This is a genomic window from Microbacterium sp. GXS0129 (genome assembly GCF_044769785.1).
Lineage (GTDB): Bacteria > Actinomycetota > Actinomycetes > Actinomycetales > Microbacteriaceae > Microbacterium > Microbacterium nymphoidis.
The window spans coordinates 1-229,264 of record NZ_JBIZVZ010000001.1 but is presented as its reverse complement, the minus strand read 5'-3'; the positions used below and the strand labels follow the sequence as shown (position 1 = coordinate 229,264).

The window sequence follows — 229,264 nt, the reverse complement described above, 5'->3', positions numbered from 1 at the left end:
GGCGAGCCCCAGTCCGAATCCGGCGACGCGAAGATCGCCTGCGGATCGATGACGACGAGCCAGGCGTCGTCGGGCGTGCTCATGCGAGCTCCTGTCGGCTCACGGCGCCCTTCGAGAGGACGAGGGTGGCGATGAAGCCGATCACCAGCGCGAACAGCACGCCGAGGTTCGCGTAGCCCCAGTCATCCAGCCAACCGAACATCGTCAGGAAGTAGCCCTGCCAGGTGAAGAGGGAACTCACCACGAAGCCCCAGCCGACGGCGATGGCCACGACGAAGATGACGATCGCCGTCCAGTTCACCGAACCGTATCGGCCGCGGCCGTCGAACAGCGCCTCGGTGTCGTAGTCCTTGCGTCGCAGCAGGATGTCGGCGATGAGGATGCCCGCCCACGCCGCCAGCGGAACGCCGAGCGTGGTGAGGAAGGTCTGGAACGGGCCGATGAAGTCCTGTGCGAAGAAGACCACCGCGATGGTTCCAACCGTGAGGATCACCCCGTCGATCGCTGCGGCGGTCGGGCGCGGGATCTTGATGCCGAGGCTCAGCAGCGTGAGGCCGGACGAGTAGATGCCCAGGACCGCGCCGGAGACCTGCGTGAGGATCGCGACGATGAGGAACGGGAACAACAGCCAGACGGGCAGGATCGAGGCGAGCGCGCCGATGGGGTCGCTGTTGATGGCGTCGGCCAGACCCACCTCTTCACCAGCGATGGTGACCGTCTTGTTCGAGGCGACGAGCAGCAGGCCGAAGACGACGAGGATGATGGGCGCGACGGATCCGCCGAACGTGTTCCAGGCGACGATCTTGCTGCCGGGCGTCTCGCGCTTCTGATAGCGCGTCCAGTCGGCCGCGATGTTGATCCAGCCGAGCCCGAAGCCGGTCATCGTGAACACGAGCGCACCGATCATCTGGGCGAGGTTGCCGTCCGGGTGGCTGAACGCCGTTCCCCAGTCGATGTACCCGAACGTGAGCACGAGGAAGATCACCGTCATGATGCCGGTGATCCAGGTGAGGATCGACTGCAGCTTCATGATCGTGTGATACCCGAGCACCGCAGCACCGATGATGAGCGCGGCGACGACCACGGTGGCGACGATGTTGACCACCACGCCGCCCGTGCCATCGGTGGACCAGCCCAGCTGGCGAAAGACGGTGCCGGTGGCGAGAACCGCCGTGATGGCGAGGACCGTCTCCCAGCCAATCGACGTGATCCAGGAGATGATCCCCGGGAGCTTCTGCCCCTGCACGCCGAAAGCGGCGCGTGAGAGCACCATCGTGGGCACCGACCCACGCTTTCCTGCGATCGCGATCACGCCGCACAGGAAGAACGAGAACACGATTCCGACGATGGCGACGAGCGTCGCCTGCCAGAACGAGATGCCGAATCCGAGGATCCAGGCCCCGTAGCCCATGCCCAGCACGGACACGTTCGCGGCGAACCAGGGCCAGAACAGATCGCGGGGCTTCGCGGTGCGTTCCGCCTCTGGAACCAGGTCGATTCCGTTGCGTTCGATCAGGGTGGACTGCACTGCTTCTGTTGACACGACCTGCCTCCGAGGCTCGCCGAATAAAGGGGTGGTGTCACACATCCTGGCAGAATCCCCGGCCCCGATTGCGCAGTTTCCGGGGTCGTGACCCAATCGCGTCATAATGGCGCGATCGGGCCACGCTCAAGCGGGCGGGGCCTCCCGTCGCTCCCGCAGTTCCCGGCGCGTGCGGGGCGGCGTCTCGGACGCGATCGTCGCCGAGACCTCCAGTTCCGCGTCGGCACCCCCGGCGGCGGCCGCCGCATCGTCTGCGGCCTCCTGGAGGGCGGAGCGCTGGCGAAGCGGCGGCGGCCGGAAGAACAGCGACAGGATGAACGCGAGCGCCATCGCGGCGAGCCCCACCCAGTACACCGTGACCGCAGACCTCGTGAACCCGACGAGGAACGGCTTCGCCAGCACCGGATCGGCGCCCATCAGGAACGACGTGTCGCTCGTGGCGTCGCTGGACGCTCCCTGCGTGCCGTCGCCCGATTCGAGGCGGTCGATGATGGTGGGCACCGCCTTCTCCACCACGGCGGCTCGCTGATCCGCGTTGGCCCAGTCGACGCCGGGTGCGCTCGCACGGATCGGGTCGACGATCGGCGTCCAGATCTGCTCCATCACGCCGGCGTTGTTCGCCGCACCCGCCACCGCGGGATCGAGCGCCGCGTCGAGGCCGGCGGTGAGATCTGCCTTGTCGCCCATCGCCGTCGTGATGTTCGGTCCCATGGCGGTGAACAGCACGGACAGCAGCACGGCGGTGCCCAGGGTCCCGCCGATCTGCCGGAAGAACTGGGACGCGCTCGTGGCGACGCCCATGTCGCGTGCCTCCACCGCGCTCTGGGTCGCCAGGGTGAGCGACTGCATGAGCTGGCCGAATCCGAGACCGGTGACGAACATCCCGATGCACAGGTACCAGAACGGGGTGTCCCAGTGCAGGAAGGTGTAGATCACGTAGCCGAGTGCGACGATCAGTGTCCCGGTGACGGGGAAGATGCCGTACCTGCCGGTCTTCGCGATGATCTGGCCGGTGGCCACGGAGGAGATCATCAGACCGAGGACCATCGGCAGCATGGCGAGACCGGATTCGGTGGGCGTGAGCCCCGTGACGATCTGCAGATAGAGCGGGAGGGTGAGCATCGCGCCGAACATGCCGAAGCCGACGAGGAAGCCCAGCACGGTCGACATCGTGAACGCGCCGGAGCGGAACAGGCGCAGCGGAATGATCGCGTCCGAGCCCATCGCACGCTCGATCAGCAGGAACGCGACGAGTCCCGCGGCGCCGATCCCGTAGCAAGCCAGCGCGGCGACCGATCCCCAGCCCCACTCGCGCCCCTGTTCGGCCACCAGCAGCAGCGGGACCAGCGTGATGATCACGGCCGCCGCACCCCACCAGTCGATGCGGGGCTTGGCCTGGTCGTGGAGCTTCGGCAGATGCAGGAACGTCCACACCATCACGAGGGCGATGATGCCGATCGGGACGTTGATGAGGAACACCCACCGCCAGCCGGTCACCCAGAGGATCTCCGAGGCACCCGCGAAGACGCCGCCCACCAATGGGCCGATCACGGAGGACACCGCGAAGACGGCCAGGAAGTAGCCCTGGTACTTGGCGCGCTCGCGCGGGGCGAGGATATCCCCCATGATGGCCAGCGGCAGTGACATCAGCGCACCCGCACCGAGGCCCTGGAAGGCGCGGAACCCCGCGAGCATGATCATCGACGTCGAGAAGCTGGACAGCAGGGAGCCGACGATGAAGACGACGATGCCGAACAAGTACAGCGGGCGGCGTCCGAAGATGTCGGAGAGCTTGCCGTAGATGGGAACCGTGATGGTCGAGGTGATCAGGTACGCCGTGGTCACCCACGCCTGCTGATCGAGTCCGTGCAGGTCGTCGCCGATGGTGCGGATCGCCGTGCCGACGATCGTCTGATCCAGCGAACTGAGGAACATCCCCGCCATCAGTCCGTAGATCACCAGCAGGATCTGCCGATGACTCATCACGGGCGTCCCGGACCCGTTCCCCGTGTCGACCGCTGTCGCCGTCGTGCTCATACTTCTCCCCCGGGCCGCTTGTCGATGCGAAACCCAAAGGAGAATGGTGCTCCTCCCGGGCCGTGCAGCACAAGTTGACGGGGTCAACCACATGGCGAACCCATAGCTTTCCCCAGGGATGCCCCCTTCGCTGCCTGTTCTTTCGCCGCCCCTTGTTTCGCCGCCCCTTGTTTCGCCGCCCCTCATCTTCGCCGCCCCACGCCTCGGCTGGTCTCAATAACTGCGCCGGCACTGTCCCCCGGCGACACATTCTGAGCGGCGACGGCGGCGGCGAGCGACGACGGGACCCCAGGCCGAACCGGAGGCTGGGTTCAGGACGTGAAGAAAGTCCCCGCGACGCGGGAGAGGGCGTGCAGGTCGGCAACGCCGGCCAGCTCCCGTGCGGAGTGCATCGACAGGATCGGGATGCCGACGTCCACCGTGCGGATGCCGAGGCGGCCCGCGGTGATCGGACCGATGGTCGAGCCGCACGGGACGTCGTTGTTGGAGACGAACTCCTGCGACGTCACTCCCGCGGCCTCGCACCAGCCGGCCCAGGCGGCGGCGCCGACGGCGTCGGTGGCGTAGCGCTGGTTCGCGTTGATCTTGAGGATGGGGCCGGAGCCCAGCAGCGGCTGGACGACCGGGTCGTGACGTCCCGCGAAGTTGGGGTGCACGGAGTGGCCGACATCGCTGGAGAGGCACCACGACGATGCCATGGCGCGATGGGCGTCCTGCGCGTCGGCGCCGAGGCCGTCGCGCACCCGCGCGATCACGTCGGCGAGGATGGGACCCGCCGCACCGGAGCGGGTCTCGGAGCCGATCTCCTCGTGGTCGAAGGCTGCGAGCATCGCGATGTGCTCACCGTCGAACCCGTCCGCGGCCTCGATGAGGGCCACCACGGCGGCGTGGACCGAGGCGAGATCGTCCAGGCGCCCGCTGGCGAAGAAGGCGTCGTCCTTGCCGAACACGACGCCGCGCGCGCTGTCAGCGGTGATCAGATCGAAACCGCGGATGTCTGCCGCCTCGACACCGGCGGATGCCGCCATCACCGCGAGGATGTCCTCCTGGGCGGGGTCGCCGAGACCCCAGACCGGCTGGGTGCCGGTCTGCTTGTCGAGGGAGAGCCCGTCGTTCTGCTGACGATCCAGGTGAATGGCCAGCTGAGGCAGGCGCAGCAGCGGCCCGGAGTCCGCCAGCACGACGGAGCCGTCGGCCATCGCCAGACGTCCGGCCAGACGCAACTCCCGATCCAGCCAGGAGTTCAGCAGCGGACCGCCGTACACCTCCACGCCGATCTGCAGCCAGCCGCGCGACCCCGTGGTGGGCTTCGGCTTGAGCTTGAGGCCCGGGGAGTCGTTGTGCGCGCCCAGGACGTGCACGGCCGTGGTCGCCGTGGCCCCCGTGGGAACGATCCACGCGATCAGCGCGCCATCGCGCACGATGAAGAAGCGGCCACCGGGCTGCGTCGGCCAGGCATCGCCCTCCTCGAGGTGCGTGAAGCCCGCGCTCAACAGGCGTCCGGCCAGTTCCGCGGCGGCGTGGAAGCTCGACGGTGAGGCTGCGACGAAGTCGGCGAGGTCCTCGGCGTGACGGATGGCGGCGGGCGTGACGGTCATGCCTCCAGCCTATGCCGCGGCCCCGGCACCCCCGGGTGCTCGAGCGTCAGTGCATCGTCATGCCGCCCGTGACGTTGATACCCTGACCGGTCATGTAACCGGCCAGGTCGCTGGCGAGGAACAGGGCGACGCCGGCAACGTCCTTCACCGTTCCGGTGCGCCCGAGGGGTACCTGAGAGCGGTCTTCCGCGGCGATCTCCTCGGCCGTCATGCCGCGCAGCGCGCCACCCTCGATGCGCTCGCGATGCTTCATCGGCGTCTCGATGATGCCCGGACAGATGGCGTTCACGGTGATGCCGCGCGGCGCCAGCTCCACCGCCATGGACTTGGTGACCCCGAGCACCGCGTGCTTGGACGCGACGTACGCGGTCATGCCGCGGTAGCCGTTCTTGCCCGCCTGCGAGGAGATGAACACCACGCGGCCCGGCAGCCCGCGCTGCACCAGGATGCGCGCCACGGCCTGGGCCACGAGGAAGGAGCCCTTCGCGTTCACGTCGAGGTTGCGGTCCCAGTCGGCCTCTGCCGTGTCCACGGCGAAGTCCATGGTGGAGGTCCCCGCTGCCGTGACGACGGTGTCGATGACCCCGACGGTCTCGGTTGCCTCTGTCACCACGCGCGCCACAGCGTCGGCATCCGAAACGTCCAGCCGCACGCGCCATTCGCGATCCCGCGCCGTCGCGGCCAGGCCCTCGGGGAAGGACAGGTCCGCGCTGATCACCCGGGCACCCTGTTCGAGGAACGCCTCGACGATCCCGGCACCGATGCCCGACCCGCCGCCGGTCACCAGCACCGTGCGCTCGCGCAGTTCTTCGAACATCGTTCCTCGCTCTCGTGTGGGGATGTTTCCGAGGCTAGGCGGCACGGGCCGCAGCACCGCATCCGGTGACGCATCGTGACGCCTCTTGCGCGAGTATGACACTTTCCGTCATACTCACTCGGACGGAAGGGAGTCCGCTGTGTTCGCAACAACGCTGTCCGGCGATCAGGGCGTGCTCTGGGAGCTGAACGCACGCGCGCTGTTCGCGGAGATCGCTCGGCGCTCCCCTCTCGGCCGTCCCGAGCTGGTGGCGGCGACCGGCCTCTCCCGCACCACGGTGACGCAGACCCTCTCCCGCCTCGTGGCCGCGGGAGTGGTGCGAGACGCCGGCCTGGACCATGCCCGCCGCGGCCCGGCCGCGACGCTGTACGAGGTGGCCCCGGATGCTGCCGCCGGAGCGGTGGTGCACATCACGCGCCACCACGTCACCGCCGCCGTGCATGACTTCGCCGGCACCGAGCTGGGCCGCGCGCGAACCGAGGAGGCCGATGCCGGCCGCGTGGCGACAACGGCCGTGGCCACCGTCCGTGCGGCAGCGGAGGCTGCCGGCCGAGTCCCCGAGGCCGTCGTCGTCGCGACTCCCGCCGTGATCGCCGCCGATGGCCGTACCATCGCTGAACTCCCGGGCTACCTCCCGCCGGGCACCGACCTGCACGACCGCCTCGCCGAGGACCTGGGGTGTGCGGTGGTGCTGGACAACGACCTGACCCTTCTCGCTCGCGCGAAGCTGGCCCTTCGGTCCGGGACCTTCGCCGTACTGTCGCTGCGCGATGGGCTCGGAGCCGGGCTCGTGGTGGATGGTCGAGTCCACCGCGGCGGTCGCGGGCTCGCCGGCGAGGTCGCCTACGTTCCGCAACCGGGTGTGGAGATCGGCTCCCCCGCGCTGAGCGAGCAGGTGATCGCGCACCTCGCCCGGGCGGCCGATGCCCCCGAGCTCCTGCCCGACCTGCTCACTGCGGCGCAGGCAGGACACCGCGGCGCCGACCGGGTGCTGGACGAGATCGCCCGGCGACTGGCTTTCGCGGCCGGCTCCCTCACCCTGATGCTGGATCCCGATGCCGTTGTCCTGGCCGACTACGCCGCGATGGGCTCGCTGCCGGAGCGCGTGATCGCCGCCGTCCGCCGGGAAGCCGGGCCGCTCCGCATCCCGATCGAGACCTCGACGCTCGGTGAAGACGGCCCGCTGCAGGGAGCAGCAGCCCAGCTCGCCGAACTGCTGGTGGATCTCGTCTTCTCGCGTCTGCTCGATGACGGCCCCGCCCCGCGAAGGAGCGCCCCATGACCGCACCCCTCACGCAGCGCCTCGGACTGGGCGCAGACGCCCGCGCGATCATCATCAATGCCGACGACTTCGGCATGTGCCGCGCCGCGAACACGGCGATCGCTGACCTCCTCGATGCCGGCGCGCTCGATTCCACCACGCTCATGACCCCGTGCGCCTGGTCGCCACAGGCACTCGCCTTCGCCGCGGCTCGTCCGGCCTGGGACGTGGGAGTCCACCTGGTGCTCACCAGTGAATGGCGCAACTATCGCTGGCGCCCGCTCACCGGCATCGGCACCACCCTGGTGGATGCCTCCGGCCACTTCCCCATGGGCGTACGCGAGGTGGAGCTGCGCGCGGCCGACGCGGATGTCGAGGCCGAGTTGCGGGCGCAGCTGCGCACCGCTCTGGACGCGGGCGTCGACGTGACCCACCTCGACAACCACATGGGTTCGGTGTACGGCCTCACCACGGGACGCGACTTCCTCGCACCGGTGTTGCGCCTGGCCGCCGAGCACGGTCTGCCGTTCCGTCTGCCCCGCTTCATCGACGGCATGGGGCTGCCCGAGGCGGAGCAGGCACGGCTGGACGCCGCGGCGGCCGCCGCGGACGCACTCGGCGTGGTCATCCCGGATCGCTTGTGGTCGCATCCGTTCGAACTCGTGGGCGAAGGCACTGCCGACGAAGAGACGTACGAGAGCGTGCGCGACGGCTTCATCGAGCTGCTGCGGGCGGTGCCGGCCGGACTCACCGAGATCTACCTGCACCCGATGATCGATGACGACGAGCTGCACGCCACGGTGGACTACGCCGCCACCAAGCGCGGCTTCGAGCATCGTCTGCTCGCCGATCCCGCCGTCATCGCGGCGATCACCGACGAACGACTCGTGCGCGTGGGATGGCGGCGCCTGCGCAGCCTGCAACGGGCGGAGTCGGGCCGATGAGCCTGATCTCCCGCCTCCGTGACCGCCGGCTGACGGGCGCCATCAGCCGCGAACGCGCGGTGGCGTTCGGCGCCTCGGCCTTCCCCATCCAGCTGATGTCGCAGACCTTCGCCGCGTTCGTGGTGTTCTTCTACGTCGACCATCTGCGCGTGCCGGCCGCCTGGATCGGCGCTGCGATGGTCGCCCATGGCATCCTCAACGCCCTGCTGAACCCGCTGGTGGGCGCGGTTTCCGATCGCGCGCGAACCCGCTGGGGCCGCCGCGTGCCGTGGATCGGCCTCGGGGTCGTTCCGCTGCTGGTCTCGTTCGCCCTCATCTGGCTTCCGCCAGAGCTGCCCGCAGGCGCGCTGGTCGCCTGGTTCGTGGTCGTCGTCGCCCTCTACGACATCGCCTTCGTCGCCGTCGTGCTCAACGTCTCGGCGCTGTTCCCGGAGCTCTTCCGCACGACGGCGGAACGGGCACGGGGGAACACACCGCGCCAGCTCTTCGGGCTGCTCGGCATGATCCTGGGGACGGCTCTGGCTCCCCTGCTGTACGGCACCATCGGATGGGCCGGGATGGCGGGCGTGCTCATCGGGGTATGCGCCGCGTTCTTCGCGTGGTCGTTCCGTGGCATGATCGAGCGCCCCGCGACGCAGACCGCTCAGCCCGAAGCGGTGCCCCTCACATGGCGTCAGCAGCTGGGCTACACCTTCGGCAATCGCGCGTTCGTTCCGTATGTGCTCGGTTCGCTCCTCATGCAGTCTGCGCTGGCCGTCCTCATCGCTGCGCTGCCGTTCTACGTCCGCTACAGCCTGTCCGAGCCGGATACGTCCGGAACGCTGCTGCTGGCGTCCGTCTTCCTCGCAGCTCTCGTCACCCTGCCGCTGTGGTCCTGGTTCGTACGCCGCACGACGCCACGATCGGCTCTGCTCGCATCGGTCGCGGTGTTCACGGTGTCCGCCGCAGGGTACGCGCTGGTTCCCGGGCTGATCGGTGCGATGTGCGTCGGTGCCGTGGTGGGAGTCGGGGTGTCCGGCATCCTGCAGCTGCTGGAGATCGCGCTGTCCCAGGTGATCGACGAGGACGCCGAGCGCACCGGCCTGCGGCGCGAAGGCGTCTACTTCGGCGTGAACGGATTCGTGGTGCGCGGCTCGGTAATCGTGCAGGCCGTGGTGTTCGCGGTGGTGCTCGCCGTGTGCGGTTACGACGCCGCAGCCGGCGATGCGCAGGCGCCGGGTGTCGATGGGGGCATCCGCGCCCTCGTGGGCATCATCCCCGCGGCGCTGTCGGCGCTGGCGTGGCTCTGCTTCCTCTGGTTCCCGCTGCGCACCCGTGACGCAGTCGGGATCCTGACACCCCCCGAAGAGATGAGGACGCCCGTGGCGGACACCTCCGAATAGACCACCCGTGCCAGCCGAACCCGAACGGCTGGCCCGGGGGATGACCGGTCGGCCCTCTGCCCCCGCACCGGCCGGTCACGCAGCTGACGTCCGCGTCGATCCGTTCCCGCTGATCGACGCGGGCGTCAGCCCAACGCGGCCACCAGGCGTGCAGCGAGCTCATCACTCGGATCCAGCGGGAGCGCGGCAACCAGATATGCGCGGGCGTCAGCCCAACGCGGCAACCAGGCGTGCAGCGAGCTCATCACTCGGACCGAGCGGGAGCGCGGCAACCAGATGCGCGGGCGTCAGCCCATCGCGTAGACGTGCCCGGCCGTCAGCCCAACGCGGCAACCAGGCGTGCAGCGAGCTCATCACTCGGACCGAGCGGGAGCGCGGCAATCAGATGCGCGCGGGCGTCAGCCCATCACGCAGATATGCCCGGCCGTCAGCCCAGCGCGGCCACCAGGCGTGCAGCGAGTTCGTTACTCGGATCCAGCTGGAGCGCAGTGACCAGGTGCGTCCGGGCCTCCGCCCGCCCGCCGGGCGCGTCGACGAGCGCACGCGCCGCATGCACGTGCAGGTCGGCGCGCACCAGGGCATCGTCGGGCGCGAGGGCGAGAGCGGCGTCGATCTCCCGCAGCGCCTCCTCGGTCTGGCCGGCGGATCCGAGACGGAGCGCGAGCAGGATCCGCAGACCGGGCGCCGTGGGAAGGGCGTGCACCGCCGAACGGGACCACTCCAGGGACTCCCCCGCACGCTCAGGATCGAGCGCGATGATCTGCGCCAGCATGGCACGCGCCCACGGAGCGAAGCGGGGATCGTCCACCACCTCGGCCGCAGTGCGCTCGGCGGCGTCGGCGTCGCCCTGCATGACGAGCACCTGCGCCAGCTCGATCAGCGCCTGGCCGTCATGCGGATGCGCGCGAAGGTACCGGTCGAGCACGTGGTTCGCCGCCGATGCCTCTCCAGCGGCCAGCAGCAGCTGGGCCCGCGCGATGACGGCGGCGCTGTCATCCCCGATCTCGTTCGCGGCCCCACCGTGATCCGTCGCCATGCTCCGATCCTGCCAGCAGCCGGGAGCGTCAGGGCCGTTGCGAACGTCATGCCCCGGTCGGAGCGGAAAAACGCGGCACGGAACCCTGTCTGCGCTGCGTTTTCCCTCCCGTCAGGGGGCGTCGCGTCAGTGAACGACGTCGACGCGCTCGAAGGCGTCGCTGCTGATCCCGCGCTCGAGGATCAGGCGCGACCACTCACGCGCCGAGTGGAGGCTGTGGTCGCGGTAGTTGCCGCACTCCACGGCGGAGACGCCGGGCACCTGCTCCCAGGTGACGGTCTCCGCGATGGCGTGCAGGCTCTGCGCGATACCCGAGACGATGTCGGCGACCGCGGGCTCTCCCCACACGATCAGGTGGAAACCGGTGCGGCAGCCGAACGGCGAGATGTCGATGACACCGTCGACGTGGTCGCGCAGAAGCCCGGCGAGCACGTGCTCGATCGTGTGCAGACCGGCCGTCGGGATCTCGCCCTCGTTCGGCTGCACGAAGCGCACGTCGAAGTTCGAGATCGCATCCCCCTTCGGTCCCCGCTCCACGGCGATCAGCCGCACGTACGGCGCCTTGACGGCGGTGTGGTCCAGGGTGAAGCTCTCGATCTCGGCCATGTCTCTCCTTCTCGCGGGGGGCTGATTCGACGCTAGCCGAGCCACCGGCCCGACACCGCATCCGATTACGCGCCGTGGCACACACGCACACCCCGCGCCGTCCATGCAATCCAACGCTCGCCCAGCCACCGGCCGGACACCGCATCCGATTACGCGCCGTGGCACACACGCACACCCCGCGCCGTCCATGCAATCCAACGCTCGCCGAGCCACGAACCCGCCACGAGCAAACGAAAACGCCCCGCCGGCGATGCGGCGAGGCGTTTTCCGGCTATCGGGTCACGCGCCCTTGAGACGCTCCGAGAGGTATGCGTTGAGATCGGCGAGCGCGACGCGCTCCTGCGCCATGGTGTCGCGGTCGCGCACGGTGACCGCGTCGTCCTCGAGCGAGTCGAAGTCGATGGTCACACAGAACGGGGTGCCGATCTCGTCCTGGCGGCGGTAACGACGACCGATCGCACCGGCGTCGTCGAAGTCGATCACCCAGCGACCGCGCAGTTCGTCCGCCACCCGACGGGCGAGGGGCGAGAGCTTCTCGTTACGGCTGAGCGGGAGCACGGCAACCTTGACGGGGGCCAGGCGCGGGTCGAGCTTCAGCACCGTGCGGGTGTCGGTGCCGCCCTTGGCGTTGGGCACTTCCTCTTCCTCGTACGCGTCGACGAGGAAGGCCATCATCGAGCGGGTGAGACCGAACGAGGGCTCGATCACATACGGCGTGTACCGCTCGCCGGATGCCTGGTCGAAATAGGTCAGGCTCGTGCCCGAGGCCTCGGTGTGGCTGGAGAGATCGTAGTCGGTGCGGTTGGCCACTCCCATCAGCTCACCCCACTCCTTGCCGGGGAAGCCGAAGCGGTATTCGAAGTCGATCGTGCCCGCCGAGTAGTGCGCGCGGTCGTCTTCGGGGACGTCGAACTGGCGCATGTTCTCGGGGCTGAGGCCCAGGTCGATGAACCAGTTCCAGCACGCCTCCACCCAGTGCTGGAACCACTCGTCCGCCTCGGCCGGCGGCACGAAGAACTCGATCTCCATCTGCTCGAACTCGCGGGTGCGGAAAATGAAGTTCCCGGGCGTGATCTCGTTGCGGAACGCCTTGCCCACCTGACCGATGCCGAAAGGCGGCTTCTTACGCGCCGCGGTGACCACGTTCGCGAAGTTCACGAAGATGCCCTGAGCCGTCTCGGGGCGGAGGTAGTACAGGCCGGACTCGTCATCGACCACACCGAGATAGCTCTTCACCAGACCGGAAAACGCCCGAGGCTCGGTCCACTGACCGCGCGTACCGCAGTTCGGGCAGGCGATCTCCGCGAGGCCGCCCTGCGGGGTGCGGCCCTTGCGGGCTTCGAAGTCCTCGATCATGGTGTCCTCGCGGAACCGCTTGTGACAGCTCAGGCACTCCACGAGCGGGTCGGTGAAGGTGGCGACGTGACCGGACGCCTCCCAGACGCGCTTGGGAAGGATCACCGAGGAGTCCAGGCCCACCATGTCGCCGCGGCCGCGCACGAAGGTCTGCCACCACTGCCGGCGGATGTTCTCCTTCAGCTCGGTACCGAGGGGGCCGTAGTCCCAAGCCGAACGCGAACCGCCGTAGATCTCACCCGCTTGGAACACGAACCCGCGGTGGCGGGCGAGGGCGATGACTTTGTCGAGGCGGGACTGCTCGGCCACGGTGGCTCCAATGGTCGTCTTGTGGTGCGCGAACGCGGGAACGGTGCGAGAACGCGGGAGAGGCGCGGGAGGCCGCGCCTGTCTGAGTCTACCCGGGACGGCGGACCGGCAACCCGTTCCCCTCCCCCGCCCGACCCGCCGTCCATGTGTGTTCCACCCCCGGATCGATCGGCGCCTTCCGACACCTCAACTAAATCGCTATAGTCAAACCGTTCCCGCTCGCCGACCCGTGGATCCGGAGCCTCAGATGCCGCTCGACACCCCGTTGCGCTTCGGCGCGAACTACACTCCCGCCACGGAGTGGATGCACTCCTGGCTCGATCTGGATCTCGACGACGTGCGCCGCGACTTCGCCGGCCTCGCCGAGCTGGGGCTGGATCATGTGCGGGTCTTCCCGCTCTGGACGGTGCTCCAGCCCAACCGCACCCTGATCCGCGACAGCGCGGTCGCCGACGTCCGAGCCGTTGTCGACGTGGCTGCGGAGTTCGGCCTGGACGCGAGCGTCGATGTCATCCAGGGCCACCTCTCGAGCTTCGACTTCATCCCGTCGTGGCTGTTCACCTGGCACGACAAGAACATGTTCACCCACCCCGATGCACTCAGCGGACAGGTGGCGCTGGTCGAGCGGCTCGGCGCAGCGCTGGGCGACGCCAGGAACTTCCTCGGCTTCACGCTGGGCAACGAGACGAATCAGTTCTCGGCAGAGACGCACCCCCATCAGTGGCCGGTCACCCCCGCTGAGGCGAGCACCTGGATCACGACCTTGCTCGCTGCGGCCGACCGTGCCGCGCCCGGGCACCAGCACGTGCACAGCGAGTACGACGCGGCCTGGTACATGGACGGGCACGGATTCGTCCCCGCCCACGCCGCCCGCCTGGGAGCGATGACGACGATCCACTCGTGGATCTTCAACGGAACCGCGCAGCGCTACGGCGGCCGCTCGATCGCCTCCGACCGCCACGCCGAGTACATGATCGAGCTGTCCCGCGCGTTCGCCACCGACCCGCAGCGTCCGGTGTGGCTGCAGGAGGTGGGGGCACCGTCCAACTGCCTGGAACCCTCCGAGACGCCCGACTTCCTCGAGGCCACCGTGCGCTCGGCCGTGCGAACCGAGAACCTGTGGGGCATCACCTGGTGGTGCTCGCACGATGTCAGCCGCAGCCTCGCGGACTACCCGGAGCTGGAGTACTCGCTCGGGCTCATCGACAACGACGGCGCCGCCAAGCCGATCGGTCGCCGATTCGCCGAGATCATCCCGGAGCTTCGCGAGCGGCGCCCGGCGCCGCAGCGATCAGTCGGCATCGTGATCGAAGTGGATGAGGAGGAGATCCCGGTCAGCCGCGGTGCGATGAGCCCCGGGGGCGCGATCTTCCAGGCCTGGGTGGATGCCACCACCGCGGGCGCGGACCCGACCTTCGTCACCTCGGCCACCGCCGCGGATCCCGCCGCACTCGCCCGACGCCGCATCACCGAGCTGGTGCGCCCCGATCTCGCCACGGGCGTCGGCACCTATTCGTCGAACAACACCGTGGTTGGCTGAACGCGCAGCACCGGCACTCGGCTACGCCCCTCCGGTCCCCCACCATCGGGCCGGAGGCGTCGCGGGCGCGCATAGGGTGGATCAGTGGCACGAGACGAACGACGCAATCTGACCCGAACGCCCAATCCGGCCGCCGTGGTCGCCGTGCTCGCCGTGGCGGGACTGTCCTCGTCGTTCATGTTCACGCTCGTGGTGCCGATTCAGGCGGCCCTCCCGGAGCTGCTGGGCGCCAGCCGCGACGACACCGCCTGGGTGGTCACCTCGACGCTGCTTTCCGCCGCCGTGATCACCCCGATCGCGGGCCGGCTCGGCGACATGTACGGCAAGCGCCGGATCATCCTGGTGCTGCTCGGGATCCTCATCGCCGGATCGGTCATCGCAGCCCTGTCGCACGACCTCACCTGGATGGTGCTGGGACGGGTGCTCCAGGGCGCCGCCACCGGCGTGATCCCGCTCGGAATCTCGGTACTACGGGACGTGCTGCATGAGGACCGCATCGATTCGTCGATCGCGCTGATCTCCGCCACGCTCGGCGTGGGAGGCGCGATCGGGCTGCCGGTGAGCGCCTTCATCACCATGAACGTCGACTGGCACCTGCTGTTCTGGATCGCCGCCGCGCTCGGCGCCATCGTGTTCGTCCTGGTGACCTGGATCATCCCGGTCAGCGTGCTGCGCTCCGGCGGGCGTTTCGACGTGGTGGGCGCGGTGGGCCTCGCGGCCGGCCTGCTCGGCATCCTGCTGGCGATCTCCCGCGGCGCCTCGTGGGGCTGGCTGTCGCCTCCCACGCTGGCCTCCGGAATCGGCGGTGTGGTCGTGCTGCTGGCCTGGGGATGGTACGAGCTGCGCACGTCCGAGCCGCTGCTCGATCTTCGCGTAGCCGCGCGCCGCCCAGTGCTGCTGACCAATCTGGCCTCCATCGCACTCGGATTCGGCCTGTTCGCCTCGAACGTCGTCTATCCCCAGGTGCTGGAGCTGCCCGTCGAATCGGGGTCCGGGTTCGGCCTCTCCCTGCTGTCCGCCAGCCTCATCGTGATGCCCTCGGGCATCGTGATGATGATCCTGTCGCCGCTGTCGGGCCGCCTGTCACGAGCCGTCGGGCCGCAGCTCCTCCTCATTCTGGGATCCGCGTCGATCATCGCCGCCTACGTGTTCACCCTGCTGTGGAGCACCGAGATCTGGCAGATCCTGGTGGCCAACATCCTCATCGGATTCGGCATCGGCTTCGGCTACGCCGCCATGCCGATGCTCATCATGCGCTCCGTCCCCGCAAGCGAGACGGGAGCATCGAACGGACTGAACTCGCTGTTTCGCTCACTCGGCACGAGCATCGCCGCCGCCGTGGTGGCCGCCGTGCTCGCCGCGGACACCGTTCCGTTCGGCGATTCCGCCGTCCCGAGCCCGGAGGCATTCCGGATCTCCTTCGCCCTCGGCGCGGGAGCGGCGGTCATCGCCCTCGTGCTGGCGCTGTGCATTCCGCGTCGCGGCCACCGGGAAGCGCACCCCGCCCTGCCGGAGTGAAGCGCGGCGTCACCAAACGAGGAGATTCACGCGAAAACAGGATGCTGCGCTGCGTTCTGCCCTCTTTGCACGACAATCCCCTCTTTTCGCGACAGCCCCCCGTCCCGACCTGACGCCACGCGCACTGCGGATCAGCGGATGGCGCGACCCCGGGCGAGGTCGATGAGGTGCGGGAGCACGGCGGATCCGGTGCGGAGCCCGGAGTGCTCGTTCGCGCTGGTGACGTAGGTGTGCACACCCGGGATCAGATCCGCCGTCTCCAGTGAGAACTCCACGGGGACGTACACGTCGTTGACGTAGATGGATGCCGCCCCGGTCGCGTCGGACGCCGCGATGGCGGCTGCGTCGTACAGCTTCGGCCACTCGTGGGCGGCGAGGGTGTCCACGACATCGGCCCACGGCTGGAAGGCGGGAACAGTGCGGACCCAGTCGCGTCGCACGTGCTCACCCGTGAAGAGCGTGACGTCCTCGCGGTAGTCCTGCGGCTCCGTGCGCTCGGCCGACCAGTTCGTGGCGAATCCGTCGGCGTAGCTGGATTCGTGGAACACGTAGTACAGCGGGTTTCGCCCGCCGAACGGCATGAGGGCTGCGAGGTCGTAGCGGAACGCGTTGGTGCTCGGGTCGGCGTCCAGCACACCCCAGAGGCGCTGCCAGCCGTTGTCGTCGCCCAGCGCTGAGCCGATGGAGCGCAGCCGCGACACCGACACCACCTCGCCGCCCGGCAGGACGATGTCCCCCGCATCGGCGAGGTCGACCAGGCGGCGCATGGCGTCGCGGTGCTCGGGGAAGCGCCGGTAGTAGCGCTCGGTCATCACGCGCATCTTGTCGTAGCAGAGGGCGTACACGTCGTCCGGGTGACGGCCGACGGCGCTGAGCCCTCCGGTGATGTACACGTCGTCGAGGGAAGCCGCATCCGTGGTCAGATACGCGAGAGTGGTGAACCCGCCGAAGGACTGCCCGAGGGTGTTCCAGGTGCGGGCGCCGAGGTGCTCACGCATCGCCTCCGCGTCGCGGACGATGGCATCGGCTCGAAGGTGCGTGAGGTACTCGGCCACATCGATGCCGGACTCCAGGATCGCATCGCTCACCGGCGTGGACTTGCCGGTGCCGCGCTGGTCGAGCATCACCACGCGGTAGTCCTGGAGCGCGGCATCCAGCCATCCGGGGGCGAGCGGTGCATGGAACGGCGACGGCGCCTCGTTGCCCGGCCCGCCCTGGAGGAACGTCAGATACGGCAGGTTCTCCCCGCCCTCGCGCGTGATCACCGCGGCATGGACGTCGAGGGTGCGCGTGTCGGAGTCGTCACCCCACACCAGCGGGACAGTGATGACGTGGTCGTCGACGGTGAGATCCAGCATGCGGCGGGTGGTGGTGGTCACGGCTCCCATCGTAGGGCCGGGGTCAGCCGAAAAAAGTTGCTATTCACTGTTGCTAAGTACCCGTACTCAGTGTTACTTTCTACCGGTAGTCAATAACGCTGAGTAGAGGAGGCGATCGCGATGGCAAGTCAGATGACCGAGATGCTCAAGGGCACGCTCGAAGGCATCGTGCTGGCGATCCTGGCCGAGAGATCGGCCTACGGGTACGAGATCACCACCAGACTGCGCGACGGCGGCTTCACGGACATCGCCGAGGGCACCGTGTACGCACTCCTGGTGCGCATCGAGCAGCGCGGCCTGGTGGATGTGGAGAAGGTGCCCTCGGAAAAGGGACCGCCGCGCAAGGTCTTCTCCCTCAACGCACAGGGGCGGGATCAGCTCGCCGAGTTCTGGAGGACGTGGAGCTTCCTCGCAGAGCACATCGACCAGCTCCGCCACACCGACACCCGCAGCAACACGAACGAAGGAGCCTGACATGGCCGCCAAGTGGATCGAAGTGATCACCGGATCCCTCGAGCAGAAGAAGCAGTACCGCACCGACAAGGCCCGCATCGAGGCCCTCCCCCAGCCGTACGCCACCGCGGCGGAGGCGATGCACCGTTACCTCATGTACGCCAGCGGCATCACCGACGGCGACACCATGACCCGCATGTTCACCGACCTCGCCGACCTGTGGGAGACCGCATCGGTGGACGGCACCCCGGTGCGCGCGATCGTCGGAGACGACCCGGTCGACTTCGCCGAGACGTTCGCCCGCGCCTACGCCGGACGGGAATGGATCGACAAGGAGCGCGCGCGCTTCACCCGCGCCATCGACGAGGCCGCAGGAAAGGAAACCCGATCATGACCGGCCCAGCCATCAGCGTCCGGGGCATCACCAAGTCGTTCGGTGAGCTTCGCGTGCTCCGCGGCGTCGACTTCGAGGTGGAGCACGGCAGCATCTTCGCCCTGCTCGGCTCGAACGGCGCGGGAAAGACAACCCTGGTGCGCATCCTCTCGACGCTCCTCACGGCCGACGGCGGATCGGCCACCATCCAGGGCTTCGATGTGGCCACGGCCGCCGACCAGGTCCGCGAGTCGATCAGCCTCACCGGGCAGTTCGCCGCCGTGGACGAGGTGCTCACGGGTCGCGAGAACCTGGTTCTCGTGGCGAGGCTGCGCCACCTCCCCGACCCGGGGGCGATCGCCGACGACCTGCTCGCGCGCTTCTCCCTCACGGACGCCGGCTCCCGCCGCGCCGGCACGTACTCCGGCGGTATGCGTCGTCGGCTCGACATCGCGATGAGCCTCATCGGAAACCCTCCGGTGATCTTCCTCGACGAGCCGACCACCGGCCTGGACCCGCAGGCGCGGATCGAGGTGTGGCAGACGGTGAAGCAGCTCGCCGAGCGCGGCACCACCGTGATGCTGACCACGCAGTACCTCGATGAGGCGGAACAGCTGGCGGATCGGATCGCCATCCTGCACGAGGGAATCATCATCCAGAACGGCACGCTCGCCGAACTCACGGGCCTGATGCCGCCGGCCAAGGTCGAGTACGTCGAGAAGCAGCCCACCCTCGAGGAGGTCTTCCTCGCCCTCGTCGGCCCCAGCGCCGGCACCGGCACGACTCAGAAGGAGGCCGCGTGATGACCAGTCACGTCCTCGGCGACACAGCCGTTCTCACCGGTCGCTCCCTGCGGCACATCCTGCGCAGCCCCGACACCATCATCACCACCGCGGTGACGCCCATCGCCCTGATGCTGCTGTTCGTGTTCGTGCTCGGCGGCGCCATCAGCACGGGAGCCCCCGGCTCGTACATCGACTACATGCTTCCGGGCATTCTGCTCATCACGATCGCCTCGGGCATCGCGTACACCTCGTACCGGCTGTTCCTGGATCTGCAGGGCGGCATCGTCGAGCGGTTCCAGTCCATGCCGATCGCGCGCTCCAGCGTGCTGTGGGCGCACGTGCTCACCTCGCTGGTGGCCAACCTGGTGTCGGTCGCGATCGTGGTGGGCGTGGCGTTCGCGCTCGGCTTCCGCACCGGCGCTTCTGTGGGCGCATGGCTGGCGGTCGTCGGCATCCTCACGCTGTTCACGCTGTCGCTCACCTGGCTGGCCGTGATCGCCGGGCTCTCCGCGAAGACGGTGGACGGGGCCAGCGCCTTCAGCTACCCGCTGATCTTCCTGCCCTTCATCAGCTCCGCCTTCGTTCCCACCTCGACGATGCCCGGCCCCGTGGCCTGGTTCGCCGAGTACCAGCCGGTGACCTCGATCGTGAACACGATCCGCGCCCTGTTCGCCGGCGAACCGGTCGGCTCCGCGATCTGGGTGGCGCTCGCATGGCTGGTGGGGCTCCTGATCGTGGCCTACGGATTCGCGATCGCCGTCTACCGGAAGCGCATCCGGTGACTCCTGCTGCGCGAACCATCACGAACCGTCTCCGGCACCTGCGTGCCCCGGAGGCGGTTCGTGGCGGTTCGGGCACCGATCAGCGCGATGCGATCGCCTCGATCTCGAAGCGGAAGCCACCGGCCAGTCCCACGGCGAACGTCGATCGCGCCGGTCGATGCTCTCCGAACACCTCGGCGTAGATCGCATTGAACTCGGCGAAGTCCGCGGTGTCGGTGAGCAGGCACATCGTCCGCACCACATCGGTCAGCTCCAGCCCCTCGCTGCGCAGCACCGCACGCAGGTTCTCCAGGCTCTGACGCACCTCGCCGGCGAAGGTCGCGGCCTTCTGCCCCGTCACCGGGTCCAGCCCCACCTGACCGGCGGTGAAGATCACGTCGCCGACGGCGACCGCCTGCGAGTAATGTCCGCCCGGGGCGGGGGCGGTGTCGGTGCTGATCAGTCGCGGTGCGCTCATGACAGGGGTCCTTCCTTCTCGTCTGCGATGCCGCAGAAGTCCACGATGATGCGCGCGTAGATGCGCGCGGCCTCCAGCACACTGCGCACGCTCACGAACTCGTTCGGTCCGTGCGCGCTGGTGAGCATGCCCGGCCCGAACGACGGCAGCGCGGGGATGCCGGCCTGGCTGTACCAGGGGGCGTCGGTTCCGCCGGGGAAGACGCCGAACTCCGGTGCTTCTCCGAGCACGTCTGCGGCCGCGCGCGCCGTCGCAGCGGCGAGGGGATGGTCCAGATCCATCTCGCTGTACGGGATCCAGGCGAGCGTCTCGTCGAACTCGAACCTCACCTGTAGATCGGGATCCGCGGCACGCTCGGCGGCGAGCCAGGCGTCCAGATCCGCGGCCACGGACTGCTGGGTCATCCCGGGAACGGTGCGTACATCGCACGCGAACTCCGCGTGGCCCGGAACGACGCCGAAGTAGGTGCCGCCGCTGATCATGACCCCCACATTGAGGGTCGGGCCGACATCACCCAGCGGGTGGGGCCGGTGCGTGAGCCGCAGTGCGTCGCGCATGCGATGCATGAGCCCGGCAGCCTTCACCGACGCGTTCACGCTCCGCATCCGGTCCGACAGGCTCGAGTGCATCTGGGTGCCGGTGACGATGATGCGGAAGCAGCAGACGCCGCGCGAGACCAGATGGATGCGCTGCCAGTCGCGCTCCCAGCCACTCGGCTCGCCGATGAGGACCGCGTCGACGTCTTCGATCAGCGGGGCGATGTAGCGCGAGCCCTCATTGGCGCCGTCCTCTTCGTCGGCGACGAACCCCAGAACGAGGTCACCGCGCAGGCGCAGGCCCGCCGCCCGCACCGCGCGCGCCGCGAACAGCATCGCAGCCACCCCGGATTTCATGTCGTTGGCGCCGAGGCCGACGATGTCGTCCCCACGGCGGGTGGCCTGATGAGGATCGCTCCGCCACAGTGCACGCGCCTCACCCACCGGCTTGGTGTCGACGTGTCCGTTCAGCATCAGAGCCGGTCCTCCGCCAACGCCGCGATGACGCACGAGCATGCTCGGACGCTCGGGGGCAGGCCCCAGCACCGTGACCTCATCGGCGATGCCGAACGCTTCGCAGCGAGCGCGAAGATCCGCGATGATCGCCCGCTCATCCGCGAAGGGAGGGATCTGGGAGTCGATCGCGATCAGTTCGCACAGTGTGGCGATCAGCTCCCCCTCCCACTCTGCGAGCAGGGCATCGACACGGGAGACGGCATCGGTCATCAGACCTCCATCAGGCGTGAGTGCTCCATCAGGCGTGAGTGCTCCATCAGGCGTGAGTGCTCCGTCGGTCATGAGCGCTCCTTCACCACGGCCGCCAGTTCGTGGGCGAAGCGCTCGGCGTCGCCGAGGTCGTTGAGCGCGTGAAACGACGCGCGCACCCGTCCGTCGCCGCCCCAGGCCAGTACGCCCCGGCGCGCGAGCTCTGCGGCCACTCCTTCGCCGTCGGCCACCGCAACAGCCAGGTTCCCCGCACGGCGTGCGGGGTCGGCAGGCGTGATCACGTTCAGTCCCGCATCCCGCAGCCGCCGGTCCGCGTCGGCGACGATCGCGGCGACGTGCTCCTCGATCCGCTCGATGCCGATGTCGCCCAGCAGCGCGCTCGACGCACCCAGTCCTGCGATGTCGGAGAGGGCGGGAGCGCCCATCTGGAAGCGCGAGGCATCGGCGTTCCAGTTGAGCTCCTCGAAGCGACGATCGGTGAAGATGTCCTCCAGGGAACGCCAGCCCACGGCCCCCGGGCGGAAGTCCGCGAGCAGGTCGCGATTCCAGCCCACGATCCCCACGCCATACGGTCCCAGCGTCCACTTGTAGGAGGCGCTCACCACGAGCGCTGCGTGGGAGAGATCCATGGTGGACACCCCGAGCGAGTGCGACACGTCCACGAGGAACGGGATTCCTCGTTCGCGAGCCCCCTCGCCCAGCGCGCTCAGATCGTGCTTCAGCCCGGTCATGTAGCCCACGTGGCTGACGCACAAAGCGACCGTGCGCTCGTCGCAGGCATCGAGCACCGATTGCGACGACATCTCCCAGTCGTCACCGCGCGGCACGACGCGCACGTCGAGCCCGTGCTCACGCAGCCGGAGGAACGGCGCGAACACCGCGGGATGCTCGTACTCGTTGACGACCACGTTGTCGCCGGGGCGGAAGGCCCAGCCGTTGGCGATCGCACTCCAGGCCGTGGAGGCGTCGCCGAGGAAGGCGACGTCCTCCGCCCGCATCCCCGCCAGCCGCGCCACGTCGGCGCGGGCCTGAGCCTCGGCGCCGAACAGGATCGAGCGTCCGTCCTCGGCACGGCTCTTCGCCCGGTACGCGGTCACCATCGCGTCCTCAACCACGCGCAGGGCGGGGGCGTGGGCGCCGGTGTAGAGGTAGCTCACGTCGTCGGATAGACCGATGAAGTGATCCCGCGGGATCAGCGCTCGTGCGCCCGGAGAAGCGTGGGGGGTCATGCAGAGTCCTTTCCTGGCAGACGCCAGATCTCATCGGCGAACAGCAGCGAGCCGGTCTCATCGGTCGCCCGGCTCATCAGGCGGCGGATGGAGTCGCTCCACTCGCGGTTCGCGGGGTCACGTTCCAGCGCTGCGAAGACCTCCGGCACCGGGCGATCCGCGGATCCGACGGCGATCACCAGCCGGTCGCGGCGGAAGAGCCGGAAATCGTCGATTCCGGCCGCGTGCATCGCGTCGACCACGAGCGGGGAGAGCTCGGCGTGGCGACGGTCGTATTCGTCGTCGACGCCGGGCAGCAGCTCGAACACGTAGCAGAACGCGGTCATCCGGCCCCGCCCATCAGGCGATGGAGGTTGCCGCCGAGCACCGCGTCCCGTTCGCTCGTCCGCAGCTGCCCGGCAACCCAGTCCGGAAGGGTCATGGCCTCCTCGGCGCTGACCGCACCGAGGACCGGAGAGAAGTCGGACCCCCAGCACAGCCGTTCCAGGCCGAAGGCGTCCGCGATCAGTTCGAACGCCGCGCGGGCGCCCGCATGGGGAAAACGCGGGTCGATCGCATAGAGACCGGACAGCTTCACGAAGATCCGCGGGTTCACAGCGAGGTCCAGGATCGCGCGCAACCGGTCCTGAAGCGGGTCCCCGGCCGCTCCGGCGGCACCCGGCAGGCCCAGGTGGCTCACCAGGACTGCCGCGCGCTCGACGTGCACGGCATCGCGGATCAGATCCGCGCGATCCGCGGGAACGTTCACCGACACGACCGCGCCGAGCCCGTCGAGCTCATCCCAGAGCTCGGCCGCGACGCGACGGGTCGGATACAGGGAGACGCCGTCGGCTCTGCCCGCCCGGACGGCGTCGGGCAGGCGCCGGGCCGTCTCCGCCAGGTAGAGCACCGGATGGATCCAGGGGTGCTCGACGGCCAGGTCCACGATGTGATCGTTGTTGCCCGCGTACGCCGGCTCTCCCTCGTACCCCACCACGAGAGCGCGGTCGATCCCGTGCTCCCGTCGCAGCGCGAGGTAGTCGGCCAGCTCGGCACCGGCCGGACGATCACCGCTGTATCCGTGCTCGAAGAGGTGGATGTGCGAATCGAAGCGCCCGCTCACGTCACGGCTCCCGCGATGATGATCCGCTCGGCGACCTCGAGGCCGTGCAGTGCCTCGTCGAGCGTCACGGCGGTGGGCGCGTTGCCGGATCGGACGGCGCTGAGGAAGACCTGCTGCTCTGCGGCGAGCGCGCCATACGGATGAGCGGGGGTGAGGTGATCGTCGGCGGGTCCCGTGGGCCCAATGACGCGGGCGTCCTGGCGAAGGGCAAGAGTGCCGTCCTCTCCGATGACCTCCAGCGCATCGGGAAGGTGCTGCCCGGCGCCCAGCGACCACGACACCTCGAACGACAGTTCCGTTCCCGCGCTCGTGCGGGCTCGTGCCGAGACCGCCAGCGGCTGCGGATGAGCCGCGGTACGGATCTCCGTGCTGGACACGGTCTCGATGCGATCGCCGGTCAGCCAGAGCGCGAGATCGATGTCGTGGATCATCGTCATCAGCACCGGGTGCACCGCCGGGAACAGTGCCTGGTGATCGAGCCCGCGATGACGGCGGAACGACAGCGAGCGCACGCGGCCCACCACCCCCGAGCGCACCGCCTCGCGGACCTCGGCATGCGGCGCGGAGAAGCGCAGGATGTGCCCGGGCATGAGCCACGCGGAGGACTGCGCAGCGGCACGGCGCAGTCGCTCGCGCGCCGCCTGATCGATGGCGACGGGCTTCTCCACCAGGACCGGAACGCCCGCGGTGAGCGCCGTCACGGCGATCCCCGCCTGCACCGCCGCGGCGGCGCTGATCACCACGGCGTCGACGGCGCCGTCCAGGAGAGGCCGGAGATCGGCGAGCGACAGCGCGGCTCCCGTCTCGGTGGCGAGTGCGTCGCGGCGCTCGGCCGATGGCGCGACGATGGCCGCGAGTTCCACTGCGGGGGTGCGGGCGAGTTCGAGGGCGTGCGCGCGCCCGAAAGGACCCGCGCCCACGACGGCGACGCGCAGCGGAGTGGCGGAGGGATGGCGGAGGGTCATCGCGGGTCCTTTCGTGCGAGGGTCAGCAGGTGGGCTTGTAGATGTAGCGCTGAGCTTCCTCGGAGTCGACGTTGTCCTTCGTGATGATGAAGGCGTTCACGAACTCCTGGTACTCGAGGTCATCGGCGCTCGACTCACCGGAGACGATCTTCGCGATCCGCTCCACGGAGTCGTAACCGAGCCCATAGGGGTCCTGCGCCACCAGGGCCTCGTAGACACCGCTCTTGAGCTGTTCGATCTGGGAGGGATCGGCGTCGTATGCGACGAGCTTGACCTGGCCCACCTTGTCCGCACCCTCGATCGCTGCGGCCGCACCGGCGGACGCGGGGGCGAGGGTGGTGTAGATGCCCTTCAGATCGGGATCGGTGAGCGCCGCCGACGCCTTCTGCGATGCCTTGGCCTGATCGGCCTCGGAGTACTCGGTGGGAAGCACCGTCACGTCGGGGTAGGCCTCGGCCATGCGCGCCGTGAATCCGTCGACGCGCTCGGCGTTGGCGGCGACGCCCGGGAACGAGGCGATCACCATGACCGTGCCCTTCTCACCGATCGACTGCGCCAGCGCATCGGCGGCGAGCGCACCCGCCGAGACGTTGTCGGTGCGGATGTTCTGAAGCTCGACCTGCTGGTCCAGGGAGCCGTCGACGGTGATCACCGGCGTGCCTGCCGTGGCGATGTCCTCCACCGTGCCGACCAGCCCTGCCGGGTCGGTCGGGACGAGCACGAGACCCGCGGGCTTGAGCTGCATCGCCGCATTGATGAGCGGCGTCTGCGTCTGCAGGTCCCAGTTGGCGTCGCCCTGCCAGTCCAGGCGCACGTCGTACTTCTCGGCCGCCTCCTGCGCACCGCACTGCATCACCTGGAAGTAGGTGGCGGTCATCTGTGCGGCGACGAATGCGACGGTGGGCTGGGCGCCCGGCTCGGCGCCACCCGTTGCCGCAGGCGTTTCGTCGTCGGGCGACGTGCAGCCCGCGAGGGCGAGGGCCAGGCCCGCCCCGATCGCGATGAACGGGGCGATGCGGGAGCGTTTGTTGCGAATGAGCACTTCTCCTCCATTGGATGTCTCATGCCGGAATCGGCGGTTCGGGTACTGCGGGATGACTACTTCGTCTGCGCGCGGCGTCGCTGGTCGATGCCGACGGCGATCAGCAGAATGATTCCGGTGACCACCAGCTGGTAGAACGAGCCGACGCGCAGGATCACCAGTCCGTTGATGAGGACGGCGGGGATGATGGCGGCGACCATGGAACCCAGCACCGAGGCGCGACCGCCGAAGAGGCTGGTGCCGCCGATCACGACGGCGGCGATGGCTGCGAGGGCATCGCCCTGGTGGCCCTGGATGTTCGTGGTGAGGAATCGCGAGATCTCCACGAAGCCGACGAGACCGCAGATGCCGCCCATGACCATGAACAGCTTGATGCGGTGCGCCCGTACGTTGATGCCGGCGCGCTCGGCCGAGCGGATCGACGATCCGAGCGCAAGGGTGTGCACCCCGAATCGGAGTCGCGTCATCACGAACCAGGCGATGATGCCCACGGCCACCGCGATCAGGGCGGGGACCGGGATCACCCCGAACAGGTTCGCGGTGCCGAAGCCGCGCTGCATGTCGCGGGGCAGCGAACTGACGTTGACGCCGTTGGTCACGATGTACGCCAGGCCGAGGCCGGCGCTCATCATCGCGAGGGTGACGACGAAGGAGTTCACGCGCAGCAGGTTGATGAGGGTGGCGTTGACGAGACCGAACAGCAATCCGGTTGCCAGCGACGCCAGTAGGCCGAGCAGGATCGCGATGCCCGCGTTCTCGTACTGCCCCGCGAGGACCTGCTCGGGACTGCCGCCTACGGCGGTGATGACCTTCGCGCCGACGACAGAGGACAGGATGACGTTCGCGCCGATGGAGAGGTCGAGCTCTCCGGCGCCGAGCAGGAACGTCATGCCGATGGCGAGCAGAACCAGCTGCGCGGAGTCGAGCGCGAGGTTGCGGAAGTTCGTCGCGCCCAGGAACACCCAGTTGGGTGACAGTGCCCCGAAGAGGATGATCAGCGCGACCACGACGATCGCGATCAGGAAGGCCGTGGAGGTGAACAGCCGCCTGGTGAACGTGGGCTCGCTGCTGTCGAACGTGGCCGCCGCGGCGGGGAGATCGGTGGTGGTGGTCATGCCGCTTCCTCCTTCGCGGAGAGCATCGTGGTGAGGACATCCACGAGCTGGAGCCCTCCGGTCGTCATCTGCTCGACCACCCGGCCGTGGCGCATGATGGCGATCCGGTCGGCGAAGTCGATCATCTTGGGGATGTCGTGGGACACCAGCACCACGGCGAGTCCGCGCTCCGCGGCGGCACGGACGGCGTCGTACACCATGGCGGTCTGCCGCGCCCCGAGGGCGGCGGTCGGCTCGTCCATGAGGATCGCCGTCTTGGCCCACATCACCGCGCGCGCCACCGCGATGGCCTGGCGCTGCCCACCCGACAGTGCGCTGACCGGGGCCGTGAGCGATGGCACCTGGGCGCCGAGCAGCGACATGGCCTCCTTGGTGCGAGCACGCATCGTCTTCTCGTCCAGCTTGCCGAGCAACCCCAGAGGGCCCGGCTGCACGAGCTCACGCCCGAGGAAGAAGTTCTGCGTCACCGAGAGGTCGGGCGCCTGCGCAAGGTCCTGATACACGATCTCGATGCCGTGCGAACGAGCAGCCGCGACGCTGCCGAGAGTCATCGCATCGCCGCCCACGAGAACCTCGCCCTGGTCGGGGTCGAGCACGCCGGCGAGGACGTTGGACAGCGTCGACTTTCCCGCGCCGTTGTCGCCGATCAGGGCGAGGACCTCGCCCGGGTAGATGTCCAGGCTCGCCCCGCGGAGGGCGCGCACGTGCCCGAAGCTCTTCGCGACGTCACGGACGCGAACGATCGGCTGCGGGGCTGAGGACGCGACTTGCGTCGTCGCGTTGTCCATTCGGTCTCCTTCGACTCGTGTCGTTCTACAGAGAGGTCCATCGTTCGCTCTGTCGAACAGTCACATTGAAGCAGACCCTCGCGGCGGCGCGCAAGCCCCCGCGTGAGCGGAGTCGCTCAGATCGCCGGCGGATACTGCTGCACGACGAACAACCGCCCGCCATCTTCACGCGCGCGGTAGATGTGGGGCTGGTCGGCGCGGAAGGTCAGCATGTCCCCCGGAGTGAGCACGACGGGCTTGTCCGCCGGCCCCACCTCGATGATCCCGTCAGCACAGAGTGCGCGCTCGACGACACCGGGCGCGTTCCCGCGGGAGTTGCGCTCCGCATTGGGGGCGAGGGTCACCACGGACACCTCCACCTCACCGGCACCCTGCCAGCTCGCCATGAGCTGCGCGATGAAGTCATCGCCGGAGCGGGCGATGACCGGAGCATCGACCAGCCGTCGCAGTTCACTGTCACCGGCCCCGACCGCGACCGCGAACAGACCGCCGAGCGGGACATTGAGCGTACGGGCCAGCGACCAGAGGGTGTCGAGGGAGGGATTTCCGTTTCCCCGCTCCAGTTCGGAGACCGTGGACTTCGAGATCCCCGCTTCACGCGCCAGGGCGGACACGCTCAGTCCGCGCCGCTCCCGCCACTTGCGGATGTTGTCGGCGAGCGGCGATACGGGCTGGTCTTCATTCATGATGACGGTTATAGTACAGAACATTCCATCGTTCGCTCTGTCGATCGCTTCTGGTCACCGTTGACCCTCATCCAAGGAGACGATCGATGTCTGAGTCCGACTTCATCACGCTGAACGGCCGCGTCGCCGTGATCGGCGCCGACCGCCATCCTCACGCCGCGGGCCGTCTTGCCACCGCGGGTTCCGGACTGGAGTGGCTCACCGTGCCGCCGGGCGGCGAAGGACCCGAATCCATTCCGGTCATCTCACTGCGCGAGGACACCCGGCTTCCCGAGGGCTCCTTCCGCATCGACACACGGACGGGGGGCGCAGCACCTCGTATCGAGATCGTCGGCGGCCCGTTCTCCGGCGTGATCTACGCGGTCGAAGAGCTGCTGCGCGCTGTTCGTCCGGCCCCGGGCGCCGGTGTGTCGGTGCCGGTCACACACGTCGAACGCCGCCCCGCCCTCGCATATCGGACGTTCTGGACGTGGGACCACTCCACCAACTGGGAACTCAGCCAGGTGGGCCACCAGGAGATCGGCGTGTTCAACCCGTACGGGAAGCCGCCGTCGGGCTTCCTGGCGGACTACAAGCGGATGGTCGACTTCTGCAGCCAGAACCAGATCGCCGCCATCGTCATCTACGGCTTCTTCCGCGACAACCACGGCGGTGTCGACGACGCGAAGGAGCTCACCCGTTACGCCCGCGAGCGCGGGGTGCGCATCCTGCCGGGTGTCGCGATCGGCGCGTATGGCGGCGTGTACTGGGAGGGCGATCACCCGTACAACCTCTCCACCTACCTGGATGCGCACCCCGACCGCGCCGCCGACATGGAGCGCGGCGTGGGATTCCAGCTGGCCGATCTGTCGTTCCCGCTGAACTTCCCGCGCAGCGACTACACCCGCACCGCGTGCCCGTCGGATCCGAACACCATCGACTGGATGGCCGACGCTCTCTCCTGGCTCGTGGAGACGGTCGAACCCGGCGGGGTGAACATCGAAGGCGGCGACTACGGGGTCTGCGGCTGCGAGCGGTGCATGACGCGGCGCGGTGATCGCGAGGACCCCAACCGGCGCGACGACGACGCGGAGTTCTGGTCGCACGCGGACATGGCGGACAACTTCCCCCGCCTGTTCGAGGCCGCGCGCGGCGGCCGCGACGACCTCTGGATCTACTGTGAGCTGCAGTGGGACAACCTGCTGGACAGCGAGGCCCACGCCCCGCTGACGACGCTGCCGGACGGTGCGATCTACCAGCACACCTACAACCGCGGCTACTGGAACCGGGTGCGGGCCGAGCTGACACCGCAGACCGTCGCGGATCTTCCCACCCGGACCAACGTCGCCCGCGCGCAGTTCGCCTGCCAGTGGAACGGCGACGAGCGCACCGAACTCTACGCGTTCAACGCCCCGGTGTTCGCCGAGCTGTCACGGCACTGTTTCGACATGGGCATGCAGGGCCTCACCGTATGGGGAGAACCAAGTCCGTTCCACGTCTCCTCGGAGCTGAGCTATCTCGCGTTCGGACGCTTCGGCTTCGACGCGGACCTCAGCTGGGACGCATTCCTGGACCAGGACGTTGCTCCGCGGCTCGGCGGGCGGGGAGCAGCCGACGAGTTCATCTCGATCATGCAGGAACTGGACGACCACCAGCACCTGCCCGTCGAGCGACTGCGCACACTGCAGGGGCGCGCCTTCGACGGCGCCCGTCAGTTCACCGGCGAGCAGTTGCGCCGGTGGATCTGGCTCACCGACCGAGTGAACCGCCGCGCCTACATGGGCAGCTGATGATAGAGACAGCGGCGGGCGGGGCATGAGCCCTGCCCGCCCCTGTCTTACGCCCCAGCCGATCCCGCGTCGGTGGCGGACACGTCGGTGCGATGGAAGTTCTGGAACGAGCGCGAGGCGGTCGGGCCGCGCTGACCCTGATACCGGTTGCCGTATGGCCCCGACCCGTAGGGGTTGTCCGCGGGCGACGTGAGGCGGAAGTAGCAGACCTGGCCGATCTTCATCCCCGGCCACAGCTTGATCGGCAGGGTGGCGACGTTGGAGAGCTCCAGCGTCACGTGACCCGAGAATCCGGGATCGATGAACCCGGCGGTGGAGTGGGTGAGCAGTCCGAGTCGGCCGAGCGATGACTTGCCCTCCAACCGGGCCGCGATGTCGTCCGGCAGTGTGATCTGCTCGTAGGTCGAGCCGAGCACGAACTCGCCGGGGTGGAGGATGAACGGCTCATCCGGGTCGACCTCGATGAGCCGCGTGAGCTCCGGCTGGTCCTGCGACGGATCGATGAACGGGTACTTGTGGTTGTCGAAGAGACGGAAGTACCGGTCCAGGCGCACGTCCACGCTCGAGGGCTGAACCATCGCCGGGTCGAAGGGATCGAGGGCGATGCGCCCGTCAGCGAGTCCGGCCTTGATGTCGCGATCCGAAAGCAGCACGTCCACAGCCTACGGCCCTCTCCGCATTCGACGTGCGCAGATGTGACGCGAGTGCATGACGATGCGCTCAGTACATGAGGAATATGGCGAATCTGTCATGGATTCGACGCACGCTCATGGATTCACGACAAGCCCGCGGATCGGTGGGATCCGCGGGCTGCCGATGCGTGTCAGGCGCTGAGCACCTCGCGCTCGAGACGCTGGTACGACGCTTCCATGCCGTCGGCCATGCCGGTGGCGAGGATCATGTCGCGCGTCTCCTTGTCGGGGTACTCGATGAGCACGGTGATGAGGGTGGCGCCATCCTCCTCATAGAGGTTGAGGTCGTTAAGCGTCTCGGTGGGCATCCCCTGCATGCGCTCGGTGGTGACCGCACGGCGAGGCGGATCGAAGATCAGCACCTCGCCTTCGAACCCGAACGGCTCACCCTCGGTGTCTCCGACGGGTGCCCAGGAGTTGCGGAACGAGGCACCCGGCTCCGTGGCGATGACGCACTCGGTCATCTCCCACCCGTCGGGACCCAGCATCCACTGCTTCACCAGATCGGCCTCGTTGTAGGCGCGCCAGACCAGCTCGCGCGGCCCCTCCACGAGACGAGTGATGCGCACGTGCGTGTCGTCGAGCAGCTCGACGACCGTGCCCTTGCCCTGGGCGAACTCCCGGAGCCCCTGCAGCACGGCATCCAGCTGCGCCATCGCCATGCGCGTGCCCTCGACCGCACCCATCGCCACCACCTGCTCCAGCGCCTCCGCGGAATCGAAGTAGCTGGTGTTGACCATGCGGGTGCCGTCGTCGGTGGGCTCGAACGTGAAGGTCATGCGCATCGACGGGAACCCCTCGAGCGGCGTGCCATCCTCATCGGCGAACGCGTCGATCACCTCGAAGCTGTGCGGTGCGTCGATGGCCAGGAACTCCCACGCACCGGACGACTTCTCCCCGCGTGGACCGTTCATCGTGTACTGCGCGCGGCCGCCCACGACGGGGTTCCAGACGGTGAACGTCGCCGGCCATCCGGGAGGCCCCCAGAACCGGTTGAGCTGCTCGGGGTCCGTGTACGCGTTCCAGACACGCTCCACGGGCGCGGCGAGATCGGCGATCACGGTCATGGTCAGGTTGTCGGCATCGGTGACGACGTCGGTGACGGGCATGTCATTCTCCTTCGTGAGGTTCTGCAAGCAGGGCATCGAGCCGGGCGATGCGCGATCGCCAGAGCTCTTCGTACTGGGCGAGAAGCGCCCGCGCACGGGCGATCATCTCGGGATTGGCGCGGACCAGCCGCTCGCGTCCTTCGGCGCGCTTGATGATGAGCTCGGCCGCTTCGAGCACTGCCACGTGCTTCTGCACCGCCGCGAACGACATCTCATACCGGGACGCGAGGGCGGTGACGGACTGCTCGCCCTCGATGGTCCGGCGCAGGATGTCGCGCCGCGTCGACGTCGCCAGTGCGTGAAAGACACGGTCGACCTCCGCTTCGCTGAGTTCTCGTTGTGCAACCATTTGGTTGTACGTTACGGCGTGCGGGGGTGGGTGTCAAGGGGTGGGATCCGGAATCCCCGGCCCGGCGTCAGAGTCGCGCGGAGATCACACGCGCCGTCGCGGCCGGGTCGAGCCGGTGCATGATCGACTCGGGAACGACGATGAGCTCCGCACCCGGGATGTGCTCCGCGGCCCAGTCAGACGCGGCGATCAGGAACGGGAAGGTCTGCTCGCCGCGCAGCACGGTGACGGGACGATTCACATCAAGCAGCTCGGCGTCCGGTCGGCGCATCCGGTGCACCAATCGGGTGTCGTACACGGTGGACTGTGCGAGCGGCGTGAGGGCGGCGAGCATCCCGTTCGTACGGCCGGCCTCGACCATCGCGACAGGCAGGCCGACGGCCTCGAGCTGGAACGTCTCGATCGCGTCGCCGGGGCGTTCGTCGTCGACGAAGGACTGCAGGCGCTCGGCGAGTTCCGGCGTCTGCGCGCCGGAACCCTCGACGTCGATCGGCGGCTCGGAGAGGAAGAGCGCTCCGGTCGGAACGCCCTGAGACGCGGCATAGAGCGCGAGCACGGCGCCGGAAGAGTGACCGAGCACGGCGTCCGCCCCGCCTACCGCGGCGATCACCGCAGCCAGATCGGCCACCTCGTCGTCCGGAGTGGACCCCGGGCGGTCGCCGCTTCCGCCCCGAGCACGGCGATCCCAGGTGACGGCACGGAAGCCGGCATCGGCGAGGGCGTGCGCGAGAGATGCGGCGTCCTCTCCCCGCGACAGCGCGCCGTTCACGATCACGATGGTGCGACCGTCGCCGGTCGCCGAGAACTCGATGGCAGTGCCGTCTGCCGACGTTGCGATGCTCATGCCGTCATCCAAACACCGGCCTCCGACATTGGACGCGGCCCCACGCAGATCGAGTCCCCTCCACTGACAGCAGATCCGCCCGCAGCAGAGACTGCATCCCACCGTCCCTCACCGGAGCCACGATGTCCCCATGAGCGATTCACCCAAGCCACCTCTGTTCACCGATACCGTACGGCGGGAGTTCTACGAGCGCCGCGTGCTCGTCCTCGACGGGCCGCTCGACGACGACAACGGAACCCTCCTCGCCACGCAGCTGATCACGCTGGCGTCCGATGACCCGATCGCCGACATCTCGCTCTGGATCCACTCCCCCGGCGGATCCGTGCCCGCGATGCTCGCGATCCGCGACATCATGCGCACCATCCCGAACGACGTCTCGACGATGGTCCTCGGCATCGCCTACAGCGCGGGGCAGTTCCTCCTGTCGGCGGGAACGAAGGGCAAGCGCAAGGCGCTGCCGCACGCACGCGTACTGATGCACCAGGGTTCCTCGGGCATCGGCGGCGCCGCAGTCGACATCGCCCTCCAGGCCGACGACCTGCGCCACACGCGCGACACCGTGCTCGGCCTGATCGCGGAGGACACCGGCCAGCCGATGGAGCGGATCTTCGAGGACTCGCTGCACGATCACTGGTACTCGGCGCAGCAGGCTCTCGACTACGGCTTCGTGGATCGGATCGTGACGTCGTTCGACGACTACCGACCGCGTGAGCGCGTCTCCGCAGGCTTCTCCCACGCGACGGAAGGTGTACGTCGATGAGCAGCTACACCGTGCCGAACGTGATCGTCCAGCACCCGCGCGGCGAGCGCATCATGGATGTCTACTCCCACCTGCTCACCCAGCGGGTGGTGTATCTCGGGACCGCGATCGACGCCGGTGTCGCGAACACGCTGATCGCCCAGCTGCTGCATCTGGAGGCCGACAACCCCGATCAGGACATCCAGTTCTACATCAACTGCGAGGGCGGCGATCCGAGCGCCATGCTCGCGATCTACGACACGATGACCTTCATCAAGCCCCCGGTCGCCACGACCTGCGTGGGCCAGGCCGTGGCGGTCGGCGCCGTGCTGCTCGCCGCGGGTGCCGCCGGCAAACGGGCATCGCTCCCCCACGGTCGCGTCGTCCTGCATCAACCGGCGGCCCAGGGACGCGGAACGATCCCCGATCTCATCCTGCAGGCCGACGAGGTCATCCGGCTGCGCTCGGACATCGAGGAGGTTCTCGCGCATCACACCGGACAACCCATGGACCGACTGCGCGCCGACACCGATCACGACCGCGTCTTCACCGCCGCGGCCGCGCGCGACTACGGACTGCTCGATCACGTCCTCGCGACGCGCTGACGAACGGAACAGCGATACGGCCGAGTGGGTCCACCGAGTCGCCGTTCCGCTGCGGCGTCAGGCCGCGAGCGCGTAACTCGACCGGGTGGCGCAGAGCTGCGCCGGTGCGGGGGCGTCCACGGACAGGGAACGGGCGACGTCGAGGGTCAGATCCAGGAGAGACGCCCCCAGCGCTGCGCTGACCGCGGCGACGACCTCACTTGACGGTTCCTTGAGCCCGCGCTCGATCTCGGACAGGTATTGCGGCGAGACGCCCGCGCGATGGGCGACGTCGTCCAGAGTGTCGCCGAGCGCCTTGCGGCGGTCACGCAGCGATCCGCCGAGCAGGTGTCGCCACAGCGGGTCCCGCGGCTTCGGACCGGGTGCGGTGTCCTGGGCGGTGGTGTCGGTCATGCCTCATTCTAGGAATCGCGAGCCCACCGGGCGCCAGGAAATCCGCTCACAGCAGAGAGTCTGCAGCACCGGCGACGGGACAGACCCGCCGCCGGTGCCGGTCTCAGCGTGCCGAGATCACGCGCTCCACGAAGTCGATGATCTCGCCGGCGACCTCGTCACGGATCTCCGGCTCGTTGTGCACCTCGTGGCGGAAGCCCGGGTAGACGTGCGCCTGAACGTCGGGGTGCCCGGTCCGGATCAGCCGGTTGGCCACGTGGTAGGCCCCTTCGCCGTAGTTGGCGACCGGGTCCTGGTCGCCCGCGAGGATCAGGATCGGCAGGTCGGAGCGCACGCTCGTGTACCAGTCGTCGCCGTTCGCACGGTCGTAGAGGTCCACGAAACCACGCAGGAAGCGCACCGTCATCGGTGCCCCGAAGTTGTTGAGCGGGTCGGCGAGGTGGTCACGCACCACGTCGACATTGCGGGCGACCCACGCGGTCGGACCGGCATCGGGTCCGAAGCGCGAGACGAACCCGGAGAACACGTCGCCGATGTAGGCGTCAGCGAAGGCGGTCGCGTCGGGTTCGGCCGCGAGCGCGGCACGGTCGAGCTGCGATTCGAGGCCTTCCATCTGCGCGGCGATGCCTCCGAGAATCAGTCCGTCGATCTCCGTGGAGGACTCGCCCGCGAGTCCGCGGGCGATCATCGACCCCCAGGAGTGGCCGAAGACGACGTACGGCAGATTCGGGTACAGGTCGCGCACTCGCGCGCGCAGGGTCTGCTCGTCGGCCACCACCACGGCGCCGGCGTCGTCGCCCGCATCGGCCCAGATACCCGAAGTCATCGCCGTCTTCCCGTGGCCGGCGTGGTCATCCGCGGCAACCACGAATCCCTCGTCGAGCAGCTTCGCGATCAGCCGGATGTAACGCCGGGAGTGCTCCCCCAGTCCGTGCACCAGCTGCACCACGGCGCGGGCCGGCACGGTGGGCTCGTACACCCACGCGTGAATGGTGTCGCGGCCGTTGCGCGACGGGAACTCGATCTCCTTGAGAGCCATGGATCCTCCTCCAACGACGCTTCCGCGCGCCGCCGCTCGCAGGCTAACACCGCCGTTTCGACACGGCGGAACTCTGCACGAACGTGCGGCGCCGCCCTCTCTTCCCCCGGTTTGCGCATCGTGGTGTGATGGAGGCATGAACCGTGGACGACAGACGGCGGCGCTCGCCGCCCTCCTCGTCACGGTCGCACTGGCCGGCTGCACCTCCGGCACCCCTGCACGCCCCTCTCCTGCACCGTCGACCATCGCCCCGGCGATCGAGTCCACCACGCAACCCGCGCCGACCGCGACGAACGGTGTACTCACCGAGAACGCGGTCTCGGAGATCGCTCCGCTGTGGCAGGGCGGCCGGTTCCGCGGATTCGTCACCCCGCCGGACGGGTACGACTACGGCGGCGACTGTCACGACAGCGCCTGGACGGTCCTCGCGCTCACGGAGAAGGCGACGTCGGCGAGCGGTACCTTCCTCGCGACCTCGACGGAGCGCCCCGCACCCAGTCTGGTGATCGCCGTCCTCCCATTCACGACCCCGGAACTCACGAAGAACCTCGACGCGCTGGAGCACCAGCTCACCTCCTGCGTCGGGGCGGCTCCTACCGGCGAGACACTGCAGGAGCCCGCACCCGCGGTCGAGGGATGGTCCGGATTGCACAACGTGGGCGAGAACGAGGACCTCTACTGGGCCGAGTACGACGACGGCATCGTGATGGCACAGGTGAGCCCCGGGATGGCCACGCTCACGTCTGCGCTCTCGACTCAGGCGACAGCGATCTTCGACCGGCAGCTCGAGGTGCTGGCGGCAGGCTGACGCGGGTCGTTTGCCCGAACACCGCCCGCGGGCTAGGCTTGCAACACCCGTTCACCCGCGTGATCACGCGGGGCCGGTACGGGGCTGTAGTTCAATGGCAGAACTTCTGCTTCCCAAGCAGACAGCGCGGGTTCGATTCCCGTCAGCCCCTCCACTGTGAATTCTCAGGCTAGGTGAGACTTTCTCAACTCAGTTGAGACTGAATCACGTTCACCAGCAAGACGCGGCCCCTTTGGGCTTGACCGCTCAGGCGTGGGCCCCTGCACAATGAGTCGCACGACTCCCGTGGCTCTCCCGGAATCGTCGCACCGCGTTTCGGTGAGCTATGCGGCGTGCGGTAGTCATGCATCTCCGGGAGCAAGTGGGTCACGCCATACCTAGACACCTGACCCTCCCCAATCAGAGATCCGATCTATATGCGTGACGAGGTTCCTCTTGGCGAGCTTGAGAGGGATCATGGCGAAGAAGACGTGCTTAAACAACCGACCTTTCCCTTGACATTCGCGCCAAACATCGGGAAGCTTGCTCCCACTGTTATGGGCGGGATATCGATCGCTGTGGATCGGTGCCCCCTTGGAGATGGGAATATTCATGAGCGACACGGGGCGGTCGTGTTGCAGCGCCAGCGAGCGCACATAGCGATGAGCGACACGGCGCAGGGTATTCACACAGGTCTTGTGAATCGCGGAAGGCGATACGCAGACCTTTACGGCCGTTACACCTATCCGTTCTCTCAATCCGCCACACATCAAACGAACGACCGACCGACGAGACAAGGAGTACCCATGAACGAAACCCGCATCGGCACCGATCGCGCTCTGCTGCCTGCCGCCGTGCTTGACGCAGCAGACGAAGTGGCGGCGCTGGCAAACAACTATGAATCCGGACGCTTCGCGATGGGCCTGAGCGGCTCATGGAGCAAAGGCACTTCTGATTCGCTGAGCGACGTCGACTTCCGTTGCTATTCCGACGTACCCCGTCCGACTCCCGACGCAGCCTGGGAGGCCGACTGGAATCGACTCTTTCAACGTTGGGAGGCGCGCGGGCTAGTGCTGGACGGACTCGGCTGGACCACGGTCAGCGACGTGGACGCGATGCTCGACACCTGGCTCGCCGGTCGTGGTGTACCGGAACCGATCGTCTGGACGATCTGGGGATATCACCCACTGACCGACTATTCACGCCAGCTCGCTGTCATCGACCCTGATGGGCTCATCGTCGAATGGCGAGAACGAACGCTGAGCTATCCGGACGAGCTTCGCCGCTCGATCGTCCGCCGCTATCTTCCCGCACTCCAATACTGGCGTGGCGACTACCACTATGCGAACAAGGTCAGGCGGGCGGACGAAGTCTTCCTCGCTGGTCTGACCTCCCTCCTGGTTCACAATCTCCTACAGGTGTTGGCCGCATACAACCGTGTCCACTATCCCGGCGATGGCAACAACCTGCGCTTCGTGAACGCGCTCAAGTACACTCCCGCTGACCTCGTGGCACGGCTCACCGCTGTCCTCAGCCCAGGCGAGAGCGCCGACCGCCTGAGCGTGCAGCACGCTGAGCTCGTGTCGCTCATCGACGACGTGATCGTTCTTCTCTCCGCCGAGTCCGAGTTGCTGGAGGTAAATGAAGTCCACTGAGCGCGTTCGACCCCGAGCAACTCACCATGCTTGCCGAAGTCGTGCACATTGGTGCGCTGCTGGCCTCTCCCAGCGGACCTTGCGTGTCACGCCTTTGCGTTCTCGACCCATGCCAATCCGCAGCTTCATCGCGAGTGCTCTTCGAAACCGCGAGCACGGCGGGAGTCGACGTATGTCGTCCGGCGCATGGGCTGCTCCTCGAGATTTCGACGGCCGAACATCCGAGTGAACGCGCGACTCAGGGGAAATGTCAACGCGAGCAGCAGGAGCGGGTAGTAGCCCAGAACCGGGACGAAAAGGGTGATGGGCAGGGCGACAGCGAGAAGGATCTCCATCGCCAGGTCAGCGGCCAGGCCGCTGGTCAGTCCGGTAGCGCCGGCGTAGGTTGAGTTCCTGGCACGGAGGTAGAGGCGCGTGAACATCGATGCAAGGGATGCGACCATGAGGGTGGCGATATAGAGCAGCTTTGCGATCGCGTCATCTTCAGGCATGAAGCCCGCAACCGCAGTCGACACGGGAAGCCAGACGATGCACAGCATCCAGAAGGCTGTGAGGATCAGCAGCATACCGGTCATCTTCGATACATGTGCGAAGAGACGATGATGATTTGTCCAAAGCACGAAGATCAGGGCGAAGCTGAGGGAGAACTGGAAGATCTGCCCCGACTGAGCGATCAGCCAATCCGCTGTGTCTGCGCCGTCGCGAGCGAGGTCCGAAGTACTGTCCAGGAGCGGCAGGATGAGGATCGTCATCGCGATGGCGACAGTGGCATCCACGAACGCGCGCGTACGTTCCACGCTGAACATTGGCGGGATGCTTCTCTGATCGATATCGTTCACGTCGATGACCGGCCGCCCGGGTCAGCATCGTCACGGACGCTCCACTGAGCCTCAAAGTTCATAGCGTTGTCACGATAGATGACGATCGCTGCGGCGTTTCCCACGCTCATCCCTCATTTCACCCCCAAGGCGCAGCGGCCGGGGTCGACGTATCACGTCCCTGTCGCAGCCCATGAACTCTTCATCTAAGGCCGCAAACTGAACGGAATCAATGCGTAGGTCTACGTACACGAATCAGCAACCCGGCGCATGCTAGTCAACGCACCCGACAAATGTCTCCAGTAGGACCAGCGAGTGCGCCAGCGGTTCGTGGTTTGCGGGATAGAGAGGAGCACCGTGGGCCTTGGGGAGGACCCACGGTGCTCTCAGAGGACGGTGATCGGGCAGTGGTCATCAATAACTGCTTCCCGACATCCGACCACGCTCAAAACCACCCGTCCACGCTCTCGTAGCAGACACAAGAGCATATTCACTATGCCGAGTCCTGAATCGGCAAGAGATACGTAACTCTGCCTACTTCTGAGCCGCAGCATCCGCAACACACAGAAGAGTAGGCGGCAACCGGCGTCAGATCCGAATCGGCTTCACGACAGCTGACGTGCCCTGCCGAATCGATAGCCGGGAACGCATCCGCTGAAGCTCGGGGACAGGACCGATAGGGGCGCGGGCGTGAGGAAGGGGGCGCCGCGCTGATCCTGGTTGGAGAGGTGAGAATACCGGCGGCGCCCCTGTGTGTCAGATCCAGGTAGACCCCGGCGGCCCGAACAACCCCCCGGTAGTTCGAGATCCGCCCCGTGAATCTGACGCTCCCGCGCACTCCCCCGTGCGCGAGCGCCTTCTTACTATCCCGGCCCGCTCACTCGCGAGATATACGTACATATGCGTACTTTTGCGAGATGACGGAATGTTCGATTCGTTCGTAGACAAGGGATCTCGTTGACGCTATCGGGAGAGCAGGTGGCTGTGCCGTTCGGTGGGTACGAGTAAGGCGCGGTCCGTCGGCCCGGATGGGCTCTCGGACCGCGCCTTGTGTCACGGAATGCGGCCTTGGGGTCAGTTCACTCTTGCGCCGTGACGAGGCCACTCCTGGGTGCGGTCTTGGGGGTGCCGGCTGGCGCGCGCTGGCACCCCCAAGCTGTGCGGAGGCTAAACCTCCACTCGGTTACGGCGGCGGAGCACGATGAGCGCACCACCCGTGATCAGGAGCATCAGCGCCAGACCCGACACCGTCAACGTCATAGCGCTGTCACGACAGATGGCGATCGCAGCGGCGTTCCTCACCTTCATCCCTCATTTCACCCCAGGGCGCAGCAGGCGGGATCGTCGTATCACGTCGCTGTCGCCGTCGATGAACTCCTCATCTAACGCCGCGAACCGAACGGAATCAATGCGCAGGTGTACGTACACGGTTCCCGTGTGTGATGGTCGGTCATCAGTGTTTCGGGCACGGCTGAACCAAGGGCGGCGCCTGCGGAGATAAGGGCGACCGCTCCGCCACTCCGCCGTGGCGGTCAGCGCATCACGCGAAACTGCGGGGCTAACGCACGCCGCGGATGGGGATGACGGCGATGCCGCCGAGCACGCTGCACACAATCGCGAAGACATAGAGTCCGACATAGCCGCCGCTCAGGGCGATGCACGCGGTCACAGCGAGCGGCCCAAGTATCTGGGGGAGTTGGTAGGACAGGGCGACGATACCGAGGTCTTTGCCCGCATCGGCGGCGTAGGGCAGGACCTCAGTCATGAGCGCCACGTCGACGGCGATGTACGCGCCTTGCGCGATACCAGCGACAGTGATTCCGGCGATGAACCCGCCAAGATCTCCGGTCACCATCATGATGCCGATGCCGACAGCTGACAGCAGCCCGGAAAGCCAGATGATGGGTTTGCGGCGTCCGATGCAGTCACTAAGCCAGCCGAACACCGCGGCAGAGGCAATGTTTCCGACGAGGAACAGCCCGACGGCGCTGGCCTGCACGGCTCCGGCTTCTGCGGCGCTGTAGCCGAGCTCATCAACGATGAGGAAGAACACATACAGCGACACGGTGAGAACTGACATGGTCATGAAAAACCGGCTCGCCCAGGCCCACGCGAAATCTCGATGCCGGATAGGGCTCAGCCAGTATGTTCCCAGCACCTCACGCGGAGTGAGCGATGGAGGTGGTTCCATGCGCACGGCGTCTCGGTAGCCGAGGAGCAGCAACGCAGCGAGGACCACGCCAATTGCACCCGGGACAACGAACCAGCTCCAGCGTTGGTCGACCGGCAAGGCTGCGACGATCACAACGGAGGCGGCCGTTGCACACCCGCTGGCGATGCCGACGGCGCCGGACACGCGGGCGCGGATGCGGGCCGGGACCTGATCCGCGAGGAGCACGTACTGCGCCATCTGGACGGTGCCGAACCCCAGTTGCGTCACGGCCCACCCGACGGCGAGCCACGCTACGTCCGGTGCGAACGCGAGCACCGCAACACCTGCGATACCCACTGCGAGACCGCCCGCGATCCACGGCTTGCGCATTCCCCATCGGGACATGGTGCGGTCGCTGAGCCGTCCGGCCAGCGGAGTGGAGGTCATGATCACAACGCCGCCGACGGCGGCGATCACTGCCAGATTCTCGTCCTTCTCGTGCGGGGCGAGCAAGGTGAGAGACTTGGGGATCGCCGCCCCAAGCATCGCGGCGATGACGAGCGCAACTGCGAACCATGATCCAATCAGAATCGGAATGAACCACCAGCGCTGACGCTCGCCAACGACGTAATCGCCGGCGAGCGGGCCAGGTGCTGCAGCAGTCATGCGGCCATTGTGCCAGCAGTGTCCTCGGTGAGCATTCGAAGCACCGTAACCACGGTCCTGACCACGAGATAGAGAGGAGGAGCACCGTGGGCCATGGGGAAAACCCACGGTGCTCGCAGAGGACGGTGGGGTCGTTGATCATCAAAACTGCTTCCCGACATCCGACCACGCTCCGGCCACCCGTCCACTCTCTCGTCGCAGATACAAGAGCATGCTCACTATGCCGAATCTAGAAGAGGCAAGAAATACGTAACCTTGCTTACTTCTCGAATGCACCATCTCCGACATGCAGAGAAAGTAGGCGGGAGCCGGTGTCAGGTTCGATTCCTCTTCACGACTGCTGACCGCGGACCTCCTCCGGCAGGACCGACGGGGGGCGTCGTGCAGGTACGACGAAGGGGTGCCGCGCTGATCCTGGTTGGAGAGGTGAGAATGCTAGCGGCACCCCTGTGCGTCAGATCCAGGTAGACCCCGGCGGAACCCCCCGATAGTTCGAGATCCACCCAGTGAATCTGACGCCCCCACGCACTCCTCAGTGCGCGGGCGCTCTATCACTATCTCTCAATGCCCACCCCCAAGACATACGCACATGTGCGTACTTTCACGGAGTGACGGAATCTCCGATTCGTTCGCAGACAAGAGATCTCCTTGACGCTATGGGGAGAGCAGCAAGGCGCGGTCCGTCGGCCCGGATGGGGCTTTCGGACCGCGCCTCGTGTCGCAGTATCCGGCCTCTGGGTTAGTCACTCTTGCGCCGTGATGAGGCCATCAGTGGGTTCGGGTCTTGGGGGTGCCGGCTGGCGCGCGTCGGCACCCCCAAGCTGTGCGGAGGTCAGGCCTCCTGTCGGTTACGGCGGCGGAGCACGATGAGTGCGCCACCAGTGATGAGGAGCATCAGCGCCAGACCCGACACCGTCCCGGCGAGCGCCCCATTCACACCGGTCGTGGCCAGCGGCTTAGGCACGGTGTGCGTGGTGGCGCACTTCGCGTCCGGGCTGCACGCACCGCGCGGGTCAGCGGAGGTGAGGACGTTCGCGATCGTGCGATCGCCACCGGTCTTCACCGTCACCGAGTAGGTGATCGTGACCTTGTCACCGTGGTTCAGATCACCCATCCAGGTGAGCTGGCCATCAGAGACCATAGCCTTCCCACTCGACGCCTTCACATCACCGTTGTAGGTGGCGTCATCGATCACCTTAGACATGTCGTCGGTCACGGTCGCACCCTTGACTGCGCCGTCACCACGGTGCTCCACCGTGAGGGTGTACTCCACCTTGTCACCAGGCTTGACCGCACTGCCTACAGGAACGTTGCTCGACTTCGAGTACACGAACATACCCGGGCCCATCGTCTGCGTAGTGTCACACCCAACCGCAGCGTCACACGAACCACGCTCGTCATCGGTCATCACCGAGTTGCGGATCATCTCGTCACCGCCAGACTTCACCTTCACCGAATAGGTGACAGTGACCTCCTGACCCTTCTCGAGATCACCGTTCCAGGTGAGCATGCCGTTCTCCACCATGGCTGTACCCGCCGAAGCAGTCACATCACCCTGATAGTCAGCATCGTCGAGCACCATCGACAGGTCATCCGTGATGGTAGCGCCCTTGACTCCGGCCGCACCCTCACCCACGTGCTTGACCACGAGGGTGTAGGTGACAACATCGCCCACACTGACCTTCGAGCCTGATGCAGGGTTGCTGGACTTCGAGAACGTGAACGTGCCCGGCTCCACCGAGTGGTCGGTCTCACAACCGGCCTCAGCGTCACAAGAACCACGATCGTCACTCGACATGACGCTATTGAGCAGATGCGCATCGCCCACGAACGACTTCACGGTCACCGAGTAGGTGATGGTGACCTTGTCACCGTACGCGAGGTCACCGTTCCAGCTCAGCACACCATCTACCACCGTCGCTGCACCAGCCGAAGCCTGCACATCGCCGTTGTAGTCAGCATCATCGAGGACACCCGAGAGATCATCCATGATGGACGCACCCGTCACCATGCCATCACCGCGATGCTCCACGTTGATGGTATACGTGACCTTGTCGCCCACCTTCAGCTCAGCACCGTTGTCCACATCAGCGGACTTCGAGTACACGAACATACCCGGGCCCATCGTCTGCGTAGTGTCACACCCAACCGCAGCGTCACACGAACCACGCTCGTCATCGGTCATCACCGAGTTGCGGATCATCTCATCGCCACCGGCCTTCACCTTCACCGAATAGGTGATGGTGACTTCTACGCCATCGGCGAGATCACCCGTCCAGGTGAGCTTCGACCCGTCCACCGTGGCCGTGCCCGTCGAAGCGGTCACATCACCCTGATAGTCAGCATCGTCGAGCACCTTCGACAGATCATCCATGATCGTCGCTCCCTGAACGGGGGCGTAGATCGTTCCCGGGTGCTTCACAGTCACGGTGTACGTGACAACGTCGCCCACGGATACGGACTGGCCAGATGCAGGGTCGCTGGACTTCGAGAACGTGAAGTACCCGTCCAGAAGATCGATCGTGACCTGCAACACGCCACGGTCGGTGAGACCGCGCTCGTCAGTGACCTCGTACTCCAGCGGAGTTACGGGTCCGGTGTAGTCCTTCTCCGGAGTGAAGGTGAACTCACCCGTCGCCGGGTCCACCGTCCAGGTGCCCTCGCCGGGAACCACGACAGTGGTCTCGTCGGTAGGCATACCCGTCGCAGGGTCGATGATCTTCGTCGAAACGATCGGCGTGGAGCCCGGCTTGGTGTCCGGCTTCAACGTCGCAGTCTCATCCGGATGGATCGACTTCGTTTCGTCGCCGGCCATGGGACCCTCGTGCACCAGCACGTCGAGCTGCCCACGATCGGTCAGACCGTTCTCATCCGTCACCTCATACTCCAGCGGAGTCGCGTCCCCATGGAACCCGTCTTCCGGAGTGAAGGTGAACTCACCCGTCGCCGGGTCCACCGTCCAGACACCCTCACCAGGAACGGTGACAGTGGTCTCGTCAGTAGGCATACCCGTCGCAGGGTCGATGATCTTCGTCGAAACGATCGGCGTGGAGCCCGGCTTGGTGTCCGGCTTCAACGTCGCAGTCTCATCCGGATGGATCGACTTCGTTTCGTCGCCGGCCATGGGACCCTCGTGCACCAGCACGTCGAGCTGCCCACGATCGGTCAGACCGTTCTCATCCGTCACCTCATACTCCAGCGGAGTCGCGTCCCCATGGAACCCGTCTTCCGGAGTGAAGGTGAACTCACCCGTCGCAGGGTCCACCGTCCAGGCACCCTCACCAGGAACGGTGACAGTGGTCTCGTCAGTAGGCTCGCCCGTTACGGGGTCGATGATCTTGATCGTGTCGATCGGGGAGTTACCCGGGGTGATGGTCGGCGTCAACGTCGCCGTCTCACCCGGCAGTACCTCTCCACCCTTGTCACCCGCCTCGGGGCCCTCATTCACGAGCACGTCGAGCTGCCCACGATCGGTCAGACCGTTCTCATCCGTCACCTCATACTCCAGCGGAGTCGCGTCCCCATGGAACCCGTCTTCCGGAGTGAAGGTGAACTCACCCGTCGCCGGGTCCACCGTCCAGACACCCTCACCAGGAACGGTGACAGTGGTCTCGTCAGTAGGCATACCCGTCGCAGGGTCGATGATCTTGATCGTGTCGATCGGCGTGGAACCCTCGGAGATCACCGGGGTCAACGTTGCCGTCTCACCCGGGTTGATCGTCTCGGACTCGTCGCCCGCCTTCGGAGGATCGGCGATGTCGACCTTCAGCTCGCCACGATCGGTCAGACCGTTCGTGTCAGTGACCTCGTACTCGAGCGGTGTCACCGGACCGGTGTAGTCCTGCTCCGGGGTGAAGGTGAACTCACCCGTCGCAGGGTCCACCGTCCAGACACCCTCACCAGGGACGGTGACAGTGGTCTCGTCAGTCGGCTCGCCCGTTACGGGGTCGATGATCTTGATCGTATCGATCGCTCCCGAACCGGGAGTGATCGTCGGAGAGAGCGTGGCAGTTTCGTTCGGAAGGATTGACTTCTCGTCGTCGCCCGCCTTCGGCGGCGCGAGCTTAACGATGCCCGCATCGACGGTGAGGTCGTTCTGACCCGCCATCACGGCTACCGTCGTAGCACCCTGAGCATCCACGTTGGAATCAACCGCCCGGTCATCTCCAACGTTCTGCTGAGTGAACGCGTACGGCGTCATCGAGGCCGGGATTTCGAACATGACCTGGTATCCGCCGGCTCCAGCGGCGCGCAGCCCCGCGAAGGAGTACTCGCCGTTGGCGTCCGTCGTGGTCTCGAGAGCCACCGGGTTGCCCAGATCGTCCGTGCCCGACAGCTTCACGGTCGCGCCTGGTACTCCGGCTTCGCCGTCGTCCTGCACGCCGTTGCCGTTCGTGTCTTCCCAGAACCTGTCACCCACGGTTGCACCGATGACGTCAACCTGCGACGAGATCGGACCGAGGTAGCGGAAGGAGGAGAACGAACCATCGCTGTTGAGCATGGTCGCCTCTGCACGAGTCACGTTGACATACTCGTCACCCGCGACATTACCCTTCGGGGTGAACACCAGCTTCGAGGTGAAGTTGTCCGCCGCGGTGAACGGGCCGTCCTTCTTGAAGCGGATCGCGGTGACCGTCGACAGGTCAGACGGGCCGCTCGTGCCCCACTCCGCCCAGGTCGCCGTGTTCACCACGTGCGCGGTGCCGTCGTTCTGATCACCACCGGTCGAGTTGGACTCGTCTGCGGGTTCGATCGACAGTTCCGATGCCGGCTTCGTCGCGTAGTACACGGTGAAACCTGTCGGAACCTCGAGCGACTGCAGTTGGAGCGTGCCCGAGAACTCCGACGCACCGAGAGTGTCGTCAGGATCGGCGTCCACTCCGTTGGAGGGGAAGATGTCGATCATGTCGAAGTGGTTGACGTTGTCGACCGGGCCGATGTTGGCCCCGCCGAGCGTCCATTCGATGTTCTCGTTGTTCGCAGCACCGTCGGCGTTGATCTGCACCTGTGGTGAGGCCGGCGACTTCTCGATCTTCACGCCAGCTGGATTAACGATGCGAACCTGCTGTTCGTCAACACGCAGAGATTCCGTTGAGTTATCACCAATCGCCGAAATACGAGCGGTGTTCGTGTAATAGCCAGGGGCCGCGAGGTTACTGATGCGCACCTCGTACTCGATCGGGTCGATCATCTCCGCTGTGGTGCGTGCGCCAAGGTCCCACTTCACATACGTGTACTCAGATCCACACTCCAGGGCATCGCTGCCTGGCACCGTGGTATAGGGCAGATTCGAGTTCACGAGGATCTGGGATGCAGGGATACAGTCCTCTACCCAAACTTTGCTCGACTTTCCTTCGGTCGCACCTGCGTTCAACGAAGGAGTGATCCGATACGTACGCGTCTGACCTGCAGTGACCTCAGTAGACTCCGACGTCCAGGATCCGGAACTGTTCCTGATCTCCTTATTGATCGATGTGTTGATCGATGACACCTTCAGACGATCGCCGCGGGTTCCCGAGTTGTCATCTGGATTGTAGGTGTTCACTGACCACCCGGCGCGAGCCGCAAGGCCTTCTGGCGTCTCATCACCAGTGACAGCGTTCGTTCCATAGTAGGCGGACCAGTTCGGTGCGATAGTTCCGGCGACGGCATCCTCGCGTGCGGTGAGTCCGATGTTGATGAGCACGCGCCCGGTGTCAGCCGTCGCCGGCGCGACGATGTAGCCGCGTACTTGATTCACCGCCGTGTAGATGCCCTGGGCAGCGAGTGTCACGTCGTTGCCCGGTACCTCGGCGGGGTCGTCGTACCAGGTCCCAGAACCGCACTTGTCGCCGGGTGCCTTAGTCGAACCGCTCGAGTACTGCACCGTCAAGGTCGGGAAGCGATCATAGCTAGGCTGCTTCCAGCCTGCATCGACATTTGCACCTGAGATCCACACAGGATCGCCGTTCGAACCAAGGTACTCACCGACACCATCGTTTGCCGTCTGACCGTCACCGGCAGGCCAATCCTTAGCATTCAAATGGAGAACATCATTGTCCCAGTAGTCACAGAACCCACCAAGATACTGCGTAGTGTCAGGGGTGGCCGCGGGGTTTACGCTAAAGGCAAGCCCGCTAATCGTATCGCCACCGGGGAACACCTGGCCATCACCGCCACCACGCGAAGTCACGTTTACCGGGCCTGAATACATCGCATAACTTGGACGATATGCATTGGCCGGCATGTTTCCAGGGGTACCCGGCACTCCGAAGAAGTACTTCTCCATCGCGCCGCCCGCGGTGACAGTCGTCGTGATGTCCCGGTAGTCGTTGTCAGGGGAGTTCGCGCCATCGGCATTGCTCCGGCCGAGGACATCTGTGACTTCGAATTCCTTCAAGGTGTTATGAACGTTCAGTCGGCTCGTGCTTCCTGTTGTCGTCCCGTACTTCACGGTAGCGGCCCATGGAACGACGATCCGGATGGCGAACGAAACGACCGGGGCACGATTGGTCCCTAGCGAGGCACCAGTGGTCGACTTCGTCGGGAACGTCAGCGCTGTCGTATCAGGGTTAGTGATCGTGATCTTGATCGGCGTGCCCGGACCGCCAGGTTGCGTGCAGTTGATCGTCCCGCTGTCGCGGACCGCATTTGTTTCATCGCCGAGTGAGAGCTTTCCGAATGGCGCGGTCGTCAGACCGGTGTTCGTTGGATAGCAGGACGAGAGCCGCGCCCCATAGGCAGCAAGCTCAGCGGCCGGAATATCAACACCATAAAGACTCAGCGGAGAAACATCATCCGTCAGCGTGATTTCATTCGCCGGGGAAACTCCCTTGCCTCCTGCCGGAACCGAGACCTGGACGGGGAAGATTCCCGTTGAGCAGGTCTGGCTGGTGTCGAATCCACAAGCCCCGTTTGAAACGACGGCGCCGTTCGTGTTCGGCTCCTGCTTAAAGTCATTCTTGGTGACGTCATATCGAGGCTCCGACACAACCGTTGCCGTCAGGGTCTCCGTGACCGCAGGCACCTGGTCCGACGACGCCGAAACATCAACGTTCAGCACGGTCCCGTTAGGCACGTCGGGGCGAACCTTGAGCTCGAACGGGAACTGCAGGTCAGTGTTCGGTCCGACCTTGTCGTCGGGGATCTTGCACTCGAGCGTCTGCTGCGGAGCGGACTGCCACGAGGTCGCCGTCACCGGGATCGTCGGATCTGGCATCGTCGCCGGAGTCAACGAGCTGCCGGCAGGGTCGCAATACTCGGGAAGCGACACGAACTGGGTCCCAACAGGGGCGACGATCCTGATCTTGACGTTCGACTGCGCCTCGGTACCGCGCTGCCCAAGCTCCGCAGTCAACGTCCAGATGTCGTTGGTGCGGATCTTGTCGTTCGTGGTTGACCCATCGATCGGGTCATCGGCGGCGTCATCGGTGCCGGTCTTCTGACCGACGCTCAGCAGGAGGTCCTCGCCCGCGCGCGCCGCTGCTGCGGGCACGTGCTGAGTTTTCTCGGCGGTCTTCGTCGTCGCGCCGTTGTCCTGACCGGCAGACTCTGTCGAAGTCGGCTCCGGCGTCGCTGTCGAGGGGGCTTCCGTCGCCTCATTCGCTGGCGCTGCCGTCGCCTCATTCGCTGGCGCTTCAGTAGCCGTCACCTCCGGCGCATCGGTCGCCTTCGCCTCGGGCGATGAAGGCGAATCTGTGGGTGTCGGGCCGTTGTCGACCGCGTACGCCGGGAGCGTGCCGACGCTGAGCAGAGCGGCCAGAATCGCGGCGGTCGCCGCGGCACGGGCACGCCTGCGCGGCCGACCGCGTTTGCGTTGCTGAGTACTCACGAGTGGGTCCCCTCTTAGTTTGAATGCCGGTTTGAATATGCAGGACGGACACCTCGGGGGCGTCTAGCCTGAGCGCGGGCACAACTGCAGGTACTCGCATCGGCTAGTTCAGCAAGGTTGAAGAGCGCGCGATATACGTATACATACGTACGTGTCGCCGCACGCTGCCGTGCTGGAATCCTGAGGAGGAGGAGTCAATGTCTTCAGAAACGGTTCCCGCGGTTCCCGTTGCCGTCTGGGGCCCTCCGGTCTCAGGACCGGTGGTTACCGCGCTTCATCAGCGTTTGCATCGAGATGGAGCGCTCAGCATCATGGGTCCGAGGGGCTCAGGACGCACATTGCTCGCAGTGGAGCTGTTGACGCGTGCTCAGGATATCGAGGGACCGCCCGTGCTGACGGCTTCCGAGGGGAGCGCTCGTGAGCCGTTAGCGCTGCTTCGCCAGCTCAACCCCGATATCGCGGACGATGTGTCGACCGAGCAGATCGCACGAAGCATGATGCCTCCTACCCGCTTGGTGGTTCGCAACGCGCACCGTGCTGACGCGCAGAGCCTGCGCGTTCTGGCCTTTCTCGCGAAACGCGGCCTGACGAAGCTGGTGCTGACATTGGAGGAGTCTGGCGCGGCCCTACCCGACGAGCTGCGGACGCTGACGATACATCGGCTCGCCCCAATCACTTCCGAGCAGATTGGTGAGCTCGTGGGAGCCCGGTATGCAGCAACGGTGTTGCCCGCGGAGGCGCGGCGGATGCTCGCGGACGCCCAAGCTACGTATCGGACCGTGCGGTGGTTGGTCGACCGGGCCCAGGACGCGGGTTGCGTATCTCTGCTCTCAACAACCTTGTTGTTCGCCCGCGTCCCCCCTGAGGCTCCGGGCCCATGGCGGCTGGGTGAGGGCGGCGACACAAGTATCGAGCGAGCGGCCGCCATCGCGGGTGAGCTGCCGCTTGAGTGGGCGCGCGCCACCTACGGTGAGGCGGAGATCGTCGACCTGCAAGAAGGTAGGCGGCTGGTCGTGGCGGACGGTCAGATACGACCAGAGTCACCAGCTCATGGCGCCGAGATCACCGCACATATGCTGTCTGAGCGGCGACGGGTCGTGGTGCGGTCTCTTCTCGAGGACGACGCACTTGTGTCGAACTCAGATGCAGGGCTCACCGAATCCGCTGCGGCCCGCCTGTCCGACGCAGCGCGTGCCGCCGGCCTAGACTTTCCCAGCGCCCTCGTCAGCCGTGCGCGCCGTGGATATCTTGCTGAAGGCCGTGCACACGCCGCCGCTCTCCTGCCGTTGCCAGAAGAAGCCGGACCCGAGGACCTGCTGCTGCATGCGCTGGCACTCGCGCTTGCCGCGAATCATCTCCGCCTGACTGCGCTCTCCTCCGCCGGCTTTAGCGAAGATCAGTTGCTTGAATTCGCGGTGGTCCTCACGATCGCAGAGTTCCGTGGCGCGCCGCCCCAGATAGCGGATCGCATCGAAGTGATCGTCGCGGCTCTCCCTCAGCCGCATGCGGCGGTCGTGGAGGCGCTTCGGTCCATCACGCTGACTGAGCCGGAATTTGACTGGGATGATCTGGCGGCAGCCACCATGGATGCGAGGCAGAGCGTTGTGGCACGCTCGTTTGCGCTGCGGATACTTGCCCTACGAGCGCTGATGCTCGGTCAGCCACAGACAGCGGCGGATCGGCTTACGCAGGCACGCGCGCTCGCGACGCTTCCCGTCCAGTACGCCATGGATGAGATCATCGCCTCAGCAGTGCTGTTGTTTGCACCAGATGTACAGCTGGATGCGGAACGTGTCATTCTTCCGCCCGATCGAATCCCCACGCAAGATCTCTTTCTCGCTATGATTGCGCTCTACCGCGGTGACCTCGATACCGGGGCCGGGTACGTGCATTCGGCACTGCAGATGCCAGATGCCGACGCGCACTTCCTGACCCCCATTCTGCATGGATTCGCGTCCTTCGCCGCGTCGCTGCTGAAACGCCCTGAAGCAGCCGAACGTCATTTGGAGGCACTTCGATCTGCACCGTCTGCGTTGCCGTTGCTGATGATGGCGCGGCAGTTCACCGAGGCACTTGCGGTTGTGAACATTGAGTCGATCGACCCCGATGTTCGCACTCAGGCAGGGCATGATGTTCTCGAGCGGCTCGGCGATCAGGCAGAGCACGCTGGCTTCCGCGCATTGGCGATCCTTGCCCGGCTTGGCGGGGCATTCATCCTCGACCAGCGTCGCGACTCGCCATTGTTGCAAAAGGTTGTCGCTTCTGCTTTGGAAGATGCTCCCCTCGAAGGTATCTTTCGCACATATTCGCTCGCAGCACACGCATTCCTGTCGGACGACACGCTTACCCTGGCTTCGATCGCGGTGTCACTACACAACCAGGGGTTCCTCTTGGATGCTGTGGGCCTCTCAACACACTTGCCGCTGTCCTCCAGCGGCCTCAGCCGCACGGTTGAGCGCGCAATAACGAGACTCGCTAACTTCCGAGTCGACAGGGTCGCTGACCGTACCGGTCTGGATCGCATCCTCACTCCCCGCGAAACGGAGATCGCCCGGTTGGCAGCTGAGGGGCTCACCGATCGAGAGATTTCCGTGCGCCTTGGCATTGCACAACGCACCGTAAACACTCATGTCACTCGCATCCTGCGAAAACTCGGCGTCCCCTCCCGGAACCGGATCTCGGGCTCTCTCCCCTGACTAATCTCGCATTTCTGAAGCTGTGGCCGGCAGCGTGAAGACCGCCTCCCGGCATACGATGTTGGCACCATGAAGTTCGTCAGACTTACTGCAATAAGTACCGTACTGCTCATGCTCACGGGGTGCAGTTCAACGATCGCGATGACCAATTCTCGCGAGGTGCGCAATGCGGTCGAGCGGGTGCTCGGTAGCGACGGCACTGTGCATGTTGAGATGAAGAGCACTCCCTTCTCAGGATGGTCATGCACGTTCGAGATCCAGTTGACCACCAGGCTCAGCCCTGAGGAGTTCCGCGATGTCGCGCAGGCAGGCGCCGAGGCCGCGCGGGATACAACGCTCGATTCATGCTCGTCAATGACCATCCGTTCGTCCGGCACTAGGCATGACACAACGCGCTTCGTTGCCTCACCTCCGAGCGCGGCGTTGTCGGTTACTGACGACGTTCTGGAAGGAATTGCAGGGCTGGCGTACGACAATCGCGCAGATTGGGTAGGAGTCACCTCAGACTCGCCGGAGACGGTCGATCAAGAAGAAACTGACGTTCCCAGCGTTCACATCTCGCCCAAGGTCAGTCGAGATCTGGGATCGGCGGAGGCAATCGATACCGCACTTGAGGACAGTTTTCAATACGCAGGTGAACTCAGTGCCCAGCCATGGACATCCGCGAGGGGTGTAGACATCTGGTACTCATTGGCTCCGTACAACAACTTTGAGACTCAGCTTCCGATGCCTGCAGAAGCACGGTCAACACATGCAGCCCTCAAATCGCTCGGGGAGCACTTCGTTGGGCGAGGAGAGAGCATCTCTAGCGAAGTTAAGGTCGCACGGGACAGCGCTGCCGTGACAGTCACGGCTCAGACCGTCCTCACGGAGATGACACCTCAGCAGCTCGCTGCGATTCAAGAATTCATTGACACAATTGAATCGTTCCCGCTACCAGTGACGGGTTTCGTAAACACAAGCAACAACGGTGAGCAATCCGAGTACGCGCTTGTCGCTCACTCGTCTCCGTAGTACGGATCGACCACAAGTAGATGTCGCCACCGTGTTGGTCAGCGATGACCCCATCTCAAATGGAGGCTCACATATCGCTGCGCTCGTCACGGTGCCCCAGTCCGATGGCGAGTCGCTCGGGAGCCTCGGGCGACGCGGCGTGGCGTGGCGCCCCTCGGCGAAGTCAGATTCCGAGGAGCCGTTGAGCATTGATGTGAGTGAACTTATCGCGGTCTTCCTGGCTGAGCCCGAGCGAGGCGAAGTAGTCCTTGGTCCCCGTCAAGTTCAAGTACGGATAGTCAGAGGAGTACAGCATTCGATCGATCCCGATGAGTTCCCGAACGAAGTTGAAGTGCGGGCGGTACTCATCACCTAGTTGACCGCTCGGCGACACATAGATCTGGTCGCGAAAGGTCTGCGTGAGAGTTCGGTCCAAGCCGGTAACCGAGGGTGGGAGCGCATCGTCGAGTCGTTGGAGTGAATACGGAACAGTCTCGCCCCAGTGCCCGGTGATCAGCCGCAGATCCGCGTGACGATCCAATGCTCCAGACAGCATGATTCGGATCAGATGAATCGCGGCCTCGTTGTGCCATCCCCAGGCGTAAGAGGCCAGGAGCGCACTCACTTCGTTGTTACGAAGGTTCTCGAAGTAGGCGGCCCGGACGGCCGGGTTTGGAACATTGGGATGAAGGAAGAGTGGTTTCTTGACTCGCGCGAAAGCCGCCAGGACCGACTCGAACTGCGGCTGATCCAGGAACTGTCCGCCAACCGTGCCACAGATCATGGCTCCGACGAACCCGTGCTCCTCGACCGTTCGGTGCAACTCGGCCACTGTCTCATCGACATCGGTCCAGGGCAAACCGGCGAAGGCACGGAATCGGTCCGGGTGCTCCGCGACACTTGTGGCGAGGTCATCGTTCGCCTGCCTCGTGATCGCGACGATCTCGTCGCCTCCGATGTACTGGGTAGCGGCACTGTTCGAGAGGCTGAGAATCTGGACATCGATACCTTCGGCATCCATCGCGGCGATGCGCCCCTCCCCGGTGTCGTACACCAGATCGTTCGCCCGCTCTGTGCTCTCGATTTGTGGGCGAGTGAGCCGACGCGGGGGCTCACTGACGATGTTCGCGAGGAACCCACCCTCGACCGCAAATCTGCTGCTGGCCCCGCGAGACACTGCAGCATCCACGTAGTGTTCTTCCAAACCGATCAGCATGGTATTCCCCTCACTCGGTAGCCTTCTCTTCACGACGTCGACATTCAACGGCGGCACTCATGTACAACGTGGACTGGGACGCCAGATACTGACGCCCCAGTACTCCTCTTCTGGAGTGCAGCTGAGGTCTAGCTTTCGTTCTTGCCGCGGTGCAGCCTCGAAGCGAGCTTCTCGATCCGCTCGGAGTGCTTCTCCTTGCGCTCAACGCGCTTCTGCTCGCGGAGTTCTCGCCTCGCGGCCTTCTGCGCCGCTTCAGCGGCAGCATCCTCCGCCTCCAACTCACTCAGCACCTCGTCGAGAGGACGGCGCATAATCGTGCCGTCAAGTTCACCCACAGCTTGGTCGAGCGATGCGCGAGACGTCTCGTCAAGTTCAAGAATGAGAGCGTTGCCGCCGACCGGAATGAGCTTCGCGAAACTTTCGATCACTCCAAGACCCCTGCCATCCCGCTCGGCGTCAGCGATTGCGCCGCCGACGGCACCCGCAGTCAAACCAAGCAGTGCACCCACTGGGCCGCCCAACGCGCCTACCAAGAGCCCGATCAGGCCACCACCAAACGTGGCAGCCCCGCCACCGGCATCTCCGCCCTCAGGGATGCGGATGCTGCCCGAAGCATCTCGCTCAACGAGGGCCAGAGCCACGATCCCCAGGATCCCAGCGTTATCACCGAGCCGAGATTTCGCCTCAAAGGTTTTGGCGTTGTCCCGGAACACCACAATCGCCGCAACGTCTCCCATGTTTCTCCTCGCTTCGATCAGAACTGAGATCGTCGTGATCGTTCGAAGCACGCCACTGTCCCAGTCGGTGACGTCCATCAGACCTGGAAACACGAAGGGTCTCAATACGTACTCCTACCTACATGAACTGGTGCCGCAGCGCGTCCCGATCGAGGCGGCGCTACTTGGTCGGCCACTTGACCTCGTAGCAGCGCAAGGTACGTACATATGCGTATTCCGTGCAGTCCTGCGAGGCGGCATGCTCGAAGCATGCTCACAGTTCGGGACTGGTGAGCGCCGGTCGGCCCCGGAGGGAGACAGCGTAGCGGGGGCTACGTGAGGTCAGGACTCCGGTACCCCAAGCCGATCGAAATGTGGTCCAGGGTGCCCGCCCCAGTCGACTAGCCGCGACCTGGGCCCCTGGGCCACCCTCACGCCGAGCCTCATCGCAACGTGACCCTCAAGGTCAGGGGTTAGACTCCCACTCCAGAGGTCACGGCCGTGTCGCCGATACTGCAGCGCCCTTGCGCCACTCACGCTCAGCCCTCGACTTCGCGACCGCTACGAACACTGTTCGCGCAATAGCCCCCATCACGAGCGCTGTCGGCAACGCCACCCAAGCGATGAGAACTGGGACCCATGAGCCGTTCAGCACCGCAGCGATGCTCACCAGCGCCGCCACAGCCCAGGTCCCAGCCCCACCACCAGCCAAGCCACCCTCGTCAGCGACCACCGCCCACAGGGTAACCGCAGCGGCTCCGACCGCAATCACGGCACCGCTATATCCGATGACCGAACAGAACACACCGATGCCGCCCAGAGCCCCCATCGCTTCCCCAGTTCTCTTTTCTCGTGGTAGCGCCTTTCGCGCTCGGCTCGACGTCGCCGCTGGCAGTTTGATCGTCGACCGCACAACCTACTTAGTGCTCCAAACGCCCCGACGAGCGCACCTCACTAGGAGAGGCGGAGATCACTGGCCTCAAGTTTCCGTAATCCGACCCTCGCGCGATATGCGTACTCCTGCGTACTTCCTCGCGCGGCCCGGCGAAGCGAGCAATGATCCCCGACTCATCGACGCCCCCGTGCGTGGCCGGATCAGCATTCGCTGGTCTCTGCTGTTGACGGTCCTTCCAGAGAGGTCCGCATCTGTCTCACGCCGAGTTCGCGTCGGCGCCGCGCACCTTCGCAACCGCTTCTCGTACCGCGGGAATGATCTCGTTGCCAATGAGTTCGTAATTGGTCGAGTCGTCCCCAGCGAGGATGAAGGCGGAGAATCCGTGCTCGATCGCCAACCACGTCAGGTGCTCAACCCACTGCGTAGGTGGCCCCTGGAGCAGGTAGTCGGTCGGAGATCTCTGAAGTTGGCCCGTTAGGTTTGCGAGTCGACGAACATCCTTCGGATCCCGACCTGCGGCGACTGCCGCGGAGTCAATAGCGTCGTTCATGGTTGGAATCTCCGACAGCGGTGTCCGTCCGAGACTCGGCCACCAACCGTCAGCCTTGGAACCGATCAGTCGCAGCATCCGCGGTTTGTAGCCACCGACCCAAATCGAAACCGGGTGTGCCGGTGCCGGGCCTCGCCGCGCACCGACGAGGTGATAATGCTCACCTTCGATACGGACCCTCGACCGATCATTGACGTCCCACAGCGCTCGAATGATGTCGATACCCTCAGAGAGTGCTTTCAGGCTCTCGCCAGGGGTGAGCCGATCCCCACCGTATGCGACGATCGCGTCCCAGAAGCCGCCGGCGCCCAGACCGAGTTCGATGCGACCACCAGAGATGACATCGAGCGTCGCGATCGACTTCGCCAATACTGCGGGGGGACGAAGCGGGAGGTTGAGCACACCCCCCGCGAAACGGATCTTCTCGGTGCGTGCCACGAGCTGACCGATGAGCGTCAGTGTGTCAAAGAACTCGGTGTTGTAGGGGTGATCTTGGATTGACACCATGTCAAACCCGGCACGCTCAGCCGCCCGTGCAAGGCGAAGAACTTCCGGAAAGTCCGCATACGGCGTCGGGAAGGTGCCGAACAGGAGGTCGTGCTTGTAGTCCGTCATCTCACGCTGCTCCTCGCCGCACGAGGCGGATGACAGGGATCACCCGATCAGTCATCCGCTCATACTGGGCGAAGCCCGGGCTCAGCGCCGTGAACTTCGCCCAGAGGCGGTCGCGTTCATCGCCCTGCAAGACAGTCGCTCGCGCTCGAAGCGGGCCTTCTCCCGCCACCTCGATGACGACATCGGGGTTGGCGACCAGATTGTGGTACCAAGCGGGATTGTCCGATGCACCAGCTTTCGAGCCGGAGATGAGCCAGGCGTCTGGAGATTCGCGGATGCTCATCACAGGAGTGAGACGCTCTGCTCCGCTCTTTGCACCAATGTGGTGAAGAAGGATGAGGCTGTCCCCGAAGCGATCCACATGCCCGTTGTTCGCCCGGAACTGCGAGACGATCGCGTCGTTGAACTGCGCGTACTGATTGGTCATGCGTCTTCCCCGTTCGCTCAGCCTGCTCGTTCATAAGCCGACTGAAGAATACTAACGCCGTTCCAAGTTGCGTGTCATCTGCTGGGCTACGCGGGTAAAGATTGCGAGGTCATCCTCTGAGATGCCACGTCGTGTCTCCGCTTCAAGCGCATGGCACACGTCGGCAACGGGATCACAGATTGCCTTGCCCTGCTCCGTCAACTCCAGCATGACGACACGACGATCCTGTGTTGACCGAGTTCGGTGCAGAACCCCGGACTTCTCCATACGCGCCAAAGTGCGGGCCGCAGTCGCGGGCTCGACCCCCAGCAATCGGGTGATTTCGTTCTGTGGGATCGGTGACCGTGCAGCGAGGTGACGGATCACTTGCTCCTGTCCGGCACTGATACCTGTGGGGCGAAGCATCTCATCCCCCCGAGCTCGATGAACCCGCGCAAGTGTGGAGATCAGGGGATTCAACTCGGACGGGCATGCTTGTTCCAACTGCACGGCGCTCATGACATTGATTGTCCCACCGCGTCATCGCCGGTGAGGCTCGCGAACACGTAGGCAGGAGGGCAGGCGCCACGATCGATGATGTCGACGTCGACGCCGTACACTTCGCGGATGAGGTCGACAGTGAGTATCGTTCGCGCACGGCCAGCCGCAACCAGACGACCCTCCGCGAGGACGACGAGCCGATTCGCATGCGTAGCGGCCAGATTCAGATCGTGGAGTGCCACGATGACAGATACACCCTCATTGGCGATGCCATGCAGCAGAGTCAGGGTCTCCAGCTGAGCGCGAATGTCGAGGTGGTTGGTCGGCTCGTCGAGCAGAAGAAGCCGAGGTTGTTGGGCCAGTGCACGCGCGAGCAGAACACGCTGTCGCTCGCCGCCCGAGAGCGTCCCAAAGACACGGTCACGGAGAGTATCCGCGCCCGTACGCCGCAGCGCTGACCTCACGAGCGCTCGGTCCTCCTCGGTGACGCCACTGAGGAGCGACTGGTATGGCACCCTCCCCAGAAGCGCGATCTCAGACGCCGTTACATCCGCCGGCGTCTCGGGATTCTGCTCCACGAACGCGATACTGCGAGCACGGTCGCGGGGACGCATCGAACTCACGGAGCTGTTGCCCAGTTTCGCTTCGCCGGCAGATGGGACCTGCAGCCCCGCTATGAGCTTCAGGAACGTTGACTTCCCGGCCCCGTTGGGGCCGATGATGGCCGTGATCTCCCCGGCAGGTGCAGCGAGAGTCACCCCATCGAGGATCGCTCGGCCGTTATGGGCGAGCGATAGTGCCGCCGTTGACCAGTCTGCGTTCACGCGGGCTTCCTCACACGTATAAGGAGGATGGCGAACGCGGGTGCCCCGAGCAGAGCGGTGACGACGCCCACCGGTATCTCCCGAGGTGCGACCACGGTGCGCGCAAGAGTGTCCGCCCACACCACTAGGAGCGCACCGACCACCGCAGACATCGGTAGAACAATCCGGTGTGCGTGACCTACAACCAGGCGCACGGCATGCGGAACGACCAGCCCGACGAACCCGATGGACCCGCTCACCGAAACGAGCACTCCGGTCAGCAGCGCGCACGCCGCAAGCAGGATCCATCGCACCCGACCGACATGAACACCGAGCGAACGCGCTGTGAGGTCTCCATACGCGAAAACGTCCAGCGGACGCGCAGCCACCAGCAGCGGCACACCAATGATCACCACCGCGCATCCTGCTACGAGTACCGTTCCCCAATCGGCTCCCCCGAGCGATCCGAGAAGCCAACCCAGGATCTCGCGATATGTATCGCCAGTAGCACTCAAGAAGATCATCAAACTCGTTGCGGCGGAAAGCAGCGCGGAAACTGCAACACCTGCCAGCACTGTGCGCGTACCCGAAGCAATGCCTCCGCTCGCCGGGCCGGCAAGCGCGAGAGTTGCAGCAAGGGCAAGAACCGCGCCGGCGAATGCTGCGACGGGTAGGACGAAGTCCCATCCGAGCACGATTACCGCGGCCGCACCGACCGATGCGCCCGACGACAGACCGAGCAGGTACGGGTCGGCAAGCGGGTTCCGAGTCACAGCTTGCATGATCGATCCACACAACCCCAGCCCCGCTCCGACGAAGAGAGCCGTCAACACCCGCGGCAAACGCAGTTCCCATACAATCGCGTCGCTGGTAGCCGGGATTCCCGTTGAGTCCACGCCGAAATGAGAAGCGACGACGCGAAGTACATCGAATGGTGCAATCCCCGCCGCCCCAAACCCAACACCAACGATCACCGATGCGACAAGCAGAACCACCGCAACGCTGGCTACGGACGATGACTTCACGGCAACGAAGCCAGCTGTGCGACGAGGGTCTCCACCGCTTCCACCGAGCGAACGCCAGCCTCCCCCGTTGCGAACGGAACGATGAGATATCTGTGCTGCTTCACGGCGGTGAGGTTGGCGGTTGCCGGATGAGACTCGAGCTGTGTGATCTTCTTTGCTGTCGACCCCCATGCCGAGTCCACCAGCACGATGACATCTGGATCCGCCGCGACAATCGATTCCCACGACATGCTCGACCAGGGCTCGTCAACGTTCGCGGCGATGTTCCGCAAGCCCGCGGCATCCATCACGAGCTGCGGATTCCCGACACCAGCGCCCACATACGGAGTGGTGCTTCCCGAGCTGTACCACAGCGCGGTGAGCTCGCGGCGATCAGGTGTAACTGCTGCCAGGCGCCTCTTCTGATCAGACACCAGAACGGCCGCACGCTCCGGCACGTCGAAGATTCGGCCGGCCAGGTCGATCTCCGCCCAGATATCCGCCCACGCGAGAGGAGATGCTGCATAGGTGGGATCAGTGCACGCAGTCCGTGCAACATAGGTGGTAACACCAAGTCGCTGTAGCGTCTCACGCTCCCCGGCACCGTCTGCCGAGAAGTTCGACTCCCACCCGGCGTAAACAAGATCCGGATCAAGACCAATCACGCTCTCCTGGCTTGGCAGCTTATCGGCGAGAAGCGTCGGCGCTTTCGCTGGTGACCACTGCTCTGCGTAGGGACCATCGGGGAACGCAACGCCGACGAGCCGATCATCAACCCCGAGCGCCATCATCATCTCGATCGATGTTGACTTGATCGCGATGACTCTCTGAGGTGCTTTTGTGAACGTCACCCCCATACCGCAGTCATCGATCGTCAACGGATAACGATCCTGTTCTTGCGGGCTACTGGTCGCTGCAGTCTCGGTGTTCGACGACGTTCCAGGCGTCGTCGAACAGCCCGAGACGAGAGCAAGCGCGATCGCAACCGAGACAGCTGAGAGCACCTGACGCCTCACAGAGCACGCAACCGTGGAGCAAGGTCACGCGCAAACAAGTGCTGGAAGCGACGCTGATCGTTCCCCGGGGCATGAAAGACGAGGTGCGTGAACCCCATATCAACATACTCCCCGATCACACCAACCACCTGTTCGGCATCATCACCGACAATCCACCGCTTCGCGACCTGTTCGATCGGCAACGCGTCCGCGGCGCGCTCCATCGCGACGGGATCAGTGATGTCATGCTTCTGCTCCTTGCTCAACGACAGGGGCGACCAAAACCGCGTGTTCTCCATCGCGGCTTCCATCGTCTCCTCATAGGAAAGCTTGATCTCGATCATCCGATCCAGCGACTCAAACGACCGGCCGGCCGCCGCCGCACCCGCTTTGACAGCGGGAATCAGCTCATCCTCATAGAGCTCACGCCCCTTGCCAGATGTGCAGATGAACCCGTCGCCTGCCCGTCCTGCATAGCGGGCGACGAGCGGACCACCGGCGGCTACATACACCGGAATGGGAAGGTCAGGACGGTCGTAGATGGACGCGCTGTGAGTTGAGTAGTACTCGCCGTCAAAACTCACCCGATCACTTGACCACAGGTCGCGCATGAGGCGCACGGCCTCACGCAGTCGCGCAAAGCGCTCCTTGAAGTCTGGCCAGACCTGCTCACCTGCCCCCTGGAACCCGGTGGCTATCTCGTTAAGGGCCTCGCCTGTCCCCACTCCAAGCCAGATACGACCCGGATACAGCGATCCCATCGTTGCAAACGCCTGGGCGACGACAGCAGGATTGTACCGAAACGTTGGAGTCAGCACGCTCGTGCCGATCGTCACCCGGTCCGTGCGCTCACCAACCGCAGCCATCCACGCAAGCGAGAACGGGGCGTGCCCGCCCGTGTGCCGCCACGGCTGGAAATGGTCGCTTGTCGCCACCGAATCGAACCCGTTCTCCTCCGCTGACACTGCGAGCTCGACCAGCTCACGTGGGGCAAATTGCTCAGCCGACGCCTTGTACCCCAGTTTGAGATTCATGCTCCTGCTCCTTCGTCCAGTTCTTCTGCTGTCGCTGTGGCCTGGCACAGTCCTGTGGCGGATCTTCGCCGATGAACCACATCAGACGCCGATACGAACAGGTCGCATCCTGTCAAATGGCGCCGCTCGCACCGGGCGGATCAAGACCGAGACGAGGTTTCAACCCGCCACGATCTCACCGATGCATGACTCCGTTCCAATCATAAGTCGGCTCATGATACCGACCGCGAAACGGACCACCGTTGATCTGGCGAGCTTCGTTGCTTGATCGCCCGCCGAAGAGAAACAGCATCGGGGGCACGCAAGAGTCCGAACTCCGGCGATCCAAGCCGATCGGGGTGTGTTCCAGGGTGTCACCCTCAGCCATGTCCCCCGCAATCTGACCCCTGGTCACCATCCATCTCAGGGCACGCCTACGGCTTCAACAGCCCCCGTCGCAGGGCCTCGCGAACTGCGGCCTCTCTCGACTTTGCACCGAGCTTGCGGTAGACACTCGCGGCCTGAGACTTGACAGTGTTGAGCGAGACGAACTCCTCATCAGCGATATCCCGCAGACGGATGGGCGTCGCGAGGTGATGGAGCAGCACGGACTCTCGTTGTGTCAACGTGACTGCCGACAACGCGCTCTCCATCGGATTCGTCTGATTCACATTCTGTGGCAAGGCCAGGCCAGCGCCCTGAGCGATGGCTGCGAGGTCGCTCTTCGGGACGAGCGATTGAATTAGTCTGATCCCGTGGCCGTCAGCGATCGCGAGTGCAGACTTCAACGCGTCCGCGGCGTACACCTCGTTGCCGGCGCGATAGCGATATACCGAGAGCAGTAGGTAGGCCTGGGCTTGCAGGCGCGGCCAGAGATCGTCGTCCTCCAGTAGTCGCTCCAAGTCGGATGCAGCTGATCGGTCGCCGTGTGCTAGCCCGAGCCGTGCGGCAGTGAGGCGCTGCGCGATGCGGAGCTGACTACCCTCATTTAGCAGTTTCCTTGCTCGCACCACATCACCAGATGCGGCAGCCAGGTCTGCGAGCGCGGACCGCAAGAGGTCTTCCAGCTCCGGAGTCATCGGGCGGGTGCCGTGCTGAGCCATGAGGCGGCTGAGCTCGACGGCACCAAGGATTGGGTCGATCGCGAGATGTGATCGAGCGGTCACGATGAGCGCGTATGGCCAGTCGGGTGAGCGAGCGAGGTCTGGCTCGACACCTTGCAGAACGCGCAGTGCATCGTGCGCAGTGCCTGACTCAAGCAGAATCGCTGCCTGGGTGACCGCGAGGCGAACGTCCCATTCAGCCGCACCGGTGCGGTCAACACTTTCGGCGTCAAGCAGGTGTCGGGCTCGCGACACCTCACCACGCATGGCGAGGATGAAAGCGTGCTGGATGCGGCGTCGAGCGCGTCGGCGCGGGTCGTGGTCGGCCCCCTGAGCGAGCAAGAGCGCCTCCGCACCTGTCATGTCACATGTGAGCGTGGAGGCAACGCTCGAAGAGAGTAGGCCGGAATATGTAGCCGGCCAGACGCCGCTGGCCAAATGAGGGTCGAGTTCCCGGGCCGCGCGCAGAAGTACGTCTCGGCGGGCGGCGCACTCTCCGTAGCGCTTCGCGCTCCACAGAAGGGACAAGATTGCAAGCTCACGATACACCGCGGCTTCTCGATCTCGTTCGGGTGGAAGCATGAGCAGGTGGTCTACGCTCTGTCGCACGATGGCAAGCACTTCCACGGACGGCACGAGCTCGTCGACGGATTGCAGAATCGCCCGCATTGTCTTGGCTTTGTGGTCTGCGGGAAGCGTGTTGCTTGGCAACAGTTCTACGGCGGGAGCAATGTTGAGTTGCATCGCATCCCGAGGAGGATGCCCGGTGGCAGAGTACGGGACCTCTGGGTAGTACCAGCGGAACAGGTCTGAGGTGATGTGTTGGGAATGCGAGGGGTGTGTGAACAGCCATGCGAGCGACGTTCGACGCAATTCCTCTTGTTCTCGCGCTGATACTTCGCGGCTAGCGATACGACGGGCAGCGGTGAGTACGGTGGGATGGAATGCGAAAACTCCCTCTGGGTCGCTCTTTCCCATCCCCCATTGTTCGACCATGTCCAGTGCCTCGGTCGCTTCGATGCCTGGTGTGAGTCTTGTTGCCAGCGACTCATCCATCAGGGGTGCGAGACTCCACCGAAGCACGACACTTCTCACCGCGGCCGGAACGATGTGGGCTAGCCACTCTCCGACAATGTGCTCGGCTCTCACCCCTTGGTCGTTGAGGAGCATCCGCGTCAGCATCGGTTGCCCGCCGGTAGCTGTGTGTACCGTGTACGCCTGGTCATGCGAGCCCCCCGACTCGCACGCGAGCAGTTCAGCCACCTCTCCGAGGGAGAACGCAAGGTTCTCAGCGGAGATCACCTGCATGGAATCTCGCACCTTGTACAGCGCATGCAACGCAGGGTCGATTTGCTGAGTTACGAGAACGACACGACCGAAGCGTCCATCACGCGCCGCGTCGAGCATCCGATGCTGGTCGGCACTATCTGCGAGATGAAAGTCGTCCACGATGACGGTACGAGTGGCATCTCGTTCCATCATCGCTTGACAGGCTCGGAGTGACTTGTTGTGAAGGTCGGCAGGTGTGTCTGCGTTGCCGAGGGCAATCCAGAGAACCTCTTCCGGGGTCGGGCTTCGCCGCGCCCAGTCCGAGATGAAGCTCGTCTTTCCGCTCCCGTGGGGTGCATGAATCACCACAACTCGCACGTGTGGGTCTCGCTCGATCAGATTCTCGAGACGGGGCCGCCGTAAGAAGCCTGGAGCGGCCTCGGGGAGCTCGAAGTCGGATGGCGGTTGGTCAGTCATTAGTTGTCAGACCAGACATGGCGGACTTGGCGGACTTGGCATTGGGAATCGTGACCGCCGGGGGGACGCGGGTCATAGCGATAGTCTTCCATCGTTTGCAACCAAGTGGGCGCCAACCTTCACCGGCTAGTCGGGCATGAAATCGCGGGTGATTGTTCTGGATCGGCGGCTGACTTGGGGCTGCCGGAAGCTAGCTTGGGAGACGGCTCGCTTGGCCGGGGGGCCTTGCACGCGCGTTCGTTTCGGACCTGCGGAGCGTCCAGTCGGAAGACACGGAGCCGCGGGGCGTGTACACCAGTACTAGCGTGCGGGGGTGTACACGCCCCGAACATGGTCACCGCTGAAGGCAGTATCTCGGTCGCGCGGCCTGCCGGGCCACTCGTGCTCCGGTCGCGGGGCGCATGGGGAGGTTCGCCGTGTCCCCCGTCATTACCACACGACCGTCGCTGCGCTTTGCGGAGATCTGGGTCGGCTAGCTACTTCGTCAATTGCTGTGGCTTCCTTCGAGCCCTATCGGGCGGGGTTGAGGTTGTGCATCGGTCATCAGAATGACGAACTGCTGATCACCGCCGGTGTCGAGTCGACGCAGCTTCCCCTGGTCGTCAAGCCAAAGCCTGGTCATGCTGCTCGAAGATATGTCGTCGGATGGCACACGGAAGACCGACTGTTGCTCACCATCGACCTCTACTGTTCCCAGATATGTGGCACCTGACTGGCGGAGAAGCAATGCGTTCTCCGGTCGATCAGAGGCTAGTGCGAACACCACGGCCAATGCCCTAATCGCCCCGTTGTCGAAGGAGACAGACTGCCAGCGATCGCCTTCCCTTGTGGCAATCGTCTCAGGTGTGAACGCGACCTCTTCGGACACGGCGATGCTTTCGGGCCCCCGCATCATCACTCCCCAAGCAACCGCATCGTCGAAATCGACGGTAACCGAGAGATCAAGGTGATCAATGTCGTCGGCGGGCAGAACGCTGATGTCCATCACAACTGTGCCGCGGCTCGCGATCTGGAAGCGCGTCTGCGCGAGAAGCTCGGACTGTTCGATCGTTAACGGCTCTCCCACGTCCGACAATCCGGACTCACATCCGGTGAACAGCAACACGGACGCCATGAACATGGCGAGTGCTGCAATGACCCGCCTCATGTCGCGACGTCCTCTGGGATCTCGGTGGGGATCGCTAGGACTGCGCGCCCTGAGAAGAAGGCCACCGATGGCAGCGCGACGATCCGGGTGAGGACGATTCTCTTCATCTCATTTTCACCTATTGCTTCTCGTGCTGGTACGGCATGCCCGTCCCTCGAACATGCCGTACCCCTGCCACTTGGGGAGAGGCTGTTGAAGCTAGAACTGGGAAGGTTCGCGCCCGAGCGGCAGACTGAGCGGGAAGAGCCCGCGGTCGTCTGCTCAGGGGCTGCAGGGGGAGGACTGTGGTGCTTCTACTCCTCCCCCTGCAACCTTCAGCGTTCGGAGGTTGCTCTCCGGCGCTGAACCATGAAGGTCACGCCCATTGCGATCAGCAGGGCCGCCAGCCCCAATCCGGCAGACCACGCCACGGCGTCGAGACCAGTCTCAGGAAGAGGCGGCGGCGGAACGATGTGCTCTGTCGAGGCAGGTGCCGGGTTGAGTGGCGTGAGTCCGGGCGGAGTTGCCTGACTGGTCACCGTATTCATCAGCGTCACTCCTGTAACGCCCGCCTTGACCTTGACCTGGTACTCGAGGATCACCTTTTCACCGGGCTGGAGCGCACCGACCCAAGTGAGAGTCGTACCGTCGAGCAATGGTTGCTGTCCAGTCGAAGCACGCACTGTACCGACCAGCGTGGCGTTGTTCAGCACCTTTGACAGATCATCTGTGACGATCACCGGATCAAGTACCGTCGCTCCGATATTGCTCGCAGTGACTGTGTAGGTGATGATGTCGCCGCCCGTTACCTTGGACCCGGACTTCGGGTCGCTGGTTTTGGTGATGACGTAGCCGGGCACGGGGTGCGCAGTCTCCGCCGGCGGCGGGACGATCGGCGGGAGATCCGGCGGCGTTGCCTGACCAGAAGCGACGTTGTTTAGCACTACTCCCGCCGCGTCGCTCTCCACCAGGACGGTGTAGACGATCACGACCCTCTGGCCGGGCTGCAGCGTCCCGGTCCACGAGAGCTTCGCCTCGTCGATGGCCGCACGTCCAGTAGAAACCGTTGACCCGTCGGCATTTTGGATCGTGAATCGCGGCTGAGCAAGCAGCTCGGCGTGGTTCAACACGTCCGACAGGTTGTCTTCGATCTCGACTGGGTCGAGAACGGAGCCTCCTGTGTTGGTGCCAGTGACCGTGTAGGTAATGGTTCCGCCGGGATTCACGGGGGTTCCATTTGCGGGGTCAGCCGACTTCATCAGCTCGAAGCCTGGGGTTGGGTGCGCAATCTCCACGTCTTCAGGAACGATCGGATCCTTCCCTGGAGGGGTGGCCGATGAAGCGAGGTGGTTGTTGACCACGGTGCCAGGAGCAACATCCCGGTCGATCGTGACCGTATACACGATCTGCACGTATTGGCCGACTTCAAGCACACCGTTCCACGTCATCTTCGTGTCATCGACCAGCAGCGTGCCGGTCAACGCAACCGAACCGTCAGCGTTGTACACGCTGTACACAGGCTCGGAGGTGACGACTGCGTTATTCAGCACATCGGACATCTCGTCGGTGATCACGACGGGATCAAGGACTGTCGCGCCCGTGTTCCGCCCGGTCACGGTGTAGGTGATCTCGTCCCCGCCCACAACCGTGGTCCCGCCGACGGGATCGCTGGTCTTCGAGTGCTCGTATCCGGGTACCGGGTGCTCGGTGATGACGTCCTCAGGAACAATCGGCTCTTTACCGGGAGGCGTTGCGGAGGAGGACAGGTGGTTGTTCACCACGGTCCCTGCGGGAACGTCGGCGTCGATCGTGACCGTGTACACGATCTCGATGCGCTGCCCGACCTCGAGCACACCAGTCCACGTAATCATCGTGCCCGTTCTGGTCGCGCTGCCCTCAGCAGCGACAGTTCCGTCAGCATTGAACACTGTGTACATCGGCCCGGCGGTGAGCTCGGAGTGGTTCAGTACCGCGATCAGGTCATCTGTGATGACGACTGGATCAAGAACTGTCGCACCGGTGTTCGTGCCCGTCACCGTATAGGTGATGTCGTCACCACCTACCACGGTGGTTCCTGACACCGGGTTACTGACCTTGGAGTGCGTGTATCCGGGTACCGGATGCTCGGTGACCACGTCCGCGGGGACGATTGGCTCCTCGCCCGGTGGCGTCGCCGAGGACGACAGATGGTTGTTGACCACCGTGCCCGGTGCAACGTCCTCGTTGATCATGACCGTGTAGGCGACCGTGACATGCTGGCCGACCTCAAGTCGGCCTGTCCAGGTGAGGCTGGTGCCGTCGAGGGGAACGCTCCCTGTCGATGCAATCGATCCGTCGTCGTTGTAGACGGTGTAGGCCGGGGCCGCGGTCACGGCTGCGTTGTTGAGCACGCTCGACAGATCATCCACGATGACCACCGGGTCCAGCACAGTTGCTCCGCTGTTCGTGCCGGTCACCGTGTAGATGATGGCATCCCCACCGACGACTGTGGTGCCGGAAACAGGGTCGCTCACCTTGGAGTGCTCGTATCCGGGTACCGGGTGCTCGGTGATGACGTCCTCAGGAACAATCGGCTCTTCACCGGGAGGTGTTGCGGAGGAGGACAGGTGGTTGTTCACCACGGTCCCTGCGGGAACGTCGGCGTCGATCGTGACGGTGTAGACGACAGTCACGTACTGTCCAGGCTCAAGGGAACCCGTCCAGGTCAGCGTCTCGCCGTCGAGCTCTGCGTTGCCTGTGGAGGCGACTGAGCCGTCGGCGTTATGGACCGTAGCGACGGGTTCACCGTCGAGCACGGCATGATCCAAGACGTTCGACAAGTCATCTGTGATGACGACTGGATCAAGAACTGTCGCACCGGTGTTCGTGCCCGTCACCGTATAGGTGATGTCGTCACCACCTACCACGGTGGTTCCTGACACCGGGTTACTGACCTTGGAGTGCGTGTATCCGGGTACCGGATGCTCGGTGACCACGTCCGCGGGGACGATTGGCTCCTCGCCCGGTGGCGTCGCCGAGGACGACAGATGGTTGTTGACCACCGTGCCCGGTGCAACGTCCTCGTTGATCATGACCGTGTAGACGATTTCGACGTGCTCACCCGGTTGCAGGACGCCCATCCACGTGAGCGTCGTGCCGCTGACCGCCACCGAGCCCGTCGACACTTCGGCACCGCCTTCGTCGTAGATCGTGTACACGGGGGCGGAGGTGATAGCCGCGTTGTTCAGCACGTTCGTGAGATCGTCCGTGATGACGACCGGATCAAGCACTGTCGTGCCCGTGTTGACACCGCCGAGCGTATAGGTGATGTCATCGCCTCCGACAACCGTTGCCCCACTCTCAGGGTCGCTGGTCTTGGAATGGGAGTAGCTAGGCACCAGGTGCTCGGTGTTCTCGTCATCGGGTTTGATCGGGTCTTCCCCGGGAGGCGTTGCGGACGACGACAGCGTGTTGCTCACGATCGTGCCGGCAGGAGCATCCCCGTCGATTGTGACCGTGTAGACGATCGTCACGTACTGGCCAGGATCGAGTGAGCCTGACCACAGCAGCGTCCCGAAGAGCACGGCGACGTTACCCGTGTCGGCCACAGAACCATCAGCGTCAAAGATCGTGAACACCGGCGCCGCGGTCATCTCAGCGTTGTTCAAGACATTCGACAGATCGTCCGTGATGACCACCGGCTCGAGAACCGTCGCACCGGTGTTCGTGCCGGTGAGTGTATAGGTGATGTCATCGCCTCCGACAACCGTTGACCCGGATGCAGGATCACTGGTCTTGGAATGCTCGTATCCGGGCACAGGATGCTCGGTAATCACGTCCACAGGCGTGATTGGAGGCAGGCCAGGGGGTGTCGCGGAGGAAGACATGTGGTTGTTGACAACGGTCCCTGGTGCGATGTCTGCGTTGATCGTGAGCGTGTAGACGATCTTCACGAGCTGGCCGACCTCGAGCGCCCCCGCCCATGTCAGGGTCGTACCCGTCACGGTTGCTTCACCTGTCGAGGAGACCGAGCCGTCCCCATTGAGGACGGTGTATACCGGGGGCGCTGTGAGGGCCGCGTTGTTGAGCACATCGGCCAAGTCGTCCGTCACCACGACCGGGTCAAGGACGGTCGCGCCTGTGTTGGACCCGGTGACCGTATAGGTAATCGTGTCGCCGCCTCCGACCGTCGCCCCGCTCTCGGGGTTGCTGATCTTGGAGTGCGTATAGCCAGGCACCGGGTGCTCGGTCGTCGCGGGTGGCGGATCGATCGGGTCTTTTCCGGGCGGCGTCGCCGAGGAAGTGAGCTCATTTCCAATCGTGACCTGGTCGTACGTCACCTGCGTCTTGAGGCGGATCATGTAGCTGATTTCGACGCGCTGGCCCGGCTGGAGCTGGCCAGCCCACGAGATCTTCTGGGAGATGATCGGGACAGTACCGGAGGAGACGACCGAGTCGGAGGAATCGAGGATCCGGTACGTCGGAGCAATGACAAGCGTCGCGTGTTCGAAGACATCCGTCAGGTCATCTGACAAGCGAACCGGATCCAGAACGGTACCACCAGTGTTGCTACCCGTCAGGACGTAGGCGATCGTGTCACCGGGCATCACGGGTGACCCCGACTCAGGGGTGCTCGTCTTGGAGTGGGCGAATCCAGGCACCGGGTGATCCAGAGTCTCGTCCTCAGGGACGATGGGGTCCTCGCCCGGCGGCGTAGCTGACGAGGACATGTGGTTTCGGACGGTGGCGCCGGCCTCCACGTCATCATCGAGGGTGACCGTATAGACGATCTCGACACGCTGCCCCGGCTGGAGCACACCGTTCCACACCAGCATGGTGCCTATCGGAGCGACGGTTCCCGAAGACGACTCGGTGTCGTCCTCGTTGTAGATGGTGAATACAGGATCACCATCCAACGTTGACTTGTCGAGCACCTCGGCCATGTCATCCTGCACCGTAACGGGCTCAAGGACAGTGGCTCCGAAGTTCTCGCCCTTCACCGTGTAGGTGATCGAGTCTCCGGCGCTCACCGACGTACCAGCAGCCGGATCGCTGGCCTTGGAGTGCGCATAGCCGGGGACCGGGTGCTCTGTGATCACGTCCGGCGGTTCAATCGGATCCTCGTCCGGCGGCGTCGCCGATGAAGACATGTGGTTCTCGAGGATCACCCCCGCCTGGGCATCAGAGTCTACGACAACGCTGTAGACCACCTCGACGTACTCGCCAACCTCAAGCGCTCCAGACCAGGTGAGCAGGTTGGCTGTGAGGGTTGCCTCCCCAGTCGACACGGGGTCACCGCTTGCGCTGTACACGGTGTACGTCGGGGGGCCGGCCAGCGCCGAGTTGTCAAGCACCTTCGACAGGTCGTCCTCGATCTCGACCGGATCAAGAACCGTTCCCCCCGTGTTCGTGCCCGTCAGGGTATACGTGATCGTCGAGCCTCCCACTACTGTCGAACCCGACACAGGATCGCTCGTCTTCGTGTGCTCGTAACCAGGATCAGCAGGAACCACAACGAATCCCGCATCCAGCGTGTGATCGTCTTGTCCAGGTCCGCCCGCCGTGTAGGTCGTTCGCCCAGTGGCTGGATCGGGGTTGGAGTCAATGCTGCGTTTTGAGCCGCTGTCATGAGTCGTGAAGCGAATATCCGTCCAGTTGTGGGTTTGGCCATCGACAGTGAGCGTGCCGGTGGTCGGCTTCACGAACTCGACCTCGTAGTCACCGCCGTTCGGGACGAACTCACCGCCCAGGTCTGCGTCGATCGACGAGAAGTAGTACTCGCCGTTGGCGTCGGTGGTCCTCGTGCCGATAACCGTTCCGTCACGGAGGAGGTTGACCACGATCCCAGGCAGCCGCTGCTCGTCGGGATCTTGGATACCGTCGCGGTCGCTATCGAACCAGACCACGTTGCCAATCTGGAGTGGAGCTGGGTTGGCGAGGAGCGTCAGATCACCGAGGCCCGTGCCCTTGCCGATGCCCGTGTTACCGAAGTTGCTACCGCGCGCCGCGCCATTCAGATACGCACCACTGCCGTCAGACAACGACATGTACTGCACGCCTTGCGTATAGATGATGTTGGTTGGGTCGTAGGAGGTGCTGACAACCTGATCTGTTCGGTATAGCACGGCGGTGGATCCGAGCATCGGTTCCTGGTGGAAACCTGCTGTGGACTCCCCCGGGAAGAACTCAACGATGTTCGCAGACTGACCACCGTTAGCTTGCGTCGCATTTGCAGCGCAACCGTTCTCTCCCTCCCACTGATAATCGTAGGTAGTGGGGCTCGGCATGTAGCAGGCGCGAACGATGTCACCGCCGCTGATGCTGGTGAAGAGGCCACTCGCCCCGTTGTCTGGAGAGTTCGTCGCCCAAGCCGTCTGGTCGCCGTTACGATCACGGAAGCCGAGAATCATAGACCCGTCACGATCAAACGTGATGTCAGAGAGCATGGGCATCGGACGGGCGTAGTATGTGACGTTCGTGTAGCTCGAGAGCGCGAACGTGTTGATCCAGGGCTTCCACTCGTTCATCGCTCCCGTGTATGGGAGATGAATGGCACCCCGCGGCATCTGCAGACCGTGCGCAAAGGCCTCCGTGAAGGTTCCGGGAGCATCCTCGTCGACCACCCACACGACGGCCTCGAGATTGGCCGCGTTCTGGCTAGCCATCGCGTCGCAGACACCGCCAACGTAGAGCCGCCCGTCGCGGAAGCCGAGTCCCATGGGGCGCCACTCGCCACCCGCGCAACCAGGGTCGGGAATCGCCCAGTCGCCCGCTGGAGCCCCATCAGCAACGCTGAAGGAATACAGGCGCTTGTCAGCGAGATTCACCGCGTAGAGAATCGTGCCCATCTCGTTGATTTCGATATCCCCAAGAGACTCCGTTCCCGGTACAGCGAAGAAGCCGTAGTCCTGCGTGGGGGTGTTCGCAGTGTGAGCAGTCGACCCTGCGTTCGGAACGGTGGCGAATACAGAAGCCGGTCCACCGTTCGCATCTGAGACGTAGATTGCTCCGGCACCGCCGGGACCATACGCAAAGTGTCGCTTCGCATATGCGCCACTGAACAGCCGATTTGTCGCCTTGTGGAACGCCGTCCCATACACCGCACCCACAGATGGTTCGTCCTGAACAACTTGCGGGGTAACCTCACCACGTTCCTCAGGCAACCAGCGCACGAGAGCACGGTTGTCCGTCGCATACTGCGGATGGATTGGAACCGCCAACGGCGGGTTCACCTGTGCATAATCTGCCGGATTCCAAACCGCTGTGCGGACTGTCGCGTTAGCACCTGCAGAGACATCAACAAAGCTCACAAACGACGAATAGCTCCCCCCAAGCTTGGCGAACGCGGGCTCCAGATAGTCCATGCTCGAGGGGATAGATATCTCGACACGATATTTGCCGCCGACGAGCGCTGAAGAGGCTCCGAGCACATACATGCCACCGACATCAGTGATTCCGGTCTCAGAATTACCGGCCGCGTCAGTCACGGTGACACTTATCCCCGCCTGCGGGACGTCGTTCACGGCGTCATACGTCGCGGATTCAGTGAACGTCCGCATCACGTTCACCGTCAGCGTCCCGTCACCAACGGCTGCAGAAGCACCAACTGGCGGCATAACCAGCGGCGCGAGCGCGAAAGCGAGAATAGAAAGAACGCCAAGTGTTCGCGTCCACCACCGCCGCCCCGGTCCGCTTTGAGCCAACCTAATCGTGCGTACCGACTCGCTTCGTGAGTTCATGTCGTCACCCTCTCCGATACCGACTGCACGCCACCCGCCGAGAAAGTACGGTCTACTCACGTCACGGTGACTGTGGCCGAATCTTCCCGACTATGAAGTTCCTGTCAATAGACCCAGACCGCACGGGCGGAGTGCTAGAAATGCGGCTTGAACTGGTTTTTATCTCCTCTGCCTCTTCGCGTCAGTCAAGTTTCATCCCTTCTTTCACACCCCCCATCGGGTGGTCTACGACGGTCCGGCTGCGCTCTCAGCATGTAGCGTTGCCACGCTGCAACTAACGCCTCGCCATGGTTCGTGGGCCGCAGTAATGGCGGGTGCGTCCTTGAATTGCGCACCGACCTCCTTCACCGCTGGACCGCTCGAAGCGGTGTGCCGTCTCGCGCGACACACCGAGTGTCGCCTTACATACGCGTCTACCCGATTCTTCAACCCGCACCATTCGAGCCACATAGAGATAGGAAGCTATTCATGATCAAGGGCTTTAGAGAGTTCATCGCGCAGGGAAACGTGATAGATCTCGCTGTCGCCGTCGTGATTGGGGGCGCGTTCGGAGCGATCGTCAACGCTGTCGTTGAGAGCGTCATCAACCCACTCGTCGCCCTCTTCTATGTCGCCGACGAGGCGGGCAACTTCGGCCCGGAACTCACCGGACTCTACGGACAGAGCGTGACATTCCCGCTCGGAAGCTTGATCAGCGCGATCATTAGCTTCTTCGCCGTTGCTTTCGTCGTCTACTTCGTATTTGTACTTCCGATGAACAAGTGGAATGAACAACGTGCGGCACGCAACCCCGCGGTCGAGGAGGAGACGCTGCCGACGGAACAGGAGCTTCTCATCGAGATCCGAGACCTGTTGCGCCGCAACGAGAGATAACGATTCAGGGCCACCTGAAACGTTGTGAAGCGTGACGTAGGTGAAGACCCCCGGGAGGATGTGGGTACCATCTCACATCCGCTCCTCGGGGGTCTTCATTACTCACGCCAACGCTCCTTGCACGCTGGAGGGCAGAGCTCATTTGGCCCGCCTCATCCTCGATGATGGTTGGCCTGCACGTCCGTTTCCCAGCGCTCGACCAGTTGGGGAGCTTCTCGTCCCGTAGCGTCCGCGCCGAGGGCGAGGGTATCTTGGCGGCTCTCTAGAGCGTGTCTCCCATTCCGCGGACGGGGCGTTCGGGTCTGGACGTGAGGCTCATTAGATGATGGCGGCGAGGATCTCGTGCGCGATGTTGGCAACGGGCCTGTCGGTCGTGTCGATCCGTAGCTCGTTGGTGAAGCCTGCTCAGTTCAGGATGCCGGCCAGCTCGGGGCGACGTTGTGCGTGCCAGCGCAGCGCCGCGTCGTCGTCATTGTGCCGCCTCAATAGCCGCGAGAGGACCGCGTCTGGTGATGCTGTCAGGCGAACGTGCAGCATCCTTCTCGCGACCAGCGCAGAAGCAGTCCGTTCAAGCTCATCAACGGTCTCGACGACGGTGGCGACCACCATCAGCCGGGCGCCGGCGCGGCGAAAGTTCGCGGTGATCGCGAGCTTGTCATAGCGGGTCGCGATGCCACGCCACTGCTTGGCGAACGCGAAGAACCGCTCGACGACGTTGCGACCCTTTTCAGCGGCGGCGTCGAGCCCGGGAGGGCGTCCGCCCACGCTCCCACGTCCGTTTCCGAGCAGCAGCCTGATCTCGTTTGTCGGGGATGACGGTCTTGATCCCGCGTCGGCGAAGCTCGGTGCGGATCACACCGGTTGCGTAGGCCCGGTCAGCGATGACTGCTTCGGGACGGGTTCTCGGCCTGCCCGGACCGGAACGGGGAACGTGGATCTGGGCGAGGACCTCCGTCGGCATGGCACCGTCGTTGCGCTGCCCTCCGGTGGCGACCATCGCGAGCGAGCGGCCATGTCCGTTGACGGCCTGGTGGATCTTCGTCGTCAGCCCGTCGCGGGAGCGGCCGATGCCGTGACCGGGCGGTTCAACCCCGTGCCAGGGCAGATCCTTGTGATTCGATCCCTCCCCCTGCGTCCTGCTCCGGGCGGGTCGTGTTCGTCGCGTGCTGGTGAGCACGCGCGATCGTCGGGTCCACCGACACCGCCCAGTCGATCTTCCCCGCGGCGTCCGCCACCGTGAGAATCCGGTTCAGCACCCGATAGCGCGACCTCGCCAACCCCACTCCGCTAGAACCCCGCAAGCCTCACCCAACATATGGGAGACACGCCCTAGCTGGCTCGGTGCCACCGACAACTGTTTTGCAGGTGAGATCGGACCCGAGCCCGCGACCGTCGACTCGATTGCTCATAGCTTTCTTGGTGAAGGCGTACTCTCTCCGGTAGTAGTGGCGGCCGTGTGTTGCATGCATGCAAAAGGACGCCATCGTGCGGATTACTTCCGCACGATGGCGTCCTTCTCTCGCGTCCGAGCAGAAGAGGCGGCCTGCCCGGCGTCAATCGATCGCCGACCAGACCACACTTCTCCGATTCGTCAGCTCTGCTGACGAAGACGCCTGCTCGAGCGCATGATTGCAACACCCGCCAGCAACGCGCCCGCAGCCGCGATCAGCAGCCATGCTGTGTCTGCAGAGCCCGTGGACGGCAACATCGGCGTAGGCGAGACCGACGGCACGGCTGGCGACTGTGACGGCGTCGGAGACACAGTAGGCGTAGGCGTCGGCGTAGGCGTCGGCGTAGGCGTCGGCGTCGGCGTCGGCGTCGGCGTCGGCGTCGGCGTCGGCGTAGGCGCAATGGAGTTCGTGAGAATTACCTCACTGGTCTCTCCGTCCCCGATCACAACTGGGTTCACACTGAAACTCGCCTCGCCCCACTGGGCACCCTCGATTGCGTCCGGGCTCTCTTCGACCAGAGTCACAACCGCACCATAGGGAAGGGGGTCACTGGTGACCACCTCACCTGTCGCAGAGACTGTCAGCGCTCCGTTGCCCGCTTCGAACCCATCGCCTGCCGGGTATGAGTAGTCAACGGTAAATGCCGCATCTTCCGGCACAAGTGCTGCGGCGTCGCCCACAATCTTCTTGGCAACGCTGAATGCCCCTGTGTTGAGGTCAATCACGTTCTTCAGTTCCACCGCGACGTCCGAGTCCTTCGTGACCGTCACGGTGTTTCCACCCGTGAACTCCCCCGGCTGCCAGGTTCCGCCCGCGACTGCCGACGGCAGTTTCTCCGCCAGAGTCACGGTGGCCCCCGCGGGCAGCCCGTCAATGACGACGGGCTCCCCGGAGCGCGGAACGGTGACGGTACCGGAGCCTGCGTCAAATCCCGCGCCCGCAGGGTAGGAGTATTCAACCGTGAAGGTCGTGTCGCCCGAAACGAGGTGCTGTCCGGTTCCCGTCACCACCTTGTGAATGCTCAACGATCCGAGGTCTCGCTTGATCGTGTTCGTGAGAGTCACATCAATCGTCGTCTGATCGCCGATGATGAACGAGGACAGATCGAACGACGATCCAGCCCATGTAGCGCCGGCGACAGGTTGGGCGGGGTCTTCGACCAACGTCACCTCGGTGCCGTACGGCAGATCATCCGCGAACACAGGACGGCCGTCATTGAGAACTGTGAGGATTCCGCTGCCGGTCGAAGGGGTGATACCAAGGTCTTCCGGCAGCTCATACGTGTACCGAACCTGGAATGCCGCGTCCTCAGCCACAAGATCCGCTGCATCTCCGTCGACGACCTTAGAAACCGCGAATGTTCCGTTGTTCCATGAGATTGGGTTGTCGAGAGTGACAGGGACCGTGTGGTCCTGCAGCACAACGAACTCAGCAACATCGAACTGCGGCGTACCCCAGGTCCCTCCAACCGGGTTGACCGGTCGCACCTCATCGAGAGTCACTGTCGCACCCGCCGGGATGCCATCAACCACTGTTGCGGGCTGTCCGGCACGCACGACAACCGTGCCCGAACCTCCATCAAAGCCATTCACAGCACTGTACGAGTACTGCACCGTGAACTCGGTGCCCTCCGGGACCAGGCCCGTTCCATCGCCAGACACAGTCTTGGATACAGAGAAGCTGCCGACGTTCTGAGTGATCCGGTTCGTGACGGTGAGCTCGATTGTCCCGTCGATAGGCAGGCGAGCGAACTCGTTTTCAGAGACCGGCGCACCGTTGACGGTGTACACCGGCTCGTCCCAGGTTGTTCCGGGAGGCGCCGGCGTGTACCACTCGAAGAAGCTGTATCCGACATCAGCCGGCTGCTGGATCGTGACTGGCGTGCCGTCTGCCGGCAGCACGAACTGTCCACCAGTGAGATTCTGAATTCCCTTGTCGACCGCCGCCTCTCGCGCAAAACCGACGCGGTAAGAGTCGATACCTGTAGTCACCCCATCTGGGTTGTCCACGATCTTGCGGGCGTTGATAGATCCCTTCAACAGGGTTGCTTCATTGACAAGGGTGATCTCGGAGACCTTCCCAAGGTTGCCGTTGTCGACAGAGAAGGTGATTCCCGTCACCGGGTCACCGTTCGCATCCCTGAACTTCGGGGCTTCCCACGTGACGTTGCCGGGTCCTGTCGGCTGAACTTCATACAGCTCAACTCGCGTCCCCTTGAAATACTCGCGGCTGACATAGGACTGGCCGTTCTTGATGTCGAAGGTTCCCTCATCGATCAAGGAAGCACCGTCGAAGGCACGGTAGCCAACATGGAAAGTGGGGTTCAGCACGGTGTCGCCGGTGAGCTCCTTCGTCACCTGGAACCGGCCAAAGTTGCGGCCGACAGCGTTTGCGCCGCCTTGATAACGAGTGGCGGAGCCGCTCGTGGACTGCTCCTCGTCCCCTTCGATGGTGAAACTGGCTGCGTTGGTGTACTTACCAGCCTTACCTTCGTCGAGGACACGCACCTGCCACTGCACGACGTAGAAAGAGCCACCCGTGCCCACCTCGTCGGAGGGCAACGAAGGGTCGCCCGCTCGTCCGGGTGCAGACGTGAACTGAGCCGTGAGGTTATCGGAGCTCCAGCTGACCTCGCTCGCGGTCTTCGTCGCGTAGTTGACCACCTGGCGGTCCCACTGGTTGTAATACAGTGAGCCACCTTCGCGCACACGGGGGTACCCGTTGGTTGCGACGACCTCGTACTTCGACGTGTCCAACACGTCGGTCACGGTAATGGCCTTGCCTGCGGGGATTCCATCAGCGGGAGCGGGCAGCTGGACAGTCCACGTAATGATGTCGGTCGAGTTGTCGTATGAACCCCACTTCCCACGTCCCTGACCGCTGTACTCACAGTTGTCTGTGCACCAGTTCGGGTTCGCGTCAACTTCGACCGTCTGGCTGAAGTCACCGAAGTCGAAGGTGTGAGTCATGTCCTCCTTGTTCTTCAACTGGGAGGACACGTTAAACCAAAACTCCCCCGACACCCCGTACGGGTTGTTTCGGAGGAACTCGTCCGAAACAGTGCACTGGGCCCCTGAGGCTGTAATCGTGCATGTTCCGGCTGTCTCCCCGTCCGGCCCAAGCATCGGGAAAGAGGTCGGGGTGCCCTGCAACTCCGCCGGGAAGTCGAGTTCGAGCACGACAGGCGAGGTTGCGCCCTCAGGTACGGACCACTTGACGTGCAGTTCTTGCTGCGTGCCATCAGCGAAGGTGCTGTTCTGGAACGAAACATCGTCAATCGTGACGTTTCCAGCCGCATGAGCGGGGATAGCACCAACCGTCACAAGACCGAACAACATGAGCAACGAGACAACGAGCCCCGCCGTCGTTCGACGTCCGTTCGAAGGACGGCGAGCAGCCATCTGCGCCCTCACGAGTCGATCCCTGTAGTCGCGGATCGACGTGGACGCTCTGTCCACATGGTCAAAAGGACAGGCATCTCAAACTCCAGGGAGGTCGGCGAGCCGCTTCCGTCATATGTTGCACACCTCACGCGAGGTGCGCACTCTGTCCGTGAACATCGGCGCACTCTTGCGTGAGACAGAACTCAATCGACGGGACTCTTTGGGGGTAGGGACTAACGAGACTCACAGCTTGTGTGAGCGTGTTCCACACAAGCATTGGGGAGCAGTCGCGGTGTAACCAGTACGCTCACTTCACCCTCAATTTCACCCTCGCCATGGTGCACAGGACACTCACGACACCACCGCGCCCCATCGCCAGGCGCATCTCCCCGACTGGCAACCGACAACCCGTGCGCACAGCATCAGAGGCTCGCCGAACTCGAGGTCAATCCCGTTGAATGACCATGCAAGCCGCGCACTTCCTTCGCGGCTCTGCCGGCGACAGACAGAGAGTCTGATCCCCTCCTCCCAGCGCGTTTAAGCGCGTTCCACATGTGCGAAGTTGGGTGAGCGACGCCGACTCATCGCCCCGCAGCAGCGTTGTCGCCCCAGTGAATCCCTAGCGCACCTGGACCCCACGGCGCCCGCACAACGTGCGCGGCACCGCCTTGACCCAGGGGCAATGGGGTGACTCGCGGGCCTTCGCCAGGCCTGTCCTCCAACAGGTTGCACCATGCAGGAAGCGCGCCCTGCGTGAACCGCACCCACAGCAGCAGCTCGCGGATCGACCTGCCGACACCGTGCCCGGCTTCTTGCACTGGTGGACCCATGGGCGAGAACTCCACCATGGTCTCGATCATGGCGGAGTCTCCAGGGGTCAACGGCTGATCCAACTCAATAAGTGCTCCGAATACCCGCCCACTGGAGTGAGCCCGTGTCTCCGTTATGCGGCCCCCACTCACAGCGTGGAAGGTGGGCGCAGGATTCGATGACCAGGGCATAACTTCAAGGATCGGCAGCCTCGTGACCACCCCTGTCGTCGCCTGTAACAGCGAGCGCGTCGCGCGCTGGGTCACGCCGCCATGGGGTCCCACATCAGCCACAACCTGAGTCGCCAGCTCTCGGGTACGAAGTGGTCGATCCAACTGAAAGCTGTGTACGACTTCTTCGACAGCGGCTGCCAGCTGCTCACCCCACGGAAAGTCTGCCTCACCAATGCGACCTGGCCGCCGACTCGGGCCGATCAACCCAGTGAGAGCGCCATGCGGCAAGCCGAGGAGAGATTCAAGTGCTACCACTACGGACCGAGAGCGCTCCCCTTCAGGAAGCCGTGCCCCTGATCTCCAGGAGCTGAGCGTCGCGAGTGAAGTGGAAACTCCTTGCGCTGAGAGCGTTTGATGCACCCAGGTGAGGGTGACGCCTCTGATCTCGATCGCGCGTCGCAACGCTTGTGCAAACGGATGTGTGTACGGCTGGGTGCTCTGCTTCTTGACTACCACTGGCACCTCTCGCGACACGGACTCACAAACGTTTTCTGAGGTTATCCCACGTCGTGCATCCACGAGTGCGTCTGCTTCGTTGGAGGTCGATCATGATGGGTACGTACGGCGCTTCACGTATCTAGTACTTGATGCGTATGGATAGCTACTCGATCCGCATCGCCCTCTCGGTACATTGGCGCCATGCTCTCCCCCGGAGCCTCCCCCGAAACCGCACTTGATCTCCTGGCGGCAATAGCCGCGCGCCGTCAACCTGACGACCTATGGGATCAGTTCCTGGACCACGCGCACCTTCTGCGAGAGGTGTCGCCAACGGCGCTGACCACGTTCAGCGCGCGCCTGACTGCTGAAAGCGTTCTGCAGGAGCCGTTGGTCGCCGCGGTCTGGCTATGGATCAGACGACGCATCGAACGCGTGCCCTCGCAGGAGAGCTTGGGAGTCGCACGATTCACACTTGAGAGGCTCCGACAGCAACCCACCGAACGCGATCTCACGGAACGGTTGCGTGGCGCCGGATGCGAACTCATCATTCTGTTGAGCACAGCTTCGTACGAGGCGGCTGCTGATGCTGCCGATGCGCTGCGGGATCTGCTGCCGCAGCTATCCCCTGCGCACCAGGTGGAGTTCGCCGCGGGCATCCGTTATCTCCTCGATATGGCGGTCGACGCCTATATAGGGGCCTGCAGACTCGATGACGCCGAGACCACCCTCGACGCTCGCGGCGCGACGACTGCTCAGCTTGACTTGCACGAGGTGCAAGTCACACGCGCGTTCCTGCATGCGGTGAGAGGAGATGCGGTTAGCGCAGGGGCGCTACTGCGTCACCTCCCGGTTCAAGCCTCTACAGCGGCGTGCCGTGACTCGTCCTCGTCACAGTCCGACGACAATATGTCGGGGCGCCAACGCATAGCTCGTGCCGCCGTCTTGTTCCATAGTGGCGAACCCGAACATGCCGTGACGCTGCTCGGCACGATCGAACAGATGTATCCGCGCCTCGCTGAATGGCCATTCGCTGCGTTCATCGCCGCTCGTGCGTTCACCGCCACCGACCCCGTTACCGGAGCGGAACGCCTCCAGCGCTTAATGCACAACAATCGCAACGTGCCTACATCACGTCGACTGCAGCATTTGCTGCGCTCGGCTGTGGCGGATCTTTCGTTGGCATCCGATGATGTGCCGGCAGCGCAGAAGGCGCTGAGTATGGGTGATCCTGAGGATCACCTGCTGCGTATCAGTGCCGCGCGGCTGTCGCTGATTACCGGCGACCCAGATGCCGTTCGCGACCTTGAGGAGCTGCTTGCGCGACCCGACCTGTGGCCGCAGACTCGGGCGCAGGCGCTGCTGCTCGTGTCCGTTCACTTGCATCGTGCTGGCTACACGCTCGACGCTAGAGGGGCCCTGCATCGCGCGATCGCGATCACCTCGGCGCTGGGCATCCGCTTCTTCCAATCACTCGTGCCAGTTCAAGACCTTCATGAGATCGCGGGGAGCAGCACAACTGGGCTGCCCACGGACTTCCCGACGGCCGGGAATCTCGACGCTCCCCTCGCGAGTATCCGACTCACCAAGCGCGAGGCGGTCCTGCTCGCCCGACTTGAATCGGGTTCCACGATGAATGACATCGCCGCTACGGAGTTCGTCACGCTCAATACTGTGAAATCGCAAGCAAGGAGCGTCTACCGCAAGCTGGGGGCAGGTTCTCGCCATGAGGCGATCGAGCAGGCTCGAAGAAGGGGCATCCTGCGCTAACCTCGGCGGACCTGTGACTCGCGCAGAGCTACCGAGCAAAGCCTTCGCACAGCGACCGTCCGCCACCAGAGAGTGTGCAGACCTCGCGCGACCCTGCCCCGGCACGTCATAGCCAGAGCCTTTGACCTGCTCGCAAGGTTAGGTAGGTCGCGCGGTCTTGCTGGGTTGCTGACGTCGTCGATACCTTGTGAATCGGCACGTCCCACCATCCTTCGCCGTCCGGACCGCATACCGTCGGTCGCTATCGGCTTGGATGACTGTGGTGTCTCGCGATCGTTTGGCCGCGATCACCGCGCCCCTCGGTCGTGCACGACCGAGGGGCCAGGAACGGTCTCGACCACGTCAACGCCGTAACTGCGCTTTCATGGCGGGGTCGACGGGGGCAACGTCGCTGTGTTCGAAGCTGCGGGTCTGCGGATCATAACTGCGGTCGCTTGGGCCTGCATGTCTTTGGGCAGCCCGAATTGTGACCGCTCCGGTTTCGGCTGGATCGATGAACATGCGCATCGCAGCAAGCACGGTCGAGAACAGTTGCTCCGAGCGCTGCACGCGGTTAAGAGCCCCCAAGAGCGGGCGGAAGCCGTACACGACTAGCCCGATGTCGTGCGGACGCCCCAGCTGCTGCACGGGATCGGCCAGCCTCGTGGCAAACGTGTCACTCGGACGCTTGCGTAAGCAGAAATACGTATGTTCCGCGCTCGCCGTGCGGGGTACAACTGTGTACCCGGCTCCGCTGGGTCTGAGAAAGGGAGCACGCATGTCACACAACACGGGCCCTGATTCCAAGCCGGAACTCAACCAGGCTCAGTACGGCTACCTGCCGCTCCTGATGTCGATCGGCTTGGCTCTCGGAATGGTGATCGGTTCATCTGTCGGCGAACTCATCCCGTCAAGCGTCATCGGCGTGGCGGTTGGCGCTGCTTGCTGGCTCATCTGGCGGGTGAGCACGAGACCAACGCAGAACGCCCGAGAGTCGGAGGAAGAAAGTGGCGACCCGACTCAGGGATCGTGAGCACAGAAGCGTGTGAGGTAAGCGGATACCGGCTGTGATCCGTGGAGAGGCAGTAAGGGATTCGGAGCATCACGGCATAGGCCCGCAACGGGGACCGCCCACCGCCCCAGGCTTCTAACCTCGGACGTTCAGTCGATCGAGGAAACGCTGCCACGCCCGGGCAGGTGAAGCTCGACTGTGAGACCTCCGCCGACGCGGGAGGTCATCGTGAGTGCGCCGCGGTGGGCCTCGGCAATACGGGTGGCGATGGAGAGCCCAAGCCCGTATCCGTCCCGTGCTGCTCGGGTGCCCCGGTAGAGAGGCTCGGCGAGTTTGTCCACTAGGTCGTTGGGGATCACAGGTCCAGTGTTCTCAATACGCACCCACGCGAATCGACCCGTCGTTCCCGTCGCGATGAGAATCTCACGCCGTTCGTCATTGTGGCGTTCGGCGTTCTGCATCACGTTCTCGATCAGCACACGAAGTAGCGTCTCGTCTCCGGTTGCGGGTGCCGGACCGATTCTCTGGACGGCTTCCGCACCTCGGCCCGCCTCGGAGGTGATTGAAGTCACGATCGTGGCGAGGTCGATCGGGGAGCCGTTGATCTGTGTGGTTTCCAGGTCGGTGAGGTCAAGAAGGGCTTGGACGATGCCGATGCTGCGGTCGTTGTTGATCCTGATCTGATTAAGGAGGTCCGCAGGATCGCTGGCGGCCGGGTGTGCATCGTTGATGTCGATGAGCGTCTTCGTCGCGGTCAGGGGGGTGCGCAGCTCATGCGCTGCATTGGCGGCGAATCGCTGATGCGCGGTGAAGGCGGACTCGAGACGGTCGAGGGTGGTGTCGAACGTTTCGGCGAGGTCGCGAAGTTCATCGTGCGGGCCTTCGAGCGCGATGCGGTGATCGAGCGTCCCCTCACCAGCGCGGCGTGCAGCGTCGCGAATACGCTGCAGTGGCTTGAGTACGCGCCCGCTGATGAACCATCCCACCGTCGCAGCGCTCAAGGCGATGAGCAGCAGAATGCCGACGCCGGCCCACAACATTGTTTCGAGCAGGCCAGCGACATCTGTAATGACGGCGAACCCCTTCCCTCCGATACCGACGGGATTGAAGCCGTCAGGCGTTGCAGTCTCGGCCGAAGTTGAGGTCACCCCGGAGATCGCCGTGTCGCCGGGTGCGGCTTCGCTGACGAGATAGGTGGGAACGAAGCGCATGAACAGATAGAGCATCAGAATGACGAGTGCGCCCGCCCCGAACGCCATGGCCCCGAATGCGACCGCGAGACGTCCTCGAAAGGTGAGGTGTTTGAGGCTCAGCGTGCTCATGCGGACGCCTCATTCGCAATGCGGTATCCGCTGCCGGGGATGGTGTCGATGATGCCTGGTTCGCCGAGTTTCTTGCGGACCGCGCTAACCGTTACGCGGATGGTGTTAGTGAAGGGGTTCGCGTTCTCGTCCCATGCCTTCTCCAGCAGGGTTTCGGCGCTCACGACGCCGCCGTTCGCGCGCAGCAGGATCTCAAGGACCGCGAATTCCTTCGGCGTGAGGCGGATGGTCGCACCGTCTCTGCGCACTGTGCGGCGGAAGAGGTCAAGCTCGACACCTCGACGCGTGAGCACGGGTGGCACGTTCACTGGACCACGGCGACCGAGCGCGCGGAGGCGGACGATGAGTTCCGAGAACTCGAACGGTTTCGGGAGGTAATCATCGGCTCCGAGTTCAAACCCCGACACACGCTGAGTGAGGGTGCCTGCGGCGGTGAGCATCAGGATCGGCGGAGCTGCTGGCCGTGCCGACACAATGCGGCAAACTTCGTCGCCGTGTGTTCCCGGCAGGTCACGATCTAGGACGAGCACGTCGTAGTCGTTCACATCGGCCATCATCAGGGCCGTGTCGCCGTCAGTGGCGAGGTCGATGGCGAAGCCTTCGAGGCTAAGCCCGTGCCGGAGTGCCTCTCCGAGGCTCGCGTCGTCTTCCACGACCAGTACGCGCATGCCGTCTCCGTTCCTGCCGCGATGGGTACGCCCAGTCCATCACGATGCTCGTTTGAGAAAGATAAAGATCAGGCTTACGCGATCGCAATGCGGCTTCTCGTGGACTGACAGAAACACACCGATTCGATGGAGGATCCCATGTCAGTTCGTCCCCGTGCCACCCGCCGCTCACGCCTTGTCACCGCAGCTGTCCTCGGGGCTGTGCTGCTGGTCGGAGTCACTGCGTGTACCAGTGGGTCCGCTGAGTCAACGCCTGCGCCGTCGGAAAGCAATCTTGGCTCCTCTTCAAACATGGCGTCCGGCGCGGAGGGGGAAGACGCATTGTTCGACTGGCAGTTGAAGTTCGCTGCCTGCATGCGCGGCGAGGGCATCGACATGCCCGATCCGAAGAACGAGGATGGCGGGACGTCGTTCTCCCTCCCACAGGGCGACCAGCAGGCCTACCTGTCTGCGATGGAGACCTGCACGAGTAAGTTGGGCACCCCGCCGACCAATGATGGTCGAAGCGACCAGCAGGTGCTCGATGACCAGTTGAAGACGGCGAAGTGTCTCCGGGACCAAGGGCTGACGGTGAATGATCCGAAGCTGGGGCAGCCGATGGAGATCCCGACCGGGGCGTCCGATGCGGCGCTGAAGGCCTGCGGCATCTCGTTCGGCGGCTGACGCCATGTCGACACGGAAACGAAACCTCGTGATCGCGGCAGCGATCGTCACGGTCATGCTCGTCGGGGGCGGAGCCACGGTCTGGGCGCTGTCCCCGACCGCCGCCGAACCGGTCGCGGAGAGACCGATGGTGCACACGGAGGCGGTGAAGAACGCGCCGCTGTCGTCCTCGCTGCGGGTTCCGGGAACGATCGGGCTCGAGGGGACGCACGACTTCCTGACGACGCTAGGTGGGGTGCTCACCGAGCTTCCTGCCCCGGGCACAGTCGTGACCCCCGGGCAGGTGCTCTACCGGGTGAACAACGTACCGGTCCTCATGATGCGCGGGGCACTGCCGGCGTGGCGGGACTTCACGAGCGGTATGGAAGACGGGCCCGACGTACGACAGCTGGAGCAGAATCTCGCCGATCTGGGGTTCTTCGACGGAACCATCGATGACGAATTCACCTGGGCGACGTCTCAGGCGATCCGTGCCTGGCAGAAGGCCAACGGCCTGGAAGAGAGCGGTGTGATCCCCCGCGGAGGCATCGTCTTCTCCGACAGCGACGTCCGAGTCGGTGACGAGAAAGCAAGCATCGGCACGGAGGTTACACCTGGTGCGCCCCTGTATACGGCAAGCAGTTCCACCCCGATCGTGTCGGCGAATGTCCCCGTCGCGGATCGCGAGCAACTTGCGGTGGGCGGTGCGGTGACGATCGGGTTGCCCGACGGCGTAACAGCGGCCGGAAAGATCGCGACGGTCGACTCTCCGAGGGAGAAGAAGGATGAGTCCACCGGTTCAACGAAGCTCGTCATTCCGATCACTGTCACCGCTGACGATCCGGCGGCGATTGCCAGCCTGGTGCCGCTGTCCGCGCAGCTCACGCTCGCGCATCACAGCGAAGACAGCGTCCTCCAGGTGCCGGTCGCGGCGCTCGTCTCGCTCGGCGACGGCGCTTTCGGCGTTGAGGTGGAGAAGAACACGAAGATCACACGGGTGCCGGTTGAGGTGGGACGGTATTCCGGTGGGTATGTGGAGATCACTGGTGGTGGCCTAAAGGCAGGCGATGATGTGGTGGTGCCAGAATGAGCCACGTCGTCGAACTCCGAAACGTGACCCGCAGTTACGGGGCCCCACCCGTGCAGGCTCTGCGTGGCGTCACCCTCCAGATCGACACCGGCGAGTTCGTTGCGATCGTCGGCCCCAGCGGATCGGGAAAATCAACCCTACTGAACATCCTCGGCTCCCTGGACCGACCCACCAGCGGCGAAGCGATCATTGACGGGGAGGACCTCAATATGCTCTCCGACGACCGCCTTGCAGCGCTGCGGGCCTACCGACTCGGCTTCGTCTTCCAACAGTTCCACCTCGCTGACGGTCACACAGCGCTGCGTAACGTCGCCGATGGGCTGCTCTACCAGGGCCGCCCCTCATCCGAACGGTTCGCCACAGCCGAAGAGGCGCTCGTGGCGGTCGGACTGGCCCACCGGTTGAAGAACAAGCCACACCAGCTATCCGGCGGTGAACGCCAACGCGTCGCCATTGCTCGTGCGATCGCCAGTTCCCCCACCCTGCTGCTCGCCGACGAACCAACCGGAAACCTCGACTCCGCATCCGGCGAAGGCATCGTGGATCTCTTGTTCCAACTCAACTCCGCAGGAGCGACCGTCGTCGTCATCACACATGACAATGCCCTCGCGGACAGACTCCCGCGCCGCATTCGCGTCAAGGATGGCCTCATCATCGATGACTCCACCAACCCCGCCACTCTCCCCGCACCAATGGAGATCACATCATGACTTCTCGGCAACGCTCGCGGCTCCGCCCATCCGATGCACTCGCCCTCGGTGCCGATGCGCTCAGATCCCGCCCCACCCGCGTAGTTCTCTCTGCGCTCGGCATCGCCATCGGAATCGCCGCGATGATCGCCGTCGTCGGACTCTCCACCTCAGGGCAGGCCCGTCTGAACGCCGAGTTCGCGAAACTCGGCACCAACCTCCTCACTGTGAGCGCCAACAAGGATCTCGCGGGCGAGGCCGCCAAACTCCCACCCACCGCAGCCGGATCCATCGCACGAATCCCCCACGTTGAACGCGTCGCGGCGACCAGCGCGCTCCCTAAGATCTCCGTCTACCGCAGCGAATTCATCGACCCGGCGCAGACATCCGGGCTCAGCGCCATCGTTGCCGACCTGTCACTCCCGGACACGGTTGGCGGATCCGTACGCTTTGGCACGTGGTTCAACGACGCCACCAGCACGTTCCCGGCCGTGGTCCTCGGCGCCACCGCGGCAAAACGTCTGGGGATCACCGAGCCAGGCACTCAGATCCTCATCGGAGGGACCTATCACACCGTGATCGGGATCCTCGATCCTGTCGAGCTCGCCCCCGAGCTCGACAGCGCTGCGCTCATCGGTGCAGACAACGCGCGCACACTCTTCAACTGGGACGGTGTACCGACCACCGTGTACGAACGCTCCACCGATGAAGATGTCGGCGCCGTCCGAGGCCTCCTCGGCGCATCGGTCAACCCGCAAAACCCCGAACAGATCGCCGTGAGCCGCCCATCCGACGCACTCGCCGCGAAGTACGCCACCGATCAAGCATTCACCGGCCTCCTCGTCGGACTCGGCTCCGTCGCGCTCCTCGTCGGCGGAATCGGAGTCGCGAACACCATGATCATCTCGGTCCTCGAACGCCGTCGCGAGATCGGACTCAGACGTTCCCTCGGCGCCACTCGTGCGCACATCCGCATACAATTCCTCACCGAAGCTCTCCTACTTTCTCTCCTCGGTGGAGTCGTCGGCAGTGCCATCGGTTTCCTCGTCACCGCAGTGTTCGCACACCTAAACGGATGGCTCCTCTCCATCCCGCCACTCCTATTCATCGCAGCGATCGGCGCGACCCTCATCATCGGTGCCATCGCTGGCCTCTACCCCGCCATCCGTGCGGCGAAACTTCCGCCCACCGCCGCCCTCGCCGCACAATAGGGCCCATACCACCGAAAGTGGCGCTGCCCAAGTACGATGGGCAGGGTCGGAGCGGGGAGGAACTCGCGCAACGCGGTCAGCCGCAGACGAGGACTGGCCGATAATCCGGTCCGTGATGGTGCACCTGCGCGTCGACCGCGGTGGGGCGCCCACGCATACGCGCCGACGCGGTCCGCGGCGGCCCCGCGTCGACGGAGCAAGGGCCGTTCTCTTACGCAGACGTCCTGCCGCTCACGGACGTCGCGGTTGCTGCGCGCGCAATATCCATCACGCGGTCACCCTGCATCAGACAGAACAGTTGCAGACAACTCCAGGCTATGAGATCGTCACCCATGCGATACATCTCAGAGCGTGCGCTTCGGGACATCGATGACGGGCTGTCGACTACCACCCTGATACGTGAAGTCGGTTTCAGCAAGGTGCTCGACCTGAGAATGAGCTCCTCAACCGTCCACGCTACTGGTTGGCGAGGGCGCTGAGGCGGCGGTGAAACGCTCCGGTCGGCACCGTGACGTGCGCGATCACCTTCTAGACCCGGTGGCTGTGGGCCAACTGCTTCGGCTCACGGTGCCCCATCTCGAGGTTGGTGTGATGCCCTTCGCGTCGATCGGTGAACGCGTCAACGGACCTTATGGCGAGTGGGTTCGCACGTTCTGGGCGCACGGATGGCTCGACCGATTTAAGATCGTCCTGATCGGTTCTCTGGACAATGTGCGCGACAGCGCATGGGCAGACCCCGCCCAGGAGAGTCAACGAATGATCGGGCATAGCTTTCCGTCTGACCCTGCTGTACTGTCCGAGCTTGTCGCGATGGAGTTGATGCTTGAAGGCGAGGACATCGAGTGGCACCTCGATTCAGTGCGACGATTTGATCTCCCCAGTCCGGGCGAAGCGGCGCGATTCGCAGTCGCGCAAACAGCGCGAGCGATGCAAGGGCGAGTTGTCGACGGCGACTCGGTGAGAAGTTGGCAACGGCAGCCACCTATCACACGTGCGCGGGTGATAGCGTCTGTGGTCGACGTTTGCGAATCTACTCAGGCACTACTTGCTCGCCCGGTGCTAGTTGCGGACAGGACCTGAACAGCGCAACCTCGGCGCCTTCGCGACTCTCCAACGCGATTCAGGCTCAAGCCCGCCGATTCCTTGGTTGCAGCACCTCGCCGTTCTCTCATGGTCCGGTCCGGCGACGTCGCATGGGCACAACGAGCAACAGCGTCTGGAAGAGCTGTCATGTTCATCGCCTGCCTGCATCGGGGCTCACACCGCGCAATCCGTCAATGGCGATTCAGCGCGGTCGGTCGGTGGAGGTGAGTCTTCTCGGCGCGTGTGACTCACGGCGAATTAACTCCCGTTCATAGGAGCGAAGACGTCACCAACAGTAGAGAATACCTCGGCGAAGAGCCGGGGTTCGTCGCCAAGATAAGCGAGCATCACAGGAAACGGGCGCTCACAGCGGTTGCTGCTCATCATCGCCTTGAAGCTCCACGTGTTGCCGTCGTCGTAGAACGTGACCGTGCCGCGCACAGCGTGCTGGTCGGCCGCCCGAGCTGCGGCTCGCAGCAGGGCAGGATCAGTCCAAGACGGTCCCGTGGGGTTGACGGTCAGCGGGTTCGTTGTGTTGTGAAGCAGGTTCATCGGTTACCAAGATTCTTGTTGCGCTGGGATTCGGGACGGTTCGCCCGACAACTCACCATGCGCGGGCGGTACAGCATCTTGTACCAAAGTGGCGTACGCCTTCCAGCTCGCCCCCTAGCCGAGAGCTGTCGAAGGCACCGCGACCCCATGACCACCCTGTCACCCCTGCATCCTCTACTCGCGGTAACGGTGGTCGAGTCGCGCCTCGGCGTATTTGCTGCCATCCAACCAACTCAGATTCCTGCTGAGCATGTCACCACTGGAGGGCATTAAGCCAAGCAGCATGCTCGAACGACTGACACATGGGAACGCAGCGCCCTACGATGGCAGACTGGGCGCTCTGAGTCAGTGGGATTCAAGCCAGACATCTCGGAGCATGTCATCGATCGAGATATCGAAGACACGACTCAGCTTCAACCAGGAACGCAGATCCCCGTGGTACCTACCAGAGGAGATATTTAGCAGCGTCTGGCGACTTAGCCCCGATGCCTCCGATAGCTGCTCGCAAGTCAGCCCCGCCTCGTGTCGCCGAACATTGAGAATCGCGCGAAGCTTCGTCAGGTCAGGGTCCGGAACCACCACCCATCAAGCCCACTCAACTTACCCATCGCACACAGTACAAGATCCTTTACTTTCAGCACACGAAGCTGTACCGGCACGACGATAGCGCCAGACCGCGCATAGTGAACCATGACTGAACTCACGTTGCCTCTCTTCCTCGTCGCGGATGAGCTCCCTCAGCGGATGCTCCATCCCGCGACCGCATCAACCCCGCTAGAACCACTGACCGTCGCGGGGCTACGCTTCTACCCGATTACCCGCATCGCCGAATGGCTCGCTCAACGCAACATGGAACCTTCGGACCTCATCCCAGACGGAGCTCTGGGCGAGACCTTCATCCATTCGAACCACCGCACCATCACGGGGGACTCACTCGATTTCATGTACTCGCTCCCTCAAGCAAGCCTGCTGACCCAGGCCGCGGGTCGCCTCGAGACGCGAAGCTCAGATGTCGCGGCCTACGTCGCGTGGCACTCTGGGATGAGCCAGGGCATCATTCTGAGCGACGGCGTGGTCTGCACCGGCACCCTGGACCAGCTGCCCCCTGCAGCCCAGCCTTGGATGATTCCACCACCCAGGGACATTCGCGACTAATGGGACGACAAGCCAAGGCGCAGACATTGCGACCTGGCCCGGAACGACGCCCTTGAGTAGACCCGCACAGAGAAGCCGGAGACCAATTGCCATCTACCAATCGCCTCGACAACACACGCGAGGCGAGTTATCGTCTTAGATAATCTGGAGGTTACGCGAGATGGGAATCGTAGCGTCATTGCGGCGTGCACGAAGGCGTTCGGGCATGAGCCTTCGTGCACTTGCGGAGCGCTCCGGCGTCGCCTCGAGCAACCTCAGCATGATCGAGAACGGGCGCCGCGATCCGACCGCATCCACCGTAGACAAAGTCGCCTCCGCCATCGGCATTGAATGGATTCCGGTATTGGCAGAGGGGCGCTCACCTGCTGCGCGAGCGGCGGCTGAAATCATCAGAGCGGATGATGACGGACACTTCGCACAGGCGTATCGACGGTTCCTTCAGTTGAACGATGAGCTCGCGTCCGCCGACCCTGTGACAAAGGTCCTGCTCTCTGCTGAAGCACCCGATACCTCATCGTCTCGGTGGCTTGATGCCATCGCAGCACTCGTCGAGGTGCGTCTGCTTGAAGTTTCCGCCCCCGTCCCTTTTTGGGTGACGGAGCGTGAAGGCCGCCCCGACGTCATGTGGGAGCCTCGGCGCAGTTCTCAACCTCTTCCCGTGTCGGCAGAGCTGGCCCGTGTATCTCCGTCATTCCTCGATCGGGGCATCGCCATCGAGGATGGCGAGTTGGTGAGCATCTGAAAGCTCTTCCAGGGCTGCCCGCCGAACATGCGCAGGGACAGCGAAACGGGGCGTCGTCAGCGTCCCCGAGGGAGTGTGAGGATCGCCAACGACGCCCCGCTGTGTGCCTTGGCTGGGCACCCATCCGATCATGTCCCGACAAGATCTGATCTGTTCCGGTCAGACACCTCTAACATGTCGTCAGCCACAGTCGCGCCCTTGACCACACCATCACCACGGCGCTCCGGAGTGAGGGTTTACTCCACCTTGTCACCAGGCTTGACCGAACTGCCCACAGGAACATTGCTCGACTCCGAACAGATGATGACACCCGGACCCATCGTGTGCGTGTCTCGCAACCATCCGTCGTGACGCACACGCCACGACTATTGACCATGGACTGCGGAGGCAACTGCAAACTCCGGCAACGAGCCTCAGCCTCGCGCGCGCTCCCGCCCCGGCGCCCTTCGCGGCAGCTCGACATTCATCCGGAACCCCTCGCCCGTGTTCTCAGCGGTGACGTCGCCGCCATGTGCGCGCGCGAATCCGCGCGCGATGGAAAGGCCGAGACCCGCGCCGGAGGATTGCGGGAGGTCCTCCGCATCGCCCGATCCACGCGCATCGTCCTGCTTCCAGCCCACGTCGAACATGCGGTCCAGATCGGTGCTCGCGACGCCGCTCCCCTCATCGAGGATGCCGAGCACGAGCGAGTCGTCCACGTCCGTCGCCGTGATGAGGATTGTGGATCCCTCGGGAGCGTGGCGGACGGCGTTCGCCACCAGGTTGGTGACGATCCTCGACAGCCCCCGAGGGTCGGCCCACAGCGTCTGCCCGCCGATGCCCCGCGCTTCGATCCGCACCCCTCGACGATCAGCTGCCGCGCGCATCTCACTGACGACGTCGGACACGATGTCATGCAGATCCACCTGCTGCGTCCGCAGCACCAGCTGCCCTGAGCTGAGCTGCGACAGCTCGAAGAGATCGTCGACGAGCCGCGTCATGCCGACGGTCTGCGCGCCGACGCTCTGCGCGAGTGCGCGGACATCCTCGTGCGGACTGAGCTCCGCCGACTCGGCCACCACTCGCAGCCCGGCCAGGGGTGTGCGCAGGTCGTGTGAGATCCACGCGAAGAACCGTCGGCGCGCGGAGTCGAGCTCCTCCAGTTCTGTGCGGGCGTCTCGTACCCGCGCGGCCACCAGTGCCAGCTCCGTCTGCAGACCAGCAAGCTCCGCCGCCCCCGCTGCTTCGACGGGCTCCGGTTGCTCCGCGGGGACCTGGCGGATCTCTCGGGATACAGACGCGATCGAGCGGCGCAGCGATCGCGTCAACACCCAGGCGAGCATGACGCTCAACACGGCCGCGATCACGATGACCCAGATCAGCACGGTCAGATCGTGTTCTGACAGATACATCTCCACGGAGATCGCGATGACCGATGCCACCGTGGCTGCGACTCCGGCGACGCCGATCACGACCACCTGCACGAGCAGGGGTCGACGCCGGAGCAGTCGCAGGAGCAGGAGCGCCAGCACCGCCACGCCCGCCGTGCACGCGAGACTCGTCAGGGCGATCACCGCGACGTCCGCGGGCGCGAGCACCATCATGATTCGGCTCCATCCGGCACGAACTCGTAGCCGGCGCCCCACACCGTCCGCAGGTATCGGGGCGCGGACGGGTCGGTCTCGATCTTCTCCCGCAGCCGCCGCACGTGGACCGTGACCGTGGACGCATCGCCGAACCCCCAGCCCCATACCTCCTGCATGAGACGGTCTCGGGAGTGCACCTCGTGCGGGTGCTGCATGAGGAACAGCATCAGCTCGTATTCGCGCCCGCTGAGCAGGATCTCCTCACCACGCAGCCACACGCGGTGTCGAGCAGGGTCGATGGCGAACTCGCCCGACCGGAACGTAGCCGGCTGCTCGGTAGCCGCGTGAGCGCGCCGAAGCTGCGCACGGATGCGGAGAGTCAACTCGCGCAGGGAGAACGGCTTCGTGACGTAGTCGTCCGCCCCGAGTTCGAGCCCCTCAACGCGTGAGTCGACATCGGTGAGTGCGGTGAGCATGATGATCGGCATGTCGCCGCGCGACCGGGCGTCGCGCACGATCTCGTCGCCGCTGCGCCCCGGAAGCATACGGTCGACCACCATCAGATCCGGCAGCTCACGCTCCAGCGCCGCCAGTGCGGCGACGCCGTTGTCGAACGAAGACACCGCGTAGCCGGTCTCGGTGAGATACCGCACCACGGCACGTCGCACGGCGGCGTCGTCTTCCACCACCATCACCCGTTCAGCCGCATCCATGACCACGACGATAATCCGCCGATCACCCGATCCGACCGTTCCTTACGGTCCTGAAAGAACTGCCCCGCGGGGCGCGGCCCGTTCCTAGCGTTGCCCACGGGCATCACACGAATGCCCGGGACACAGACGAATGGAGCATCTGATGCGTACACGAATGGCACTGGGAACCGCGGCCGCGGCAATCGTCCTGGCGGCGGGCCTCAGCGGCTGCACGTCCATGGCGGATTCCGGATCGGACATGTCCACCTCCGAGCCGACCGCCATGAGCACGATGGAGAGCTCGGCGATGATGAAGTCCGGGACTTTCATGGGCTTGAACGACAAGATGGTCAGCGGCACCGTCACGGTCGAGGACGGAAAGCTGACGCTGTCCGGATTCTCCTCGGACGAAGGACCAGACCTGCACGTCTACCTCACCAACGGCACGGACGAGGCAGCGGTGACGGCGGGCATGATGATCGACAAGGTCGCCTTCGACCAGGCCGACCAGACGTTCATGCTCTCCGGCGTCGACCTCAGCAAGTACACCGACGTGGTGATCCACTGCGACAAGGCGAAGGCCGTCTTCGGGGCGGCAGCACTGTCGTGAACGTCCGACAGCTCAGCGGCCGCGCCGCGATGGTGATCGCCATCGCGGCGCGCGTCGCGGTCGGTGCGCTCTGGTTCGCGGAGGCGTTCGTGAAGTACCGGTCGGGTTTCGGCGCCGCAGACATCCTGCTCGTGGCGGACAGCACCCGCGGCAACTCGCGCACCCCGTGGTGGTACCCGCCCGTGGAGGCGATCATGCAGGGCGCACCCGCCCTCATGGGCATCGCGATCCCCCTCCTCGAACTGCTGCTCGGGGTGACCCTCCTGATCGGCTTCTTCCCCCGCTGGGTCGCCTTCCTCTCGATCGGCACGCTGATGCTCTATTGGGGTTCGGACCAGCTCATCAGCCAGTACCCGATCATGGTGGTGTTGTCCGCGCTCATCCTCGCCCTCCCGGGCGCGGACCGGTGGAGCGTCGCCACCAGGCGGCGACGGTCGGAGCGCCGTGCCGGAGAAACCGATGTCGTCGGCGGAAGGCGCCGGGCCCCGGCGGAGTGAGGCTCGGGATCCCAACCCATCACGTCGACCACCGCGAACCGCACCACAACCCCCGCCCAGCGCCGACGGCGGGCGAGAGCATCCCCCGCCCGCCGTCGAGTGAACTAAACCGCGCCGACAGAGCTCTTCCCGCGGAAGAAGATTCCCACGGCCCCCGCACCGAGCAGCGCGATCGCCCCCGCGGCGATGAATGCAGCCGAGTACCCGCTGGTGAGGGCCACCGGGTCACCGAGTTCTCCCGCGCCAAATCCGGCAGCGATGGCCGACACCACGGCGAGCCCCAGCGCGGAGCCGACCTGGTAGCTGGTGTTGACGATTCCGGACGCGAGACCACCGTCCTGCGGCGGAGCGGCGGAGATCGCGATCTGCAGTGACGGGATGAACGCCAGCGCCTGACCGAATGCCACCACGAGTGACGGACCGAACGCATCCACCCAGTAGTTCCCCTCCGGGCGGATGAACGCCATCCATCCGAGACCGGCGGCCAGGATGATCAAGCCCAGCACGATCGGGACCTTCGGGCCGAGGGTGGACATGATGCGCGGTGCGAGCACGATCATGCCGATCATGATCAGCACGGTCATGGGCAGCAGGGCCGCTCCGGCAGGGAACGCCGAGAAGCCGAGCACCTGCTGCAGATACAGGTTGAGGAAGAACCACATCGGGATCCAGGCGGCACCCAGCATCACCTGGGCGAGGTTGGCCGCGCCGAGGTTGGTTGCGTGGAAGATCGACAGGCGCATGAGAGGTTCGCGACGAGAGCGCTGCACGAGAACGAACACGACGAGCAGCGCGATGCCGCCGCCGATGGCGATCCAGGTCTCGGCCGAGCCCCAGCCCGCCACCTCGGCGCGAACGATGCCGTAGACCAGGGCTGCGAGACCGAGGGTGACAGTCAGCGCGCCCATCACATCGACGGATCCGCGAGCGCCCAGCCTGCCACCCGGCAGCGCCTTCCACATCACCAGCAACACAAGGATCGCGATCGGCACATTGATGAAGAACACCCACGGCCACGACGCGAACTCGGTGATCACCCCGCCGAGGAAGACTCCGGCGGTACCGCCCGCCGGAGCCGCCGCACCATAGAAGGCCATCGCCTTCGTGAGTTCTTTTGGATTGGAGCCGAAGAGCATCATCAGGAGCGTCAGTGCCGCGGGGGCGATGAGCGCGGAGCCCATCCCCTGCAGCACCCGCCCGATGAGCTCCACGGTGACGTCACCGGCGAATCCCGCGACCAGCGAGCCGGCTCCGAGAACCACCCAGCCGATGGCGAACATGCGACGAGGGCCGTAGAGATCCGAGAGGCGGCCGCCGAGCAGCAGCAGTCCGCCGAGCGCGATCACATAGGCGTTGAAGACCCACGACAGGGTGTGCGGCGTAAAGCCGAGATCGGCCTGCATGCGCGGCAACGCCACGCCGATGATGGATGAGTCCATGATCACCATGAACTGGGCGAGGGCGATGAGGGCGAGCCCCCACCACCGCGCAGTACTTGTTGAGGATGACGTGGTCACCGGTGCTCCGTTCGATCGAGATTCACTTCGCTTCGTTCAATACCCTAGGGGGGTATGGTATTCCCACGCAACCCGGTCCTGCCGCGACCTCGTCGCGTCGGCTCGACCGCGGCGCCCCGCACACCGGAACGCACGAGACCCCTGCCCGGAAGGAACCGGACAGGGGTCTCGTGCGTTGTGCGAGCGTTACGCGGCCGCCGCGTAGCGCGCGGGGTCGGCGTCGAAGCGCGGGGCACAACCGGCGCAACAGAAGTAGTACCGCGTGCCGTCGTAGTCGCGGAACAGGCCGGCCGCTTCCGCTTGCGCGGGGACGACGGTGCCCCCCATCACCGGACACTCGACGTGGTCACCGGAGGTCGCCAGCAGATCGACGCGCCCGTCGGCGGAGACGGTGGCGTGAGCGGGCATGCTGCAGCAGGAGGCTGCGGACGAGTCGGACATGGGGTTCCTTTCGCAGAGATGGGGTTCAGGGGGCGGTGGTCGCTCGACTCCGGAAGGACCGGAGACGGAGACTGTTGCCCACAACGAACACGCTGGAGAACGCCATGGCGGCTCCGGCGAGCATCGGGTTCAGCAGGCCGAGGGCGGCGAGGGGGATGGCCGCGACGTTGTACGCGAACGCCCAGAACAGGTTGCCTTTGATCGTGCCGAGCGTGCGCCGCGACAACCGGATGGCATCGGCGGCACTGCGCAGGTCGCCACGCACGAGGGTGATGTCGGAGGCCTCGATGGCGACATCGGCTCCCGTCCCCACCGCGAGGCCGAGGTCAGCCTGCGCGAGCGCTGCGGCGTCGTTGACACCGTCGCCCACCATGGCCACGACTTTGCCCTCCTTCTGGAGGCGGGTGATGACGTCGACCTTGTCCTGCGGCAGCACTTCGGCGATCACCTCGGTGATGCCCACTTCCGCCGCGATCTGCGCGGCCACGGCCGCGTTGTCGCCAGTGAGGAGCACGGGGGTCAACCCGAGCTCACGGAACTGCGCAATGGCCTCGGCGCTGGTGGGCTTGAGCGTGTCCGCGATCACGAGCACGCCGCGGGCCTCCCCGTCCCACCCCACCGCGATCGCCGTCTTGCCCTGTCGCTCGGCAGTCTCCTTCGCCGCGGCGAGGTCTGCGGAGAGGTACTGGGCCCAGTCGGCGAGCAGGGAGGTCCGGCCGACGATCACCGCGTGACCATCGACGATGCCCTGCACGCCCGTGCCCTCCAGGTTCTGAAAGCCCTCCACGATGGGGAGCGCGCCGAGCTCCTGCCTGGCCGCCTTCGCGACGGCCTGCGCGATCGGATGCTCGGAGGCGTCCTCCACCGCTCCCGCGAGCCTCAGCAGTTCGGCGCGCTCGACGCCCTCCTCGAGGAGCACATCGGTGAGGGTCATGCGGCCGGTGGTCACGGTGCCCGTCTTGTCGAGCACGATCGTGTCGACCTTCCGCGTGGATTCGAGCACCTCCGGCCCCTTGATGAGGATGCCCAGCTGCGCACCGCGCCCGGTGCCGACGAGCAGCGCCGTGGGGGTGGCGAGGCCGAGGGCGCAGGGGCACGCGATGATCAGCACCGCGACCGCGGCCGTGAACGCCGCCGACACCGGGAATCCCGCGCCAAGCCAGGCCGCCAGCGTGCCGACTGCGATCGCGATCACGATCGGTACGAAGATGCCCGACACCCGATCAGCGAGGCGCTGGACCTCAGCTTTTCCGGACTGCGCATCCTCGACGAGTCGCGCCATCTGCGAGAGCTGCGTGTCGGATCCGACCCGCGTGGCTCGCACCACGAGACGGCCACCCGCGTTCACGGTGGCTCCCGTGACCTCATCGCCTTCCGCGACCTCCACCGGCACCGATTCCCCGGTGAGCATGGAGGCATCCACGGCAGAGCTGCCCGACACGATCACGCCGTCGGTGGCGATCTTCTCCCCCGGCCGCACGACGAATTCGTCGCCGACAGTGAGGTCGGTCGTGGGGATGCGGGTCTCCACCCCGCCACGGATGACCGCCACGTCCTTCGCACCGAGCTCGAGCAGCGCTCGAAGGGCGGCACCCGCCCGCCGCTTGGACCGCTTCTCGAAGTAGCGGCCCGCGAGGATGAACATGGTGACGCCGGCGCCGACCTCCAGATAGATATTCGCGGCGCCATCGCTCGGCGCGACGGTCAGCTCGAACGGGTGCGTCATCCCGGCGACACCAGCCGTCCCGAAGAACAGCGCGTACAGCGACCAGAGCAACGCCGACAGCGTTCCCATCGAGATCAACGTGTCCATCGTGGCGGCGCCGTGACGCAGATTGATCCACGCGGCCTTGTGGAACGGCCACGCCGCCCAGATGATGACCGGTCCCGCGAGCGCGAGCGACAGCCACTGCCAGTACGTGAACTGGAGCACCGGGATCATCGCCATCGCGATGACCGGCACCGTGAGCACGATCGAGCCGATCAGCCGGTGACGCAGGGAGGTGAGTTCCGCATCCGGGGCTTCCGCGTCATTCACGGGGTCATCGCCGCGCGGCGGGGCCGGAAGTACGGCGGTGTAGCCGGTCTTCTCAACCTCCGCGATCAGCAGGGCGGGGTCGTACCCCGCGGGCGCGGTGACCTTCGCCTTCTCGGTGGCGTAGTTCACCGTGGCACTGACACCGTCGAGCTTGTTCAGCTTCTTCTCGATGCGCATCGCGCACGAAGCGCAGGTCATGCCGCCGATCTCCAGCTCGACGCTGGACCCGGCCTGCTGCAGATCCGTCATGACTCCTTCTCCTCGTACGTGCCGCCGATGATCCGATCAGTGACCGCCATGGCCGGCATCCGTGCTCGTGTCCGTGGTACCGGCGACCGCGTCCATCACGAGCTCGGCCGTGTGAACCGTTCCCGCCACCTGGAAGTCCAGGTAGAGGAGGTAGCGGCCGGCGGTGGGAGCCTGCGCGGTGAAACTCACCGTGGGCCCCGAGGTCTCGCCCGGCGCGGGCTCCTCCCCGTGCGCATGGACGTGCAAGTACGCGAGATCGCCGTCCCGCAACGCCACAAGGTGGCCGAACGCGCCGAGGTAGGGCTCCAGCTCGGTGACGGGTGCGCCGTTGCGGGTGATGTCGATGGTGAGGTCGCTCGCCGCCCCCGCGACGAGTTCACCGCTGACGGAGACGTCGAAGCCGTCGACCCGCGTGTCGGTGACGACGCTCGTGCGGGGCTCCGGGGTGAGCTCGCCGCCGGCGGTCACGAAACGCGACAGCGTCACGCTGGTGTCTCCGCTCGTGAAGTCTGCGTACACGCGATAGGTGCCGGCGCGCTCCCACGTCCAGGGCAGCGACCACGTGCCGGTCGTCGCGTCGAGGATCGGATGCACGTGGCGATAGCCGGCACCGTCACTGCGGACGACGATGAGGTGCAGGTCCTTGCCGTGCGCACGCTCGTATTCAGTGACCGCCGTTCCGTCACGATCCACGATGGCAAAGGAGAGCGTGCCCTCCTCGCCGACGGTGAGGGGAGCCTGGATCTCGCTGAGGGTGAAGCCGGCCTGGGCGATGGACGTGCCGTTCACATCTGCCTCCTGTGTGGTGCTGGCGGAAGGGTCGGGGGTATGGGTGGCGCCGTGGGCGGCGCTGTGCTGCCAGGCGGCGACGGTTGCATCGGGCACCAGGACTCCCCCGGCGGCGAATGCGACGCCGAACACCGCGAGGAGACCGGCGCCGTACAGCCCGAGGCGCGCGGGGGTGTTCATCAGATGCGCACCGCCTCGTACCCCGCCTCGTCGACGGCGGCGAGGATCACGGCGTCATCGAGCGGCGTGGCACTCGACACGACGAGCTTGCCCGTCTGGGCGCTCACGTCGATGTCGTCGACGCCGGGGATCTGAGCGACCTCGGACCGGATCGCCATCTCGCAGTGCCCGCAGGTCATGCCGGTCACCTGGAACTCGCTCGTGGTGGTCATCTCGTTCTCCTTCATCTGCGTAGCCGTACCCCACCGGGGTACCTCTCGGTCAACCATATACCCTAGGGGGGTATTCCTTCAACCGTCGAGAATCACCGAATCACTCCGCCGCGAGGTCAGACCACCGTCACCAGTTCGGCGAAGTCCTCGGTGTAGCCGAGAACCAGGAACGTCGACGAACGCAGGAGTTCCGCCAGCTCGCCCCAGGCGGGGGCCTCCGGCTGTCCATACAGGTGCTGGAGGTCGGCGATCAGGGCGTCGACGTTGAGCGCCGGCGCATCCACGGGCCGGTGGAAGGCGAGGGTGCGCGCCCCGATCGCCCAGGGTTCGTACCCGTGGCGCTCATGCAGGCGCCGTGTCACGGCGAGGCTCTGAAACGGTGTCCAGTCGCCGCTGAAGTATCCGTTGGGAACGTCGGCCAGGAGGCCGTCGACGCTCGCCTCCGGCACCCGCTGCACCACGTGCGCCGCCTCCAGCAACGGGGACGGGTCGCGATGGAGCGACACCAGCGCGTCAATGTCACCCGCGTCGGTCGCGAACCCCTCCGGGATGCTCGCCCACGCCGCCTCAGGGTCGGACCCCCGCAACGCCGACAGCACGGCGGCGAACAGCTCCGCCTCATACTGGTCGACCGCCGCGGCGGAATCGTCCTCCGGATACGTCACTCCGGTATCGAGGTCATGCCCATTGATGGCGTGACCGCTGGTGTAGAGGCACTGATTGGCATCATCGAGAAGGGCGAAAGTCCGGCCCTGCTGCCCTTCGCCGATCCGCACGACCGCGGCAAGCAGCTCCGTCAGCGATGCGGGTTGCGTGATGATCGCCACGCTGTAGCGGTCGATGCCCCCTTGGCGAGGGTCGGGAAGGTCGATGGTGCCGGGTGCGGAGGACATGCGTGCATCCTACGGACGTCGCCGAATCCGCCGCGAGACTTCCACCGTGGGCGACAATCGCCGGGTTGCGCGGGTTCTCGCCCGCAGACGGAAGTCTCGCGGTCAGGCGACACGGGCGCACGGTCCCGGCCATAATGCGATGACAGACTGTGGAGGATGCACTCGATGAGCACCAGGATCCCGTTCGTTCCGAATGCCGAGACCCGGGAGATCGTCCGCAGCGCCGCAGACGAGACGCGGCGGGTGAGCGGTGCGCGCATCGGGGATCTGGTCGAGGCAGCGCTGCTGCGCACCCTGACCGATACCGTCGGCTTCGATGAGTCCGGCCGCGTGTTCATCATCACGGGCGACATCCCGGCGATGTGGCTGCGCGATTCCACCACCCAGCTCACGCCATACTTGCGCTACCTCGATCGCAGCGCGCAGCTGGCCGACCTGGTCGAGGCTGTAGTGCGCCGGCAGTTCGGCTTCATCGCGCACGACTCCTACGCCAACGCCTTCAACGACGGGCCGACCGGCGCGCACTACGACCCGGGGGATGTCTGCGACGATCCGAACGTCTGGGAGCAGAAGTACGAGATCGACAGCCTCTGCTACCCCGCGACCTTGGCGCACACCCTGTGGCAGCGCACCGGCCGCACCGCCTTCATCGACGACGATCTGCATCAGGTGCTGCGGACGATCGTCGCCCAGCTCCGTCTCGAGCAGGACCACGATCGTTCGCCATACCGGTTCGAGCGCTCGACCACGATCCCCACCGAGACCCTGATCCGGGAGGGGCGCGGGTCCGAAGTCGCGCGCACCGGCATGACGTGGGGCGGGTTCCGTCCCTCGGACGACGCGTGCACCTACGGGTACAACATCCCCGCGAATCTGTTCGCGGCGCAGGCCCTGCGCGCGATCTCCGAGATCGCTCGCGACGTGCTCGACGATGCGCGACTCGCGGAGGCCGCCGAGGCGCTGTCCGCCGAGATTCGCGACGGAGTGCGCGTGCACGGCATCGTCGAAGGCCCGGAGGGCGCGCCGATCTACGCATACGAGGTCGACGGGCGCGGCGGCGTGCTCATCATGGACGATGCGAACACTCCCTCGCTGCTGTCCCTGCCCCTCATCGCACCCGACCTGATCGACCGCGAGGTCTGGGAGGCCACGCGCGCCGTGATCCTCAGCCCGGCGAACCCCTACTGGTACAGCGGGAGCATGCTGCGGGGTATCGGCAGCCCGCACTCCCTTCCGGGGCGGGTGTGGCCGATCGCACTGGCGGTCCAGGGCCTGGTGGGAACGGCCGACGAGCGCGTCCGGATGCTGGATCTCATCGCCGCCTCCGACGGCGGCACCGGTCACATCCACGAGAGCGTCGATGTCGATGATCCGTCGCAGTTCTCCCGCCCGTGGTTCTCGTGGGCGGACTCCATGTTCTGCGAGCTGGCCCTCCAGGTGGCGGAGGACGCCCGGACATCGTGAGCCGTTGGTCTCAGCAAGTGCACGACGCCCGCCGCTTCGCAGCATCCGGTGAGACCACACCGCCGACCGGTCTCAGAAAGTGCACACCGGGCGGCGGCGGATGGCAGATTCTGAGACCACAGCCCGAGCGGCGACCGGGAGCCTCCGCCTGAGTAGGCTCGACCCATGACCTCGCCGCAGATCCTCCGCTATTCGGCATTCGCCGCGACGCCCGAGGGCGGCAACCCGGCGGGAGTGGTGCTGGACGCTCGCACGATGAGCGACGCCGACATGCTCAGCCTCGCCGCCGAGATCGGCTATCCCGAAACAGCTTTCGTCGGCGCGCGCGATGTCGTGGACGGCGAGCGCCGATACGCGATCCGGTACTGGTCCCCGGGTGCCGAGGTGCCGTTCTGCGGACACGCGACCGTCGCGACCGCGGTGGTGCTCGCGGAGCGGCAGGGGCCGGGGCCGATGACGTTCGAGACGCAGGCCGGTGACGTGACCGTCGTCGCCACGTCGACGGAGCACGGCGTGGAGGTCGCGTTCACCAGCGTGGAGCCGCAGGTGCGCGAGCTCGCCGGCGACGTGCTGGCCCGCACCCTGGAACTCTTCGACCTCGAGCCCGCGGACCTCGATCCGCATCATCCGCCGCGCGAGGCGTTCGCCGGGAACTGGCACCCGATGATTGTGCTTCGCGATGCCGAGCTCTTCCACCAGTTCCGCTTCGCGCCCGCGCCCGTCGCTCGCCTGATGGCGGAGCAGGAGTGGACCGGCACCATCACGGTGCTGCACCGCCCCTCCGAGACGGAGCTCTTCGCCCGCAATATCTTCCCGGTCGGGCGGATCACCGAGGACCCGGCGACCGGTTCGGCCGCGGCGGCCACCGGCGCCTACCTGCGCGCCATCGACGCCGTTCCCGCGGATCGAGTCATCCGCATCCACCAGGGCGAGCACGTCGGCAGGCCGAGTCTGCTGACCGTCGACATCCCGCCGACGGGCGGCATCACCGTCACCGGTGGCGCCCGTCCGATACCGCCTGCGGCCTGAGACCGCGGGGCTCACCAGTCGTGGACGGTGCCGTCCTCCAGCCGGTTCACGGGCAGATAGGCCTTCGTGTAGTCGAAGGCCGCCGCCGCGCTCTCGTTGAGCTCGACGCCCAGACCGGGCTGCTCACCCGGGTGCAGGAAGCCGCGGTCGAACGTGAACGACGTCTGAAAGACCTCGAGGGTCTGCTCGTTGTGCGGCATGTACTCCTGGATGCCGAAGTTGTGGATCGCGAGGTCCAGGTGCAGTGCGGCCGCCATGCCGATCGGCGAGATGTCGGTCGGCCCGTGGATGCCGGACTTGATGCCGTAGACGGCCGCGAAGTCGAGCAGCTTCTTCATCGCGGTGATGCCACCGGTGTGCGTCACGGCTGAGCGGACATAGTCGATGAGCCGCTCGGTGATGAGGGTCTGGTAGTCGAACACGGTGCTCGCGCCCTGACGCAGCATGGATCGCACCCAGGGATCGCGGACCGTCCGATGCTCGCTGGCGGGCAGACCCAGCGCGTCGCCGAGGGCGAGGCCGTGGGCGGCGCGTACGGCGCGTTCCATCGTGATCGATTCGGTCATCGTGCCGCCTCCTGGCCGGTCCGGTCGGTGATCGAGCGCTGCACCAGCGCGTCCGCGAGATCGATGAGGTCGGTGCCGCGGGTCGCCGCGATGCAGCGGCCGGCCACGGAGCGGACCTGCTCCACCTGCGCGGCGGACAGCGCGCTCATCCCGTGCAGCGCACCGGCGACGGCGCCGCCCATGGCGGCGATGGTGTCGGAGTCGCGGCCGATGTTGACGCCCGATTCGATGACGTCGAGACCGCCGTTCGTAGCACGGAGGAGACCGACGCACAGCGCCACGGCCTCGGGCGCGACATCGGCCCAGATGTAGTGGCGCAGCGGGATCTCGTCGAACAGCGCCTCCTCGGCGGCGAGCAGATCAGGGGCGTCTTCTGCGATCCGCAGCGCACGGCGCACCAGGCGCGCCGACCAGGAGTCCGTGGGCAGGGCGTCGACCATCGCCTCGATGACGGGGTCGATGGAATCGGCGGTCATCGCGACGGCGACGCCGGCCGCCACGGACTGGGCACAGAGGACGCCGTCGCGGGAGTGGCTCACCTCGGCATCGGCCGCGGCCAGACGCCGCGCCAGGTCGGGATCCCCCGCGGCGTAGATGCCGATGGGGGCAACGCGCATCGCGGACCCGTCACTCCACATCTCGGCGTTTCGCTGTCCGCTCTGCGGCGGTTGCAGCCCGGCACGGAGATTGGCGATCGCGATCATCTCGCTGAAGCCGGCACCGTGGAACCCGCTACTCTGGTGCTGCAGCGCGTCCGCCCACGTGGCCGCGACGCTCTGCGAGGTGAGGGCGGAGCCGGCAGCGAGGGCACCGCGCGCGCACAGCACCGCGTACTCGTGTCATCCGTTCCGGCCGCATCCTCCTCGAGGAAGCCGGTGACGCGCCCCCATCGCTCGCGGATGGCGGGTAGGGTCATGCCTTCGGACTGGTCGCTGGTGAGCGCCGCCGGGCTGATCATGGCGATCCCCGTGGTCGTCGTCTTCCTGCTGCTGCAGCGCAAGTTCATCGAGGGTTACGCCTCCGGCGGCCTCGCGAACTGAGAACGACGAGGGGCGCGGCGCCGACCGGTGCCGCGCCCCTCGTGCTCTCACGGGTGAACGATGATCTTCACCGCGGTCTCGTTGTGATTGATGAGAGTGTCGAAACCCTCATCAATCAGGCGGTCGAGGCTGATGCGGCCGGTGATGAACGGCGCGAGGTCGACCTTTCCGTCCTGCACGAGGCGAATGACAGCCGCGTGATCGCGCACGTAGGCGATCGTGCCGCGCAGATCGATCTCCTTCAGAACCAGCTTCTGCATGTCGATCTGCGCGGGCTTGCCCCAGATGGACACGTTGACGACGACTCCCGTGGGCTTCACCGCATCCAGGAGCTGGTCCAGCACCACGTTCACGCTCGTGCACTCGAATGCGACATCCGCCCCGACGCCACCGGTGAGCTCCCGCACCTGGGCGGGAACGTCTACCTCAGAGGGATCGACGACGTGATCGGCCACACCGGTGTCCCGGGCCTTCTGCTTTCGGGCCTCGCTGAGCTCGCTCATGATCACCGTCACGCCTTCGGCGTGCAGCACAGCCGCCACCAGCAGACCGATGGGTCCGGCGCCTCCGATGAGGGCGACCTGCCCCGGACGCACACCGGAACGGCGCACAGCGTGGTGGGCGACGGAGAGCGGCTCGATGAGTGCGGCCTGGTCCAGGGGGATGTCACCGACGGGATGCACCCAGCGCCGGTCCACCACGATCCGCTCGCTCAGGCCGCCGCCGCCTCCCGACAGCCCGATGAAGCCCATCTTCTCGCACAGGTGGTAGTTGCCGGCACGACAGGGAGCGCACTCGTCGCAGACGAAGTACGGCTCGACGACGACGGAGTCGCCCACCGCGATGTCCGTCACGCCGTCGCCGAGAGCCGCGACCGTGCCGGAGAACTCATGCCCCAGCACGACGGGGCTCTCCTCCCCCGACAGAGGGTGGGGGTGCCCCGGCGCCGGGCAGAAGATCGGCCCGTCCAGATACTCGTGCAGGTCAGTCCCGCAGATGCCGCACCAGGCCACGTCGATGGCCACGGCCCCCGGGCGCAAGGAGGGCTCCGGGACGTCCTCGATCCGGATGTCGCCGCGGGCGTGGAATCGTGCTGCCTTCATCATCGCTGCCTCTCTCCTTCCGGGCGCAATCACCGAATCTCGGCTCTCGTTGCGGACGTCCGCCGCGGGCCCGTCACCGTCAGAGTAGGTCGCGCAGCGCCGCGCCATCTCGGCGAGCGCCGTGGAAAAGCCTGAGCTCCATGCCGGAGACTCCACCGGAACACCACCGGATCTGAGGTGCCGCGGCGCGGATCTAGGTCATCTGCCCGATGAGGCACCCCCTCCTCAGAGAGGAGCGTAGGGGTACCGAAGAAGGAGAGTGCCATGGATCTCAACACCTACGTGAACCCGTACGTGGTCGCCGCGGAACTGGAGCAGGCCGTGATCCGTGCGGAGCGCGCCCGCGTCGTCGCCGAGCGTCTCGCGCCGCGTCCGGGTCTGCTGCGCCGGCTGTTCGCGCGGACGGCGCCCGCGACCGCCCCGACGACCCGGCGAGCCGCACGCGAGCTCGCGGAGTGCACCCCGCACGCGGCGTGATCGCCCCGCCATCCGATGTCCGAGGCGGCTGGCATGATGAACCCATGTCAGCCACCGCAGCATCGGAGATGGTGGGGCGCGATGCCGAGCTCGCGCTTCTCCACGAGGCGCTGCGTCGCGCGGAAGAGGGCCAGCCCGCGTCCCTCCTCGTCGCCGGAGAAGCCGGCATCGGCAAGTCCCGGCTGACCACGGAGTTCCGTCAGCGGCTCGCGGATGACGCCACCGTGCTCACGGGCTGGTGTCTGGACTACGGCTCCACACCCGCCCCCTTCGGCCCGCTTCCCGCGATCCTGCGCGGTGTGCTCGCAGAGCTCGGTGAGCGCGCCGATGATGCCGCCGGCCCCAGCCGCAACGCGCTCCAGTTGCTGCTCCCCGACCCCGCCGGCACTCCTCTGGACCGCTCCACCGTGCATCCGGAAGCGCTCGGTGAGACGATCGCCAACCTGCTCGAAGCCGCGTCCTCTATACGACCGGTCGTGGTGATCGTCGAAGATCTGCACTGGGCAGACGCCGCGACGCTGTCGATGCTCTCGTTCCTCCTGCGCGCTCTCGCGGGCCGGCGTGTGCTCTTCGTGCTCACGTGCCGCACCGACGAAGTGCGCCGGGGCGGGGCCGTTCGCACCTTCCTCGCCGAGTCCGAGCGCGCGCGGCTCCTGGAGCGGATCTCGCTCGCCCGCCTCGACGCGGGTGCCGTGCGCGAGCTGGCGGTGGGCCTGCGAGGCCCGCTCGACGACGCCACGATCGCGCACCTCGTGCAGCGCAGCGAGGGCGTGCCGTTCTTCGTCGAAGAGCTGGTGTGCAACGCGGAGGGCCCCTTGCCGGACACGCTGCGCGACGTGCTCCTCGCCCGTTTCGACGCTCTGAGCGAAGAGGCCCGCCGCACGGTGCGGCTGGCCTCGGCATGCGACGGTGCAATCGCCCACGACCTGCTCGCCGCCGTCTCCGGGCGCGGTGGCGAGAGCCTGGACGAAGCACTGCGTGAAGCGGTGATCGCGGGCATCCTCACGGTGCGAGACGACGAGAGCTATGCGTTCCGTCATGCGCTGCTGCGCGAAGCCATCCACGACGATCTCCTCCCCGGCGAACGAGCGCGCCTGCACCGCGCCTACGCCGAAGCGATCCAGGCAGCCGGCGGCGCGGCATCGAGCCTGGCCTTCCACTGGTATCAGGCGCACGCTCCGGAACAGGCTCTCCGCGCGGCCGTGGACGCCATGCAGCAGGCGAAAGACAGCTACGCGTTCTCCACGGCAGCACGCTTCGGGGAGCTGGCACTCGAGCTGTGGGACCAGGTGCCTGATGCCGACGATGTCGCCGGCATCGAACGCATTCCCTTCCTCGCGCGTCTCGGATCGATCCTGCGCAATGGCGGCGATGCGGAACGTGCCCTCACGGTGGCAACCCTCGCCCTTGACGAGCTCGACCCGCAGACCGCCGAACCGGCCGTGCACGCGCGGCTGCTGCGTGATCGCGCCCTCTACCTCCAGAATCTCGGGAAGACCGGCACCGTGGAGTCCCTCGGGGAGGCCCTGGCGGTCCTGGACGGCAGCCCAGGTGAAGACCGCTTGCGAGCCTCGCTCCTGAACTACCTCAGCGGACGCTACCTCACCAGTGCCCGGCTGACCGACGCGATCGAGACCACCGACGAAGCCTTCTCCATCGCGCAGGCCGCTGGCTTCGACAACGCCATGTCGGTCGCGGAGAACCTGCGCGGCTGTAGCCGCATCCACCTCGGCGACGTCGACGCCGGCCTCGCCGATCTCCGCCTCTCCTGGCAGCACGCCTCCGATCACGATGCCCAGCTGCGGTATCGCGTCAACTATGCGGACGCGCTGCACAATCTCGGGCGTTTCCACGAGGCGGTCGAGGTGGCCGAACTCGGAGTCGCACACTCGCGCCGCCTGGGTGTCGAACGGGCCACCGGCTCCGTACTGGCGCACAACCTCGTCGAACCGCTGATCGAACTGGGCGAGATCGACCGCGCGGAGGAGGCGATGTCTCGCGACCTCGCGCTGCGGACGCTTCCGATCTTCCGGGTGTACTCCACCATGTCGCGTATCCGGATCCTGGTCTGGCGCGGTCGCATGGCGGAGGCCGCTCGCCTCCTGAAGGAATGGCGTCCCGTCGCCGCCGCCATCTCCCAGGTCGAGCGCCAGGTCTGGTTCTCGCTGCGCAACGTGGAGCTGCTGGTGAGTCTCGGAGACGGCGATCCCACACGGGCAGCGGGCGTTCTCGCCGATGTCATCGAAGACCGGGGGCCGCACCTGGCTCAGGTCTCCCGGCTGCTGCTGGAGGGCGCCCGGGTCGTCACCGACCTTCGGGTGGACGGCCGTCAGGCTCTCGCCGACGACACCGCGCGGGCGGTCGCTGCGGCCTGGAACGCGCGACCGGAAGCGCTGCGCATTCCGCACTGGGACACGGTGCTCACCGCCATGCTGAGCGGCGACGCCACCGCACTGAACGCGGCGCTGCCGGTCGTCGACAACGACGATGTGCCCGCGATATTCCGCCCCGTCCTCCAGCTGGAGCTCGCGCGTCTGCATCTGGCGGATGGGGATCGCGCGGCGGCGGCAGAGCACGCGATGGTTGCGGCGCAGTATGCCGACGCGCTCGGGCACCGACCGCTGCAGCAGCGCGTGCTCGCGTTCAGCCGGGATGCCGGTCTGGCACGCGTCACACGTCCCGGCGAATCCGTCGGCGCCGCCGCGCCCACGGAGCTGACCGCACGTGAGCAGCAGGTGCTCGACCTCATCGCCGAAGGACTCACCAACCGGCAGATCGGAGAGCGCCTGTTCATCAGCGCGAAGACGGCGAGCGTCCACGTCTCCGCGATCCTGCGCAAGCTCGGCGTCTCCAGTCGCACCGAGGCCGCGGTCTCATCCCGCCGCTGAGGCGCAGTCGCCCCCGCACGGACCGCCGTGAGGGGGCGAGCCATGGAAGGCGGGAAGACGAGCCGCGGAGCGTCCGAGATGCATGCCGCAGTCGCGATGTCAGGACGAGCCGCCGAGCGAAGCAGGACCGGCGGCGCACAGGCGCGGGGCGTCGGCACGGTCCCTCGCCAGAGCGAGGCTACGAACGCGGACGGAGGCCGACGAGGATGGCGAGATGATCACTGGCGCCGGCGCGGAGCGTCTCGGCACCTCCTGCGTCGAAACCTCGCTGGAAGATGTGATCGATGCGTGTGGAGGGGAGGGACGCGGGCCAGGTGAAGCCGAACCCGAACGATGACTGACGCGGCTCCGTCAGGCGGGAGCGGATGCTCGCCAGCACCGGGTCCGCACCGGCGGCATTGAAGTCGCCGAGAGCGAGGATCCGGTCATGGTCGTCCTGGGCGATCAGGTCTCCGAGTGCACTCAGCATGGCGTCGCGTTCGCCCTGCGCCCCCGGCCGGAATGAGGCGGCATGGACCACGTAGACGCTGATCGGCCCGGCGGGGCTCTCGATCTCCGCCCGAAGTGCGCGACGCCACCCGAGGCCCAGATCCAGCGCCTCGGCATCGATGATCGGAGACGTGCTCCACAGGCCGACCGTTCCCACCACATACCGGTACGGATGCGATTGCGCGAGCGCCTCGATCGCATCGTCACGGGACTGCGCGTCCAGCTCCGTCAGAGCGATCACGTCGGCGCTGCGGTCGACGAGCGCTGCCGCCGACTGCGCCGCCGTCCCCGAACCGGCCTCGACGTTCTGGCTGGCGGCGACGATGACCCCATCGCCTTCGGCGGCCCCGACCGGGAACCAGGTCAGTGACGAGGCTGTCGCGATGATCCACACCACCGCCGGGATCAGAGCGATCCAACGGCGGCGCCACCAGCAGAATCCCCCGACCACCACCAGCGCCGCGGGCAGCCAGAGCCACGGCAGCGTCACGGCCGACAGCGTCCCGGCCAGCCCCGGCACGGCGACTCCGGCTATGACGACCAGGAGCAGTACCATGAGGGCCGCGACCAGGCCGGCCCTGATCGGGGCGCGCCCGGTGGGCTGCGGACGAGGCTGAGGCTGCGACACCCCGCGAGCCTATGCGGTGTCCCCTCGGAGGAGTCTGCGCGCCGCCGTCTTCCGTGCGCAGGCCTCCCCCGTGACGAGCCGGGGGTGTAAGAAGGAGGCATGTCGGCGCGTCGGAATGCCCTGCTGTGGACCGGGATCGGTGCCTTGCTGGTCGCCTTCGTGCTCTTCGCACCGCTGTTTCAGGCCGGAATCTGCGTCGACGCGCAAGACACATCCCGCTCGTACTGCCGCGATTGGCACACGTCGCTCGTCGGCGTGGAGACCAGTCTGTGGATGTGGCTGGGTGGGAGCGGGGTACTGCTGAGCATCGGCCTTCTCACCGGCTGGTGGATCACGCGGCGCGGGAACCCGGACGCCCGGCTCCCCGAGGCCCCTCCCACCGAACGGGCCTGAGTCGCCGGTCGGCGAGGTTCACCGCGCGCTCCAACCACCGTCCATGAGGTGCGAGGTCCCCGTCACCATGCCCGCGCTTTCGCTGCACAGCCACAGCACCTGTGCTGCCACCTCCTCCGGCTCCAGCAGCCGCTTGATCGCGGATTCGGTGAGCATGATCCGCTCGACCACCTCGTTCGGCGCGATCCCGTGCACGCGCGCCTGGTCGGCGATCTGCTTCTCCACGAGTGGGGTGCGCACATAGCCGGGATTGACACAGTTGCTGGTGACGCCGTGCGCACCGCCCTCGAGCGCCACGACCTTGGACATGCCCTCCAGCGCGTGCTTGGCGGTGACGTACGCCACCTTGTACGGGCTCGCGCGCACGCCGTGCACAGAGCTGATGTTCACGACACGTCCCCAGCCGCGCGCGTACATCTGCGGCAGCGCGGAGCGGGTGAGCAGGAACGGCGCCGTGACCATCAGGTCGATCATGCGGCGGAACACCAGCGGGTCGAACTCCTCCACCGGGGCGATGGTCTGCACGCCGGCGTTGTTGACCAGGACGTCGACATCGACGCTCAGGTTCGCCACGGCGTCCAGGTCGGACAGATCGATGACCAGCGCTTCCCCGCCGACTTCTGCGGCGGCTCCACGCGCGCCGGCCTCGTCCCGATCGGCGACGATCACGTGGGCTCCCGCACGTGCGAGCGCTCGCGCGCATGCCAGTCCGATCCCGCTCGCCCCGCCCGTGACCAGCGCCCTTCGGTTCGTCAACTCCGTCGTCATGCTGTGCACGCTAGCTCATGGGGTGAGAGGGCGCTATCGGATCATCCCGCTGCCCCGTGCCGCCGCGATCGCGGCCGTACGCGAGGCCACGCCGAGCTTGGTGTAGATGTTCGCGAGGTGCGTCTTCACCGTCGACTCCGTCACGTGCAGCCGCTGGGCGAGTTCGCGATTGCTGAGACCGGCACCCGCGAGTTCGAGCACCGCCAGCTCGCGAGCGGTCAGCGTCCGCTGAGGGGTGCGCATCCGCTCGATCAGCCGGGAGGCGATCGCCGGCGCCAGTGCGCTCTCGCCCTGTGCTGCGGCGTGGATCGCCGCAAGCAGGTCGTCCAGGGGCGCGTCTTTCAGCAGATAGCCGTTCGCCCCCGCTTCGATGGCCGCGAGGATGTCGGAGTCCGTGTCGTAGTTGGTCAGCACCAGCACCGCGGGTGGATGAGGCAGCGCGCGCACGGCCCGGGTCGCGTCCACACCCGCACTGCGTCCGTGGAACTGCAGGTCCATGAGCACCACGTCCACGGCGTGCTCGGCGGCGAAGTCGGCGGCCTGCTCCGCGACCTCGATGTCCGCCACCACCTCGATGCCGTCGTCCGCGGCGAGCAGGGCTCGCAGCCCCGCCCGCACGATCGCGTGATCGTCGACGATGAGGACGCGAACGCTCATTCCGGCACCTCCACGATGATCACCGTTCCCGCGCCGGGCGCGCTGTCGATGCGCACCTGACCTCCGAGCTGGCTGACGCGTTCACGCGTGGCCCGGATGCCGAATCCTCCCCGCTGCGCCGCAGCGTCGGTGTCGATCGTGTCGGGGTCCATTCCCACGCCGTCGTCTCCGACGACCATCCGGATGCTGTGTTCGTCGCGCGTGATCTCGATCCAGGCCAGCGACGCGTGAGCGTGCAGCAGCACGTTCGCCATCGCTCCCTGAGCGATACGCAGCAGCGCCGTCTGCAGGGTCATCGACAGTTCGAGGGAATCCGCCACCCGGACCTCCACCTCCAGCCCCGGTGCTCGCCAGGTGTTCGCGGCCAGCCGCCGCAGGGCACCGCCCAGGGTGTGCTCGTCGAGCAGCGGCGGGGTGAGCGCACCGATTAGCGCGCGCGTCTCCGCCAGGGTCTCGCTGGCTGTCTGCCGCGCCAGCCGAACGGTGCCCGTCGCCTCGCCTTCGCGCTCTGCAGCCGTCAGCAGCATCACGATGCTGGAGAGATTCTGCGCCACGGTGTCATGAAGGTCCCGCGCCACTCGCGCGCGTTCCTGCGCCACACCGGCATCACGCTCCGCAGCCGCCAGCCGCTGCTGGGTGCCGGAAAGCTCCGTATACAGACGCTCGTGCTCGGCGGCTTCTTCGCGCAGCGCGCTGTACGCCTTGCCCAGCAGCACCGCCACCGCTGCGCCGATCAGCGGACCGATGACGCCGCCCAGAGACCAGCCGGCGGCGAGCCCGAGCGCCACCACAGCCCACGCCGCGCTCAGCCAGACCGCGAGCGCTCCACGGGGCGGGCGCAGGATTTCGAGCTGCAGGAAGAAGATCGGGAACACGAGGTAGGCGGCGTGCGGTGTGAGCCACACCAGCACGGCCCACTCGACGGTGAGTGCCAGCACCCATATCCAGCGCCAGGAGCGATGCCGCCGTACCGCGGCGAGGCCGTGTGCGAACATGGCCGCCAGGTAAGTGGCGGCCACCACCGCGCCCATCCCGATCACGGGCCCGGCGCTGGGTGCCGCGGAGACGACCGTCATCACGACCGCGAAGACGAGCAGCGCGAGAAAGACGAACTGCAGGCCGATGCGCATGCCGACGACGATCCGGTTCACGGGCGGGTGGGCGTCGGGCATCACCCCCTCACGCTAGACCTCGGCTCAGCCCGGTGCATCCCCCAAAAGATCGAGAATCCCCTCGCCCCATCAGCCGGTGAGGATCCGACCGTCAGCCGATGCCGGGCACGAGGATCGCGACGAGAGTGGGGGAAACGACCGGAAGGACCCCACATGTTCGTCGCCTGGCGCGATCTGCGCTTCGCCCGAGGACGCTTCGCCCTCATCACCGTGGTCGTCGTGCTCGTCAGCGTGCTCGTCGGCTTCCTGTCCGGACTCACGGGAGGGCTCGCCTGGCAGAACGTGTCGGGAGTGCTGGCGCTGCCGGCTGATCGGATCGTTCTGGCGCCCTCTGCCGCGGACGCCACTCCCACGCTGTCGGACTCCACGATCACCCCGGAGCAGACGGACGCCTGGACAGCTGCGGCCGGCGTCGTCTCGGTCACCCCGATCGGGATCAGCCAGGTGCGCGCGCAGAGCGCCGACCATCGCGAGGGGGTGACGCTGTTCGGCGGTGTCGCGGGCGAGACGGAGCCGTCGTCCGACGGCGACGTCGTGCTCTCGCAGGGTGCCGCAGCGGCGCTGCAGGTCAGCGCGGGCGATTCGATCACCCTCGTCGGCGAGGAGTACACGGTCGAGCGCGTGACGGGCGACGATTGGTACAGCCACACACCGGTGATCCACACCACGCTCACCGACTGGCAGTCGGTGAGCGCACGCATGGGGGTTCCCGATGCGCACGCAACGGCGCTGCTCGTGACCGGTGCACCAGATGCGGCCACACTCGACGCCGACACCGGAACCGTCACTGCCACGCCGCTGTCCACCCTGATGAATCTGCCGGCGTTCCGCTCCGAGATCGGCTCGCTGCTGCTGATCGTGGGGCTGCTGTTCGGCATCTCCGCCCTGGTGATCGGCGCCTTCTTCACCGTCTGGTCGATGCAGCGGCGAGGGGACGTGGCGATCCTGAAGGCGCTGGGTGCCACGAACCGGGCGGTCCGCCTCGACGCCCTCGGTCAGGCGCTGGTGGTGCTGCTCATCGGCACCGGACTGGGGCTCGCCATCGTCACCGCCGCCGGTCTCGCGCTGCAGGGGCGCATGCCGTTCATCCTCAGCCCGCTGACCACCCTGTTGCCCGCGGCGCTCATGGTCGTCGTGGGACTCGCGGGAGCGATGTTCTCGCTGCGCGCCGTCACCACCGCCGATCCCCTCACCGCACTCGGGAGCAACCGATGATCACCCTCGATTCCGTCACCCTCACCTTCCCCGATGGCGCCACGCGCATCCGCGCCGTCGACGACGTCAGCATCACCGTCCGCCCCGGCACCATCGCGGGGCTCACCGGCCCGTCCGGGTCCGGGAAGTCGAGTCTGCTGGCCGTCGCCGCCACCCTCATCCGCCCCGACAGCGGAAGGGTGGTCATCGACGACGTCGACACCGCGGGCCTCGACCTCGCCGGTGCCGCGCAGCTGCGTCGAGAGCGGATCGGGCTGATCTTCCAGCAGTCCAATCTGCTTCCCTCCCTCACCGCTCGTGAGCAGCTCACCGTGATGAACGAGCTCGGCGGCAGCCGCCGGGCGAAAGCGGCGGTGACGGCGCGCGCCGATGAACTCCTGGACCGCGTGGGGTTGAGCGATCACCGCCACAAGCGCCCGCATCAGCTCTCCGGAGGTCAGCGGCAGCGCGTCAACATCGCACGAGCGCTGACGAACGATCCGAGCGTGCTCATCGTCGACGAACCCACCAGCGCCCTGGACAGCGAGCGCAGTCAGCAGATCATGGAGCTGCTCGTCGAGCTGACCACGGGCAGTTCGATCGCCACCCTGCTGGTCACGCACGACCTCAGCCTGACGCCGCACCTGCACACCCTGCTGCACATGAAGGACGGTCGGCTCACCAGCCACGCATGAGCAACGGGCGCGATTCCACGATGGAATCGCGCCCGTTTCGTCCGTTCCCGCGACGTCGAGCCGGGACGAGGCTCAGCCGTCGGTACGAGCGCGCTTCTGGTCGGCCTTGGCGAGCTCCTTCGCTCGATCGCGAGCCTTCCGGGCCGCGTTCTCTGCATGTTCGGCCGCTCGGACACGCTGCTGTGCAGCTTTGCGCAGCAGCGTGGCGGCGTGCAGCTCCGCCTCCGCGACCTCGAACGCCTCCTGTGCGCTCAGGGACACCGGCGGCTGTGCCGGCGACGCTGTCGCTGCGCCGCTGAAGAACGCTTCGAGGCCGGCCAGAAGTGCGCCCGCTGCAAAGTGCCGGAACTCCGCGATCGCGCTTTCCGGATGCCCGGGCTCCGGGTCGCCGAAGTACGTTCCGTTGCGCACGAGCGCAACCGCGTCCGGGAACCGTGCGGCCGTGACCGCCTCGACGAGGAGGGCCCGGGTGTCGGCGGACACCGGTTCGCCGTGCAGCACCTCGCGTTCCACGGCCGCGTGCCCGCGCGCGAACGCCGAGAACACCATCAGCACCGCGAGCTTGGCATCGTCGGCTGCCGGCAGACTGCGCATGGCACGCAACCCCCGATCGGCCACCTGGAGCTGACCCGGCATGAGGTGGATCTCCGGCGACAGCGGCGTCTCCAGCATCCAGGGGTGAGCGCGATACGCGTCCAGCAATTCGAAGAGGAAGGTCCGCAACCCCTCCCGCCAGTCGCCCGATTCCAGCGCGGCTTCCCGCGGCATGATCGCGGCGTCGAGCATGAGGCGGTACAGCTCGTCCTTGGTGGCGACGTAGCGGTAGAGGGCCATCGTTGTGAACTCGAAGGTCTGCGCCACGCGCTGCATGGTGACCGCGGCCAGTCCTTCGGCATCGGCGATCGCCACTGCAGCCTCCACGATCCGCTCCAGCGAGAGTTCCCGCTTGGGACCGCGTTGCGGCGCGGCCGCCAGCCCCCACGCGAGCGCAAGGGTCCGCGAGATCTCCGAATCAGCCATCTCCACCTCCACTCCCCACGGTATTCGACGCCGGACTTGACGCTCCCTCCATCTTACTGTTTATTATGCATACTGTTTATCACGAACACAGAAGGAGGAACCCATGTCGGCGATCATCGACGTCCGCCAGCTCCGCCAGAGCTTCGGCGAGCGCACCGTGCTCGACGGTCTGAACCTCGAGATCGAGGGCGGCATCTTCGCCCTGCTCGGCCCGAACGGCGCCGGGAAGACGACGCTCGTCTCGATCCTGACCACTCTGCTGCGCCCCGATTCCGGCACAGCCCGCGTCTGCGGCCACGATGTCGTCCGCGAGCCGGCTCAGGTGCGACGGATGATCGGCGCGACCGGTCAGTACGCCTCCGTGGACGATCAGCTCACCGCGCGCGAGAACCTCGGAATGATCGGTCGCCTGCTCGGGCTCGGACGCAGCCACGCGCAGGAGCGCGCCGCGGGGATGCTCGATCGATTCGGCCTGTCGGCCTCCGCCGACCGACGCGTCGCGGACTTCTCCGGAGGTATGCGTCGGCGTGTGGACCTCGCGGCCTCACTCATGCGAACCCCTGCCGTGCTCTTTCTGGACGAGCCCACGACCGGTCTCGATCCCGCCAGCCGGGCACAGATCTGGGAAGACGTCGCCTCCCTCTCCGCGGAGGGCTGCACGGTGCTGATGACCACGCAGATGCTGGACGAGGCAGAGGAACTGGCTGACCGCGTCGCGATCATCGCGAACGGTGGGATCGTCGCGGACGGCACGGTTCCCGAGATCCTCTCGCGCATGGGCGAGGAGACCGTGGCCCTCGTCGACGAGGCCGGACAGACGGTGCGCACGCTTCCTGCGAGGGCGACCGCCGGCGGTCTGGCGGCGGCGCTGGCCGGACTGTCGGCCGAGGAGCGGACGCTGCGCGTTGATGTTCGCCGGCCCACTCTCGACGACGCGTTCCTCGCGCTCACTGCGCAGCGAGCCGAGGCGGTGGCCGCATGAGCGCGATCGTCGCGGAGGGCGCTCGCTCCGCTCACCCGGGCAGCGGCCCGCTGACCGCGAGCGCAGTATTCGTCGGTCGGAGCCTGCGCCATAGTCTGCGCGACGGCGAAGGGCTGGTGCTTGCCATCGCGCTTCCCGTGCTGCTGATGCTGATGTTCACCTACGTGTTCGGCGGGGCTATCGATCCGAGCGGCGGCTACCTGGACTTCGTCATCCCGGGCATCATCGTGCTCTGCTCCGGCTACGGCGCCGCGTCCGTGGCGGTATCGGTCAACCGCGACGTCACAGGCGGCGCGATGCTGCGCTTGCGCACCCTGCCGACGGTCGCGGCCATGTGCCTCGCGGGCCACGTGGTCGCGAGTGTCCTTCGGAACCTGGTGGCCACCGTCATCGTGCTGGGCGTGGGGTTCCTCCTGGGCTTCCGCCCCATCGCCGGTCCGGCGGAATGGCTCGGTGTCGCCGGTATCGTGCTGGCGTGGATCATTGCGGTCACCGTGGTGTTCGCCGCGATCGGTCTGCTCGCCTCCAGCCCGGAAGCGGCCAACGGATACGGCTTCGCCGTGCTGTTCCTGCCGTATCTGTCGAACGCGTTCGTGCCGATCGGCTCGCTGCCGTCGTGGCTCGCGCCGGTGGCGGCGGCGCAGCCGGTCACTCCGATCGTCGATTCCATACGCGCGCTGCTTCTCGGCACCGATCCGGGCCTGCAACCCCTCTGGGCCATCGCGTGGTGCGCCGGAATCGTTCTCGTGGGAGCCGTCGTGATCGCATGGCGGTTCCCGCGGCGGTGACGAACGACGGGGTCCGCGGATCGTCGATCCACGGACCCCGTCGGCGCCCTCACACGGAGTCGCCGTCACACGGAGTCGCCGTCACACGGAGTCGCCGTCACACGGAGGCACCGCCGAGCGGGGCGCGCGTCGCGTACACCGCGTCCTTCGCATCGAGCGAGATGAGGATCACCGGCGATGCGGCCGTGCCGGTGAGGCTGTCCGCGGTGCCGGTGGCAGCCGTGCGCGCCTTGAACGAGAGCGTCGCCCGGCCGGCGGTCACATCGGTCTTCGCCTCGCCGACGGCCTGGGTTCCGTCCCAGAGGAACAGGCGTGCCGTGCCCGCCACCGGAACGTCGACCTCGGCTGTGACGATGCCGAGCGCCACCGACGACGACACCACGCGCAGTGGGTCAGGGCCCGTGGGGAACCCGCCCAGGGGGACACCGTCGATCGCGGACTGCAGGATCGACTGCGGCGATTCCACCGAACGGGCAGCGGTGTCGGGCAGGGTCGGCTCCTTCGGCTGGGCCCCGGCATCCTCGATGCCGTCGAGGGTGATGATCCCCCACCGCCACGGGTCGGCACGCATGCCCGGGAACGTGGACCAGCCGACGCGGTTCTGGGCTGCCTTGTTCTGGGTATCCGAGTCATTGACGATGATGTTGAATCCCACGTGCTGCGGGTCGAGGTTGTCGGGCAGCACGGCGAACGGGATCTTCACCTCCATGTCGTAGCCGGTGTACGAGGCGGCGTCACTCGCCTCCACCACGGCGACCTCCATCCCCGGGGCGGTGACCTTCGCCTCCCCCTGCCAGTTGTCCCGGTCCCGGCCGACGCCCGGGGCGCCGGTGAAGGAGTCCATGGACGGCATGATGCCGCCGATGAACGTGTGAGCGGTGTTCGGCGCCGTGCCACGCGGATCGAAGTAGATCTCCACCGAGTCCGTGCGCCGCTGCCGCTTGTTGTCGGTCGCCGGGAGAATCGTGCCGCGCACGTCGTCCTTCACCGCGATGAAGAGGTAGAAGTTGGCGTCGTCGTGGGTGATCCAGGTCTGCGCGCTGATGGACGGCGTCGTGCCGCCCATCGGCTTGCCGTCCCAGATGGTGTCGATCGCGATGGGCTCACCGGGGTACTCGCCGTCACGCCGCACACCATCGATGACGGGCGGACTGCTGGTCCGGGTGACCGCGTACGTGGGCACGAGGTTCATCGTGACCGCGCGTTCCGCCACTCCGGCACCGCTGGTCGCGGCCACCATGACCGGCCACTCACCCTTGTTCTCGGCACGGTTCGCCGTGGGGATCGAGGTGTCGTCGTTGCGGACCTCGAAGATGACCGACTCGGTCTTGCCTGCAGCCAGGTCGGCGAACTTCTGCTCAGCGGGCTGTGCGGAAAACCCGGCAGGAAGCGTGATGCTCACGGCACCGGATTGAGCGGTGCCGGAGAGGTTCTCCACCGTCACGGCGAGTTCGCGCGTCCGCCCCTGCCCCACCGCGAACAGCTCGGGAACCAGGACGTCGAGATGCTTCATGCCGAGTCCGGCCGTCCACTCACGGAAGCTCTGGATCTCCTCCAGGGGCTCGATCGTCGCCTCCACCGCGCCCGCCGCGCGAAGCTGCGCGAAGGACATCCCCGATGCGGACCCCGCGGTCAGTGTCGCCTCGACGCGCACCTGGGTGCCGGGCTCATCGTCACCGGCGGTGACGGTGAAGACGGCAGTGTGAGCCTCCCCCGGCTTCAACGCCGGCACCGAAGCCGGCTTCGACGTGCTCCACCCCGCGGGTGCGTCCAGGCTGAGTTCGCCCGCGTCCAGTCCCACCTGGGGCGAGGCGGTCACGATGACCTCGACTTCCAGCGGCTCACCCGCCACCGCTTCGAACCGCTTCGGGCGCACGTCGATCAGCGTGCCGAGCGGGAGCCCGCCTTCGATGGGCAGGGCGGCGCCCCGGAGAGCAGCATCGCCACCGGAGGTGGGGTCCATGATCGGCGATCGGGAGTGGATCACCGTGAACCAGGAGGTCGGGATCTCCGCCGGGTCGGTGGGGCTGGCGGACATCTCTGCCCATCCCTGCGTCACGTAGGCCCACTTGGCGTTGTCGAGCATCTCCGACCACGGGCGAGCATGACGCTCGCTGCGGGTGCCGTTCCAGCAGCCGAACACAACGTCCGATGCCACCTGGGGTTCGTACCCGCCGGCGACGCCGTCCGGTCCGTTCGCTCCCTTTCCACTGGCGCCGGCGCGAAGGATGCGGCGCGGCTGCCACACTCCGAACCCCTCCTCGAGGTGCTCCGGGAAGCGCTTCTCGTCCCCGGCCGCGAGATAGGCCTCTACCGCGAACATCGCGGCCTGCTGGTGGTTGCCGTGGTTTCCTTCCACGGCGGACGGATTCATCGTGACGATGACATCCGGTCGCGTCGCCCGTACCACGCGGACGATGCGGGCGAGCACGGCGTCACCACCCCAGACGTCACGCGAGAGCGGTGCACTGGCGGTGTAGTAGAAGTCGAGTCCGTCGAGATTGAACACGCGCTCGACCCCGGCGAAGCCCACAGCCTTGCGCTCCTCGGCCTCGCGCATCAGGCCCAGCGGCGGACCTTCCTCCAGCCCGACGGCGTTTCCGCCGCCCTCGCCCCGGGTCACCGTGATGACGCCGATCTGCATGCCGTGGAACTCGTTCCATTGCCCGAACACGCCGAGGTTGCCCGCCTCATCGTCGGGATGGGCACCGATGAACAGCACGTTGAGCTTGTGTGCACCGCCGGGAGCCGCCAGCGCGGCTTCCTCGGGGGTGAGCGTGCTTCCGGCGGACGCCGGGGATCGACCGGCGAATGCGCCCAGCCCGAAGGCGGCGCCGGCGATTCCGATCGCTCCGGCCGACATCAGCACCGTCCGCCGGGTGACTCCCCGTTTCTGCGGTGAGCCCGCGGGCGAGGTACCCGGGGAATCCGTGGCTCCGGGGGAAGCAGTGACCTCCATGGTCGTGACCATCCTTCCGTCTGGGCGCACGACAATGTGGCGCCCCACTAGTGGCTGCGAGAAAAGGCCCTCCGAGTTTCGTTCCTTCGGAAAATATCGGGGCCGTTTCCATTCCATCGGCGGCGCCCACCTTCGTCAACGCCGGAAAATAAGTCCCACGGGTGGCGGCGGCCGGGCATCCCGGACCCGGCGACAATGGAGACATGGTCTCGGCGTTCACGCTTGTCACGGAGTGTCCGGTGCCCGCGCGCACGATGTTCGCGGCATCACTCGACATCGATCTGCATGTCGAGTCGATGCGTGATACCGGGGAGACCGCGATCGACGGCGTGCGCTCGGGCAGCATCGGGCTCGGCGAGAGCGTCACCTGGCGCGCCCGCCACTTCGGGATCTGGTTCCGGATGACCTCGCAGATCACCGCGCTGGACGAGCCGCGCCGCTTCGTGGATCAGCAGGTGGCGGGCCCGTTCCGCTCCTTCGTCCACGAGCACCTGTTCGAGGACACCGCAGACGGCTCCCGGATGACCGACACGATCACACTCGCATCTCCGGTCTTCGGGATCCTCGCCGAACGCCTCGTACTGGTGCCGTACCTGCGGCGCCTCATCCGTCAGCGCAACGCCACCCTGGTGCAGTCGGTCCACTGACATCCCCGGCAGACGACGACGGGCGTGGCCTCCGTCCGGAGGTCACGCCCGTCGATCATGTCAGCACATCAGCGTCGGCTAGTCGCCCGGCGACGAGCGATCAGAATGAACGTTCCCAGGCCGAGCAGCGCCATCGCGCCGACGAACGGCGCCGGGCTGAGATCCATACCCGTCGTCGGCAGCCCCGTCGGACCGCTCTGCTTGCCCGGCTTGCCCGGGACGACCGGAGAGCTCGCCGTCGACGTTGGGGACGGCGTGGCACTCGGCGTCGTCGTCGGGGACGGCGTGGCGCTCGGCGTCGTCGTCGGCGTGGCACTCGGCGTGGCGCTCGGCGTCGTCGTCGGGGTCGGAGTGGGAGTCGGCGTCGTGGTCTGCTCCACGGTCACGGTCTGGGCCGCGTCGTTGATGTCCTGGTGGACCGCCACCGGAGTGGTGAGGTCCGTGGACTCGAACAGCTCCTCGTACGCCACCAGCGCCTCGCCGGCGAACCCGGCGGGAACCTCGAACGTCACCTCGACCGAACCGTCCGCGGCCACCGGAGTGAACGTCACCGTACCGGTGACCCCGGTGGCGGTGCCGTCGCCCTGAAGCATCAGCTCACCCGTGATGGTGTACTCGGTACCCACCGTCAGGTTCTGGTACGCCACCGTGTCGATCAGCGTGCCGCCCTCAGCGGGAAGCACATGATCCGCGTCAGCCGAATCCACCAGCGACGTCCCGATAGCGGGCTCCTCCACTGTCGGCGGCGTCTGCACCGTCACGGTCTGGGCCGCGTCGTTGATGTCCTGGTGCACCGCCACCGGCGTGGTCAGATCGGCGGACTCGAACAGCTCCTCATATGCCACCAGCACCTCACCACCGAAACCAGCCGGAACAGCGAACGTCACCGTCGTCGTCCCGTTCGCCTCGGCCGGCGTGAACGTCGTCGTACCCGTGATGCCGGTAGCCGAGCCATCCGACTTCAGCATCAGCTCACCCGTCACCGTGTACTCCACACCGGGCGTCAGATTCTCGTACGCGATGGTGTCCACGACGGTGCCACCATTCCACCCCAGCACCTTGTCACCGTCAGCCGAGTCGACCAGCGTCGTACCGATCGTGGGCTGCGGCACCGCGACCCAGGTGGTGTCGGCGGAGGCGGTGGTGTTGGCCGTGGACTTGGCGGCGAGGATCATGGTCTGAGCGTGCGCGTCCGGCGTCATCGAACCGTTGTCCAACGGGACGTTGAGGACATAGCCGGTGGCGCTGGAGCCTTCCGCGGTCGCGGTGATCGTCGCAGAGCCGGCGTCGACGACACCCGTGGCATCCAGGTACAGCTGCTGCCCGTCGACGACGGCCGACACGTCGATGGCGTTGCCCGCGGCGTCGACGATGGACAGACCGGACTCCGTCGTCACACTCACCGTCGCCTGGTTGGTGTGCACCGTGAACGGGCCCACCAGCGTGGCCGCTTCCTGACCCGCGGGAGGAGCGTCGACGGACACCGTGATCGGCGCCGGAACGACCGGGGCCGTCGCCGTGTCGGCGTTGGCGCCGTTGACGAGATACCAGTATGCGTCTCGCGCGTTGCCGTACGTGGCCGGGTCATCCACCCAGGCACGCCACTCCGCGTCGAAACCGAGGTCGGTGTAGCGCCAGATGGCGTACTGCGTGGCCATCACCAGATCGTCGGTCGTGACGTTCGTGAGTCCGGATGCGGTGTGGAAGTCGTCCAGCGAGATCACCGGGAGCGAGTGGGTGAGCACCCACATGACCTTGGCCTGCACCAGTTGTGCATTGGGCCCGGTGAACAGGCTGTCGGCGAGAGCGCCGTCGAAGTCGTCGAGCACACCGGTGGCCCCCGGATTCGCCGAGATGTTGTGTTCGACGCAGTAGGCCCAGAAGTCCGCTGCCTCCCAGTACGACTGCGGGCCGCTCTCGGCGTCCGGCGCGTCGGCGGGCCGTTGCGGATACACCGCGTGCGCCACAGCGCCGTTATAGCCGATGCTCCCCCCGACCCAGACGCTGTCTCCCGCCTGGAGTGCGGGCGCTGCGCTGGCGATCTGCGGCGCGACGATGCCGAGTGCGACGAGCCCCGCAGCCGCGAGGGCGCCGCCGATCTTCGTCCGCAACCGTGGGTTTCGGTTCTTCACGGATGACCCCATTCTTCTCTCCCTGAAAAGGTCGTGACTGCTTCGGGTGCAGCCACCATTCCCCCAATCAACTGACACTAGGTCGGCCGAAAATCCCGTCCGATCACCACTCCCAAAATGACCCCAATAGTGGGGTCATTTTCTGTGGACAATCGCAGCCGGGGCGAGCCGCGTCTGGCACACAACACCATGCTTGCCATATAAAGGCGGCTTTGCCGTCCGTGGCGTCGCAGGAGTGACTGTCGCTCGCGGATACGATGGGCGGCGTCATGGATGCGACCGCTGGCCACTCCGCGCGCGGCGTCGCGAGCTCCCTCGTCGCCAGCGCCATGTTCGGCGCGATGTTCCTGGTATCCGGGCTGCTCGATGTCTCCGCCGAGTCGATGTTCGGCTGGCGGATGCTGGTCACGGGGGCGTGCTTCCTCATCGCGCTGCTCTGGGCACCGGGGCGCGCGGCGCTCGCCGATCTGGTCGCCCTGCTTCGTCATCGCTGGTGGACGCCGCTCGTCCTGCTCTGCACGGCAGCGCTGGTCGGCGTGCAGATGTGGCTGTTCGCCTGGTCGCCGATGCACGGTCACGGGCTGGACGCGTCGCTCGGATACCTGCTGCTGCCGATCGTGCTCGTGCTGTCAGGGCGTTTCGTGTTCCACGAGCGCGTGACGCGCATGCAGTGGTGGGCGGTGGCGGTCGCCGTGGTCGCGGTGGCGATCAAGATCGTCTTCTCCGCGACCTTCTCGTGGGTGACGGTCCTGGTCTGCCTCGGCTACGCCGCGTACTTCGCCCTGCGCAAGCGCTTCCGGCTCGACACCCAGGCCGCGTTCGGCGGTGAGGTGGCGATCCTGTGCCTTCCCGCCGTTGCGTTGATCGCGTGGAGCCGTGGCGCGGCGACGTTTGGGGAACAGGGCATCGTCATCGCTGTCGGCCTCGGCGGCGCGGTGGCGATGACGCTCTACCTGGCGGCATCGCGTCTGCTCACCCTCGCGGTCTTCGGGCTGCTCAGCTACGTGGAACCCGTCCTGATGTTCGTGGCGGCGCTCCTCCTGGGCGAGCGGATCGCGACGTCGGACGTGGTCGCCTATGGGCTGCTCGCCGTGGCTCTCGCGATCCTCGCCGTGGGATCGATCAGCCCGCGCCGCTGAGGCCTCGCGGCTCAGCTGCCGCCGAGTTCACGAAGCACGTCGTCGGCGTCGCCGTGGCGTCCTGCGCCACGAAGTGCTTCCACGAGCGCGGCGCCGAGCACCGAACGCTGGCTGCCCGATGAGGCGTCGAATGCGAGGCGCATCACATCGGGCGTATCTGCCGCGCCCACCGACTCCCGGATGCGCGCGGCCAGCCACAGCGCCTCAGCCGCGGCGTCCGCACGGCCGGTGTCGCGGTGCAGCTCAGCCGCACGGGTGGCGAGATCGAAGGCCAGATCGGCGTCGTCGCCGGCCAGGAGGCGGGCGCGGGTCTCGGAGATCACCGCGAGCGCGCTGGCACGGCGGTGGCCGCGACGGGCACGCAATCGCTCATCCGGCACGTCGTCGTCATTGGCAACGGCCAGCAGCTCGTGGACACGCGCTGCCGCCGCAATGACGTCACCGGTGTCGTCGCGATCGGCGGCGACCGGCGCCCACGCCTCGATCACCTGCACGATGAGCTCCGGCTCGACCCCCGCCGCGAGAAGGCGCGCGATGGACTCCCCATAGGCGTGATGCGAGGCGACGGGATCGCGGAGGAGGTCGGCGCTTCGCCCCAGCTCCGCGTAGGCGAAGCCGGCATCCGCAAGCGCGCCGGCGGCGTCGGCGAGAACAGCTGCACGGCCGTAGGCCTCCGCCGCGGTCGCGAGATCGGTCGATACGGCGGCTTCCGCGGCCGCAAGCGCCTGCTGCCAGGTCTCGGCACCGGATTCGCCGGTCGCCGTGCCGACGGCATCCGCCGGCGCGGCGACAGAAGCTTCCGGTGCGACAGCGGAAGGAACGGCGACGCGGAACTCCAGCCGGTGCGGGGGCAGCGGACGCTCGATGTCCGCGATCGTCCGGGCCCGCAGACGATCTCCGCCGGCACGCGCGCCGAATGCGTCGGCGAGTTCGAGAGCGCGCTCACGCGTCCACGCGGCGAGCTCGGCGACGGTGTCCGCCGGAACGGTCCGCAGCCGCAGCGGCGCGTCCAGTCCGGCGCGCACCAGTGCGCTGGTGCCTGCGGCGACCGACGTGAGGAAGGAGAGGTGCAGCCATCCCGTGATACCGGAGGTCAGGTAGTCCTGATCCTCTTCGATGGCAGCCACGGCCAGATCGAGCGCGCCACCGCGACCGAGGGTCCAGATCCGCCGGCCGCGCGCCATGGTGAGATGTGCCGACTGCCGGGGCAGTGCCGCTTCGAAGTCACGGTGCAGACGTGCCGCGCCCGCGGCGTCGCCCACTTCCAGAAGTGCCTGCGCATGCAGGGAATAGAGATCGGCGGGGTCGGTGGTGCAGCGCCGATCCGGTGCACCCGGTGCGCTCGCCAGCGTCACCGTCTCCGCGAACCGGCCGTCGCGGGCGAACACCATGGCCACGCGAGTGCGCTCGCAGAACTCGCACTCCGCCGTGGTGCGCGGCGTATGCCGCCACTCCTCGAACCGTGCCTCCACGTCGTCGGACTCGGAGCGGATCGCCCATCGCAACCGCTCGTACGCCGCGGCGTCGGCGGCGAGGCCCGCAACGGCGGCGAGCTGTGTCATGTCATCCAGCAGCGGCAGGATCTGTGCGGCCGAGACCGAGGGGTCATCCTGCACACCGCCGACCACCCAGTTCATGGCGGCGAAGAACGCCTCGCGGTCCCACTTGTCGAATCGTTCGGGATGCTCGGCCCACAGGCGACGCAGTCGCGAGAAGACGACGAGCGCGCGCGGGGTGTCCCCCGCGAAGAAGTGCGCCTCAACGAGACAGATCAGAACGTACGCCTCCGCGTCATGCTGGCCGTCCCGGTCCACCTCGTCCAGGAGCCGGACCATGGTCTCGGTTCGGGCGGGGCCGTACGGCATGCTGTCGGCGTTCTGCGCCGCAGCAAGGATGTCATCGATATCGCGGGTCACGGGTGATCTCCGATTCGGGTTCGGGAGCGGCGCTCACGGCGTTTCGTCGGGTGCAGCGCTCAGCCCGGCGGTGAGCAGCACGTTCAGGGAGTCGTTGAGCTGGGTCGCCTCGGCGGCCCGCAGCACCTCGCCGGAGCGCATCACCGCGGACAGGTGGATGGTGCGGACGCCGGCGCGGAAGACCTCGCCGCGGTCGGCACTCAACAGGCGCCGCACCAGCGGATTCGCATCGTTCAGCACCAGCTGCCGTGATGCCGTGGGGCGGGCGAATGCGGCCAGCACGTCCCCCCAGGCGGCGTCGGCCAGCTCGCGCTCTGCGGCGATGTCGCGCTGATGCTCGGCCTCGGCATCGCGCAGCAGAACGGCAGCGGTGTCCTCCGGAAGGAACGTGCGGATCAGGACGTCCACATCGGCGTCGGCCAGCACGGCCTGCGCGGCCGCCACACCGTCCAGGGTGGCGAGCTCGCGTGAGGGATCGAGGGGGTTCAGCGCACGCACCAGATCCTCGACGCGCAGCTGACGCACGCGCCATCCGGAACGGCCGCTGAGGCGTGCGAGCACGTCCGCGTCGTAGACGTAGCCGGCGTTCACCACGACAAGACCCTGTGCCCGCGCGACATCGGCCACGCGGCGGAACGCCTCGGTGGTGGGCGCGTAGAGGATCTCACCGCTGCGCTCCCCCACCTCGCTGAGGGTCAGCTCACCGTCCGTCGTCTGGTACGGCAGCGTCTTCGCGACGAGATCCAGCATGTCGTCGTCCCCCGCCGCCAGGGCACGGAGGGAGAGGTGATGGGTCCGCAGGAATCGTCCCCGAAAGGCGGTGTCCTCCGACAGCGCCTGTGTCGCCCAGGCCCGGAGCCCGGCGGCCAGGTGCTCCTGAGCGGTGACCAGCACCTCGTCGGTGTGCAGCTGCTCGCGCGAGGCGGTCGGATTGAGTCCATCGGCGTTCACCACGGCACGGACGAAGAACGCCCAGTCCGGCAGCAGTCCGTCCACGCGGTCACCCAGCAGCATGCGCTTCACGTAGACGCGATGACGAGCCCCCGTGGGCGCGACGGCGGCGGGGAGCACGAAGGCCACCCCGGTGAGTCCGACCTCCGGCACGCTGAGATCGATCACCCCCAGCGGCGTGAAGCCGAACAGGCTCTCCCCGTAGCGGATCAGCGCCTGCTCTCGCGCACGAGGTGTGGGATGCGTCTCCTGCCACGGCAGCTCATCGCGGGAGATCCGACGCGGGAGCACCGTGTTCCCGACCGGAACCTCCACGCTGATGTCCACGGGAAGCAGTTCGCCATACTCGGCGGCGAGAGCGGTCACCGTGTCGGTGGACATCCAGTGCGCGGCCTCCGGACGGGCATGCAGTCGCACGCGGGTTCCGATGGGGACGTCGCCGATGTCCGCCGGATCCTCTTCGATCTCGAACGTGCCGTCGTCCCGGCCCTGCCAGCGCACCGGCGGGCTGCCGGAAGCGGAGCGCGAGATCACCTCGATGGTCTCTGCCACCATGAACGCCGCGAGCATGCCGATTCCGAAGCGCCCGATGTAGTCGGTGCGACCGGTGAGTTCGTCCCGTTTCGAGCTGCGACCGATCGTGGCGAGCAGCTCATCCGCCTCCGCAGCGGAGAGACCCACACCGGAGTCGATCACCTCGAGCGTCTCGCCCCGGGCGATCAGACGGATCGACGCCGGAGAGTGCGCGTCCTGCGCCCGCCGCGCCTGGACGGCGTCGACACCGTTCTGCAGCAGCTCACGCAGGTAGACGCGCGGACCGGAGTACAGGTGGCGCGCCAGCAGGTCGACCATGCCGCGCAGGTCGACCGCGAACGCGCGACTCATTCCTCGGCGAACGCCGCTGCGGCCGCTGCAGCCTCGGTGGGGTACTGCTCGTCGAGGAAGCCGAACGCGCTGAGCGTGGAGCCGATCGCGGTGGCGAAGTGAACGTCGAGCTGGTCGTCGGTGACGCCCTTCTCGTAGTCCACTCCGTGCGCCGCGAAGACGTTCACATCGCCGTCGTCATCGATGAGCACGGACACACGTGGGAACATGCGTTCCGTGTTGATCTGGTTGGCGAGGCGGACGAGGTTGCCGTACTGGTCCGGGTTCACCGTGCGGTTCCACCGTCCGCGTACCTGCAGGATCTCCTTGTCCTGTCCCATCAGGAAGAAGTAGAACAGGTGGCCATCCCACCAGCCGCCGACGTCGCCGTCGCTGTCGATGCTGTAGTGCATGCCGCCCGCATCGAGCACCGCGGTGATGCGGTCACGGCTCAACGGTGCGAGCGCGCCCGCGCTCCCGGTGGACTTGTCGAAGAAACCCATGCCATACCCCTCAGAATCCCGGCCCCGAGCATCGCGCGGGAGGTGACTCCACCCTACGACGAGGGTCGGGGATCATGACAGCCTTCTCATCCGCTTCGCCGGCTCCTTTCATTCCTCGGCGTCGGGCGTCCGCAGGTACGTCATGTGCGCGGCGTGACGCTCGAGGTGATGGGGCGAGCGTCGCACGAACAGCCAGGCCACCACGAGGACGGCGAACCAGACGGGCGTCACCAGCAGTGCAGTGAGCGTGTCCGGCTGGGTGGTGAGAGCCCAGAGGATGAAGAGGAAGAACGCCAGCACCACGAACACCATGAACCGGCCGCCCGGCATCCGGTACGCGGAGCGCGCCACCGCCTCGGGGCGCTTGCGCCGGTAGGCCAGGTAGCTGAGCAGGAAGATGGTCCACACGAACATGAAGCACACCGCGGACACGGTGGTCACCATGTCGAACGCGGTTCCGATGTCGTCACCCGCGTACAGCAGCACGACGCCCGCCAGCAGCAGGATGCAGGACAGGAACAGGGCGTTCTGCGGCACGCGACGCCGGGAGAGCCGAGCGAACAGACGCGGTGCGTCTCCATCCTGCGCGAGTCCGAACACCATGCGTGACGTGGAGTAGATACCGGAGTTGGCACTGGACATCGCCGAGGTGAGCACCACGAGGTTCACCACCGTGGCGGCGATTCCGAGGCCTGCCAGCGAGAACATCGCGATGAACGGGCTGCTGCCGGCCTCGTACTGAGTCCACGGCGTGACCGACATCAGGATGATCAGTGCACCGACGTAGAACAGCATCACGCGCACCGGGATGGCGTTGATGGCCTTCGGCAGGTTGCGCCGGGGGTTCTTGGTCTCCGCGGCCGCTGTGCCCACCAGCTCGATGCCCACGAACGCGAAGACCGCGATCTGGAAACCCGCCACGAAGCCCATGAACCCGTTCGGGAAGAACCCGCCGTGGCTCCAGAGGTTGGCGAAAGACGCCGTGCCCGCGTCGGACTGGAAGCCTCCGAAGATCATGACGAGACCGGTGACGATGAGCGCGACGATGGCGATGATCTTGATCAGCGCGAACCAGAACTCCACCTCCCCGAACGCGGCCACCGTGGGCAGGTTCAGCAGGAGCAGCACGACGACGACGAGCAGCCCGGGAATCCACAGCGGCACGTCGGGGATCATGACCTTCACGTAGCCGGCGATCGCGATCACGTCGGCGACGCCTGTCACCACCCAGCAGAACCAGTACGTCCATCCGGTGAAGAAGCTCGCCCATGGACCGAGGAGGTCGCCGGCGAAGTCGCTGAACGAGCGGTACTTCAGATTCGACAGCAGCAGCTCGCCCATGGCCCGCATGACGAAGAAGAGCATGAACCCGATGATCAGGTAGACGAAGATCACCGATGGACCGGCCACCGAGATGGTCTTGCCGCTGCCCATGAACAGGCCCGTGCCGATCGCCCCACCGATCGCGAGGAGCTGGATGTGGCGGTTGCTCAGCGCGCGCTGCAGTCGGGGTTCGCCCCCGTCGGAGATGCTGTCAGCCGAGGTGCTCATGGGTTCCTCCCCGTTCGGAAATGGAGCCATCGTAGCGTCGGCCATCCGCCCTCCCGCGCATTCTCCACCGCGCGCAGCGTGAGGGTTCTCTCACCGCTTCGCCGTCCTCCCGGTCGGTGCGGGAATAGACACGGACCGCTGTGCGCTGACACACACCGAAACAGGATGTGCGAGGTATGCACGCGCATGCCTACCCTCAGTGGACTCACCCCGAACCCTGGAGCTATGCCCATGTCACGTCGCAGAATCGCATCGACCCTCGCCCTCGTCGCGGCCGCCGGATTGATGCTCAGCGCGTGCGCGCCCGCGTCCGGGCCCTCCGAGGGCACGTCGGATGGCTCCGCCACTTCCGCGAGCACCGGCGGGGCGCTGACCTACGTCATCTCCTCGGACCCCACCTCCACCAACCCCATCAACCTCAACGACCGCTGGGGACTGACCTTCGCCAACATCGTCTACTCGCCGCTCGCGCGCGTCGAGGGCGACGGCACCGTCGTCAACGAGCTGGCCGACACCATCACCCCCGCCGAGGACGGTCTCTCGGTGACCGTGAAGCTGAAGTCCGGCCTGAAGTGGTCCGACGGCGAGCCGCTCACCGCGAAGGACGTGGTCTTCACGTACACGGAGAAGGCCAAGAAGGAGAACGGCAACGCCGACCTGCTGTGGGTGGGCGACAAGCCGATCACCGCCGAGGCGACCGATGACACCACCGTGGTCTTCCACCTGCCCTCGATCAGTGCCGCTGCGCTGTCGAACATCGCCACCGAGACCTACATCATCCCGGAGCACGTCTACGGCAAGATCACGGACTTCTCCACCTCCGATCTCGACCCCGCCGCGGTCGGATCGGGTCCGTACCAGCTGGCCGAGTACAAGCGCGGCGAGTACCTGCGCTTCGAGCCGAACCCGAACTACGCCGGCGATGCACCGCAGGTCAGCGATCTGACCCTGCGCATCGTCAGCAACGCCGACACGGTCAAGACCGCGCTGCAGACGGGAGAGGTGGACGCCTCCTTCGTCACCGCCGCGCAGGTCGAGGAGTTCGAGGGCACCGATGTCACGGTGCACCCCTACGCCGAGGGCCGCGTCGCCTACCTCGGCGTCATCGCCGCGAAGGTCCCCGATGTGAACGTGCGCCAGGCGCTGTTCTACTCGCTGGACAAGAAGCAGATCGACGACGGTGCATTCCTCAGCACGGACTACTACGAGCCGGCGTACTCGATCCTCCCGCCGAGCAACCCGTTCGCCACCGAGGACGTCCAGAAGTACGAGACGGACCTCGAGAAGGCGCAGACGCTGCTCGCCGGTGCGAAGCCGACCATCACGCTCGGCTACACCGCGGGCGACCCGGCACAGGAGACCGAGGCCACGCTGATCCAGGAGCAGGCGGGCAAGGCCGGGATCACCGTGCAGCTGCAGGCCGTGGACGGATCGGCGCTGTATGCGGACATCGAGAAGGGCGCGGGCTCCTCGTTCGACGCGTTCCTCGGCGGCTACATCATGGGCAACGACCCCGACGCGTACTCGGCGCTGTTCCGCACGGGCGCTTCGGCGAACTACTTCGCCTACTCGAACCCGGCCGTCGACACGCTGTTCGACCAGGGCACGGCCGAGCTGGACGAGACCAAGCGGAAGGCGATCTACGCCGACCTGCAGAAGACCATCGCGGATGACGCGGTCTTCTACCCGCTGGCCGACAACCTCAAGATCCTGGCCACCGGCCCGCGCGTCGGCGGCGTGGATGAGGCCGTCCTCGTTCCGATCTACACCTTCGAGCACTGGGAGAAGCTGACCGTCAAGTAACGTCGGTTTCATCCCTGTCACGCCCCGCGAGACTTCGGCATGTGGGCGAGAATCGGCGCAATGCGTGGATTCTCGCCCGCAGAGGGAAGTCTCGCGGGGTAGCCCGCTTCTGAGAGAGGATCGCCGGATGCTCCGCTACGTGCTGCGACGCATGGCGCAGCTCGTGCCGATGCTCGTGGTCATCACGCTCATCGTGTTCGTGCTCATCCACCTCGCGCCGTACGACGTGATCGACGCGATCACGACGCCGTCCATGTCGGATGAGACCAAGCAGCTCATGCGCGAGAAATTCGGCCTCGACCAGCCAATGATCGTGCAGTACGGCCTGTGGCTGTGGAACGCCGTGCGTGGCGACCTCGGCTTCTCCCTCGTCAGCCGCCACTCCGTGGCCGCCGATCTCGCCGAACGCATCCCGAACACGCTCTCCCTCATCGGTCCCGCCTACCTGACCGCCTTCATCCTCGCCATCGTCCTCGGCCTGATCGCCGGCTCCCGGCGCGGCGGCCGCCTCGACAAGGTGATCGACGGCATCTGCTCGGTGGCCATCGCCACCCCGACCTTCTGGTTCGCGCTGCTGGTGATCTACCTGTTCGGCTATCAGCTGCGACTGTTCCCGATTCTCGGCATGCACTCGGTCGGAAGGCAGGGCGATCCCGCCGACTTCCTCGCTCACTTCGCGATGCCCTATCTGGTCCTCGTGGTGGCGCTCTTTCCCGATCTCACCCGCTACGTCCGGGCCTCGACCATCGCCCAGTTCGACGACGACTACGTGCTCGTGCAGCGGGCCTACGGCGCGAGCCGGGGGTTCATCCTGTCCCGCCACGTCAGCCGCAACGTGCTGCTGCCGATCATCACGCAGCTGGGGCTGGCCCTTCCCATCCTGGTCACCGGAGCGATCGTGACCGAGAGCATCTTCGGCTGGCCGGGTATCGGGCAGTACATCCTCACCTCCTCGGCCGCACTCGACTACCCCGTGATCCTCGCCGTGGTGCTCGTGTCCGCCGTACTCACCGTGCTCGGAAACCTCATCGCCGACGTGCTGTACGCGGCCGCCGATCCGCGCATCCGGCTCACCCAGGGGGCGAAATGACCACCGTCCGCTCCGCCGATGCCACCGTCTGGCGCCGCTTCCTCCAGCGTCGCGGATCCGTCACCGCGCTGATCATCATCCTGGTGATCGCCGTTGTGTGCGTCATCTCGCCGCTGTTCGGCCTGGACGGGACCACCTCCGACATGTCCGACCGGTGGGCGGCCCCGAGCCCGGCCCATCTCCTCGGCACCGACAACCTCGGGCGCGACTACCTGGCGCGCGTGCTCAGCGGCGGCGGGATCTCTCTGTTCGTCGGGTTCTCCTCGGCCCTCGCGGCGACGCTCATCGGGATGTTCGCCGGGCTCGCGGCCGGCTACTTCGGCGGCATCGTCGACGACCTCCTGATGCGGCTGGTGGACCTGCTCTCGGCGATTCCCTGGATGCTCCTCGTGATCGTCGCGAGCGTGTTCTTCCGTCCGGGGCTGTGGACGATGGTGCTGATCATCGGGACGCTGTCGTGGATGACCACGGCGCGACTGGTGCGAGCCGAGACCCTGTCGGTGCGCGAGCGCACGTTCGTGGGCTATGCGGCGTTCATCGGCGTCCGCTCCCCTCGCGTGATCCTGCGCCACGTGCTGCCTGCCGTGGTGCCCACGATCATCGTGGCCGCGACCGCGACGATCTCCGGCGCCATCCTGACCGAGTCGGCGCTGAGCTTCCTGGGGCTGGGCATCCAGGCGCCGCTGGCGTCCTGGGGCTCACTCCTCACCACCGCGCAGGGATCGCTGCAGAAGGCGCCCCTGCTCGCGGTGGTGCCGGGACTCCTGATCGCCACCACGGTGTTCTGCGTGAACGTGGTGGGTAACGGCATCCGCGCCGCCGTCACCCGGGAGGATGAGCGATGACCGATCCAATCCTGCAGATCCGTGGCCTGAACGTCGACATCGTGCCGCCCCGGGCGGAGCGCATCGCGATCCTCCACGACGTCGACCTCACCATCGAGCGCGGCACCGTGATGGGTGTGGTGGGCGAATCCGGCTCGGGCAAGACCATGCTGCTGCGCGCACTGATGTCGATCCTGCCGCAGCGTGCCGAGCGCCGCTGGGACACCTGCCTCGTGGATGGCGTCGACCTCACGGCCCCCCGGCCCGCTCGTCCCGCGATGGCGATGGTCTTCCAGGACCCGCTGACCTCTTTCAACCCCCTCCGCCGTATCGGCGGGCACCTGCGTGAGGTGGTCCGGCGTTTCACCGCGCTGCGCGGGGCGGACGCGGAACGGGCGTGCATCGCGGCACTCACCGATGTGGGCATTCCGGATCCGGCGCGGGTGATGCGCAGCTACCCCCACGAACTGTCCGGCGGGATGCGCCAACGCGCGATGATCGCGATGGCTCTGCTCGCCGAACCGGAGCTCCTCGTCGCTGATGAGCCGACCACCGCGCTGGATGCGACCGTGCAAGCGCAGATCCTCGCCCTCATCCATCGCCTGCAGGCGCAGCGCAACCTCAGCGTGCTGATCGTGACCCACGATCTGGGCGTGGTGGCCGCGCTCTGCGATCAGGTCACCGTCATGAAGGACGGCGCCGTGGTGGAGACGGGAGCGGTCGACGAGGTGTTCGCGGCCCCGAAACACCCCTACACACGTTCGCTGCTGGCAGCTTCTCCCGGCGCCGCGACACGGGAGGAGGCATCATGACCGAGCCCCTGGTGCGCGTGAGCGGAGTGGTGAAGGACTTCACGGTCCGCGAGCGCGGACGCAAGCGCACGGTGCGCGCGGTGGACGATGTGAGTCTGGACATCCATCGCGGCGAGACGCTGGCTCTGGTGGGCGAGTCGGGCTCCGGCAAATCGACACTCGGTCGGCTCATCCTCCAGCTGGAGTCGCCGACCTCCGGGTCCATCCGGTTCGACGGTGAGGAGCTGGTGGGGGCAGGCCGCGCGGGGCGGCGAACCGCGCAACGATCGATGCAGGTGATCTTCCAGGACCCGTACTCTTCGCTCAATCCGGTGCGTTCCGCGCTGCTGCAGGTGGCGGAGCCGGTGAGCGTGCTCTCGCCCGAAAAGGACGCCGAAGCCGTCGCAACGGCGGCGCTCGCGCAGGTCGGGATCACCGGCGATGCCGTGCACCGCCTCCCCCGATCGTTCAGCGGTGGCCAGCGCCAGCGGATCGCCATCGCGCGCGCCATCGCAGTGGCACCGGCGCTGATCGTGGCCGACGAGCCCGTCTCGGCGCTCGATGTCCAGGTGCAGGCGCAGGTGACCGACCTGCTGCGGGATCTGCAACGCGAGCTGGGCCTGACATACCTCTTCATCTCGCACGATCTCGCCGTCGTGCGAGAGATCGCCACGCGCGTCGCCGTGATGTACCGCGGTCAGGTGGTGGAGGAGGGACCCACCGCCGAGATCTTCGATCACCCGCAGCATCCGTATACGCGCAAGCTCCTGGACGCGGTGCTGGTGGCCGACCCCGCCATCGCACGCGCGCGTCTGCGCCAGATCAGCGACGCCGCCACCGGCATCTGAGCGCACGGATCTCCCGCGACACCCGCGATGCGGCACGCCGGCCGGTGACCCGTCCGGCCTGGTGACGCGCCTGAGCAGGGAGCGCCCGCGAGAGCCTGACCACAGAACTGGGGTCAATCCGTCCCCCCGCGTTCCCTGCTGAACTGCCGTCGCTGAAACTTGCAGGGAGCACATCCCCACGCGTCGCCCCGATGACGCTGGGCGTGCCTTTTCGAGACCCACGTGTACAGGGAGCGTACGGGCGATGAAGCGATCAAGCGGTGTTCGGCGTTGGTTCAGTGCGGCAGGAGCGGCGGTCGTCGTGACGCTGGTGGGGGCGCTGGGCGCGCACGCCTCGACGGTCACCGTCCCCACGCCCGACAGCGGGCCGACCAGCGGCGGGACGACGGTGCTGGTTCCGGAACCGCCGTCGATCACGTTCACGGACATCGCGCAGGGCCGCGACCACGCGCTCGCCGTCGGTTCGGACGGGCAGCTCTACGCCTGGGGGTCCAACAGCTTCGGTGAGCTGGGTACCGGGGGCACGACCGCTGCAACGACACCCGTCGCGGTGCTCGCCCCGGCCGGGGTCACGCTCGGCGAGCCGGCCGTCAGCTACGGCTGGTCCCTGGCCATCGGCTCCGACGGCAGCGTCTATTCCTGGGGCCGCAACGACCGCGGTCAGCTCGGCAACGGCACCACGACGAACACGACGACCCCGGCCAAGGTGCTCACACCCCCGGGCGTGACGTTCACCCAGCCGCAGGCCGGTCAGTACACCTCGTCCGCTCTCGGCTCCGACGGACAGGTATACGTGTGGGGTCAGCCGTACGGGACCGCATACACGCCGGGCGGCGCCGCAACCGTTCCGGTGGCCACCGCGGCCCCCGGCGGCGCCACCTTCACGCGGATCAGCGCCTCGAACGCGCACATCCTCGCCCTCGCCTCCGACGGCGTGCTGTATGCGTGGGGGCAGAACGGGTTCGGCCAGCTCGGCAACGGCACCAGCACGACGTCGACGACACCCGTGCCCGTGACGGCACCGGCGGGTGTCACATTCACCGAGTTCGCTGCCGGCGCCTACTTCTCCCTCGGTCTCGGCAGCGACGGCGTGCTCTACAGCTGGGGCAACAACGACTCCGGCCAGCTCGGCAACGGGAGTACAACGTCCCGAAACGTGCCCACCCCCGTGACGGCTCCGGCCGGTGTGACGTTCTCGAACATCAGCGCGGGATACGACATCAGCTTCGCGACCGGTTCCGACGGGAACACCTACGGCTGGGGCGCCAACGGGCTGTGGATCATCGGCGATGGCTCCAACGTGCAGCGCACCACCCCGGTGGTGGTCCAGAGCCCTGCCGGCGTCTCGCTGGAGACGGTGGCATCGAGCGAGGAGCGCTCGCTCGCCATCGGGTCCGACGGCAAGCTGTATGCGTGGTCGTACCGGTACGGCACCAACGTCCCGGCGCTGTTCTGGCCGCAGGTGACGGTCACGCGCGTGAGCTTCGACGGTCTTGACGGCACATCGCTCGCCGACGCGGGCAGCGGAGACTGGAGCGTCGTCACGCCGCCCCACGCTGCCGGCCCGGTCGACGTGGTCGTGGAGTGGACGCTCAACGGAGTGGTGCAGACCCCGGTCACCTACGCCGGCGGCTACACGTACGTGGCGGCGCCCACCGTGACGACTCCGCCGGATCGCACCACCACCGTGGGCGTTCCGGCCGTCTTCACCGTCAGCGCGACGGGATACCCCGCCCCGGCCATCACCTGGGAGTACTCCCCGGATGGCGGGGTCACCTGGCTTCCGGTCTCCGGTGACGCCGCTGCGGTCGTTTCCGCCGACGGCACGACGCTCACGGTGACACCTCCCGATGTCAGCCTCGATGGACGTCAGTACCGCGCCACCGCCACCAACTCCGCAGGCTCGGCCGTCAGCGGTCCCGCAACGCTCACGGTGACACCGGTGACGAGCCCGTCAGGGTCGCCGTCGTCGACGCCCACCGGAACGACCTCACCCACGCCCACGCCGACACCGACACCCACGCCGGCACCGACACCGACACCGACACCCACGCCGACACCGACACCGAGCGGGACGGCCACGCCGTCGCCCACCCCGAGCGGCACGGTGTCACCGACACCGACCGGCACGAGTTCGGCATCGCCCACGCCGACCGTCAGCACAACACCCACACCGACCGGGACGGCGACGCCCACCGGCACGCCGTCCTCGACCGCAACCGCAACGGCAACGGCAACGGCAACGGCAACCTCGACAGCAACGGCAACGGCGACTCCGACCGGCGCGCCCACGGCGACCATGTCGTCGTCGGCGCCCGCACCGGTCACGCCCCGAGGATCCGGCGCGCTGCCCACCACCGGTGTGACCTCACCGATGGGCGGCATCCTGGGCGCGGGCGTGCTGCTCCTCGTCGCTGGTGTGACGGCTGCCCTGTGGCGCACAGCTCCGCGCCGGCGTAGCTGAGTCCGGCTCGAATAGGGGCGGTGCTGATCGATCCGGTCGCACCGCCCCTATTCCGCGCGGGAGAAGGCTGCGGCGCGGGCGACCTGATCGGCGGTGATCGTCACGCCCGTGTAGCGCTCGAACTGTCGCGCCGCCTGCTGAGCGTGAACCTCCGCTCCAGAGATCACCCGCTTGCCCGCGGCACGAGCTGCCCGGATCAGGGGCGTCTCCGCGGGGAAGGCGACCACATCGAACACCACGCTCGCCGCTGCGATGAGGGGCGCGGAGAAGGAGAGCGCTTCCGCTGTGTCGCCGGTCATCCCCAGCGGCGTCACGTTGACGATGATCTGTGCGCCCGGATGGGGATCGCTGGAGCGCCACCCGAAGCCGTAGTGGGCGGCGAGTTCCTGACCCGCGATCGCGTTGCGCGCCCACACGGTGACATCGGCGAAGCCCGCGTCCCGGAACGCGGCCACCACGGCCTTCGCCATTCCTCCCGAACCGCGCACGAGGACAGACGCCGCGGGATCGAGCTGGTTCGCCGCGATGAGCTCGGCGATCGCCTCGTAGTCGGTGTTGGCGGCGACCAGGCGCCCGTTGGTGTTGACGATCGTGTTTACCGACTGGATCGCAGCCGCTGACGATTCGAGCTCGTCGACAAGGGGAATGACGGCTTCTTTGAAGGGCATCGAGATGCTCGCCCCGCGAATGCCGAGGGCCCGGATGCCCCGCACGGCACCCTCGATGTCATCCGTCGTGAAGGCCTTGTAGATGAAGTCGATGCCGAGCTCGGCGTAGAGGAAGTTGTGGAAGCGGGTGCCGAGGTTGGAGGGACGTCCGGCAAGCGAGATGCAGAGCGTCGTGTCCTTGTTCAGGGTGGGCATGATCCATCTTCTCCCGCGATGACATGCAGATGCCCTTCGCCTCGGCGAAGCCGAAGCGAAGGGCATCCCGGATCAGCCCTCGCGGATGGTCATCCGGGTGATCTTGTCGCCGTGCACGTCGAAGACGAACTTCGACAGCCCGTTCGCGTAGTTCGAGCGCCAGTCGCCGATGACGGTGATCTCGCCATCGGCGATGGACACCGATTCGACGGTGAGGGTGCCGCGCGCGCCGATGAACTCCTTGTCGCTCCAGCCCTTGATGGCGGCGCGACCGGAGAACACCCGACCCCAGTCGTCGACGGCACCGTCTGCGGTGAAGGCGTCAAGGAATCCGTCCTCGTCGTGCCGGTTGACGGCGTCGATGAAAGCGGCGATCGGGTCGGGAACGTTGCTGCTGCTCATGTCTCTTCTCTTCCTGTCCAGGTTTTATCGGGTGGTGTAGCCGCCGTTGGCGAAGATGGTCTGCCCCGTGATCCACCAGCCGTCGGTCGCGAGGAACGTCACGATCGGGGCGATGTCCTCGATCCGGGTGAGCTGGTTCCCCATCGCCTGCGACTTGTGGAACGCTACGCGTTCGGGGGTCTCCTGGCCATAGAAGAACGGCGTGTCCATGGGGCCGGGAGCCACCGCAGTCACCGAGATCCCTCGACCGGCATACTCCTTCGCTGCGGCCCGCGTGAAGTGCTCGACGGGACTCTTCCCGCCCGCGTAAGTGGAGTACCCGTCTGTGAACGCCGCCAGCAGGGACGTGACGATGGTGATGATCTTGCCCCCGTCGGCCAGACGCGCTCCCGCCTCCTTCAGGAAGAAGTAGGCGGCCTTGGCGTTCACGTCGAACATCTCGTCGTACTCGGCCTCGGTGGTCTCCGCGATCGGCTTGCGCAGCACCTTGCCCACTGTGTTGACCGCGACGTCGATGGTCCCGATCGCCGTCTCCGCCTCGGCGAACAGCGTGGTGACGTTCGCGGGAACGGTGAGATCGCCCGCGATCACGACTCCCCTCGCGCCGGTGGCGACCACGGCCGCGAGTGTCTCCTCCGCCTCCGCGCGAGAGGACGCGGAGTTGTAGTGGATCGCGACGTTCGCGCCGGCAGCCGCCGCCTGGCGCGCAATCAGGCCGCCGAGGTTCTTCCCTCCACCCGAGATCAGGACGTTCTTGCCTTCGAGTGTGTGTTTCGTCATACGCCTTCCCACTTTCGTGCTGGGCCAGAGGCCCGTCCGTCCCCCGCGCCCGCACCGACCATAGCCACCTCGCGAGATCGGCGCTTCGGTCCTCCACAGGTGCCGGAACGCCCGCCGACCCCTAGGCTGGCCGCGACATCCCACGCCCCCGAACAGGAGTCCCGCATGGTCCGCTTCTTCATCCGCGCCGGTATCTTCCTCGGCACCGCCGCCCTCGCCCTGCTGCTGATCGCCCTGCTCGTTCCCGGAGCGAAGCTGTCCGTCGCCGGGTTCATCGTCGCGGTGCTGGTCTTCGCCGTGGCGCAGAGCCTGCTCGCTCCACTCGCCGACAAGCTCACACGCGAGCACGCGCCGGCGCTCATCGGCGGCGTGGGGCTGGTGTCCACCTTCGCGGCGCTGTTGATCGCCTCGCTCTTCCCCGGCGGGCTGGTGATCACCGGTATCGGCTCCTGGGTTCTGGCCACCGTCATCGGCTGGGTGGTCACGGCGCTCGGGTCGTGGCTGCTTCCGAAGCTCTTCCTGAAGGACGCGTCCCGGAAGCGGTGAGGGGCGATCACCCTTTCATCGTGCGCACTTGGCGCCTATCTGGCTCGAATGGGAGCCAGGTGCGCGCGATGAAACGAATGTTGTCCTAGAACGAGACCGTGACCTCGTAGGTCGCCCCGGCGGGAGGGGTCGGCGGGGCATCGGGGACGAACTCCGAGCTCACCGATTTCCAGATGCAGTCATCGGTGAACACGGGGCCTGCCGGAACCTCGACGGGCGACACGCATGCGGCGAAGAGGCGGCCGTCCACGGAGCCCAGGATGCCGACCTCCGCGATGTCGATGCCGGCGCTCAGCGTCGAGGTGAGCGAGAAGTCGGCCACCGTCTCCAGCCCGTACGCCTCACCAACCGTCACCGACCCGACCGTCAGCTCCCCCGTGACCTCGAACGCCTGCTCTTCGAACGCTGTCTGTTCGATCACGAATCGCGCGGCGCTCGGCAGATCCGCCATCATCGCGAGGCTGATCACGCCGAGTGTCTGGCCAGGACGCCAGCTGAAGGTGGTGGGCGAGCGCTCGATGATGTTCCCGTCCTCGTCGTAGGCGGTCACGTCCACGTAGACCGTGCCGGAGATCTCGGCCCCGTCCGTGCGCTCCACCGGGGCGAGCAGCTCCGTGTAGACATCGGGTTCCCACCGCGTCATCGCCAGCTCGCGCACCGTGAAGTCGGAGCGCACCAGCACCGGGACGCCCTGCGACATGAGCCGGGGCTGCGTCTCCGGCAACGGTGCCGCAGTCGGCGATCGGGTCGGTGACGGCCCCGGCGAACGGGTCGATATCGCTGAGGAGGAGGGCTTCGCGCTGGACGATGGCGGCGCGCTGGACGGACCCGACGGTGCGGCGGTGGCGCGCTGGTCCAGCAGACGGAACGTGATCACGCCGAGCGTGATGGTAGCGAGCAGCAGCACGACGGACGCGACGGCCAGGATGCGAACGGCGACGCGTCCCCGCGCAGGTCCGAGGGACCGATCCCGGCTCATCATGGGTCCACCAGTTCGAAGAAGACGTTGTAATCCGCATCCGCAGGCACGCCCTCGGCATACTTCTTCGGATCGTCGCGGGTGGCCAGGTACACCGTCATGTCGACCGTGAACGTCTGCCCGGCGGGGATGTCGGCCACCGTGTTGCCCACGACGACGATCTCACCGTCGACGGATCCCACGAGGTACACGTCGGCGAGCTTCGCCTCGGTGTCCAGCGTCGAGGCGATCGTGACCGTGGCGCGCGAGCCGCCGTCACCTTCGAGCGCCGTGATGGACAGGTCGCCGCCTGTCGCCGTCGGCTCTTCGGAAGCCGGTCCGGTCTGCTCGATGAGGATGCGATCGACCTGCGTCAGATCGCGCGGGAGGAACCCGCGAAACAGCGTCTGCTGATGCGGCAGCAGATACAGGACGCTCACGTGACGCGTGATGATCCGCCCGTCCGCGTCATAGGAGGTCACGTCGAAAGTCGGCGAGGCCGCGGTGTCGAGCGGGTTGGTGATCAACGCGTGGACCAGGCTGATCTCACCCGGTTCGGCCCGCGCGATGACGACGTCGCCGAGCTCGAATGCCGAGACCACCCCCACGTCGAAACCCTGCACCCGTTGCAGCGGCACGGGTGGCAGATCCGGAGTCGGCGTGGGGGTGGGCGTGGCGGTGGGAGAGGATGTGCGCGGTGCCGGCTCGGAGGGGGCTGTCGGCGGCATCGTCTGTCCTGCCGCTGCTCCCGCCGTCGTGGTGAGCCACGCTACGGCGGCACCGAATCCGATGGTCGTCGTCGCCAGCAGCAGAACCAGCACGGCGAGCAGCGCCACGATGCCGGAGCCCGGCGGTCGCGGCGCGACGGGGTCACCGCGACCCACGTCACTGTCGGAGAAGCCGGAGGCGACCATACGGCGCATCGTAGCGACCACACCGTCCGAGCAACAGCTACCTGCTCTCCTCCTGCACGCGCGCGGCGATCAGGGCATCGACGCGGGCCCGATCGCGGGGATAGAAGCGGTACAGCAGGCCCAGCACGCCCGCGTTCACGAGCATGAGCACGACGAGGATCCAGAAGAACACCGCCTGCAACCCGAAGGCGTCGGCAAGGACACCGGCCACGAACGTGAAGGCCGCCCAGCCGATCACCTCGAAGATGGTCAGGTAGATGACGAACCCCTGCGCTCGCAGCTCCGGCGCCATGACGGACATCAGGATGGGCCGGTTGACGCCGGGGTTGAGCCCCTGCGCCAGCCCCATCAGACCCCAGAGGGCGATGTAGAAGCCGATGGCTCCGACGTCGAACTGCGTGGCGAAGAAGGCGACGACAGCGAAGAGCACCTGCGCCGCCTGCAGGAAGACCACGCGACCGTTGCCGCCGGCACGGCGATCGATCGCCGAGACGACGAACCCTCCCCCGACGGTGCCGAGGAAGTAGCCGATGCCGAAAGGCAGCGCAACCAGGGCCGCGACGGCGTTGTCGAAGCCGCGCTCGGTCACCAGGAACTGCACGCCGAAGACACCGATCAGCAGGTGCCCGGACAGCAGGCGTGACGCCATCATGATGCTGAAGGTGGGAACGCGCATCAGCTTGACGGAGTCGGCGAACCTCGGACGGACATACTCCACGCGCTGCACCGCGGCGCCGTAGTCGGCCGCCCCCACCTGCGGCTCGCGGAACAGCACGAGCACGAGGAAGCCGGTGAGCACCAGGAGTGCGCCCACTCCCCAGAATCCCCAGCGCCAGCCCGATTCCCAGATCGAGAGCAGCCCGATGATCGGGCCGATGACCGAGCTGAGGATGGCCGAGATGCCGTACAGCATGCCGACGGCGCGGCCTCGCGCCTTGTCGTCGAAGGAGTCGGCGATCACCGCGTTGGTGATGGGGGTGAGGCCGATGACGGCGCCGGCCTGCAGCGTCTGCAGCAGAAGGAGGATGAGGAAGTTGTCGGCGAAGCCGGAGGCGGCCGCGAGCGCGCCGCTCAGCAGGGTGCTCACGAAGATCGCCTGACGACGGGAGGTGCGGTTGGCGTACCAGACCCAGAACGGGCCGAACGGGACGCCGATGAGTCGTCCGAGTGTGGACAGCAGTCCGAGCTCGGTGTTTCCGAGCCCGAGGGTCTTCGCGATCGCCGGGAACAACGTCGTGGTGAGGCTGCCTTCGCCGCTTTCGACCACCGTGACGCCGACGAGGGTGGACAGGTTCCGCCACCGTCCCGGGACGCCCGCTGCCCGCCGTGGGGTGCTGCGCTCCGGCGGCGCCGAGATGGCCGTATTCATATGAATCCCTTTCGTCATTGAAATGGTCCACGGCGAGTGCTCAGTAGTACACAAGTGGAATGGAGAAATACTCCACTAGTGGAATCCTCCTGTCAACAACGATTCTCTCGGCGGCACGTCGGACATCGCCACCGGGGGGTGGCGATGCGCATCGCGACTCAGCCCCGTGGCGCGTCGGCGCGAGATGCCGACTCCGGGACGGGCAGCGCGCCGTCCAGCAGGTCGCGCCGCAGCTCTTCGAGCTGTGCGATGTACAGGTCGATCTGCTTCGTGCCATTGACATGCAGACGCTCACCGACGGCGGCGGCCAGCGCACGGTCGAACTCGACCGTGGTGCCCGGCGCGATCGAGCGATCACGGAACCGGTACTTCGCCACCTGATCGCGCCGGGCCTCCAGCTCCACCTCGATCAGGGCGATGAGCTGGTCGGCGGTCAGATACCCCGCGAACCCGAGCCGCGCAGACAGTTCGGGATCCTGGAACCGGCTCGGCGGCACATAGGGACCCTCCAGCCAGTCGCGGAAGACCGTCATCCCCTCCGGCGTGACGCGGTAGATCTTGGCGTCCTGCGCCCCCGGCCGTTCGTCCACCGCGTACGCGACCCAGCCGCGATCAGTCATCGCCGACAGTGAGCGATAGACCTGGCTCATCGTGGTATTCGAGCGGAGAAAGCGGCCATGGGTGTCGAGGAACTTCTTGATCTCGTAGCCGGTGCGAGGGTGCTCGCCGAGGAGCCCCAGAAGGATGTGCTCGAGCTTCATGCCGACTCCGTACCGCGAAAGAGGTGTCCCGTCGAAGAATGACACAAGTGTCATCGATGGTCAACGCGAGCACGCATTGACATCGGCCCCAGTGCCGTGATTGAGTGGCGACACTATTCCACAAGTGTCATGGTGCGGGCGCACCAGCAGACGAGGGGACACGCACATGCGGGCCATCATGGTGATGTTCGACAGCCTGAACCGGCACATGCTGCCGCCGTACGGCTCGGAGGAGATCGACGCTCCCAACTTCCGCCGGCTGGCCGAGCGCACCCTGACGTTCGACAACTTCTACGCCGGATCCATGCCCTGCATGCCCGCGCGCCGCGAACTGCACACGGGCCGGTACAACTTCCTCCATCGCAGCTGGGGTCCGCTGGAGCCGTTCGACGACTCGATGCCGGAGATGCTCGGACAGCGCGGAGTGCACACCCACCTGGCGAGCGATCACCCGCACTACTGGGAGGACGGCGGGGCCACCTATCACCCGCGCTACACCACCTGGGAGTTCTTCCGCGGACAGGAGGGCGACCCGTGGAAGGGTCATGTCCCCGCACCAGACGAGGTCGTCGGCGACTTCAAGGGCAGGCTCCACCGGCAGGACGCCATCAACCGCGGCTACCTCCGTCGCGAAGCCGACCACCCGCAGACACTCACGTTCAACGCCGGGATCGAGTTCATCGACACCAACGCGGATGCCGACCGCTGGTTCGTCCAGATCGAGTGCTTCGACCCGCACGAGCCGTTCTTCACCTACGAGGAGTACCGGCGACTGTATCCGCACGACTACGACGGACCCGAATTCGACTGGCCCCCGTACGCGAAGGTGACGGAGGAGGAAGACCAGGTCGAACACGCCCGGTTCGAGTACAAGGCGCTGGTCAGCATGTGCGATCGCTCCCTCGGACGCGTGCTCGACGCGATGGACGCGCACGACATGTGGGAGGACACCCTCCTCATCGTGAACACCGACCACGGCTTCCTCCTCGGCGAACACGGCTGGTGGGCCAAGAGCGTGCAGCCGTGGTTCAACGAGCTGGTGCATCTGCCGGCCTTCCTGTGGGATCCGCGAACGCGCCGCGCCGGCGAACGCAGCGCCCGCCTGGTGCAGACCATCGACATCGCGCCGACCCTCCTGGAGTTCTTCGGAATCGACGCCACCGCCGACATGCTCGGTGCACCACTGGAGGATGTGGAGCGTGAGGGAGCCCTGTTCGGCATCCACGGCGGCCACGTCAACATCACCGACGGGCGCTACGTCTACATGCGCGCGTGCGCGGATGCCACAAACGCTCCGCTGGAGGAGTTCACGCTGATGCCCACGCACATGCGCGGCCGGTTCGCGCCCGCGGAGTTCGCAGACGCCGAGCTGGCTCCGCCGTTCTCCTTCACGAAGGGCATCCGCCCGCTGCGTTTGAGCGGCCGCGCGCAGATCAATCCGTACGTCTTCGGGTCGCTGCTGTTCGATCTGGAAACGGACCCGCAACAAGAGCATCCGCTCGACGATCCCGAGCTGGAACTGCGCATGCTGCGTCTGCTCGCCGTCCAGCTCCGCGAGAACGACGCCCCCGCGAGCCAGTTCGAACGGCTCGGCATCCCTGCGACGGGAGAACCGGGCCCGGAGCATCTGCTGGTACACGCACAGCGCGACCGGGCGACCACGGCCGCCGAGCCGCTTCCCCCGCTGGCGGACTTCGCGACGGGGACGTTCGGTGTGGGAACGAGCGTTCCCGACCTGCTCGCGCACCCCCGCTCCCGCGATGTGGTCACCCGGCACCTGCCGATGCTCGCGCAGAGCGAGCTGCTCGGGATGCTCGGAAGCACGACCCTCTACGGCTTGGCAGCGGTCCTGTCGATCCCTGTCGCACACTTGCGTGCGATCGCCGACGAGCTCGCCGCGATCTGATCCCCCGCGGAAGGTAGACCCGGTCCAACAACGTGTGACACGATGGTGTGCGCCGGACGTTCGCACGTCGGGCGCACAGGGCATCCGCCGGGGGAGGGTGGATGCCACCACCGTCTTGTGCGGTGGCCCCATCCCGCCTCAGGAGAGTCGCCCGAGAGTCTTCGCTGCTGATCGCTGCCCGCGATCTGCTGCGCCTTGCTCGGCCGGGCAGCACTCGCTGAGCGATCGCGTTACTGAAGGAGTTGTCCATGGACTGTGTACTGGCGGAGACCGGTGGTGGACCGAGCGTCTTCCTGGTGGTCGCGGGTGTCGCGATCCTCGTGCTCGGCGCTGCACTGGTGCTGCGGCGGACGCGGTCGCGCGCCGTTGGCGGCGCCCTCGTGCTCGGCGGGATTCTGATGGGAGCTGCGGCGTTCGCCGTAGTGGCGCCTCAGCCGGCGGTCGCCGATGTTCACTGCACCCCGTCGCCGACTCCGGCGCCGCCGGTTGCGACTCCGACGGCCACGGCCACGCCGGCTCCGACACCGACGACGACGCCGGATCCCACGCCGTCCCCGACGCCGACTGCCACCGCGACGCCGACGCCCACGCCCACGCCCACGCCCACGGCAACGGCAACGCCGACACCCACACCGACGCCCACGCCCACGGCGTCCCCCACGCCGACGGCCACCCCGACACCGACGGCAACGCCGACGCCTACGGCAACGCCTACGCCGACGCCGACGGCAACACCCACGCCGACACCGACGGCGACACCCACGCCGACCACCACGCCGACGCCCACCCCCACGCCGACCGTCACACCCACGGCAACACCGACGCCCACGCCGACCCCGACGTCGACACCCGCGGTGATCGATGGTGAAGTGACCGCAGCCATGGACTACGACTTCGACGGGGCCAGCGGAACGTCGGGCATCCAGTTCTCGGGGAGCTTCGGTCCGAGTGCAGCATCCACGGGCGCCATCCCGGTGGGATCGAGTGTCCAGTTCACGATCGTCAACAACGTGTACGGCGGCGGCGTGGCCACCGCGACCTGGGCGATCGATCCCCGCCTGACCTGCACCCCCTCTCCCCTGCCCACCTCGCTGAACACGGGTGGGGCCTGGGAGGAGACCGTGGTCGTGACGTGCGAGACCAACACTCTCCTGAACCCGGGCGATGCCCCGGCGACGGTGACGGCGCAGATCGATCCGAGCTACAGCGGAGGCATCACGTCCACCATCGTGGACCTGCCGGGCGACATCGACGAGACCAACAACACCCGGACGGAGCAGATCGTCGGCGCCTGACCGCCCCCACGCCTCGCTCAGCACTCTCGCTGTGCCCCGACGCCGCCCAATGACAGCCTGTCGCGCCCGGCCGGGGTGTTCGATGATGTCCGTTTCCCACCGCGTTCGGATGATCCGAACCTAGTTTGCACGGCATGGTCAAGACAGAACCCGGAACCCCGCTTGCGAGTACCGTTGTGATCTCGCTGATCACCGCGCTCGTCGCTCTTGCAATGAACGCGGTTCTGGCTCTGGAATTCGACCTAAACGTGTGGGTCCGGATCCCGATCAGCGTCCTCGTCGGCGTCCTCGTCGGTCTCCTCACCAGCTGGCTACGCACCAGGCTCGGCGAGCACCAACGGCCTGACAAGGAGCCCGATGAGCGCGATCTTCCTTGATGGGCCGAGTCAGGCGTCGCCGGAGGCGGCGCGGAAGTCGCGGTCCCAGTCCTGCAGTTCCTTGCGCCCGCCCACCAGGGAGTCCAGCGTCACCTGGAAGTGAAGCGCGCGGAACGCGTTGACCTGCTTGATGTTCTCCACCACCTCGTCCGACACGGCACCGAGAGCGCGCTCGACCTCGGCGATGCGCTCCTGGGGGTCGTCCCAGAGATGGGGGTTGCGGACGATGTCGAGCAGGTAGTCGGGATGCAGCGCCGCGATCAGCTTGCGCAGCTTCGCGTCGTATTCCACTCCCGCGGTGGCAATCTGGCCGTCGTCGGGACGACGCGCCAGCCGCATGAACAGTTCCCCCGTGTTCGTGGCGAGCGCATCGATGCCGCGCGCCGCCCGCTGCGCGACGGGATCGCTCGCTGCGGCGTAGGCCGGGATGAATCCGCGGAGGGTGGCGATGTCGGCGAGGATCGGCCCCGGCAGCGCGGTGGGCCTGGCCGGGGATGTCGCCTTTCGCCGACGCCGAGCGATCACGAGCGGAACCGTCACGGCAGCGACGAGCGCCACCGCTCCCACCGTCACGCCGGCCACCAGCCCGCCGCCGAACCCGCCGCCCGCGTCGTCGCCGGAGGGGGTGAGCGCGACGATCCCCTGGATCGTGGCAGGCAGCGACTCGGTCATCGGCCCCTGCTGCTCCTGCTCGTTCGCGATGCGCAGCGCGTCGGTGGCAGGCACCACGTCCGACGTCGCGGCGAGGTCGTCCCCCACCGCAACGACGAGCGTGTCGTGCCCATCCCGCGAGGCGATGCGATCCAGCATCTCCGAGGAGCGTCCCACGAGGTCCTTGACCGACTCCGGGTAGACCACCACGGCGATGTCGGTTCCCGCGACCTGCTCCTCCAGGCTCGCCTGCAGCGTCTGCCAGTCCGGGACGCCCTTGTCGACGTACACCTGCTGGCTCGCGAGATGATCGATCGCGTCACTGACGTAGTCGAACGGGAGCAGATGTGGCACGTGCGCTCTCCGATCAGAAGTTGTTGATGACCGAGGCGAACACCAGGTCGATCTTGGCGGAGTCGGAGGCGTCGAACCACTGACCACCGGTGGCCTCGGCGATGCGCTGCAGCACGCCCGTGTCGGCGCTGTTGCCGTAGGCGATCGGGAAGATGCGCACCGGCGCTGCCCCCGATCCCTCACCCGAGTCCTGGCGGATCTTGGCGATCAGCGAGTCGAGCGAGATGGACGAGTCGGTGTCCTCACCGTCGGAGAGCACCACGATCGCGTTGATGCGACCGGGCTCGGCGCGACTGCGCATCTCGTCGTACGCCGTGGCGATGGCGTCGTAGAGCGGCGTGCCGTTGCGCTGGGCGTAGCGGAGGTCATCGAGCGAGGTATTGATGCTCTCCTTCGCGTCGGCGAGCGCCTCCACGTCACGCAGCGCCACGATGCCGTTGCCGGCGTCGGAGGAGACACCGGTGGTGAAGGCCCACACGCCGACCTCGTCCGTGGAGCGGAAGTGGCCGAGCGTGGACTGCGCTCCCTGGATCGCGCCATCGAGGCGCGAGCGGCCGTCGCCGATGGGCTCGTCCATGGAACCCGAGATGTCGATGAGCTCCAGCACGCTCGACGGCTTGCGGATGGTGGTCCACTGGTCGATGGCCGCGGACACCACGTCCACCGCGGGCTGGGGGAGCGAGACGGTCGGCTTCGCCGGGTCCACGCCGTAGGCGGCGGTGAAGAGGTCGCCCAGGGGCACCGACTCGTCGAGCGGGCGGAAGCCGAACTGCGGCAGGATCCGCTGCGCGGTCTCGGTCTGCACGAAGGCGGCGAACGCCTCGCCGGCGGCGCGCTGCTCCGGAGTGACCCAGGAGGTGCCCAGCACGGTGATGGGGTTGTCCGACCACATCGATCCGCCGCTCGGGTAGACGGCGACCAGCTTCTCCTTCGGCGGGGTCAGCTTCTCCCCCGGCTCGACGGTGTGCGAATCGGCGTTGCCCTGGTTGTAGTTGAGCAGCGAGGTCTCCTCCAGCGCCACGGCGGAGACGTAGCCGGAGCCGCCCGTGCCGTTCTGCGTGCCCTTGTACAGGGTGTTCAGCACCTTGCCGGTGGTGTCGCCGTAGTGGATGACGCACTCCTCGAACACGCGCGAGAAGTCGGCCGCCGCTGCCACATCCGCGGTCGTGAGGTCCGCCGTCTTGTCGGCAGCGGCGTAGGACTGCATGAGGATGGCGGACAGACCCGTGGTGGAGGTGTTGGGGTTGGTCTTGGAGATCTTGAACGCGCCCCAGACCGGCTTGCCGACGCTCCCCCAGCCCTCCGGGTCCTGGCAGAGCTTCGCGAAGTCGGCGATGCCGATGTCCTTGTTCGGCCAGCCGAGCGCCTTCGCCATCGTCTCGGGCATGCCGAACACGATGGGGGTGTGGGTGAAGGACTTCGGCTCCCCGACGATGGCGGGCGACGCCGCAGCGGCCACCCGGGAGGTCCACACCGTTGAGGCGGGTGACCACATCGTCGGCCAGCGGCGGGGGTCCTCATCCGGCCAGTCGCCACCGGCGGTGAGGTAGCGGGTCGCATCGCCGGAGGTCACGTTGATCGGCCGCACGGTCGCGCAGGTCTTCAGCGACTTCGCCTCGGACGACTCCTTGAATGCGTCCGCGAGCGCGTCCAGCATGTTGACCTTCTCCGAGCTCGTGGCCACCACGACGCTGGTGCAGCCGTCATCTGCCCAGTCGGTGCCGGAGGAGGTCTCATCCACCGGCCCCGAGGCCGAGCAGCCGCTCAGCACGACGATCGAGGCGAGGGCGGCGATGCCCCAGCTCCGAAGGCGACGGCCCCGTGTCGTTGTGCGATTCCCCCTGCGCTGCTGACTCATGGCACCAGCGTATTCGGCGCTTCGCGCGAGCGGGAACTTCGAGACCCTTCCGTTGTCCGGAGGGTGGACGAACGGACGTCGGTGGAATATGTTGTGCGAAACAACTTTTTAGCGGAGGAGCAACGATGCCCCAGGCACTTCGGGTGGCGATGATCGGTCACGGCTTCATGGGGGCCGCCCACTCACAGGCATGGCGCGTGGCGCCGCGGTTCTTCGACCTGCCCGCCGACGTGCGGATGCAGGTGCTTGTGGGCCGCAATCTCGACAGCGCCCGCGCCGCGGCGGACACCTGGGGCTGGGACGAGGCGTCCGATGACTGGCGTGCCGTGATCGCACGCGACGACATCGACGTGGTCGACATCGTCACCCCGGGCGACACCCACGCCGAGATCGCCCTGGCAGCCCTGCGCGCCGGTAAGCACGTCATGTGCGAGAAGCCGCTGGCCAACACCGTCGCAGAGGCCGCCGAGATGACCGCGGTGGCCGAGGAGGCGGAGCGCAACGGTGTGCGATCGATGGTCGGCTTCACCTATCGCCGGGTGCCCGCAGCGACGTTCGCCCGCCAGCTCGTGGCAGACGGCCGCCTCGGAGAGATCCGCCAGATCCGCGCCGAGTACCTGCAGGACTGGCTCACCGACCCCGAAGCGCCGCTGACATGGCGACTGCAGAAGGAGCGCGCCGGATCCGGATCCCTCGGCGACATCGGCGCCCACGCCATCGACATGGTCGAGTTCGTCACCGGGGCGCACCTCACCTCGGTGTCCGGACTGCTGGAGACCCTGGTGACCGAGCGTCCGCTGCTCGCCTCCGGCGTCGGGCTGAGCGGCACCGCATCGGATGAGCGGGGCGAAGTCACCGTCGATGACGTGGCGCTGTTCACCGGACGCTTCGACAGCGGGGCGCTCGGATCGTTCGAGGCGACACGCTTCCGGACCGGGCGCAAGAACGCCTTCCGGTTCGAGATCTCCGGCACGCGAGGCGCCCTGTCCTTCGACATGGAGCGCATGAACGAGCTGCAGTTCTACGACGCCACCGCGCCCGAGCTGGAGCTGGGCTTCCGGCGGATCCTCGTCACCGAGGCCGAGCACCCCTACGCGGGGGCCTGGTGGCCCACCGGGCACATGCTCGGCTACGAGCACGGCTTCAGCCACCAGGTGGTGGACTTCGTCGCCGCGATCGCGGACGGGACTCCCGCATCGCCCAGCTTCGCCGAGGGCCTGCACATCCAGCGCGTGCTGGAGGCCGTCGAGGCGAGCTCCGCGGCCGGCAGCACGTGGGTTCGGATCGAGTCCTGACCCCCTCCGCGAGGCGTGCGCCGGTGGGCGAGAACCGGCGCACTGTGTGGATTCTCACCCGCGGACGGATGTCCCCCCGTCAGATGCCTACGGGAAAGAGTCAGATGCCCGCGGGATCAGATGCCCGCGGGAAAGAGGTGACGGACGTAGAAGCGTGCGGCATCCTCGCCTGCGAACGACGGCACACCCGTATGACCGCCGAGGTTCGCCTGGAGTGTCTTCTCGGACGACCCGAAGGCGTCGAACAGGTCCAGAGCCATCTGCCGGTCGTTCCCCTCGTCATCCCACTGCAGCAGCATGTGGATCGGAATCGTGAGCCGGTGCGCGGCGTCGAGAACGCTGCGGGGCACGAAGCTGCCCGCGAAGAGCCCGGCTGCCACGATCCGCGGATCGCGGAGTGCGAGTGCGATGGCGATCGAGACGACGCCCCCGGAGACGGCGACTCGATCCCCGATGTCGTCACGCTGCTGCACCGCGTCCAGGGCGGCCTGCCACTCCGGTACGGCGCGATCCACCAGCGGCAGGATGAGTCGATCGACGAGGTCATCGCCCGGCGGCCGCCCGGCTGCGAGCGCCTCGCGCAACTCCGCGCGCACCTGCTCCGCTCCGGGAAGCGGCGGCCGCGCACCCGCGCCGGGCTGTTCGATCGCGATCGAGGCGATTGCCGACGATGCCGCGCTGCGCGCACGCGCGCGCAGACCCGGCCGCATGCGCTCCAGCGCGAACCCTCCGGGCTGTCCGAGCAGGATGAGAGGAGCCGGTGCCGTGACCGAAGCCGCCGCCGGCGTCCAGAGCACGCCGTCGATGTCTCCCAGCGTGAAGTCCCGCTCGATGAGCACCTCGTCGACGCGATGGTGGGTGGTGATGTTCATGGTCTCCATTCGGCGCCCGGTGTCCGGCCGTCGGCGTGACAGAATACGCCTGCCTGGTCGCAGCGGCTCGCCGTCGGAAATCCGCCACTGACGACGCCGATAGGCTCGAGGGATGGCTGCAGGCGCGACGATCCACACCTTCCAGGTCTCCCTCGCCGACGTCGACCGCGGCGTCTATGAGGAGCTCTCCCTCCGCGTCGCGCAGCATCCGTCCGAGACGGCCGCGTACATGCTCACCCGGGTGCTGGCCTATGCGCTGGAGTATGAAGAGGGCATCGACTTCACCGCGGGTATCTCCTCGGTGGACGAGCCCGCCATCCTCGTGAAGGACCTCACCGGGCGCATCACGGCGTGGATCGAGGTGGGCTCCCCCGACGCCGGCCGCGTCCACTTCGGCAGCAAGCTGGCCGACCGCACCGTGGTGTGGACGCATCGCGACCCGGCCAAGGTGATCGCCACATGGGCGGGCAAGCCGCTGCACCGCGCCGAGGACATCCGCGTGCGCAGCTTCGATCCCGGATTCATCGAGTCCGCGGTCGCGGCGGTGGAGCGGCGGAGCACGATGACCGTCTCCGTCACCGAGGGCCAGCTGTACCTGGATCTCAACGGGCAGTTGTTCACCACCGAGTTGCACGAGCGCGCCGCCGGCTGACTCATCATCGCCTGCCGTGAACGCGGGAGCACGTCGCGGAACCATGACCGATCCGGCGGATGGATCATGGGTTGGCGACATGATCATGATTTCGTGACAGACCACCGCATGATGCACCCCGGGAACACCGGCGTGTCACGGATCTGCATCATGCATTCCGCGGGGGTCGAAAACGCGGCATAATCCGGGATGAGCGGATTCTCACCCGAGTCCCCGACCGCTCACCCCCTCCGCCGGTTCTCCGGTCGTCCCCGAAATGTGGCCCCCATGCGCGTTCGTCGTACCGCTTCGTCGTCCCTTCGCACCGCGGCACTCGGCATCGTCGCCGCCCTCACCGTCGCACTCGGCATCGTCGCCGTTCCGGTGGCGGCGTCGGCGGTCGCACCGATCGTGATCGACGACTTCAGCGGGACGGTCACCGGCACGCGCTCCGTCGACTCGACCAGCCCGTCCGGCTACGGCTTCACCGAATCCGGAGGCGTGGGAATCGTGCAGACGTACTCGCCGAACGGCGGCTCGGTCACCGGCACCACCCTGCAGTACACCTTCGGCTCAGCGCTCGATCTCACCTCCAACGGCAACAACACCGAGTTCATGATCGGCGTTGAGAGCGTCACCCGTACCGGGAACGCTCCCGAGTGGGAAAGCGCGGTCACAGCCGCGATCTCGGTGACCGACACCAACGGCACCACCGGCGTCTACAACACCGGATACCCGGTAGTGACCGACTTCAACCAGATCATGAACTTCAGCTGCAACGGCATGTCGGCATGCTTCACGCCGTCGCCGGATTTTCACAGCGTGGCATCCATCACGGTCTCGTTCTACTCCCCGCGCAACCTCTCCCCCGACGTCACCACGATCCGCCTCACGGAGATCCGCACCACTCCCACCGGTGGCGCCCAGCCCGGCGCTCCCGCCGTCACCTTCGCCCCGGTGGGCGCCACCAGCCCGCGGTGGATCGAAGGGTCAGGGCAACTCTCCTGGGATGTGTCGATCCTCTCCGACGGCCAGCCCGCAAGCCTGACGACCGGGCCCGCAGCCACCTCCTTCGCCGTCCAGACCACCGGCACGGTCTCGGCGGGCGGTGCGACGCTCACCAACCTGGGCAACGGACGCTACCGCTACACCACCACCGTGTCCGGAGCGGGAACGATCGCGCTGCGGGCTCCCGCGGGAATCGTGACCGACAACTGGGCGCAGTCGAACAGCGCTGCACTCAGTGACCCGGTGGCCATCGCCCAGGGAACCGCGCCCACGATCAGCCCCCTCACCGCCACCGCCATCGTCGGGGTGGCCTTCAGCCGGCAGCTCTCCGCGACTGGCACCCCGGCACCGAGCTTCTCGGTATCGGGCGGCCAGCTTCCGCCCGGGACGTCGCTCTCGTCCTCGGGTCTGATCTCCGGCACCCCCACCCAGGCCGGCACGTTCACGTCGTCCATCGCCGCATCCAGCGCGCTCGGATCGCCCTCGGCCGCCGTGACCATCACCGTCAACGCGGTGGGCTTCGTCACCTCCCCCAGCGTCTCGTTCACGATCAATCAGCCCGCCGACTTCACCGTGCGCTGGGAGGGCCCGGCGAATACTCCGGTCACCGTGGGCGGCACCCTCCCCGACGGAATCGTGTCGGAGCAGGGCGACAACTCCCTCCATCTGACCGGGACACCGACACGGGACGGTCGTTTCATCGTCCCCCTCACGCTTCCCGGCGACGTCACCCAGACACTCACCATCGACGTGCTTTCCGCCCCCGTGATCTCCGGGGCACTGTCGGCGGACGGGGCCGTGAACACCGCTTTCTCGCAGACGTACACCTCGACCGGGTGGCCCGCTCCGAGCATGGACGTCGTCGGGACCCTGCCGGCCGGGCTCACCGCCACGACCAGCGGATCCGGCCTCACGGTCTCGGGCATTCCGCAGGCCACGGGTACCTTCACGTTCCAGGTCCGTGCCACCAACTCCACCCAGCAGACGCTGTTCCCGGTCATCGTCGTGATCGGGGCCGCCGCCGGCATCACGAATCTGGTCAGTAACACCAACGCCCCGGTCGGCGAGCGCACCGTCATCGCCATCGGTGTCGCGGGCTCGCCGGCACCGACAGTGACCGCCGTGTCCTCCCCGGGTGACGCAGCGCTGCCGTCCTGGCTCGCACTGGCCCAGAATCCCGGTGGCGGCTGGGAGCTGGTCGCGACCCCCGATGCCTCCAGCGTCCCGGTCACCGTTGCGGTCACAGCGACGAACCGGTGGGGTTCAGGGAGCAGCGAGACCGTGGTCAGGCCCTTCGTCGGTCCCTCGATCTCCGGCTCCACGGAGATCACCGCTCCCGTCGGCGTCCCGCTCACCCCGGTGATCCTCACCGTGAGCGGCGATCCGGTTCCCTCCCCGAACACCGGCGTCACCGTCATCGGCGACCTGTATGGCCTCCAGGTCACGCAGGAGGCCGGAAAGGTGACGTTCTCCGGCACCCCGACCAGCACGGGCACCTCCACTCTCCTGGTGACGGCCACTCAGTTCGGCGTGACGACCACCCACGAGGTTCTTCTCACCATCACACAGGCCCCGACGATCAACGCCGGCGCCGACATCCTGGTCACCATCGGCGACGAGATCGACCGGAAGATCGAACTGACCGGATATCCCGAGCCCTCGGTCGCCGCCACGGGTCTGCCGGAGGGGCTGAGCATCGTCACCGACGGGGACGGCACCTGGGTGCGTGGCACGGTGACCGAGAACGGTGAGCACGTCGTCGACCTCACGGCTGTGAATGGCACCACTCCCGCACACGACCAGCTGCGCATCACCGTCAACGAACCTGCGCGGATCACCTCGGCGCCCCGGGTCGAGTTCCCGTTCGGCCAGGATTCGACCTTCCTGGTGACGACCTCGGGGTATCCGGCACCGCACCTCTCCATCGCATCGCTGCCCAGCGGCATCACTTTCGTCGACAACGGCGACGGAACGGGCACGGTCTCCGGCCGGCCGACGAGCACGGGCACCTGGTACGCGACCGTCACCGCGGCGAACTCCCTGATGGACGTGCAGCCGCTGCAGATCGACGTCACCGACGAACCGGCGATCACGGCTGATGCCTCCTACGACCTGCCCGTGGGAGAGCCGGTCGACATCACGATCACGGCCAGCGGCTACCCGGCACCGGTCGTCACCGTCGCGGGTCTCCCCAATGGACTCACGGCGACAAGCACCCCCACCGGGGTGCGTGTCCAGGGCACGCCGACGCTGCCCGGGCTGTACCACCCCCTCGTGACCGCGACGAACGACCGCGGCACCGTCACAGCACAGCCCACCGTGACCGTCGGATCGGCACCGGTCGCTGCGGTTCCCGTCGATCCGCGGTACCGCGTCGGTCAGCCCATGACCGTGCAGATCGCGACGGCCGGTTTCCCCGCTCCCACGATCACCGTGGACGCCCTGCCGGCCGGGCTGAGCCTGACACGGATCGACGATCTGCTCTGGCAGATCTCGGGCACTCCGACCGAGGTCGGAACGACGTTCACACTCGTTCGTGCCGAGAACGGCTTCGCTCCCGCATGGCTGGTGCCGATCGCCCTCGTGATCGACACCGTGCCACAGTTCACCTCTCTCGACGCGGCGACCTTCGCCCTCGGCGAAACGGGTACGTTCACCGTGACGACGACGGGCTACCCGAACGCGACGCTCACCGCCTCCACGCTTCCCGATGGCCTCTCGTTCTGGCCGAACGCCGACGGCACCGCCACCATCACGGGCGCTCCGACGCAGAGCGGCGCATTCCCCGTCACCCTCACCGCCGCGAACGGCACCGAGGACGTCACGCAGGAGCTGACGATCACCGTCACCGAACCCGCCGCCATCACCGGCCCGGCGGACGCGCGCTTCCGCGCGGGTGTCGAGGGCGAGGTCACCATCACGACGACCGGCTTCCCGGTGCCGGAGCTCAGTGCCGTCGGAACTCCCGACGGGCTGGTCTTCGTCGACAACCACGACGGAACCGCCACGCTGTCGGGCATCCCGGTCGCGGGCGGGGCGAGCGACCTCGAGGTCCGCGCGGCCAACGTGCGGGGAGCGGCGTATCGCACCATTCCCATCACCGTCACGGAGCTGCCGCTGATCACCTCGGCGAACACCGCAACGGTGGGCATCGACTTCCGCCTGCCCGTCACCGTCTCCGGCTTCCCGGTGCCGACGGTGACCGCTGAGAATCTGCCCGCGGGAGTCATTCTGGTCGATGACGCGGATGGCATCGCGCTGGTCGGATCCGACGCGGCGCGGGGTGTGCACGAGATCACGCTGCACGCCGACGCCGATGTCGACGGCACGGCCTATCGCGCCACGCAGCTCTTCACCCTCACGGTGGAGGATTCGCCGCGCATCACGAGCGGCACCACCATCGACACCCACGTGGGTGACGCGATCGCAGTCCCGGTGACGACGAGCGGATACCCGGCAGCGGCACTGAGCGTTGCCGGACTCCCCGACGGGATCACCTTCGCCGACAACGGCGATGGCACCGGTCTCTTCTCCGGCGCGACCACCGACGGCGGCCGGTTCACGATCTCGGTCACCGCGCAGAACGCGCGAGGAATCGACGCTGTCGAAGTCGTGGTGACCTCGACGGAGGATCCGGCGATCACCTCCGCGGATTCTGCCGTGGTCGGTGCGGAGTTCGTGCTGCCCATCACCACCGATGGTTTCCCCGCACCGGAGCTCAGCGCAGACGGTCTGCCGAACGGCGTCGAGCTGACCGACGTGGATGGATCGCCGGCGCTCGTCGGAACGGACGTTCGCGGCGGTGAGTACACGTTCACGCTGCACGCGACCAATGTCGTGGGAACGGCGGACCAGTCGTTCGCCCTCACCGTGCAGGAGGCACCGGCCTTCACGAGCGCCGACACCCTCACGGCGAAGATCAGGGACCACGTGCAGTTCACCGTGACGACGACCGGATTCCCAGCGGCATCGATCGTGGATGCCGGGCTGCCCGCCGGCCTCACGCTGACAGACAACCACGACGGCACCGCCACGATCAGCGGAACCCCGACGACGTCCGGAACGAGCGCCGTCGTGCTCACCGCGGCGAATTCCACCGGCTCCGCCCTGCAGCTGCTGCGGATCACGGTGACGGCGCCGACCGTGTTCACCTCGCCCGCAGCGGCTGATTTCCGCGAAGGCGAGGCCGGATCGTTCACCGTGCACACCGAGGGCTTCCCCGTTGCATCGCTCGCTGTGGGGGCGCTACCTGCGGGTCTGAGCTTCGACGACGCCGGTGACGGTTCGGCGACGATCTCCGGGACTCCGACCGCCCCCGGCACCTACGCGGTCACGATCACGGCCACGCCGAGCGCGCTTCCCACGGCCGGCGTGCTGCGAAGCCTGCTCGCCGCCGTGACGGCGCAGGCCGACGCCGCCGACGGTGCGGTGCAGCAGACGCTGGTGATCACCGTCGCCGAGCGCTCCGTGGAGCCGACACCGACACCGACACCGACACCAACACCGACGGATCCGGGAACCCCGACGCCCACCGACCCGGTGCCGAGCGGAACGGCGTCGCCGACGCCCACGCGCTCGATTCCCGCGGTGCCGGCTTCGCCCTCCGCCACCCCTCTCCCGTCGACGGGTGCAGAGGTGTCGGGAGCCCCGGTCGCGATCGTCCTGCTCCTCGCGGGTCTGGGTCTGTTCGCCCTCACGCGTCGTCGTACTCACCGCTCGGAGTAACCCCCGGCTCCGAGCCTCCGAAACGAAGGGCGCCCCACGGGGCGCCCTTCGTCCGTCATCCGGGCCGTCGCCGGACGTCGCTACGAGTTGCGCAGCATACTGATGAGTTCGCCCTTGCGCTTTCCCGAGTAGCCCGAGATGCCGAGTTCCTTGGCTCGCTTGCGCAGCTCGGGAACGGTCCATTCGTCGTACGGCTCGGCGTCGCCGCCGCGTCGCCCCACGGCGGATCGGCCATCGCGCGCGGAGGCGTTGGCGATCCGTGCCGCCTTCTGTTCCGATGCGCCCTCGCGCCGCAGGGCGCGGTAGACCTTCTCGTCCTTGATCGATGAGTTGCGCTGAGGCATGTCCTCTCCGTTCTCTCGCGGGATCCACTGACCTTCCACCGTCTCGCGCTCGCCCGGGCTTCGCGAGGGGGGTGTCGGCCTACGATTCAGCGGCGTAACGTGGAGAGACCGGGTGCAAAATACACACGGGTCGCACCCGGCGAACGGAGGTGCAGCATGACCGATATCCCAGGCCCCGATCGCGTCGCCCCGTCCGCGGACGACGCGGACTTCCTCAGCCCCGATCCGACCATCGCCCCCGAGCCCGCTGATGCCGACGAGCGCGGGATCGACGATGATCCGGATCCCGGCTTCCCCGATGACGAACGTCCGACGGGCTTCCCCGACGACGTGGAGAGTGCTCCCGGCGTGGGTTTCGGCGCCGGAGCAGAAGGAGAGGACTGACATGGACACCGCAGCTGACGAGCCACGCGAAGACGCCGGAATCCTGGAGCCGGCCGTGTTCGACGATGCCGCGGCCGGACACCCCAGCCAGGCCGAGGGTGAGGATTCAGACCGGGACGGTGATTCCGCCGATCCGCGCCCCGCCGGCCACCCCTCGCAAGCCGAGGGCGACGACGACTGAACCGGAAAGATCGAAAACGCACCCCGGATCGCGTTCCGGGGTGCGTTTTCGATCTCCCACCGGAGTCGGGCCGGCTGAGGAGCGGGCAGATTCGGAGAAGCGCACCGGGGTGGAGCACTTGTAACGTGGCGTCAGACGAAAGGGAGAAGCCATGAGCGACACCAGCGCAGGACGCATGACCGCCACCGAACGCGCCGCTGTGAAGGCACGCGCAGCCGAGCTCCGAGCGGAGCAGAAGCGCGCCGCCGCCGAGGACAAGGCCGCTGCCGAGCTGCAGGACGTGCTCGATGCGATCGCCAAGCTGCCCGATGACGAGCGCGCCGTGGCAGAGCGGGTGCATGCCGTCGTGCTCGCCACGGCCCCGCAGCTGCAGCCTCGCACGTGGTACGGGATGCCGGCGTATGCGCTCGACGGCAAGGTCATCTGCTGGTTCAAGAACGCGAGCAAGTTCCGCGACCACTACAACTCCCTCGGCTTCGAGAACGCCGCCGCGCTCGATGAGGGAACGATGTGGCCCATCGTCTACGCCATCACCGATATCTCGGCCGCCGACGAGGAGCGCATCGCCGCGCTGGTCACCCGAGCTGTCTCCTGACATCCGTTTCATTGCGCGCAAAACGCTCCTATTCGCGGGGAATAGGAGCGTTTTGCGCGCAATGAAACGAGTGAGGGCTACGACAGGAGCACAAGCTCCTGCGTGGGGCGGGTCATCGCGACGTAGAGGTCGACGGCGCCGGTGACGCCGTCGCCGAAGGCGTCGGGTCGCATGATGACCACCAGGTCGAACTCCAGCCCCTTGGCCGTCACCGGTGTGAGGAAGCGGACCCGCTCGTGCGACGCGAAGGCGGACGAGGCAAACGAGTCGTCGGCGATCACGGCGGCGAGCCCCTGCGGATGAGTGTCCAGCCACGCCCGCAGCACGTGATCGCGCTCAGACACCGAGCCGTGGCGTACCGGGATGCCGGATTCCCGCACCGACGTGGGCACGTTCGCATCCGGAAGCACCGCGCGGATCACCGGTGCGGCCGCGGCCATGACCTCGGCCGGGGTGCGGTAGTTGACAGTCAGCCCACGCTCGCGCACATCGCGGATGCCCACGCGCTCCAGCCGCTCGCGCCAGGACTCCGTGAACCCGGCCCGCGCCTGCGCACGATCGCCCACCACCGTGAAGCTGCGTGAGGGGTCGCGGCGCAGCAGCATCGCCCACTGGGCGTCGGTGAGCTCCTGCGCCTCGTCCACCACGATGTGCGCGAACTGCCGGGACATCTCGTCGCGCGCAAGACCGGGCAGCGCGTCCCAGTCCACCAGCTTCTCGCGGAGGGCCGCGCTGTCCTCACCGCGCAGCATCATGATCGCGCCCTCGCCGTCATCGTCGGCGTCCACGAGGTACTCCACGATCTCGGCTCGATAGCGACGTTCGACGGCCTCCGCCGCGTCACGTTCGCGCTGTGCTGCGAACCGGCCCGGATCCCCCACCCGCAGACGGGCCGCGTCCAGCAGCGGAAGATCCGCATCGGTCCACGCCCGCGGATCATCCCGCTGCAGCAGCGCCACCTCGTCCGCGGACAGCGACGGCGCCACGGCCGCGAGCGCGACCGGATCGGAGAACAGCCGTGCCAGCACGTCGCCGGCTTCGAGGATGGGCCACACGGCATCGAACGCCGTGGCCAGCTCGTCGTCGCGCTCCAGAGCACGGCGGAGGTACCGGGCATTGGCGGCATCCTCGCCGTAGCGATTCACCAGGATGCGCAGCACCTCCTCCCACACCGCGCCACGGGCTTCGTTGTGCACCTCCCCGTACTCGACGGCCTGCATCGCGCGCTCCCAGTCGGCGGGGGTGATGCGCATGTCGGCCCACTCGGTCTCGATCACGGTGTCCTGCGCGGGGACCTGCTCGAAGAAGCGAACGGCGTCCTCCACCGCGCCCACCAGGGGCAGCGACTGCTTCAGCGCCCGCACGCGCGGATCGGCTTCAGGGATCGCATCCGCCGACTCCGGAACGAGGTCGTCCAGCGTTCCGATGCGGACCCCCTCTTCCCCGAGGCTCGGCAGGACGTCTTCCACGTAGGCCAGATAGGGCTGGTGCGGGCCGATGAACAGCACGCCGCCGCGTCGCTCGTCCAGGCGGGGATCGGCGTACAGCAGGTACGCGGCGCGGTGCAGGGCAACCACGGTCTTGCCGGTTCCGGGGCCGCCGTCCACCACGAGCGCGCCATGGGACTCGTCGCGGATGATCGCGTCCTGATCGGCCTGGATGGTTCCGAGGACGTCGCGCATACGCGCCGAACGGCTCGTGCCGAGGCTGGCGATGAAGGCTGACTGATCGTCGAGCGCCGCCGCATCCGTGAGCGCGTCGGGGGTGAAGCCCTCATCCCAGTAGTCGGTGATCCGGCCACTGGTCCATCGATAGCGTCGACGGCTGGCCAGTCCCATGGGGTCGAGGTGCGTGGCGCCGAAGAACGGCTCGGCGGCGGGGGTGCGCCAGTCGATGAGGAGACGCTTACCGTCGGCGTCGGCGAGGCCCAGGCGCCCGATCCAGACGGGCTCCGACTCATCGGCCGGCGTCATCCGCCCGAGGCACAGGTCCACGCCGAAGCGCTGGAGCATGCGCAGCCTGGCGCCGAGACGGCGCACGGCGAAGTCGCGGTCGAGGCGCTCCTGATTGTTGCTCCCGCCGCCGCGGGAGGCCTCGGCCAGACGGCGAGCGGTGTCGAGGAGCTGGTCGTCGATCGCCGCGGCGATCTCGGCGAAGCGCTGCTCATCGGGGCCGATGAGAGCGGGGGTGTTCTTGAAGGAGAGGGAGTCGGGCAGGGCGAACGGGGAATGGGACAAGGCATCAACTCCGGTTTCACACGAGCCGGCGGACGCGGTGCCGAACGGGTGCGCACCGTGTCCGCGTCGGCGCAGAGTCCCCTATTGTGCACCCCGCAGGGGCCCTTGCGGCAAGGCCCCCTCCCTGGCGTATCCTGGATATAGCGGGAGGTTCCAACACCTCCCGTTCGTCGTCTGTCGAAGCCGGTGTCCATCCGTGAGCGACTCTCGTCCATATTCACGGCTCGGGGCATCGTCCCCCGTCAGCCGATGCGAGAGGCTCGTCATGAAGGGACGGGAATCATGGGCAGCAACACCATCCTCGTGGGGATCACCGACAGCGACGCGGGCCTGCGGGCCTTCGACTGGGCAGCCGACCGTGCCGCAGCGCTGGGCCAGGAGCTCCACGTCATCTCCGTCGTCGGCGGCGCCACCGGAAGCGTGGGAGATCGGGCCGCGCGCGACGAACGTGAGTTCCAGACCGAGCAGCGGCTGATGGAGATCGTGCGCCCTCGGCGCGAGGCGGGACTGTCGATTGCCACGGAGGCGATCAGCGGCGACCCCGTGCGGGTGCTGCTGGAGCGCTCGAAGGACGCCGCTCTGCTCGTGATCGGCAGCGACCGGCTGGCCGACGACCAGCGGGCTCGCGGCGAGCACGGCTCGCGCATCACGGCGGGGGCCGCCTGCCCCGTGGTCGTGGTCGCGGAGATCGTCGAGCGGGAGCGCTCGGGTGTGGTGGTGGGCGTCGACGGATCCTCGATCTCCGAGGCGGCTATCGCGTTCGCCGCCGGTGAGGCCCTTCGTCTCGGCGAGCCGCTGATCGCCCTGGGCGTGTGGACCCCGCTGCAGGCGGTCTCCAGCCCCGTGCTCATCACCAGCGAGTACAAGGCGTCGTTGCAGACCCTCACGGAGGAGACCGTCACGGCGGCCGTCGCGGGGATCCGGGACGCGCACCCGGAGCTGGACGTGCGGGTGGAGGTCGAGGCGGGATTCCCCTCGACCGTCATCCTCAGCCACGCACGCACGGCTCGTCTCGCGGTGGTGGGAAGTCACGGTCGCGGCGCGATCGCCCGTTTCCTGCTCGGATCGGTCAGCACCGAGGTGCTCGCGCGCCCCACGTCCGTCGTCGCCGTCGTCCGCTGATCAGCCCTGCAGCCGGGGGTCCTCGGTGGGATCCGCGTAGGGCACCGGGCAGGCGCCCGACTCATCCGTTCCGGTGAGCTCGAAGTGCCAGGGCTCGTTGTTGTACACGTTGCACAGCCCCCAGCGCGCTCCGTACTGCATGAGCCAGTAGTAGGCGTCGGTGAACCCGACGTCCACCGCCTCCCCCCGGACGTGCGCGGACGTCGTCGGCGTCGCGACCCAGCGCGCCGCCTCCTCGAGGCTGCCGTAGTCCGCCACGGCGTCGTCCAGCAGCTTCTGCTGATACCGCTCGGTGCGCCACCCACTCGTGACGCGGAGGTCGATGCCGTCGGACTCCGCGGCCTTCGCTGCCTCCCGCAGCGCCGCCAGCAGCTCCCGGTTCAGACCGGCGATCGCGGCCTCCGATCCGTCCGGGTCCAGCGGGTCACCGTCCGGCACCATTCCGTCGGCCTCCCCGATCTCACCGGCCGGCTCGACCTGACCCGCCACCTGCGGGCGCGGGGACAGCGCCTGTGACACCGCCGCAGCCACCACGCAGGTGATCAGCGTGAGCACGAGCGCCACGAGGGTGAGGCGGAGCAGGAACGGGGGGCGTGTCTGGGTGCGGTTCATAGTGGTCATTCCACGCGGGCGCGTGTTGCGAGGGCGTATGCCGAAATCGATACGCCCGCGATATGCCCGGGTCCGTAGGCTCGGAGCATGCGAGTACTGATCGTGGAGGACGAGCCGTTCCTGGCCGAGGCCATTCGCGACGGCCTGCGCCTGGAGGCGATCGCTGCGGACCTCGCTCTCGACGGCGACGCGGCGCTGGAGCTGCTGGCGATCAACGCCTACGACGCAGTGGTACTCGACCGTGACATCCCGGGGCCGTCGGGCGACGAGATCGCCCGCCAGATCATCGCTTCGAGCGCCGGGACGCGGATCCTGATGGCAACGGCGGCTGACCGGCTGGATGACAAGGAGAGCGGCTTCGAACTGGGCGCCGACGATTACCTCACCAAGCCGTTCGTCCTGCGCGAGCTGGTGCTGCGCCTGCGGGCACTCGCCCGCCGGCCTCGCGCCACCCTGCCGCCCGTCCACGAGGCAGCGGGGCTGCGCCTGGACACGTTCCGGCGCGAGGTCTATCGCGACGGGCGCTACATTCCCCTCACACGCAAGCAGTTCGCCGTACTGGAGGTCCTGATGAGCGCCGAGGGCGGTGTGGTGAGCGCGGAGGATCTGCTCGCCCGCGCCTGGGACGAGAACGCCGACCCGTTCACCAACGCGGTGCGCATCACGATCTCGGCGCTGCGCAAGCGCCTGGGCGAGCCCGGGCTCATCCACACCGTGCCGGGTGTGGGGTACCGCTTCGGCGAGAACGCATGAACGCCCCGTACCGCCCCCGCGGCCTGTCCATCCGCATGAAGCTCACGCTCACCTACGCGGGCGTGGCCGCCCTCGCCGGCGGGGTGATCTGGGCGGTCGCTCTGGCATACGCCGTGCGGTACGTGCCGACGGGTCCACTGAACGATGCGAACCGGGGATGGATCCCCAATCAGCAGGATCTGCTCAACGCGTTCCTCCCTCGCGCCACGCTGGCGTACGCGCTCGTCGTGCTCGCCGGCTTCATCGGAGGCTGGTTCCTCGCGGGCCGGGTGCTGCGCCCGGTGCACGCCATCACCGACGCCGCCCGGCTGGTGAGCCAGGGCTCGCTGTCGCACCGCATAGCGATGCCCGGCGCGGGCGACGAGCTGCACGACCTGGCCGACGTCTTCGACGACATGGTGGCGCAGGTGGAGGGCCGGCTCAACGAACAGCGCCGGTTCGCGGCGAACGCGTCCCACGAGCTGCGAACGCCCCTGGCGGTGACGCGGACGATGCTGGAGGTGGCGGCCACGGATCCGCAGGCGGACACCGAGCAGCTGATCCAGCGCCTGGCGAGCGTCAACGATCGCGCATCCGCCACGATCGAAGCGCTGCTGCTGCTCTCCCGCGTCGACAACACGGCCGTCACCCGTGTGCCCGCGGACCTGTCGCTGGCGGCCGAGGAGGCGCTGGAATCCGCGCTGCCCCTGGCCGAGAAGCGCGGGGTCACCCTGATCGAACGCTGCGACCCGGCCCCCGTGATCGGGGACCCGGTGCTGCTGGTGCGCCTCGCGGCCAATCTCGTGGGCAACGCGATCGCGTACAGCGGCGCGGTGGAACCGACGGTGTGGGTCTGCACGGAGACCCGTCCCGGCGCCCGTTCGGTGCTCACCGTGGAGAACACCGGGGCGGAGCTCGAGGCCGATGCCGTGGCGACGTTCACGGAGCCGTTCGCGCGCGGTGAGCGCACCGCACGTCGCGCGGAGGGCGACACCGCCGGGGTCGGGCTGGGGCTGGCCATCACGGCCTCCATCGTGCGTGCGCACGGCGGCTCGCTCCAGCTGTATCCGCGCCCCGGCGGCGGACTCTACGTGGAGGTCTCCCTGCCGTCCTGACCCGGCACTCAGTCGCGGATCTCGATGATGACCGCGGCCGCGTTGTCGGGAGCGCCGGCGTCCTGGATCGCTGCGGCGAGATCGTCCCGTGCGGCGACCACGCTGGTCCCCGCGGCCAGGATCTCCTCGATGCGCACCGTGGGCAGCGTGGCGTGCACGCCGTCGGTCGTCAGCAGCAGCCGGTCGCCGCGCACCACGCGGACGCCGGTGATGTCCGGCTCCGAATCCAGCGCTGCGGAGACGGCCCGATTGAGGACGGCCCGCCGCGGATGGAGCCGCGCCTCCTCATCGCTCAGCCGCCCCTCTTCCACCAGCGCCGCCACCTCCGAATGATCGAAGGTCAGCTGACGCAGCACGCCCTCACGCATCAGCCAGGCCCGCGAGTCGCCGAGGTGCGCGATCGTGACCACGTCACCCGCGAGCGCCATCACCGTCAGGGTGCAGCCGCTCTCCGCGTCGCCGCTGTCAGCCGCCGCGGCTGCGAAAGCCGCCTCCAGCGCATCAGCCCGGTGCCCGGCGGATCGAACGGCTCCGACCGCGCGGCGTGCGGCCGCCGCGCCGGCCGGCCCGAAACCGTCCGCCACGGCCCAGACCTCATCTCCCGCCATCACCGCATCGGCCTGGTCGGCTCGGGATCCCTGCAGCAGCAGGGTCTCCGCCTGCACCTCGGGCGTCGTCGTCGTCATCATCTCGATCTCCTGTCTGCGAAGGTCAGCGATGAGTTCGTGGACGACGACGCGCCGCGACCGCAGGTCCGCCTCGGTCTGGCGCCAGTACGACGTCAGCTCGGCGGCGGCTGCGGCCGCGGGCAGATCGGTGATGGTGCGGATGCGTGCCAGCGGGACGCCGACACGGCGCAGCGCCGCCACCAGCCGTGCCCGCTCCACCTGCTCCGGCGCATAGCTGCGGTACCCCGTGAGCGGATCGACCGCCACGGGGGCGAGCAGGTCGAGCCGGTCGTAGATCCGCAGCGCCTTCGGGGTGAGCCCGGTCAGTGCGGCGAACTCGCCGATCGTGAATCGCGCCATGTCCTCTTCCTCATCGCGTCGGCGAAAGACCGCCGAAACACGAGGATCAGCCCTGCCCCAGGGGCAGACGCAAGCTCATTCGACCATGTCGTCGGTGACGCGTCCGCCGGTCTGCAGCGTGTGGATCCACCCCGACAGGTCGAAGCCCTGCCGCTGCGCCTCCATGAGGAACTCCGACTCCACCTCGCCGGAGAGTCGCGGCGTGCGCGAGAGCAGCCACAGGTGCTTGCGATCGGGCGTGCCCACCAGCGCGACGGTGTAGTCGGGGTCGATCTTCAGCACCCAGTAGTCACCCTCCGTGAAGGGGAGCCACCGCAGCGCCTGCGGCAGGAACGAGACCTTGAGACGGCTGAACGCGCCGCCGGTCGGCCGCGCGACCCCGACGGCCTGGCGCGGACGGGCATCGCCGTCGAAGGAGCGGTTGTCCACCCGGACCGTGCCGTCGTCCTGCAGGGTGTACTCCGCCGTGACGTCCGCACCATCGGTGGGCTCCTGCAGCAGCGGGAGCCTGCCGATCTCGTACCAGAGCCCCGCATACCGAACCAGATCCGCCGCATCCACGGCCGTCACGTCGATCTTCTCCGCCATGATCACTCCTCACGTCTTCGTTGTCCGAGCCTAGGTCGTGCATCGTGCACGTGCACAAGACGCGACAGCGTTGCGCCCCACTCCCACCCCACCGTCAGGTTCGTGCATCGTTCATCCCACGGACTCTCACACCCGCTACGCTCCCCGGCATGTCGATGGAGCACGTGGGACCGGCGACCACACTGGCGCGTGGGCTGCGCCGGCTCGAACCCGACGACTGGCGCCGGATCGAGGCCGCAGCATTCCACGCCGAACCCGAGGTGCTGGACTGCCTCGACAGCGATCCGCACCCGCAGCGCCACCGGCGCTGGCTCAGCACGAGGCGCCGGCCCACCGCCCTCGCGACGCGGCTGGCAGCTCTTCCGGCGCAGCGTCTCGCCGCCATCCGTGAGGATCTCCTCCGCGCCATCGCGGATCTCCGCAACCGCCAGCTCATCGACGACGCCACCGCCGTTCGCGCCGCCGAGGCCCCGCCCGGTCACCTCGGCCTGCGGCTGTCGTCCTAGCCGGCTCAGAGCAGATCGAGAAGACTCCGCAACTCGCCGATGCGGTCCGCCTGGGCATCGGCGAGATGCTGATGTCCGCCGCCGAAGTGCACGAAGCGCGCGCCGAGCGCGTGAGCGATGTCGCGATCGTGATTCGTGTCGCCCACCATCAGCATGTCCGCCGGATCCACCCCGGCTCGATCCACCCACGCGGCGATGACGTCGTGCTTGGACGCGGCGTACGGGTCGGTGATGCTGAGCACCGCCTCGAACCGATCGGCCAGTTCGAAGGGCCGCAGCTGCTCGTGGAGGAGATCGGACAGCGTGGCCGACGCCAGCACCTGGCGGACCCCGCGCTCATCCAGCAGCCGCATGGTCTCGCGCGCGTCCGGTCGCAGCTGCGCCGTGCGCGCCGAGGAGTCGAGCACACGGAGATACAGATCGGCAGCATCACGGAACTGCGCGGGGGTGATGCCCTGGCGCGCGTAGAAGTCGGCGACGGGGAAGCCGAAGCTCGCCCGATACGCCTCGACATCGGCGATCGTCGCGAGCCCGTAGGCCGCGAGCACATGGTTCATGGCCCCCAGGCAACGGTCCACGTCGTCGAGCAGGGTGCCGTTCCAATCCCAGCAGACCACACGCACGACCATTCCCCGACCCTAGTGGACCCGCCGGCGCACCGACGATCGGACGGATGAACGTGCACATTTTCGTGCCGCCGACGGGTCGAATCCGCCGCCTGACGTGCTTGAATCCTGGGTAGCGGCACCGAGGCCGCCTGAACGATGGAGTTCCCTGTGTTCGAGAGCACCTTCCCCGACGTGGACATTCCCGATGTCAGCGTCTACGACTATCTCTTCGCCGACCTCACCGACGAGGACGCCGCCCGCATCGCGTTCATCGACCCGGCCACGGGCGCCGAGACCAGCTATGGCGCACTGCGCGGCCAGATCGACGCCTTCGCCGGCGCGCTGGCGGCCCGCGGCGCGGGCGTGGGCACGACCCTCGCCCTGCTGAGCCCGAACATCCCGGCGTTCGCCACGGTGTTCCACGGCGCGCTGCGTGCAGGTGTCACGGTCACCACCGTCAACGCGCTGTACACGGCGGACGAGATCGCGCACCAGCTGCGGGATGCCGGCGCCACGTGGCTCGTCACCATCTCCCCCTTCCTGGCCCAGGCGAAGGCTGCCGCCGCGGAACACGGCATCGACGATGACCACCTCGTCGTCATGGACGGCGCGGACGGCCACCCCAGCCTGCGCGACCTGCTCGTCGAGCAGCGACCCGCCCCCGACGTCACCTTCGACCCCGCCACCCACATCGCGGTGCTCCCGTATTCGTCGGGAACCACGGGACTTCCCAAGGGCGTGATGCTGACGCACCGGAATCTGGTCGCCAACGTCCAGCAGGCGGACACCCTGCTCGATGTGTCCGCCGAGGACCGCGTGCTGGCCGTGCTGCCGTTCTTCCACATCTACGGCATGACGGTGCTGCTGAATCTGGCGCTCATCCAGCGCGCGGCGCTGGTGCCGATGCCCAAGTTCGACCTCGTCCAGTTCCTCGAGCTGATCCAGAAGCACCAGTGCACCTACGTCTTCGTGGCACCGCCCATCGCCGTGGCGCTCGCGAAGCACCCGATCGTCGACCAGTACGACATCTCGAGCATCCGGATGCTGTTCTCCGGCGCTGCGGCCCTGGACGGCGACACCGCGACGCTCGCCGCGACGCGCGTGAACTCCAAGATCCGGCAGGGCTACGGCATGACCGAGATGAGCCCGGCCTCGCACATGATCGGCTTCGACGACGAGATCAGCCCGATCAGCTCCATCGGCCGCCTCGTTCCCAACATGCAGTGCAAGCTCGTGGACGCCGAGACCGGTGCGGAGCTCACGGAGTTCGGGGAGGACGGCTTCACCGAACCCGGTGAGATGTGGCTGCGCGGCCCGAACGTCATGGTCGGCTACCTCAACCGCCCCGACGCCACCGCGGAGACGCTGGACGCCGACGGCTTCCTGCACACCGGTGACATCGCCAAGGCGCACCGCGACGGCTATTACACGATCGTGGATCGCCTGAAGGAGCTCATCAAGTACAAGGGGTACCAGATCGCCCCCGCCGAGCTGGAGGCCCTGTTGCTCCAGCACCCGAAGATCATGGACGCTGCGGTGATCGGCGTGGACGATGAGGATCACCAGGAGATCCCGAAGGCGTTCGTGGTGGCGGCTCCGGACTCGGGTCTCACCGCGGAGGACGTGATGTCGTTCGTCGCCGAGCACGTCGCGCCGCACAAGAAGGTCCGCCGCGTCGAGTTCATCGAGGCGGTGCCGAAGTCGTCCGCCGGCAAAATCCTGCGCAAGGACCTGCGCGCTCGCGAGCGCGCAGCCGCCGCGTCCTGAGCAGGCCCGGAACGTCGCCTCAGCCCGCCAGGGCCGGGGCGACGTTCTCGTTCCACACGTCGAAGCCGAGCTTGATGATCAGCACCGAGACGACGATGAGGAACGCCGCGCGGATGAAGCCGGTACCGCGGGCGATCGCCATCCGTGAGCCCAGATAGCCTCCCGCCATGTTGGCGACGCCCAGCCCGATGCCCAGGGCCCAGATCACCGATCCGTGCGGGATGAACAGCAGCAGCGCACCGAGGTTGGTGGCGACGTTGACGATCTTCGATTTCGCGCTCGCCTGCAGGAAGTCATAGCCGAGCAGGCCCACTAGAGCGATCACGAGGAAGCTGCCCGTGCCGGGGCCGATCATCCCGTCGTAGAAGCCGATCGCAGCGCCCACGCCGATTGCGATCGCGTAGTGGCGGTGGCCGTGGAAACGCAGCGCCGCCTCGCGGCCCAGCTGCGGGCGCACGGCGGTGATCACCGCGACCACGATGAGGGCGATGATGATGATCGGCTTGAACGCCGACGATGGCAGCACGGTGGCGACGAAGGCGCCGCCCAGCGATCCGCACAGCGCGACGAAGGCCATCGGCAGTGCGGTGCGCAGGTCCGGTTTCGCGCGCCGGTAGAAGGTGACAGCGCTCGTGGTGGTCCCGAAGATCGAGGCGAGCTTGTTGGTGGCCAGCGCCTGCACCGGGGCGAGACCGGGCACGAGCAGCAGAGCGGGCAACTGCAGTAGCCCGCCTCCGCCCACGACCGCATCGATCCAGCCCGCGGCGAAGCCCGCGAGCACGATGAGGATGAGGGTTCCCCAGGTCAGTTCCTCGACGCCCAGCACCCCTCGACCCTATCGCCGTCTCGCACGGCCCCCGGTCGCGACGGAGGTCGTGCTTTCATCGCGCGCACATCGCTCGAATTCACCCCGAATGGGAGCCATTTGCGCGCTATGAACGGCTTCGGGACTCCGGCTACGCCGGGGGACGCGTGGTGGGAGCGTCGATGGCGGAGTGGTCGCCGAGACGATGCCAGCGACGGTTGACGTACGCGAGGGAATCCGTGGTGTCGCCCGCGGTGATGTCGCGGTTCATCCCCACCTGCAGCACCCGTGCCGCGATCACCGTGGATCCATCGGCGTCGATGGTGTCGATGATCTGGCAGCGCAGCCACGCCCGCACCCCGTGGAACACGGTCTCGCCGGTGGACAGACGCGTCCACGACTCGGTGTCGGCGAAGCGGTCGATCCCCTTGGTGGCGCCGATCTGGGCGAGTTCCAGATCCTGGGCATCGAGGAGGTGCACCACGACGGTGTCGGCCTCGACGATGACCTTCGTGGCGGAGGAGAGCGTCGTGACGGAGAACATGAGCAGCGGCGGGTCGGCGTTCACCGATGCGACCGAGGTCGCCGTCAGTGCCACAGGTCCCGCTCCGGCGTCCGCCGTGATGACGGCGACGCCACCCGGGTGCCCGCGAAACGCGAGCTTGAACAGCTCGGCCGTCACCTCGGCGTCCACATGGGGCGCGTCCGCGTGCAGCTGATCGGGAAAGTCCGGACTCATACTTCGACCGTATCCCCGCCCGGACCCCGCGGGATCGATCCATCGTCAAATCCCGTCACGAAGCCCTGCGGGACTTCCCTTTGCGGGCGAGAGTGCCCGCGTTGCGCCGGTTCTCGCCCACGTTCGGAACGTCCCGCGGCCACGCCGGGGCGACAGGGACGGCGGGGACGATGCCAGGAACGACTGCGACGGCGGGGACGACAGCGACGCCAGGACGACAGCGACGGCGGGGACGACAGCGACGGCAGGACGACAGCGACGCCAGGGACGACAGAGACGCCAGGGACGACAGCGACGGCGGGGACGATGCCCGGGCGGGACGGTGAGGCGACGGATCACGGGCACCGTCGAGCAGCGCGGCGACCGGCGGTCTGATGACGACGCGGTCTGATGACGACGCGGTCTGATGACGGCACGGTCTGATGGCGGCGCGGTTCAGTGTGGGAGGCCGGCGGCGAGCTCGGCGAACACGTCCGCGGCAGAGGGGGCCGGCGACGACGAGGCCAGCAGCGACGCCCCCTGCCCCGCCCACAGCGACAGCAGCTCTCCGCGGTCGAGTTCGGCGGCACGCGAGCGGAAGCGGCCGGTGAGCCAGTTCTGCGCGGGGAACGGGGCGATGGACTCGCCGGTTTCGATGGCCGAGACGGCGACGTTTCGCACCCCGCGTGCGAGGCGACCGCTCATCGCGCGGGTCAGCACGGTTCCCGACTCGGCCACGCCCGCGAGCGCGGCGCGGTGCGAGGCCGGCGCGGCAGACTCGGCCGCGCGCAGGAACGCCGTCCCGATCTGGACCCCCTCGGCGCCGAGCGCGAACGCCGCGGCGACCCCGCGACGATCGGCGATCCCGCCCGCCGCGATCACGGGCACTGAAACCGCGTCGGTGACAGCCGGCACCAGGGCGATCGTCCCGATGAGCGATTCCTCGGCGGGTGCCAGAAACGAGACCCGGTGCCCTCCGGCCTCCGGCCCGGTCGCCACCACGGCGTCCACTCCGGCACGTTCCAGGAACACCGCTTCGGCCGGGGTGGTGGCGGTACCCACCACGACGATGCCGGCCTCGTGGAGGCGCTCCATGGTCTGCCGGTCCGGCACGCCGAACACGACGCTGAGCACGGCGGGGCGGGCCGCGATCACGGCCTCGAGCTGCTCGTCCACATCGGGCAGGAACCGCGCCGGACGCTCGGGCACCTCCAGCCCCACCTGTTCGAACAGCGGGGCGAGGGCGGTTGTCGCCGCCTCCCAGTCGACGTCGTCCGGCGAGACCTCGTCGCCCGTGGGCATCCACAGGTTGAGGGCGATGGGCCGATCCGTCCGCGCCCGCAGCTCGGCCGCGGTGCGGGTGATCCGGTCGGCGTCGTAGCCGTAGAGACCATAGGAGCCGAGGCCGCCCGCATTGCTCACCGCGGCGGTGAGCTCCACCGATGACAGCCCGCCGAAGGCCCCGAGGACGATCGGCGAGTCGATTCCGAGCAGGGCAGGCAGTCGCGACGTCATGCCCTCACGCTACGCCTCCCGCCCTCGTCAGCGCCCCTGCCCTCCGTCTGGTCTCACTTCCTGCTGTCCGTGCTCCGGCGCCATACGTTTTCTGAGACCACGCGCGGCCGTGGTCTCAGAAGATACCGAGATCACCGGCGGCATCCGCAGTTCGTGAGACCGGCGCAGGGTGTGCGCGACGAGTGGGATCATGGAGGGATGAAGATCCTCTCGATCCAGTCCGCGGTCGCCTACGGGCACGTCGGCAACTCCGCGGCCGTCTTCCCGCTGCAGCGGATCGGCGTCGAAGTGCTCCCGGTACCCACCGTCAACTTCTCCAACCACACCGGCTACGGCGCATGGCGCGGCCCCCTGCTGGATCCGGAGCAGGTCCGAGACATCATCACCGGCATCGAGGAGCGGGGCGTGTTCGGCGGCATCGATGCCGTGCTGAGCGGATATCAGGGCGGGGAGGGCATCGGTGACGTCATCCTCGACGCCGTGGCCCGCGTGAAGGCGGCCAACCCCGATGCGCTGTACGCGTGCGACCCCGTGATGGGCAACGCCAAGTCGGGATGCTTCGTAGCCCCCGCGATCCCGGTGCTGCTGCGCGAGAAGGTCGTACCGGCGGCGGACATCATCACCCCGAACCAGTTCGAGCTGGGCTTCCTCACCGGCACCGAACCGGACACGCTCGAGTCCACCCTCGCCTCCGTCGACGCCGCGCGCGCGATGGGCCCCTCCATCGCCCTGGTCACCAGCGTGGAGCGCTCGGACCGGCCCGAAGGCACGATCGAGATGCTCGCCGTGGACGACTCTGGTGCATGGATCGTGCAGACTCCGCACCTGCCGATGAAGGCCAACGGCTCGGGCGATGTGACGGCAGCGCTGTTCACCGCCCACTACCTGGAGACCCGCTCGGCGGCCACCGCACTCGCGCGCACGGTGTCGAGTGTCTTCGATCTGCTGCAGAACACCCTCGACTCCGGCGAGCGCGAGCTGCAGCTCGTCGAGTCGCAGGAGGCCTATGCACACCCGCGCCTGCAGTTCGAGGTGACGCAGGTCCGCTGATCCGGCGCCTCAGCCCACGGGTTCCGCCGGAGGCACGGCCTTCGGCGGACTCGTGATCACGGCGCCGATCGAGGCGAGGATCACGAGGACCACTCCCGCGATCTCCAGCAGGCTCAGGTGCTGCCCCAGCAGCAGGAATCCGGCCAGTGACGCGGTCGCCGGCCCGAGGCTCATCAGAATGGCGAAGACCGAGGCCGGCAGCCGGCGCAGCGCGATCATCTCCAGCGTGTAGGGGATCGTGGAGCTCAGCAGAGCCACCGCAAGGCCGAGGCCGAGCACCTCCGGGCGCAGCAGCACCTCGCCCGCCGAGGCGATGCCGAAGGGCAGCGCGATGACGGCGCCGAGGCTCATCGCGAGCGCGAGACCATCCAGCTGGGCGAATTCCGCTCCCACCCGCGCCGAGGCGAGGATGTAGCACGCCCAGCTGACGGCTGCGTCGAGCGCGCAGATCACACCGACCGGGTTGAGCGAGTCCCACCCGCCGCCACCGAGTGCGATCACGCCCAGGAGGGCGATGCCCGCCCACACCCACGCGGATCGGCGTCGAGCCGCGAGAATCGACAGCGCGAGCGGGCCGAGCACCTCGATCGTCACGGTGACGCCCAGGCTCAGTTCGGCCAGCGCCAGATAGAACAGCCCGTTCATGAACGCCAGGGCGAGCGCGAAGAACACCACGGAGCGCCACTGCGCGGCGGTGCGTCCCCGCACGGTGGGACGGGCGATCGCGAGCAGGACGATGGCGGAGAAGAACAGGCGCAGGGCCACCATGCCGAGCGGGCCCACCTGAGGGAAGACCATCACGGCGATCGCGGCACCGCACTCCTGGCCGATCATCCCGGCACAGACGAGGGCGATGGCGGAGCTGGACCCGCCTCGCTTCACGGGAGTGTCACCGCGGGCGCGTCATCGCACCCGCTGATGCGGTGGGTCATCCCTGCGGCTGCGGGCACATGGCCCGGGCGGCGAGCGGCTGGATCATCTCCTCCACCGTCCACGGCATGCCGGTGTCGGGTGCGGTCTGCCCGCTCGCGGCGGGCGCCTTCGAGGCGACGGCAGCCAGCGCGAACGCCACGGACTGGGCGATGTCCGCGCCCGCCGTGCCGTTGTTCAGCGCCACCGCCACGGTCAGTCCCGTCGTGGGGTCGGAGAAGGCGGCAGTGGAGTACCCGGGCGCCGCACCCTTCTGCCCGACGAGACTTCCCGCGAACAACGACCCGCCCTTCGCGGAGTACCAGCTGGGACCGTCCGCCGAGACGGCGAGAGGGTTCTCGAAGCGTTCCGCCGGCATCGTCTTCTTGTCGCTCTTCGATGCCACGGCGATCGCATAGCGGCCGAGATCCGTGATCGTCGAGGTGACGCCGCTGTCGGTGAATCCTGCGCTGGAGGAGGACTCGGTCACATCGATCGAGGCGTCGCACGCACGCATGCCGCTCTCGGTGAGGGGAGAGTACAGGCCCTGCAGAGCGGGCGCCGGGGTGGGATCGGCACCGACGACGTCGGGAAGCTGCGTGGACGCGAGCGCCAGCGGCGCGGTGACGTACTTCGCGTAGAGCTCGGACGCGTTCAGCCCGGAGGCCTGCTGCAGGGCCATGCCGAGCAGCAGGTAACCGGTGTCGGCTCCGTCATAGGCGGCGCCCGGCTCGCCACGGCCGGCCAGGCTCAGCCCGAAGCTCGCGAGTTCGCGCGGCTGCCACACCCGGTCGAGGGTGTCGTAGTTGGACTCGCGCAGAGAGCCGGGGACGTTCGGGAGTCCGGAGGTGCCGTCGCACAGCATCCCGAGGGTGATGCCGTCGTATGCAGCACCAGGGATGCCCACCACATAGGTGTTCACGGCGTCGTCGAGCTTGACGATGTGATCGTCGACCATGCCGTGCAGCACGTCGCACGTCATCTCACGCGTGATGCCTCCCACACGGAAGGACATGTCGGCGGAGACGTCGGCCCCCTGGGCGTCGGTGCCGATGCCGGCCACCCAGCTGCCGGACCAGGGGACCCACACGCCGACGATGGCACCGGTTGCGCCGTACTGAGCAGCGGTGTTCGTGACGATGTCGGTGAGCTGTGAAACGGTCTCGGCGGGAAGCTTGCCGTCGGCGAGGGCCGGGACGTCCACCTTCGCCGTCTCTCCCGAGGTGCAGCCGGCCAAGACGGTCATCGCGAGCACCGATGCCACGGCCGCAGCCGCGGCGCGTCGCATCGCGCGGGCGCGCGGAACTGTACGGATCACAAGGAGCAGTCTATGCAACCGCCCGTGAGCGGGCCGAGCGTACGCTGAGAGGGTGACCCACCAGTTCGACTCCTCCGTCATCACCGCCGTGCTCGCGCACATGAACGACGACCACACCGCCGACAACCTCGTTATCGCGCATGCGTTCGGCGCCCCGGAAGCCACCGCGGTGGAGATGACCGGTTTCGATGGCGACGGCTCGGACTGGAGCGTGCAGACGCCGGACGGCACCCGTGCGCTGCGCATCGCCTGGCCGGACGGTCCCATCGATGAGCGGCCGGCCGTACGGCAGCAGGTCGTGGCACTGTACGTCGCCGCATGCAAGGTCATGGGAGTGAAGCCCCGGCGCGCCGAAGGCCCCGGCCCCGGAACGCATCAGCACTGACCCATCCTGGGAACAACCTTCATCTGATGTGAAGGTTTTTAGGTTTGCCTTACACTTGCCGTATGGCCGACATCATCTCCCTCTCCACCGCCATCCGCGAGCGCTCTCACGGTGCGCACTCCGACAGTGAGGGGGCGGGCTTCATGTCCGCACTGATGCGCGGACAGGGCACCCGCGAGGACTACATCGCCCTCGTCGCGCAGCACTACTTCATGTACGAGGCGCTGGAGGCTGCCACCGAGCGCATGCGGCACGATCCCGTCGCGGCCACGTTCATCAGCGAGAAGCTGACCCGCATGCCGGCGCTCGAGGCGGATCTCGAGTTCCTGCTCGGACCCGACTGGCGTACGCAGATCGAGCCCCTCCCGGCCACGCGCCGCTACGTGGACCGCATCAACCAGGTCGGCAGCACCTGGGTGAGCGGGTTCGTCGCGCACCACTACACCCGCTACCTCGGCGACCTGTCCGGCGGACAGTTCATCGGAAAGGTGATGGCCCGCCAGTTCGGCTTCGAGACCAATGGCATCGGCTTCTACATCTTCGGCGACATCGCCGACCCGTCCGCTTTCAAGGACACCTATCGCGAGCAGCTGGATGCGGCTCCGTGGGACGACGCCGAGAAGGAGCGAGTCATCGAGGAGGTCCTCGTGGCGTACCAGTTCAACACCGATGTTTTCGTGGACCTGCAGCGCGCGAAGGAATCCGCCGCCGCCTGACACCTTTCATTGCGCGCACATTGCTCCCCCCACCGGCCAGGGGAGCCATGTGCGCACTATGAAGCGGGAGTTCCCCGATGCGCGTTCATCATGAATCGACGCACATCCGGGTCCACCCGAATGTCGCTGGGGCGCAGTGGACGTGAGAGATACAGCCCGTCGAGCGAGGTCAGCCGGCTCAGCGCGACATAGGTCTGCCCGGGCGCGAACGCGCCGGAGCCGAGATCGATGATCGCGCGGTCGTACGTCTTTCCCTGCGATTTGTGGATGGTGACCGCCCACGCCAGGCGCAGCGGGAACTGGGTGAACTCCGCGACGATCTCCCGGTTGAGCTTCTTCGATCCGGGGTCGTAGACGTATCTATAGCGCTCCCACACCACCGGCTCCACGTCGAACTCGTCGCCGTCCACGTCCACCCGCACGCTATCGCCCGAGATGGCCGTCACCGTTCCGATCGTGCCGTTGACGTAGCGCGGCGGCTCCGGGAAGGCCTGGGTGTCGTTGCGCAGGAACATCACCTGCGCGCCGATCTTGAGCTTGAGTTCCGCGTCGGCCGGATAGTTCGCCTCACCACGGCCGAAGTCGCCGTTGATCTCCGCGACCGCGGTCTGCTCCCGCCCATTCAGCGCGGCGAGGTGGCGCGCATTGATGCGGTTGACGATGTCGTTGCGGGTGGCGAGCGTGATGATCGGCTCATCCGCATCCTCCGGAGGCACGCGTGCGCCCGTGCGATTGAGCACGCCCGCGATGTCGGCGGTCACGCGTCCGTAGCGCACCGCGTTCAGCATCGCCTTGAACCCGTCGTCGGACTGCCGGTGGATCTCCACCAGCTCGCGCACGTGCAGTTGGGCGCCGTGGCGGCCGAGATCGAGCAGGCCGTCCGCACCCGGGTCCTCACCGGACCAGACATGCGCGTCGAAGAACCAGAACGAGCGGTAGTGGTCGTCGACGTACCGCTGCTCGTCCCCGCGCGGAGGCACCGGGGCGAGCTGATACGGATCACCGAACATGACCACCTGCACCCCGCCGAACGCCTCGCCCCGCCGGCCCCGCGCCTGTCGCAGGGAACGATCCATCGCGTCCATGAGATCGGCGTTCACCATGGAGACCTCATCGATGACGAGGGTGTCGATGGCGTTCAGGATCTTGCGCGTGGCGTCGTTCTGCTCGATCTCCCCGTCGGCGATGAGACCGATCGGCAGCCGGAACAGGGAGTGGATCGTCTGCCCCTCCACGTTGAGCGCGGCGACCCCGGTGGGGGCGCACACCGCGATCTGCTTGGAGGTGTTCCAGGCGAGGTGCTGCAGCAGCGTGGACTTTCCCGTACCCGCACGGCCCGTCACGAACACATGCTCCCGGGTGTCCTCGATCAGCCGGAAGAGGGCTTCCTGCTCGGCGGACAGGGACGGGACGCTCACATGACTCCTCGGTGGCGATGATGGGTGTGTCGCGTGCCGGTGACCCCGCGCTCCGCGATCCGGACGACCCTTCCATCGTAGGATCCCGGAGGCTGCGGCATGCCCCACCACGGCTGGGGAGATATCGATACGGTCCCATCACGGCGGTTTCGCACCGTGCCTTCCTAGACTGGCAGGGTGGGATTTCGGGTCAGGGGAGATGGCGATCGCCAGCGTCCTCTCGCGATGGATCTCACGCTCATCGCCGTCGCCGTGGTCGTCGTGGCGGCCGCGGGGGTCGTCGGCTACCGGGCCGCCTACCAGTCGCTCTACAGCCCCAGCGCTTTCGTGGTCAACTACCTCGATCTGCTCGCCGGTGGCCGCGCAGCCGATGCCCTCCAGGTGCCGGGCGTCGGCATCGACTCAGCGGATCTGGAAGCTGCGGGCGTGGACGTCGCAGCCTCGGATGCGCTGCTACGCAGCACGGCACTCGCTCCGCTCACCGACGTGCACGTCGTGGACGAACAAGCGGATGGCGACATCACCCGGGTACACGTGGAATATCAGGCCGGCGGGAACGCGGGAAGCACCGTGTTCGAGGTGCAGCAGGACGGGTGGATCGGGTTCCTGCCGTCCTGGCGCTTCGCGAAGACGCCGCTCGCCGTGGTGGATCTGACGGTCCTCGGCGCCATGCAGTTCACGGTCAACGGGTTCACGATGGACAAGCGCCAGGTCTCGGCGGCGGGTGTGGATGCCGATCCGGCTGCCCCCGTGCCGCTGCTGGTCTTCACGCCCGGGCTCTACTCCATCTCCGTGGACACCAGCATCTCGGCCACTCCCGGCGTCGCCGTCCTGGCCGATTCACCGCTCACGCAGCTGCCGATCGAGGTGCAGGCCCAGCCCACCACGAGCTTCGTGCAGGTGGTGCAGGAAAAGGTCGACGCCTTCCTCACCCAGTGCGCCGAGCAGCAGGTGCTCCAGCCCACCAGCTGCCCGTTCGGACGGTTCGTCCAGAACCGCATCGACGGACCGCCCACCTGGAGCATCGTGAAGATGCCACAGGTCACGGTACTGCCCTCCGGGGAGAACTGGATCATCCCGAACACCGAGGGCACGGCACACATCGAGGTGGACGTCACGATGATCGCCGACGACACCAAGCAGCACCTCAGCGAGGATGTCCCGTTCGTGATCAACGGGACGATCACGATCCTCCCCGACGGGCGCGCCTCGATCGTGGTCACGGGACCCGACACCCGCTGACGTCCGCGTCGCGAAACGAGGAGAACGACGCCGGCGCGAGGGCATCACGCCGGAATCGTCCTCGTTTCGGCGGATTCTCCTACTTCTGATCCACGCTGTCGCGCTCGGCGAGGCGAGCCAGGCGTGCGTTGTATTCGGCCAGCTCCTGATCGCCCGTGCGATCGGCGTGCCGATCGCTGCGCTTCTGGGCACGGGCGTCGGACCGGCTCCACTGGATGGCCACCGTGATGGCGACGATCAGCGTGGGGATCTCGCCGATCGACCACGCGATGCCGCCGCCGATGTACTGGTCGTCCATCGGAGTGGGACCCCACGGACGCGCCATCGAGCCGTACCACTCGGCCACCATCAGCCCGGTGTTCATCATGATCGCCATGCCGAAGAACGCGTGCATGGCGGCCACCGCGATGAGGGTGATCAGTCGTCCGGCGTGCGGGAAGCGGTAGGGGATCGGGTCCACGCCGATCAGCGACAGCACGAACAGATACCCCGAGATCAGGAAGTGGACGGTCATCCACTCGTGGCCGAGGTGGTCGTACAGCGACCAGCGGAACAGATCGGTGAAGTAGAACACCCACAGCGAGGCGACGAAGATCGCCGCAGCGACGATCGGATGCGTGATGATGCGCGAGAACGGCGAGTGCACGGCCCACAGGATCCACTCGCGGCCGCCACGGGTCCCGTCGGTGCGCTTGTGGATGGTGCGCAGCGCCAGCGTGACGGGAGCACCGGCCACCAGGCACAGCGGGATCGCCATCGTCAGGAGCATGTGGCCCAGCATGTGCACGCTGAAGAGGTAGTCGCCGTAGGCGTTCACCGGACCACAGGTCACCCACAGCAGCAGGAGCAGCCCGACGAACCAGAGAACGGTGCGATAGATGGGCCAGGAGTCCCCGCGACGGCGAAGTCGCACCACGCCCGCGATGTAGAAGAAGGCACCGAACATGATGGCCAGCGCCCAGAGGATGTCGACGTCCCACTGGGTGAGCCAGCGCATGGGGGTGAGCTCGGGGGGCAGATCCGAGCCGGTCATGATGCGTGCGGGCGTCTGCACCGGGGTCGGAGCGAGACCTGTCGGCGGCTCGGAGCGGGCGAGCGCAGCGGCGATCCCGCTCGCGAGCCCCATGAGCGCGAGCTCCACGGCGACGAGCGTCCAGAACGGTCCGCCCGTGCTGTCGGCCCCGCCCTGAGCGATGAGCCGGCGGCGATACATCGCACCGGCCACGCCGAGCAACACCAGCAGCGCGGTCTTCGCCAGCACCAGGATGCCGTACGGGGTGGCCAGCGCCGACCAGTCGCCGACGGCCACGTAGGCGCGCACGACGCCCGAGAGCGTGACCACGATGAACGACACCAGCGCGAGCGTGGAGTAGCGGTAGAGCACATCGACCATGCGCTTGCGCATCAGCGGCCGGATGATCACCAGGGTGAGCAGGCCACCGACCCAGACCGCGGCACCGACGGTGTGCAGCACCATCGCCGTGAGCGTGATGGTGTGGTTGGCGAGGTCACCGGAGTGACCCTGGGTGGCCATCGGAACCATCGCCGCGATCGCGAGCGCCGCCGTCACGGCGGAGACGAACCAGCCGCGAGCGGCGAAGGCGAGCACGGAGATGGCCGCTCCCGCGAGCGTCGTGATCAGCCAGGTGATACCGGCCTCGGTGCCCAGGAAGCGGCCGAGGGTGCTGCCGAACGTGTCATCGAGGGAGATCGGGGCCCCTACGGCACTGGCAGAACTGAAGATGCCGACGGTGGCGGCCGCGGCCGCGAACACGGCAGCGGAGATGGAGGTCACATCCAGCGCACGCTCGAAGGACTTCTGGCCGGGCTTCAGCGCGAACAGCGCGATCACCACGGATCCCACCATGCCCGCACCCGAGAGGTTCACGACCAGCTTGGCGATCGGGATGCCCCACCGCACCACAGGACCGGCGTCGGCCAGCAGCAGTGGCGCGGCGCCGCCGCCGAATCCCAGCGCCCAGAGCACGCCGACGAGCGCGGTGGCGGCGAGGATGATCGGACCGATGAGGCGGAGGGAGCGGGAATCCACCCCACCAGCCTAGGCTCGCGGCCTGGGAGCCACTGCCGAGGACGGAATCAGCGACAGCGGTTGTCTCCGGCGCAGGATCATGCGCCGAAATCATGACGGAAGGAGCGAATCCCTCATGCTTCCAGCGCACGATCATGGATTCGCGAAAACGCGAAGGGGCGGGGTGCGTGATGCACCCCGCCCCTTCGACGGAATTACTTGACGGCAGCCTTGAGCTTGGAGCCAGCGGTCACCTTGACGCGCTTGCCGGCCGGGATCTTGATCTCGGCGCCGGTCTGCGGGTTGCGGCCGGTGCGAGCAGCCGTGTCGACCTGCTCGAACGCGATCCAGCCCGGGATCGAGACCTTGGCGCCCTTGGCGACGGCCTCGGAGACGGTGGAGAAGAGAGCGTCGAGCACACCCGAAACAGCAGCCTGGCTCTGACCGGTGGCGCTGGCGATGCTCGCGACGAGCTCGGTCTTGGTGATGGACTTGTCAGCCATGTGATGATCCTCCAGCGGCGAGGATCGCCGCGTCGTGAGTTGTTCACCCCGGAGGCGGAAGCCCCCGGAGAGTCGTTCGACCGGGATGAGAGTATCAACCGCACCCCCGAAAACGCGGAAATACGCGGGTTTCACCCCCTTTTTTCCGCGATTCGCGAAAAAAAGGGGGTCAAAACGGTCTCGATCGTTGCGCTGAGCCGGATTTCTCCAGGGTTTCGGGCCCGATCGGGCACAATGTGGATGGTCGTCGTATCGATGACCGCGTCCCGCCCCATTGCTTCTGGAGGACCCCGTGGCCGAGCAGCGCCCGAAGAAGAAGGTCGTCGAGTCGACCGTCGAGACCCCTGCCGCGGATGCGTCGGCTCCCACCTGGCGCCCGACAGCCGAGGCGAAGAGCAAAGCCACGCGCTTCCGGATCATCGCAGCCGTGCTCTGGGCGCTCGCCATCGCCGGCGAGGCGTTCGCGATCTTCTGGGTGCTCCGCCAGAACCCCGTCATCATGTGGCTGCTCATCGTGATGTTCGTGGTGATCGGCGCGCTGGCGATCACCGGCGGTCAGCTCTGGAAGAAGGCGAACGACCTCGATCCCGCCTCCCGCAAGGATCCGGTGCGCTTCTTCGTGCAGAACCAGCTGGGCGCGATCATCTCCGTGGTGGCGTTCCTCCCGCTCATCATCCTGGTGTTCACGAACAAGAACATGACGGGCGGACAGAAGGCCCTGGCCGGGATCATCGGTATCGTGATCGCCGGTGCGGCGGTGGCCTCGAACATCGACTACTCGCCCGCATCTCAGGAGGAGTACGCGAACCAGGCCGGTCTAGTGCAGGACATCACCGGCAGCGACAAGGTGTACTGGACCACGTCCGGCTCGGTCTACCACCTGTGCCAGGAGGCGTCGGCGGTCAACAAGGAGTCGGCGGACAACACCATCCACGCCGGCACGATCGCCCAGGCCCAGGCCGACGGCAAGGCCCGCCTGACCCTGCAGCTCCCGCAGGAGCTGAAGGAGTGCGGCTACACCGACTACGTGCTCCCCGACAACTGGCAGGCCGTGGTCAAGGGCGAGGCACCGTTCGTCCCGTCCGGCGAGGTGGCTCCCGCGGTCGAGCCCACCTCGGACGGCTCCGAGACTCCGGTGGCACCGGCTCCCTCCGCCACCAACTGACGTCAACGCCACGGGCCCCGCACTCCGGTGCGGGGCCCGTGGCGTTGACGTCGGGCTTCAGACGATCCGGATCCCGCGCTTCGCCAGCGCATCTCGCGCGGCCGCCGAGAGCATGGCCTCCGGATCCGAGACCTCCGCCAGTGCGGGCAGCTGATCGAGATCGCGGTCGGTGAGCTCCTCGATGTCGAAACGCGCGTCATCGGCGCCCCAGCGGGGATCGAGCTGACGAAGGACCTCGTTCGTGCGGGAGAACCGCAGCATCGCCACCTCAGCAACGAGGGCGGCGGGCAGCCGATAGCCGCGGAACCAGTCCTCCACCGGGGCGCCGGGGTGCAGGCTCGCGGGCATCGTGAAGGCGGGCAGCACCGCACCCTCGTCGTACATGAGGCGCTGCATCACGGCGAGCTTCAGAGGGAAGGAGCGCAGCCGCGCCGGAGGCGGACCGGCTTCGGAACGAGGGCCGCCCGGCTCCGCGGCCACGTGCGTCGGCACGCTCGGCGTGACGCCCGCCGGGGCGCTCGGTCGGCGGAAGAGGTCTCGCAATCCCATGGAGCGATTCTCCTCCGCGATTGGTAACGATTGAGGAATTAGCAGATCAGACATTTATTTTCTCGCCTGTCTTAACCATATTCTTTCTGCCAGAATCAAATTCACACCCCTCATCGACCTGATCGAAGGAGATCCCGATGTCTGCGCAGACCGCCGCCGGCCGAGCACGAGTCCTGCTCGCGCACGCCCACCCCGACGACGAGAGCTGCGCCACCGGAGGAACCATCGCGCGCCTTCTCAGCGAGGGCGCAGCGGTCACCGTCGTCACCTCCACCCAGGGCGAGCAGGGCAAGATCGCGGTCCCCGAACTCGCCCACCTGCACGTGGACCAGGACGATGCGCTCGGCCCGGAGCGCGCACGTGAGCTCGCCGACGCCATGTCAGCACTGGGAGTCACCGATCATCGTTACCTGGGGGGCGCCGGCCACTTCCGCGACTCCGGCCGCATGGGCATCGCGGCCAACGACCGCCCCGACGCCTTCTGGCAGGCCGATCTCGATGAGGCGGGCGCGATGATGGCGGCGATCATCCGGGAGACCCGTCCCCACGCGGTCATCACCTACGACACCAACGGCGGATACGGCCACCCCGATCACATCCAGACTCACCGGGTTGCGATGCGGGGTGTGGAGCTCGCCGAGGACGCGAACGCCGACGTCGCGGACGAGCCCTGGCGGGTTCCGCTGGTGTACTGGACAGCCGTGCCGCGTGAGCTCATCGTGGCCGAGCTGACCGAGCTCGCCCAGCACGCCGACGAGCTCGGACTGTGGGTGGACCCCGATCCCGCCGAGTACCCCGACGGCGTCCACGACGACGCCGAGATCGATGTCGAGTACGACGTCGCGGATGTGCTCGATCTCAAGGCCGCGGCCCTGGACCGCCACCGCACGCAGCTCACGGTGAAGGGCCCGTACTGGGTCCTCGCCTCGGGACGCGGCATGCGTATCCAGGACCGGGAGTGGTTCATCCGGGTGCGCGGCGGGCATCGCACGTCCGACACCTACGAGAGCGAGCTGATCCCCGCATCCGTGATCGCGGCGGGCTGAGATGCCCCGGCCCACCCTTGCCGTCGCCGACCGCCGTGCCCAGCGCGCTGCGGTGGTCGGCGCGCTCCATGACGGGCGCATGAGCCGCTCGCAGCTGGTGGAGCGCTTCGGCGTCAGCGGCGCGCTCATCACCCGCGTGGTGCGCGGCCTGCTCGATGACGGCCTGGTCCGCGAGCTGGGCGTGCAGACGCCGAGTGTCGGGCGCCCGCCGATGCAGCTGGAACTCTCCCGCGGCTACGGGGCTCTCATCGCCGTCTCCTGCACCGCCGATGGCGTGCAGATCCGCAGCAGCGATCTGCATCGAAAGCCGCTGCGCGAACTGGCCTCCCCCGACGGCAGCGCACCGCCCAGCCCTGAGGCACTCGTGGACCTCATCGGCGCCGTGACCGCTCGCACTCCCTCGCTGATGGGTATCGGCGTGGCCGTCCCCGGTGTGGTCGATGCCGACACCGGCGACGTGAGCGAAGCGCCGGACCTCGGCTGGAGCGGCACCGTGCCGCTGCGTGCGATGCTCGCGGAGCGCTTCCGCGTGCCGGTCACGATCGACAACGACGTGAACCTCATGGTGACGGCCGAGCGCCAGACGCTGCCCGATCCCATCCGTCGCAACGCGGTGTACCTCTATCTCGGCGCACGAGGAATCGGCGCCGGCCTCGTCGCAGGCGACCGGCTGGTTCGCGGATCCCACGGCGGTGCGGGAGAGATCGGGCTCATCCCCCTCGGACTCGGCGGCGCCGAGCTGTCGGACTTCGAGGACAACGTGTCGACCATGGCGATCGCGGCCCGCCTGGATGCGGCCGGCCACCACATCACCGGTCCCGTGATCCCGGCGCTGCTCGATCTGGCCGATGCCGGAGACGAGTTCGCCATCGCCGTACGCCGCGACATCATCGCGGCGTTCGCTCATGCGGTCACGCTGATGACCGCGATCCTCGACCCGGCAGCCGTGCTCCTCGGCGGCCACGCCCGCTCCTTCCGGGAGTCCGAGCGAGCGGAGATCGCCGCCTCCCTCGGATCGCACCTGCCTTTCCGGCCCGAGGTGATGTTCGCCCAGCACGGCCCCGCCGCCGTGCTGGATGCGGCACGCGATCGGTGCTGGCGCAACGTGCTCGCGGGAGGCCTATGAAACGACCCCGCTCCCCCAGCTTCACCGTCCCCAACCCGACAACAGACATCGAAAGACAAGGAAGTCACATGGCACTCAACCGACTGCCTCGCCTGATCGCAGGCGTGGCGTTCACCGCCGCAGCAGGCCTCACCCTCGCCGGATGCGCCGGCGACGTCGCTCCCGCCGAGAACACCGGCACTCCGGAGGCCGGCGCCAGCAGCGCCGCTCCCGAGGGCACCACGGCTCCCTCCGATGGCCTCACGATCCTCACCGGTCGTGACAAGGACGAGGTCGCCTGGGTCGTCAGCGAGTTCGAGAAGGAGTTCCCCGCATACGCGGGCAAGGTCCAGACCGTCATCGCGGGCGCCCAGGACAACCTCGACCGCATGCGCGCCGAGGCAGGGAACCCCCAGGCCGGATTCCTCTGGGGAGGCACCCAGCAGCAGTTCGAGCAGGCCGCGGCCGAGGGTCTCCTCGCGTCGTACACGCCGAAGTCGGACTCCGCCGTGCCCGACAAGTACAAGGATCCGAACCACCAGTGGATCGCCGAGATGCTGCTGCCGGAGGTGATCATCTACAACTCCAACCTGCTCACCAAGGACACCGCCCCGCAGGACTGGGCCGACCTCGGCAAGCCGGAGTGGAAGGACAAGATCGTCATCCGCGACGTCATGGCCTCCGGCACGATGCGCACCATCTACGCATCGATCGTCTACTCGTCGTTCGCCAAGGACGGCTCGCCCGACGCCGGTTACGAGCTGCTGAAGCAGATCGACGCCAACACCGTCTCGTACGCGGCGAACCCGGACGACATGTACACGCAGCTGGACCAGGGCACGGGTCAGGTCACGGTGTGGAACATGCAGGACGCGCTCATCCAGCCGCTGAAGAACAACCGGCCGTGGGGCTACATCATGCCCTCCTCGGGCGCTCCGGTGCTGGTCGACGGTGTCGGAATCATCAAGAACGACAAGCAGGAGGCCGCGGCGAAGGACTTCATGGACTTCCTGATGGACCCGACCATGCAGGCCAAGCTCGCCACCGACTATTACCAGATCCCGGCGATGGACATCCCGACCGATCAGCAGCCCGATTGGATGAAGGCCGACGGCTTCAACATCAACGAGGCGAAGATCGACTGGAAGGTGTTCGCCGAGCACCAGGACGAGTGGATGACGTACTGGGCTGACAACATCAAGGGCAAGGGCAACAGCTGATCCATGGTCTCGGTCACCCTGCACAATCTGCACAAGTCATTCGCCCGTTCGGGCACCGTCGTCAACGGCCTCGATCTCGTGATCGAGGACGGCGAGTTCTTCACGCTGCTCGGCCCCTCCGGCTGCGGCAAGTCGACCACCCTGCGCATGATCGCCGGGTTCGAGGAGCCGGACGAGGGCACGATCCACTTCGATGAGCGCGATGTGACGTTCGCCCCGGCGAACAAGCGGGACGTGGGTCTGGTGTTCCAGAACTACGCGCTGTTCCCGCACATGTCCGTCGCCAAGAACGTGGGCTTCGGGCTGGACGTGCGCGGCGTGCGGGGTGCCGAGGCCGATCGGCGCATCGGCGACGTGCTGGCCCAGGTGGGCCTCACGGCGCAGCGCGATGCCCGTGTCGACGAGCTCTCGGGCGGGCAGCAGCAGCGTGTTGCGCTCGCCCGAGCGCTGGTCTTCCGTCCGCAGCTGTTGCTGCTGGACGAGCCGATGTCGAACCTGGACGCGAAACTGCGCCTGGAGATGCGTGGGGCGCTGCGCGACCTGCACGCGGAGACGGGCATCACCTCGGTGTACGTCACGCACGATCAGGCGGAAGCCCTGGCGATGTCCACGCGCATCGCGGTGATGAACACCGCGGTGGTGCACCAGGTGGGTACCCCGGACCAGGTGTACTCCCGCCCGACCACGGCGTTCGTCGCCGGCTTCCTCGGTCGCAACAACCTGATGACGGCCACCGTGGCAACCGTCGCGGACGGCACGGCGACCCTGGTGCTGAACAACGGCTCCACCCTGGAGGCGCGCACCGTCAACGCCGCCCCGGGCGTCGACTTCACCCCCGGCGGCCGCGTGGTGACCACCGTGCGCGCGGAGTCGGTGCGCGTGGCGCAGGACGGCGAGACCGCCAACGTGGTCAGCGGCACGGTGGCCGACGTCGACTTCATCGGCTACTCCCTCTCCTGTGAGCTGGACAGCGACCTCGGGCGCATCAAGGTGGATCTCACCGGTTCTCACCGCCGCCCCGAGCGCGGCGACACGATGCGTGTGGTGCTGCCGGTCGACGCCGTCTACACCGTCCCTGCGGAGGACTGATGGCCTCCCTCACCCACGCGCAACGCGTCACCGGCCCCAGCAAGCGGCCCTCGTGGATCCGCCGCCGCTGGTCCACCGTGCTGACGCTCGCCGTCCTGCTCATCGTCCTGTTCGGCTACGTCATCGGCCCGATGATCGCCACGGCGCGGCGCAGCGTCTCCCAGGACAAGGCGGCCGTCCTCGGGTTCTCGTTCAAGGCCTGGGGCGATTTCTTCGCCAATCCGGCGCAGACCTCGGCCATCGGCGGATCCATCCTGGTCTCCGTGCTCTCGGTGATCTGCGCCGGGGTGCTCGGCACCGCCGTGGCCATCCTCCTCACCCGGTGGGAGTTCCCGGGCCGGCGCATCCTGCAGGTGCTGGCGATGCTGCCCATCGCCCTCCCGCCGCTCATGGGCGTGTGGTCGTTCAAGCTCCTGTTCGGCGTGGGCGGTCGCATTCCGTTCGCCATGCAGGAGTGGTTCGGGCTGGATCAGAAGATGTTCTGGTTGCAGGGCATGGCGGGTGTGCTCATCGTGCACGCCATGACGATGTACCCGTACTTCTACCTCACCGTCTCGGCCGCCCTGGTCAACGCGGACGCCTCGCTGGAGGAGGCTGCAGCATCGATGGGCGCAGGCAAGGCACGCATCTGGATGCGCGTGATCCTGCCGATGCTGACCCCCGCCCTGGTGGCAGGGTCCCTCATCACGTTCATGTCGGCGATGAGCTCCTATACGGCGCCTCTGCTGTTCCAGTACACCGACGTGATGACACAGCAGATCGTCATAGCCAAGACCAACGGCGACATGCGCCTGGCCTCGATCATCTCGACCACCCTGGCCATCATCTCGATCGCATTCCTCGCCATCATCCGCTCCTACGAGCAGCGAAAGGTGTACCGGACGCAGTCGAAGGGCGGCGGTCGCAAGCGGTCGACACTCACCAGCACACCGGCGAAGGTCGTGCTGCTGGTGATCTCCATCCCGGTCACCGTCTTCCTGGTGCTGCCGATCATCATGATCGCCGTGCTCTCCGTCACCGCGAAGGGCGGCTGGCTGATGAGCGTGCTGCCCACCGGATGGACGCTCGAGTGGTGGGCGCGCATGTTCACCGGCTTCGACTTCTGGCGCCCGGTGACCAACTCGCTGTTGATGAGCGTGATCGCCGTCGGCGGTGCGATCCTCCTGGGCGCGGGCGCGGCGTACGTGATGAGCCGCATGAAGTTCCGCGGCAAGCTGGCCCTGGACATCGCGGTGATGCTGCCGTGGGCGCTGCCGGGGACGGTGGTGGCGATCAACCTCATCACCGCGTTCTCCAGCCCCTCGCCGTTCGCGTTCGGCAACGTGCTGGTCGGGACCTTCGCGATCCTGCCGCTGGCGTACTTCGTGCGGTTCAATCCGCTGATCTTCCGCTCGACGTTCGCCTCCCTCAGCCAGCTCGACCCGAACCTCGAAGATGCCGCCCGTAGCCTCGGAGCCACCTGGTGGTACTCCTTCCGCCGGGTCGTGCTCCCGCTGATCTCCCGCGGCATCATGGCCGGCGCGCTGCTCGCCTTCGTCGACGGCGTCGGCGAGTTCGTCGCCAGCGTGCTGATCTACACCCCCGACTGGGTGCCCCTGTCGATCGCCGTCAACAACGAGAACTACCAGGGCAACATCGGCATCGGCTCGGTCTACGGCATGATCCAGGTCTTCCTGGTGCTGATCGTGCTGGCCGTCACCAACCGCATGGGTGCGCGAAACGGCGCACCCGCCGCCCTCTGAACCGATCAGAAGTACCGAAGGAAACAACGAAATGAACCGCGACGAGATCGTCCAGCGCGACGGCGACGTCTTCCCCGGCGCGAGCTACACCACCGCTGTGCTGCGCCCCGCCTACGACGAGGCCAAGCGCATGCTGCTGCCGTCGATGATGCAGATCCACCGCGCCCATCTCCTCATGCTCCACACCGCGGGCATCCTCAACGACACGGATGCGGCCACCATCGCCCGCTCCCTCGACGAGCTCGACCTGGACGCCCTGGCCGCCAGTGAGTACACCGGCGAGTACGAGGACCTGTTCTTCACGGTGGAGCACCGCATGATGGAGATCGGCGGCGACGTCACCGGTAGCCTGCACACCGCTCGAAGCCGCAACGACATGGGCATGACGCTGTACCGCATGGTCATGCGCCACCAGCTGGTGCGCGTGCTGGAGGCCGCCGGCGAGCTCTATGAGACGCTCGTGCGTCTGGGGGCCGAGCATGCGGACACGCTCAACCTCGAGCACACCCACACCCAGCCCGCGCAGCCCTCGATCCTGGGCCATCGCTTCCTCGCCATCGCCGACGTGCTCGGGCGCGACATCCGTCGCGTGCAGCAGGCGTACGCCTCGCTGGACTACTCCCCCATGGGCGGCGCGGCCCTCACCGGCACCGGCTTCCCGATCAACCGCGAGCACATGGCCGAGCTGCTCGGCTTCCGCGGCCTCGTGGAGAACTCCTATGACGCCGTGGCCGCCACCGACTACATCGCGCACTCCGCGATCACGCTGCAGCTCATGGCGGTGGACACCGGCCGCAGCTGCGTCGACTTCCTGAACTGGTGCACCGCCGAGTTCGGTCTCTACCGCGTGGCCGCCCCCTACGTGCAGATCTCGTCGATCATGCCGCAGAAGCGCAACCCGGTGTCCATCGAGCACTCCCGCTCGCTGCTGTCCGCGGCCTCGGCGAGCGCGGCGACCGTGCTCACGATGATGCACAACACGCCGTATGGCGACATCGTCGACACGGAGGACGACCTCCAGCCGCACATCTGGCGCGCGGTGGACATCCTCACGAACGTCCTGCAGCTGCTCACCGGCGTGCTCGGCACCATCCAGGTCAACACCGACGTGATGCGTGAGCGTGCACTGGCATCGTTCGCCAACGCGACCGAGCTCGCCGACACCCTCGTCCGCGACGGCGGCCTGACGTTCACGCAGGCGCACACCATCGTGTCGCGTGTCGTCCGTGAGGCGGACGCGGCCGGCATCACCGACGTGCGCACCATCGACCCCGAGCGCGTGCACGCCATCGCTCGCGAGGTGGTCGGGCACGACGTGGCGCTGACGCCGGCAGACATGGCGCGCGCGCTCAACGCCGACAACTTCGTCGCGGTGCGCACCTCCACGGGCGGTGCCGCGCCGAGCGAGGTCGCCCGCATGGCGGCCGAGCGCGCCGAGGTCGCCACCGAGTTCCGCGGCTGGCTGGACGATGTCCGCTCTCACCTCGCGAGCGTCGACCAGCGCCTGCGCGATGAGACCGCGGCGCTGCGCGGCTGACGGCGACATCGTGACTGCATCCGTGCCGGAGGCGGCGGGTACCGTCCTCGGGATCGACTTCGGTGGCACCAAGGTGGAGCTGCGCATCGAGCGCGAACCCGGCTCGGTCACGCCGATTCCGCTGGGCCGGCTCAGCACCGCGCTGACAGGTCCGGACGGACGGGTCGTTCCCGATCCCGACGCTGCGCACCGCACGCCCTCCGCCGATGTCCGGCTGGAGATCGGCGCGGGCGAATCGGCCGACAGCGTGCTCGGGCGCACCTTCGACATCGCGCGCGCCCTCGTCGACGCGGCGGGCGGGGTGGACGCCGTCGGCGTCTCCACGCCCGGCATCGTCCTCGATGACCGCGTCGATCTCGCCCCCAACGTGGTGGGGTGGGGTGACCTGTCGCTGTCGGACCGGCTGCGCGACGGGCTCGGCGCCGAGCGGATCGTGGTGGAGAACGATGTGAAGGCGGCTGCCCTCGCGGAGGCCCGCCAGGGCACGCTGGTGGATGCAGACCCCGGACTCTATGTGAATCTGGGCACGGGCATCGCGATCGCGCCGGTGCTCGGCGGTGCCGTGCTGCGCGGCGCACACGGCGCAGCCGGCGAGATCGGCTACGGCGTGGTGGGTCCCCTGCCGGACTGGTCCGGCGGCGGCGCCCCGCTCGAGGAGTACGCCGGAGGCGGCGGACTGCTGCGACGGGTGACGGCATCGGGTCTGGGAATCGCCGACGTCCCCTCCCTGGTGGCCGCCTCCACCAGCGGGCACGAGAGCGCCACACGCTTCTGGCTCGACGCCGTGGACGAGCTGGCACGCCACCTCGTCACCGCCACGCTGACCATCGACCCGCAGCGCGTCACGCTCGGCGGCGGCATGGTGCGCGTCGGCCGGGCGCTGATCGATCCGCTGCACGGGCGGCTCGCATCGGCCCTGCCGTACCCGCCCGAGGTCGTGGTGTCGGCGTTCGGCGCCCGCGCGGCGCTGATCGGCGCCTGCATCCTCGCCCGCGACGCTCTCGCACATCACGACTGATCCGATCCGGCCCTGGCCACTCCAACGGCGGGGCCGGATCGCCACCATCCAGGAGATGACATGACCGAACCGACCGCCGAACTCGCCGCAGAGCGCTCCCTCGCCACCCACCTCGTGCAGAAGGGACACGCGATGCGCGCCGCCGCCGTCGCCCGGCCCGCACAAGAGGACTGGGACGAGGTCATCGAGGCGCGATGCGTCGCGGACGACCACACCGGCGTCCGCAAACTCGCCATCCGGGAGTTCTCCTTCCTCGGCGACGGCGGTGCCGACATCGGCGGCTGGAACCTCGGTCCGTCCTCGCCCGAGTACCTGCTCGGGGTGATCAGCACCTGCCTCACGCACACGTTCCTCTGCCTCGCGGCGATGCGGGACCTGCCGCTGAATCGCGTCGAGGTCCGCGTGCAGGCGAACAACAACGACGCGGGGTTCTTCGGCGTGAGCAGCGACCGCCCCACCCAGCCCCACGACATCCGCATCCACGTGGAGCTGGACGCCCCCACGCTGTCGGCGGAGGAACGACGAGCGTTCATCGCCGAGGCCGAGGCGACCTGCCCCGTGGTGAAGGCGCTGCGCGAACCCCAGTCTCTGACTCTCGTCTCGGGGTAGACCCCGCCACGCCCTCGCGCCACACCGCGAGATATCAAGCACGTCCGAGAGACCCTGCACCGCGGGACATCTCGGACGTGTTTGCGTTTCGGTAGGGACGGTTAGCAGATATCTGATATCTGGGATATAAAGGTGTCAGGAGCAGCAGGAAAGGGATGGGATATGCGCGAGCCACTGTCACAGCAAGCACAGCGGGCCATCCGGCAGTACATCGTCGATCACCGGCTCGGGCCCGGTGACACCCTTCCCTCCGAAGGCGAGCTGTCCGCCCTGCTCGACATGGGGAAGACCTCGGTGCGCGAGGGTGTCCGCGCCTTGCAGAGCCTTGGTCTCGTCGAGGTGCGCCACGGCACGGGGCTCTTCGTCAGCGAGTTCAGCTTCGACCCGATCCTGGATCAGCTCCCCTACCGCCTCCTGACCGACGATGCTCCGCTGCGCGATGTACTGCAGGTGCGCCGCGCGCTCGAAGAGGGACTGATCGAGCAGGCGGCGGCGCGGCTCAGCGCCCAGGACCTGGACGAGCTCGACGTGCTCGTCCAGCGGATGCGCAGCGAGGCCGTGGACGGCGTGGTGCCGGCCATGATCGATCGCGCATTCCACCAGGGGGTGTTCCGCTGCCTCGGCAACCCGCTGGTGCTGCAGATGATCGACATCTTCTGGACGATCTTCGACCGGGCGACGGCGGACGTCCGCTCACTCCACGTCCATCACACCGCCGAGGATCATGCGGCGATCGTCGACGCCATCCGCTCGGGCGATACCGCGGCCATGCGCGCCGCGGTCGTCGACCACTTCGCCGACATCCAGCACAACGTCGGCTCCCTCTCCGCCCGCCCGCGCGGCGCAACGACGATCGACAGCTGACGGAAAGGACGAACACATGCGCGGAATCATCCCCGCTCTGCTCACCGCCTACGACGCGGACGGAGCATTCGATCGCCGACGCAGCGACACGCTCGTGGACCGGCTCATCGCGGACGGCGTCCACGGGCTCTTCGTGTCCGGTTCCACGGGCGAATCCCTCCTGCAGAGCCCGCACGAGCGGATGACCACGCTGGAGGCGACGGCGGAGCACGTCGCAGGTCGCATCCCGCTGATCGCGCACGTCGGCGCGCTCGACACACCGACCACGCTCAGCCTCGCACGCTTCGCCGACGGCCTCGGTGTCGACGCGGTCTCCGCGGTGACGCCGATCTACTACGCGCTGGATCAGCGATCCCATGCGGAATACTTCCGCGCCCTCGCGGACGCCACGAACGCGCCGCTGATCGCGTACCACATCCCGGGCCGGTCTGGGGTGCAGCTGCCGACCTCCTGGTTCCTCGACCTCGCCGCGGACGGCGTGATCCAGGGCGTCAAGTACACCGCAACGGATCTGTACCAGCTGGCGGAGATCCGGCGCTCCACGCCGGCCGGGTTCCTCGTCTACAACGGCTCCGACGAAGTGCTTCTCGGCGGACTCGCGCTGGGCGCCGACGGCGGGATCGGTTCGACGTACAACGCGATCCCGGGCGTCTATCTCGCACTGTGGCGCGCGTTCCACGACGCCGACCTGGCCGGTGCCCGCACGCATCAGGCCGAGGCCAACCACTTCATCCACGCTATGAACGACTACAACTTCCTGGCCTTCCTGCGCCAGATGCTCCAGCTGCGCGGCATCGAGATGGGATCCAGCCGTGCCCCGCTGCCCTCGCTGTCTGCCGCGGAGAGCGAGGCCCTCGTTCAGCGCGTCGCCGACGATCCCGTCCTGCGCCGCATCGTGCTCCAGAGCACCTGAACGGCGCGGGCGGACGGAAGCGCGGGCGTCAGACCTCCGCGGCGGCGCGGGCCGCGCCGGGGAGTGCCGCGGCGATCCGCTCCAAAGCCGCATCGTCGTGAGCCGCCGTGACGAACCATGCTTCGAAGGCGCTGGGCGGCAGATTGACCCCGGCCTCCAGCATCGCGTGGAAGAACGCTCGATGCTGCGCCACGTTCTGCCGCTGCACGGTGGCGTAGTCGCGGGGTGCCTCAGCGAACTCACCGAAGACGACGCTGAACAGGGTTCCCGCGCGCTGCAGGTGGAAGGGCACACCGGAGGCGGTCAGAGCGGCCGATACCTCAGAGGCGACGGCGTCGGCCGCGCGGGCGAGGGCACGATAGGTGTCGTCATCGGCGTGACGCAGCGTGGTGAGACCGGCGGCCACCGCCAGCGGATTGCCGGAGAGCGTGCCCGCCTGGTATACCGGACCGAGCGGTGCCAGCAGGTCCATGATCTCGGCGCGACCACCGAGTGCGGCGAGCGGAAGACCGCCGCCCACCACCTTCCCGAAGGTGAACAGATCCGGGGCCACCCCGGCGGGCACCTGCTCCTTTTCGATGCCCCAGTACCCCGAGCGGCTGGCGCGGAAGCCGGTGAGCACCTCGTCGACGATCACCAGGGCACCGTTGCGGTGAGCGAGCTCGATCAGCGCGCCGGTGAATCCGGGCATCGGAGGGACCACGCCCATGTTCGCGGCCGCGGATTCGGTGATCACCGCGGCGATCCGCTCGCCGTGCTGGGCGAAGGCCGCCTCGAGCGCCGCGAGATCGTTGTACGGCAGCACCAGCGTCTGACCCGCCGTCTCCGCGGTCACACCGGCGGAACCCGGCATCGCCAGGGTGGCGAGTCCCGAACCGGCTTCGGCCAGCAGTCCGTCCGAATGGCCGTGGTAGTGGCCGGCGAACTTCACGATGAGCGGACGGTTCGTCGCGCCGCGAGCGAGGCGGATGGCGGTCATCGTGGCTTCCGTGCCGGTCGAGACCAGCCGGAGCCGTTCGATGTCGGGCATCCGCGCGATGATCTCCTCGGCCAGCTCCGCCTCCTGCGGAACCGACGCCCCGAAGCCGAGTCCGCGACCGGCGGCCTGCTGCACGGCGTCGACCACCGCGGGGTGCGCGTGCCCGAGCAGAGCCGGCCCCCAGGACGCCACCAGGTCGACGTACTCGTTGCCGTCCACGTCCGTGACGTAGGCCCCGCTCCCGGAGACCAGGAATCGCGGCGTCCCGCCGACGGAGCCGTAGGCGCGCACCGGGGAGTTGACCCCGCCCGGGATCACACGTGACGCACGAGCGGCCAGGGCGGCACTGCGTGTGGTGTCCATGCTCATCGCAGCCACCCCGCAAGCTCCACGGCGAAGTAGGTCAGCACGGCATCAGCTCCCGCGCGACGGATGCCGAGCACCGACTCCTCGATCACCCGACGACGATCGATCCAGCCGTTCGCGGCGGCGGCCTCGATCATCGCGGCCTCGCCGGAGACCTGGTAGGCCCACACCGGGACCGGGCTGACGGCGGCCACGTCGGAGAGCACGTCCAGGTAGCTCATCGCCGGCTTCACCATGACGATGTCGGCGCCCTCGGCGATGTCGAGCTCGGCTTCGCGCAGCCCCTCGCGACGGTTGGCCGGGTCCTGCTGGTAGGCACGCCGGTCTCCGGTGAGCTGCGAGTCCACCGCTTCGCGGAACGGACCGTAGAACGCCGATGCGTACTTGGCCGAGTAAGCGAGGATCGCGGTGTCCTGATGGCCCGCCGCATCCAGCGCCTCCCGTACCGATGCCACCTGGCCGTCCATCATGCCGGACAACCCGAGAAGGGCGGAGCCCGCCTCCGCCTGGGCGAGAGCCATCGAGCGATAGCGCTCCAGGGTGGCGTCGTTGTCCACGGCACCGGCACCGTCCAGCACGCCGCAGTGGCCGTGGTCGGTGAACTCGTCCAGGCACAGATCCGTCTGCACCACCAGCGCATCGCCCGCTTCCGCGACCACGGCACGCGTGGCCACGTTGAGGATCCCGTCCGGGTCGTCCGCCGCACTCCCCCGCGCATCGCGAACCGCCGGCACACCGAACAGCATGATGCCGCCGATGCCCGCCTCCGCCGCCTCGGCGGTGGCACGTCGGAGCGAGTCGATGGTGTGCTGCTGCACTCCCGGCATGGAGCCGATCGGCTGCGCCTGGTCGATGCCCTCGCGGACGAAGACCGGCAGGATCAGCTCCGCCGGGTTCAGCCGGGTCTCCGCGACCAGCCGGCGCATCGCCGGGGTCGTGCGCAGCCGGCGCGGACGGATGGTGGGGGTCATGCGATTTCCTTCTTGTCCTCTGATCGATGAGACGCCTGCGGGCGTCATCGCGCAGCACCCAGCGGTGCGAGTTCCGCCGCACCCCGGGCGAGCAGGTCGGCTGCCACCACACGACCCAACTCCTCCGCCGCGGCGGAGTCGCCCGGGTGCCAGTCATGCGCCGCGGTCCCGGTGAGGCGCGAGCCGCCATCGAGTGCGTAGACGTGCCCGCTGAGGGTGAGTCGTCCATCGGCGATCGACGCGTGTGCGCCGACGGGCGCAGCGCAACCCGCCTCCAGCGCGGCGAGCAGCGCACGCTCGGCGAGCGCGCACGCGCGAGTCGCGCTGTCGTCGATGGCGGCGAGGGCGGTGGCGTACGGCTCCACGGCCACGTCCGCCGCGCGCACCTCGATGGCCAGCGCCCCCTGACCGGGAGCGGTGGGTGCGTCTTCCAGCGAGAAGCGCTCCGTGATCACCGACGAACGGCCGAGGCGATCCAGTCCGGCGCAGGCGAGCACCACGGCGTCGAGGTCGGCGTCGACACGGGCGAGCCGGGTGTCGACGTTGCCGCGCAAGTCCTGCACGTCCAGATCCGGACGGCGGGCGAGCAGCTGGGCGGCGCGACGGGGCGATCCGGTGCCGACCCGGGCTCCGGCGGGGAGATCCGCCAGCGTCAGGCCGCCCCGCGCGCACAGGGCATCGCGCGCGTCCGCGCGCTCCGGGATCGCGCCGATCACGATCCCCTCGCACGCACCGGTGGGCAGATCTTTCAGCGAGTGGACCGCGATGTCGCATTCCCCGTCGATGAGAGCATCCCGCAGCGCACTGACGAAGACACCGGTGCCGCCGAGCTGCGAGAGGGGGGCGCGCGAGGTGTCGCCGTGCGTGGTCACCAGCACGAGGACGACATCCAGGCCGGTGGCGGCCGCGATCGCCTCGGCCACCGTGGTGGTCTGCGCGACCGCGAGCGCGCTGCCCCGGGTACCGATCCGGAGCAGCCCCGGACGCGCGGGAAGCGGCGCCTCCGATCGGTGGACGCTCACCGTGGGCGTGGTGTCATTCATCTCTGCGGATGTACCTCTCCGGTCGGGGTGGAACCGGAGACGCTCCGGTGAAGTGCTGCGAGGGTGTCGGCCGCGACGCGACGCGCACCGGGGATCACGGAGGCCAGTCCGGTGCCGCTGACCCAGTCTCCCGCGAGAGTGATGCCGGGAGGCAGCGGGTGGGAAGTCGCCGCGTGGGAGATGCTGGAGTTCGTCCACACCCGGCGGCGCATCCCGCGGACCGCCGACGGCGACAGCTCCAGGCCCAGGATGCGAGAGGCGTCGATGAGAGCACGCGCGGTGGCGGCCCGGTCGTCCAGCTCGCGCGTCTCGGGCGCTCGTCCGAGGCGACCGTAGGAGAGCCGGAGCACATGTCGTCCCGCCGCTCGCTCGGCGCCGCGCTGCGGCCATTTCACGGTGACGTGCGTCAGCGCCTTCGCGGTGATCACGGGTGCGTCGGCGACTTCGGCGACCAGCGCTCCGGTGCCGCGGGGCGCGGCATCCAGTCGCGGGTCCTCGACCAGGAGCGCGACGACCTCCACCTCTGCGGGTGTGACCTCAGGATGACCGAGGAGACGGGCCGCGATGTGCTCCGGCACGGCGAGCACGACGGCATCAGCGTGCAGCTGTGCCGTGTCGGCGGTGCTGATCCGCCAGAGGCCCGGAGTGCGCTTGCCTTCCGGTACCGCAGGACCCGATGCCGCAGGAGCCGGGGTATCGTCGCGATGGAGTGCCACGACGCGAGTGCTGGTGCGGACCGTCACACCGAGCTGATCCAGCTCGTCGCGCAACCGCGTCACCAGGCTCGCCATCCCGCCGCGAAGGCCTGCGACCGCACCTCCGGCGGCAGTGCGGCTGGCTCGAAGATCGCGCGCGGCGAGGATGAGCGATCCGCGGCGCTTGTAGGCCTCGGCAAGCCCGGGGACGGATCGGAGCGTCATCTCAGCGGGATCGGTCGAGTGGATGCCCAGCACCACGGGCCGAACCAGCCGGTCGAGCACGCGAACTCCGAGTCGCGCGCGGATCACCTCGTCGAGCGCGCCCGTGCGGCCGACCGACGGCGGAAGCAGCGGCTCCACGGCGGCGCGGCACGCCCCGAGCACGCCCAGCGCGCGGAGCGTGGCCCACGACAACGGCGTCGCCGGGATGCCGATGGTGCCCGCAGGCGGAAGCGGAACGGCACGCATCGCGTCGGCGGTGACGACCCACGAGCCCAGGGGCGCAGGGTTCACGATGTCCTCCGACATCCCCAGCTCGGCCAGGAGGGCCGCGACGGCACCGCCGCGGGTCGCGAACGACTCTGCCCCGATGTCGAGAGCGACATCGTCGATGCTCTCCCCCCGCACCCGTCCGCCGAGGTCGTCCTCGGCTTCCAGCAGCACCACCCGGGCACCCGAGCGAGCCAGATCGCGCGCGGCGACCAGCCCGGCGATGCCGCCGCCGATCACGGCGACCGCATCGTGTCCCTCGAGAGGAGCACCCGATGCCGTCGACCGCTGCGCGGCGTCAGTGAGCATGTGCCCGTTCCACGATGCGGGTGAGGACGTCCGGGTCGGTCTCCGGCGGGACGCCATGACCCAGGTTCAGCACGTGCGCCGGGGCGCGCTCACCGCGGCGGATGACCTCGTCGAGGTGAGCCTCGCGCACCGCTGCCGGCGCGCCCAGGTAGGCGGGGTCGAGGTTCCCCTGCAGCGGGAACGCATCACCGAGCCGGCGGCTGGCGTCGTCCAGTGGCGTTCGCCAGTCCACGCCCAGCGCGCTCGGGGCGATTTGGGCGAGCTCCTCCAGCAGGTGCCCGGATCCCACGGCGAAGTGGATGGTGGGCACGCGCTCGGCGGAGTCGGCTGCGACACGCACGTCCCGCACCGCATCGAGCGTGCGCCGCGAGGCGGGAGCCACATGGGCGCGATAGTCGGCGGCGCTCAGCGATCCCGCCCAGGAGTCGAAGAGCTGAACCGCACTGGCTCCGGCCTCCACCTGAGCCTGCAGGAAGGTGCCGGACAGGTCGGCGGCCCACTCCAGCAGCTCGCGCCAGGTGTCCGGATCGGCGTGCATGAGCGTCCGCGCCCGCAGGTGGTCGCGCGACGGGCCGCCCTCCACCAGGTAGGCGGCAAGCGTGAACGGCGCGCCCGCGAAGCCGATCAGCGGGGTGGTGCCCAGTTCGGCGACCGTGAGGCGCACCGCCTCGCGCACCGGCTCCAGCGCTTCGCGCAGCCGTTCGGGGGTGAACTCCGCACGGGCACGGGCCACGTCCGCCGCGGTACGGATCGGGTTCTCGAACACCGGACCGCGTCCGGCGACGAGGTCCACGTCGACACCCGCCAGCCAGAGCGGCACCACGATGTCGCTGAAGAACACGGCGGCGTCGACGCCATGACGGCGCACCGGCTGCAGGGTGATCTCGCTCGCAAGCTCGGGCGTCACGCACGCGTCGAGCATGCGGTGATCGGCCCGGATGCTGCGGTACTCCGGCAGGGAACGCCCAGCCTGACGCATGAACCACACCGGAAGCCGGTCGGGGCGATCGCCGCGGAGGGCGCGCACGAGCGGGGCATCGGCAGTGCGGCCGTCGACGAGCGGGTGGGAAGCCTGGAGAGTGTTCATCAGATGAAGATGCTAACTTACAGATCTGCGGGTTCCATCCACGATGCGTCCAGCCTCGCCCCGATGCCTCCCCTTCACACTCACGACTCTCTCGAGAAGATCATGCTGCTCTGCCTTTCCGTTGATCATCGAACCGCCGATCTCGACATGCTCGAACGCATCGAGCGCCGCGCGGAGACGGTGACGGCCACCCTGAGCGAGAACACCGCGCGCGGCGTGGTGGTGCTTTCCACGTGCAATCGGTTCGAGGCCTACGTCGACGCCCCGGATCACGGACCGGGTCCCGCGCTCGAAGCCGTGGCGCGCGCCGCGCAGCTCACCCCGGCCGAGCTCGCCGACACCTTCGCCGTCCATCACGGCGACGCGGCCGCGGAGCACCTGTTCGCGGTGTCGAGCGGCCTGGAGTCCGCAGCGGTCGGCGAGGGGGAGATCGCCGGTCAGGTGCGACGGGCCTGGGAGAGCGCTCGCGCCGCCGGGCGCACCAGCACCGATCTGGAGCAGCTCTTCCAGCACGCGATGGCCGTATCGAAAGAGGTCAAGAACCGCACGGGACTGCAGACCCGCGGGCGTTCCCTGGTGCAGCTCGCCCTCACCCTCGTCGACACCCGGGTGACCGACTGGAGCACGGCGCGCGTCGTGCTCATCGGCACCGGCGCCTATGCCGGCGCGAGCCTGGCCGCCCTGCGGGTGCGCGGCGTGGACGACATCGGCGTCTTCTCACCGTCCGGCAGGGCAGAGGTCTTCGCTGCCAGCCACGATCTCCGCCCGATTCCCGCCGGAGATCTGGCCGCAGAGCTCAGCCGCGCAGACGTCGTCGTGGCCTGCAGCAGTACCAGCGAACCGGTCCTCACCCGCGAGCACCTCGGCGGCACCACCCGCCCGCGGGTGCTGATCGACATGGGACTGCCACGCAACATCTCGCCCGACGTCGGCGAGGAGGCAGGCATCGAGCTCCTGGATCTGGAGACCATCGCGTTGCACGCGCCGATTCCGGAACTGGGCGCCGAGCTGGAGGCCCGAGACATCGTGCGTACCGCTGCGGCGGAGTTCGCCGCGCTTCGCGCGGAGCGTGACGTCGTTCCCGCGCTGCGCGACATGCGAGCCTTCGTCACCGAAGTCATGGAGGACGAGATCGCTCGCCTGCGCGGTCGCAGCGCAGACAGCGCAGATGAGATCGAAGCGGCGCTTCGGCACGCGTTCGGCCGCCTGATGCACCGCCCGACCGTGCGCCTGCGTCAGCTCGCCCGCGCCGGGGCCGCCGGTGAAGCCGCCGCCGCCGTCACCGCCCTCTTCTCCCCCGATTCCCCGTGATTCCGTGGTTGCGTGGTGGGCTGCGGTGCCAGTGCAGCCCGAGGCTTCGCCCTGGTCTCAGGCTCTGCGGATCCTCGACGAGATCGCCACAATGAGTGAGACCGCCGACACCGCTGGTCTCACAAAGTCGTCCCGTCGTGTGACACATCGACCTGCTGTGAGACCACCATGCGGGCGGCGACGACCAGGCGGGCAGCGAAGACAACGTGCACGACCGCGACTGAGCGCGCATTAGCCTGATCCCATGTGGTCTGTGGTGCGGAGCCTGGGATGACGGGCCCGATCTGGACCGGTCACGAGCGCGGCAGCCGCGGGTACCGCCGGATGATCCTCGCTCTCTTCGCCGCCGGGGTCGCGACGTTCTCACAGCTCTACTCGGTGCAGGGCGTGCTGCCCGAACTGGCGGAAGACCAGCGGGTCTCCTCGGCCGATGCCGCCCTGTCGGTGTCCTTCGCCACGCTCGGACTGGCGATCGCCGTGATCCCGTGGTCGCTGCTGGCGGATCGGCGTGGTCGGCGCACCACCATGCGCGTCTCCATCGTCGCGGCGGTGGTGCTGGGCGTCCTGGTGCCGTTCTCGGCGACGTTCGAGGCGCTGCTCGCGCTGCGCTTCGCGGAAGGACTGGCCCTCGGCGGGATTCCGGCGGTGGCACTCGCCTACCTCGCCGAAGAGGTGTCACCACTCGCGTCCGCCGTCGCCGGTGGGACGTACATCTCGGGGACGTCGCTGGGCGGGCTGTGCGGCCGGCTGGTGTCCGGGCCGCTGAGTGAGGTCTTCACGTGGCGGATCGGCATGCTCGTGGTGTCGTTACTGGCGGCCGTTGCCGCAGCCGTCTTCTTCGTGACCGCGCCGACGCCGCGCGGATTCGTCCCCGTGGTCCGCGGTTCGCAGCGCGATGTGCCCCTGGGGCGAAAGCTCCTCGCATGCCTGCGCGACCGACGCCTGGTTGCCCTGTTCTGCCAGGGCGGGCTCCTGATGGGCGGCTTCGTCGCGGTGTACAACTACCTCGGATTCCGGCTGCAGCTGCCGCCGTTCTTCCTCCCCGTGGCGGTGTCGTCGCTCCTGCTCCTGGCGTATCTCTCCGGCACGTGGTCGTCCGCGCAGTCCGGGCGCATCGCGCTGCGGCGGGGTCGCTTCACGGTGCTGCTCGGCGCGGCCGGCGTGATGCTGGGTGGGCTCCTGCTCACAGCGATCCCCGCCCTGGTCGCGGTGATCGCGGGTCTGCTGCTGTTCACCGCCGGCTTCTTCGCGGCACATGCCACGGCCTCCAGCTGGGTGCCCGCCCTGGTGCGCACGGGACGGGCCCAGGCGTCGAGCCTCTACAACCTCGCCTACTACGGCGGATCCAGCCTGTTCGGCTGGCTGGTCGGTCTGGCCTTCCACGACGGGAACTGGTGGGGTGTGATCCTCGCGGTGAGCGTTCTGGTGGTGGCCGCGATGGTCATCGCCACAGCCGCTCTGCGCAGCGACCCCACCGGCCGCCCCGCTGCATCGTGATCCCGCGTCTGGGTCACGCGAAGGTCCACGCCCTACGCTGGCAGCATGAGCGAGCTCACCCCCGCCCGAACGGCACCCGCCCGCGGGCGTATCGCCACCGCGGCGATCGCCGGCGCCGGATTCGTCGCCCTGCTCTGGGCGGTCGAGATCGTCGACACCGTCCTCGGCAACCGCCTCGACTACTACGGCATCCAGCCGCGCGAGATCGATGGGCTGTGGGGCATCCTGTGGGCGCCGCTCCTGCACGGCGGGTGGCAGCATCTGCTCGCGAACTCCGGCCCCGCCCTGGTGCTGACCTTCGTCATCGCCCTCTCCGGCCTCGCTCTGTGGGCGGAGGCCACCGCGATCATCTGGGTCGTGGCGGGTGTCGGGACGTGGCTCATCGCCCAGCCGAACAGCGTTCACATCGGTGCTTCCTCGCTGATCTTCGGATGGATCACCTTCCTCGTGCTGCGAGGCGTCTTCGCCCGCAGCGCCCTGCAGATCGTGGTGGGCGTCCTCGTGCTCGGCGCGTACGGCGGGGTGCTGTGGGGCGTGTTCCCGGGACAGCAGGGGATCTCCTGGCAGGAACACCTGTTCGGTGCCGTCGGCGGCGTGATCGCCGCCGTGCTGCTGGGTCGCCGAGCCCGTGAGAGCAGCGCCGCCACGGCGCGTCGGTGACCCCTACCACGGGGTGATGCGCGCCGCCCGCCCGGCGCCTAGCGTGGGAGCAGCATGAACGACACCGCTGCTTCCCTCCGCCGCTGGGGCGTGATGACCGACCGCGTCCTTCCGGGACGGCGGGCGCTGATCATCTGGATCCTCGCCGCAGCCGCCGCGATCTCCCTTCTCGCCGTCACCGCAACGCTCGGCGCGACGGAGTACCGCACGCCCGCCGGGGCCATCGTGATCTTCGCCACGATGCTCGCCGCCGCGATCCCGGGTGCTCTCATCGCCCCGCACTGGGCGACCGCCGCTGCTGTGCTCGCCGCAGCCTCGCTGACCGCGCTCGCCTCGCCGGAGACCGCAGCGCCGTGGCCGGTGGCGGTTCCCACGATGATCGCGCTGACCTTCACCTGGATCATCGTCGGGATGCGAGCGCGCTGGTGGGTGGCTGCGAGCGGGTGGGCGCTGACGAACTTCATCGCCCTGATGACGGCCAGCGAGTACGGCCAGCGGGTGGCCGTGGGCACCGTCGTAGCCGATCTCGTGGTGTTCGCATCGGTGTCGCTGCTGGGCGTCGGCGTGGGCGTCATGCTCCGCAACTGGACCCTCATCCGCGCCGAGCTCACCCGGCAGCAGGCGATGACCGCCGCCGAACACGCCCGACGCGAAGCGGTGGAGGACAAGGCGCGCATCGCCCGGGAGCTGCACGATGTGGTGGCACACGGCATGTCGGCCATCCAGATCCGCGCCGCGTCCGCGCGCTACCGGCTCACGGGGTTGTCGGACGAGGCCGCAGCGGAATTCGACGATCTCGCCGCGACAGCCCGCACCTCCATGGCCGAGATGCGCACGATCCTCGGACTGCTCCGCGACGAGGAGTCGAGCGTGCAGCGCGCCCCGCAGCCGGGTTTCGCCGACCTGAGCGCCCTCATCGGCCGCGCCCGTGATCTCGCCCCCGTCACCGAGAGCGGACGCTGGGAGCTGAGCGAGGCCGAGCAGTCGGATCCGGTGTTCGGGCTCACCGTCTATCGCGTCGTTCAGGAGGCGCTGAGCAACGCCGCCCGCCATGCGCCGGGAGCCGCCACACGGATCGACTGGCAGGACGAGCCCGGTGCTCGGATCGTGACCATCACCAATGACGCCCCCGAGCACCCCGCTGCCGCTCGCTCGGACGGCGGCGGCCAGGGGCTGCGCGGCATGCGCGAGCGCGTCTTCGCGCTCGGCGGCACCGTGTCCGCGTCTCCCGTCGCGGACTCCGCCGCCGGCGGCTTCCGCGTGCGTGTCACGTTCCCGCGGGCGTGATCCCCGTTTCATTGCGCGCACTTGGCTCCTTCGGCGCGGGTTTGGGGTCCTTTTGCGCGCGATGAAATCAGAATGGACTCGGACGAAGGGAAGCCGATGACGAGTGTGCTGATCGTGGACGACCAGGCGATGGTGCGCGCCGGCTTCGCCGCCATCCTGCAGGCCCAGAGCGGGATCGACGTGGTGGGTCAAGCGGGCGACGGGGCAGAGGGCACCGCGCAGGCGCGGTCGCTACGCCCGGACGTGGTGCTGATGGACGTGCGGATGCCCGCAATGGACGGCATCGAGGCGACGCGACAGATTCTCGCCGCGGCCGAGCGCGATGGTCGCACTGCTCCCGCGATCCTCATCCTCACCACCTTCGACGCCGACGAGTACGTCCACGACGCGCTCGGGGCCGGTGCCAGCGGCTTCCTGCTGAAGGATGCCCTTCCGGATGAGCTGGTCCAGGCGGTGCGGATCGTGGCGGCGGGCGATGCGCTGCTCGCACCGCGCATCACCAAGCGCCTTCTCGAGAGGTTCGCCGCCACGCGCCCGGCTGTGAACCGGCACACCCTGCGCCTCAACGACCTCACCGAACGCGAGCACGAGATCCTGATCCTCGTGGGTCAGGGCCTGTCCAACGGGGAGATCGCCGCACAGCTGTTCCTCGCCGAGCAGACCGTGAAGACGCACGTCAGCCGGATCTTCAGCAAGCTGCATCTGCGGGATCGGGTGCAGGCCGTGATCCTCGCCTACGACGCGGGGCTCGTCGCTCCCGCCGACTGAGCAAAGCCGCTTCATAGCGCGCAAAAGGGCCGTATTCCAGCCGAATAGCAGCAATTTGCGCGCTATGAACGGGGTCAACGTCATACCCCGGTAGGGGGCCGATCGAGACCGGGGCGGGACGCGCTGGCGGACACCCGGATCAGACAGTGTCTGCATGGCACTCGTCTCCCCCTTCATCGCTTCCCCGTCCGTCTCGGTGGCGCGCCCCGTCTCACCTCGCGCGAGCACGGCGGCAGCGATCGGAGCGCTTCGTCCGGCGTCATCTCGTGACGGCTCGGTCGATGCCGTGCGGGCGGTCCTGCTCGGCATCGTGGTGCTGCTGCACGCGTTCATGGTGGGCGTCGGCCGCGACGAGACCGGAGCCCCGCTCCTGGAGAACGCGATGGAGCACTGGGCCGGATTCCCCGCCCTCACCTGGGTGGTCCAGATCATGCCGCTGTTCTTCGTCCTGGGCGGGTTCGCGAGCTTCACTCAGTGGACCCGGCTGCGAGAGCGGGGGACGACGGCGTCGGACTATGTCGTGGCGCGGGTCCGGCGGCTCCTCATTCCCGCCGGAGGCGCCATCACCGCGATCGCGGTCTTCCTGGCCGCCCTCGTCATCTCCGGTGTTCCCGCCGAGGTGGTGTCGGTGGCCGGATTCCGCATCGGGCAGCCCTTCTGGTTCCTGGCGGTCTACCTCGGCTGCAGCGCACTGGTTCCCGCGATGGTCCGCCTGCATGAGCGCCATCGCCTCCTCACCCTCGCCGTGCTCGCCGCCGGCGCCGTGACCGTCGACATCGTGCGCGTCGCCACCGGCGCTGCGGCGATCGGCCTCGTCAACATGGCCTTCGTGTGGCTCCTGATGCAGCAGATCGGCTTCTCCCTGGCCGATCAGCGCTTCGATCGCTTGCGGCCGTCACGCGTCGCGATGGTCGGCGCCGGAGCGGTGCTCACGCTCGCGATCACGATGCTCACCGGCTTCTACCCCGCCGATCTGCTGTCCGCGCTGAATCCGCCGATGGGCGCGCTGGTCCTGCTCGGCATCGCCCAGCTGTCGCTCTTCCTGCTCCTGCGCCCCGCCCTGCGCCGTGTGGCCGACGGACGCGCATCAACCGTCATCACCTGGGTCAACGCCCGCGCAATGACTATCTACTCCTGGCACATGCTGGTGGTGGTCGCACTCGCCGGCTCGCTCCTCCTCCTGCCGATAGATCTTCCCGCACCGCTGAGCACCGACTGGTGGGCGACGCGTCCGCTGTGGCTGGCCGGCGTCGTGATCGCCGTCGCTGCGCTCGTGGCGCTGGTGGGACGACGGGAAGCGCGACGCCCCTCTCCGGCCACCGGCGTGCGCGCCCCTTGGGCGGCTGCTGCCACCGTGATCGCGGCTGCCGCCGTGGTGCTGGCGCTGCTCGCCGGTTCCGCCCCATCCGCGTGGGTGATCGCCGCGGCGCTGGCTCCGATCGCGGTCGGTCTGCCGAGCCGCGCGGCCCGATCGGCTGGTCAACCACTCGGGGCCGAACGCCACCGGTGACATGATCGCGGGAACGCGGACGCCGCCGGTGCGTTAACCGCGCGAGGAACCGCGCCAAGCCGGTTACGCCGCCGGGCGAACATCACCAGTGGAGAGACCATGAGAATGGTGCTGCCGGTGCGTTAACCACGGAATGACACGGCGAGCCGGTTAACCGCGCCGGGTGAGCACCGCCGGCGAGCGGGCCACCGGGAGGCTGCCGTCGCCCGGTTAACTCCCCCGATGACACAACAGCGCTCCCGCGGTTAACCGGACGCCCCAACCTCCGCAGCCATACGCCGCTACTCCGGCACGGCACCCCGGGCCGGGCCGCGGATTCGCCGCGAACCGGACATCCGTCGTTAACAGCCGCGTTAACCCGCGAGGAGCAGAATCATGCCGCGCCGTTCCGCGTCGTTTCGGCGAATGATCCACTTCTCCACAGGACTGTCCACACCTGGGGATGGAATTACACGGGCGTAGTTCCGCGCGCTTTTCCGAGGCACTCGTACGGCCACCGGAGTTATCCACATATCCCCATGTGGATAACTCACATCCTGTGGATGACTGGGAGAGATCAGCCGACGCGCACCCAGAGGGAGACATCGGAGACGTTGATCCTCTGGTGCTCGACGATCTCGTATCCCGCCGCACGCAGATCCGAGGTCTCGTCGGTGCCCACCACGCCGTCGACGACGGCCTCGACCACCCACACGCGTGACACGCCCTCGAGCGCACCTGCCGCGAGCGCCTCCGCGGTCGAGCGGGTCTGCGCGTGCCAGGTGGGGCTCTGGGCATACGGGGTGACGAGTTGCACGTCACGCAGCTGCGCGAACGCAGCCGGGTCGGTGTCGAGAGCCAGCCGCGGGCGCCACGACGGATCCACACTCTCATCGAAGACGATCGCGTCTCCGGTCTGCGACTGCGCACTGACCAGGGCGGCGACGTCGTTCCAGTCCGAGCCGCGTTTGGACCACGGCCCTCGTTGCCCCGACCACACGGGCACCGTGACGCAGAGGACCAGCACCGTGACGCACAGCGCAGCCATCGGGACGCGGCCAACACGAAGACGCGCCAGTTCCGCGATACCCGATGCCAGCAGCAGCGCTACCGCAGGCCCCGCGAAGGTGAGGTAGCGAGGCGTGTAATCGTGGTGTACCGCATCGCTGGCGAGCACCAGCGCCAGCGGGAGCACCGCCCATGGCAGCGCGATGCTCACCGGGTCGATCGGAGACCCTCGCCGGGGACACGACCGCACCCACCCCACCACGGCGATGGCCATGAGCGCCCAGGCGATCCACGCATATGCATCCACCACGAACCACATCTCCACGAGGATGGCGTGCGGATTGGTGTGGCCGGCGGTCGCCAGGAAGGCGATCTGCCCGCGCTGATGCAACGCGATCCACGCCACGGGGGACGCGAGCAGAAGCCCCGCAACGGAGGACAGCGCCCACCCTGCCCAAGTGCGTCGATCCACGCCGCGCCACCACAGCACGACCCCGATCGCGAGCGCCAGAAGCCCGACATAGAGGAACGTGACCGTCGCGATGGCGAGCATGGCGCCGTACGCCACCCACCACCAGACGGAGGGCCGCCGACGCCGCAGCACCTCCACGATGATCGCCATCAGCACCGTGGCAAAGAGCGCGTCGAAGGCGTAGGCACGCGCCTCGACGGCCGCGTGCGTGAGGCGCGGCAGAGCCGCGGTCAGGACGCCCGCGAGCACCCCGAAGGGCAGAGATCTCAACCGCGCACCGATCCACACGACCACTCCCGCGCACAGGCCAATGGCCACCGCGGAGGGGAAGCGGAGAGCGAACGGACTGCTCCCCGCCATCAGGATCCAGAAGTGCATCGTTATGTAATTCACGGCATGAACGATGTCGATGTTGCCGAGCATCGCCATCAGACTGGGCAACGGCCGGGTGGCGGAGAGCTGCGTGGCCGCTTCGTCGCCCCAGAGCGACGGAATCCACGCTCCGAGGGCGTTCACCGTCGTGGCGATCAGCGCCACCAGCCCCGCGGCGAGCACCACCCGGGCGCTGGGAACCCGCGCGGCGCCCTCCGATGACTTCGTCCTGCCCTGCACGCGGTCAGGGTACGCCCGGCCCCTCCGAACCGGGACGGCGAGCGGCTATGAATGCCTGAGAGTCCTCCCCCGAGCGTCAACCAAGTCCCGAAACGAGGATGGCGTCGCGAAAAGAGGAGTCGCGACGAGGATTCGTCCTGTTTTCGCGACGATGCCCTCGTTTCGCGACGCAGGGGTGTCAGACGCGCGGCGACGGCGGCACCGACCGCACCACGACGGCGCGATCACGCCGTGACGGCCGTCAGCTCGGAGCGCCGGCCTCGGTGTGGTGGCGAATGACTTCGGCCACGACGAAGTTGAACCACTTCTCCGCGAACTCGGGGTCCAGATGTGCGGCTTCGGCCAGCTCCCGCAGGCGAGCGACCTGCTGCTCCTCCCGCGCCGGGTCCGAAGCGGGCATCTCGTGCGTGGCCTTCAGCACCCCGACCTGCTGAGTAGCACGGAAGCGCTCGGCCAGCATGAAGATCAGCGCGGCATCGATGTTGTCGATGGTCGCCCGCAGCCGCAGCAGCGTGGCGGTGGGATCCTCGATCTGGCTCATGCCCCCAGCATAAAGCGGTCGCTCAGTGCTCGACGTGGAACACCACGTGCGATCCGGCGCGCGCGGCCTCGGTCAGGAACGCGTGCAGTTCGTCGAGGTGCCCCCACGCGTAGTCGCGCTCCTCATCGCCGTACTCCGGGTTGCGCAGCTCCTCGGGCATCACGGCGTAGGCGGCAGCGAACGTCTCCTCGTCGAGGGTGTCGAGCCACGCGGCCACCTCCGGCACGTGCTCGGCCGACAGGTACGTCACCAGCAGCTCGTCGGAGTCCTCCTGCAGATCCTCGTCGCCGAGGATCACCCCGTACGCGGGCCACTCCTCGGGGTCACGATCCGGAGCCGACGCCGGAGCCAGCGCGCAGGAGATCGGATCCCACGCCTTGTCCGTCCCGCACGACGGCACCCCCGCCTCCTCGACCTCCTCGATGAAGGCGCGCAGCGCCTCGTCATCCCCCGCGGCGGCCCGCAGGCGCTCAGCGAGGGCATCGGTCAGGGCGAAGTGCATTCCGAGCTGCATGCCCCCGACGCTACCCCGCCGGGATGCGCGAACAGAAGCGAAAACGCGCCTCCGATAGGATGGGGTGGACCCGCTCGGGTCCCTTTACGGGGGTGATCCCAAATGCCAGGAATCGTGATCGTCGGCGTCCAGTGGGGCGACGAGGGCAAGGGCAAGGCCACGGACCTGCTCGGTGAACGCACCGACTGGGTCGTGAAGTTCAACGGCGGCAACAACGCCGGCCACACGGTCGTCGTGGGCGATGAGAAGTACGCGCTGCACCTGCTGCCGTCGGGCATCCTGTCGCCCGGCGTGACGCCGGTCATCGGCAACGGCGTCGTCATCGACATCGAAGTGCTCTTCGGCGAGCTGGAAGCGCTGGCCGCCCGTGGCGTCGACGTGTCCAAGCTCAAGGTGAGCGCCAACGCCCACGTCATCACGCCCTATCACCGCACGCTCGACAACGTCACCGAGCGCTTCCTCGGCAAGCGCCAGATCGGCACCACGGGTCGCGGCATCGGCCCCAGCTACGCCGACAAGATCAACCGCGTGGGCATCCGCATCCAGGACCTGTTCGATGAGAACATCCTGCGCCAGAAGGTCGAGGGTGCCCTCGATCAGAAGAACCACCTGCTGGTGAAGATGTTCAACCGCAAGGCCATCGACGCCGATGCCATCGTCGAGGAGCTGCTGTCGTACACCGAGCGGCTGCGCCCGATGGTGGCTGACACGTCGTTGCTGCTGGATCAGGCGCTGGAGCGCGGCGAGGTCGTCGTGTTCGAGGGCGGTCAGGCCACGATGCTCGACGTCGACCACGGCACCTACCCGTTCGTGACGAGCTCCTCCGCTACGGCGGGTGGCGCTGCGACCGGCTCGGGCGTCGGTCCCAACCGTCTCGACCGCATCGTCGGCATCGCGAAGGCCTACGCCACGCGTGTCGGCGCCGGCCCGTTCCCCACCGAGCTGTTCGACGAGAACGGCGACATGCTGCGCTCGCGCGGTTTCGAATTCGGCACCACCACCGGCCGGCCCCGCCGCGTGGGGTGGTACGACGCCCCCGTCACCCGCTACGCGACGCGCGTCAACGGCCTGACGGACATCGTGCTCACCAAGCTCGACATCCTCACCGGTATCGAGCAGATCCCGGTGTGCGTGGCGTACGACGTGGACGGCGTCCGCTTCGACGAGATGCCGGTGAACCAGACGGACTTCCACCACGCGAAGCCCATCTTCGAATACTTCCCGGGCTGGACCGAGGACATCTCCACGGCGCGCACCTTCGAGGACCTGCCGCAGAACGCGCAGGACTACGTCCTGGCGCTGGAGAAGATGAGCGGTACGCGCATCTCCGTCATCGGCACCGGCCCGTCCCGCGACGCCGTGATCGTGCGTCACGACCTGATCGGCTGACATGCGGTTCTGGCTCGGCGGCTACACCGCGGACATGGACGGAGACGGTGCCGGCATCGGAGTCCTGCTCGCCGGCGATGCCGACGCCCCGTCCGCCGGTGGTCCGCTGAGCTTCGCGGGAACGGCCGTCGCGGTCGATTCGCCGTCCTGGCTCGCGCAGCACCCGACCCTCGACGTCGTCTACGCGGCGCTCGAGGGTTCGGGTGGCGTGCGCGCGTTCACGCGCACCGGACCTGCCACCCTGGCACCGATCGGTACCGAGCAGCCCGCCGGCGACGTCACCTGTCATGTCGTCGCATCGCCGGACGGGCGCTGGCTCACCGCCACGGGCTACGGCGACGGCACGGTCGCCCGTTACCGGCTCGATGACGACGGCGTTCCCGGAGCCCCGGAATTCGGGGCGGCCGCCGTCGACCCGTACGCGGACTCCCGGGCCCCGCGTCTGCCGGACGATCTCGGCGCCGACGCCACGACGGCCGCGGAACTCGCTGCCGCGACCGCGGCGCTGCGCGGGGCCGTCGGGGACGAGTTCGCGCACCTGCTGCCCGAACAGCCGGTGCTGCCCGAGGGGATCGAATCGGCGGTCACCTTCACGGATCCGGACCCCGTCGCCCCTCCCCGCACATCGCACGCGCACCAGGCGCGTCATGTCTCGGGCGGGCTCGTGGCCACCACCGATCTGGGCTTCGACCTGGTCCGCTTGTGGCGCGACGGTCAGCTCCAGCAGGAGGTCGTCCTGCCTTTCGGCACCGGCCCTCGCCACACCGTCTGGCACCCCAGCGGACACCTCTACGTGGTCACCGAGTACTCGTGCGAGGTCTACGTCCTCGCCCCCGATGCCACCGGACGGTGGCGGATCGTCTCAGCGGCGCCGGTTTCCCCGGAGGCGAGCGTGGGAGCCGACTTCCCTGGAGAACTCTCGGCCTCGGCCGACGCCGGTCTGCTCTATGCGGGAGTGCGCGGCATCAACGCCATCGCCGCGCTGCGCGTCCTGGGGGACGGTTCCCACGTGGAGTCGATCGCTACGGTCGAAAGTCACGTGGACTGGCCGCGGCACCACATCCTGGTCTCCGACACCCTCCTCGTCGCCGGCCAGCGCTCGAACGAAGTCGTGTCGCTGGCCATCGACGAACGCAGCGGCATCCCCGGACGACGCCGGTTCAGCACCCCCGCGCCCACCCCGTCGGTGCTGCTGCCGATCTTCGACTGATCCGGCACCTGCTCCCCTCGTTCACCCCACACGCGGAAGTCTCGTGGGCCTACCGACGCTGCGAGGGGGACGCCGCGGGGACGACGCCGCGGGCGCGTGCCATGCATCATCCACAGGTTTCTGCGTGGTCCCGCCGCGGCCAGTACGCTCGACGCATGCGCAAACGTCTCCTGGTCCTTCCCGTCGTGGCCGTGCTGCTGGCCGGCCTGGCCGCGTGCTCAACGAACTCCGCCCCCGAGGCGAAGCCGGCCGCGAGCGCGAGCGCGAACGACAGCGCGAGCGCGAGTGCCGCGGCCACGCCGAGCGGCACGTGCTCCTACCCCGCTTCCGGCACGCCGGCCAAGCCCGCCTCCGCACCGTCCAGCGAGCCCGAGCTGGCGAAGACCGCGACGCTCACGACGTCCGCGGGAGAGATCACCATCACCCTCGATGGCGACAAGACGCCGTGCACCGTGAACAGCTTCGTCTCGCTGATCACGCAGGGGTACTTCGCCGACACGAAGTGCCACCGTCTCACCACGCAGGGCATCTTCGTGCTGCAGTGCGGCGACCCCAGCGGAACCGGGGCAGGCGGGCCCGGGTACTCGTTCGCCGACGAGACCAGCCCCGACATGTCGTACCCCACGGGCACCGTCGCGATGGCCAACGCCGGCCCGGACACCAACGGGTCGCAGTTCTTCCTCGTCTACGACGACAGCACGGGCCTTCCGCCGGACTACACCGTGTTCGGTCACATGGACGAGGCCAGTGTCGCCGTCGTGCAGGCGATCGCCGCGAAGGGCGTGGCCGGCGGACGCCAGGACGGCGCCCCTGCCGAGACCGTGACCATCACGTCCGCCACGACGGCGCAGTGAAGCGAATCGCCGCCTGACGACATCAGCGAGCCCGATCCCGATGCGGATCGGGCTCGCTCCATTAGTGTGAGCGTGTGACACCGCCGTCGTCCCCCGCCACCGTCCGCACGACCCCGCGCCTGCTCTGGGCCCTGTTGCGCCTCGCGATGGCCGCGCTGATCGTCGCTGCCATCGTCGCCCAGCTGATCCGGACGCTGGGATTCGCCATCGACAAGGATCGCGACTTCCTGACCGTGCTGACGAACTTCTTCAGCTTCTTCACGATCCTCTCCAACGTCCTCGCCGCGATCACGCTGCTGGTGTGCGGGCTCTGGCTGCTCAGCCGTGGACGTCGCCGTGAATTCCAGCCCCGAGCGCTGAGCGTACTGCTGCTCTCGGTCGGCACCTACATGGTCATCACGGGCGTGGTCTACAACACGATGCTGCGCGGGATCGCTCTGGAGCCGGGCGGGACGGTCGCGTGGTCGAACGAGGTCCTGCACGTCGCCGGCCCCGCGATGATGCTGCTGGAGCTGATCCTCCGGGTGGGCGTCCGCCCGATCAGCTGGCGCTCCCTGTGGGTGGTGGTCGGCTTTCCTATCGTCTGGGTGATCTACACGATGATCCGCGGGGAGCAGATCACCAACCCGGTCACCGGCCAGCCGTGGTGGTACCCCTACCCGTTCCTCAATCCCTACACCGTGCCGAACGGCTACATCGGTGTGGCCGGGTACGTCGTCGGGATCTCGGTGGCGGTGATCGCGGTCGCCTCGCTGGCGATCTGGTGGTCGCGACGCAAGACCGGGGTCGAGGCCACCGCAGAGCCGGCGGAGTCGCCCGCTGCCATCGCGGCGCCCGCATCCTGAGTACCGGGCATCGCGTCCGGGCACCGGACGGCCTTCAGGAACGGGTACGGACGCGAGTGATCGCCTGAGCGCGATCGCGCACGTCGAGCTTCGCGAAGATCGCATTGATATGGGTCTTCACCGTGGACACCCCCACGTACAGCTGACGAGCGATCTCGGCGTTGTTGAGTCCGTCGGCGAGGAGGGAGAGCACGTCTGCCTCCCGCGGTGTGAGCTCGGGAAAACGACTGCGCAGCTCTGCCGCGGGAGCCGGAGCGGTGACGGTCGTCGCGGAGACCACACGCGCCGCGACGTCGGCGGCGAACGTGGCCTGCCCGCCCGCCACGGCACGGATGGCGGCGGCGATCTGCTCACGGCCGGCGTCCTTGGTGAGGTAGCCGCGAGCCCCCGCGCGGAGCGCTCCGAGGATGGAGTCGTCGTCGGCGTAGGTGGTGAGGACCAGCACCGCGGTCTCCGGCGCATCGGCCGTGATGCGCCGCGTCGCCGTGGTGCCGTCCATCACGGGCATCCGCAGATCCATCAGCATCACGTCGGGTCGCTCCGCCACCGCCAGTGCCACCGCCTCGGCCCCGTCAGCGGCCTGCCCGACCACCTCGACGTCCGCCAGCAGCGAGATGATCGTGCTGAGGCCGTCGCGCACCAGGTCCTGGTCGTCGGCGATCACCACGCGAATCGGTGTCGTCGTCATCGTCCGCCCTTCTCGTCGATTCCCGGGGACAGCTTGGCCTCCGCAACCACCACGAACTCTCCCTCCCGTACTTCTGCCCGCGCATGCCCGCCGCTGGGCAGAGCGTCGAAGCGCTCGCGCATCCCGGTCAGTCCGTACCCGCCGCCTCGTGGCTGCCGCTCCGCGGGGAGCGGGCTCGTCACCCGCAGGGTCACACGATCGTGTCGCCAGTCGATGCCGAGTGCAACGGGAGCTCCCGGCGCGTGACGACGCGCATTGCTCAGCGATTCCTGCACCGCGCGTACCAGTGCGGTGGCGACGACGTGCGGGACGGGGCGCGGTTCGCCGCCTTCCGTCACCGACACCGTTGCGCCCAGCGAACGGTGCGCACGGATGAGCTCATCGAGGGCTTCCGACGGGTCGACATCCGCGTCATCGAGCCGCGGGACCTCGCGCAGGGCCGCGACGGCCCCGCGTGCGTCGGCCAGGCCCTGCGCCGCGAGCCGGCGTGCCTCGGTCGCGCGCGTCCTCGCCTCATCGATCCTGTCCGCCTCCAGGAGCGCGTCGATGGCATCCAGCTGAACCGTGAGTCCGCCGAGAGAGTGCGCCAGCACATCGTGCAGGTCGCGGGCCAGAGCGATGCGGGCTTCGGCCTCCCGGGCGACGATGCGCTCCTCGCGCGCCCTCTCCGCCTCGCGCGCGGACAGGCGCGTGGTGCGGCGGAGGAAGCCGCCAAGCACGCCGACCGAGAGCCCGAGGCTCATGGTCAGCATCGCGCTGACGCCGAGCTGCGGGGACAGGAGGGCGATCCCCCCACACACCAGGACGACCCCGACCCCCGCGGCCACCGGCCCGAGCCATACTGGCAGCTCAAGCCGGGCGATCAGGAGCATCGTGCACACCGCGGCGGGGACGAGGGAGAGCCCCACGCTGGGCCCGCCGGCGAGCGAGCCGCTCAGCACGGCGACCACGGCGAACGCGGCCCCCGTCCTGGATCGCCCCAGGCGCAGCAGCACGGTCGCGATGGGCCACGCGATGACCGCGACCAACCCGGCCACCACTCCCGCGGGCGACGTCGCCGAGAGCAGCGCCGCTCCCACGAACGCCGCGACGGCGATGGTGATGGCGGCGCTCCACAGCAGAGGGCGCTCGGTCATGGAACCATCATGCGCCGACGTGGGCCAGCTTCTGCAGACGCGCGCCCATGGTGATCGCGCGACCCGCTCGGTTGGCTGCGAACGCCAGCAGGATCACCCCGGTGCTGCTCGCGAGGTGCGAGCCGGCCATGCCTGCCAGCACGTCGATTCCGATACGCACCGCGATCATCGCCACCCAGAGCACGATGCCCACGGCTCCGGTCCGCGAGGCCCACTGGGCGCGGGGATCACGTACGCGATCCTCGGCCTCCAGCGGACGGAACCTCGCGATCGCGCCCATCAGAGCACCGATGCCTCCGGAGATGGCCAGCTCGAGAGCGAGGACCGCGACATCCAGGGTGCCGACCGCCGTGGTGGTCGAGACGAGGGAGCCGAGACCGACGACGGCCAGCACGATCGGCCCGCGCCAGATCCGGCTCGGCTCGAAGGCACGCCACTGCGTCTGGCGATAGCCGATGTAACCGATGAGGAGGACGATGACGAACCCGTTGAACAGGAGCTGCGGAGACATGTGCGAACCTTTCGAGGCGGCCCGATGCGGCCGTGAATCCAGGTTCCCGTCGTCGCAGTGCCCACCCCACCACCCGCGGGTGGAGATCGGGTGGAGATGGTCTGCCCGGGATCGGTCAGTCATCGCGGGTAGTGTTGCGGCATGGCCCGATCCGCCCGCCGCTCCCGTCGTCGCACCGTTGCACGGCACGCCAACCTGCCGCGGCGCAGCGCGCTCACCGGCATCCTGGTCCGCGTCCTCGCGGGTGTCGCCGCGATCGCCCTCGCGGCTGTCGGCGTGATCGTCTACAACTACAACGATCTGACGGGCGCGATCCGCGACAACGCGGTGAGCCTGCAGAACGATCCGATCGCACCTCCCGAGCTGGCCGCCTACCCCGGCGCGTTCAACATGCTGGTGATCGGCACCGACGAGTGCGACGAGTCGATCAGGGACTTCATCGGCGCCGACCGGTGCTCGGGGGAAGAGGCCGCGCACCATCTCAACGACGTGAACATCCTCGTCCACGTCTCGGAGGCCCCGCGTCGCGTCACCGTGCTGTCCTTCCCGCGGGATCTTCTCGTGGAACGCCCCGAGTGCACCAACGAAGAGGGCAACGTGGACGCCGGCGGGACAGCCAAGATCAACACCGCCTATGAGGCAGGCGGCCTGGTGTGTGTGGCGAAGACCGTCGAAGAGCTCACCGGCCTCAGCGTGGACTTTGCGGCCAAGCTCAGCTTCCTGAGCGTGATCAAGATCACCGACGCCGTGGGCGGCGTCACGGTGTGTGTGGCAGGCGACGGCATCAAGGACCGGCACACCAATCTCGACCTGCCCCCGGGCGAGTACACGATTTCGGGCGGCGATGCACTGCAGTTCCTCCGCACCCGGCATGGGCTGAACCAGGAGAGCGATCTCGCGCGGATCAGTAATCAGCAGCAGTACATGTCACGGCTCATCAACAAGCTGCGCAGCACCGAGGTGCTCTCCAACCCCGCAACCCTGCTCAAGCTGGCTTCCGTCGTGGCCCGCTACATCCAGACCGACGACCGACTCGCCGATCCCGTGCGGATGGTGCAGCTGGCCCTCGCCGTCAAGGACGTCCCGTTCTCCGACTTCGTGTTCGTCTCGTACCCGGTGGTGGACATCCCCAATACGAGTGACCTCGCGGCGGACTCGGCCACCGCCGCATCGCTGATGGCTGCCATCGCCGCGAACCAGCCGATCGTCCTGTCGCGCACCGGCGCTGGGGTGGTCGATGAGACGGCCCCGACGGAGGCGGCTACGGCAGGCCCCGACGGCTCGACGCCGACCGAGTCCGAGCCCGGCACGGACGAGGGCTCGCAGCCCGGAACGGACGTGCCGTCCGCCGAGCCGACCGGTCCGGTGGAACTGGGGTGGAGCGCATCCGGGCAGACGGCGGAGCAGCAGACCTGCTCGGCCGGCGTGGAAGGCACCGGCTGATCCGGCTCAGACCGGGTGCTCACGCAGCCAGGTGAGCACCTGATGGGCGTGGCGGTCCGGCGGGAACACCGGATAGAAGACGTGCTCGATCCGGCCCTCCCGCACCACCAGTGTGAGGCGCGCGTGCAGCCGCGGCCACCCCGGCGCGGAGATCGTCGGCAGCCGCAGCGCGTCTGCGAGCTCGAATCGGGCATCGGACAGCATCGAGAACGGCAGCCCGAGACGGTCCACGAGTTCCCCCTGGTATTCCGGGTCCTGGCTCGAGATGCCGTGCACGGTGCGGACTCCGGCCTCTCGAAGGAGAGCCGCGTGGTCGCGGAAGTCGCACGCCTCGGCGGTGCATCCGCGCGCCCCCGGGATCGTGTCCCAGCCCTCCGGCAGATCGATGCCGGGACGCCGCGACAGGGGATAGAAGTACAGGACGGATCGCGCCTTGTCCTGCGCAGACACGTCCACCGATCCCCCGGCTGTGGAGACGAGCGACAGCGCAGGCAGAGCGAGTCCCGGGAGGTGATCGGCGCCGCCGTCGTCGAGCGGGACAGGTAGACCGGACGGCAGCTGCGTCTCATCGCCCTGGTCGCGGTCGCTTCGCGCACCGCGCTCCCTAGCACCGCGACCTCCGCTACCGTCGCTTCCCGCGGCGTGATTCTCGGCATCCGCGCTGGCGCCTCCCGCGCGGTGGACCTCGGCACCGCGCATCCCGACGCCGTCGTTTCCTGAAGCGCCATTTCGCGCAGCGTCGTTCCGCGCAGCGCCGTGTGCCGCAGTGCGGCCTTCGGCCGCGTCGTGCAGGCGGTCGGCGAGCCGGACCCGCCGCTCCCGGAGAGCGGCTATGCGCGCGTCGAGATCGGCGATGGTGTCGCGGTACTCCGCGAGCGCCGAAGGGCAGGTGTCACCGTGTTCGTGGCCGGTCTGCAGGCAGTCGACGAAGGGGCGGGCGCGGGATGCCGGAATGCCCAGCTCGGCCAGGCGCCGCAGCTCGCGAACGGTGGCGACGTGCTGGGCGTCGTACACGCGGTAGCCGTTGCGCGCACGCTCCGGACTGACCAGCCCGAGACGCTCGTAGTACCGGACGGCCTTGACCGTGGCGCCGGCGCGTTGGGCGGCTTCGGAGATCCTCATGCCCACACGCTAAACCTTGCCCCCGGGGTCAGGGTCAACCTCGTTTCATTGTGCGCACATGGCTCCTTCACGGCCGGTTTTGGAGCCAATCGCGCGCAATGAACGGGTCATGCTCCCGTGACCACCGTGGAGAGCGCTGCCGGAGTGGCGGCCGCCGACGGCACCATGTCGATGCGGTGCGCGTCGCAGTCGACGCAGCGCACGTAGATGACGAGGCCTTCGGATGTCCGGTGGCGGGATTCGGTGATCCAGCCGTGCTCGTGGGTGCGGATCGGGGAGGTGAGGGGTTCTGCTGCGATCATGGGACAAGCGTGATGTAATGCCGTTATGCAACTCAACCCTTACGGCGAGTACGCGGTGCTGCTGGCGGCGTCGCTCGCCAACGACTGGCCCGCAGACGCGGCCGGTGTCGAGGAGCGCACGCGCGAGTTCGGGATGACCATGGCCTTCGAGCATTCAGCCACGGAGCACGCCGATGTGCGCGATGTCCTCGATGCCTGGCTCCGGGTGGTGGATGCCGATGTCCCCGCCGAGCGGGCCGCCATCCTCAACGCGCAGATGGCGGCGGCGAGCGCGTTTCCCCGCCTCACCGATCACGACGACGAGGGCTGGCACCTGCACTATCGCAGCAGCGACCAGGGACTAGCCCACGTGCTGGCCGCGGTATTCGCTGTCGGCACCGCCCTGCATCTGACCACGCGGGGGATGTCACGGCTGGGACGGTGCGAGGCCGCCCCCTGCCGCAACGTGGTGGTCGACGTCACCCGCAACGGCCGGCAGCGGTACTGCTCGGTGCGCTGCGCCAATCGCGCGGCCGTCCGCCGTCACCGCGCCCGCGCCTGATGTGCTTCACGATGCGCCGGGTGGCCGCCACGGCGGTGTGGCGGAAGCCAGGAACCGGGCCGCCGCACGCCGCCGACGCGGGCTGAGCCCCGCCAGCACTCTGGCATCCTCCCGCGCACCCAGCTCGACGTGCATGACCGCTTCCTCCACCGCCAGCACCCGGCTCAGCCCCCAGGTGGCGGCGTAGGCGAACAGGCCCACGACGAACACGGTGAGGAACACCGAGAGCAGGCCCGGCAAACGCACCGCATCGGCGGGAGGGCCACTCACTGCGAGAGCGCCGAGCGCGGCGATGAGGGTGAGCGCCAGAGCGAGGGCTGTGAGGAGCACGCGGATGCGCGTGGCGACGATCACCGAGAGGACATCCTGTACCTCAGCCTCGTGGAGTGTGCGCCCGCGCGCGCTCAGTCGTCGCTGCACGCGCTGGAGGTCCGCGATCTGGCTCCTCGTCATCCGCCCCGGCATGCTATCCCCCTCGTCATCGGTGATCACGATCATGCCCGAAGCCTCCGACATCGCCGCTTCGACGGCGAAAATGAGCGGTCGAGCCGCCGGTAGACTGGACGGCATGTCCAAGGTCCTCGAATCCCTTCCCGTCGGCGAGCGCGTCGGCATCGCCTTCTCGGGAGGTCTCGACACCTCCGTCGCAGTGGCGTGGATGCGCCACAACGGCGCGGTGCCGTGCACCTACACCGGTGACCTCGGTCAGCCGGACGAGGACGACATCGAGTCGATCCCGGGCCGCGCCACGCAGTACGGCTCCGAGGTCTCGCGCCTCATCGACTGCAAGACCGCCCTGGTCGAGGAGGGGTTCGTCGCACTGCAGACCGGCGCCTTCCACATCCGCTCCGGCGGCAAGACCTACTTCAACACCACTCCCATCGGGCGCGCGGTCACCGGCACGCTGCTGGTGCGCGCCATGAAGGAGGACGGCGTCGACATCTGGGGCGACGGCTCCACCTACAAGGGCAACGACATCGAGCGGTTCTACCGCTACGGCCTGCTGGCCAACCCCGCCCTGCGCATCTACAAGCCCTGGCTCGACGCACGCTTCGTTTCGGAGCTCGGCGGGCGCAAGGAGATGAGCGAGTGGCTCGTCGCACACGGTTTCCCCTACCGCGACTCGGCCGAGAAGGCGTACTCCACGGACGCGAACATCTGGGGCGCGACGCACGAGGCCAAGACCCTGGAGCACCTCGACGTCTCGCTTGAGACGGTCGACCCGATCATGGGCGTCAAGTACTGGGACGAGTCGGTGGCCATCGCCACCGAGGACGTCACGGTGACGTTCGAGGCCGGTCGCCCTGTCGCCCTCAACGGCCAGGAGTTCGCGAATCCCGTCGACCTGGTCTTCGAGGCCAATCGCATCGGTGGCCGCCACGGCCTCGGCATGAGCGACCAGATCGAGAACCGCATCATCGAGGCCAAGTCCCGAGGCATCTACGAGGCTCCGGGTATGGCTCTGCTGTTCATCGCCTACGAGCGCCTGGTCAACGGCATCCTCAACGAGGACACCCTCGCCACCTACCACGAGCAGGGCCGCCGTCTCGGCCGCCTCATGTACGAGGGCCGCTGGCTGGAGCCGCAGTCGCTGATGCTGCGCGAGTCCATCCAGAAGTGGGTCGGATCGACGATCTCCGGCACCGTCACCCTGCGCCTGCGCCGTGGCGATGACTGGACCATCCTGGACACCCAGTCCAAGAACCTGTCCTACGCTCCGGAGAAGCTCTCGATGGAGCGCGTCGGGGACGCCGCCTTCGGCCCGGTCGACCGCATCGGTCAGCTGACCATGCGCAACCTCGACATTGCGGATTCCCGTTCGCGCCTGGAGCAGTACGCCACGCTGGGCCTCATCGGTGGTCCGACCGGCGAGCTCGTGGGCGGGTACACCACGGGTGACGCGCAGGAGATCGCCGAGGGCACGGCCGAGCAGAAGGCCGCTGCGGCCGAGTTCGACCCGGTGGGCGAGGCTGCGGCGTTCGACGCCGGCACCGACTGAACGCATGATGACAGAGGCGGATCGGGCACCTGCCCGGTCCGCCTCTGTCGTCGGCATGTGGTTGCATGGGCCGATGAGCGACCTCGAGCAGCACCCCGCCGACACCCCCTGGCATCGCTGGGCCCCCATCGGGCAGACCCTGGATGCCACCGGCGTCCCGGACAGCGGCCCGGCGCCGAGCATCGCCGCCTTCGCTCTGCGCCCGCTGGCCGAGATGCTGGTGCCCGAGAAGCCCCGCGGCGGCGAAGCGGACCCCGCCGAGTGCCATCACTGCAAGCCCTCCCGGTACACGATCTGGCAGGACGACCTCTGGCGCGTGAGCGCGGGATTCGACGGCGGCACCGGCCTGCCGTTCGTCGGCGCCATCTCGCCCCGGCAGCACGTCCGGCTGGAGGACGCGCCCCTCGATGTCCTGACCACGCTGGGTCCGGTGCTGCAGCGCGTTTCCGAAGCGACGAAGGCCATCCCGTCGGTGGCGCGGTGCCACTTCTCCCGGTGGAACGACGGCTCCGCCCACCTTCACCTGTGGGCGTACGCCCGGCCGCTCGGGATGATGCAGGGGCGAGGCGCCATCCTGCCCTACTGGGAACAGTGCTTTCCCGCCATGCCCGATGAGCTGCTGCAGGAGCACCTTCGCATCGTGGCCGATGCCCTGGCCGCCGGCGGCGGCGAAGCCTTCCCCGCAGCCGGGTGATGGCTCCTCCCCCGGCGCGATGCTGTGGACAGGCCCGGCCCGGCACCCGCAGTTACGTCTAGCTTCGGGGGATGCTGACACGACCCCGCCCCCGGTTCGGTCCCGCGTTGTGCCTAGCGTCAGCGGCACTCATGCTCGCGGGGTGTGCGGCGGAGGGACCGACGGTGCCGACGTCGGCCCCAGTGACACCGACATATCACCCCGCCACACCGGCGCCGGTGTCGGACGCGGATGTGGAGGCGGCGATCGCGAGCTACCTCGCCTATGTCGACGCGGGCAACGCGATCGTATTGAGCGATCCCGGGACTGTTGAGCAGGCACTCGCCTTCACCACGGGTGAGCAGCGCGAGTTTGAAACAGACTTCTTCAGCAAGCTGATCGAGATGGGGCTCTCGATGACAGGTGCCTCGCACGTTTCGCTGGCGGTCTCCAGCGAAAGCAAACCTCCTGCGGCGGATCAGATCACGCTTGACATCTGCGAAGCAGGAGCAGATGTCCGTTTCTACGATGCAACAGGCACCGAGTGGGTACCTCCGGGAAAGAAGGAGATACAAGCACTCGAAGCAGTCATGGTACGTGGCGACACCAGCACGGGATGGCTGGTGAGCGATACATCCTCTCGTGAATGGGGTCCAGCTTGTGACGGAAGCACACCGTGATGCGAGCCTCCGCAATCAGAGCGCTTCGCTCCTTTGTGCTTATCGCCGTCGCCATGTCCACGTCACCCTCGGTGGAGGTGCCCTCCGCACAGTCCTCCGATTGCCGCCGTGGGTTCTGCATTGACAATGGTGGCGACCAGGTCGACATCACGGGCGGAGGCTGGGAGCCTGTCCCCGGCTCACCGACCGAAACTCCACCCGATGCGACCAACCCCGAGGTGGGCAACGATGGCGGCGGTGATGACACCACTCCGAACCCCGTACCGGCGCCGCCCGGACCTGGAGATCTCTGCTGGGACAACCTCACCCCACTCGGCTGCACCACACCCGCACCCACCGAACCCACACCCACGCCCACACAACCCACCTACCCCGACACCATCTACAACACCGACCTCATCAGCTTCACCCCACA

General features: G+C 67.3%; 198 protein-coding genes, 1 tRNA gene and 3 pseudogenes (1 of these 202 cut by a window edge). 93 read left to right on the top strand and 109 right to left on the bottom strand.

What is annotated here, in order from left to right; genetic code table 11:
• From ACIQJ5_RS01010 to ACIQJ5_RS00990, 5 genes are all read right to left on the bottom strand, one after another.
• Positions 1-83 carry the 5' portion of a cysteine hydrolase family protein gene (locus ACIQJ5_RS01010; RefSeq protein ID WP_402839960.1) on the bottom strand. The gene continues 475 nt to the left of window position 1, outside the view, so 83 of the gene's 558 nt are visible here — the first part of the coding sequence; it begins with the start codon at positions 81-83; the stop codon falls past the left edge of the window.
• A complete protein-coding gene (locus ACIQJ5_RS01005; RefSeq protein WP_402839957.1) occupies positions 80-1,588 on the bottom strand; it encodes a purine-cytosine permease family protein in 1,509 nt (502 codons plus the stop codon). Before ACIQJ5_RS01005 ends, ACIQJ5_RS01010 begins: the two co-directional genes overlap by 4 nt.
• A gap of 81 nt (positions 1,589-1,669) precedes the next feature.
• Positions 1,670-3,526 (bottom strand): MDR family MFS transporter, encoded by a 1,857-nt coding sequence (locus tag ACIQJ5_RS01000; protein ID WP_402839955.1) that lies wholly within the window; start codon positions 3,524-3,526, stop codon positions 1,670-1,672.
• A gap of 365 nt (positions 3,527-3,891) precedes the next feature.
• Positions 3,892-5,178 (bottom strand): M18 family aminopeptidase, encoded by a 1,287-nt coding sequence (locus ACIQJ5_RS00995; protein WP_402839953.1) that lies wholly within the window; start codon positions 5,176-5,178, stop codon positions 3,892-3,894.
• 46 nt (positions 5,179-5,224) lie between these two features.
• Positions 5,225-5,995, bottom strand: a complete 771-nt coding sequence (locus ACIQJ5_RS00990) for an SDR family NAD(P)-dependent oxidoreductase (protein WP_231090896.1) — start codon at positions 5,993-5,995, stop codon at positions 5,225-5,227.
• 139 nt (positions 5,996-6,134) lie between these two features.
• Between ACIQJ5_RS00990 and ACIQJ5_RS00985 the strand changes: the two genes are divergently transcribed.
• The 3 genes from ACIQJ5_RS00985 to ACIQJ5_RS00975 are packed head-to-tail and all read left to right on the top strand — an operon-like array spanning position 6,135 to position 9,582.
• Positions 6,135-7,277, top strand: coding sequence for an ROK family protein (locus ACIQJ5_RS00985; protein ID WP_402839949.1), 1,143 nt, complete (start codon positions 6,135-6,137; stop codon positions 7,275-7,277).
• Positions 7,274-8,200: a polysaccharide deacetylase family protein gene (locus ACIQJ5_RS00980; protein WP_402839947.1), complete on the top strand. Its 927-nt coding sequence runs from the start codon at positions 7,274-7,276 to the stop codon at positions 8,198-8,200. Before ACIQJ5_RS00985 ends, ACIQJ5_RS00980 begins: the two co-directional genes overlap by 4 nt.
• The gene (locus ACIQJ5_RS00975; protein ID WP_402839944.1) at positions 8,197-9,582 is read left to right on the top strand and encodes an MFS transporter; all 1,386 of its coding nucleotides are present in this window, start codon (positions 8,197-8,199) and stop codon (positions 9,580-9,582) included. The genes ACIQJ5_RS00980 and ACIQJ5_RS00975 overlap by 4 nt, the downstream gene beginning before the upstream one ends.
• 427 nt (positions 9,583-10,009) lie before the next feature.
• Here ACIQJ5_RS00975 and ACIQJ5_RS00970 read toward each other — a convergent pair whose 3' ends face one another.
• From ACIQJ5_RS00970 to ACIQJ5_RS00960, 3 genes are all read right to left on the bottom strand, one after another.
• Complete coding sequence (locus ACIQJ5_RS00970; protein WP_402839941.1) at positions 10,010-10,618, bottom strand: tetratricopeptide repeat protein; 609 nt, start codon at positions 10,616-10,618, stop codon at positions 10,010-10,012.
• 126 nt (positions 10,619-10,744) lie between these two features.
• A complete protein-coding gene (locus tag ACIQJ5_RS00965; protein ID WP_402839938.1) occupies positions 10,745-11,224 on the bottom strand; it encodes an S-ribosylhomocysteine lyase in 480 nt (159 codons plus the stop codon).
• Positions 11,225-11,503: 279 nt separating this feature from the next.
• Positions 11,504-12,889 carry a glycine--tRNA ligase gene (locus ACIQJ5_RS00960; protein ID WP_402839935.1) on the bottom strand — a complete coding sequence of 462 codons (1,386 nt, stop codon included), beginning with the start codon at positions 12,887-12,889 and terminating at the stop codon, positions 11,504-11,506.
• A gap of 247 nt (positions 12,890-13,136) precedes the next feature.
• On the opposite strand from ACIQJ5_RS00960, the gene ACIQJ5_RS00955 reads away from it, so the two are divergent.
• Together ACIQJ5_RS00955 and ACIQJ5_RS00950 are read left to right on the top strand one after the other, a co-directional pair.
• Positions 13,137-14,429: a glycosyl hydrolase gene (locus ACIQJ5_RS00955; RefSeq protein ID WP_402839933.1), complete on the top strand. Its 1,293-nt coding sequence runs from the start codon at positions 13,137-13,139 to the stop codon at positions 14,427-14,429.
• Positions 14,430-14,513: 84 nt separating this feature from the next.
• Entirely contained in the window at positions 14,514-15,947 is a 1,434-nt protein-coding gene (locus ACIQJ5_RS00950; RefSeq protein ID WP_402839930.1) for an MFS transporter, read from the top strand.
• 131 nt (positions 15,948-16,078) lie between these two features.
• On the opposite strand, the gene ACIQJ5_RS00945 is transcribed toward ACIQJ5_RS00950, so the two are convergent.
• Positions 16,079-17,335: an alpha/beta fold hydrolase gene (locus ACIQJ5_RS00945; protein WP_372459779.1), complete on the bottom strand. Its 1,257-nt coding sequence runs from the start codon at positions 17,333-17,335 to the stop codon at positions 16,079-16,081.
• A gap of 111 nt (positions 17,336-17,446) precedes the next feature.
• On the opposite strand from ACIQJ5_RS00945, the gene ACIQJ5_RS00940 reads away from it, so the two are divergent.
• From ACIQJ5_RS00940 to ACIQJ5_RS00925, 4 genes are read left to right on the top strand one after another with little or no spacing between them, the layout of a single operon-like run.
• Positions 17,447-17,800, top strand: coding sequence for a PadR family transcriptional regulator (locus ACIQJ5_RS00940; protein ID WP_402839925.1), 354 nt, complete (start codon positions 17,447-17,449; stop codon positions 17,798-17,800).
• Between the two features lies 1 nt (position 17,801).
• Positions 17,802-18,173, top strand: coding sequence for a DUF1048 domain-containing protein (locus ACIQJ5_RS00935; RefSeq protein ID WP_231090906.1), 372 nt, complete (start codon positions 17,802-17,804; stop codon positions 18,171-18,173).
• A complete protein-coding gene (locus ACIQJ5_RS00930) occupies positions 18,170-18,955 on the top strand; it encodes an ABC transporter ATP-binding protein (protein ID WP_402839920.1) in 786 nt (261 codons plus the stop codon). Before ACIQJ5_RS00935 ends, ACIQJ5_RS00930 begins: the two co-directional genes overlap by 4 nt.
• The gene (locus ACIQJ5_RS00925) at positions 18,955-19,719 is read left to right on the top strand and encodes an ABC transporter permease (protein ID WP_402839917.1); all 765 of its coding nucleotides are present in this window, start codon (positions 18,955-18,957) and stop codon (positions 19,717-19,719) included. Before ACIQJ5_RS00930 ends, ACIQJ5_RS00925 begins: the two co-directional genes overlap by 1 nt.
• Positions 19,720-19,798: 79 nt before the next feature.
• On the opposite strand, the gene ACIQJ5_RS00920 is transcribed toward ACIQJ5_RS00925, so the two are convergent.
• From ACIQJ5_RS00920 to ACIQJ5_RS00875, 10 genes are all read right to left on the bottom strand, one after another.
• The gene (locus ACIQJ5_RS00920) at positions 19,799-20,176 is read right to left on the bottom strand and encodes a RidA family protein (protein ID WP_402839914.1); all 378 of its coding nucleotides are present in this window, start codon (positions 20,174-20,176) and stop codon (positions 19,799-19,801) included.
• Entirely contained in the window at positions 20,173-21,438 is a 1,266-nt protein-coding gene (locus tag ACIQJ5_RS00915; protein WP_402839912.1) for a M20 family metallopeptidase, read from the bottom strand. The genes ACIQJ5_RS00920 and ACIQJ5_RS00915 overlap by 4 nt, the downstream gene beginning before the upstream one ends.
• A 68-nt stretch (positions 21,439-21,506) precedes the next feature.
• Entirely contained in the window at positions 21,507-22,667 is a 1,161-nt protein-coding gene (locus tag ACIQJ5_RS00910; RefSeq protein ID WP_402839909.1) for an aminotransferase class V-fold PLP-dependent enzyme, read from the bottom strand.
• Entirely contained in the window at positions 22,664-22,993 is a 330-nt protein-coding gene (locus tag ACIQJ5_RS00905) for an L-rhamnose mutarotase (protein WP_231090912.1), read from the bottom strand. Before ACIQJ5_RS00905 ends, ACIQJ5_RS00910 begins: the two co-directional genes overlap by 4 nt.
• Entirely contained in the window at positions 22,990-23,769 is a 780-nt protein-coding gene (locus ACIQJ5_RS00900) for an amidohydrolase (protein WP_231090913.1), read from the bottom strand. The genes ACIQJ5_RS00905 and ACIQJ5_RS00900 overlap by 4 nt, the downstream gene beginning before the upstream one ends.
• Entirely contained in the window at positions 23,766-24,734 is a 969-nt protein-coding gene (locus ACIQJ5_RS00895; RefSeq protein WP_402839905.1) for a Gfo/Idh/MocA family protein, read from the bottom strand. The genes ACIQJ5_RS00900 and ACIQJ5_RS00895 overlap by 4 nt, the downstream gene beginning before the upstream one ends.
• A 22-nt stretch (positions 24,735-24,756) precedes the next feature.
• Positions 24,757-25,776: a substrate-binding domain-containing protein gene (locus ACIQJ5_RS00890; RefSeq protein ID WP_402839902.1), complete on the bottom strand. Its 1,020-nt coding sequence runs from the start codon at positions 25,774-25,776 to the stop codon at positions 24,757-24,759.
• A 56-nt stretch (positions 25,777-25,832) separates the two neighbouring features.
• Positions 25,833-26,891, bottom strand: coding sequence for an ABC transporter permease (locus tag ACIQJ5_RS00885; protein ID WP_402839899.1), 1,059 nt, complete (start codon positions 26,889-26,891; stop codon positions 25,833-25,835).
• A complete protein-coding gene (locus tag ACIQJ5_RS00880) occupies positions 26,888-27,679 on the bottom strand; it encodes an ATP-binding cassette domain-containing protein (RefSeq protein ID WP_231090917.1) in 792 nt (263 codons plus the stop codon). Before ACIQJ5_RS00880 ends, ACIQJ5_RS00885 begins: the two co-directional genes overlap by 4 nt.
• Before the next feature lie 116 nt (positions 27,680-27,795).
• Positions 27,796-28,365, bottom strand: coding sequence for a helix-turn-helix domain-containing protein (locus tag ACIQJ5_RS00875; protein ID WP_231090918.1), 570 nt, complete (start codon positions 28,363-28,365; stop codon positions 27,796-27,798).
• 86 nt (positions 28,366-28,451) lie between these two features.
• On the opposite strand from ACIQJ5_RS00875, the gene ACIQJ5_RS00870 reads away from it, so the two are divergent.
• Positions 28,452-30,134, top strand: coding sequence for a hypothetical protein (locus tag ACIQJ5_RS00870; RefSeq protein WP_402839895.1), 1,683 nt, complete (start codon positions 28,452-28,454; stop codon positions 30,132-30,134).
• Between the two features lie 47 nt (positions 30,135-30,181).
• Here the strand turns inward: ACIQJ5_RS00870 and dcd are convergent, their stop codons facing one another.
• From dcd to ACIQJ5_RS00850, 4 genes are all read right to left on the bottom strand, one after another.
• Positions 30,182-30,787, bottom strand: coding sequence for a dCTP deaminase (gene dcd, locus ACIQJ5_RS00865; RefSeq protein WP_231090920.1), 606 nt, complete (start codon positions 30,785-30,787; stop codon positions 30,182-30,184).
• A gap of 170 nt (positions 30,788-30,957) precedes the next feature.
• Positions 30,958-31,935 (bottom strand): SRPBCC family protein, encoded by a 978-nt coding sequence (locus ACIQJ5_RS00860; RefSeq protein ID WP_231090921.1) that lies wholly within the window; start codon positions 31,933-31,935, stop codon positions 30,958-30,960.
• Between the two features lies 1 nt (position 31,936).
• Complete coding sequence (locus ACIQJ5_RS00855; protein WP_231090922.1) at positions 31,937-32,284, bottom strand: helix-turn-helix transcriptional regulator; 348 nt, start codon at positions 32,282-32,284, stop codon at positions 31,937-31,939.
• Between the two features lie 67 nt (positions 32,285-32,351).
• Entirely contained in the window at positions 32,352-33,128 is a 777-nt protein-coding gene (locus ACIQJ5_RS00850; RefSeq protein ID WP_402839890.1) for an alpha/beta fold hydrolase, read from the bottom strand.
• 130 nt (positions 33,129-33,258) lie between these two features.
• On the opposite strand from ACIQJ5_RS00850, the gene ACIQJ5_RS00845 reads away from it, so the two are divergent.
• Together ACIQJ5_RS00845 and ACIQJ5_RS00840 are read left to right on the top strand one after the other, a co-directional pair.
• Positions 33,259-33,888: a ClpP family protease gene (locus ACIQJ5_RS00845; RefSeq protein WP_402839887.1), complete on the top strand. Its 630-nt coding sequence runs from the start codon at positions 33,259-33,261 to the stop codon at positions 33,886-33,888.
• Positions 33,885-34,472, top strand: a complete 588-nt coding sequence (locus tag ACIQJ5_RS00840) for a ClpP family protease (protein WP_402839884.1) — start codon at positions 33,885-33,887, stop codon at positions 34,470-34,472. The genes ACIQJ5_RS00845 and ACIQJ5_RS00840 overlap by 4 nt, the downstream gene beginning before the upstream one ends.
• 57 nt (positions 34,473-34,529) lie before the next feature.
• Here the strand turns inward: ACIQJ5_RS00840 and ACIQJ5_RS00835 are convergent, their stop codons facing one another.
• Positions 34,530-34,865, bottom strand: a complete 336-nt coding sequence (locus ACIQJ5_RS00835) for a helix-turn-helix domain-containing protein (RefSeq protein WP_402839882.1) — start codon at positions 34,863-34,865, stop codon at positions 34,530-34,532.
• 103 nt (positions 34,866-34,968) lie between these two features.
• Positions 34,969-35,904, bottom strand: coding sequence for an alpha/beta fold hydrolase (locus ACIQJ5_RS00830; RefSeq protein WP_402839879.1), 936 nt, complete (start codon positions 35,902-35,904; stop codon positions 34,969-34,971).
• Positions 35,905-36,040: 136 nt separating this feature from the next.
• On the opposite strand from ACIQJ5_RS00830, the gene ACIQJ5_RS00825 reads away from it, so the two are divergent.
• The 3 genes from ACIQJ5_RS00825 (at position 36,041) to ACIQJ5_RS00815 (ending at position 38,346) form a co-directional block, all read left to right on the top strand.
• On the top strand, positions 36,041-36,712 hold the full coding sequence (locus tag ACIQJ5_RS00825; protein WP_402839876.1) for a hypothetical protein: 672 nt from the start codon (positions 36,041-36,043) through the stop codon (positions 36,710-36,712).
• An 80-nt stretch (positions 36,713-36,792) separates the two neighbouring features.
• Positions 36,793-36,866 (top strand) — tRNA-Gly (locus tag ACIQJ5_RS00820).
• Between the two features lie 631 nt (positions 36,867-37,497).
• A complete protein-coding gene (locus ACIQJ5_RS00815; protein WP_402839872.1) occupies positions 37,498-38,346 on the top strand; it encodes a hypothetical protein in 849 nt (282 codons plus the stop codon).
• A gap of 125 nt (positions 38,347-38,471) precedes the next feature.
• On the opposite strand, the gene ACIQJ5_RS00810 is transcribed toward ACIQJ5_RS00815, so the two are convergent.
• The 3 genes from ACIQJ5_RS00810 to ACIQJ5_RS00800 form a co-directional block, all read right to left on the bottom strand.
• Positions 38,472-39,185, bottom strand: a complete 714-nt coding sequence (locus tag ACIQJ5_RS00810; protein WP_402839870.1) for a TMEM175 family protein — start codon at positions 39,183-39,185, stop codon at positions 38,472-38,474.
• A 1,537-nt stretch (positions 39,186-40,722) separates the two neighbouring features.
• A complete protein-coding gene (locus ACIQJ5_RS00805) occupies positions 40,723-41,982 on the bottom strand; it encodes an MFS transporter (RefSeq protein WP_402839867.1) in 1,260 nt (419 codons plus the stop codon).
• Between the two features lie 832 nt (positions 41,983-42,814).
• The gene (locus ACIQJ5_RS00800) at positions 42,815-47,020 is read right to left on the bottom strand and encodes an SdrD B-like domain-containing protein (RefSeq protein WP_402839865.1); all 4,206 of its coding nucleotides are present in this window, start codon (positions 47,018-47,020) and stop codon (positions 42,815-42,817) included.
• Between the two features lie 3,119 nt (positions 47,021-50,139).
• Here ACIQJ5_RS00800 and ACIQJ5_RS00795 point away from each other — a divergent pair.
• Together ACIQJ5_RS00795 and ACIQJ5_RS00790 are read left to right on the top strand one after the other, a co-directional pair.
• On the top strand, positions 50,140-52,488 hold the full coding sequence (locus tag ACIQJ5_RS00795) for a LuxR C-terminal-related transcriptional regulator (RefSeq protein ID WP_402839861.1): 2,349 nt from the start codon (positions 50,140-50,142) through the stop codon (positions 52,486-52,488).
• A 69-nt stretch (positions 52,489-52,557) separates the two neighbouring features.
• Positions 52,558-53,502, top strand: coding sequence for a hypothetical protein (locus ACIQJ5_RS00790; RefSeq protein WP_402839859.1), 945 nt, complete (start codon positions 52,558-52,560; stop codon positions 53,500-53,502).
• Positions 53,503-53,665: 163 nt separating this feature from the next.
• On the opposite strand, the gene ACIQJ5_RS00785 is transcribed toward ACIQJ5_RS00790, so the two are convergent.
• From ACIQJ5_RS00785 to ACIQJ5_RS00730, 12 genes are all read right to left on the bottom strand, one after another.
• Positions 53,666-54,697, bottom strand: coding sequence for an amidohydrolase family protein (locus tag ACIQJ5_RS00785; RefSeq protein WP_402839856.1), 1,032 nt, complete (start codon positions 54,695-54,697; stop codon positions 53,666-53,668).
• A 128-nt stretch (positions 54,698-54,825) separates the two neighbouring features.
• Positions 54,826-55,512 (bottom strand): DUF1269 domain-containing protein, encoded by a 687-nt coding sequence (locus ACIQJ5_RS00780; protein ID WP_402839853.1) that lies wholly within the window; start codon positions 55,510-55,512, stop codon positions 54,826-54,828.
• Positions 55,513-56,564: 1,052 nt separating this feature from the next.
• Positions 56,565-57,473 carry an LLM class flavin-dependent oxidoreductase gene (locus tag ACIQJ5_RS00775; protein WP_402839851.1) on the bottom strand — a complete coding sequence of 303 codons (909 nt, stop codon included), beginning with the start codon at positions 57,471-57,473 and terminating at the stop codon, positions 56,565-56,567.
• A gap of 1 nt (position 57,474) precedes the next feature.
• Positions 57,475-57,900, bottom strand: coding sequence for a nitroreductase/quinone reductase family protein (locus ACIQJ5_RS00770; RefSeq protein WP_402839848.1), 426 nt, complete (start codon positions 57,898-57,900; stop codon positions 57,475-57,477).
• 51 nt (positions 57,901-57,951) lie between these two features.
• On the bottom strand, positions 57,952-58,398 hold the full coding sequence (locus ACIQJ5_RS00765) for a MarR family winged helix-turn-helix transcriptional regulator (protein ID WP_402839845.1): 447 nt from the start codon (positions 58,396-58,398) through the stop codon (positions 57,952-57,954).
• Positions 58,395-59,204: an ABC transporter ATP-binding protein gene (locus ACIQJ5_RS00760; RefSeq protein WP_402839842.1), complete on the bottom strand. Its 810-nt coding sequence runs from the start codon at positions 59,202-59,204 to the stop codon at positions 58,395-58,397. The genes ACIQJ5_RS00765 and ACIQJ5_RS00760 overlap by 4 nt, the downstream gene beginning before the upstream one ends.
• Complete coding sequence (locus tag ACIQJ5_RS00755) at positions 59,201-60,178, bottom strand: iron chelate uptake ABC transporter family permease subunit (RefSeq protein ID WP_402839840.1); 978 nt, start codon at positions 60,176-60,178, stop codon at positions 59,201-59,203. The genes ACIQJ5_RS00760 and ACIQJ5_RS00755 overlap by 4 nt, the downstream gene beginning before the upstream one ends.
• A gap of 26 nt (positions 60,179-60,204) precedes the next feature.
• Positions 60,205-61,191, bottom strand: coding sequence for a putative F420-0 ABC transporter substrate-binding protein (locus tag ACIQJ5_RS00750; RefSeq protein WP_402839837.1), 987 nt, complete (start codon positions 61,189-61,191; stop codon positions 60,205-60,207).
• 8 nt (positions 61,192-61,199) lie between these two features.
• Positions 61,200-62,216, bottom strand: a complete 1,017-nt coding sequence (gene fgd, locus ACIQJ5_RS00745; protein ID WP_402839834.1) for a glucose-6-phosphate dehydrogenase (coenzyme-F420) — start codon at positions 62,214-62,216, stop codon at positions 61,200-61,202.
• Positions 62,217-62,629: 413 nt separating this feature from the next.
• The gene (locus ACIQJ5_RS00740) at positions 62,630-64,780 is read right to left on the bottom strand and encodes a LuxR C-terminal-related transcriptional regulator (protein WP_402839831.1); all 2,151 of its coding nucleotides are present in this window, start codon (positions 64,778-64,780) and stop codon (positions 62,630-62,632) included.
• A 748-nt stretch (positions 64,781-65,528) separates the two neighbouring features.
• Entirely contained in the window at positions 65,529-66,191 is a 663-nt protein-coding gene (locus ACIQJ5_RS00735) for a hypothetical protein (protein ID WP_402839828.1), read from the bottom strand.
• A 314-nt stretch (positions 66,192-66,505) separates the two neighbouring features.
• Positions 66,506-73,888, bottom strand: a complete 7,383-nt coding sequence (locus ACIQJ5_RS00730) for an isopeptide-forming domain-containing fimbrial protein (RefSeq protein WP_402839825.1) — start codon at positions 73,886-73,888, stop codon at positions 66,506-66,508.
• 468 nt (positions 73,889-74,356) lie between these two features.
• Between ACIQJ5_RS00730 and mscL the strand changes: the two genes are divergently transcribed.
• Positions 74,357-74,761: a large conductance mechanosensitive channel protein MscL gene (gene mscL / locus ACIQJ5_RS00725; protein WP_402839823.1), complete on the top strand. Its 405-nt coding sequence runs from the start codon at positions 74,357-74,359 to the stop codon at positions 74,759-74,761.
• Positions 74,762-75,361: 600 nt separating this feature from the next.
• Here the strand turns inward: mscL and ACIQJ5_RS00720 are convergent.
• Positions 75,362-76,020 (bottom strand): annotated as a pseudogene (locus tag ACIQJ5_RS00720) (IS5 family transposase); the annotation flags it as partial.
• 332 nt (positions 76,021-76,352) lie between these two features.
• Positions 76,353-79,625, bottom strand: a complete 3,273-nt coding sequence (locus ACIQJ5_RS00715) for a DUF5979 domain-containing protein (RefSeq protein ID WP_402839820.1) — start codon at positions 79,623-79,625, stop codon at positions 76,353-76,355.
• Positions 79,626-81,277: 1,652 nt separating this feature from the next.
• Between ACIQJ5_RS00715 and ACIQJ5_RS00710 the strand changes: the two genes are divergently transcribed.
• Entirely contained in the window at positions 81,278-82,843 is a 1,566-nt protein-coding gene (locus ACIQJ5_RS00710; RefSeq protein WP_402839817.1) for a LuxR C-terminal-related transcriptional regulator, read from the top strand.
• Positions 82,844-83,265: 422 nt separating this feature from the next.
• Here the strand turns inward: ACIQJ5_RS00710 and ACIQJ5_RS00705 are convergent.
• A pseudogene (locus ACIQJ5_RS00705) lies at positions 83,266-83,506 on the bottom strand (3D-(3,5/4)-trihydroxycyclohexane-1,2-dione acylhydrolase (decyclizing)); the annotation flags it as partial.
• A gap of 94 nt (positions 83,507-83,600) precedes the next feature.
• On the opposite strand from ACIQJ5_RS00705, the gene ACIQJ5_RS00700 reads away from it, so the two are divergent.
• Entirely contained in the window at positions 83,601-83,855 is a 255-nt protein-coding gene (locus tag ACIQJ5_RS00700) for a hypothetical protein (RefSeq protein WP_402839816.1), read from the top strand.
• 128 nt (positions 83,856-83,983) lie between these two features.
• Here the strand turns inward: ACIQJ5_RS00700 and ACIQJ5_RS00695 are convergent, their stop codons facing one another.
• Both ACIQJ5_RS00695 and ACIQJ5_RS00690 read right to left on the bottom strand, forming a co-directional pair.
• Complete coding sequence (locus ACIQJ5_RS00695; protein WP_402839813.1) at positions 83,984-85,156, bottom strand: sensor histidine kinase; 1,173 nt, start codon at positions 85,154-85,156, stop codon at positions 83,984-83,986.
• Entirely contained in the window at positions 85,153-85,824 is a 672-nt protein-coding gene (locus tag ACIQJ5_RS00690) for a response regulator transcription factor (protein ID WP_402839810.1), read from the bottom strand. Before ACIQJ5_RS00690 ends, ACIQJ5_RS00695 begins: the two co-directional genes overlap by 4 nt.
• A 291-nt stretch (positions 85,825-86,115) precedes the next feature.
• Between ACIQJ5_RS00690 and ACIQJ5_RS00685 the strand changes: the two genes are divergently transcribed.
• The 5 genes from ACIQJ5_RS00685 to ACIQJ5_RS00665 all read left to right on the top strand — a co-directional run bounded on the left by ACIQJ5_RS00685 (position 86,116) and on the right by ACIQJ5_RS00665 (position 90,536).
• Complete coding sequence (locus ACIQJ5_RS00685; protein WP_402839807.1) at positions 86,116-86,487, top strand: hypothetical protein; 372 nt, start codon at positions 86,116-86,118, stop codon at positions 86,485-86,487.
• 235 nt (positions 86,488-86,722) lie between these two features.
• A complete protein-coding gene (locus tag ACIQJ5_RS00680) occupies positions 86,723-87,556 on the top strand; it encodes a peptidoglycan-binding protein (protein WP_402839804.1) in 834 nt (277 codons plus the stop codon).
• A 23-nt stretch (positions 87,557-87,579) separates the two neighbouring features.
• Complete coding sequence (locus tag ACIQJ5_RS00675) at positions 87,580-88,266, top strand: ABC transporter ATP-binding protein (protein WP_402839801.1); 687 nt, start codon at positions 87,580-87,582, stop codon at positions 88,264-88,266.
• Entirely contained in the window at positions 88,263-89,456 is a 1,194-nt protein-coding gene (locus tag ACIQJ5_RS00670; RefSeq protein ID WP_402839798.1) for an ABC transporter permease, read from the top strand. The genes ACIQJ5_RS00675 and ACIQJ5_RS00670 overlap by 4 nt, the downstream gene beginning before the upstream one ends.
• Positions 89,457-90,047: 591 nt before the next feature.
• Positions 90,048-90,536: a hypothetical protein gene (locus tag ACIQJ5_RS00665; RefSeq protein ID WP_402839796.1), complete on the top strand. Its 489-nt coding sequence runs from the start codon at positions 90,048-90,050 to the stop codon at positions 90,534-90,536.
• Positions 90,537-90,797: 261 nt separating this feature from the next.
• On the opposite strand, the gene ACIQJ5_RS00660 is transcribed toward ACIQJ5_RS00665, so the two are convergent.
• The gene (locus ACIQJ5_RS00660; protein ID WP_402839793.1) at positions 90,798-91,091 is read right to left on the bottom strand and encodes a hypothetical protein; all 294 of its coding nucleotides are present in this window, start codon (positions 91,089-91,091) and stop codon (positions 90,798-90,800) included.
• Between the two features lie 345 nt (positions 91,092-91,436).
• Entirely contained in the window at positions 91,437-91,670 is a 234-nt protein-coding gene (locus ACIQJ5_RS00655) for a helix-turn-helix transcriptional regulator (RefSeq protein ID WP_402842003.1), read from the bottom strand.
• Positions 91,671-91,781: 111 nt separating this feature from the next.
• Between ACIQJ5_RS00655 and ACIQJ5_RS00650 the strand changes: the two genes are divergently transcribed.
• Positions 91,782-92,246 (top strand): hypothetical protein, encoded by a 465-nt coding sequence (locus tag ACIQJ5_RS00650; RefSeq protein WP_402839790.1) that lies wholly within the window; start codon positions 91,782-91,784, stop codon positions 92,244-92,246.
• 160 nt (positions 92,247-92,406) lie between these two features.
• A complete protein-coding gene (locus ACIQJ5_RS00645) occupies positions 92,407-92,988 on the top strand; it encodes a helix-turn-helix domain-containing protein (protein ID WP_402839787.1) in 582 nt (193 codons plus the stop codon).
• Positions 92,989-93,401: 413 nt separating this feature from the next.
• On the opposite strand, the gene ACIQJ5_RS00640 is transcribed toward ACIQJ5_RS00645, so the two are convergent.
• Together ACIQJ5_RS00640 and ACIQJ5_RS00635 are read right to left on the bottom strand one after the other, a co-directional pair.
• Positions 93,402-94,571 (bottom strand): sensor histidine kinase, encoded by a 1,170-nt coding sequence (locus tag ACIQJ5_RS00640; protein ID WP_402839785.1) that lies wholly within the window; start codon positions 94,569-94,571, stop codon positions 93,402-93,404.
• Positions 94,568-95,266 (bottom strand): response regulator transcription factor, encoded by a 699-nt coding sequence (locus ACIQJ5_RS00635; protein ID WP_402839782.1) that lies wholly within the window; start codon positions 95,264-95,266, stop codon positions 94,568-94,570. The genes ACIQJ5_RS00640 and ACIQJ5_RS00635 overlap by 4 nt, the downstream gene beginning before the upstream one ends.
• Before the next feature lie 142 nt (positions 95,267-95,408).
• On the opposite strand from ACIQJ5_RS00635, the gene ACIQJ5_RS00630 reads away from it, so the two are divergent.
• Both ACIQJ5_RS00630 and ACIQJ5_RS00625 read left to right on the top strand, forming a co-directional pair.
• Positions 95,409-95,855 carry a DM13 domain-containing protein gene (locus tag ACIQJ5_RS00630; protein WP_402839779.1) on the top strand — a complete coding sequence of 149 codons (447 nt, stop codon included), beginning with the start codon at positions 95,409-95,411 and terminating at the stop codon, positions 95,853-95,855.
• Entirely contained in the window at positions 95,852-96,352 is a 501-nt protein-coding gene (locus ACIQJ5_RS00625) for a hypothetical protein (RefSeq protein ID WP_402839778.1), read from the top strand. The genes ACIQJ5_RS00630 and ACIQJ5_RS00625 overlap by 4 nt, the downstream gene beginning before the upstream one ends.
• Positions 96,353-96,456: 104 nt before the next feature.
• On the opposite strand, the gene ACIQJ5_RS00620 is transcribed toward ACIQJ5_RS00625, so the two are convergent.
• From ACIQJ5_RS00620 to ACIQJ5_RS00595, 6 genes are all read right to left on the bottom strand, one after another.
• The gene (locus ACIQJ5_RS00620) at positions 96,457-97,869 is read right to left on the bottom strand and encodes an MFS transporter (protein ID WP_402839776.1); all 1,413 of its coding nucleotides are present in this window, start codon (positions 97,867-97,869) and stop codon (positions 96,457-96,459) included.
• A gap of 186 nt (positions 97,870-98,055) precedes the next feature.
• Positions 98,056-98,310, bottom strand: coding sequence for a YHS domain-containing protein (locus ACIQJ5_RS00615; protein ID WP_402839774.1), 255 nt, complete (start codon positions 98,308-98,310; stop codon positions 98,056-98,058).
• 25 nt (positions 98,311-98,335) lie between these two features.
• A complete protein-coding gene (locus ACIQJ5_RS00610; protein WP_402839772.1) occupies positions 98,336-100,597 on the bottom strand; it encodes a heavy metal translocating P-type ATPase in 2,262 nt (753 codons plus the stop codon).
• 36 nt (positions 100,598-100,633) lie between these two features.
• A complete protein-coding gene (locus tag ACIQJ5_RS00605) occupies positions 100,634-101,566 on the bottom strand; it encodes a heavy-metal-associated domain-containing protein (RefSeq protein WP_402839769.1) in 933 nt (310 codons plus the stop codon).
• The gene (locus ACIQJ5_RS00600) at positions 101,566-101,778 is read right to left on the bottom strand and encodes a heavy-metal-associated domain-containing protein (protein WP_402839766.1); all 213 of its coding nucleotides are present in this window, start codon (positions 101,776-101,778) and stop codon (positions 101,566-101,568) included. The genes ACIQJ5_RS00605 and ACIQJ5_RS00600 overlap by 1 nt, the downstream gene beginning before the upstream one ends.
• Positions 101,779-101,894: 116 nt before the next feature.
• Positions 101,895-102,671 (bottom strand): hypothetical protein, encoded by a 777-nt coding sequence (locus tag ACIQJ5_RS00595; protein ID WP_402839763.1) that lies wholly within the window; start codon positions 102,669-102,671, stop codon positions 101,895-101,897.
• Positions 102,672-102,836: 165 nt separating this feature from the next.
• On the opposite strand from ACIQJ5_RS00595, the gene ACIQJ5_RS00590 reads away from it, so the two are divergent.
• A complete protein-coding gene (locus tag ACIQJ5_RS00590) occupies positions 102,837-104,135 on the top strand; it encodes a glycoside hydrolase family 125 protein (RefSeq protein ID WP_402839760.1) in 1,299 nt (432 codons plus the stop codon).
• 165 nt (positions 104,136-104,300) lie between these two features.
• Positions 104,301-105,164 (top strand): PhzF family phenazine biosynthesis protein, encoded by an 864-nt coding sequence (locus ACIQJ5_RS00585; protein ID WP_402839757.1) that lies wholly within the window; start codon positions 104,301-104,303, stop codon positions 105,162-105,164.
• Between the two features lie 11 nt (positions 105,165-105,175).
• On the opposite strand, the gene ACIQJ5_RS00580 is transcribed toward ACIQJ5_RS00585, so the two are convergent.
• Together ACIQJ5_RS00580 and ACIQJ5_RS00575 are read right to left on the bottom strand one after the other, a co-directional pair.
• The gene (locus ACIQJ5_RS00580; RefSeq protein ID WP_402842000.1) at positions 105,176-105,712 is read right to left on the bottom strand and encodes an enolase C-terminal domain-like protein; all 537 of its coding nucleotides are present in this window, start codon (positions 105,710-105,712) and stop codon (positions 105,176-105,178) included.
• A 14-nt stretch (positions 105,713-105,726) separates the two neighbouring features.
• A complete protein-coding gene (locus tag ACIQJ5_RS00575) occupies positions 105,727-106,557 on the bottom strand; it encodes an ADP-ribosylglycohydrolase family protein (RefSeq protein ID WP_402839754.1) in 831 nt (276 codons plus the stop codon).
• Positions 106,558-106,644: 87 nt separating this feature from the next.
• On the opposite strand from ACIQJ5_RS00575, the gene ACIQJ5_RS00570 reads away from it, so the two are divergent.
• Complete coding sequence (locus tag ACIQJ5_RS00570) at positions 106,645-106,770, top strand: hypothetical protein (RefSeq protein WP_402839752.1); 126 nt, start codon at positions 106,645-106,647, stop codon at positions 106,768-106,770.
• Positions 106,771-106,817: 47 nt separating this feature from the next.
• Here ACIQJ5_RS00570 and ACIQJ5_RS00565 read toward each other — a convergent pair whose 3' ends face one another.
• Complete coding sequence (locus ACIQJ5_RS00565; protein ID WP_231091395.1) at positions 106,818-107,873, bottom strand: 2,3-butanediol dehydrogenase; 1,056 nt, start codon at positions 107,871-107,873, stop codon at positions 106,818-106,820.
• A 264-nt stretch (positions 107,874-108,137) separates the two neighbouring features.
• On the opposite strand from ACIQJ5_RS00565, the gene ACIQJ5_RS00560 reads away from it, so the two are divergent.
• Positions 108,138-108,350: a hypothetical protein gene (locus tag ACIQJ5_RS00560; protein WP_231090960.1), complete on the top strand. Its 213-nt coding sequence runs from the start codon at positions 108,138-108,140 to the stop codon at positions 108,348-108,350.
• 44 nt (positions 108,351-108,394) lie between these two features.
• Positions 108,395-111,238, top strand: coding sequence for an AAA family ATPase (locus ACIQJ5_RS00555; RefSeq protein ID WP_402839749.1), 2,844 nt, complete (start codon positions 108,395-108,397; stop codon positions 111,236-111,238).
• 178 nt (positions 111,239-111,416) lie between these two features.
• On the opposite strand, the gene ACIQJ5_RS00550 is transcribed toward ACIQJ5_RS00555, so the two are convergent.
• The gene (locus ACIQJ5_RS00550) at positions 111,417-112,355 is read right to left on the bottom strand and encodes an endonuclease/exonuclease/phosphatase family protein (RefSeq protein WP_402839747.1); all 939 of its coding nucleotides are present in this window, start codon (positions 112,353-112,355) and stop codon (positions 111,417-111,419) included.
• Between the two features lie 99 nt (positions 112,356-112,454).
• Here ACIQJ5_RS00550 and ACIQJ5_RS00545 point away from each other — a divergent pair, with 99 nt between their 5' ends.
• Positions 112,455-112,748 carry a hypothetical protein gene (locus tag ACIQJ5_RS00545; protein WP_231090963.1) on the top strand — a complete coding sequence of 98 codons (294 nt, stop codon included), beginning with the start codon at positions 112,455-112,457 and terminating at the stop codon, positions 112,746-112,748.
• Between the two features lie 18 nt (positions 112,749-112,766).
• Here ACIQJ5_RS00545 and ACIQJ5_RS00540 read toward each other — a convergent pair whose 3' ends face one another.
• The 3 genes from ACIQJ5_RS00540 to ACIQJ5_RS00530 are packed head-to-tail and all read right to left on the bottom strand — an operon-like array spanning position 112,767 to position 115,345.
• Positions 112,767-113,516, bottom strand: a complete 750-nt coding sequence (locus tag ACIQJ5_RS00540; RefSeq protein WP_402839744.1) for a 3-hydroxybutyrate dehydrogenase — start codon at positions 113,514-113,516, stop codon at positions 112,767-112,769.
• 33 nt (positions 113,517-113,549) lie between these two features.
• Positions 113,550-114,173 (bottom strand): response regulator, encoded by a 624-nt coding sequence (locus tag ACIQJ5_RS00535; RefSeq protein ID WP_402839742.1) that lies wholly within the window; start codon positions 114,171-114,173, stop codon positions 113,550-113,552.
• Complete coding sequence (locus tag ACIQJ5_RS00530) at positions 114,170-115,345, bottom strand: sensor histidine kinase (protein WP_402839740.1); 1,176 nt, start codon at positions 115,343-115,345, stop codon at positions 114,170-114,172. Before ACIQJ5_RS00530 ends, ACIQJ5_RS00535 begins: the two co-directional genes overlap by 4 nt.
• Before the next feature lie 153 nt (positions 115,346-115,498).
• On the opposite strand from ACIQJ5_RS00530, the gene ACIQJ5_RS00525 reads away from it, so the two are divergent.
• Together ACIQJ5_RS00525 and ACIQJ5_RS00520 are read left to right on the top strand one after the other, a co-directional pair.
• Positions 115,499-116,560 (top strand): ABC transporter permease, encoded by a 1,062-nt coding sequence (locus ACIQJ5_RS00525; RefSeq protein ID WP_402839737.1) that lies wholly within the window; start codon positions 115,499-115,501, stop codon positions 116,558-116,560.
• Positions 116,557-117,234 carry an ABC transporter ATP-binding protein gene (locus ACIQJ5_RS00520; RefSeq protein WP_231090967.1) on the top strand — a complete coding sequence of 226 codons (678 nt, stop codon included), beginning with the start codon at positions 116,557-116,559 and terminating at the stop codon, positions 117,232-117,234. The genes ACIQJ5_RS00525 and ACIQJ5_RS00520 overlap by 4 nt, the downstream gene beginning before the upstream one ends.
• A gap of 72 nt (positions 117,235-117,306) precedes the next feature.
• Here the strand turns inward: ACIQJ5_RS00520 and ACIQJ5_RS00515 are convergent, their stop codons facing one another.
• Positions 117,307-118,254 carry a TetR/AcrR family transcriptional regulator gene (locus ACIQJ5_RS00515; protein ID WP_231090968.1) on the bottom strand — a complete coding sequence of 316 codons (948 nt, stop codon included), beginning with the start codon at positions 118,252-118,254 and terminating at the stop codon, positions 117,307-117,309.
• A gap of 103 nt (positions 118,255-118,357) precedes the next feature.
• Between ACIQJ5_RS00515 and ACIQJ5_RS00510 the strand changes: the two genes are divergently transcribed.
• Both ACIQJ5_RS00510 and ACIQJ5_RS00505 read left to right on the top strand, forming a co-directional pair.
• A complete protein-coding gene (locus ACIQJ5_RS00510; RefSeq protein ID WP_402839732.1) occupies positions 118,358-119,236 on the top strand; it encodes an ABC transporter ATP-binding protein in 879 nt (292 codons plus the stop codon).
• Positions 119,233-120,024, top strand: a complete 792-nt coding sequence (locus ACIQJ5_RS00505) for an ABC transporter permease (protein WP_231090970.1) — start codon at positions 119,233-119,235, stop codon at positions 120,022-120,024. Before ACIQJ5_RS00510 ends, ACIQJ5_RS00505 begins: the two co-directional genes overlap by 4 nt.
• Before the next feature lie 97 nt (positions 120,025-120,121).
• On the opposite strand, the gene ACIQJ5_RS00500 is transcribed toward ACIQJ5_RS00505, so the two are convergent.
• Positions 120,122-122,995, bottom strand: a complete 2,874-nt coding sequence (locus ACIQJ5_RS00500; protein WP_402839728.1) for a PIG-L family deacetylase — start codon at positions 122,993-122,995, stop codon at positions 120,122-120,124.
• A gap of 191 nt (positions 122,996-123,186) precedes the next feature.
• On the opposite strand from ACIQJ5_RS00500, the gene ACIQJ5_RS00495 reads away from it, so the two are divergent.
• The gene (locus ACIQJ5_RS00495; RefSeq protein WP_402839725.1) at positions 123,187-123,630 is read left to right on the top strand and encodes a cyclase; all 444 of its coding nucleotides are present in this window, start codon (positions 123,187-123,189) and stop codon (positions 123,628-123,630) included.
• A gap of 68 nt (positions 123,631-123,698) precedes the next feature.
• On the opposite strand, the gene ACIQJ5_RS00490 is transcribed toward ACIQJ5_RS00495, so the two are convergent.
• Entirely contained in the window at positions 123,699-125,762 is a 2,064-nt protein-coding gene (locus ACIQJ5_RS00490) for a VaFE repeat-containing surface-anchored protein (protein WP_402839723.1), read from the bottom strand.
• Between the two features lie 269 nt (positions 125,763-126,031).
• On the opposite strand from ACIQJ5_RS00490, the gene rarD reads away from it, so the two are divergent.
• Positions 126,032-126,901 carry an EamA family transporter RarD gene (gene rarD, locus ACIQJ5_RS00485; RefSeq protein WP_231090974.1) on the top strand — a complete coding sequence of 290 codons (870 nt, stop codon included), beginning with the start codon at positions 126,032-126,034 and terminating at the stop codon, positions 126,899-126,901.
• An 11-nt stretch (positions 126,902-126,912) separates the two neighbouring features.
• On the opposite strand, the gene ACIQJ5_RS00480 is transcribed toward rarD, so the two are convergent.
• The 4 genes from ACIQJ5_RS00480 to ACIQJ5_RS00465 form a co-directional block, all read right to left on the bottom strand.
• Positions 126,913-128,817: a hypothetical protein gene (locus tag ACIQJ5_RS00480; RefSeq protein WP_402839720.1), complete on the bottom strand. Its 1,905-nt coding sequence runs from the start codon at positions 128,815-128,817 to the stop codon at positions 126,913-126,915.
• A 33-nt stretch (positions 128,818-128,850) separates the two neighbouring features.
• Complete coding sequence (locus ACIQJ5_RS00475; protein ID WP_402839717.1) at positions 128,851-130,653, bottom strand: HSP90 family protein; 1,803 nt, start codon at positions 130,651-130,653, stop codon at positions 128,851-128,853.
• On the bottom strand, positions 130,650-131,135 hold the full coding sequence (locus ACIQJ5_RS00470) for a YbjN domain-containing protein (RefSeq protein ID WP_231090977.1): 486 nt from the start codon (positions 131,133-131,135) through the stop codon (positions 130,650-130,652). The genes ACIQJ5_RS00475 and ACIQJ5_RS00470 overlap by 4 nt, the downstream gene beginning before the upstream one ends.
• A 108-nt stretch (positions 131,136-131,243) precedes the next feature.
• Positions 131,244-132,686: an amino acid permease gene (locus ACIQJ5_RS00465; RefSeq protein ID WP_402839714.1), complete on the bottom strand. Its 1,443-nt coding sequence runs from the start codon at positions 132,684-132,686 to the stop codon at positions 131,244-131,246.
• 231 nt (positions 132,687-132,917) lie between these two features.
• On the opposite strand from ACIQJ5_RS00465, the gene ACIQJ5_RS00460 reads away from it, so the two are divergent.
• From ACIQJ5_RS00460 to ACIQJ5_RS00435, 6 genes are all read left to right on the top strand, one after another.
• Positions 132,918-134,489, top strand: coding sequence for an ABC transporter substrate-binding protein (locus ACIQJ5_RS00460; RefSeq protein WP_231090979.1), 1,572 nt, complete (start codon positions 132,918-132,920; stop codon positions 134,487-134,489).
• A gap of 127 nt (positions 134,490-134,616) precedes the next feature.
• Positions 134,617-135,579, top strand: a complete 963-nt coding sequence (locus ACIQJ5_RS00455; protein WP_231090980.1) for an ABC transporter permease — start codon at positions 134,617-134,619, stop codon at positions 135,577-135,579.
• Positions 135,576-136,424, top strand: coding sequence for an ABC transporter permease (locus tag ACIQJ5_RS00450; protein WP_231090981.1), 849 nt, complete (start codon positions 135,576-135,578; stop codon positions 136,422-136,424). Before ACIQJ5_RS00455 ends, ACIQJ5_RS00450 begins: the two co-directional genes overlap by 4 nt.
• A complete protein-coding gene (locus ACIQJ5_RS00445) occupies positions 136,421-137,215 on the top strand; it encodes an ABC transporter ATP-binding protein (protein WP_231090982.1) in 795 nt (264 codons plus the stop codon). Before ACIQJ5_RS00450 ends, ACIQJ5_RS00445 begins: the two co-directional genes overlap by 4 nt.
• Positions 137,212-138,042 (top strand): ATP-binding cassette domain-containing protein, encoded by an 831-nt coding sequence (locus ACIQJ5_RS00440; RefSeq protein WP_402839709.1) that lies wholly within the window; start codon positions 137,212-137,214, stop codon positions 138,040-138,042. The genes ACIQJ5_RS00445 and ACIQJ5_RS00440 overlap by 4 nt, the downstream gene beginning before the upstream one ends.
• A gap of 244 nt (positions 138,043-138,286) precedes the next feature.
• Positions 138,287-140,506, top strand: a complete 2,220-nt coding sequence (locus ACIQJ5_RS00435; protein WP_402839707.1) for a hypothetical protein — start codon at positions 138,287-138,289, stop codon at positions 140,504-140,506.
• Between the two features lie 47 nt (positions 140,507-140,553).
• Here the strand turns inward: ACIQJ5_RS00435 and ACIQJ5_RS00430 are convergent, their stop codons facing one another.
• The 3 genes from ACIQJ5_RS00430 to ACIQJ5_RS00420 form a co-directional block, all read right to left on the bottom strand.
• On the bottom strand, positions 140,554-141,369 hold the full coding sequence (locus ACIQJ5_RS00430; protein ID WP_402839704.1) for a shikimate 5-dehydrogenase: 816 nt from the start codon (positions 141,367-141,369) through the stop codon (positions 140,554-140,556).
• A 72-nt stretch (positions 141,370-141,441) separates the two neighbouring features.
• Complete coding sequence (locus ACIQJ5_RS00425; protein WP_402839702.1) at positions 141,442-141,771, bottom strand: nuclear transport factor 2 family protein; 330 nt, start codon at positions 141,769-141,771, stop codon at positions 141,442-141,444.
• 24 nt (positions 141,772-141,795) lie between these two features.
• Entirely contained in the window at positions 141,796-142,551 is a 756-nt protein-coding gene (locus tag ACIQJ5_RS00420; RefSeq protein ID WP_402839700.1) for an SDR family oxidoreductase, read from the bottom strand.
• A 165-nt stretch (positions 142,552-142,716) separates the two neighbouring features.
• Here ACIQJ5_RS00420 and ACIQJ5_RS00415 point away from each other — a divergent pair, with 165 nt between their 5' ends.
• Positions 142,717-143,097, top strand: a complete 381-nt coding sequence (locus ACIQJ5_RS00415) for a hypothetical protein (RefSeq protein ID WP_402839697.1) — start codon at positions 142,717-142,719, stop codon at positions 143,095-143,097.
• 85 nt (positions 143,098-143,182) lie between these two features.
• Here ACIQJ5_RS00415 and ACIQJ5_RS00410 read toward each other — a convergent pair whose 3' ends face one another.
• The 4 genes from ACIQJ5_RS00410 to ACIQJ5_RS00395 all read right to left on the bottom strand — a co-directional run bounded on the left by ACIQJ5_RS00410 (position 143,183) and on the right by ACIQJ5_RS00395 (position 147,099).
• Positions 143,183-144,076 (bottom strand): hypothetical protein, encoded by an 894-nt coding sequence (locus tag ACIQJ5_RS00410; RefSeq protein WP_402839694.1) that lies wholly within the window; start codon positions 144,074-144,076, stop codon positions 143,183-143,185.
• Positions 144,076-144,969 (bottom strand): hypothetical protein, encoded by an 894-nt coding sequence (locus ACIQJ5_RS00405; RefSeq protein WP_402839692.1) that lies wholly within the window; start codon positions 144,967-144,969, stop codon positions 144,076-144,078. Before ACIQJ5_RS00405 ends, ACIQJ5_RS00410 begins: the two co-directional genes overlap by 1 nt.
• Positions 144,970-145,006: 37 nt before the next feature.
• Positions 145,007-146,338: an MFS transporter gene (locus ACIQJ5_RS00400; RefSeq protein ID WP_402839690.1), complete on the bottom strand. Its 1,332-nt coding sequence runs from the start codon at positions 146,336-146,338 to the stop codon at positions 145,007-145,009.
• Between the two features lie 158 nt (positions 146,339-146,496).
• The gene (locus tag ACIQJ5_RS00395; protein WP_231090992.1) at positions 146,497-147,099 is read right to left on the bottom strand and encodes a PadR family transcriptional regulator; all 603 of its coding nucleotides are present in this window, start codon (positions 147,097-147,099) and stop codon (positions 146,497-146,499) included.
• Positions 147,100-147,265: 166 nt separating this feature from the next.
• Here ACIQJ5_RS00395 and ACIQJ5_RS00390 point away from each other — a divergent pair, with 166 nt between their 5' ends.
• On the top strand, positions 147,266-149,005 hold the full coding sequence (locus tag ACIQJ5_RS00390) for a sulfatase (protein WP_402839687.1): 1,740 nt from the start codon (positions 147,266-147,268) through the stop codon (positions 149,003-149,005).
• Positions 149,006-149,456: 451 nt separating this feature from the next.
• On the opposite strand, the gene ACIQJ5_RS00385 is transcribed toward ACIQJ5_RS00390, so the two are convergent.
• On the bottom strand, positions 149,457-149,888 hold the full coding sequence (locus ACIQJ5_RS00385; protein WP_402839685.1) for a hypothetical protein: 432 nt from the start codon (positions 149,886-149,888) through the stop codon (positions 149,457-149,459).
• On the opposite strand from ACIQJ5_RS00385, the gene ACIQJ5_RS00380 reads away from it, so the two are divergent.
• Positions 149,875-150,300: a hypothetical protein gene (locus ACIQJ5_RS00380; RefSeq protein WP_402839683.1), complete on the top strand. Its 426-nt coding sequence runs from the start codon at positions 149,875-149,877 to the stop codon at positions 150,298-150,300. The genes ACIQJ5_RS00385 and ACIQJ5_RS00380 overlap by 14 nt on opposite strands.
• A gap of 134 nt (positions 150,301-150,434) precedes the next feature.
• Positions 150,435-150,677, top strand: a complete 243-nt coding sequence (locus tag ACIQJ5_RS00375) for a hypothetical protein (RefSeq protein ID WP_231090996.1) — start codon at positions 150,435-150,437, stop codon at positions 150,675-150,677.
• Between the two features lie 9 nt (positions 150,678-150,686).
• On the opposite strand, the gene ACIQJ5_RS00370 is transcribed toward ACIQJ5_RS00375, so the two are convergent.
• Positions 150,687-151,682, bottom strand: coding sequence for a hypothetical protein (locus ACIQJ5_RS00370; RefSeq protein ID WP_231090997.1), 996 nt, complete (start codon positions 151,680-151,682; stop codon positions 150,687-150,689).
• 13 nt (positions 151,683-151,695) lie between these two features.
• Positions 151,696-153,540, bottom strand: a complete 1,845-nt coding sequence (locus tag ACIQJ5_RS00365) for a substrate-binding and VWA domain-containing protein (RefSeq protein ID WP_231090998.1) — start codon at positions 153,538-153,540, stop codon at positions 151,696-151,698.
• A 149-nt stretch (positions 153,541-153,689) separates the two neighbouring features.
• Between ACIQJ5_RS00365 and ACIQJ5_RS00360 the strand changes: the two genes are divergently transcribed.
• A complete protein-coding gene (locus ACIQJ5_RS00360) occupies positions 153,690-154,835 on the top strand; it encodes a Gfo/Idh/MocA family protein (RefSeq protein ID WP_402841996.1) in 1,146 nt (381 codons plus the stop codon).
• Positions 154,836-154,951: 116 nt separating this feature from the next.
• Here the strand turns inward: ACIQJ5_RS00360 and ACIQJ5_RS00355 are convergent, their stop codons facing one another.
• Positions 154,952-155,707, bottom strand: a complete 756-nt coding sequence (locus ACIQJ5_RS00355; protein ID WP_402839679.1) for an alpha/beta hydrolase — start codon at positions 155,705-155,707, stop codon at positions 154,952-154,954.
• 112 nt (positions 155,708-155,819) lie between these two features.
• Here ACIQJ5_RS00355 and ACIQJ5_RS00350 point away from each other — a divergent pair, with 112 nt between their 5' ends.
• Both ACIQJ5_RS00350 and ACIQJ5_RS00345 read left to right on the top strand, forming a co-directional pair.
• Complete coding sequence (locus ACIQJ5_RS00350) at positions 155,820-156,359, top strand: YaeQ family protein (protein WP_402839677.1); 540 nt, start codon at positions 155,820-155,822, stop codon at positions 156,357-156,359.
• 267 nt (positions 156,360-156,626) lie between these two features.
• Positions 156,627-162,071: a beta strand repeat-containing protein gene (locus ACIQJ5_RS00345; protein ID WP_402839675.1), complete on the top strand. Its 5,445-nt coding sequence runs from the start codon at positions 156,627-156,629 to the stop codon at positions 162,069-162,071.
• A gap of 80 nt (positions 162,072-162,151) precedes the next feature.
• On the opposite strand, the gene ACIQJ5_RS00340 is transcribed toward ACIQJ5_RS00345, so the two are convergent.
• Complete coding sequence (locus tag ACIQJ5_RS00340) at positions 162,152-162,415, bottom strand: Rho termination factor N-terminal domain-containing protein (RefSeq protein ID WP_402839672.1); 264 nt, start codon at positions 162,413-162,415, stop codon at positions 162,152-162,154.
• A gap of 156 nt (positions 162,416-162,571) precedes the next feature.
• On the opposite strand from ACIQJ5_RS00340, the gene ACIQJ5_RS00335 reads away from it, so the two are divergent.
• From ACIQJ5_RS00335 to ACIQJ5_RS00325, 3 genes are all read left to right on the top strand, one after another.
• Entirely contained in the window at positions 162,572-162,799 is a 228-nt protein-coding gene (locus ACIQJ5_RS00335) for a hypothetical protein (RefSeq protein ID WP_231091003.1), read from the top strand.
• Between the two features lies 1 nt (position 162,800).
• On the top strand, positions 162,801-162,980 hold the full coding sequence (locus ACIQJ5_RS00330) for a hypothetical protein (RefSeq protein ID WP_402839669.1): 180 nt from the start codon (positions 162,801-162,803) through the stop codon (positions 162,978-162,980).
• 151 nt (positions 162,981-163,131) lie between these two features.
• The gene (locus ACIQJ5_RS00325; RefSeq protein WP_231091005.1) at positions 163,132-163,575 is read left to right on the top strand and encodes an iron chaperone; all 444 of its coding nucleotides are present in this window, start codon (positions 163,132-163,134) and stop codon (positions 163,573-163,575) included.
• A gap of 77 nt (positions 163,576-163,652) precedes the next feature.
• On the opposite strand, the gene helR is transcribed toward ACIQJ5_RS00325, so the two are convergent.
• Entirely contained in the window at positions 163,653-165,812 is a 2,160-nt protein-coding gene (gene helR, locus ACIQJ5_RS00320) for an RNA polymerase recycling motor ATPase HelR (RefSeq protein WP_402839666.1), read from the bottom strand.
• A gap of 282 nt (positions 165,813-166,094) precedes the next feature.
• Between helR and ACIQJ5_RS00315 the strand changes: the two genes are divergently transcribed.
• Complete coding sequence (locus ACIQJ5_RS00315) at positions 166,095-166,934, top strand: universal stress protein (protein WP_402839663.1); 840 nt, start codon at positions 166,095-166,097, stop codon at positions 166,932-166,934.
• On the opposite strand, the gene ACIQJ5_RS00310 is transcribed toward ACIQJ5_RS00315, so the two are convergent.
• On the bottom strand, positions 166,935-167,546 hold the full coding sequence (locus ACIQJ5_RS00310) for a M15 family metallopeptidase (RefSeq protein ID WP_402839661.1): 612 nt from the start codon (positions 167,544-167,546) through the stop codon (positions 166,935-166,937).
• Between the two features lie 87 nt (positions 167,547-167,633).
• On the opposite strand from ACIQJ5_RS00310, the gene ACIQJ5_RS00305 reads away from it, so the two are divergent.
• Together ACIQJ5_RS00305 and ACIQJ5_RS00300 are read left to right on the top strand one after the other, a co-directional pair.
• On the top strand, positions 167,634-168,299 hold the full coding sequence (locus tag ACIQJ5_RS00305; RefSeq protein WP_231091009.1) for a response regulator transcription factor: 666 nt from the start codon (positions 167,634-167,636) through the stop codon (positions 168,297-168,299).
• A complete protein-coding gene (locus ACIQJ5_RS00300) occupies positions 168,296-169,393 on the top strand; it encodes a sensor histidine kinase (protein WP_402839656.1) in 1,098 nt (365 codons plus the stop codon). The genes ACIQJ5_RS00305 and ACIQJ5_RS00300 overlap by 4 nt, the downstream gene beginning before the upstream one ends.
• 8 nt (positions 169,394-169,401) lie before the next feature.
• Here ACIQJ5_RS00300 and ACIQJ5_RS00295 read toward each other — a convergent pair whose 3' ends face one another.
• Both ACIQJ5_RS00295 and ACIQJ5_RS00290 read right to left on the bottom strand, forming a co-directional pair.
• Complete coding sequence (locus ACIQJ5_RS00295; RefSeq protein WP_231091011.1) at positions 169,402-170,421, bottom strand: MerR family transcriptional regulator; 1,020 nt, start codon at positions 170,419-170,421, stop codon at positions 169,402-169,404.
• Between the two features lie 75 nt (positions 170,422-170,496).
• Positions 170,497-171,009, bottom strand: coding sequence for a lipocalin family protein (locus ACIQJ5_RS00290; protein WP_402839653.1), 513 nt, complete (start codon positions 171,007-171,009; stop codon positions 170,497-170,499).
• Positions 171,010-171,158: 149 nt separating this feature from the next.
• On the opposite strand from ACIQJ5_RS00290, the gene ACIQJ5_RS00285 reads away from it, so the two are divergent.
• Positions 171,159-171,515, top strand: a complete 357-nt coding sequence (locus ACIQJ5_RS00285; RefSeq protein ID WP_231091013.1) for a hypothetical protein — start codon at positions 171,159-171,161, stop codon at positions 171,513-171,515.
• Positions 171,516-171,520: 5 nt separating this feature from the next.
• Here the strand turns inward: ACIQJ5_RS00285 and ACIQJ5_RS00280 are convergent, their stop codons facing one another.
• On the bottom strand, positions 171,521-172,144 hold the full coding sequence (locus tag ACIQJ5_RS00280) for an HAD family hydrolase (protein ID WP_231091014.1): 624 nt from the start codon (positions 172,142-172,144) through the stop codon (positions 171,521-171,523).
• A 147-nt stretch (positions 172,145-172,291) separates the two neighbouring features.
• Here ACIQJ5_RS00280 and ACIQJ5_RS00275 point away from each other — a divergent pair, with 147 nt between their 5' ends.
• Positions 172,292-173,890 (top strand): AMP-binding protein, encoded by a 1,599-nt coding sequence (locus ACIQJ5_RS00275; RefSeq protein ID WP_231091015.1) that lies wholly within the window; start codon positions 172,292-172,294, stop codon positions 173,888-173,890.
• Between the two features lie 19 nt (positions 173,891-173,909).
• Here ACIQJ5_RS00275 and ACIQJ5_RS00270 read toward each other — a convergent pair whose 3' ends face one another.
• From ACIQJ5_RS00270 to ACIQJ5_RS00260, 3 genes are all read right to left on the bottom strand, one after another.
• Complete coding sequence (locus ACIQJ5_RS00270) at positions 173,910-174,716, bottom strand: sulfite exporter TauE/SafE family protein (protein WP_402839646.1); 807 nt, start codon at positions 174,714-174,716, stop codon at positions 173,910-173,912.
• A 130-nt stretch (positions 174,717-174,846) separates the two neighbouring features.
• Positions 174,847-175,434, bottom strand: a complete 588-nt coding sequence (locus tag ACIQJ5_RS00265; protein WP_231091017.1) for a flavin reductase family protein — start codon at positions 175,432-175,434, stop codon at positions 174,847-174,849.
• Positions 175,435-175,869: 435 nt separating this feature from the next.
• A complete protein-coding gene (locus ACIQJ5_RS00260; RefSeq protein WP_402839643.1) occupies positions 175,870-176,928 on the bottom strand; it encodes an NAD(P)H-dependent flavin oxidoreductase in 1,059 nt (352 codons plus the stop codon).
• A gap of 198 nt (positions 176,929-177,126) precedes the next feature.
• Between ACIQJ5_RS00260 and pdxY the strand changes: the two genes are divergently transcribed.
• A complete protein-coding gene (pdxY, locus tag ACIQJ5_RS00255; protein ID WP_402839640.1) occupies positions 177,127-177,978 on the top strand; it encodes a pyridoxal kinase PdxY in 852 nt (283 codons plus the stop codon).
• A 9-nt stretch (positions 177,979-177,987) separates the two neighbouring features.
• Here pdxY and ACIQJ5_RS00250 read toward each other — a convergent pair whose 3' ends face one another.
• Positions 177,988-178,812: an EamA family transporter gene (locus ACIQJ5_RS00250; RefSeq protein WP_402841994.1), complete on the bottom strand. Its 825-nt coding sequence runs from the start codon at positions 178,810-178,812 to the stop codon at positions 177,988-177,990.
• Positions 178,813-178,906: 94 nt separating this feature from the next.
• On the bottom strand, positions 178,907-180,205 hold the full coding sequence (locus ACIQJ5_RS00245; protein WP_402839637.1) for a serine hydrolase domain-containing protein: 1,299 nt from the start codon (positions 180,203-180,205) through the stop codon (positions 178,907-178,909).
• 52 nt (positions 180,206-180,257) lie between these two features.
• On the opposite strand from ACIQJ5_RS00245, the gene ACIQJ5_RS00240 reads away from it, so the two are divergent.
• Together ACIQJ5_RS00240 and ACIQJ5_RS00235 are read left to right on the top strand one after the other, a co-directional pair.
• A complete protein-coding gene (locus tag ACIQJ5_RS00240) occupies positions 180,258-180,590 on the top strand; it encodes a DUF2470 domain-containing protein (RefSeq protein ID WP_231091021.1) in 333 nt (110 codons plus the stop codon).
• A gap of 62 nt (positions 180,591-180,652) precedes the next feature.
• Positions 180,653-181,306, top strand: coding sequence for a heme oxygenase (biliverdin-producing) (locus ACIQJ5_RS00235; RefSeq protein ID WP_402839633.1), 654 nt, complete (start codon positions 180,653-180,655; stop codon positions 181,304-181,306).
• Between the two features lie 56 nt (positions 181,307-181,362).
• Here ACIQJ5_RS00235 and ACIQJ5_RS00230 read toward each other — a convergent pair whose 3' ends face one another.
• Positions 181,363-182,724 carry an ATP-dependent RecD-like DNA helicase gene (locus tag ACIQJ5_RS00230; protein ID WP_402839630.1) on the bottom strand — a complete coding sequence of 454 codons (1,362 nt, stop codon included), beginning with the start codon at positions 182,722-182,724 and terminating at the stop codon, positions 181,363-181,365.
• 177 nt (positions 182,725-182,901) lie between these two features.
• On the opposite strand from ACIQJ5_RS00230, the gene ACIQJ5_RS00225 reads away from it, so the two are divergent.
• Positions 182,902-183,966, top strand: a complete 1,065-nt coding sequence (locus ACIQJ5_RS00225) for a hypothetical protein (protein ID WP_402839627.1) — start codon at positions 182,902-182,904, stop codon at positions 183,964-183,966.
• A 79-nt stretch (positions 183,967-184,045) separates the two neighbouring features.
• Here the strand turns inward: ACIQJ5_RS00225 and ACIQJ5_RS00220 are convergent, their stop codons facing one another.
• Positions 184,046-186,016, bottom strand: a complete 1,971-nt coding sequence (locus tag ACIQJ5_RS00220; protein ID WP_231091025.1) for a cytochrome c oxidase assembly protein — start codon at positions 186,014-186,016, stop codon at positions 184,046-184,048.
• A 194-nt stretch (positions 186,017-186,210) separates the two neighbouring features.
• The gene (locus tag ACIQJ5_RS00215; protein WP_231091026.1) at positions 186,211-186,498 is read right to left on the bottom strand and encodes an HU family DNA-binding protein; all 288 of its coding nucleotides are present in this window, start codon (positions 186,496-186,498) and stop codon (positions 186,211-186,213) included.
• Positions 186,499-186,790: 292 nt separating this feature from the next.
• Here ACIQJ5_RS00215 and ACIQJ5_RS00210 point away from each other — a divergent pair, with 292 nt between their 5' ends.
• Positions 186,791-187,663, top strand: a complete 873-nt coding sequence (locus ACIQJ5_RS00210) for a hypothetical protein (protein ID WP_402839623.1) — start codon at positions 186,791-186,793, stop codon at positions 187,661-187,663.
• Positions 187,664-187,720: 57 nt separating this feature from the next.
• Here the strand turns inward: ACIQJ5_RS00210 and ACIQJ5_RS00205 are convergent, their stop codons facing one another.
• Positions 187,721-188,212, bottom strand: a complete 492-nt coding sequence (locus tag ACIQJ5_RS00205; protein WP_402839621.1) for a DUF6892 domain-containing protein — start codon at positions 188,210-188,212, stop codon at positions 187,721-187,723.
• A gap of 137 nt (positions 188,213-188,349) precedes the next feature.
• Between ACIQJ5_RS00205 and mshB the strand changes: the two genes are divergently transcribed.
• From mshB to ACIQJ5_RS00155, 10 genes are all read left to right on the top strand, one after another.
• Positions 188,350-189,258, top strand: a complete 909-nt coding sequence (gene mshB / locus ACIQJ5_RS00200) for an N-acetyl-1-D-myo-inositol-2-amino-2-deoxy-alpha-D-glucopyranoside deacetylase (protein WP_402839618.1) — start codon at positions 188,350-188,352, stop codon at positions 189,256-189,258.
• Between the two features lies 1 nt (position 189,259).
• Positions 189,260-190,384 (top strand): ROK family transcriptional regulator, encoded by a 1,125-nt coding sequence (locus tag ACIQJ5_RS00195; protein WP_231091030.1) that lies wholly within the window; start codon positions 189,260-189,262, stop codon positions 190,382-190,384.
• Positions 190,385-190,452: 68 nt separating this feature from the next.
• Positions 190,453-191,583, top strand: a complete 1,131-nt coding sequence (locus tag ACIQJ5_RS00190) for an extracellular solute-binding protein (RefSeq protein ID WP_231091031.1) — start codon at positions 190,453-190,455, stop codon at positions 191,581-191,583.
• 3 nt (positions 191,584-191,586) lie between these two features.
• On the top strand, positions 191,587-192,672 hold the full coding sequence (locus ACIQJ5_RS00185; protein WP_402839614.1) for an ABC transporter ATP-binding protein: 1,086 nt from the start codon (positions 191,587-191,589) through the stop codon (positions 192,670-192,672).
• Positions 192,672-194,414: an iron ABC transporter permease gene (locus tag ACIQJ5_RS00180; protein WP_231091033.1), complete on the top strand. Its 1,743-nt coding sequence runs from the start codon at positions 192,672-192,674 to the stop codon at positions 194,412-194,414. The genes ACIQJ5_RS00185 and ACIQJ5_RS00180 overlap by 1 nt, the downstream gene beginning before the upstream one ends.
• Before the next feature lie 31 nt (positions 194,415-194,445).
• A complete protein-coding gene (argH, locus tag ACIQJ5_RS00175; protein WP_231091034.1) occupies positions 194,446-195,951 on the top strand; it encodes an argininosuccinate lyase in 1,506 nt (501 codons plus the stop codon).
• 10 nt (positions 195,952-195,961) lie between these two features.
• Positions 195,962-196,969 carry an ROK family protein gene (locus ACIQJ5_RS00170; RefSeq protein ID WP_402839609.1) on the top strand — a complete coding sequence of 336 codons (1,008 nt, stop codon included), beginning with the start codon at positions 195,962-195,964 and terminating at the stop codon, positions 196,967-196,969.
• A 60-nt stretch (positions 196,970-197,029) separates the two neighbouring features.
• Positions 197,030-197,578, top strand: a complete 549-nt coding sequence (locus ACIQJ5_RS00165) for an OsmC family protein (RefSeq protein ID WP_231091036.1) — start codon at positions 197,030-197,032, stop codon at positions 197,576-197,578.
• A 162-nt stretch (positions 197,579-197,740) separates the two neighbouring features.
• The gene (locus tag ACIQJ5_RS00160) at positions 197,741-198,442 is read left to right on the top strand and encodes a FadR/GntR family transcriptional regulator (RefSeq protein ID WP_402839606.1); all 702 of its coding nucleotides are present in this window, start codon (positions 197,741-197,743) and stop codon (positions 198,440-198,442) included.
• Positions 198,443-198,458: 16 nt separating this feature from the next.
• On the top strand, positions 198,459-199,355 hold the full coding sequence (locus tag ACIQJ5_RS00155) for a dihydrodipicolinate synthase family protein (RefSeq protein WP_402839604.1): 897 nt from the start codon (positions 198,459-198,461) through the stop codon (positions 199,353-199,355).
• A gap of 28 nt (positions 199,356-199,383) precedes the next feature.
• Here ACIQJ5_RS00155 and hemL read toward each other — a convergent pair whose 3' ends face one another.
• Genes hemL through hemE form a run of 5 tightly spaced genes read right to left on the bottom strand, consistent with a single transcriptional unit; the run spans position 199,384 to position 205,297 of the window.
• Positions 199,384-200,703, bottom strand: coding sequence for a glutamate-1-semialdehyde 2,1-aminomutase (hemL, locus tag ACIQJ5_RS00150; RefSeq protein ID WP_402839601.1), 1,320 nt, complete (start codon positions 200,701-200,703; stop codon positions 199,384-199,386).
• The gene (gene hemB, locus ACIQJ5_RS00145; RefSeq protein ID WP_402839598.1) at positions 200,700-201,671 is read right to left on the bottom strand and encodes a porphobilinogen synthase; all 972 of its coding nucleotides are present in this window, start codon (positions 201,669-201,671) and stop codon (positions 200,700-200,702) included. Before hemB ends, hemL begins: the two co-directional genes overlap by 4 nt.
• Positions 201,672-201,715: 44 nt before the next feature.
• Positions 201,716-202,714 (bottom strand): hydroxymethylbilane synthase, encoded by a 999-nt coding sequence (hemC, locus tag ACIQJ5_RS00140; protein WP_231091041.1) that lies wholly within the window; start codon positions 202,712-202,714, stop codon positions 201,716-201,718.
• Positions 202,711-204,210 (bottom strand): protoporphyrinogen/coproporphyrinogen oxidase, encoded by a 1,500-nt coding sequence (locus ACIQJ5_RS00135; RefSeq protein WP_402839594.1) that lies wholly within the window; start codon positions 204,208-204,210, stop codon positions 202,711-202,713. Before ACIQJ5_RS00135 ends, hemC begins: the two co-directional genes overlap by 4 nt.
• Positions 204,200-205,297 carry a uroporphyrinogen decarboxylase gene (hemE, locus tag ACIQJ5_RS00130; protein WP_402839592.1) on the bottom strand — a complete coding sequence of 366 codons (1,098 nt, stop codon included), beginning with the start codon at positions 205,295-205,297 and terminating at the stop codon, positions 204,200-204,202. Before hemE ends, ACIQJ5_RS00135 begins: the two co-directional genes overlap by 11 nt.
• A 63-nt stretch (positions 205,298-205,360) precedes the next feature.
• On the opposite strand from hemE, the gene ACIQJ5_RS00125 reads away from it, so the two are divergent.
• The 6 genes from ACIQJ5_RS00125 (at position 205,361) to ACIQJ5_RS00100 (ending at position 212,330) form a co-directional block, all read left to right on the top strand.
• A complete protein-coding gene (locus ACIQJ5_RS00125) occupies positions 205,361-206,608 on the top strand; it encodes a glutamyl-tRNA reductase (protein WP_402839589.1) in 1,248 nt (415 codons plus the stop codon).
• Between the two features lie 270 nt (positions 206,609-206,878).
• Positions 206,879-208,105, top strand: coding sequence for an MFS transporter (locus ACIQJ5_RS00120; RefSeq protein ID WP_402839587.1), 1,227 nt, complete (start codon positions 206,879-206,881; stop codon positions 208,103-208,105).
• Positions 208,106-208,150: 45 nt separating this feature from the next.
• Entirely contained in the window at positions 208,151-208,765 is a 615-nt protein-coding gene (locus tag ACIQJ5_RS00115; protein WP_402839584.1) for a rhomboid family intramembrane serine protease, read from the top strand.
• Positions 208,766-208,819: 54 nt separating this feature from the next.
• The gene (locus tag ACIQJ5_RS00110) at positions 208,820-210,052 is read left to right on the top strand and encodes a sensor histidine kinase (RefSeq protein ID WP_402839581.1); all 1,233 of its coding nucleotides are present in this window, start codon (positions 208,820-208,822) and stop codon (positions 210,050-210,052) included.
• 96 nt (positions 210,053-210,148) lie between these two features.
• Positions 210,149-210,820: a response regulator gene (locus ACIQJ5_RS00105; protein WP_402839579.1), complete on the top strand. Its 672-nt coding sequence runs from the start codon at positions 210,149-210,151 to the stop codon at positions 210,818-210,820.
• Between the two features lie 154 nt (positions 210,821-210,974).
• The gene (locus ACIQJ5_RS00100; protein WP_402839576.1) at positions 210,975-212,330 is read left to right on the top strand and encodes an acyltransferase; all 1,356 of its coding nucleotides are present in this window, start codon (positions 210,975-210,977) and stop codon (positions 212,328-212,330) included.
• Positions 212,331-212,886: 556 nt separating this feature from the next.
• On the opposite strand, the gene ACIQJ5_RS00095 is transcribed toward ACIQJ5_RS00100, so the two are convergent.
• From ACIQJ5_RS00095 to ACIQJ5_RS00085, 3 genes are all read right to left on the bottom strand, one after another.
• Positions 212,887-214,401 carry a hypothetical protein gene (locus tag ACIQJ5_RS00095; RefSeq protein ID WP_402839573.1) on the bottom strand — a complete coding sequence of 505 codons (1,515 nt, stop codon included), beginning with the start codon at positions 214,399-214,401 and terminating at the stop codon, positions 212,887-212,889.
• Between the two features lie 241 nt (positions 214,402-214,642).
• The gene (locus ACIQJ5_RS00090) at positions 214,643-214,942 is read right to left on the bottom strand and encodes a chorismate mutase (protein ID WP_231091051.1); all 300 of its coding nucleotides are present in this window, start codon (positions 214,940-214,942) and stop codon (positions 214,643-214,645) included.
• Between the two features lie 22 nt (positions 214,943-214,964).
• On the bottom strand, positions 214,965-215,456 hold the full coding sequence (locus ACIQJ5_RS00085; RefSeq protein WP_402839570.1) for a DUF1877 family protein: 492 nt from the start codon (positions 215,454-215,456) through the stop codon (positions 214,965-214,967).
• A gap of 102 nt (positions 215,457-215,558) precedes the next feature.
• On the opposite strand from ACIQJ5_RS00085, the gene ACIQJ5_RS00080 reads away from it, so the two are divergent.
• The 4 genes from ACIQJ5_RS00080 to ACIQJ5_RS00065 all read left to right on the top strand — a co-directional run bounded on the left by ACIQJ5_RS00080 (position 215,559) and on the right by ACIQJ5_RS00065 (position 219,754).
• Positions 215,559-216,845 (top strand): adenylosuccinate synthase, encoded by a 1,287-nt coding sequence (locus ACIQJ5_RS00080; RefSeq protein WP_402839567.1) that lies wholly within the window; start codon positions 215,559-215,561, stop codon positions 216,843-216,845.
• Position 216,846: 1 nt separating this feature from the next.
• Positions 216,847-218,055, top strand: a complete 1,209-nt coding sequence (locus ACIQJ5_RS00075; RefSeq protein ID WP_402839564.1) for a lactonase family protein — start codon at positions 216,847-216,849, stop codon at positions 218,053-218,055.
• 155 nt (positions 218,056-218,210) lie between these two features.
• The gene (locus ACIQJ5_RS00070) at positions 218,211-218,909 is read left to right on the top strand and encodes a peptidylprolyl isomerase (protein ID WP_402839561.1); all 699 of its coding nucleotides are present in this window, start codon (positions 218,211-218,213) and stop codon (positions 218,907-218,909) included.
• A 74-nt stretch (positions 218,910-218,983) separates the two neighbouring features.
• The gene (locus ACIQJ5_RS00065; protein ID WP_231091056.1) at positions 218,984-219,754 is read left to right on the top strand and encodes a Pr6Pr family membrane protein; all 771 of its coding nucleotides are present in this window, start codon (positions 218,984-218,986) and stop codon (positions 219,752-219,754) included.
• A gap of 34 nt (positions 219,755-219,788) precedes the next feature.
• Here ACIQJ5_RS00065 and ACIQJ5_RS00060 read toward each other — a convergent pair whose 3' ends face one another.
• The 3 genes from ACIQJ5_RS00060 to ACIQJ5_RS00050 are packed head-to-tail and all read right to left on the bottom strand — an operon-like array spanning position 219,789 to position 222,089.
• On the bottom strand, positions 219,789-220,442 hold the full coding sequence (locus tag ACIQJ5_RS00060) for a response regulator transcription factor (protein WP_231091057.1): 654 nt from the start codon (positions 220,440-220,442) through the stop codon (positions 219,789-219,791).
• Positions 220,439-221,578 (bottom strand): sensor histidine kinase, encoded by a 1,140-nt coding sequence (locus tag ACIQJ5_RS00055; protein WP_402839558.1) that lies wholly within the window; start codon positions 221,576-221,578, stop codon positions 220,439-220,441. Before ACIQJ5_RS00055 ends, ACIQJ5_RS00060 begins: the two co-directional genes overlap by 4 nt.
• Positions 221,579-221,585: 7 nt before the next feature.
• Complete coding sequence (locus ACIQJ5_RS00050) at positions 221,586-222,089, bottom strand: hypothetical protein (protein WP_402839556.1); 504 nt, start codon at positions 222,087-222,089, stop codon at positions 221,586-221,588.
• Between the two features lie 141 nt (positions 222,090-222,230).
• On the opposite strand from ACIQJ5_RS00050, the gene ACIQJ5_RS00045 reads away from it, so the two are divergent.
• Entirely contained in the window at positions 222,231-223,532 is a 1,302-nt protein-coding gene (locus ACIQJ5_RS00045; protein WP_402839553.1) for an LCP family protein, read from the top strand.
• 6 nt (positions 223,533-223,538) lie between these two features.
• Here ACIQJ5_RS00045 and ACIQJ5_RS00040 read toward each other — a convergent pair whose 3' ends face one another.
• Both ACIQJ5_RS00040 and ACIQJ5_RS00035 read right to left on the bottom strand, forming a co-directional pair.
• Positions 223,539-224,654 carry a MerR family transcriptional regulator gene (locus tag ACIQJ5_RS00040; RefSeq protein WP_402839550.1) on the bottom strand — a complete coding sequence of 372 codons (1,116 nt, stop codon included), beginning with the start codon at positions 224,652-224,654 and terminating at the stop codon, positions 223,539-223,541.
• Between the two features lie 107 nt (positions 224,655-224,761).
• Positions 224,762-224,956 (bottom strand): hypothetical protein, encoded by a 195-nt coding sequence (locus ACIQJ5_RS00035; RefSeq protein ID WP_231091062.1) that lies wholly within the window; start codon positions 224,954-224,956, stop codon positions 224,762-224,764.
• A 25-nt stretch (positions 224,957-224,981) separates the two neighbouring features.
• On the opposite strand from ACIQJ5_RS00035, the gene ACIQJ5_RS00030 reads away from it, so the two are divergent.
• Positions 224,982-225,497, top strand: coding sequence for a CGNR zinc finger domain-containing protein (locus ACIQJ5_RS00030; RefSeq protein ID WP_231091063.1), 516 nt, complete (start codon positions 224,982-224,984; stop codon positions 225,495-225,497).
• Positions 225,498-225,503: 6 nt separating this feature from the next.
• On the opposite strand, the gene ACIQJ5_RS00025 is transcribed toward ACIQJ5_RS00030, so the two are convergent.
• Positions 225,504-225,995 carry a hypothetical protein gene (locus ACIQJ5_RS00025; protein WP_402839546.1) on the bottom strand — a complete coding sequence of 164 codons (492 nt, stop codon included), beginning with the start codon at positions 225,993-225,995 and terminating at the stop codon, positions 225,504-225,506.
• 70 nt (positions 225,996-226,065) lie between these two features.
• Between ACIQJ5_RS00025 and argG the strand changes: the two genes are divergently transcribed.
• The 4 genes and pseudogenes from argG to ACIQJ5_RS00005 all read left to right on the top strand — a co-directional run.
• Positions 226,066-227,496, top strand: a complete 1,431-nt coding sequence (argG, locus tag ACIQJ5_RS00020; protein WP_231091065.1) for an argininosuccinate synthase — start codon at positions 226,066-226,068, stop codon at positions 227,494-227,496.
• 73 nt (positions 227,497-227,569) lie between these two features.
• Positions 227,570-228,190, top strand: a complete 621-nt coding sequence (locus ACIQJ5_RS00015; RefSeq protein ID WP_402839543.1) for a hypothetical protein — start codon at positions 227,570-227,572, stop codon at positions 228,188-228,190.
• A 218-nt stretch (positions 228,191-228,408) separates the two neighbouring features.
• Positions 228,409-228,849 carry a hypothetical protein gene (locus ACIQJ5_RS00010; protein ID WP_231091067.1) on the top strand — a complete coding sequence of 147 codons (441 nt, stop codon included), beginning with the start codon at positions 228,409-228,411 and terminating at the stop codon, positions 228,847-228,849.
• A gap of 53 nt (positions 228,850-228,902) precedes the next feature.
• Positions 228,903-229,264 (top strand): annotated as a pseudogene (locus ACIQJ5_RS00005) (hypothetical protein); the annotation flags it as partial.

What these genes read in the sequence shown, in the direction of transcription:
- ACIQJ5_RS00870 (WP_402839895.1), top strand. Translation starts at nt 28,452, where the DNA reads ATGTCTGAGTCCGACTTCATCACGCTGAACGGCCGCGTCGCCGTGATC.
- ACIQJ5_RS00470 (WP_231090977.1), bottom strand. Translation starts at nt 131,135, where the DNA reads ATGGGTTTCTTCGACAAGTCCACCGGGAGCGCGGGCGCGCTCGCACCG.
- ACIQJ5_RS00775 (WP_402839851.1), bottom strand. Translation starts at nt 57,473, where the DNA reads ATGACGGACTACAAGCACGACCTCCTGTTCGGCACCTTCCCGACGCCG.
- ACIQJ5_RS00860 (WP_231090921.1), bottom strand. Translation starts at nt 31,935, where the DNA reads ATGCCCGTCACCGACGTCGTCACCGATGCCGACAACCTGACCATGACC.
- ACIQJ5_RS00295 (WP_231091011.1), bottom strand. Translation starts at nt 170,421, where the DNA reads ATGGCGCGATTCACGATCGGCGAGTTCGCCGCACTGACCGGGCTCACC.
- ACIQJ5_RS00740 (WP_402839831.1), bottom strand. Translation starts at nt 64,780, where the DNA reads ATGATGGAACGAGATGCCACTCGTACCGTCATCGTGGACGACTTTCAT.
- ACIQJ5_RS00385 (WP_402839685.1), bottom strand. Translation starts at nt 149,888, where the DNA reads ATGGCTGCGGTCACTTCACCATCGATCACCGCGGGTGTCGACGTCGGG.
- ACIQJ5_RS00330 (WP_402839669.1), top strand. Translation starts at nt 162,801, where the DNA reads ATGGACACCGCAGCTGACGAGCCACGCGAAGACGCCGGAATCCTGGAG.
- ACIQJ5_RS00340 (WP_402839672.1), bottom strand. Translation starts at nt 162,415, where the DNA reads ATGCCTCAGCGCAACTCATCGATCAAGGACGAGAAGGTCTACCGCGCC.
- ACIQJ5_RS00110 (WP_402839581.1), top strand. Translation starts at nt 208,820, where the DNA reads ATGAACGACACCGCTGCTTCCCTCCGCCGCTGGGGCGTGATGACCGAC.
- ACIQJ5_RS00975 (WP_402839944.1), top strand. Translation starts at nt 8,197, where the DNA reads ATGAGCCTGATCTCCCGCCTCCGTGACCGCCGGCTGACGGGCGCCATC.
- ACIQJ5_RS00060 (WP_231091057.1), bottom strand. Translation starts at nt 220,442, where the DNA reads ATGACGACGACACCGATTCGCGTGGTGATCGCCGACGACCAGGACCTG.
- ACIQJ5_RS00395 (WP_231090992.1), bottom strand. Translation starts at nt 147,099, where the DNA reads ATGAAGCTCGAGCACATCCTTCTGGGGCTCCTCGGCGAGCACCCTCGC.
- ACIQJ5_RS00450 (WP_231090981.1), top strand. Translation starts at nt 135,576, where the DNA reads ATGACCACCGTCCGCTCCGCCGATGCCACCGTCTGGCGCCGCTTCCTC.
- ACIQJ5_RS00160 (WP_402839606.1), top strand. Translation starts at nt 197,741, where the DNA reads ATGCGCGAGCCACTGTCACAGCAAGCACAGCGGGCCATCCGGCAGTAC.
- ACIQJ5_RS00040 (WP_402839550.1), bottom strand. Translation starts at nt 224,654, where the DNA reads ATGAGGATCTCCGAAGCCGCCCAACGCGCCGGCGCCACGGTCAAGGCC.
- ACIQJ5_RS00435 (WP_402839707.1), top strand. Translation starts at nt 138,287, where the DNA reads ATGAAGCGATCAAGCGGTGTTCGGCGTTGGTTCAGTGCGGCAGGAGCG.
- ACIQJ5_RS00920 (WP_402839914.1), bottom strand. Translation starts at nt 20,176, where the DNA reads ATGAGCGCACCGCGACTGATCAGCACCGACACCGCCCCCGCCCCGGGC.
- ACIQJ5_RS00235 (WP_402839633.1), top strand. Translation starts at nt 180,653, where the DNA reads ATGGCCGACATCATCTCCCTCTCCACCGCCATCCGCGAGCGCTCTCAC.
- ACIQJ5_RS00155 (WP_402839604.1), top strand. Translation starts at nt 198,459, where the DNA reads ATGCGCGGAATCATCCCCGCTCTGCTCACCGCCTACGACGCGGACGGA.
- ACIQJ5_RS00315 (WP_402839663.1), top strand. Translation starts at nt 166,095, where the DNA reads ATGGGCAGCAACACCATCCTCGTGGGGATCACCGACAGCGACGCGGGC.
- ACIQJ5_RS00205 (WP_402839621.1), bottom strand. Translation starts at nt 188,212, where the DNA reads ATGGGATTGCGAGACCTCTTCCGCCGACCGAGCGCCCCGGCGGGCGTC.
- ACIQJ5_RS00660 (WP_402839793.1), bottom strand. Translation starts at nt 91,091, where the DNA reads ATGAACCTGCTTCACAACACAACGAACCCGCTGACCGTCAACCCCACG.
- ACIQJ5_RS00905 (WP_231090912.1), bottom strand. Translation starts at nt 22,993, where the DNA reads ATGACCGCGTTCTGCTACGTGTTCGAGCTGCTGCCCGGCGTCGACGAC.
- ACIQJ5_RS00990 (WP_231090896.1), bottom strand. Translation starts at nt 5,995, where the DNA reads ATGTTCGAAGAACTGCGCGAGCGCACGGTGCTGGTGACCGGCGGCGGG.
- ACIQJ5_RS00375 (WP_231090996.1), top strand. Translation starts at nt 150,435, where the DNA reads ATGGTCAAGACAGAACCCGGAACCCCGCTTGCGAGTACCGTTGTGATC.
- ACIQJ5_RS00535 (WP_402839742.1), bottom strand. Translation starts at nt 114,173, where the DNA reads ATGAGCGTTCGCGTCCTCATCGTCGACGATCACGCGATCGTGCGGGCG.
- ACIQJ5_RS00965 (WP_402839938.1), bottom strand. Translation starts at nt 11,224, where the DNA reads ATGGCCGAGATCGAGAGCTTCACCCTGGACCACACCGCCGTCAAGGCG.
- ACIQJ5_RS00045 (WP_402839553.1), top strand. Translation starts at nt 222,231, where the DNA reads ATGGCCCGATCCGCCCGCCGCTCCCGTCGTCGCACCGTTGCACGGCAC.
- ACIQJ5_RS00885 (WP_402839899.1), bottom strand. Translation starts at nt 26,891, where the DNA reads ATGACCACCACCACCGATCTCCCCGCCGCGGCGGCCACGTTCGACAGC.
- ACIQJ5_RS00695 (WP_402839813.1), bottom strand. Translation starts at nt 85,156, where the DNA reads ATGAGCACGCTGAGCCTCAAACACCTCACCTTTCGAGGACGTCTCGCG.
- rarD (WP_231090974.1), top strand. Translation starts at nt 126,032, where the DNA reads ATGGATGCGACCGCTGGCCACTCCGCGCGCGGCGTCGCGAGCTCCCTC.
- ACIQJ5_RS00495 (WP_402839725.1), top strand. Translation starts at nt 123,187, where the DNA reads ATGGTCTCGGCGTTCACGCTTGTCACGGAGTGTCCGGTGCCCGCGCGC.
- argH (WP_231091034.1), top strand. Translation starts at nt 194,446, where the DNA reads ATGAACCGCGACGAGATCGTCCAGCGCGACGGCGACGTCTTCCCCGGC.
- ACIQJ5_RS00525 (WP_402839737.1), top strand. Translation starts at nt 115,499, where the DNA reads ATGTTCGTCGCCTGGCGCGATCTGCGCTTCGCCCGAGGACGCTTCGCC.
- ACIQJ5_RS00030 (WP_231091063.1), top strand. Translation starts at nt 224,982, where the DNA reads ATGCAACTCAACCCTTACGGCGAGTACGCGGTGCTGCTGGCGGCGTCG.
- ACIQJ5_RS00565 (WP_231091395.1), bottom strand. Translation starts at nt 107,873, where the DNA reads ATGAAGGCAGCACGATTCCACGCCCGCGGCGACATCCGGATCGAGGAC.
- ACIQJ5_RS00970 (WP_402839941.1), bottom strand. Translation starts at nt 10,618, where the DNA reads ATGGCGACGGATCACGGTGGGGCCGCGAACGAGATCGGGGATGACAGC.
- ACIQJ5_RS00940 (WP_402839925.1), top strand. Translation starts at nt 17,447, where the DNA reads ATGGCAAGTCAGATGACCGAGATGCTCAAGGGCACGCTCGAAGGCATC.
- ACIQJ5_RS00520 (WP_231090967.1), top strand. Translation starts at nt 116,557, where the DNA reads ATGATCACCCTCGATTCCGTCACCCTCACCTTCCCCGATGGCGCCACG.
- ACIQJ5_RS00630 (WP_402839779.1), top strand. Translation starts at nt 95,409, where the DNA reads ATGCGTACACGAATGGCACTGGGAACCGCGGCCGCGGCAATCGTCCTG.
- ACIQJ5_RS00260 (WP_402839643.1), bottom strand. Translation starts at nt 176,928, where the DNA reads ATGACGTCGCGACTGCCTGCCCTGCTCGGAATCGACTCGCCGATCGTC.
- mscL (WP_402839823.1), top strand. Translation starts at nt 74,357, where the DNA reads ATGATCAAGGGCTTTAGAGAGTTCATCGCGCAGGGAAACGTGATAGAT.
- ACIQJ5_RS00090 (WP_231091051.1), bottom strand. Translation starts at nt 214,942, where the DNA reads ATGAGCCAGATCGAGGATCCCACCGCCACGCTGCTGCGGCTGCGGGCG.
- ACIQJ5_RS00530 (WP_402839740.1), bottom strand. Translation starts at nt 115,345, where the DNA reads ATGCCCGACGCCCACCCGCCCGTGAACCGGATCGTCGTCGGCATGCGC.
- ACIQJ5_RS00410 (WP_402839694.1), bottom strand. Translation starts at nt 144,076, where the DNA reads ATGAGCCGGGATCGGTCCCTCGGACCTGCGCGGGGACGCGTCGCCGTT.
- ACIQJ5_RS00070 (WP_402839561.1), top strand. Translation starts at nt 218,211, where the DNA reads ATGCGCAAACGTCTCCTGGTCCTTCCCGTCGTGGCCGTGCTGCTGGCC.
- ACIQJ5_RS00560 (WP_231090960.1), top strand. Translation starts at nt 108,138, where the DNA reads ATGGATCTCAACACCTACGTGAACCCGTACGTGGTCGCCGCGGAACTG.
- ACIQJ5_RS00585 (WP_402839757.1), top strand. Translation starts at nt 104,301, where the DNA reads ATGACCTCGCCGCAGATCCTCCGCTATTCGGCATTCGCCGCGACGCCC.
- ACIQJ5_RS00570 (WP_402839752.1), top strand. Translation starts at nt 106,645, where the DNA reads ATGCCTTCGGACTGGTCGCTGGTGAGCGCCGCCGGGCTGATCATGGCG.
- ACIQJ5_RS00500 (WP_402839728.1), bottom strand. Translation starts at nt 122,995, where the DNA reads ATGGTCACGACCATGGAGGTCACTGCTTCCCCCGGAGCCACGGATTCC.
- ACIQJ5_RS00825 (WP_402839876.1), top strand. Translation starts at nt 36,041, where the DNA reads ATGAACCGTGGACGACAGACGGCGGCGCTCGCCGCCCTCCTCGTCACG.
- ACIQJ5_RS00895 (WP_402839905.1), bottom strand. Translation starts at nt 24,734, where the DNA reads ATGACCCTCCGCCATCCCTCCGCCACTCCGCTGCGCGTCGCCGTCGTG.
- ACIQJ5_RS00335 (WP_231091003.1), top strand. Translation starts at nt 162,572, where the DNA reads ATGACCGATATCCCAGGCCCCGATCGCGTCGCCCCGTCCGCGGACGAC.
- ACIQJ5_RS00930 (WP_402839920.1), top strand. Translation starts at nt 18,170, where the DNA reads ATGACCGGCCCAGCCATCAGCGTCCGGGGCATCACCAAGTCGTTCGGT.
- ACIQJ5_RS00280 (WP_231091014.1), bottom strand. Translation starts at nt 172,144, where the DNA reads ATGGTCGTGCGTGTGGTCTGCTGGGATTGGAACGGCACCCTGCTCGAC.
- ACIQJ5_RS00645 (WP_402839787.1), top strand. Translation starts at nt 92,407, where the DNA reads ATGGGAATCGTAGCGTCATTGCGGCGTGCACGAAGGCGTTCGGGCATG.
- ACIQJ5_RS00125 (WP_402839589.1), top strand. Translation starts at nt 205,361, where the DNA reads ATGCCTCCCCTTCACACTCACGACTCTCTCGAGAAGATCATGCTGCTC.
- ACIQJ5_RS00215 (WP_231091026.1), bottom strand. Translation starts at nt 186,498, where the DNA reads ATGGCTGACAAGTCCATCACCAAGACCGAGCTCGTCGCGAGCATCGCC.
- ACIQJ5_RS00935 (WP_231090906.1), top strand. Translation starts at nt 17,802, where the DNA reads ATGGCCGCCAAGTGGATCGAAGTGATCACCGGATCCCTCGAGCAGAAG.
- ACIQJ5_RS00345 (WP_402839675.1), top strand. Translation starts at nt 156,627, where the DNA reads ATGCGCGTTCGTCGTACCGCTTCGTCGTCCCTTCGCACCGCGGCACTC.
- ACIQJ5_RS00995 (WP_402839953.1), bottom strand. Translation starts at nt 5,178, where the DNA reads ATGACCGTCACGCCCGCCGCCATCCGTCACGCCGAGGACCTCGCCGAC.
- ACIQJ5_RS00025 (WP_402839546.1), bottom strand. Translation starts at nt 225,995, where the DNA reads ATGATCGTGATCACCGATGACGAGGGGGATAGCATGCCGGGGCGGATG.
- ACIQJ5_RS01005 (WP_402839957.1), bottom strand. Translation starts at nt 1,588, where the DNA reads ATGTGTGACACCACCCCTTTATTCGGCGAGCCTCGGAGGCAGGTCGTG.
- hemE (WP_402839592.1), bottom strand. Translation starts at nt 205,297, where the DNA reads ATGAACACTCTCCAGGCTTCCCACCCGCTCGTCGACGGCCGCACTGCC.
- ACIQJ5_RS00665 (WP_402839796.1), top strand. Translation starts at nt 90,048, where the DNA reads ATGCCCTTCGCGTCGATCGGTGAACGCGTCAACGGACCTTATGGCGAG.
- ACIQJ5_RS00285 (WP_231091013.1), top strand. Translation starts at nt 171,159, where the DNA reads ATGTCGATGGAGCACGTGGGACCGGCGACCACACTGGCGCGTGGGCTG.
- ACIQJ5_RS00815 (WP_402839872.1), top strand. Translation starts at nt 37,498, where the DNA reads ATGAACGAAACCCGCATCGGCACCGATCGCGCTCTGCTGCCTGCCGCC.
- ACIQJ5_RS00085 (WP_402839570.1), bottom strand. Translation starts at nt 215,456, where the DNA reads ATGCAGCTCGGAATGCACTTCGCCCTGACCGATGCCCTCGCTGAGCGC.
- ACIQJ5_RS00300 (WP_402839656.1), top strand. Translation starts at nt 168,296, where the DNA reads ATGAACGCCCCGTACCGCCCCCGCGGCCTGTCCATCCGCATGAAGCTC.
- ACIQJ5_RS00455 (WP_231090980.1), top strand. Translation starts at nt 134,617, where the DNA reads ATGCTCCGCTACGTGCTGCGACGCATGGCGCAGCTCGTGCCGATGCTC.
- ACIQJ5_RS00540 (WP_402839744.1), bottom strand. Translation starts at nt 113,516, where the DNA reads ATGACGACGGAGTTGACGAACCGAAGGGCGCTGGTCACGGGCGGGGCG.
- ACIQJ5_RS00325 (WP_231091005.1), top strand. Translation starts at nt 163,132, where the DNA reads ATGAGCGACACCAGCGCAGGACGCATGACCGCCACCGAACGCGCCGCT.
- ACIQJ5_RS00980 (WP_402839947.1), top strand. Translation starts at nt 7,274, where the DNA reads ATGACCGCACCCCTCACGCAGCGCCTCGGACTGGGCGCAGACGCCCGC.
- ACIQJ5_RS00855 (WP_231090922.1), bottom strand. Translation starts at nt 32,284, where the DNA reads ATGGTTGCACAACGAGAACTCAGCGAAGCGGAGGTCGACCGTGTCTTT.
- ACIQJ5_RS00955 (WP_402839933.1), top strand. Translation starts at nt 13,137, where the DNA reads ATGCCGCTCGACACCCCGTTGCGCTTCGGCGCGAACTACACTCCCGCC.
- ACIQJ5_RS00635 (WP_402839782.1), bottom strand. Translation starts at nt 95,266, where the DNA reads ATGGATGCGGCTGAACGGGTGATGGTGGTGGAAGACGACGCCGCCGTG.
- ACIQJ5_RS00360 (WP_402841996.1), top strand. Translation starts at nt 153,690, where the DNA reads ATGATCGGTCACGGCTTCATGGGGGCCGCCCACTCACAGGCATGGCGC.
- ACIQJ5_RS00055 (WP_402839558.1), bottom strand. Translation starts at nt 221,578, where the DNA reads ATGACCGAGCGCCCTCTGCTGTGGAGCGCCGCCATCACCATCGCCGTC.
- ACIQJ5_RS00600 (WP_402839766.1), bottom strand. Translation starts at nt 101,778, where the DNA reads ATGACCACCACGAGCGAGTTCCAGGTGACCGGCATGACCTGCGGGCAC.
- ACIQJ5_RS00310 (WP_402839661.1), bottom strand. Translation starts at nt 167,546, where the DNA reads ATGAACCGCACCCAGACACGCCCCCCGTTCCTGCTCCGCCTCACCCTC.
- ACIQJ5_RS00790 (WP_402839859.1), top strand. Translation starts at nt 52,558, where the DNA reads ATGAAGTTCGTCAGACTTACTGCAATAAGTACCGTACTGCTCATGCTC.
- ACIQJ5_RS00135 (WP_402839594.1), bottom strand. Translation starts at nt 204,210, where the DNA reads ATGCTCACTGACGCCGCGCAGCGGTCGACGGCATCGGGTGCTCCTCTC.
- ACIQJ5_RS00405 (WP_402839692.1), bottom strand. Translation starts at nt 144,969, where the DNA reads ATGGTCGCCTCCGGCTTCTCCGACAGTGACGTGGGTCGCGGTGACCCC.
- ACIQJ5_RS00780 (WP_402839853.1), bottom strand. Translation starts at nt 55,512, where the DNA reads ATGGACGTCACCGACTGGGACAGTGGCGTGCTTCGAACGATCACGACG.
- ACIQJ5_RS00610 (WP_402839772.1), bottom strand. Translation starts at nt 100,597, where the DNA reads ATGACGGATCTGCAGCAGGCCGGGTCCAGCGTCGAGCTGGAGATCGGC.
- ACIQJ5_RS00770 (WP_402839848.1), bottom strand. Translation starts at nt 57,900, where the DNA reads ATGACCAATCAGTACGCGCAGTTCAACGACGCGATCGTCTCGCAGTTC.
- ACIQJ5_RS00350 (WP_402839677.1), top strand. Translation starts at nt 155,820, where the DNA reads ATGGCTGCAGGCGCGACGATCCACACCTTCCAGGTCTCCCTCGCCGAC.
- ACIQJ5_RS01000 (WP_402839955.1), bottom strand. Translation starts at nt 3,526, where the DNA reads ATGAGTCATCGGCAGATCCTGCTGGTGATCTACGGACTGATGGCGGGG.
- ACIQJ5_RS00290 (WP_402839653.1), bottom strand. Translation starts at nt 171,009, where the DNA reads ATGGCGGAGAAGATCGACGTGACGGCCGTGGATGCGGCGGATCTGGTT.
- ACIQJ5_RS00390 (WP_402839687.1), top strand. Translation starts at nt 147,266, where the DNA reads ATGCGGGCCATCATGGTGATGTTCGACAGCCTGAACCGGCACATGCTG.
- ACIQJ5_RS00425 (WP_402839702.1), bottom strand. Translation starts at nt 141,771, where the DNA reads ATGAGCAGCAGCAACGTTCCCGACCCGATCGCCGCTTTCATCGACGCC.
- ACIQJ5_RS00180 (WP_231091033.1), top strand. Translation starts at nt 192,672, where the DNA reads ATGGCCTCCCTCACCCACGCGCAACGCGTCACCGGCCCCAGCAAGCGG.
- ACIQJ5_RS00925 (WP_402839917.1), top strand. Translation starts at nt 18,955, where the DNA reads ATGACCAGTCACGTCCTCGGCGACACAGCCGTTCTCACCGGTCGCTCC.
- hemB (WP_402839598.1), bottom strand. Translation starts at nt 201,671, where the DNA reads ATGACCCCCACCATCCGTCCGCGCCGGCTGCGCACGACCCCGGCGATG.
- ACIQJ5_RS00355 (WP_402839679.1), bottom strand. Translation starts at nt 155,707, where the DNA reads ATGAACATCACCACCCACCATCGCGTCGACGAGGTGCTCATCGAGCGG.
- ACIQJ5_RS00785 (WP_402839856.1), bottom strand. Translation starts at nt 54,697, where the DNA reads ATGCTGATCGGTTTGGAAGAACACTACGTGGATGCTGCAGTGTCTCGC.
- ACIQJ5_RS00265 (WP_231091017.1), bottom strand. Translation starts at nt 175,434, where the DNA reads ATGAGTCCGGACTTTCCCGATCAGCTGCACGCGGACGCGCCCCATGTG.
- ACIQJ5_RS00805 (WP_402839867.1), bottom strand. Translation starts at nt 41,982, where the DNA reads ATGACTGCTGCAGCACCTGGCCCGCTCGCCGGCGATTACGTCGTTGGC.
- ACIQJ5_RS00050 (WP_402839556.1), bottom strand. Translation starts at nt 222,089, where the DNA reads ATGTCTCCGCAGCTCCTGTTCAACGGGTTCGTCATCGTCCTCCTCATC.
- ACIQJ5_RS00015 (WP_402839543.1), top strand. Translation starts at nt 227,570, where the DNA reads ATGAGCGACCTCGAGCAGCACCCCGCCGACACCCCCTGGCATCGCTGG.
- fgd (WP_402839834.1), bottom strand. Translation starts at nt 62,216, where the DNA reads ATGAATCTCAAACTGGGGTACAAGGCGTCGGCTGAGCAATTTGCCCCA.
- ACIQJ5_RS00670 (WP_402839798.1), top strand. Translation starts at nt 88,263, where the DNA reads ATGACTTCTCGGCAACGCTCGCGGCTCCGCCCATCCGATGCACTCGCC.
- ACIQJ5_RS00710 (WP_402839817.1), top strand. Translation starts at nt 81,278, where the DNA reads ATGCTCTCCCCCGGAGCCTCCCCCGAAACCGCACTTGATCTCCTGGCG.
- argG (WP_231091065.1), top strand. Translation starts at nt 226,066, where the DNA reads ATGTCCAAGGTCCTCGAATCCCTTCCCGTCGGCGAGCGCGTCGGCATC.
- ACIQJ5_RS00430 (WP_402839704.1), bottom strand. Translation starts at nt 141,369, where the DNA reads ATGCCCACCCTGAACAAGGACACGACGCTCTGCATCTCGCTTGCCGGA.
- ACIQJ5_RS00650 (WP_402839790.1), top strand. Translation starts at nt 91,782, where the DNA reads ATGACTGAACTCACGTTGCCTCTCTTCCTCGTCGCGGATGAGCTCCCT.
- ACIQJ5_RS00400 (WP_402839690.1), bottom strand. Translation starts at nt 146,338, where the DNA reads ATGAATACGGCCATCTCGGCGCCGCCGGAGCGCAGCACCCCACGGCGG.
- ACIQJ5_RS00580 (WP_402842000.1), bottom strand. Translation starts at nt 105,712, where the DNA reads ATGGAACGCGCCGTACGCGCCGCCCACGGCCTCGCCCTCGGCGACGCG.
- ACIQJ5_RS00615 (WP_402839774.1), bottom strand. Translation starts at nt 98,310, where the DNA reads ATGTCCGACTCGTCCGCAGCCTCCTGCTGCAGCATGCCCGCTCACGCC.
- ACIQJ5_RS00605 (WP_402839769.1), bottom strand. Translation starts at nt 101,566, where the DNA reads ATGAACACCCCCGCGCGCCTCGGGCTGTACGGCGCCGGTCTCCTCGCG.
- hemC (WP_231091041.1), bottom strand. Translation starts at nt 202,714, where the DNA reads ATGAATGACACCACGCCCACGGTGAGCGTCCACCGATCGGAGGCGCCG.
- ACIQJ5_RS00165 (WP_231091036.1), top strand. Translation starts at nt 197,030, where the DNA reads ATGACCGAACCGACCGCCGAACTCGCCGCAGAGCGCTCCCTCGCCACC.
- ACIQJ5_RS00830 (WP_402839879.1), bottom strand. Translation starts at nt 35,904, where the DNA reads ATGGCTCTCAAGGAGATCGAGTTCCCGTCGCGCAACGGCCGCGACACC.
- ACIQJ5_RS00685 (WP_402839807.1), top strand. Translation starts at nt 86,116, where the DNA reads ATGGCGTCCGGCGCGGAGGGGGAAGACGCATTGTTCGACTGGCAGTTG.
- ACIQJ5_RS00420 (WP_402839700.1), bottom strand. Translation starts at nt 142,551, where the DNA reads ATGACGAAACACACACTCGAAGGCAAGAACGTCCTGATCTCGGGTGGA.
- ACIQJ5_RS00640 (WP_402839785.1), bottom strand. Translation starts at nt 94,571, where the DNA reads ATGATGGTGCTCGCGCCCGCGGACGTCGCGGTGATCGCCCTGACGAGT.
- hemL (WP_402839601.1), bottom strand. Translation starts at nt 200,703, where the DNA reads ATGAGCATGGACACCACACGCAGTGCCGCCCTGGCCGCTCGTGCGTCA.
- ACIQJ5_RS00195 (WP_231091030.1), top strand. Translation starts at nt 189,260, where the DNA reads ATGCCCCGGCCCACCCTTGCCGTCGCCGACCGCCGTGCCCAGCGCGCT.
- ACIQJ5_RS00735 (WP_402839828.1), bottom strand. Translation starts at nt 66,191, where the DNA reads ATGAGGCGGGTCATTGCAGCACTCGCCATGTTCATGGCGTCCGTGTTG.
- ACIQJ5_RS00510 (WP_402839732.1), top strand. Translation starts at nt 118,358, where the DNA reads ATGTCGGCGATCATCGACGTCCGCCAGCTCCGCCAGAGCTTCGGCGAG.
- ACIQJ5_RS00465 (WP_402839714.1), bottom strand. Translation starts at nt 132,686, where the DNA reads ATGAGCACCTCGGCTGACAGCATCTCCGACGGGGGCGAACCCCGACTG.
- ACIQJ5_RS00505 (WP_231090970.1), top strand. Translation starts at nt 119,233, where the DNA reads ATGAGCGCGATCGTCGCGGAGGGCGCTCGCTCCGCTCACCCGGGCAGC.
- ACIQJ5_RS00910 (WP_402839909.1), bottom strand. Translation starts at nt 22,667, where the DNA reads ATGACCCCCCACGCTTCTCCGGGCGCACGAGCGCTGATCCCGCGGGAT.
- ACIQJ5_RS00075 (WP_402839564.1), top strand. Translation starts at nt 216,847, where the DNA reads ATGCGGTTCTGGCTCGGCGGCTACACCGCGGACATGGACGGAGACGGT.
- ACIQJ5_RS00415 (WP_402839697.1), top strand. Translation starts at nt 142,717, where the DNA reads ATGGTCCGCTTCTTCATCCGCGCCGGTATCTTCCTCGGCACCGCCGCC.
- ACIQJ5_RS00080 (WP_402839567.1), top strand. Translation starts at nt 215,559, where the DNA reads ATGCCAGGAATCGTGATCGTCGGCGTCCAGTGGGGCGACGAGGGCAAG.
- ACIQJ5_RS00595 (WP_402839763.1), bottom strand. Translation starts at nt 102,671, where the DNA reads ATGTCCTCCGCACCCGGCACCATCGACCTTCCCGACCCTCGCCAAGGG.
- ACIQJ5_RS00445 (WP_231090982.1), top strand. Translation starts at nt 136,421, where the DNA reads ATGACCGATCCAATCCTGCAGATCCGTGGCCTGAACGTCGACATCGTG.
- ACIQJ5_RS00765 (WP_402839845.1), bottom strand. Translation starts at nt 58,398, where the DNA reads ATGAGCGCCGTGCAGTTGGAACAAGCATGCCCGTCCGAGTTGAATCCC.
- ACIQJ5_RS00475 (WP_402839717.1), bottom strand. Translation starts at nt 130,653, where the DNA reads ATGAGTCGCGCGTTCGCGGTCGACCTGCGCGGCATGGTCGACCTGCTG.
- ACIQJ5_RS00460 (WP_231090979.1), top strand. Translation starts at nt 132,918, where the DNA reads ATGTCACGTCGCAGAATCGCATCGACCCTCGCCCTCGTCGCGGCCGCC.
- ACIQJ5_RS00515 (WP_231090968.1), bottom strand. Translation starts at nt 118,254, where the DNA reads ATGGCTGATTCGGAGATCTCGCGGACCCTTGCGCTCGCGTGGGGGCTG.
- ACIQJ5_RS00590 (WP_402839760.1), top strand. Translation starts at nt 102,837, where the DNA reads ATGAGCACCAGGATCCCGTTCGTTCCGAATGCCGAGACCCGGGAGATC.
- ACIQJ5_RS00365 (WP_231090998.1), bottom strand. Translation starts at nt 153,540, where the DNA reads ATGAGTCAGCAGCGCAGGGGGAATCGCACAACGACACGGGGCCGTCGC.
- ACIQJ5_RS00880 (WP_231090917.1), bottom strand. Translation starts at nt 27,679, where the DNA reads ATGGACAACGCGACGACGCAAGTCGCGTCCTCAGCCCCGCAGCCGATC.
- ACIQJ5_RS00115 (WP_402839584.1), top strand. Translation starts at nt 208,151, where the DNA reads ATGAGCGAGCTCACCCCCGCCCGAACGGCACCCGCCCGCGGGCGTATC.
- ACIQJ5_RS00730 (WP_402839825.1), bottom strand. Translation starts at nt 73,888, where the DNA reads ATGAACTCACGAAGCGAGTCGGTACGCACGATTAGGTTGGCTCAAAGC.
- ACIQJ5_RS00690 (WP_402839810.1), bottom strand. Translation starts at nt 85,824, where the DNA reads ATGCGCGTACTGGTCGTGGAAGACGACGCGAGCCTCGGAGAGGCACTC.
- ACIQJ5_RS00555 (WP_402839749.1), top strand. Translation starts at nt 108,395, where the DNA reads ATGTCAGCCACCGCAGCATCGGAGATGGTGGGGCGCGATGCCGAGCTC.
- ACIQJ5_RS00945 (WP_372459779.1), bottom strand. Translation starts at nt 17,335, where the DNA reads ATGGGAGCCGTGACCACCACCACCCGCCGCATGCTGGATCTCACCGTC.
- ACIQJ5_RS00915 (WP_402839912.1), bottom strand. Translation starts at nt 21,438, where the DNA reads ATGACCGATGCCGTCTCCCGTGTCGATGCCCTGCTCGCAGAGTGGGAG.
- ACIQJ5_RS00100 (WP_402839576.1), top strand. Translation starts at nt 210,975, where the DNA reads ATGGCACTCGTCTCCCCCTTCATCGCTTCCCCGTCCGTCTCGGTGGCG.
- ACIQJ5_RS00035 (WP_231091062.1), bottom strand. Translation starts at nt 224,956, where the DNA reads ATGATCGCAGCAGAACCCCTCACCTCCCCGATCCGCACCCACGAGCAC.
- pdxY (WP_402839640.1), top strand. Translation starts at nt 177,127, where the DNA reads ATGAAGATCCTCTCGATCCAGTCCGCGGTCGCCTACGGGCACGTCGGC.
- ACIQJ5_RS00875 (WP_231090918.1), bottom strand. Translation starts at nt 28,365, where the DNA reads ATGAATGAAGACCAGCCCGTATCGCCGCTCGCCGACAACATCCGCAAG.
- ACIQJ5_RS00545 (WP_231090963.1), top strand. Translation starts at nt 112,455, where the DNA reads ATGTCGGCGCGTCGGAATGCCCTGCTGTGGACCGGGATCGGTGCCTTG.
- ACIQJ5_RS00840 (WP_402839884.1), top strand. Translation starts at nt 33,885, where the DNA reads ATGAGCAGCTACACCGTGCCGAACGTGATCGTCCAGCACCCGCGCGGC.
- ACIQJ5_RS00185 (WP_402839614.1), top strand. Translation starts at nt 191,587, where the DNA reads ATGGTCTCGGTCACCCTGCACAATCTGCACAAGTCATTCGCCCGTTCG.
- ACIQJ5_RS00835 (WP_402839882.1), bottom strand. Translation starts at nt 34,865, where the DNA reads ATGACCGACACCACCGCCCAGGACACCGCACCCGGTCCGAAGCCGCGG.
- ACIQJ5_RS00120 (WP_402839587.1), top strand. Translation starts at nt 206,879, where the DNA reads ATGACGGGCCCGATCTGGACCGGTCACGAGCGCGGCAGCCGCGGGTAC.
- ACIQJ5_RS00305 (WP_231091009.1), top strand. Translation starts at nt 167,634, where the DNA reads ATGCGAGTACTGATCGTGGAGGACGAGCCGTTCCTGGCCGAGGCCATT.
- ACIQJ5_RS00440 (WP_402839709.1), top strand. Translation starts at nt 137,212, where the DNA reads ATGACCGAGCCCCTGGTGCGCGTGAGCGGAGTGGTGAAGGACTTCACG.
- ACIQJ5_RS00105 (WP_402839579.1), top strand. Translation starts at nt 210,149, where the DNA reads ATGACGAGTGTGCTGATCGTGGACGACCAGGCGATGGTGCGCGCCGGC.
- ACIQJ5_RS00845 (WP_402839887.1), top strand. Translation starts at nt 33,259, where the DNA reads ATGAGCGATTCACCCAAGCCACCTCTGTTCACCGATACCGTACGGCGG.
- ACIQJ5_RS00250 (WP_402841994.1), bottom strand. Translation starts at nt 178,812, where the DNA reads ATGATCGGCCAGGAGTGCGGTGCCGCGATCGCCGTGATGGTCTTCCCT.
- ACIQJ5_RS00850 (WP_402839890.1), bottom strand. Translation starts at nt 33,128, where the DNA reads ATGAGCATCGCAACGTCGGCAGACGGCACTGCCATCGAGTTCTCGGCG.
- ACIQJ5_RS00700 (WP_402839816.1), top strand. Translation starts at nt 83,601, where the DNA reads ATGTCACACAACACGGGCCCTGATTCCAAGCCGGAACTCAACCAGGCT.
- ACIQJ5_RS00190 (WP_231091031.1), top strand. Translation starts at nt 190,453, where the DNA reads ATGGCACTCAACCGACTGCCTCGCCTGATCGCAGGCGTGGCGTTCACC.
- mshB (WP_402839618.1), top strand. Translation starts at nt 188,350, where the DNA reads ATGTCTGCGCAGACCGCCGCCGGCCGAGCACGAGTCCTGCTCGCGCAC.